Annotated in this window: 190 protein-coding genes, 6 tRNA genes, 1 rRNA gene, 1 other RNA gene and 1 pseudogene; 129 read left to right on the forward strand and 70 right to left on the reverse strand. The window is 57.2% G+C overall.

Annotated elements, in window-relative coordinates; genetic code table 11:
- Both rrf and UTO39_RS13610 read left to right on the forward strand, forming a co-directional pair.
- Window positions 1-109 (forward strand): 5S ribosomal RNA (gene rrf, locus UTO39_RS13605); the annotation flags it as partial.
- A 210-nt stretch (window positions 110-319) separates the two neighbouring features.
- Window positions 320-1,615 carry an MFS transporter gene (locus UTO39_RS13610; protein WP_061097353.1) on the forward strand — a complete coding sequence of 432 codons (1,296 nt, stop codon included), beginning with the start codon at window positions 320-322 and terminating at the stop codon, window positions 1,613-1,615.
- On the opposite strand, the gene UTO39_RS13615 is transcribed toward UTO39_RS13610, so the two are convergent.
- From UTO39_RS13615 to trxC, 5 genes are all read right to left on the reverse strand, one after another.
- Window positions 1,612-1,935 carry a YfiM family lipoprotein gene (locus UTO39_RS13615; protein ID WP_320727384.1) on the reverse strand — a complete coding sequence of 108 codons (324 nt, stop codon included), beginning with the start codon at window positions 1,933-1,935 and terminating at the stop codon, window positions 1,612-1,614. The genes UTO39_RS13610 and UTO39_RS13615 overlap by 4 nt on opposite strands.
- Window positions 1,936-1,980: 45 nt before the next feature.
- Window positions 1,981-3,336 carry a CDP-diacylglycerol--serine O-phosphatidyltransferase gene (gene pssA / locus UTO39_RS13620; protein ID WP_023331103.1) on the reverse strand — a complete coding sequence of 452 codons (1,356 nt, stop codon included), beginning with the start codon at window positions 3,334-3,336 and terminating at the stop codon, window positions 1,981-1,983.
- 110 nt (window positions 3,337-3,446) lie between these two features.
- Window positions 3,447-6,110, reverse strand: a complete 2,664-nt coding sequence (pat, locus tag UTO39_RS13630; RefSeq protein WP_320727385.1) for a GNAT family N-acetyltransferase — start codon at window positions 6,108-6,110, stop codon at window positions 3,447-3,449.
- Window positions 6,111-6,145: 35 nt separating this feature from the next.
- Window positions 6,146-6,844, reverse strand: a complete 699-nt coding sequence (tapT, locus tag UTO39_RS13635) for a tRNA-uridine aminocarboxypropyltransferase (RefSeq protein WP_045260163.1) — start codon at window positions 6,842-6,844, stop codon at window positions 6,146-6,148.
- A 69-nt stretch (window positions 6,845-6,913) separates the two neighbouring features.
- Window positions 6,914-7,333 carry a thioredoxin TrxC gene (gene trxC, locus UTO39_RS13640; RefSeq protein WP_061097357.1) on the reverse strand — a complete coding sequence of 140 codons (420 nt, stop codon included), beginning with the start codon at window positions 7,331-7,333 and terminating at the stop codon, window positions 6,914-6,916.
- A gap of 204 nt (window positions 7,334-7,537) precedes the next feature.
- Between trxC and UTO39_RS13645 the strand changes: the two genes are divergently transcribed.
- A complete protein-coding gene (locus UTO39_RS13645) occupies window positions 7,538-8,668 on the forward strand; it encodes a tRNA/rRNA methyltransferase (protein ID WP_253543051.1) in 1,131 nt (376 codons plus the stop codon).
- A gap of 39 nt (window positions 8,669-8,707) precedes the next feature.
- On the opposite strand, the gene ung is transcribed toward UTO39_RS13645, so the two are convergent.
- Window positions 8,708-9,397, reverse strand: a complete 690-nt coding sequence (ung, locus tag UTO39_RS13650) for a uracil-DNA glycosylase (protein ID WP_023333064.1) — start codon at window positions 9,395-9,397, stop codon at window positions 8,708-8,710.
- A gap of 314 nt (window positions 9,398-9,711) precedes the next feature.
- On the opposite strand from ung, the gene grcA reads away from it, so the two are divergent.
- Window positions 9,712-10,095, forward strand: coding sequence for an autonomous glycyl radical cofactor GrcA (gene grcA / locus UTO39_RS13655; RefSeq protein WP_061097359.1), 384 nt, complete (start codon window positions 9,712-9,714; stop codon window positions 10,093-10,095).
- 53 nt (window positions 10,096-10,148) lie between these two features.
- On the opposite strand, the gene srmB is transcribed toward grcA, so the two are convergent.
- Complete coding sequence (srmB, locus tag UTO39_RS13660) at window positions 10,149-11,477, reverse strand: ATP-dependent RNA helicase SrmB (RefSeq protein ID WP_041908660.1); 1,329 nt, start codon at window positions 11,475-11,477, stop codon at window positions 10,149-10,151.
- A gap of 132 nt (window positions 11,478-11,609) precedes the next feature.
- Here srmB and UTO39_RS13665 point away from each other — a divergent pair, with 132 nt between their 5' ends.
- The gene (locus UTO39_RS13665) at window positions 11,610-12,347 is read left to right on the forward strand and encodes a tRNA(1)(Val) (adenine(37)-N(6))-methyltransferase TrmN (RefSeq protein ID WP_151414123.1); all 738 of its coding nucleotides are present in this window, start codon (window positions 11,610-11,612) and stop codon (window positions 12,345-12,347) included.
- Here the strand turns inward: UTO39_RS13665 and nadB are convergent.
- A complete protein-coding gene (gene nadB, locus UTO39_RS13670) occupies window positions 12,332-13,951 on the reverse strand; it encodes an L-aspartate oxidase (RefSeq protein ID WP_320727386.1) in 1,620 nt (539 codons plus the stop codon). The two genes, UTO39_RS13665 and nadB, sit on opposite strands and share 16 nt — an antisense overlap.
- A gap of 343 nt (window positions 13,952-14,294) precedes the next feature.
- Here nadB and rseD point away from each other — a divergent pair, with 343 nt between their 5' ends.
- From rseD to acpS, 12 genes are all read left to right on the forward strand, one after another.
- Window positions 14,295-14,378: a rpoE leader peptide RseD gene (rseD, locus tag UTO39_RS22345; protein WP_231940818.1), complete on the forward strand. Its 84-nt coding sequence runs from the start codon at window positions 14,295-14,297 to the stop codon at window positions 14,376-14,378.
- The gene (rpoE, locus tag UTO39_RS13675) at window positions 14,375-14,950 is read left to right on the forward strand and encodes an RNA polymerase sigma factor RpoE (protein ID WP_028014102.1); all 576 of its coding nucleotides are present in this window, start codon (window positions 14,375-14,377) and stop codon (window positions 14,948-14,950) included. Before rseD ends, rpoE begins: the two co-directional genes overlap by 4 nt.
- Before the next feature lie 31 nt (window positions 14,951-14,981).
- Window positions 14,982-15,632 carry an anti-sigma-E factor RseA gene (rseA, locus tag UTO39_RS13680; protein WP_061097363.1) on the forward strand — a complete coding sequence of 217 codons (651 nt, stop codon included), beginning with the start codon at window positions 14,982-14,984 and terminating at the stop codon, window positions 15,630-15,632.
- Window positions 15,632-16,585, forward strand: a complete 954-nt coding sequence (gene rseB / locus UTO39_RS13685) for a sigma-E factor regulatory protein RseB (protein WP_061097364.1) — start codon at window positions 15,632-15,634, stop codon at window positions 16,583-16,585. Before rseA ends, rseB begins: the two co-directional genes overlap by 1 nt.
- Window positions 16,582-17,058: a SoxR-reducing system protein RseC gene (rseC, locus tag UTO39_RS13690; protein ID WP_151414122.1), complete on the forward strand. Its 477-nt coding sequence runs from the start codon at window positions 16,582-16,584 to the stop codon at window positions 17,056-17,058. The genes rseB and rseC overlap by 4 nt, the downstream gene beginning before the upstream one ends.
- Before the next feature lie 185 nt (window positions 17,059-17,243).
- Window positions 17,244-19,043 carry a translation elongation factor 4 gene (gene lepA / locus UTO39_RS13695; protein ID WP_061097366.1) on the forward strand — a complete coding sequence of 600 codons (1,800 nt, stop codon included), beginning with the start codon at window positions 17,244-17,246 and terminating at the stop codon, window positions 19,041-19,043.
- Between the two features lie 16 nt (window positions 19,044-19,059).
- The gene (gene lepB, locus UTO39_RS13700) at window positions 19,060-20,034 is read left to right on the forward strand and encodes a signal peptidase I (protein WP_061097367.1); all 975 of its coding nucleotides are present in this window, start codon (window positions 19,060-19,062) and stop codon (window positions 20,032-20,034) included.
- Between the two features lie 222 nt (window positions 20,035-20,256).
- Window positions 20,257-20,937 (forward strand): ribonuclease III, encoded by a 681-nt coding sequence (gene rnc, locus UTO39_RS13705; RefSeq protein WP_003860711.1) that lies wholly within the window; start codon window positions 20,257-20,259, stop codon window positions 20,935-20,937.
- On the forward strand, window positions 20,934-21,839 hold the full coding sequence (gene era, locus UTO39_RS13710; protein ID WP_025757643.1) for a GTPase Era: 906 nt from the start codon (window positions 20,934-20,936) through the stop codon (window positions 21,837-21,839). Before rnc ends, era begins: the two co-directional genes overlap by 4 nt.
- Before the next feature lie 15 nt (window positions 21,840-21,854).
- Window positions 21,855-22,562 carry a DNA repair protein RecO gene (gene recO / locus UTO39_RS13715; RefSeq protein ID WP_061097368.1) on the forward strand — a complete coding sequence of 236 codons (708 nt, stop codon included), beginning with the start codon at window positions 21,855-21,857 and terminating at the stop codon, window positions 22,560-22,562.
- Window positions 22,563-22,637: 75 nt separating this feature from the next.
- Window positions 22,638-23,369, forward strand: coding sequence for a pyridoxine 5'-phosphate synthase (gene pdxJ / locus UTO39_RS13720; protein WP_041908673.1), 732 nt, complete (start codon window positions 22,638-22,640; stop codon window positions 23,367-23,369).
- Complete coding sequence (acpS, locus tag UTO39_RS13725) at window positions 23,369-23,749, forward strand: holo-ACP synthase (RefSeq protein ID WP_028014094.1); 381 nt, start codon at window positions 23,369-23,371, stop codon at window positions 23,747-23,749. The genes pdxJ and acpS overlap by 1 nt, the downstream gene beginning before the upstream one ends.
- On the opposite strand, the gene UTO39_RS13730 is transcribed toward acpS, so the two are convergent.
- Window positions 23,746-24,006, reverse strand: coding sequence for a YfhL family 4Fe-4S dicluster ferredoxin (locus UTO39_RS13730; RefSeq protein WP_320727387.1), 261 nt, complete (start codon window positions 24,004-24,006; stop codon window positions 23,746-23,748). The genes acpS and UTO39_RS13730 overlap by 4 nt on opposite strands.
- A gap of 46 nt (window positions 24,007-24,052) precedes the next feature.
- A complete protein-coding gene (locus tag UTO39_RS13735) occupies window positions 24,053-24,901 on the reverse strand; it encodes a MurR/RpiR family transcriptional regulator (RefSeq protein ID WP_028014092.1) in 849 nt (282 codons plus the stop codon).
- Between the two features lie 118 nt (window positions 24,902-25,019).
- Between UTO39_RS13735 and murQ the strand changes: the two genes are divergently transcribed.
- The 4 genes from murQ to tadA are packed head-to-tail and all read left to right on the forward strand — an operon-like array spanning window position 25,020 to window position 28,489.
- The gene (gene murQ, locus UTO39_RS13740) at window positions 25,020-25,913 is read left to right on the forward strand and encodes an N-acetylmuramic acid 6-phosphate etherase (RefSeq protein WP_320727388.1); all 894 of its coding nucleotides are present in this window, start codon (window positions 25,020-25,022) and stop codon (window positions 25,911-25,913) included.
- Between the two features lie 11 nt (window positions 25,914-25,924).
- Entirely contained in the window at window positions 25,925-27,286 is a 1,362-nt protein-coding gene (locus UTO39_RS13745; protein WP_061097372.1) for a PTS transporter subunit EIIC, read from the forward strand.
- 3 nt (window positions 27,287-27,289) lie between these two features.
- Window positions 27,290-27,925, forward strand: a complete 636-nt coding sequence (yfhb, locus tag UTO39_RS13750) for a phosphatidylglycerophosphatase C (RefSeq protein ID WP_320727389.1) — start codon at window positions 27,290-27,292, stop codon at window positions 27,923-27,925.
- A 24-nt stretch (window positions 27,926-27,949) separates the two neighbouring features.
- A complete protein-coding gene (tadA, locus tag UTO39_RS13755; protein ID WP_320727390.1) occupies window positions 27,950-28,489 on the forward strand; it encodes a tRNA adenosine(34) deaminase TadA in 540 nt (179 codons plus the stop codon).
- Here tadA and mltF read toward each other — a convergent pair.
- Window positions 28,377-29,927: a membrane-bound lytic murein transglycosylase MltF gene (mltF, locus tag UTO39_RS13760; protein WP_320727391.1), complete on the reverse strand. Its 1,551-nt coding sequence runs from the start codon at window positions 29,925-29,927 to the stop codon at window positions 28,377-28,379. The two genes, tadA and mltF, sit on opposite strands and share 113 nt — an antisense overlap.
- 267 nt (window positions 29,928-30,194) lie before the next feature.
- On the opposite strand from mltF, the gene purL reads away from it, so the two are divergent.
- The 5 genes from purL (at window position 30,195) to glnB (ending at window position 38,509) form a co-directional block, all read left to right on the forward strand.
- A complete protein-coding gene (purL, locus tag UTO39_RS13765; protein ID WP_320727392.1) occupies window positions 30,195-34,082 on the forward strand; it encodes a phosphoribosylformylglycinamidine synthase in 3,888 nt (1,295 codons plus the stop codon).
- Between the two features lie 532 nt (window positions 34,083-34,614).
- Complete coding sequence (qseE, locus tag UTO39_RS13770) at window positions 34,615-36,039, forward strand: two component system sensor histidine kinase QseE/GlrK (protein ID WP_266179709.1); 1,425 nt, start codon at window positions 34,615-34,617, stop codon at window positions 36,037-36,039.
- A gap of 4 nt (window positions 36,040-36,043) precedes the next feature.
- The gene (gene qseG / locus UTO39_RS13775) at window positions 36,044-36,781 is read left to right on the forward strand and encodes a two-component system QseEF-associated lipoprotein QseG (RefSeq protein ID WP_061097377.1); all 738 of its coding nucleotides are present in this window, start codon (window positions 36,044-36,046) and stop codon (window positions 36,779-36,781) included.
- Window positions 36,768-38,105, forward strand: coding sequence for a two-component system response regulator GlrR (glrR, locus tag UTO39_RS13780; RefSeq protein ID WP_028014084.1), 1,338 nt, complete (start codon window positions 36,768-36,770; stop codon window positions 38,103-38,105). The genes qseG and glrR overlap by 14 nt, the downstream gene beginning before the upstream one ends.
- 65 nt (window positions 38,106-38,170) lie before the next feature.
- Entirely contained in the window at window positions 38,171-38,509 is a 339-nt protein-coding gene (gene glnB, locus UTO39_RS13785) for a nitrogen regulatory protein P-II (RefSeq protein ID WP_003860685.1), read from the forward strand.
- A 50-nt stretch (window positions 38,510-38,559) separates the two neighbouring features.
- Here the strand turns inward: glnB and hmpA are convergent, their stop codons facing one another.
- Window positions 38,560-39,750 (reverse strand): NO-inducible flavohemoprotein, encoded by a 1,191-nt coding sequence (gene hmpA / locus UTO39_RS13790; RefSeq protein WP_266179707.1) that lies wholly within the window; start codon window positions 39,748-39,750, stop codon window positions 38,560-38,562.
- Between the two features lie 304 nt (window positions 39,751-40,054).
- Here hmpA and glyA point away from each other — a divergent pair, with 304 nt between their 5' ends.
- Window positions 40,055-41,308 (forward strand): serine hydroxymethyltransferase, encoded by a 1,254-nt coding sequence (glyA, locus tag UTO39_RS13795; RefSeq protein WP_061097380.1) that lies wholly within the window; start codon window positions 40,055-40,057, stop codon window positions 41,306-41,308.
- Between the two features lie 54 nt (window positions 41,309-41,362).
- Here the strand turns inward: glyA and UTO39_RS13800 are convergent, their stop codons facing one another.
- Window positions 41,363-41,785, reverse strand: coding sequence for a DoxX family protein (locus UTO39_RS13800; RefSeq protein WP_061097381.1), 423 nt, complete (start codon window positions 41,783-41,785; stop codon window positions 41,363-41,365).
- A gap of 173 nt (window positions 41,786-41,958) precedes the next feature.
- Here UTO39_RS13800 and UTO39_RS13805 point away from each other — a divergent pair, with 173 nt between their 5' ends.
- Window positions 41,959-43,098, forward strand: coding sequence for a 3-phenylpropionate MFS transporter (locus tag UTO39_RS13805; protein WP_320727393.1), 1,140 nt, complete (start codon window positions 41,959-41,961; stop codon window positions 43,096-43,098).
- On the opposite strand, the gene csiE is transcribed toward UTO39_RS13805, so the two are convergent.
- Complete coding sequence (gene csiE / locus UTO39_RS13810; protein ID WP_151414114.1) at window positions 43,099-44,376, reverse strand: stationary phase inducible protein CsiE; 1,278 nt, start codon at window positions 44,374-44,376, stop codon at window positions 43,099-43,101. It abuts the gene before it with no gap.
- A gap of 125 nt (window positions 44,377-44,501) precedes the next feature.
- On the opposite strand from csiE, the gene UTO39_RS13815 reads away from it, so the two are divergent.
- Together UTO39_RS13815 and UTO39_RS13820 are read left to right on the forward strand one after the other, a co-directional pair.
- Complete coding sequence (locus tag UTO39_RS13815; RefSeq protein WP_061097383.1) at window positions 44,502-45,140, forward strand: DUF1007 family protein; 639 nt, start codon at window positions 44,502-44,504, stop codon at window positions 45,138-45,140.
- Window positions 45,131-46,123 carry a nickel/cobalt transporter gene (locus UTO39_RS13820; protein ID WP_320727394.1) on the forward strand — a complete coding sequence of 331 codons (993 nt, stop codon included), beginning with the start codon at window positions 45,131-45,133 and terminating at the stop codon, window positions 46,121-46,123. The genes UTO39_RS13815 and UTO39_RS13820 overlap by 10 nt, the downstream gene beginning before the upstream one ends.
- A 5-nt stretch (window positions 46,124-46,128) precedes the next feature.
- Here the strand turns inward: UTO39_RS13820 and suhB are convergent, their stop codons facing one another.
- The gene (suhB, locus tag UTO39_RS13825; RefSeq protein ID WP_028014077.1) at window positions 46,129-46,932 is read right to left on the reverse strand and encodes an inositol-1-monophosphatase; all 804 of its coding nucleotides are present in this window, start codon (window positions 46,930-46,932) and stop codon (window positions 46,129-46,131) included.
- A gap of 132 nt (window positions 46,933-47,064) precedes the next feature.
- Here suhB and trmJ point away from each other — a divergent pair, with 132 nt between their 5' ends.
- From trmJ to sseB, 11 genes are all read left to right on the forward strand, one after another.
- Window positions 47,065-47,790: a tRNA (cytosine(32)/uridine(32)-2'-O)-methyltransferase TrmJ gene (gene trmJ, locus UTO39_RS13830; protein WP_028014076.1), complete on the forward strand. Its 726-nt coding sequence runs from the start codon at window positions 47,065-47,067 to the stop codon at window positions 47,788-47,790.
- Between the two features lie 220 nt (window positions 47,791-48,010).
- Complete coding sequence (iscR, locus tag UTO39_RS13835) at window positions 48,011-48,502, forward strand: Fe-S cluster assembly transcriptional regulator IscR (protein WP_008502158.1); 492 nt, start codon at window positions 48,011-48,013, stop codon at window positions 48,500-48,502.
- Between the two features lie 117 nt (window positions 48,503-48,619).
- Complete coding sequence (gene iscS, locus UTO39_RS13840; protein WP_003860663.1) at window positions 48,620-49,834, forward strand: cysteine desulfurase; 1,215 nt, start codon at window positions 48,620-48,622, stop codon at window positions 49,832-49,834.
- 24 nt (window positions 49,835-49,858) lie between these two features.
- Window positions 49,859-50,245, forward strand: a complete 387-nt coding sequence (gene iscU / locus UTO39_RS13845; RefSeq protein ID WP_003860661.1) for a Fe-S cluster assembly scaffold IscU — start codon at window positions 49,859-49,861, stop codon at window positions 50,243-50,245.
- A 13-nt stretch (window positions 50,246-50,258) separates the two neighbouring features.
- A complete protein-coding gene (iscA, locus tag UTO39_RS13850) occupies window positions 50,259-50,582 on the forward strand; it encodes an iron-sulfur cluster assembly protein IscA (protein ID WP_003860659.1) in 324 nt (107 codons plus the stop codon).
- A gap of 76 nt (window positions 50,583-50,658) precedes the next feature.
- A complete protein-coding gene (gene hscB, locus UTO39_RS13855) occupies window positions 50,659-51,174 on the forward strand; it encodes a co-chaperone HscB (RefSeq protein WP_320727395.1) in 516 nt (171 codons plus the stop codon).
- A gap of 14 nt (window positions 51,175-51,188) precedes the next feature.
- Window positions 51,189-53,039, forward strand: a complete 1,851-nt coding sequence (hscA, locus tag UTO39_RS13860; protein ID WP_320727396.1) for a Fe-S protein assembly chaperone HscA — start codon at window positions 51,189-51,191, stop codon at window positions 53,037-53,039.
- Between the two features lies 1 nt (window position 53,040).
- Window positions 53,041-53,376, forward strand: a complete 336-nt coding sequence (fdx, locus tag UTO39_RS13865) for an ISC system 2Fe-2S type ferredoxin (protein WP_003860652.1) — start codon at window positions 53,041-53,043, stop codon at window positions 53,374-53,376.
- A gap of 1 nt (window position 53,377) precedes the next feature.
- Window positions 53,378-53,578: a Fe-S cluster assembly protein IscX gene (iscX, locus tag UTO39_RS13870; protein ID WP_003860650.1), complete on the forward strand. Its 201-nt coding sequence runs from the start codon at window positions 53,378-53,380 to the stop codon at window positions 53,576-53,578.
- Between the two features lie 53 nt (window positions 53,579-53,631).
- Window positions 53,632-54,918: an aminopeptidase PepB gene (gene pepB / locus UTO39_RS13875; protein ID WP_061097387.1), complete on the forward strand. Its 1,287-nt coding sequence runs from the start codon at window positions 53,632-53,634 to the stop codon at window positions 54,916-54,918.
- Between the two features lie 110 nt (window positions 54,919-55,028).
- Window positions 55,029-55,805: an enhanced serine sensitivity protein SseB gene (gene sseB / locus UTO39_RS13880; RefSeq protein WP_320727397.1), complete on the forward strand. Its 777-nt coding sequence runs from the start codon at window positions 55,029-55,031 to the stop codon at window positions 55,803-55,805.
- A gap of 17 nt (window positions 55,806-55,822) precedes the next feature.
- Here the strand turns inward: sseB and UTO39_RS13885 are convergent, their stop codons facing one another.
- From UTO39_RS13885 to UTO39_RS13900, 4 genes are all read right to left on the reverse strand, one after another.
- Window positions 55,823-56,593 (reverse strand): MurR/RpiR family transcriptional regulator, encoded by a 771-nt coding sequence (locus UTO39_RS13885; RefSeq protein ID WP_320727398.1) that lies wholly within the window; start codon window positions 56,591-56,593, stop codon window positions 55,823-55,825.
- Window positions 56,593-57,438, reverse strand: a complete 846-nt coding sequence (gene sseA / locus UTO39_RS13890; RefSeq protein WP_320727399.1) for a 3-mercaptopyruvate sulfurtransferase — start codon at window positions 57,436-57,438, stop codon at window positions 56,593-56,595. Before sseA ends, UTO39_RS13885 begins: the two co-directional genes overlap by 1 nt.
- A 90-nt stretch (window positions 57,439-57,528) precedes the next feature.
- Window positions 57,529-58,896 carry a 6-phospho-alpha-glucosidase gene (locus UTO39_RS13895; protein ID WP_320727400.1) on the reverse strand — a complete coding sequence of 456 codons (1,368 nt, stop codon included), beginning with the start codon at window positions 58,894-58,896 and terminating at the stop codon, window positions 57,529-57,531.
- Window positions 58,897-58,908: 12 nt separating this feature from the next.
- On the reverse strand, window positions 58,909-60,453 hold the full coding sequence (locus tag UTO39_RS13900; RefSeq protein WP_320727401.1) for a PTS transporter subunit EIIC: 1,545 nt from the start codon (window positions 60,451-60,453) through the stop codon (window positions 58,909-58,911).
- Between the two features lie 287 nt (window positions 60,454-60,740).
- Here UTO39_RS13900 and UTO39_RS13905 point away from each other — a divergent pair, with 287 nt between their 5' ends.
- From UTO39_RS13905 to UTO39_RS13985, 17 genes are all read left to right on the forward strand, one after another.
- Entirely contained in the window at window positions 60,741-65,693 is a 4,953-nt protein-coding gene (locus UTO39_RS13905; RefSeq protein WP_320727402.1) for an alpha-2-macroglobulin, read from the forward strand.
- Window position 65,694: 1 nt separating this feature from the next.
- A complete protein-coding gene (gene pbpC / locus UTO39_RS13910) occupies window positions 65,695-68,022 on the forward strand; it encodes a peptidoglycan glycosyltransferase PbpC (protein ID WP_320727403.1) in 2,328 nt (775 codons plus the stop codon).
- 88 nt (window positions 68,023-68,110) lie between these two features.
- A complete protein-coding gene (locus tag UTO39_RS13915) occupies window positions 68,111-70,489 on the forward strand; it encodes a DMSO/selenate family reductase complex A subunit (RefSeq protein ID WP_320727404.1) in 2,379 nt (792 codons plus the stop codon).
- Window positions 70,486-71,115: a DMSO/selenate family reductase complex B subunit gene (locus UTO39_RS13920; RefSeq protein WP_320727405.1), complete on the forward strand. Its 630-nt coding sequence runs from the start codon at window positions 70,486-70,488 to the stop codon at window positions 71,113-71,115. The genes UTO39_RS13915 and UTO39_RS13920 overlap by 4 nt, the downstream gene beginning before the upstream one ends.
- Window positions 71,108-71,896, forward strand: coding sequence for a DmsC/YnfH family molybdoenzyme membrane anchor subunit (locus UTO39_RS13925; RefSeq protein ID WP_320727406.1), 789 nt, complete (start codon window positions 71,108-71,110; stop codon window positions 71,894-71,896). Before UTO39_RS13920 ends, UTO39_RS13925 begins: the two co-directional genes overlap by 8 nt.
- Entirely contained in the window at window positions 71,896-72,771 is an 876-nt protein-coding gene (locus UTO39_RS13930) for a 4Fe-4S binding protein (RefSeq protein ID WP_320727407.1), read from the forward strand. Before UTO39_RS13925 ends, UTO39_RS13930 begins: the two co-directional genes overlap by 1 nt.
- Before the next feature lie 122 nt (window positions 72,772-72,893).
- Window positions 72,894-73,325 (forward strand): nucleoside-diphosphate kinase, encoded by a 432-nt coding sequence (ndk, locus tag UTO39_RS13935; protein WP_003860625.1) that lies wholly within the window; start codon window positions 72,894-72,896, stop codon window positions 73,323-73,325.
- Between the two features lie 169 nt (window positions 73,326-73,494).
- Window positions 73,495-74,661: a bifunctional tRNA (adenosine(37)-C2)-methyltransferase TrmG/ribosomal RNA large subunit methyltransferase RlmN gene (locus UTO39_RS13940; RefSeq protein ID WP_028014062.1), complete on the forward strand. Its 1,167-nt coding sequence runs from the start codon at window positions 73,495-73,497 to the stop codon at window positions 74,659-74,661.
- Between the two features lie 292 nt (window positions 74,662-74,953).
- Entirely contained in the window at window positions 74,954-75,961 is a 1,008-nt protein-coding gene (gene rodZ, locus UTO39_RS13945; RefSeq protein ID WP_061097399.1) for a cytoskeleton protein RodZ, read from the forward strand.
- Window positions 75,962-75,987: 26 nt separating this feature from the next.
- Entirely contained in the window at window positions 75,988-77,106 is a 1,119-nt protein-coding gene (gene ispG, locus UTO39_RS13950) for a flavodoxin-dependent (E)-4-hydroxy-3-methylbut-2-enyl-diphosphate synthase (RefSeq protein WP_061097400.1), read from the forward strand.
- Window positions 77,107-77,186: 80 nt separating this feature from the next.
- Window positions 77,187-78,461 carry a histidine--tRNA ligase gene (gene hisS / locus UTO39_RS13955; protein WP_061097401.1) on the forward strand — a complete coding sequence of 425 codons (1,275 nt, stop codon included), beginning with the start codon at window positions 77,187-77,189 and terminating at the stop codon, window positions 78,459-78,461.
- Window positions 78,462-78,474: 13 nt separating this feature from the next.
- On the forward strand, window positions 78,475-79,095 hold the full coding sequence (locus UTO39_RS13960; protein WP_061097402.1) for a YfgM family protein: 621 nt from the start codon (window positions 78,475-78,477) through the stop codon (window positions 79,093-79,095).
- A 10-nt stretch (window positions 79,096-79,105) separates the two neighbouring features.
- Window positions 79,106-80,284 (forward strand): outer membrane protein assembly factor BamB, encoded by a 1,179-nt coding sequence (gene bamB, locus UTO39_RS13965; RefSeq protein ID WP_320727408.1) that lies wholly within the window; start codon window positions 79,106-79,108, stop codon window positions 80,282-80,284.
- Between the two features lie 112 nt (window positions 80,285-80,396).
- Window positions 80,397-81,872 carry a ribosome biogenesis GTPase Der gene (der, locus tag UTO39_RS13970; protein WP_028014057.1) on the forward strand — a complete coding sequence of 492 codons (1,476 nt, stop codon included), beginning with the start codon at window positions 80,397-80,399 and terminating at the stop codon, window positions 81,870-81,872.
- Window positions 81,873-82,172: 300 nt separating this feature from the next.
- Window positions 82,173-83,717 (forward strand): peptide MFS transporter, encoded by a 1,545-nt coding sequence (locus UTO39_RS13975; RefSeq protein ID WP_061097403.1) that lies wholly within the window; start codon window positions 82,173-82,175, stop codon window positions 83,715-83,717.
- Between the two features lie 58 nt (window positions 83,718-83,775).
- Complete coding sequence (locus UTO39_RS13980) at window positions 83,776-84,810, forward strand: Gfo/Idh/MocA family oxidoreductase (RefSeq protein ID WP_320727409.1); 1,035 nt, start codon at window positions 83,776-83,778, stop codon at window positions 84,808-84,810.
- A gap of 47 nt (window positions 84,811-84,857) precedes the next feature.
- On the forward strand, window positions 84,858-85,079 hold the full coding sequence (locus UTO39_RS13985) for a zinc ribbon domain-containing protein (RefSeq protein ID WP_266179690.1): 222 nt from the start codon (window positions 84,858-84,860) through the stop codon (window positions 85,077-85,079).
- Here UTO39_RS13985 and UTO39_RS13990 read toward each other — a convergent pair.
- From UTO39_RS13990 to xseA, 3 genes are read right to left on the reverse strand one after another with little or no spacing between them, the layout of a single operon-like run.
- Window positions 85,076-85,426 carry a protealysin inhibitor emfourin gene (locus UTO39_RS13990; RefSeq protein ID WP_151414106.1) on the reverse strand — a complete coding sequence of 117 codons (351 nt, stop codon included), beginning with the start codon at window positions 85,424-85,426 and terminating at the stop codon, window positions 85,076-85,078. The two genes, UTO39_RS13985 and UTO39_RS13990, sit on opposite strands and share 4 nt — an antisense overlap.
- A complete protein-coding gene (locus tag UTO39_RS13995) occupies window positions 85,427-86,446 on the reverse strand; it encodes a M4 family metallopeptidase (protein WP_320727410.1) in 1,020 nt (339 codons plus the stop codon). It abuts the gene before it with no gap.
- Between the two features lie 58 nt (window positions 86,447-86,504).
- Window positions 86,505-87,878, reverse strand: a complete 1,374-nt coding sequence (xseA, locus tag UTO39_RS14000; protein WP_320727411.1) for an exodeoxyribonuclease VII large subunit — start codon at window positions 87,876-87,878, stop codon at window positions 86,505-86,507.
- A 158-nt stretch (window positions 87,879-88,036) separates the two neighbouring features.
- On the opposite strand from xseA, the gene guaB reads away from it, so the two are divergent.
- On the forward strand, window positions 88,037-89,503 hold the full coding sequence (gene guaB, locus UTO39_RS14005; RefSeq protein WP_014884799.1) for an IMP dehydrogenase: 1,467 nt from the start codon (window positions 88,037-88,039) through the stop codon (window positions 89,501-89,503).
- Window positions 89,504-89,570: 67 nt separating this feature from the next.
- Entirely contained in the window at window positions 89,571-91,148 is a 1,578-nt protein-coding gene (gene guaA, locus UTO39_RS14010; protein WP_003860599.1) for a glutamine-hydrolyzing GMP synthase, read from the forward strand.
- A 400-nt stretch (window positions 91,149-91,548) separates the two neighbouring features.
- On the opposite strand, the gene UTO39_RS14015 is transcribed toward guaA, so the two are convergent.
- Complete coding sequence (locus tag UTO39_RS14015; protein WP_320727412.1) at window positions 91,549-92,883, reverse strand: PLP-dependent aminotransferase family protein; 1,335 nt, start codon at window positions 92,881-92,883, stop codon at window positions 91,549-91,551.
- Between the two features lie 105 nt (window positions 92,884-92,988).
- Here UTO39_RS14015 and UTO39_RS14020 point away from each other — a divergent pair, with 105 nt between their 5' ends.
- Together UTO39_RS14020 and UTO39_RS14025 are read left to right on the forward strand one after the other, a co-directional pair.
- Window positions 92,989-93,879, forward strand: a complete 891-nt coding sequence (locus UTO39_RS14020; RefSeq protein WP_320727466.1) for a DMT family transporter — start codon at window positions 92,989-92,991, stop codon at window positions 93,877-93,879.
- 55 nt (window positions 93,880-93,934) lie between these two features.
- Window positions 93,935-94,301: pseudogene (locus tag UTO39_RS14025) on the forward strand (dihydrodipicolinate synthase family protein); the annotation flags it as partial.
- A 61-nt stretch (window positions 94,302-94,362) separates the two neighbouring features.
- On the opposite strand, the gene UTO39_RS14030 reads toward UTO39_RS14025, so the two are convergent.
- The gene (locus UTO39_RS14030; RefSeq protein ID WP_024908667.1) at window positions 94,363-95,196 is read right to left on the reverse strand and encodes a MurR/RpiR family transcriptional regulator; all 834 of its coding nucleotides are present in this window, start codon (window positions 95,194-95,196) and stop codon (window positions 94,363-94,365) included.
- Between the two features lie 292 nt (window positions 95,197-95,488).
- Here UTO39_RS14030 and UTO39_RS14035 point away from each other — a divergent pair, with 292 nt between their 5' ends.
- From UTO39_RS14035 to iolB, 10 genes are all read left to right on the forward strand, one after another.
- Entirely contained in the window at window positions 95,489-96,994 is a 1,506-nt protein-coding gene (locus UTO39_RS14035; RefSeq protein WP_320727413.1) for a CoA-acylating methylmalonate-semialdehyde dehydrogenase, read from the forward strand.
- Window positions 96,995-97,005: 11 nt separating this feature from the next.
- Complete coding sequence (gene iolD / locus UTO39_RS14040) at window positions 97,006-98,931, forward strand: 3D-(3,5/4)-trihydroxycyclohexane-1,2-dione acylhydrolase (decyclizing) (RefSeq protein ID WP_320727414.1); 1,926 nt, start codon at window positions 97,006-97,008, stop codon at window positions 98,929-98,931.
- Between the two features lie 299 nt (window positions 98,932-99,230).
- Entirely contained in the window at window positions 99,231-100,217 is a 987-nt protein-coding gene (iolG, locus tag UTO39_RS14045) for an inositol 2-dehydrogenase (protein WP_047652665.1), read from the forward strand.
- A 31-nt stretch (window positions 100,218-100,248) separates the two neighbouring features.
- Window positions 100,249-101,178 carry a sugar ABC transporter substrate-binding protein gene (locus tag UTO39_RS14050; protein ID WP_320727415.1) on the forward strand — a complete coding sequence of 310 codons (930 nt, stop codon included), beginning with the start codon at window positions 100,249-100,251 and terminating at the stop codon, window positions 101,176-101,178.
- A gap of 48 nt (window positions 101,179-101,226) precedes the next feature.
- Window positions 101,227-102,774 carry a sugar ABC transporter ATP-binding protein gene (locus UTO39_RS14055; RefSeq protein ID WP_061097412.1) on the forward strand — a complete coding sequence of 516 codons (1,548 nt, stop codon included), beginning with the start codon at window positions 101,227-101,229 and terminating at the stop codon, window positions 102,772-102,774.
- A gap of 11 nt (window positions 102,775-102,785) precedes the next feature.
- Window positions 102,786-103,814: an ABC transporter permease gene (locus UTO39_RS14060; protein WP_320727416.1), complete on the forward strand. Its 1,029-nt coding sequence runs from the start codon at window positions 102,786-102,788 to the stop codon at window positions 103,812-103,814.
- A gap of 8 nt (window positions 103,815-103,822) precedes the next feature.
- On the forward strand, window positions 103,823-104,956 hold the full coding sequence (locus tag UTO39_RS14065; protein ID WP_151414099.1) for a Gfo/Idh/MocA family protein: 1,134 nt from the start codon (window positions 103,823-103,825) through the stop codon (window positions 104,954-104,956).
- A gap of 12 nt (window positions 104,957-104,968) precedes the next feature.
- Complete coding sequence (gene iolC / locus UTO39_RS14070; protein WP_320727417.1) at window positions 104,969-106,873, forward strand: 5-dehydro-2-deoxygluconokinase; 1,905 nt, start codon at window positions 104,969-104,971, stop codon at window positions 106,871-106,873.
- A gap of 11 nt (window positions 106,874-106,884) precedes the next feature.
- Window positions 106,885-107,775 (forward strand): myo-inosose-2 dehydratase, encoded by an 891-nt coding sequence (iolE, locus tag UTO39_RS14075; protein WP_320727418.1) that lies wholly within the window; start codon window positions 106,885-106,887, stop codon window positions 107,773-107,775.
- Window positions 107,776-107,784: 9 nt separating this feature from the next.
- Window positions 107,785-108,609 carry a 5-deoxy-glucuronate isomerase gene (iolB, locus tag UTO39_RS14080; protein ID WP_320727419.1) on the forward strand — a complete coding sequence of 275 codons (825 nt, stop codon included), beginning with the start codon at window positions 107,785-107,787 and terminating at the stop codon, window positions 108,607-108,609.
- Window positions 108,610-108,663: 54 nt separating this feature from the next.
- Here iolB and UTO39_RS14085 read toward each other — a convergent pair whose 3' ends face one another.
- Window positions 108,664-109,407: an alpha/beta hydrolase gene (locus tag UTO39_RS14085; protein ID WP_320727420.1), complete on the reverse strand. Its 744-nt coding sequence runs from the start codon at window positions 109,405-109,407 to the stop codon at window positions 108,664-108,666.
- Between the two features lie 11 nt (window positions 109,408-109,418).
- Complete coding sequence (locus UTO39_RS14090) at window positions 109,419-109,880, reverse strand: DUF6130 family protein (protein WP_061097418.1); 462 nt, start codon at window positions 109,878-109,880, stop codon at window positions 109,419-109,421.
- Window positions 109,881-110,091: 211 nt separating this feature from the next.
- Here UTO39_RS14090 and UTO39_RS14095 point away from each other — a divergent pair, with 211 nt between their 5' ends.
- On the forward strand, window positions 110,092-110,817 hold the full coding sequence (locus tag UTO39_RS14095; protein ID WP_253543507.1) for an SDR family oxidoreductase: 726 nt from the start codon (window positions 110,092-110,094) through the stop codon (window positions 110,815-110,817).
- On the opposite strand, the gene UTO39_RS14100 is transcribed toward UTO39_RS14095, so the two are convergent.
- A complete protein-coding gene (locus tag UTO39_RS14100) occupies window positions 110,814-111,986 on the reverse strand; it encodes an MFS transporter (protein ID WP_320727421.1) in 1,173 nt (390 codons plus the stop codon). The two genes, UTO39_RS14095 and UTO39_RS14100, sit on opposite strands and share 4 nt — an antisense overlap.
- 97 nt (window positions 111,987-112,083) lie before the next feature.
- Here UTO39_RS14100 and UTO39_RS14105 point away from each other — a divergent pair, with 97 nt between their 5' ends.
- Entirely contained in the window at window positions 112,084-112,974 is an 891-nt protein-coding gene (locus UTO39_RS14105) for a LysR family transcriptional regulator (RefSeq protein WP_320727422.1), read from the forward strand.
- On the opposite strand, the gene UTO39_RS14110 is transcribed toward UTO39_RS14105, so the two are convergent.
- Window positions 112,971-113,141 (reverse strand): YfgG family protein, encoded by a 171-nt coding sequence (locus tag UTO39_RS14110; RefSeq protein WP_071888235.1) that lies wholly within the window; start codon window positions 113,139-113,141, stop codon window positions 112,971-112,973. The two genes, UTO39_RS14105 and UTO39_RS14110, sit on opposite strands and share 4 nt — an antisense overlap.
- 371 nt (window positions 113,142-113,512) lie before the next feature.
- Here UTO39_RS14110 and UTO39_RS14115 point away from each other — a divergent pair, with 371 nt between their 5' ends.
- Window positions 113,513-115,753 carry an EAL domain-containing protein gene (locus UTO39_RS14115; RefSeq protein ID WP_320727423.1) on the forward strand — a complete coding sequence of 747 codons (2,241 nt, stop codon included), beginning with the start codon at window positions 113,513-113,515 and terminating at the stop codon, window positions 115,751-115,753.
- A 4-nt stretch (window positions 115,754-115,757) separates the two neighbouring features.
- Here the strand turns inward: UTO39_RS14115 and ppx are convergent, their stop codons facing one another.
- The 4 genes from ppx to purM form a co-directional block, all read right to left on the reverse strand.
- The gene (ppx, locus tag UTO39_RS14120) at window positions 115,758-117,296 is read right to left on the reverse strand and encodes an exopolyphosphatase (protein WP_320727424.1); all 1,539 of its coding nucleotides are present in this window, start codon (window positions 117,294-117,296) and stop codon (window positions 115,758-115,760) included.
- 3 nt (window positions 117,297-117,299) lie between these two features.
- Window positions 117,300-119,360: a polyphosphate kinase 1 gene (ppk1, locus tag UTO39_RS14125; RefSeq protein WP_028014033.1), complete on the reverse strand. Its 2,061-nt coding sequence runs from the start codon at window positions 119,358-119,360 to the stop codon at window positions 117,300-117,302.
- 183 nt (window positions 119,361-119,543) lie between these two features.
- A complete protein-coding gene (gene purN, locus UTO39_RS14130) occupies window positions 119,544-120,185 on the reverse strand; it encodes a phosphoribosylglycinamide formyltransferase (RefSeq protein WP_061097422.1) in 642 nt (213 codons plus the stop codon).
- Complete coding sequence (gene purM, locus UTO39_RS14135; protein ID WP_008501643.1) at window positions 120,182-121,219, reverse strand: phosphoribosylformylglycinamidine cyclo-ligase; 1,038 nt, start codon at window positions 121,217-121,219, stop codon at window positions 120,182-120,184. Before purM ends, purN begins: the two co-directional genes overlap by 4 nt.
- Window positions 121,220-121,485: 266 nt before the next feature.
- Between purM and UTO39_RS14140 the strand changes: the two genes are divergently transcribed.
- From UTO39_RS14140 to UTO39_RS14155, 4 genes are all read left to right on the forward strand, one after another.
- Window positions 121,486-122,916, forward strand: coding sequence for a 6-phospho-beta-glucosidase (locus UTO39_RS14140; protein ID WP_320727425.1), 1,431 nt, complete (start codon window positions 121,486-121,488; stop codon window positions 122,914-122,916).
- A gap of 166 nt (window positions 122,917-123,082) precedes the next feature.
- The gene (gene upp / locus UTO39_RS14145; protein WP_008501641.1) at window positions 123,083-123,709 is read left to right on the forward strand and encodes a uracil phosphoribosyltransferase; all 627 of its coding nucleotides are present in this window, start codon (window positions 123,083-123,085) and stop codon (window positions 123,707-123,709) included.
- Between the two features lie 86 nt (window positions 123,710-123,795).
- Window positions 123,796-125,085 carry a uracil permease gene (gene uraA / locus UTO39_RS14150; protein WP_061097424.1) on the forward strand — a complete coding sequence of 430 codons (1,290 nt, stop codon included), beginning with the start codon at window positions 123,796-123,798 and terminating at the stop codon, window positions 125,083-125,085.
- Between the two features lie 96 nt (window positions 125,086-125,181).
- Window positions 125,182-125,883: a DnaA inactivator Hda gene (locus tag UTO39_RS14155; protein ID WP_211438414.1), complete on the forward strand. Its 702-nt coding sequence runs from the start codon at window positions 125,182-125,184 to the stop codon at window positions 125,881-125,883.
- An 18-nt stretch (window positions 125,884-125,901) separates the two neighbouring features.
- Here the strand turns inward: UTO39_RS14155 and UTO39_RS14160 are convergent, their stop codons facing one another.
- The 3 genes from UTO39_RS14160 to celB are packed head-to-tail and all read right to left on the reverse strand — an operon-like array spanning window position 125,902 to window position 129,599.
- Complete coding sequence (locus UTO39_RS14160) at window positions 125,902-127,320, reverse strand: leucyl aminopeptidase family protein (protein WP_320727426.1); 1,419 nt, start codon at window positions 127,318-127,320, stop codon at window positions 125,902-125,904.
- Entirely contained in the window at window positions 127,317-128,276 is a 960-nt protein-coding gene (locus tag UTO39_RS14165; RefSeq protein WP_320727427.1) for a N(4)-(beta-N-acetylglucosaminyl)-L-asparaginase, read from the reverse strand. Before UTO39_RS14165 ends, UTO39_RS14160 begins: the two co-directional genes overlap by 4 nt.
- 3 nt (window positions 128,277-128,279) lie before the next feature.
- Complete coding sequence (celB, locus tag UTO39_RS14170) at window positions 128,280-129,599, reverse strand: PTS cellobiose transporter subunit IIC (RefSeq protein ID WP_266179669.1); 1,320 nt, start codon at window positions 129,597-129,599, stop codon at window positions 128,280-128,282.
- 146 nt (window positions 129,600-129,745) lie between these two features.
- On the opposite strand from celB, the gene UTO39_RS14175 reads away from it, so the two are divergent.
- Window positions 129,746-130,570, forward strand: coding sequence for an XRE family transcriptional regulator (locus tag UTO39_RS14175; protein ID WP_320727428.1), 825 nt, complete (start codon window positions 129,746-129,748; stop codon window positions 130,568-130,570).
- Here UTO39_RS14175 and arsC read toward each other — a convergent pair.
- Together arsC and bepA are read right to left on the reverse strand one after the other, a co-directional pair.
- Window positions 130,567-130,923: an arsenate reductase (glutaredoxin) gene (gene arsC, locus UTO39_RS14180; RefSeq protein WP_320727429.1), complete on the reverse strand. Its 357-nt coding sequence runs from the start codon at window positions 130,921-130,923 to the stop codon at window positions 130,567-130,569. The two genes, UTO39_RS14175 and arsC, sit on opposite strands and share 4 nt — an antisense overlap.
- A 13-nt stretch (window positions 130,924-130,936) precedes the next feature.
- On the reverse strand, window positions 130,937-132,400 hold the full coding sequence (gene bepA, locus UTO39_RS14185; RefSeq protein ID WP_041908772.1) for a beta-barrel assembly-enhancing protease: 1,464 nt from the start codon (window positions 132,398-132,400) through the stop codon (window positions 130,937-130,939).
- Between the two features lie 221 nt (window positions 132,401-132,621).
- Here bepA and UTO39_RS14190 point away from each other — a divergent pair, with 221 nt between their 5' ends.
- Window positions 132,622-133,686 carry an AI-2E family transporter gene (locus UTO39_RS14190; RefSeq protein WP_061097430.1) on the forward strand — a complete coding sequence of 355 codons (1,065 nt, stop codon included), beginning with the start codon at window positions 132,622-132,624 and terminating at the stop codon, window positions 133,684-133,686.
- 82 nt (window positions 133,687-133,768) lie between these two features.
- Here the strand turns inward: UTO39_RS14190 and bcp are convergent, their stop codons facing one another.
- Both bcp and UTO39_RS14200 read right to left on the reverse strand, forming a co-directional pair.
- Window positions 133,769-134,239: a thioredoxin-dependent thiol peroxidase gene (bcp, locus tag UTO39_RS14195; RefSeq protein ID WP_032659360.1), complete on the reverse strand. Its 471-nt coding sequence runs from the start codon at window positions 134,237-134,239 to the stop codon at window positions 133,769-133,771.
- The gene (locus tag UTO39_RS14200) at window positions 134,239-134,808 is read right to left on the reverse strand and encodes a glycine cleavage system transcriptional repressor (RefSeq protein ID WP_028014022.1); all 570 of its coding nucleotides are present in this window, start codon (window positions 134,806-134,808) and stop codon (window positions 134,239-134,241) included. The genes bcp and UTO39_RS14200 overlap by 1 nt, the downstream gene beginning before the upstream one ends.
- A gap of 145 nt (window positions 134,809-134,953) precedes the next feature.
- Here UTO39_RS14200 and dapA point away from each other — a divergent pair, with 145 nt between their 5' ends.
- The 6 genes from dapA (at window position 134,954) to ypfH (ending at window position 141,411) form a co-directional block, all read left to right on the forward strand.
- Complete coding sequence (gene dapA, locus UTO39_RS14205; RefSeq protein ID WP_061097432.1) at window positions 134,954-135,832, forward strand: 4-hydroxy-tetrahydrodipicolinate synthase; 879 nt, start codon at window positions 134,954-134,956, stop codon at window positions 135,830-135,832.
- A gap of 16 nt (window positions 135,833-135,848) precedes the next feature.
- Window positions 135,849-136,883 (forward strand): outer membrane protein assembly factor BamC, encoded by a 1,035-nt coding sequence (gene bamC / locus UTO39_RS14210; protein ID WP_028014020.1) that lies wholly within the window; start codon window positions 135,849-135,851, stop codon window positions 136,881-136,883.
- A 109-nt stretch (window positions 136,884-136,992) separates the two neighbouring features.
- On the forward strand, window positions 136,993-137,706 hold the full coding sequence (gene purC / locus UTO39_RS14215) for a phosphoribosylaminoimidazolesuccinocarboxamide synthase (RefSeq protein ID WP_023332985.1): 714 nt from the start codon (window positions 136,993-136,995) through the stop codon (window positions 137,704-137,706).
- A 120-nt stretch (window positions 137,707-137,826) separates the two neighbouring features.
- Window positions 137,827-138,696 (forward strand): neutral zinc metallopeptidase, encoded by an 870-nt coding sequence (locus UTO39_RS14220; protein ID WP_041908778.1) that lies wholly within the window; start codon window positions 137,827-137,829, stop codon window positions 138,694-138,696.
- Window positions 138,696-140,642, forward strand: a complete 1,947-nt coding sequence (locus UTO39_RS14225) for a GNAT family N-acetyltransferase (protein ID WP_320727467.1) — start codon at window positions 138,696-138,698, stop codon at window positions 140,640-140,642. Before UTO39_RS14220 ends, UTO39_RS14225 begins: the two co-directional genes overlap by 1 nt.
- A gap of 73 nt (window positions 140,643-140,715) precedes the next feature.
- Window positions 140,716-141,411, forward strand: a complete 696-nt coding sequence (gene ypfH, locus UTO39_RS14230; protein ID WP_320727430.1) for an esterase — start codon at window positions 140,716-140,718, stop codon at window positions 141,409-141,411.
- A 93-nt stretch (window positions 141,412-141,504) separates the two neighbouring features.
- Here ypfH and UTO39_RS14235 read toward each other — a convergent pair whose 3' ends face one another.
- Genes UTO39_RS14235 through UTO39_RS14245 form a run of 3 tightly spaced genes read right to left on the reverse strand, consistent with a single transcriptional unit; the run spans window position 141,505 to window position 143,214 of the window.
- A complete protein-coding gene (locus UTO39_RS14235) occupies window positions 141,505-141,702 on the reverse strand; it encodes a YpfN family protein (RefSeq protein WP_013098222.1) in 198 nt (65 codons plus the stop codon).
- Between the two features lie 24 nt (window positions 141,703-141,726).
- Entirely contained in the window at window positions 141,727-142,854 is a 1,128-nt protein-coding gene (gene dapE, locus UTO39_RS14240) for a succinyl-diaminopimelate desuccinylase (RefSeq protein WP_061097436.1), read from the reverse strand.
- 3 nt (window positions 142,855-142,857) lie between these two features.
- Entirely contained in the window at window positions 142,858-143,214 is a 357-nt protein-coding gene (locus UTO39_RS14245; RefSeq protein ID WP_320727431.1) for an ArsC family reductase, read from the reverse strand.
- 387 nt (window positions 143,215-143,601) lie between these two features.
- Between UTO39_RS14245 and ypfM the strand changes: the two genes are divergently transcribed.
- Window positions 143,602-143,661 carry a protein YpfM gene (ypfM, locus tag UTO39_RS14250; RefSeq protein ID WP_015572204.1) on the forward strand — a complete coding sequence of 20 codons (60 nt, stop codon included), beginning with the start codon at window positions 143,602-143,604 and terminating at the stop codon, window positions 143,659-143,661.
- 108 nt (window positions 143,662-143,769) lie between these two features.
- Here the strand turns inward: ypfM and acrD are convergent, their stop codons facing one another.
- Both acrD and narQ read right to left on the reverse strand, forming a co-directional pair.
- Window positions 143,770-146,883: a multidrug efflux RND transporter permease AcrD gene (gene acrD, locus UTO39_RS14255; protein ID WP_320727432.1), complete on the reverse strand. Its 3,114-nt coding sequence runs from the start codon at window positions 146,881-146,883 to the stop codon at window positions 143,770-143,772.
- Window positions 146,884-147,025: 142 nt separating this feature from the next.
- Window positions 147,026-148,720: a nitrate/nitrite two-component system sensor histidine kinase NarQ gene (narQ, locus tag UTO39_RS14260; protein WP_320727433.1), complete on the reverse strand. Its 1,695-nt coding sequence runs from the start codon at window positions 148,718-148,720 to the stop codon at window positions 147,026-147,028.
- Window positions 148,721-148,953: 233 nt separating this feature from the next.
- On the opposite strand from narQ, the gene nudK reads away from it, so the two are divergent.
- Together nudK and UTO39_RS14270 are read left to right on the forward strand one after the other, a co-directional pair.
- Window positions 148,954-149,544 (forward strand): GDP-mannose pyrophosphatase NudK, encoded by a 591-nt coding sequence (gene nudK / locus UTO39_RS14265; protein WP_320727434.1) that lies wholly within the window; start codon window positions 148,954-148,956, stop codon window positions 149,542-149,544.
- 109 nt (window positions 149,545-149,653) lie between these two features.
- A complete protein-coding gene (locus UTO39_RS14270) occupies window positions 149,654-150,697 on the forward strand; it encodes a DUF1176 domain-containing protein (protein WP_061097439.1) in 1,044 nt (347 codons plus the stop codon).
- A 78-nt stretch (window positions 150,698-150,775) separates the two neighbouring features.
- On the opposite strand, the gene tkt is transcribed toward UTO39_RS14270, so the two are convergent.
- A complete protein-coding gene (gene tkt / locus UTO39_RS14275) occupies window positions 150,776-152,764 on the reverse strand; it encodes a transketolase (RefSeq protein ID WP_320727435.1) in 1,989 nt (662 codons plus the stop codon).
- Between the two features lie 19 nt (window positions 152,765-152,783).
- Complete coding sequence (tal, locus tag UTO39_RS14280; protein WP_320727436.1) at window positions 152,784-153,734, reverse strand: transaldolase; 951 nt, start codon at window positions 153,732-153,734, stop codon at window positions 152,784-152,786.
- A 289-nt stretch (window positions 153,735-154,023) separates the two neighbouring features.
- Here tal and maeB point away from each other — a divergent pair, with 289 nt between their 5' ends.
- Window positions 154,024-156,303 (forward strand): NADP-dependent oxaloacetate-decarboxylating malate dehydrogenase, encoded by a 2,280-nt coding sequence (gene maeB, locus UTO39_RS14285; RefSeq protein ID WP_061097441.1) that lies wholly within the window; start codon window positions 154,024-154,026, stop codon window positions 156,301-156,303.
- Window positions 156,304-156,353: 50 nt separating this feature from the next.
- Here the strand turns inward: maeB and hemF are convergent, their stop codons facing one another.
- Together hemF and amiA are read right to left on the reverse strand one after the other, a co-directional pair.
- Window positions 156,354-157,253, reverse strand: coding sequence for an oxygen-dependent coproporphyrinogen oxidase (hemF, locus tag UTO39_RS14290; protein WP_320727437.1), 900 nt, complete (start codon window positions 157,251-157,253; stop codon window positions 156,354-156,356).
- Entirely contained in the window at window positions 157,253-158,128 is an 876-nt protein-coding gene (gene amiA, locus UTO39_RS14295) for an N-acetylmuramoyl-L-alanine amidase AmiA (RefSeq protein ID WP_061097443.1), read from the reverse strand. The genes hemF and amiA overlap by 1 nt, the downstream gene beginning before the upstream one ends.
- Before the next feature lie 212 nt (window positions 158,129-158,340).
- Between amiA and UTO39_RS14300 the strand changes: the two genes are divergently transcribed.
- The 10 genes from UTO39_RS14300 to pdxK all read left to right on the forward strand — a co-directional run bounded on the left by UTO39_RS14300 (window position 158,341) and on the right by pdxK (window position 166,633).
- Window positions 158,341-158,766: a GNAT family acetyltransferase gene (locus tag UTO39_RS14300; protein WP_003861292.1), complete on the forward strand. Its 426-nt coding sequence runs from the start codon at window positions 158,341-158,343 to the stop codon at window positions 158,764-158,766.
- Window positions 158,753-159,202: a DUF2919 domain-containing protein gene (locus UTO39_RS14305; protein WP_266179659.1), complete on the forward strand. Its 450-nt coding sequence runs from the start codon at window positions 158,753-158,755 to the stop codon at window positions 159,200-159,202. Before UTO39_RS14300 ends, UTO39_RS14305 begins: the two co-directional genes overlap by 14 nt.
- A gap of 63 nt (window positions 159,203-159,265) precedes the next feature.
- A complete protein-coding gene (locus UTO39_RS14310; protein WP_151414085.1) occupies window positions 159,266-159,841 on the forward strand; it encodes an RpoE-regulated lipoprotein in 576 nt (191 codons plus the stop codon).
- A 92-nt stretch (window positions 159,842-159,933) separates the two neighbouring features.
- Window positions 159,934-160,833: a Dyp-type peroxidase gene (locus UTO39_RS14315; RefSeq protein ID WP_061097447.1), complete on the forward strand. Its 900-nt coding sequence runs from the start codon at window positions 159,934-159,936 to the stop codon at window positions 160,831-160,833.
- Window positions 160,834-161,006: 173 nt separating this feature from the next.
- Entirely contained in the window at window positions 161,007-162,020 is a 1,014-nt protein-coding gene (locus UTO39_RS14320) for a sulfate ABC transporter substrate-binding protein (RefSeq protein ID WP_028014002.1), read from the forward strand.
- Window positions 162,020-162,853, forward strand: a complete 834-nt coding sequence (cysT, locus tag UTO39_RS14325; RefSeq protein ID WP_061097449.1) for a sulfate/thiosulfate ABC transporter permease CysT — start codon at window positions 162,020-162,022, stop codon at window positions 162,851-162,853. Before UTO39_RS14320 ends, cysT begins: the two co-directional genes overlap by 1 nt.
- The gene (gene cysW, locus UTO39_RS14330; RefSeq protein ID WP_320727438.1) at window positions 162,853-163,728 is read left to right on the forward strand and encodes a sulfate/thiosulfate ABC transporter permease CysW; all 876 of its coding nucleotides are present in this window, start codon (window positions 162,853-162,855) and stop codon (window positions 163,726-163,728) included. Before cysT ends, cysW begins: the two co-directional genes overlap by 1 nt.
- A complete protein-coding gene (gene cysA / locus UTO39_RS14335) occupies window positions 163,718-164,812 on the forward strand; it encodes a sulfate/thiosulfate ABC transporter ATP-binding protein CysA (RefSeq protein ID WP_320727439.1) in 1,095 nt (364 codons plus the stop codon). Before cysW ends, cysA begins: the two co-directional genes overlap by 11 nt.
- Before the next feature lie 67 nt (window positions 164,813-164,879).
- Complete coding sequence (gene cysM / locus UTO39_RS14340; protein WP_061097452.1) at window positions 164,880-165,791, forward strand: cysteine synthase CysM; 912 nt, start codon at window positions 164,880-164,882, stop codon at window positions 165,789-165,791.
- Window positions 165,792-165,796: 5 nt separating this feature from the next.
- Window positions 165,797-166,633: a pyridoxine/pyridoxal/pyridoxamine kinase gene (gene pdxK / locus UTO39_RS14345; protein WP_320727440.1), complete on the forward strand. Its 837-nt coding sequence runs from the start codon at window positions 165,797-165,799 to the stop codon at window positions 166,631-166,633.
- 44 nt (window positions 166,634-166,677) lie between these two features.
- Here pdxK and crr read toward each other — a convergent pair whose 3' ends face one another.
- The 5 genes from crr to cysZ all read right to left on the reverse strand — a co-directional run bounded on the left by crr (window position 166,678) and on the right by cysZ (window position 171,471).
- A complete protein-coding gene (gene crr, locus UTO39_RS14350; protein WP_003861316.1) occupies window positions 166,678-167,187 on the reverse strand; it encodes a PTS glucose transporter subunit IIA in 510 nt (169 codons plus the stop codon).
- 40 nt (window positions 167,188-167,227) lie between these two features.
- Complete coding sequence (ptsI, locus tag UTO39_RS14355; protein WP_320727441.1) at window positions 167,228-168,955, reverse strand: phosphoenolpyruvate-protein phosphotransferase PtsI; 1,728 nt, start codon at window positions 168,953-168,955, stop codon at window positions 167,228-167,230.
- A gap of 44 nt (window positions 168,956-168,999) precedes the next feature.
- Window positions 169,000-169,257, reverse strand: a complete 258-nt coding sequence (gene ptsH / locus UTO39_RS14360; RefSeq protein WP_000487600.1) for a phosphocarrier protein Hpr — start codon at window positions 169,255-169,257, stop codon at window positions 169,000-169,002.
- Between the two features lie 317 nt (window positions 169,258-169,574).
- Window positions 169,575-170,546 carry a cysteine synthase A gene (gene cysK / locus UTO39_RS14365; RefSeq protein ID WP_008501603.1) on the reverse strand — a complete coding sequence of 324 codons (972 nt, stop codon included), beginning with the start codon at window positions 170,544-170,546 and terminating at the stop codon, window positions 169,575-169,577.
- A gap of 163 nt (window positions 170,547-170,709) precedes the next feature.
- Window positions 170,710-171,471 carry a sulfate transporter CysZ gene (cysZ, locus tag UTO39_RS14370; RefSeq protein WP_061097455.1) on the reverse strand — a complete coding sequence of 254 codons (762 nt, stop codon included), beginning with the start codon at window positions 171,469-171,471 and terminating at the stop codon, window positions 170,710-170,712.
- Window positions 171,472-171,701: 230 nt separating this feature from the next.
- On the opposite strand from cysZ, the gene zipA reads away from it, so the two are divergent.
- The 3 genes from zipA to UTO39_RS14385 all read left to right on the forward strand — a co-directional run bounded on the left by zipA (window position 171,702) and on the right by UTO39_RS14385 (window position 174,987).
- A complete protein-coding gene (gene zipA / locus UTO39_RS14375; protein ID WP_320727442.1) occupies window positions 171,702-172,685 on the forward strand; it encodes a cell division protein ZipA in 984 nt (327 codons plus the stop codon).
- Window positions 172,686-172,754: 69 nt separating this feature from the next.
- The gene (gene ligA / locus UTO39_RS14380) at window positions 172,755-174,770 is read left to right on the forward strand and encodes an NAD-dependent DNA ligase LigA (protein WP_320727443.1); all 2,016 of its coding nucleotides are present in this window, start codon (window positions 172,755-172,757) and stop codon (window positions 174,768-174,770) included.
- Between the two features lies 1 nt (window position 174,771).
- Entirely contained in the window at window positions 174,772-174,987 is a 216-nt protein-coding gene (locus tag UTO39_RS14385; protein ID WP_003861328.1) for a DUF3820 family protein, read from the forward strand.
- Here UTO39_RS14385 and UTO39_RS14390 read toward each other — a convergent pair.
- The gene (locus UTO39_RS14390; protein ID WP_248058409.1) at window positions 174,984-175,979 is read right to left on the reverse strand and encodes a bile acid:sodium symporter family protein; all 996 of its coding nucleotides are present in this window, start codon (window positions 175,977-175,979) and stop codon (window positions 174,984-174,986) included. The two genes, UTO39_RS14385 and UTO39_RS14390, sit on opposite strands and share 4 nt — an antisense overlap.
- Before the next feature lie 89 nt (window positions 175,980-176,068).
- Here UTO39_RS14390 and UTO39_RS14395 point away from each other — a divergent pair, with 89 nt between their 5' ends.
- Complete coding sequence (locus tag UTO39_RS14395; RefSeq protein WP_320727444.1) at window positions 176,069-177,004, forward strand: LysR family transcriptional regulator; 936 nt, start codon at window positions 176,069-176,071, stop codon at window positions 177,002-177,004.
- Here UTO39_RS14395 and UTO39_RS14400 read toward each other — a convergent pair.
- Window positions 177,001-177,342 carry a FlxA-like family protein gene (locus tag UTO39_RS14400; protein WP_061097460.1) on the reverse strand — a complete coding sequence of 114 codons (342 nt, stop codon included), beginning with the start codon at window positions 177,340-177,342 and terminating at the stop codon, window positions 177,001-177,003. The two genes, UTO39_RS14395 and UTO39_RS14400, sit on opposite strands and share 4 nt — an antisense overlap.
- Window positions 177,343-177,549: 207 nt before the next feature.
- Between UTO39_RS14400 and xapA the strand changes: the two genes are divergently transcribed.
- The 3 genes from xapA to UTO39_RS14415 all read left to right on the forward strand — a co-directional run bounded on the left by xapA (window position 177,550) and on the right by UTO39_RS14415 (window position 180,634).
- Window positions 177,550-178,374: a xanthosine phosphorylase gene (gene xapA, locus UTO39_RS14405; protein ID WP_320727445.1), complete on the forward strand. Its 825-nt coding sequence runs from the start codon at window positions 177,550-177,552 to the stop codon at window positions 178,372-178,374.
- Window positions 178,375-178,425: 51 nt separating this feature from the next.
- Complete coding sequence (locus UTO39_RS14410) at window positions 178,426-179,682, forward strand: nucleoside permease (protein ID WP_320727446.1); 1,257 nt, start codon at window positions 178,426-178,428, stop codon at window positions 179,680-179,682.
- Between the two features lie 67 nt (window positions 179,683-179,749).
- The gene (locus UTO39_RS14415) at window positions 179,750-180,634 is read left to right on the forward strand and encodes a LysR family transcriptional regulator (protein WP_320727447.1); all 885 of its coding nucleotides are present in this window, start codon (window positions 179,750-179,752) and stop codon (window positions 180,632-180,634) included.
- 43 nt (window positions 180,635-180,677) lie between these two features.
- Here UTO39_RS14415 and UTO39_RS14420 read toward each other — a convergent pair.
- The 5 genes from UTO39_RS14420 to UTO39_RS14440 all read right to left on the reverse strand — a co-directional run bounded on the left by UTO39_RS14420 (window position 180,678) and on the right by UTO39_RS14440 (window position 181,210).
- A non-coding RNA gene (locus UTO39_RS14420) (RtT sRNA) lies at window positions 180,678-180,806 on the reverse strand.
- A 26-nt stretch (window positions 180,807-180,832) separates the two neighbouring features.
- Window positions 180,833-180,908: transfer RNA gene (locus tag UTO39_RS14425), tRNA-Lys, on the reverse strand.
- Between the two features lie 4 nt (window positions 180,909-180,912).
- A tRNA-Val gene (locus tag UTO39_RS14430) sits at window positions 180,913-180,988 on the reverse strand.
- Between the two features lie 29 nt (window positions 180,989-181,017).
- A tRNA-Val gene (locus tag UTO39_RS14435) sits at window positions 181,018-181,093 on the reverse strand.
- Window positions 181,094-181,134: 41 nt separating this feature from the next.
- Window positions 181,135-181,210, reverse strand: a tRNA-Val gene (locus UTO39_RS14440).
- 258 nt (window positions 181,211-181,468) lie between these two features.
- On the opposite strand from UTO39_RS14440, the gene gltX reads away from it, so the two are divergent.
- Window positions 181,469-182,884 (forward strand): glutamate--tRNA ligase, encoded by a 1,416-nt coding sequence (gltX, locus tag UTO39_RS14445; RefSeq protein WP_061097461.1) that lies wholly within the window; start codon window positions 181,469-181,471, stop codon window positions 182,882-182,884.
- Window positions 182,885-182,936: 52 nt separating this feature from the next.
- On the opposite strand, the gene UTO39_RS14450 is transcribed toward gltX, so the two are convergent.
- Window positions 182,937-183,320 (reverse strand): YfeC-like transcriptional regulator, encoded by a 384-nt coding sequence (locus UTO39_RS14450; protein WP_266179648.1) that lies wholly within the window; start codon window positions 183,318-183,320, stop codon window positions 182,937-182,939.
- Between the two features lies 1 nt (window position 183,321).
- The gene (locus UTO39_RS14455) at window positions 183,322-183,684 is read right to left on the reverse strand and encodes a YfeC-like transcriptional regulator (RefSeq protein ID WP_253542919.1); all 363 of its coding nucleotides are present in this window, start codon (window positions 183,682-183,684) and stop codon (window positions 183,322-183,324) included.
- 217 nt (window positions 183,685-183,901) lie between these two features.
- On the opposite strand from UTO39_RS14455, the gene UTO39_RS14460 reads away from it, so the two are divergent.
- The 3 genes from UTO39_RS14460 to UTO39_RS14470 all read left to right on the forward strand — a co-directional run bounded on the left by UTO39_RS14460 (window position 183,902) and on the right by UTO39_RS14470 (window position 186,498).
- A tRNA-Ala gene (locus UTO39_RS14460) sits at window positions 183,902-183,977 on the forward strand.
- A 41-nt stretch (window positions 183,978-184,018) separates the two neighbouring features.
- Window positions 184,019-184,094 (forward strand) — tRNA-Ala (locus tag UTO39_RS14465).
- A 214-nt stretch (window positions 184,095-184,308) separates the two neighbouring features.
- Window positions 184,309-186,498: an EAL domain-containing protein gene (locus tag UTO39_RS14470; RefSeq protein ID WP_320727448.1), complete on the forward strand. Its 2,190-nt coding sequence runs from the start codon at window positions 184,309-184,311 to the stop codon at window positions 186,496-186,498.
- Window positions 186,499-186,543: 45 nt separating this feature from the next.
- On the opposite strand, the gene UTO39_RS14475 is transcribed toward UTO39_RS14470, so the two are convergent.
- Window positions 186,544-187,731: a NupC/NupG family nucleoside CNT transporter gene (locus UTO39_RS14475; RefSeq protein ID WP_061097466.1), complete on the reverse strand. Its 1,188-nt coding sequence runs from the start codon at window positions 187,729-187,731 to the stop codon at window positions 186,544-186,546.
- A gap of 346 nt (window positions 187,732-188,077) precedes the next feature.
- Between UTO39_RS14475 and UTO39_RS14480 the strand changes: the two genes are divergently transcribed.
- On the forward strand, window positions 188,078-189,316 hold the full coding sequence (locus UTO39_RS14480) for an Nramp family divalent metal transporter (RefSeq protein ID WP_320727449.1): 1,239 nt from the start codon (window positions 188,078-188,080) through the stop codon (window positions 189,314-189,316).
- A 32-nt stretch (window positions 189,317-189,348) separates the two neighbouring features.
- On the opposite strand, the gene UTO39_RS14485 is transcribed toward UTO39_RS14480, so the two are convergent.
- Both UTO39_RS14485 and mgrA read right to left on the reverse strand, forming a co-directional pair.
- Complete coding sequence (locus UTO39_RS14485) at window positions 189,349-189,699, reverse strand: DUF2502 domain-containing protein (RefSeq protein WP_061097468.1); 351 nt, start codon at window positions 189,697-189,699, stop codon at window positions 189,349-189,351.
- Window positions 189,700-189,826: 127 nt separating this feature from the next.
- A complete protein-coding gene (mgrA, locus tag UTO39_RS14490; RefSeq protein WP_320727450.1) occupies window positions 189,827-190,825 on the reverse strand; it encodes an L-glyceraldehyde 3-phosphate reductase in 999 nt (332 codons plus the stop codon).
- Between the two features lie 185 nt (window positions 190,826-191,010).
- Here mgrA and ipdC point away from each other — a divergent pair, with 185 nt between their 5' ends.
- Window positions 191,011-192,669 carry an indolepyruvate decarboxylase gene (gene ipdC / locus UTO39_RS14495; RefSeq protein WP_320727451.1) on the forward strand — a complete coding sequence of 553 codons (1,659 nt, stop codon included), beginning with the start codon at window positions 191,011-191,013 and terminating at the stop codon, window positions 192,667-192,669.
- Here ipdC and UTO39_RS14500 read toward each other — a convergent pair whose 3' ends face one another.
- Window positions 192,670-193,905, reverse strand: a complete 1,236-nt coding sequence (locus UTO39_RS14500) for an ion channel protein (protein ID WP_061097471.1) — start codon at window positions 193,903-193,905, stop codon at window positions 192,670-192,672.
- A gap of 205 nt (window positions 193,906-194,110) precedes the next feature.
- Between UTO39_RS14500 and glk the strand changes: the two genes are divergently transcribed.
- Window positions 194,111-195,076, forward strand: coding sequence for a glucokinase (glk, locus tag UTO39_RS14505; RefSeq protein WP_320727452.1), 966 nt, complete (start codon window positions 194,111-194,113; stop codon window positions 195,074-195,076).
- 38 nt (window positions 195,077-195,114) lie between these two features.
- On the opposite strand, the gene UTO39_RS14510 is transcribed toward glk, so the two are convergent.
- Together UTO39_RS14510 and UTO39_RS14515 are read right to left on the reverse strand one after the other, a co-directional pair.
- A complete protein-coding gene (locus UTO39_RS14510; RefSeq protein WP_320727453.1) occupies window positions 195,115-195,846 on the reverse strand; it encodes a LytTR family DNA-binding domain-containing protein in 732 nt (243 codons plus the stop codon).
- Between the two features lies 1 nt (window position 195,847).
- Window positions 195,848-197,554: a sensor histidine kinase gene (locus UTO39_RS14515; protein WP_266179641.1), complete on the reverse strand. Its 1,707-nt coding sequence runs from the start codon at window positions 197,552-197,554 to the stop codon at window positions 195,848-195,850.
- Window positions 197,555-197,940: 386 nt separating this feature from the next.
- Here UTO39_RS14515 and alaC point away from each other — a divergent pair, with 386 nt between their 5' ends.
- Window positions 197,941-199,179, forward strand: a complete 1,239-nt coding sequence (alaC, locus tag UTO39_RS14520; protein ID WP_320727454.1) for an alanine transaminase — start codon at window positions 197,941-197,943, stop codon at window positions 199,177-199,179.
- 54 nt (window positions 199,180-199,233) lie between these two features.
- On the opposite strand, the gene ypdK is transcribed toward alaC, so the two are convergent.
- Window positions 199,234-199,305, reverse strand: coding sequence for a membrane protein YpdK (ypdK, locus tag UTO39_RS14525; protein WP_099458937.1), 72 nt, complete (start codon window positions 199,303-199,305; stop codon window positions 199,234-199,236).
- A 357-nt stretch (window positions 199,306-199,662) separates the two neighbouring features.
- Complete coding sequence (gene lpxP / locus UTO39_RS14530) at window positions 199,663-200,619, reverse strand: kdo(2)-lipid IV(A) palmitoleoyltransferase (protein ID WP_320727455.1); 957 nt, start codon at window positions 200,617-200,619, stop codon at window positions 199,663-199,665.
- 751 nt (window positions 200,620-201,370) lie between these two features.
- Between lpxP and tssB the strand changes: the two genes are divergently transcribed.
- From tssB to UTO39_RS14595, 13 genes are all read left to right on the forward strand, one after another.
- Window positions 201,371-201,868, forward strand: a complete 498-nt coding sequence (gene tssB, locus UTO39_RS14535) for a type VI secretion system contractile sheath small subunit (RefSeq protein WP_320727456.1) — start codon at window positions 201,371-201,373, stop codon at window positions 201,866-201,868.
- A 32-nt stretch (window positions 201,869-201,900) separates the two neighbouring features.
- A complete protein-coding gene (gene tssC / locus UTO39_RS14540) occupies window positions 201,901-203,445 on the forward strand; it encodes a type VI secretion system contractile sheath large subunit (protein ID WP_061097477.1) in 1,545 nt (514 codons plus the stop codon).
- A gap of 17 nt (window positions 203,446-203,462) precedes the next feature.
- Window positions 203,463-204,803 (forward strand): type VI secretion system baseplate subunit TssK, encoded by a 1,341-nt coding sequence (gene tssK / locus UTO39_RS14545; protein WP_320727457.1) that lies wholly within the window; start codon window positions 203,463-203,465, stop codon window positions 204,801-204,803.
- Window positions 204,800-205,489, forward strand: coding sequence for a type VI secretion system protein TssL, short form (gene tssL, locus UTO39_RS14550; protein ID WP_320727458.1), 690 nt, complete (start codon window positions 204,800-204,802; stop codon window positions 205,487-205,489). The genes tssK and tssL overlap by 4 nt, the downstream gene beginning before the upstream one ends.
- Window positions 205,486-207,198: an OmpA family protein gene (locus UTO39_RS14555; protein WP_320727459.1), complete on the forward strand. Its 1,713-nt coding sequence runs from the start codon at window positions 205,486-205,488 to the stop codon at window positions 207,196-207,198. Before tssL ends, UTO39_RS14555 begins: the two co-directional genes overlap by 4 nt.
- Before the next feature lie 4 nt (window positions 207,199-207,202).
- Entirely contained in the window at window positions 207,203-207,694 is a 492-nt protein-coding gene (gene hcp / locus UTO39_RS14560) for a type VI secretion system effector Hcp (RefSeq protein ID WP_024558534.1), read from the forward strand.
- A gap of 170 nt (window positions 207,695-207,864) precedes the next feature.
- Window positions 207,865-210,519: a type VI secretion system ATPase TssH gene (gene tssH, locus UTO39_RS14565; RefSeq protein WP_320727468.1), complete on the forward strand. Its 2,655-nt coding sequence runs from the start codon at window positions 207,865-207,867 to the stop codon at window positions 210,517-210,519.
- Window positions 210,516-212,894: a type VI secretion system tip protein VgrG gene (locus UTO39_RS14570; RefSeq protein ID WP_320727460.1), complete on the forward strand. Its 2,379-nt coding sequence runs from the start codon at window positions 210,516-210,518 to the stop codon at window positions 212,892-212,894. The genes tssH and UTO39_RS14570 overlap by 4 nt, the downstream gene beginning before the upstream one ends.
- A complete protein-coding gene (locus tag UTO39_RS14575; protein WP_320727461.1) occupies window positions 212,895-213,680 on the forward strand; it encodes a DUF4123 domain-containing protein in 786 nt (261 codons plus the stop codon). It abuts the gene before it with no gap.
- A gap of 56 nt (window positions 213,681-213,736) precedes the next feature.
- Entirely contained in the window at window positions 213,737-214,270 is a 534-nt protein-coding gene (locus UTO39_RS14580; protein WP_320727462.1) for a DUF3304 domain-containing protein, read from the forward strand.
- The gene (locus UTO39_RS14585; RefSeq protein ID WP_320727463.1) at window positions 214,258-214,407 is read left to right on the forward strand and encodes a hypothetical protein; all 150 of its coding nucleotides are present in this window, start codon (window positions 214,258-214,260) and stop codon (window positions 214,405-214,407) included. The genes UTO39_RS14580 and UTO39_RS14585 overlap by 13 nt, the downstream gene beginning before the upstream one ends.
- Window positions 214,408-214,502: 95 nt before the next feature.
- Complete coding sequence (locus UTO39_RS14590; RefSeq protein ID WP_320727464.1) at window positions 214,503-215,033, forward strand: DUF3304 domain-containing protein; 531 nt, start codon at window positions 214,503-214,505, stop codon at window positions 215,031-215,033.
- Window positions 215,021-217,153, forward strand: a 2,133-nt coding sequence (locus UTO39_RS14595) for a DUF2235 domain-containing protein (RefSeq protein WP_320727465.1), incomplete at its 3' end; no start/stop codon positions are given. The genes UTO39_RS14590 and UTO39_RS14595, both read left to right, overlap by 13 nt.

Consider the following 217,153-nt stretch of genomic DNA (forward strand, 5'->3'; position numbering starts at 1 on the left):
GCTTTAGCGCGGTGGTCCCACCTGACCCCATGCCGAACTCAGAAGTGAAACGCCGTAGCGCCGATGGTAGTGTGGGGTCTCCCCATGTGAGAGTAGGGAACTGCCAGGCATTAATTAAGAAGAACCCCGTACCGAAAGGTGCGGGGTTTTTTGCTTTGTGCTTTTTCTCTCTGGCATTTCTCTTAATCCCTTATCCTGCTAATGGAATGTGTGATCTCTGTCTCAATGTTATTTATAACAAAATTATAACATTTCATTTACGAGGTAATTGAGTCTGCTGGCTCAATACGCCGCTGTTTATGGCAGGAGCATAATCACAATGACAGAAAGCATTGCATCAAACGGGACGCTGGCTAACAGCGATACCCGAAGAAGGGTATGGGCAATCGTCAGCGCCTCTTCAGGGAACCTGGTAGAATGGTTCGATTTTTACGTCTACTCATTCTGTTCACTCTACTTCGCACATATTTTCTTCCCCTCCGGCAACACCACGACGCAGCTTCTACAAACAGCAGGAGTATTTGCGGCAGGATTCTTAATGCGACCCATCGGTGGCTGGCTGTTTGGCCGCATTGCTGATCGCCGCGGGCGTAAGGCCTCCATGCTGATCTCCGTATGTATGATGTGCTTTGGTTCTCTGGTGATCGCCTGCTTGCCGGGGTATGAATCGATTGGTACCTGGGCTCCTGCGCTGCTTTTGCTGGCCCGCCTATTCCAGGGGTTATCGGTGGGCGGTGAATACGGCACCAGTGCGACCTATATGAGTGAAATTGCGCTGGAAGGCCGTAAAGGCTTTTACGCCTCATTCCAGTACGTCACGCTTATTGGTGGTCAACTGCTGGCGATTCTCGTCGTGGTGATCCTGCAGCAGATCCTGACTGACGAACAACTCCACGCCTGGGGATGGCGAATTCCTTTCGCGATGGGTGCCGTGCTGGCAGTTGTCGCACTTTGGCTACGTCGTCAGCTGGATGAAACCTCGCAGAAAGAGGTCAGAACGCTGAAGGAGGCGGGAACCTTTAAAGGGTTATGGCGTAACCGCAAGGCTTTCCTGATGGTGCTGGGCTTTACTGCGGGCGGTTCTCTCAGTTTTTACACGTTCACCACCTATATGCAGAAGTACCTGGTGAACACCACCGGGATGCACGCAAACGTCGCCAGCGTTGTAATGACCGTGGCGCTTTTTGTCTTTATGCTCATCCAACCGATCATCGGTGCGCTTTCGGATAAAATTGGCCGACGTACGTCGATGCTGATTTTTGGCGGGCTGTCGGCGTTGTGTACCGTGCCTATTTTGTCTGCGCTCCAGCACGTATCATCGCCTTATGCCGCATTTGCGCTGGTCATGCTGGCGATGGTGATTGTTAGTTTCTATACCTCTATCAGCGGGATACTGAAAGCCGAAATGTTCCCCGCGCAGGTTCGTGCGCTGGGGGTTGGTCTTTCTTATGCGGTAGCCAACGCGTTGTTTGGCGGATCGGCGGAGTACGTTGCGCTGTCGCTTAAATCATGGGGAAGTGAAACGACATTCTTCTGGTACGTGACGGTAATGGGGGCGCTGGCCTTTGTTGTCTCCCTGATGCTGCATCGCAAAGGGAAAGGCATTCGTCTTTAATAATGCGCCATCTGCCACACGGCATAGCCGGTCGTTGCGCCGGCGACATCCCAGGCGAAATCTTTCCAGCTCCAGCCGCTCCCTGAGGGGCGGCTATCCCATAGTTCTTTTGATGCCCCAAGGCCCACTGAGAACATCAACCCTATCGCCGCGCCACGGTCCCGGCTGTATCCCTGATGCTGCGCGTACTCATTACCGGCTGCAGACAGCATAGCGGAAGCGAGGAAGTGTTGTGCTTTGTCCTGACCGGACCAGCTATCGTTGGCCATATGACTGCAGCCACTCAGAAAGAGGACGCTCAGTAACAGGAGGATGCGCATTATAGGGCTCCATAAAAAAGCCCTGCGGATAACAGGGCCTGGACATTACAGAATTCGGCTGATAAGTCGGTCAATACGGATACGACGCAAGCGGCGAATCAGCTTGCGGACTTTCACCGGATAATCGGCAATGCTCTGCAGCTCGCGGTAATGATTAACCACCGTGGTATGCGTGCGAATTAACTCCAGTTCACGCTCACGCTGTGCGGCTAACTCATGCTGCGGGTCGTGGATCAGGATCGCGTTTTCCAGATCCAGTCGCCACGCGCGCGGGTTCAGGTTGTTACCGGTCAGCAGCATCCACTCATCGTCGACCCACATGCCTTTCAGATGATAACTGTTGTCTTCATCTTTCCACAGACGCACAACCAGCTGGTCAGTATTTACGTAATACTGCAAACGGCTCAGGAAGCGGCGCAGGTTAATTTCGTAAAGGTAAGGCAGCGCACCGATGATTTTGAACGGCTGATCTTCAGGAATGAAGAAGTCGTTCGCCGTTTTATCCCCGACGATAATTTCCACTTTTTTACCATCGCGCAGCAGCTGAATGATATTACGCACCAGTACGGCAGGAAGGTTAAAGTACGGCGTGCAGATGGTGAGCTTTTGTTCCGCGCACGGCATCAGATGGAAGATCGTTTTATTCAGCAGGCTTGATTTGCCGAGCCCAACCAGCGGGGTAACGGATAACTCTTCGTTGTTTGCATCACCCTGAAAATGATAGACCGCATCGCGCAGCTCCTGGCGGAAGGCGCGAACATCATTTTTGATCTCCGGACTCTTAGGACGCTCAGGATCGTCAAGGCGATTAACGCCACGGCCGTGTACCAGGTTTTTATCAACCCAGTTAAACATGATATCGGCCATCTGCGGATTACGGATCAGATGGTAACGATCGTAGCGATATTTATCGAGCTGATGAAGGTAAACGTCATTAAGACTGGCGCCGCTGTACAGAACGCTGTCATCAATGATGAATCCTTTAAAATGGAGGACGCCGAGCGCTTCGCGGGTATTCACCGGTACGCCATAAACAGGCACATCGACGCCAGGATTTTCCTGCGCCGTGCGGCAATACCAGTCTGCATTGGTATTTGAAGCGGCCGCGCCAATACGGCCACGCTGGGCGCGATGCCAGTCAACCAGCACGCGAACATCCAGTTCTGGACGCTGACGCTTGGCTTCATAGAGCGCGTTCAGGATCGCGCGCCCGCCTTCATCTTGTTCAAGATACAGGGCCACAATGCAAATGCGTCGCGTGGCACTGGCAATCTTTTCCAGAAGCGTCTCCCGAAAATGAGCGGGAGCGTAAAAGAACTCTACATCATCAACTGACTGAGAAATCTTCGGTAGTTGAGCAAGGTGTTGTTGATGTTTATTACGCTTAAATTTTGACAACATCACAGTGCGTTTCTTCTCTGTTCATTGAAGGGTTGTCTGTCCCATGCAAACAACATAAGCGGACAATGATACCACCAGTCCTGTCCAAAGTGGGTAACATTTCCAGTAGCTTACTCGGGTTTGTCTGCTGATGTCAGGCCGAGGGATAGGGCGACAATACCTTCGTCCAGCTGAATATCAACGTCAAATCCGAGTTTTCGCGCCAGGGTCACCATACCGCGATTGTTCGGCATAGTAATGCCATTCAGACGTAACAATCCGTGATCTCGCGTATAACTGATGAGTTTTTCCAGCAGTCGTCTGCCCAGACCCAGGCCTTTAAGATCGGAGCGCACCAGCACAGCAAATTCCGCGTCGACGTTATCCGGGTCAGAAATTGCGCGCGTCACGCCCAGGATCTCATCGCCTTTATCAGAGCGCCGAACGGCGACAAACGCCATCTCTCGATCGTAGTCGATCTGGGTCATATTGGCTAAATCATCGTGGGTAAATTCGTTGATTTCGCTAAAGTAGCGGTAATAGAGATCTTCTTTCGTAACCTGAGAGATGAAGGTACGCAGCTGCGGTTCATCTTCCGGCAGGATAGGGCGGAACAGGGCGCGTTCCCCATTCTTCATCTCAACCCACTCCTCCAGCTGCAGAGGATACGGACGGATCGCCAGTCGGCTCTCTCTGTCCCCTTCGAATCGGGCGATATCCAGCGTCACGTCCAGCGCCGTAAACTCAGTGCCGGAGGCGAGCAGCGGATGGATATCCAGCCGCTGGATCTCCGCACAATCGACAATCAGGTTAGACACCTGCACCAGGAACTGACTCAGCCCGGCTATATCGAGCGGACGCAGGGCGCTGCGGCCACGGATCTTTTTGCTTTTAATCGCCTGAATGATCAGATAGCGCGCCAGATTCATGTTCAGCGGCGGTAGCGCCACCGCGGCCTGCTCCTCCGGACGCCACTCAACGCCGCCTTCTCCCAGCATAATGAGCGGACCGAAGACGGGATCGTGTTCAACCACCACCCGCAGTTCCTGAGCTCCCGCGCGGTTAGCCATGCTCTGCACCAGCAGCCCGTGGATACGTGCCTGCGGCCAGGCCATTTTGACGCGATCGAAAATGGCATCGGCTGCCTGCTGCACCTCCGTGGCCGTGCGCAGGTACAACATGACTCCCTGAACGTCCGACTTATGCGGGATATCGGGGGAACGCAGCTTAAGGGCGACCGGGTAGCCAATCTGTTCGGCTATATGTACGGCCTCAGCGCTGTCGCTGGCGATCCAGGTCGGCAGAGTTTGCATCCCGTAGCTGCCCAGTATGGGCTGCACTTCATGCGTATCAAGCGAGGTCGCACCTTCTTCGATAGCCTGCTGTAATAGTCGGTGAACGTCGACGGTATTCGCCGTCAGGTTACCGGGCAACGCCGGGGTCTCGCGTAACTGCTTCTGATTGCGCCGATATTCCACCATATGCATAAATGCCGTGATGGTGCCTTCCGGCGTGCGGTAGGTTGGCAGTCCGGCTTCACTGAACAAGCGTCGCGCCTCCTGAGAGGAAAACTCACCGCACCAGTTGGTCAGCAGGGTGACGTATTTGCCGCGCGGATGGTTCCGTACTGCCTCAATCAGCGCCCGCGCGCTTTCACTGCCCGGCGCGACCGCGCTGGGGGAGTGGATAATCATCAGCGCATCGAAATCCTGGCTGTCCAGCAAAATGGAGATTGCCCTGATATAGCGATCGTTGCTGGCATCATCGCGCAAATCTAGGGGATTGCCGGGCGTCACGCTTGCCGGAAGCGCCTCTCTGAGGCGTTGCAGCGTCTCTTCAACCAGCGTGGCCAGCTTGCCGTTACGTAGCCAAAGCTCGTCCAGCGCCAGCGCGGCGGGGGCCGCGCCATTGCTGACAATCATCAACTTCTCGCCGCGCAGCGGACGCATATGGCTTAGCGTCTCAACGGCGGAAAAAAGCTCGTGTGTATCCTGCACCCGCAGCAACCCCGCGCGCTGAATTGCAGCATCCCAGGCGGGGTCCATGCCGGAATGAGACTGCAGCAGACGCTGAGCCGCAGGGCTGCGACCGCTTTTGATAACGAGGATCGGTTTATTGCGCGATGCGCTACGCGAAGCGGAAACAAAACGACGGGCGTCGCTCAGGTGTTCAAGATAAAGGAGGATTGCGCTGGTTTTACTGTCTCGCGCAAGGAAATCCAGCAGCTCGTCAACGTCGATATCCAGGCTGTCGCCCAGGGCTATGAAGTAGGAGAATCCCATTTCACGCTGCTGCGCCCAGTCGAGGATGGTGTTCGATACCGCAGCCGACTGCGAGATAAACGCCAGCTTGCCTTTACGGATCGGCACCGGGGAGAAGCTGGCGTTCAGCCCCTGCCAGGGCGCGAGCAGACCCAGGCTGTTCGGCCCAAGAATGCGCATTTGAAAGCGGCTGGCGCAGGCCAGCAGTTCGGGCTGCTGTTCAGGCGGAGACGAGAGAATAATGCAGGTTTTACAACCTTTCTTGCCGAGTGACTCCAGCAGTTCCGGATTGCGTTTGGCGTTTGTACACAGAACGGCGAGATCCGGTACGAAAGGCAGGCTCTCCACGTCCGGCCAGGCCAGCACGCCCTGAACGGCCTTATAAGCCGGCGTGACGGGCATAACGGGACCGTTAAATCCTCCGGCCAGCAGATTGCGCATCATCAGATAGCCTGCACGATCCGGTTTCATTGATGCGCCGATGACGGCGATGGATTTAGGACGGAGTAGCGCTTCTAACCCTCTCTGGCTCATGCAGGCCTCCTGTGAATGCAAGCGACCTGATGATTTTAAACGCTTTCTGTCTCCGTTGCTGTGATGCTGCCCTTATGAACGGTTTTTCCCGCCAGATAGCGCTCCCGGAAGCATGAGAAATGGTTGCCCAGGGCGCCTGCTGCAGCGGTATCTCCTGCTAAATCCAGCAGCGCGATGGCTACTTCGGCAGTGCAGTATTGCCCGTCAGCATGCGCTTCGCGCAGGCGGTAGGCCGAGACGCGGGAAAGATCGACAGAAATAACCGGCAGGGCGTCGAGGTAAGGGCTTTTGCGAAACATTTTCCGCGCTTCGGTCCAGGTACCGTCCAGCATAATAAACAGCGGCGGTTTTCCTGATGGCGGCGCAGTCAGAACCTGACGCTGTTCTCCCGCATAAGATGCCGGGAAAACCACCATCGGCTGGTAGTCCGGGCTTGCCACCAGGTCGAGCAGAGCCTGAGGTGGCTCAGTGCGCGACCACTGAAACGCGGCGGTATCCGGCAGAATATCGGCAATAAGACGCCCCGTATTGCTGGGCTTCATCGGCTCGGTATCGAACATCACCAGACAAAAGCGGCTCTCCGCCGTACTTGGGGCCAGCGTTTCGCACAGACAAACCTTCAGCGGCAGCAGGCAGCGCTGACAGCGACGTATGCGGTTGCCACGAGCAAGAAAGGGGCGAGTCGCGCGCGCAAGGCGTTCGGCGCGTAATTTAAGGACGGCGTTATCAGTCATGGGCGAAATGGAGGAAAAACCCTATTTTCGCAGAGGCGGGAACGGGGCACAAGGTGTGCCCCGGGAATGTTACAGCGATTCGTTTAACCAGCTATCGAAGGGGGCTTTTGGAACCGCACCGTTGAGCATATCGATCACTTCACCATTTTTGAAAATCATGATGGTCGGGATACTGCGAATACGAAAACGTGCGCTCAGCTCGCGTTCGGCTTCAGTATTGACCTTAACGAACCGCATTTTTCCGCTGCGCTCTTCGGCAACATCTTCGAAGATCGGCGCAAAGCTGCGGCACGGACCGCACCATGGCGCCCAGAAATCGACCACCACCGGGAGATCGTCCTTGAGGAGTTTGTCCAGCGTAGCACCCGTCGCGTTAATGACATCGCCATCAAACAATTCATGGCCACAACGTCCGCATTTCGCACCATCTTCAATCCGATCGTCCGGAATGCGATTAAGAGCCTGACAGTTGGCACATACGGTATTCATAACTAACCTCTGATAGAGCCGTGGGACAGCGGCAGAACGCCGATAATGTTTCTAATATGTTACATATTATCAATGAGCCTGTTTGAAACAACAATGCGTTTTATTCAATGAGAACAATAGTCACAGGCTTTTGTACGAAATTATGGCTATGCGCTGGCACATCGGGTAATCTGCGCGCTTCGCGCAGCGCTGGTGGAGAAAAGCATGAACGACGAAATGAAAAATAAAAGCGGCAAGGTCAAAGTGATGTATGTCCGCAGTGATGATGACTCTGATAAACGCACCCAAAATCCGCGTACCGGAAAAGGGGGCGGGCGTCCGGCGTCCTCTCGTGCAGACGGTGGCCGTCGCCCCGCCCGCGATGACAGAAATAACCGCGGTGATGACCGCAAACGTGACGATCGTAAACGCGACGATCGTCCGCGTTCCGACCGCCCACGTAATGACCGCCCACGCGACGAGCGTCCGCGTGATGACTTCTCACGTGATAACGCCTCCCCGTGGCGCACCGTTTCTCGCGCCCCTGGCGATGAGACACCGGAAAAAGCCGATCACGGCGGCATCAGCGGTAAAAGCTTTATCGACCCGGAAGTGCTGCGTCGTCAGCGGGCGGAAGAGACCCGCGTATATGGCGAGAACGCCTGCCAGGCGCTGTTCCAGAGCCGTCCTGAGTGTATCGTCCGCGCCTGGTTTATCCAGAGCGTGACCCCGCGCTTCAAAGAAGCGCTGCGCTGGATGGCGGCGAACCGCAAAGCCTACCACGTGGTTGATGATGCTGAACTGACAAAAGCGTCCGGTACCGAGCACCACGGCGGCGTCTGCTTCCTGATCAAAAAACGTAACGGCACGACCGTTCAGCAGTGGGTCAGCCAGGCGGATGCCGATGACTGCGTGCTGGCGCTGGAAGACGTGGGCAACCCGCACAACCTGGGCGCAATGATGCGCAGCTGCGCGCATTTTGGCGTGAAGGGCGTGCTGCTGCAGGATGCCGCGCTGCTGGAGTCCGGTGCCGCGATCCGTACTGCGGAAGGCGGAGCCGAGCACGTACAGCCGATCACCGGCGACAGCGTTCTGGATGCCCTCGAGCAGTTCCGCAAAGCGGGCTATTCCATCGTGACCACATCCAGCCACGCCGGTACGCCGCTGTTTAAAGCGACGCTGCCGCGCAAGATGGTGCTGGTGCTGGGTCAGGAACGCGATGGTCTGTCTGATGCGGCGCTCTCCAGTGCGGATCTGAGCGTCTCTATCGACGGAACGGGCAATGTGGAAAGTCTGAACGTATCCGTTGCGACCGGCGTGCTGCTGGCCGAGTGGTGGCGTCAGAATAAGGCATAAGCCTCTTATGTGCCGGGCCTGACCCGGCACATTCAAACCCTACTCGCTCTCTGCCGGTAACACAGGCATCCAGTCAATTGGCGTTTCGCCACGTTTTTCCAGCCATTCATTTGCCAGAACAAAATGATTACTGCCAAAGAAACCGCGATGGGCAGACAGCGGTGACGGGTGCGGTGCCTTCAACACGTGATGGCGCTGACGATCGATAATCGCCCCTTTCTTCTGCGCGTGAGAACCCCAGAGTAAAAACACAACCCCTTCACGATGCTCGTTAATCAGGCTGATAACTTTATCGGTAAAGGTTTCCCACCCAAGGCTGGCGTGCGAGTGCGCCTGTCCCGCCCGTACGGTGAGCACCGTGTTCAGTAACAGCACGCCCTGGCGCGCCCAGCTTTCCAGATAACCGTGGTTGGGGCGGGTAAACCCGGGCACGGTTCCTTCCAGCTCTTTATACATGTTGAGCAGAGAAGGGGGGATAGCCACGCCTGGACGTACGGAAAACGCCAGCCCGTGCGCCTGCCCAGGGCCGTGATAGGGATCCTGGCCCAGAATGACGACTTTCACATCGCTCAGCTCGGTATAGCGAAACGCGTTGAACACATCTTTTTGCGGCGGATAAATCGTCTGCCCGGACTGACGCTCAGCAGCAACGGTGCTGAGCGTATTGATAAAATAAGGCTGCTGCTTTTCTTCTGCCAGCACGTCATGCCAGGTTAAAGGTGTCGTCATGTCGCTCTCCTGCGAATCTCAATCTGTCACTAGCTTACCTGTTTAACTCTTGCGAGCAAAATTACGCGCTGAAATGCGTGCTAAGTAGTTAAATTTAGTTTGAAATGATGCAGGTTAAGTTGAATTGATAGAGTCGTTAAATTGATCTAAAGCAATAAATTCAAACCACACTCTTTATGTGGTTGGTGTTTTTGTTGATTTAAATCAATAAATCGCCGTGGTGTGAATGATATATATACACACAAGAAACAATGGTTTTACCAATTGGCCGCGTAAGGCCAGCATCAGTTAATGTAGCCTAAGGGAGGCAACACATGATTACAGGTATCCAGATTACCAAAGCGGCAAATGACGATCTGCTCAACTCTTTCTGGCTGCTGGACAGCGAGAAAAATGAAGCGCGCTGTGTAGTCGCGAAAGCGGGTTTTGCTGAAGATGAAGTCGTGCCGGTGAACAAACTGGGCGAAATCGAATACCGTGAAATCCCAATGGAAGTGCAGCCGGAAGTGCGCGTTGAAGGGGGTCAGCACCTGAACGTTAACGTGCTGCGCCGCGAAACGCTGATGGATGCCGTTGAGCACCCGGAAAAATACCCACAGCTGACAATCCGCGTGTCTGGTTATGCGGTTCGCTTTAACTCACTGACTCCAGAACAGCAGCGCGACGTTATCGCCCGTACCTTTACTGAAAGCCTGTAAGGCTTCAGCTACGGGGGGTGAATAAAAAAGCCGGGGATTTCCCCGGCTTTTTCTTACTCTTCAGTCTTCGTTTCCTGCGCTGCAGCGCTTGGCTTACGACGCTTACCAATGTTTTTGGTATCGCGGTGGCGCTGCTTCACCCGCGGCTTCTCTTTTTCTTTCTCTTTTCTCTCAGCACGTTTCGCGAGCGCTTTCTTGGACGGTTTACCCGTCATTTTTTCGCTCGGCGCACGTGTGGTTGGGCGCAAGCCATCAATAACGCGCGCTTTCAGCGGCTCGTCAACATAGCGGCCAATTTTCTGCAGCAGCAGGTAGTCATGCGCTTCAACCAGTGAAATCGCAATCCCTTTGCGGCCCGCGCGACCGGTACGGCCGATGCGGTGCAGATAGGTATCGCCGCTGCGCGGCATATCGAAGTTAATGACATGGCTCACGTCAGGGATGTCGATCCCACGTGCGGCAACGTCTGTTGCAACCAGCACGTTAACGCGGCCATCCGTCAGGCGCTTAATGCCTTCGGTACGCTTGATCTGCGCCATCTCACCTTCAAGATAGCAGTTGTTGATCCCGGCGTTACGCAGCATTTCAGCCAGCTCGTGCACGCGCTCGCGCTTACGCACAAACACGATGGTGCGAGTGGCGTCTTCCTGCTTCAGCAGGTGTTTGAGCAGTTCAACCTTGTGCTCAAGGTTATCCGCACGGTAATACCACTGGTGGATCTTCTTACGCTCTCGCGTGGATGGCGTCGCAGAGACTTCCACCGGATCTTCCAGCAGGCGCTCTGCGAAGTCTTTAATCGCATCCCCTTCAAGGGTGGCAGAGAACAGCATCGTCTGGTTACGCCAGCGCGTTTCACCTGCAATATGCTCGATATCCTGAGCAAAGCCCATGTCCAGCATGCGGTCCGCTTCGTCAAGGATCAGCGTTTCTACCGCGCGGCAGTCGAAGTTTTCTTCTTTAATATACTGCAGCAGGCGGCCCGTCGTCGCGACGACGATGTCCTGGTTTTCGCTGAACACTTCGGCGTGGTTCATATACGCAACGCCGCCGGTAATGGTGGCGATATCCAGATGCGTATTCGCCGCGAGTTCACGCGCGTGATCGGCAACCTGCATGGCCAGCTCGCGCGTAGGCGTCAGGATCAAAATACGCGGCGGGCCAGATTTTTTACGTGGAAAGTCGAGCAGGTGCTGCAACACAGGCAGCAAATAGGCTGCTGTCTTCCCCGTGCCGGTTGGCGCAGAACCGAGCACATCGCGGCCCTCAAGCGCAGGCGGAATGGCCGCTGCCTGAATGGCGGTCGGGCGTGTAAAGCCTTTGCTCTCAAGAGCATTGAGCAGGCTTTCATCGAGTTCAAGTTCGGAAAAAGTCGTTACAGTCATGTTCTACCTCTGTGTGGGGCGCTGATTATAGACGTTACGGCTGTAATCTTCATCTGTTTGTATGGATATCGCTTTGCGGCCACTTCGCTTTCCCCTATGCTACTCCAGTTTCACTTAGAAGGTTGTCCTGACATGTCTCAACTCAAAGCGCAGCTGCGCCGCGATGGTTTTACGTTTAAACAATTTTTTGTCGCTCACGATCGCTGTGCTATGAAAGTCGGCACAGACGGCATTTTACTGGGAGCATGGGCACCTGTCGCAGGTGTAAAGCGTATTCTTGATATCGGTACCGGCAGCGGGCTGGTGGCCTTGATGCTGGCGCAGCGTACTGAAGAGCATGTCACTATTGATGCCGTGGAGCTGGATGCGCAGGCCGCAGGGCAGGCGGGTGAAAACGCGGCCGAGTCCCCCTGGGCTGACCGGATAAGCGTTCAGTGCGCGGACGTGCTGGCCTGGGCGCCTGAGCAAACGGCGCGTTACGATCTGATCGTCAGCAACCCCCCTTACTACGAGCCCGGCGTGGAGTGCGGTTCACCGGAGCGTGAACAGGCGCGCTATACCGGTTCACTCGATCACAAAGCACTGCTCGTCAACGCGGCTGAACTTATCTCAGAAGAGGGCTTTTTCTGCGTGGTGCTGCCAGAAAGTACGGGCAATACGTTTATCGCTACCGCGCAGGAGATCGGCTGGACGTTACGTTTGCGAACTGACATCTCTGATACGGAAGGACGACTGCCGCACCGCGTACTGCTGGCGCTCTCGCCAAAAGAGGGGGAGTGTTTTAATGACCGCATGGTGATCCGTGGGCCAGACCAGCGTTATTCCGAAGATTACACCGCTCTGACCCAGGCGTTTTATTTGTTTATGTAAACCTGTGGGGCGAGTATCGACGGGCCGGACTCGGCAAGCTGATCCGGGTAGTCGAGTGTGTAGTGCAAACCGCGGCTCTCTTTACGCATCATCGCGCAGCGAACAATCAGCTCGGCAACCTGCACCAGATTGCGCAGCTCCAGCAGATTATTGGAGACGCGGAAATGGGCATAATATTCATCAATTTCCTGCTGCAGCATCGTAATGCGGCGCAACGCGCGTTCCAGACGTTTCGTGGTGCGCACAATCCCAACGTAGTCCCACATAAACAGCCGTAGCTCGTGCCAGTTGTGCTGGATCACTACCAGCTCGTCCGGGTTCTCCACGCGGCTCTCATCCCAGGCCGGTAAACGCTCTGTTTCACGGGCGTAAGGCATGCGCTTCGCGATGTCTTCCGCCGCTGACCAGCCGTACACCAGGCACTCAAGCAGCGAGTTAGACGCCATACGGTTCGCGCCGTGTAGCCCGGTATAACTCACCTCACCAATAGCATACAGACCGTCTACGTCAGTGCGTCCGTGATTGTCAACCATCACGCCACCGCAGGTATAGTGGGCCGCAGGCACAATTGGCACCGGATCGCGTGTTAAATCAATGCCAAGATTGAGCAGCTTTTCGTAAATCATCGGGAAGTGCTGGCGAATGAATTCTGCGGGCTTATGGCTGATATCGAGATACATGCAGTCCACGCCAAGGCGCTTCATTTCGTGGTCGATGGCGCGGGCAACGATATCGCGCGGCGCCAGTTCACCCCGGGCGTCAAAGTCCGGCATAAAGCGGGTACCGTCAGGGCGCTTCAGATAAGCGCCTTCGCCGCGCAGGGCTTCCGTCAACAGGAAATTGCGCGCCTGAGGGTGGAACAGGGCGGTGGGGTGAAACTGATTAAATTCGAGATTCGCCACGCGGCAGCCGGCGCGCCAGGCCATGGCGATACCGTCTCCGGAAGCGATATCCGGATTCGTGGTATATTGATACACCTTAGAGGCGCCACCCGTAGCCAGTACCACAGCCTTCGCCTGACAGGTTTCCACCTTCTCTTTATTACGGTTCCAGACCCACGCCCCCACCACGCGACGCGTGCCGGGCAGGCCTATCTTGTCGGAAATGATCAGGTCAACCGCGTTGCTCCGCTCAAGGACCCGGATGTTAGGATGGTTCAGCGCTTTGCTGACCAGCGTGGTTTCCACTTCTTTTCCGGTAGCATCCGCGGCGTGGAGGATGCGGCGGTGGCTATGGCCGCCTTCACGCGTTAAGTGGTAGCTCTCTTCACCGTTGGGCTGAACCTGAGTATCGAATAAAACACCCTGATCGATAAGCCACTGAACGCAATGGCGGGCATTGCTGGCGACAAACTCTGCGGCGTGCGCATCCACGATCCCGGCCCCGGCAATCAGCGTATCTTCAACATGTGACGCAATGCTGTCGGTCTCGTCAAATACCGCGGCAATACCGCCCTGAGCATAAAATGTGGAGCCTTCGCTTATCGGGCCTTTGCTCAGAACGATGACGTTCTGATGTTCGGCCAGACGCAGCGCCAGAGAGAGACCGGCAGCGCCGCTGCCGATGATCAGTACATCACAATGAAGTTCAGGTGTTGTGTTCATGATTGTTGTTTAATTTACTAAACAGTGTTGGGGCAGAATAGCACCTGAATGCGAGATATCGCACGTTTTTTTTAATGAGAGTTGCAATGGCTAAACGCACACGCAGGGGTAAACGAAGGGTAAATGAATGAAATTATTTTGCGAAGCAGATCGTTAGCGTCAGATTTTGTGGTGAAATAAAGCCTGTGTTGCGTTACTCTTCTGGCGGGAAAAAGATGTTTCTTGTCAGAAAGTGGTGCGTATCGTGAACAGACTTATAATGAGAGAAAATGAATGGTCTGCGGCGCGATGAACAAAAACAAAGGCGTTACGGAACTTATTGAAGATCGGACACTCTAACCTGGTGCTTGCTCAAAGTGCGGTAGTTATAGAGTGGCGTTTCGATAACGCGTGGAATTTAGGTTTGGGGAGACATTACCTCGGATGAGCGAGCAGTTAACGGACCAGGTCCTGGTTGAACGGGTCCAGAAGGGAGATCAGAAAGCCTTTAACTTACTGGTGGTGCGCTACCAGCATAAGGTGGCGAGTCTGGTTTCCCGCTATGTACCGTCAGGTGATGTACCTGATGTGGTGCAAGAGTCTTTTATTAAGGCCTATCGCGCGCTGGAATCTTTCCGGGGAGATAGTGCTTTTTATACCTGGCTGTACCGTATTGCTGTCAATACGGCAAAGAATTATCTGGTTGCTCAGGGCCGTCGTCCGCCGTCCAGTGATGTAGACGCTATCGACGCCGAAAACTTCGAAAGTGGCGGTGCGCTGAAAGAAATTTCGAACCCTGAGAACTTAATGTTGTCAGAAGAACTGAGACAAATTGTTTTTCGCACGATCGAGTCGCTCCCGGAAGATTTACGCATGGCAATTACGTTACGGGAGCTTGATGGTCTGAGCTATGAAGAGATAGCCGCTATCATGGATTGTCCGGTCGGCACGGTACGTTCACGAATTTTCCGTGCGCGAGAAGCTATTGATAATAAAGTTCAACCGCTTATCAGGCGTTGACGATAGCGGGATACTGGAAAAGGTATTAGGCATGCAGAAAGAAAAACTTTCCGCTTTAATGGATGGTGAGACGCTGGATAGTGAGCTGCTCAACGAGCTGTCTCATTCTCCCGAAATGCAAGAGACCTGGGAGAGTTACCATCTCATCCGTGACACGCTGCGCGGTGATACCGGAGAGGTTCTCCATTTCGATATCTCAGCCCGCGTGATGGCGGCCATCGAGAATGAGCCTGTTCATCAGACCACTCCGCTGATTCCTGAAGCTCAACCCGCACCGCACCAGTGGCAGAAAATGCCGTTCTGGCATAAGGTGCGTCCGTGGGCCAGCCAGCTCACCCAAATGGGGGTGGCTGCATGCGTATCGCTTGCAGTTATTGTTGGCGTCCAGCACTATAATACTCAGTCTGAAACTAATCAGCAGCCAGAAGCGCCAGTGTTTAACACACTGCCGATGATGGGCAAAGCCAGCCCGGTAAGTCTGGGCGTACCGGCTGATGCCTCCGCCAGCGGCGGTCAGCAACAGCAGGTTCAGGAGCAGCGCCGTCGCATTAATGCGATGTTGCAGGATTACGAGTTGCAGCGTCGTCTGCACTCTGAACAGCTTCAGTTTGAGCAGGCCCAAACCCAGCAAGCTGCTGTACAGGTGCCCGGAAACCAAACTTTAGGAACGCAATCGCAGTAATGAAGCAACTTTGGTTCGCCATGTCTCTGATGGCGGCTAGCCTGTTCTTCTCTGCTAACGCCTCGGCTGATGTTTCATCCGGGGCGTTGTTGCAGCAAATGAATCTGGCCAGCCAGTCACTCAATTACGAGTTGGCATTTATCAGCATCAATAAGCAGGGCGTCGAGTCGTTACGCTATCGCCATGCCCGTCTTGATAACCAGCCACTCGCCCAGCTTTTACAGATGGATGGCCCGCGTCGGGAAGTTGTCCAGCGTGGCAACGAAATCAGCTATTTCGAGCCCGGTCTGGAGCCTTTCACGCTGAATGGCGACTATATCGTTGATTCTTTGCCGTCGCTTATCTATACCGACTTCAAGCGGCTTGCCCCTTACTATGATTTTATTTCGGTAGGGCGTACCCGTATTGCAGACAGGCTGTGTGAAGTGATCCGCGTGGTTGCGCGCGATGGCACGCGCTACAGCTATATCGTCTGGATTGATGCGGAAACCAAGCTGCCGATGCGCGTGGATCTGCTTGACCGCGACGGCGAGACGCTTGAACAGTTCCGCGTTATCTCCTTCAGCGTGAACAATCAGGTTGGCAACAGTATGCAGAATCTGGCGAAGGCCAGCCTGCCGCCGCTGCTTTCTGTTCCAGCAGGGGACTCCGCTAATTTCAACTGGGTGCCTTCCTGGATACCGCAAGGCTTTAGCGAAGTGTCCAGCAGCCGTCGTCAGCTGCCCACCATTGATACGCCGGTTGAATCACGCCTCTATTCCGATGGCTTGTTCAGCTTCTCGGTGAATATCAACCGCGCAACGGCAAATAGCGCTGAACAAATGCTTCGTACCGGACGTCGTACGGTCAGCACCACGGTACGCGATAACGCAGAGATCACGATTGTGGGGGAATTACCTCCGCAGACGGCGAAGCGCATTTCAGACAGCATTAAATTCAGGGCCGCACAATGATTAAAGAGTGGGCGACCGTTGTCTCCTGGCAGAACGGCATTGCGCTGGTCAGCTGTGATGTTAAAGCCTCATGCAATAGCTGCGCATCCCGAGCCGGTTGTGGCAGTCGCGTGCTGAATAAGTTAGGGCCACAGACATCGCATACGATCTCCGTGCCGAGCGAACAGCCGCTGGTGGCGGGTCAGAAGGTCGAGCTGGGCATTACGGAAGGCAGTCTGCTGAGTTCCGCGATGCTGGTCTACCTCTCCCCGCTGGTGGGGCTGTTTGCCATGGGCGGCCTTTTCCAGATGCTGTTTGGTACCGACGTGGCCGCCATGTGCGGTGCTGCTTTGGGTGGCGTAGGGGGATTTTGGCTTGCCAAAGGCATCTCACCGAAGCTCGCCGCGCGCGAAGAGTGGCAGCCCGTTATTCTGAGCGTTGCGCTCGCGCCTGACCAACTTCGCGTCGAGACGCTCTCTTCTGAGGCCCGGTGATCCACCGGGCTTTATCATTATTTACATCTCAAAAAAGAAAACGCCATTTCTTCGCGCTATGCTTGGCTCTAAGTGCATTTCCAGGTTGCGGGTATGTAGTGTAGAATGCTGCGTTTTCGCACTGAAAAACGTCAGGCTAAGAACAGCGGCCTCCAGGAATTCGTAAGGCATAATTATTTAACTATATGAAGAACATACGTAACTTTTCGATCATTGCTCACATTGACCACGGTAAGTCGACGCTGTCTGACCGTATTATCCAGATTTGCGGTGGCCTGTCTGATCGTGAAATGGCAGCCCAGGTACTGGACTCCATGGACCTGGAACGCGAACGCGGTATCACCATCAAAGCGCAGAGCGTGACGCTCGACTATAAAGCTTCTGATGGCGAAACCTATCAACTGAACTTTATCGACACCCCAGGCCACGTTGACTTCTCCTATGAAGTTTCACGCTCGCTGGCGGCCTGTGAAGGCGCGCTGCTGGTTGTCGATGCCGGGCAGGGCGTTGAAGCCCAGACCCTGGCGAACTGCTACACCGCGATGGAGATGGATCTCGAGGTTGTGCCGGTTCTGAACAAAATCGATCTGCCAGCTGCCGATCCTGAGCGCGTGGCGGAAGAGATTGAAGACATTGTCGGCATTGACGCGACCGACGCCGTGCGCTGCTCCGCGAAAACCGGTGTGGGTGTTCCAGATGTGCTGGAACGTCTGGTGCGTGACATTCCACCACCGGAAGGTGACCCGGATGCCCCGCTTCAGGCGCTGATCATCGACTCATGGTTCGATAACTACCTGGGCGTGGTCTCTCTGGTGCGTATTAAAAACGGCACCATGCGTAAAGGCGACAAAATCAAGGTTATGAGTACCGGACAGGTCTACAACGCAGACCGTCTGGGTATCTTCACGCCAAAACAGGTTGACCGTACCGAGCTGAAATGCGGCGAGGTAGGCTGGCTGGTCTGTGCGATTAAAGACATCCTCGGCGCGCCAGTGGGCGATACCCTTACCGGTGCGCGTAACCCGGCAGACAAAGCGCTGCCAGGCTTCAAAAAGGTGAAACCGCAGGTTTACGCGGGTCTGTTCCCGGTCAGCTCTGACGACTACGAAAACTTCCGCGATGCGCTTGGCAAGCTGAGCCTGAACGACGCCTCCCTGTTCTACGAGCCAGAAAGTTCAACGGCGCTGGGCTTCGGCTTCCGCTGCGGCTTCCTCGGCCTGCTGCACATGGAGATCATTCAGGAGCGTCTGGAGCGTGAATACGATCTGGATCTGATCACCACCGCACCGACCGTAGTCTACGAAGTGGAAACCACTTCGAAAGAAGTGATCTACGTCGACAGCCCGTCCAAGCTGCCGCCGCTGAACAACATTCACGAGCTGCGCGAGCCTATCGCAGAGTGTCATATGCTGCTGCCGCAGGAGTTCCTGGGCAACGTCATCACGCTCTGTATTGAGAAGCGTGGCGTGCAGACCAACATGGTTTACCACGGTAACCAGGTGGCGCTGACCTATGAAATCCCGATGGCGGAAGTGGTACTCGACTTCTTCGACCGTCTGAAGTCTACCTCCCGTGGCTATGCGTCACTGGATTACAACTTCAAGCGTTTCCAGGCCTCCAACATGGTCCGTGTGGACGTGCTGATCAACGGCGAGCGTGTGGATGCGCTGGCGCTGATCACCCACAACGACAATGCGCCGTACCGTGGTCGCGAGCTGGTTGAGAAGATGAAAGATCTGATCCCGCGTCAGCAGTTCGACATTGCGATTCAGGCAGCGATTGGCAACCACATCATCGCGCGTTCTACGGTGAAACAGCTGCGTAAAAACGTTCTGGCGAAGTGCTACGGCGGTGACGTCAGCCGTAAGAAAAAGCTGCTGCAGAAGCAGAAAGAAGGTAAGAAGCGTATGAAGCAGGTCGGTAACGTTGAGCTGCCGCAGGAAGCATTCCTTGCCATTCTTCATGTCGGTAAAGACGGCAAATAACCTTTAAGGAGTTGGCATGGCGAACATGTTTGCCTTGATCCTGGTCATCGCTACGCTGGTGACAGGCCTGCTGTGGTGTCTGGATAAGTTTATCTTCGCCCCAAAACGCCGTGAACGTCAGGCTGCCGCGCAGGCAGCTACTGGCGACCAGCTGGACGCGAAAACCCTGAAGAAAGTTGGCCCGAAACCGGGCTGGCTGGAGACGGGCGCGTCGGTATTCCCGGTGCTGGCGATTGTGCTGGTGGTACGTTCGTTTATTTACGAGCCGTTCCAGATCCCATCAGGTTCCATGATGCCAACGCTGCTGATTGGGGATTTTATTCTGGTGGAGAAGTTTGCCTACGGCATTAAAGATCCTATCTACCAGAAAACGCTGATCGAAACCGGTCATCCGAAACGTGGCGACATCGTGGTATTTAAATATCCGGAAGATCCGCGTCTGGACTACATCAAGCGTGCGGTAGGCCTGCCGGGTGATAAAGTGACCTACGATCCGGTTGCGAAGGAAGTCACCGTTCAGCCCGGATGCAGCTCCGGTACCGCGTGTGAAAACGCGCTGCCAATCACCTACTCAAACGTTGAGCCAAGCGATTTTGTGCAGACCTTCGCCCGTCGTAACGGCGGTGAGGCGACCAGCGGGTTCTTCCAGTTGCCGAAAGGTGAAACCAAAGAGAACGGTATCCGCCTGGTCGAGCGTAAAGAGACGCTGGGCGACGTGACGCACCGCATCCTGACCGTGCCAATCGCGCAGGATCAAGTGGGGATGTATTACAAACAGCCGGGTCAGCAGCTGGCCAGCTGGATCGTACCGCCGGGACACTACTTCATGATGGGTGATAACCGCGATAACTCCGCGGACAGCCGTTACTGGGGCTTTGTGCCGGAAGCGAATCTGGTGGGTAAAGCAACCGCGATCTGGATGAGTTTTGAGAAGCAGGAAGGCGAATGGCCGACCGGCGTACGCCTGAATCGTATTGGCGGAATCCACTAATTCTCAGGAAAAGAACACGTAGCCGCGTTATTTCGCGGCTACGTGAATTATTTCCTCGATAAATCTCTTTGAACTAACGACATCCCCTGTCGTTGTGTATAGAATATTCCCCCGAAGTTTAAGGTTGGCCCTGCAAGGGTGCCACGGCACACGAAACCGCGTTGGTTTTCTCAGGTCGGTTTCGTGTGCTGCATTTTTGACGCATTCATTTATTGGTATCGCATGAACCCCATCGTAATTAATCGGCTTCAACGGAAGCTGGGCTACACTTTTCATCATCAGGAGTTGTTGCAACAGGCATTAACCCACCGCAGTGCCAGCAGCAAACATAATGAGCGTCTCGAGTTTCTGGGTGACTCTATTTTAAGTTTCGTGATTGCGAATGCGCTTTATCATCGTTTCCCGCGCGTGGACGAAGGTGATATGAGCCGCATGCGCGCCACGCTGGTTCGGGGTAATACCCTTGCGGAAATCGCGCGCGAATTTGAACTGGGCGAATGTCTGCGTCTTGGGCCGGGTGAACTGAAAAGCGGCGGCTTCCGTCGTGAATCTATTCTTGCCGATACGGTCGAAGCATTAATTGGTGGCGTGTTCTTGGACAGCGATATCCAGACCGTAGAAAAGCTGATCCTTAACTGGTATCAGACCCGTCTGGACGAAATCAGCCCGGGCGATAAACAAAAAGATCCGAAAACGCGCCTGCAGGAATATTTGCAGGGTCGTCATCTGCCGCTGCCATCCTATCTGGTGGTGCAGGTTCGTGGCGAAGCGCACGATCAGGAATTTACCATCCATTGCCAGGTCAGTGGCCTGAGTGAACCGGTGGTGGGCACAGGTTCAAGCCGCCGTAAGGCTGAACAGGCTGCCGCCGAACAGGCGTTGAAAATGCTGGAGCTGGAATGAGCATCGACAAAACCTATTGCGGATTTATTGCCATCGTCGGACGTCCGAACGTCGGCAAATCCACGCTATTGAATAATCTGCTTGGGCAGAAGATTTCCATCACCTCGCGTAAGGCGCAGACCACGCGTCACCGCATCGTCGGCATCCATACTGAAGGCGCGTATCAGGCGATCTACGTCGATACCCCGGGCCTGCACATGGAAGAGAAGCGTGCCATTAACCGTCTGATGAACAAGGCGGCGAGCAGCTCCATCGGCGACGTAGAGCTGGTGATTTTCGTTGTGGAAGGCACCCGCTGGACGCCGGACGACGAGATGGTGCTGAACAAGCTGCGTGACGGTAAAACCCCGGTCATCCTCGCGGTCAACAAAGTTGACAACGTGCAGGAAAAAGCTGACCTGCTGCCGCACCTGCAGTGGCTGGGTAGCCAGATGAACTTCCTGGATATCGTTCCGCTGTCTGCTGAGACCGGCCTGAACGTCGATACCATCGCGGGGATCGTGCGCAAGCATCTGCCGGAAGCGATTCACCACTTCCCGGAAGACTACATCACCGATCGCTCTCAGCGCTTTATGGCGTCTGAAATCATCCGTGAAAAGCTGATGCGTTTCCTGGGCGCTGAACTGCCGTACTCCGTGACGGTGGAAATTGAGCGTTTCCAGAGCAACGAGCGCGGTGGCTACGACATCAACGGCCTGATCCTCGTTGAGCGTGAAGGGCAGAAGAAGATGGTGATCGGCAACAAAGGCGCCAAGATCAAAACCATCGGTATCGAAGCCCGTAAGGACATGCAGGAGATGTTCGAAGCGCCGGTTCACCTGGAGCTTTGGGTGAAGGTGAAGTCTGGCTGGGCCGATGATGAGCGTGCTCTGCGCAGCCTCGGTTACGGCGAAGACCAGTAATTCAAGACGACGATAATGGAAGGTTGGCAGCGCGCCTTCGTTCTCCATAGTCGTCCCTGGAGCGAAACCAGCCTGATGCTGGACGTCTTCACGGAAGAGTCCGGTCGCGTGCGCCTTGTTGCGAAAGGCGCACGTTCCAAACGTTCTAATCTCAAAGGTGCCTTACAGCCTTTTACCCCGCTGCTGGTTCGCTTTGGCGGGCGAGGGGAAGTCAAAACCCTGCGCAGCGCTGAAGCCGTCTCTCTGGCGCTTCCTCTTTCTGGTATTACCCTCTACAGCGGTCTGTACGTCAACGAGCTCATCTCACGGGTTCTTGAACATGAGACTCGCTTCTCTGAACTTTTCTTCGATTATCTGCACTGTATCCAGGCCCTGGCGGGTGCAACCGGCACGCCCGAACCCGCCCTGCGTCGTTTCGAACTGGCGCTGCTGGGGCACCTGGGGTACGGCGTGGATTTTCTGCACTGCGCGGGCAGCGGGGACGAGGTTGAAGACGCGATGACCTACCGCTACCGGGAAGAAAAAGGGTTTATCGCCAGCGTCGTGATAGACAACAGCACCTTTACCGGTCGCCAGCTTCGGGCGCTGTATGAGCGCGAGTTTCCCGATCGGGACACCCTGCGTGCGGCAAAACGCTTTACCCGGATTGCCCTCAAGCCGTATCTTGGCGGCAAGCCCTTAAAGAGCCGCGAATTATTCAGGCAATTTATGCCGAAACGTTAACGTTTTACCCCTCACCCCAGCCCTCTCCCGGAGGGAGAGGGAGAAGGTAAATGAACCAAAATACCGAGGATTGTCATGGCTGAATTACTGTTAGGCGTCAACATCGATCACATCGCCACGCTGCGTAATGCACGCGGCACGGCGTATCCCGATCCGGTTCAGGCAGCGTTTATCGCCGAGCAGGCTGGTGCCGACGGCATTACCGTTCACCTGCGTGAAGATCGCCGCCACATTACCGACCGCGACGTGCGCATTCTTCGTCAGACGCTGGACACCCGCATGAACCTGGAGATGGCGGTCACCGAAGAGATGCTGACCATTGCCTGCGAAACCAAACCGCACTTCTGCTGCCTGGTGCCGGAAAAGCGCCAGGAAGTGACCACCGAAGGCGGGCTGGACGTGGCGGGGCAGCAGGACAAAATGCGCGATGCCTGCAAGCGCCTGGCGGATGCCGGTATCCTGGTTTCTCTGTTTATCGACGCCGATTTCGCGCAGATTAAAGCGGCAGCAGACGTGGGCGCGCCCTATATTGAAATTCACACCGGCTGCTATGCCGATGCCAAAAACGATGCCGAGCAGGCCAAAGAGCTGGAGCGTATCGCCAAAGCGGCCACCTACGCCGCGAGCCTGGGACTGAAGGTTAACGCCGGTCACGGCCTGACCTACCACAACGTGAAGGCCATTGCCGCCCTGCCGGAAATGCACGAGCTGAACATCGGCCACGCCATTATTGGCCGCGCGGTGATGAGCGGCCTGAAAGAGGCGGTTTCAGAGATGAAGCGCCTGATGCTGGAAGCGCGTCAGTAATGGCCATTCTGGGCTTAGGCACCGATATCGTCGAAATAGCCCGCATTGAAGCGGTGATCGCCCGGAGCGGCGATCGCCTCGCAAGACGCGTGCTGAGCGATAACGAATGGGCCATCTGGGAAGCGCACCAGCAGCCGGTGCGTTTTCTGGCAAAGCGCTTTGCGGTAAAAGAGGCGGCAGCCAAAGCCTTTGGGACCGGCATTCGTAACGGCCTGGCATTTAACCAGTTCGAAGTGTTTAACGATGAGCTGGGCAAACCGCGCCTGCGTTTGTGGGGTGAAGCGCAAAAGCTGGCGGAGAAGCTGGGGGTGAATCATATGCACGTGACGATTGCAGATGAACGCCACTATGCCAGCGCGACGGTGATTATCGAAAGCTAAATTTTGTCCGCGTGGTGCATCAGGACAAATTTATCCCACAGCTGCTCCTCACTCTCGACGTGTGCCGGATCCTTCAGGATAGTATTAGGGATTGGGCACACCTTCTGGCAGGTCGGCGTCTCATAGTGGCCGATGCACTCGGTGCAGCGGTCGCTGTTAATCTCGTAAATGCTGTCGCCCATCGAAATCGCCTGGTTAGGGCATTCGGGTTCGCACATATCGCAATTGATGCATTTTTTGGTAATTAACAGCGCCATCAGGAAATTCTCAGAAACAACACAAACTGGGCGGGCATTATACGCGTCAAACCAGTTTCTTTACCAGTTCTTCGCTGTGACGAATGCGCTCGGGCGCGCGCTCCAGATCCTGCTGTACCAGCGCCATAAACAGCAGATCCGTCAGCATCATTTGTGCGCTGGTGGACGAAATTGCCGCGCTGCGCGTGGCCTGCTCTTCGGCAATGGTATACAAACAGCGCGTTGCCCGCTGCTGCAGCGCATTTGGCGTAAAGCCGGTGATCGCCAGAATTTTGCCGCCGACGCGCAGGGCTTCGTCGGTCGCCATGTTGATCTCGCGGCGCTCGCCGGAGTAGGAGATCGCCAGCAGCAGATCGTCAGGATCCATCGCCTGCACGGTCGCCAGCAGGGCGTGCATATCCTGCTCGACGATGGCGTTAAAACCGATTTTAGTCAGCTTCCAGCCAAAATTACGCGCCACCAGACCGGACGCGCCAATACCGGTCAAAATAATACGCCGCGCCGCCCGCAGCATCGCCACGCTTTCCAGTAATTTCTCTTCGGTATTCACGTCCAGCGTGGCGTGCATTGCCGCCACGTTCTCCTTGATCAGCTTTTCCCCAACCAGACGCATCGGGTCATCGCCGCGGATCTGGTTATGCACAGGCATGGACTGCGGGTTCGGGTTACTCACCAGCGCTTCGCTGATTGCCAGCTTAAGAGCGGGAAAACCCTTAAACCCGATCTTCTGGGCAAATTTCACCACGCTTGACTGGCTCACTCCTGCTTCGCTTGCCAGCTGCTGTGAGCTGAGGTGGCGGGCGCGATCGGGCTGAGAAAGCAGAAAATCCGCCAGCTTTTTGTCGCTTTGAGCAAAGCCGGCGTAGCGCTGGCGAATGCGAATTAAACAGTTCATAAGTACTCCCGGCGGAAATGTGATTGTCTGCGCAAAAACGAATTCTGCTCGCCTGAATGAATTTTATATTCCATTATAGTGTGATTATTATGAATTAAAAATTCTTGAGGTACAAAAGATGAATCTTGGCTCACTTGTTTCTGAAACGCGTAACCCGCAAACCATGGATCTGGATGCGCTCTCCACCCTGGAGCTGGTTAACCGCTTTAATCAACAGGATACGCTGGTCGCGCAGGCAGTGAAAGAGACATTGCCAGAGGTGGCGAAAGCGGTCGATGCGGCGGCGGAGGCTCTTAAGGCCGGTGGTCGCATTATCTATATGGGGGCCGGCACCAGCGGGCGTCTCGGGGTGCTGGATGCCTCGGAATGTCCGCCCACCTTTGGCGTTCCGCACGGCCTGGTGGTTGGCCTGATTGCTGGTGGTCCCGGCGCGCTGCTGAAGGCCGTTGAAGGGGCAGAAGACAACAAACAGCTGGGTGAGGATGACCTGAAGGATCTGAACCTGACGGCAAACGATCTGGTGGTTGGCCTTGCGGCATCCGGGCGCACGCCGTACGTCATTGGCGGCCTGGAATACGCCAACCGGACCGGCTGCACGACGGTCGCCATCTCCTGCAACCCCGGCTCGCCGATTGCGCAGGTCGCCACTATCGCCATCTCTCCCGTCGTTGGGCCGGAAGCGCTCACCGGCTCCACGCGCCTGAAATCCGGGACCGCGCAAAAGCTGGTGCTCAATATGATCTCCACCGGCGCGATGGTGAAGTTCGGCAAGGTCTACCAGAACCTGATGGTCGATATGCAGGCCACCAACGTCAAGCTGGTGGACAGAGCCTGCCGCATGGTGATGGAGGCGACAGGCGCTGGCCGTGAAGAGGCAGAAGCGGTGCTCAAGCAGACCGACTATGACGTTAAACCGGCCATCCTGATGATCTTAAGCGGGCTGGACGCGGCGGCTGCGCGAGCCAGACTTGATGCGCACAACGGCTTCTTACGGGCGGCATTAGAAAACTAGCAGAGGCGTTTATGGACAAAACAGCAGCGCTCGCCAGCGATATCCTGCAGGGGATCGGCGGGGAGAAAAATATTCAGCGTCTGGAAAACTGCATGACGCGCGTGCGCGTCGAGGTGCATAACGACGATCGGCTTGACGTGCCGGGTCTGAAGAAGCTATCCGGCGTCAGCGGCTACGTGAAACAGGGGCAGCAGCACCAGCTGATCGTCGGGCCGGGCAAGGCGGCGCAGGTTGTCGACGCCATGCGCGCGCTGATGGTCGGCGGGGCGAGCGTGACGGTCGACGACGCTGAACGCACCAAAGCGCAGGCGAAAGCCAAATACAAAGCTCCCATGAGCGACGCGCTGCGACAGCTGGCAAACGTCTTTATCCCGCTGATCCCGGCGTTCATAGCCTCCGGCTTGATCACCGGGATCATCAATATCCTCAAGCGGCCGGATATCGTCGGGGATTTTGCCACGCAGTATCCGAACCTGCTGGGCATTCTCGCAATCTTCGGCAGCGCGGTGTTTGCCATCATGAACATCCTGGTCGGGGTCAATACCGCGAAGGTGTTTGGCGGCTCGCTGGCCATGGGCGGCGTAATGGCAGGGATCTTGTCCAGCCCGCAGCTGGCGCAAATCACGCTGTTTGGCGAGGCGCTCCAGCCGGGTCGCGGCGGGGTGATTGCCGTGCTGCTGGTGGTTATCCTGATGTGCTGGATCGAGAAAAAGCTACGTGCGGTTCTGCCAGGCTCGATAGAGCTTATCCTCAACCCGCTGCTGACCACGTTAATTACCGGTAGCGTCGCGATTGTGGTCCTTCAGCCGCTGGGCGGGTGGATCTCTGACGCCATCGCTCACGGCGCGTCTCTGGCAATCGACCGCGGCGGCCTGCTGGTGGGGGCGGTGCTGTCAGGTACATTCCTGCCGCTGGTGCTGACCGGCCTTCATCAGGGGCTGGTGCCGATTCACGTTGAGCTGGTGCAGGCGCACGGTTATAACGCGCTGCTGCCTATTCTCTCAATGGCGGGCGTCGGGCAGGTGGGGGCAGCGATTGCCGTTCTGATGAAAACCCGCAACGCGCGCCTGAAAAAGGTGATTAAAGGGGCGCTGCCGGTCGGGCTGCTCGGCATCGGCGAGCCGCTGATCTTCGGCGTCACGCTGCCGCTGGGTAAACCGTTTCTTGCGGCCTGTTTGGGGGGCGCGGTAGGCGGGGCGCTTATTAGCTACTGGAAAGTCGCCACCGTTATCACTTTCGGTCTCTCCGGTTTACCGCTGGCGTTAACCATCGTGACCGGAAAAGTCATGCTCTATCTGTTAGGCTATTTAGTAGCGGTGATCGCCGGGTTCCTGTTTACCTGGCTGTTAGGATTCAACGACCCAGAGGAGTAAGGTTTGGCCAATCACGAGCGTCGCGTTGTCTTTTTCGATCTGGATGGAACGCTGCATCAGCAGGATATGTTCGGTACGTTTATGCGCTACCTGCTGCGGCGCCAGCCTCTGAACGCGCTGCTCGTCTTACCGCTCTTACCCGTGATTGGCATCGCGCTGCTGGTAAAAGGCCGGGCGGCGCGCTGGCCGATGAGCCTGCTGCTCTGGGGATGCACGTTCGGCCACAGCGAAGCGCGGCTCAAACAGCTCGAACAGGAGTTTGCTCTCTGGTTCCGCGGCCACGTTGCCGCGTTTCCCGTGGTGCAGGCGCGCCTGACCAGCTATCTCGACGCCAACGATGCCGACATCTGGCTGATTACCGGCTCCCCGGAGACGCTGGTGGAGCAGGTCTATTTTGATACGCCCTGGCTGCCGCGCGTGAATCTTATCGCCACGCAAATTTCCCGCGGCTACGGCGGCTGGGTTCTGACGATGCGCTGCCTGGGGCATGAAAAAGTGGTCCAGCTGGAAAAACGTATCGGCACGCCGCTGCGCCTGTACAGCGGCTACAGCGACAGCAAGCAGGACAACCCGCTGCTCTATTTTTGCCAGCACCGCTGGCGCGTTACTCCCCTCGGTGAACTTCAGCAACTCGAATAGTCTTATCTATAAGGGGTGTGTATAATGCCGCCCGCTTTTCGACTGGAGTATCAACCTTTGTCCACCTCAGCACACAATCATGAATACTGGATGCGCCACGCGCTGGCGCTGGCTCAACGTGCCTGGGACGAGGGCGAGGTGCCCGTGGGCGCGGTACTGGTTCATAACAACCAGGTGATTGGGGAAGGGTGGAACCGTCCTATTGGCCGCCACGATCCTACCGCGCACGCCGAAATTATGGCGCTTCGTCAGGGCGGACTGGTGCTGCAAAACTATCGCCTGCTCGATACCACCCTGTACGTGACGCTGGAGCCGTGCGTGATGTGCTCCGGTGCGATGGTGCACAGCCGAATCGGTACCCTGGTGTTTGGCGCGCGGGATGAAAAAACCGGGGCCGCCGGTTCACTGATGGACGTACTGGGTCATCCTGGGATGAATCATCAGGTGCAGACTATCGGTGGGGTACTTGCACCAGAGTGTTCGGGGCTATTAAGCGATTTCTTTCGAATGCGCCGTCAGCAGAAAAAGCAACAAAAGGCAGAATTGAAGTTGTCGGATGATTAAGCTCGTCCGGCGCAACAACCGGATAACTTTCCGCCAGCTGTTTTGCCTCTGTTGCCTCTTTCTCTTTCTCCAGCAGATAGCCGACCAGGCTAATCTGATATTTACGGATATTTTCCACGTAGGCGTAGGCTTCATGTCCGCGCGCGTAGCCGTACGTCAGCTTGTTGTACCATGGCTTCTGGCTCAGCAGCGGCAGGCGCTGTTTTACGTCTGACCAGCTGTCCGGGTTCCCCTTCGTTTTCGCCGTCAGAGCCCGCGCGTCAAGCATATGCGCGTAGCCCATGTTGTAGGCCGCCAGCGCAAACCAGATCCGCTCTTCTTCCGGCACCGTTTCCGGCACTTTAGCCATCATATCCTGCAGATAGCGCGCCCCGCCGCTGATGCTCTGTTCCGCATCGGTACGGTCGTTCACGCCCAGGCTCAGCGCGGTATTTTTGGTTAACATCATCAGTCCGCGTACGCCCGTAGGGGAGGTGGCCTGGGTGTCCCAGTGGGATTCCTGATATGAGATCGCCGCCAGCAGTTTCCAGTCAATCTCCTGGGCGTATTTTTCAAATAGCGGCTGCAGGTCAGGCAGGACGCTGTCTACCGCGCGCAGGAAGCTGCGGGTGTCAACGTAGTCAAAGTCATCCCCGTGGCCGAGGTACTTCTCCTCAAGGCGCGCCAGCGTGCCGTCTTCATTGATGGTGTTATAGAAATCCAGCATGGCCGCCGAGAGGGTCTGGTCGTCATCCAGATGGGTAAACCAGGTCACCGGCTGTTCGTCCGTCACGTCCAGCGCCACGGCGATTTCAGGATGCACCCGCTGGAACAGGCTAATCGCCACCGAATCGGCGATGGTGTAGGGCAGTTTCCGATCTTTGACCTGCTCCAGCAGCTCCGTCGTGCCGAGTTTAGGGTCAACCGTCCAGCTCAGATCCGGGTATTTTTTCTCTTTCAGCTCACGCAGGTCGTCAATCACCACATGGCCGGGAGCAATCGTCAGCTGTTGCGCGTTGATTGAGGCAAGCGTACGCGGGCGCAGGCTTCCGACGCGATAGACCAGCTGCTGGGAAACGGAATAGTAGGTCGGGCCCGGCTGGTAGTTCTTGCTGCGCTCGCTGTTGTACACCAGCCCGGCAGCGAGGATATCGGCGTTGTTGTTGTCCAGGTCGTCAAACAGCTGGTTAATGTTCTGGCGAACGGTAATTTTAAGCTTCACGCCCAGATAATCGGCGAACTGCTGCGCCAGCTCATAATCCAGACCAATAATTTTGCCGTTGATGTCGCTGTAAATCAGCGGAGAGTTAAGGGTACTGACGCGCAGTTCCCCCCGCTCCTGAATGGCGGCGATACGGTTTTCGGCTTTGCCGAACCAGGGGATGGAAGGCCAGAGGGCCACTGCCAGCAGCAACGTTACAATGCCGATGAGCAGATAATTAATCTTTAATTTTTTCAATTAGTTAATTCTCTGCGACGCCGGTTGCCTCAGTCTGCTGTAGCCATGTTAATAATAAGGTTTGCCATTGAATGAGCGGCATTTTGCGTAAACTTGCGCCACTTGGCAACCAATTAGAGAGACAGGTCACATCTATTGTTAAACGCTGAAGTCGATTTTATTTCGACGCAAACGGTTTCGTCGGCGCTCAGGATTCTCTATAATGACGCCCGTTTTCCCCCCTTGCGCACACTGTAAGCGCCCCGGCGCTTCGAAGACGAGAGACTTATGATGGAAATTCTGCGTGGTTCGCCTGCACTGTCTGCCTTCCGTATTACCAAACTGCTGGCACGTTTTCAGGCGGCCGACCTTCCGGTAAGCAATATTTACGCTGAGTATGTCCATTTTGCTGACCTGAATGCCCCCCTGAATGCAGAGGAGCGCGTACAGCTGGAACGCCTGCTCAAGTATGGCCCAAATCTGAGCAGCCATACGCCAACCGGCAAACTGATCCTTGCGACGCCGCGTCCGGGCACCATCTCCCCCTGGTCTTCCAAAGCCACCGATATTGCTCACAACTGCGGCCTGAGCCAGATTAACCGTCTGGAGCGCGGCGTAGCGTACTACGTCGAAGCCTCTACCCTGAGCGACGCGCAGTGGCAGGCGGTTGCGGCTGAATTGCACGACCGCATGATGGAGAGCGTGTTTGCCTCTCTTGACGACGCACAGAAGCTTTTCTCCCACCATCAGCCTGCGCCGGTACAGAGCGTGGACCTGCTGGGGCAGGGCCGTCAGGCGCTGATTGACGCCAACCTGCGTCTCGGCCTGGCGCTGGCAGAAGACGAAATTGACTATCTGCAGGACGCGTTCGTTAAGCTCAACCGCAACCCGAACGACATCGAACTCTACATGTTCGCGCAGGCCAACTCTGAGCACTGCCGCCATAAGATTTTCAACGCCGACTGGATTATCGACGGCGAACAGCAGCCGAAGTCGCTGTTCAAAATGATTAAAAACACCATGGAACAAACCCCTGACCACGTGCTGTCTGCCTATAAAGACAACGCCGCGGTGATGGAAGGTTCTGAGGTGGGCCGCTTCTTCGCCGATCGCGAAGCAGGGCGCTATGACTTCCATCAGGAGCCTGCGCATATCCTGATGAAAGTGGAAACCCACAACCACCCGACGGCCATTTCTCCGTGGCCGGGTGCGGCGACCGGCTCCGGCGGTGAAATCCGTGACGAAGGTGCGACCGGTCGTGGGGCGAAACCAAAAGCGGGTCTGGTCGGTTTCTCCGTCTCTAACCTGCGCATTCCTGGCTTTGAACAGCCGTGGGAAGAAGATTTCGGCAAGCCGGAGCGCATTGTAACCGCCCTGGATATCATGACCGAAGGCCCGCTGGGCGGCGCGGCGTTCAACAACGAATTTGGTCGTCCGGCGCTGAACGGTTACTTCCGTACCTACGAAGAGAAGGTGGACAGCCACAACGGTGAAGAGCTGCGCGGCTACCACAAACCGATCATGCTGGCAGGCGGGATCGGCAACATCCGTGCCGATCACGTGCAGAAAGGCGAGATCGTCGTCGGCGCGAAGCTGATCGTGCTGGGCGGTCCGGCCATGAACATCGGCCTGGGCGGCGGTGCGGCCTCCTCTATGGCCTCCGGCCAGTCTGACGCGGATCTCGATTTTGCCTCCGTGCAGCGCGACAACCCTGAAATGGAGCGTCGCTGCCAGGAAGTCATCGACCGCTGCTGGCAGCTGGGCGATGCCAACCCGATCCTGTTCATCCACGACGTGGGCGCGGGCGGTCTGTCCAACGCCATGCCGGAACTGGTGAGCGACGGCGGCCGCGGTGGACGCTTCAACCTGCGCGACATCCTCAGCGATGAGCCGGGCATGAGCCCGCTGGAAATCTGGTGTAACGAATCCCAGGAGCGCTACGTGCTGGCTGTGGCTGCCGACCAGCTGCCGCTGTTTGACGAGCTGTGCCGCCGCGAGCGCGCGCCGTATGCCGTTATCGGTGAAGCAACCGAAGAGCAGCATCTGAGCCTGAGTGACACCCATTTTGACAACCAGCCGATCGATCTGCCGCTGGACGTGCTGCTCGGTAAAACGCCGAAGATGACCCGCGACGTGCAGACCCGTAAAGCGGCGGGCAAAGCGCTGGAGCGCCAGGGCATTACCGTGGCGGAAGCGGTCAACCGCGTGCTGCACCTGCCTGCTGTGGCAGAGAAAACCTTCCTGGTGACCATTGGCGACCGTACCGTGACCGGTATGGTATCCCGCGACCAGATGGTCGGCCCGTGGCAGATCCCGGTGGCGAACTGCGCCGTGACCACCGCGAGCCTCGACAGCTACTACGGCGAAGCGATGGCCCTGGGCGAACGCACCCCGGTGGCGCTGCTGGACTTCGCCGCCTCTGCCCGTCTGGCTGTGGGTGAAGCGCTGACCAATATCGCGGCGACGCAGATTGGCGACATCAAACGTATCAAGCTTTCTGCAAACTGGATGGCCGCTGCCGGTCACCCAGGCGAAGACGCGGGCCTGTATGAAGCCGTGAAAGCGGTGGGTGAGGAGCTGTGTCCAGCCCTCGGCCTGACCATTCCGGTGGGTAAAGACTCCATGTCGATGAAAACCCGCTGGCAGGAAGGTAACGAGCAGCGCGAGATGACCTCTCCGCTGTCGCTGGTGATCACCGCGTTTGCCCGCGTGGAAGACGTGCGCCACACCGTTACGCCGCAGCTGGTGACCGAAGACAACGCCCTGCTGCTGATTGACCTGGGTAAAGGTCACAACGCGCTGGGTGCCACCGCGCTGGCGCAGGTTTACCGTCAGCTCGGCGACAAGCCAGCCGACGTGCGAGACGTGGCGCAGCTGAAAGGCTTTTACGATGCGATTCAGACTCTGGTGGCGCAGCGCAAGCTGCTGGCCTACCACGACCGCTCCGACGGCGGCCTGCTGGTGACCCTGGCAGAGATGGCCTTCACCGGCCACTGCGGCGTGGAAGCGAACATTGCTTCTCTGGGCGAAGACCGCCTGGCGGCGCTGTTTAACGAAGAGCTGGGCGCGGTGATTCAGGTTCGCGCGGCAGACCGCGAGGCGGTGGAAGCGATTCTGGCGAAGCACGGTCTGGCAGACTGCGTGCACTATCTGGGTAAAGCCGTTCAGGGCGACCGCTTCGTCATTGAAGCAGACGGTCACGCCGTGTTCAGCGAAAGCCGCACCACGCTGCGCATGTGGTGGGCAGAAACCACCTGGCAGATGCAGCGCCTGCGTGATAACCCGGACTGCGCCGATCAGGAGCACAATGCGAAGGCTAACGACAACGATCCAGGCCTGAACGTGAAGCTCTCCTTCGACATCAACGAAGACATTGCCGCGCCGTACATTGCCATCGGCGCACGTCCGAAAGTGGCGGTGCTGCGCGAGCAGGGCGTTAACTCCCACGTTGAGATGGCGGCTGCCTTCCACCGTGCGGGCTTTGACGCCATCGACGTCCACATGAGCGACCTGCTGGCCGGGCGTACCGGTCTGGAAGATTTCCATGCGCTGGTAGCGTGCGGCGGTTTCTCCTACGGCGACGTGCTGGGCGCGGGTGAAGGCTGGGCGAAGTCCATTCTGTTCAACAGCCGCGTGCGCGACGAGTTCGAGACCTTCTTCCACCGTCCGCAAACCCTGGCGCTGGGCGTGTGCAACGGCTGCCAGATGATGTCTAACCTGCGCGAGCTGATCCCTGGCAGCGAAGCCTGGCCGCGCTTTGTGCGTAACCAGTCCGACCGCTTTGAAGCCCGCTTCAGCCTGGTAGAAGTGACTCAGAGCCCGTCTCTGCTGCTGCAGGGGATGGTTGGCTCGCAGATGCCAATCGCCGTTTCCCACGGTGAAGGTCAGGTGGAAGTGCGCGATGCGGCGCATCTGGCGGAGCTTGAGAGCAAAGGCCTGGTAGCGCTGCGCTTTGTCGATAACTTCGGCAAGGTCACGGAAACCTATCCGGCGAACCCGAACGGCTCCGTCAACGGTATTACGGCGGTGACCAGCGAAAGCGGTCGTGCGACCATCATGATGCCGCACCCGGAACGCGTGTTCCGTACCGTGAGCAACTCCTGGCACCCGGAAAACTGGGGCGAGGACAGCCCGTGGATGCGTATCTTCCGCAACGCGCGTAAACAGCTGGGTTAAGTTTTAGCGCAGTACCTGTAGGCCCGGTAAGCGCGAGCGCCACCGGGCTTTTTTGTATCTGTCGCAAAATCGCGACAAATAATATATGCAGGTGTCTCCAAAATGAGACATTTAAATCATTGATTTATATAGGCTGGTATGGGTTCCCGTTAAGGTGTTGCTTAATAGCGACACTTAGCCTGGAAATCATTCAGCGCACAATGAACAGGCTAAGCGAATAAAAGTTATAAATTTCAGTATGTTAATATTTTGTTTTGCATTCTGGCATGGGTGTTGCATAATATTAACCAGTGGCTCATTCACCTTCTTATGTCAGCCCCTTCGGGACGTGCTACATAAACTTCGAATGACGCACAAAAAGGTGCCTGCCGTCCAACTACTGATCATAGCGATGCTTTATCAGGCCAGGGCGAAACGTCGAGTTAGGCACCGCCTTATTCCATGACAAAGCCGGGTTTTTACCCGGCTTTGTTGTATCTGAAGGGCAGACTCAGTTACGCTCTCCGTAAACCCCCATGAAGAGAGTAATGCGTTGAAACGCTGGCCCGTTTTTCCCCGCTCCCTGCGACAGCTCGTGATGATGGCCTTTCTGCTGATCCTGCTGCCGCTGCTGATCCTCGCCTGGCAGGCGTGGCAGAGCCTCAACGCGCTGAGTGCCCAGGCGGCACTGACGAACCGCACCACGCTTATAGACGCCAGACGCAGTGAAGCGATGACCAACGCCGCGCTGGAGATGGAGCGTAGCTATCGTCAGTACTGCGTGCTCGACGATCGTACGCTGGAGAAGGTGTACCAGAGCCAGCGCAAGCGCTACAGCGAAATGCTGGATGCCCACGCGGGCGTGCTGCCGGACGACAGGCTGTATCAGGCGTTACGTCAGGATCTGAACGATCTCGCGCAGCTGCAGTGCCAGAACAGCGGCCCGGATGCGGCTGCCGCCGCGCGCCTTGAGGCATTCGCCGCCGCCAATACCGAAATGGTGCAGTCAACGCGCACGGTCATTTTCTCTCGCGGCCAGCAGCTACAGCAGGAGATTGCCGAGCGCGGCCAGTTCTTCGGCTGGCAGGCGCTGGTGCTGTTCCTGGTGAGCCTCGGGCTGGTGCTGCTCTTTACCCGCATGATCATCGGCCCGGTTAAGGGTATTCAGCGCATGATCAACCGCCTGGGGGAGGGGAAATCGCTCGGGGATACGGTTGCCTTTAAAGGCCCGCGCGAGCTGCGCTCCGTCGGCCAGCGCATTATCTGGCTATCCGAGCGCCTGGCGTGGCTGGAATCCCAGCGTCATCAGTTCCTGCGCCATATCTCCCATGAGCTGAAAACCCCGCTGGCCAGCATGCGCGAAGGAACGGAGCTGCTGGCGGACGAAGTGGCAGGGCCGCTTACGCCGGAGCAGAAAGAGATTGTCGACATTCTGGACGCCAGCAGCCGCAACCTGCAAAAGCTGATTGAGCAGCTTCTGGATTACAACCGCAAGCTGGCTGACGGGGCGGTGGTGCTGGAAACCGTCGAGATTGAGCCGCTGGTGGATATGGTGATCTCCGCCCATAGCTTGCCGGCACGAGCTAAAATGATGCATACCGGGGTAGAGCTGACTGCGCCGACCTGTCTCGCTGAACCCATGCTATTAATGAGCGTTCTGGATAATCTTTACTCCAATGCGGTGCACTATGGTACTGAATCCGGTAACATTTATATCCGAAGTTATACGAAGGGTTCCCGGGTGTTTATTGACGTCGCAAACACCGGCACCCCCATCCCCGATGACGAAAAAACCATGATCTTCGAACCCTTTTTCCAGGGGAGTCATCAGCGGAAAGGTGCGGTAAAAGGAAGCGGTCTGGGCTTAAGCATTGCCCGGGACTGCATACGACGCATGCAGGGTGAGCTAAACATTGCCACGGACGAACGTTCAGATGTTTGCTTCCGTATTGAACTGCCCCTGAGCCGGAAAAATTAATAAAATGAATCTATATCTGGTGAGTATGTCACACGTCTTTTTCCGCGCCATACGCGCGGTGTTTTCCAGCAAAGCGGGTCGCCTGAGTCTGCCCTGTTTAGTTCTGGCGGGGTGCGTTTCCCATGCGCCGCAAAGTGCGATAAGCGGTAAACAAGAAGATAAATGGCCCGATAACCAGCTGGCGGATTTCCTCTCTACCCGCTGTGACGATATCTGGAGCCTCTCAGGGCATGATGTCGAAAATAATCCGCTGTTCTGGCTGCGCGGAATAGATTGCGCCCAGCGGCTTGCGCCTGTAGACGCCCGCTCGAAGGCGGCAATGCTGGATGAAGACACCTGGCAGGACGCTTTCAAGCGCGGGATTTTACTTGGCGATGCGAAAATTACCCCCGTTGAGCGTCGGGCTAACGTGACCCGTCTTGACACGTTTGTCATCAATCTTCCGGCACAGGTGCGCCCGGTATACCAGCTCTGGCGGGATGGGCAGACGTTACAGCTGCAGCTGTCAGAAGAGCGCTCCCGCTACAGCAAGCTGCAACAGTCAACCGACAGCGAGCTTGATACGCTGCGCCAACAGCAACAGCATTTACGTACTCAGCTGGATACCACGACGCGCAAGCTGGAAAACCTGACCGATATTGAAAGACAGCTCTCTTCGCGTAAATATCAGCCCGGTAGTTCATCTGCTGCACCGGACAGCGATATGCCGAAACAAGAGGATGTGAAGCATGACGAGCCGTAAACCAGCCCATCTCTTACTGGTGGATGACGATCCCGGCCTGTTAAAGCTGCTGGGGATGCGTCTGGTGAGTGAAGGCTACACCGTGGTGACCGCGGAAAGCGGGCAGGAGGGGCTTAAAGTCCTCAGCCGCGAGAAGATCGACCTGGTGATCAGCGACCTGCGGATGGACGAAATGGACGGCATGCAGCTGTTCGCGGAGATCCAGAAGCAGCAGCCGGGCATGCCGGTAATTATCCTGACGGCGCACGGGTCAATCCCGGATGCCGTCGCCGCAACCCAGCAGGGCGTGTTCAGCTTCCTCACCAAGCCGGTAGATAAAGACGCGCTCTACAAAGCCATCGACAGCGCGCTGGAGCACGCCGCGCCCTCCGGCGACGACGCATGGCGTGAATCTATCGTCACCCGCAGCCCGATAATGCTGCGTCTGCTTGAGCAGGCGCGAATGGTTGCACAGTCCGACGTTAGTGTGCTGATTAACGGCCAGAGCGGAACCGGGAAAGAGATCCTGGCGCAGGCGATCCACAACGCCAGCCCGCGCAGCAAAAACGCCTTTATCGCCATTAACTGCGGCGCGCTTCCGGAACAGCTGCTCGAATCTGAACTGTTTGGCCACGCCCGCGGGGCATTCACCGGTGCGGTCAGCAGCCGGGAAGGGCTGTTCCAGGCCGCGGAAGGCGGCACGCTGTTCCTCGACGAGATTGGTGACATGCCCGCGCCGCTGCAGGTCAAACTGCTGCGCGTGCTTCAGGAGCGCAAAGTGCGCCCGCTGGGCAGCAACCGTGATATTGATATTAACGTGCGAATCATCTCCGCCACCCACCGCGACCTGCCAAAAGTGATGGCCCGCAACGAGTTCCGTGAAGATCTCTACTACCGCCTGAACGTGGTGAATCTGAAGATCCCGGCGCTGGCGGAGCGTGCGGAAGATATTCCGCTGCTGGCGAATCACCTCCTGCGCCAGGCGGCAGATCGGCATAAGCCGTTCGTGCGCGCCTTTTCGACGGATGCGATGAAACGGCTGATGGCCGCCAGCTGGCCGGGTAACGTGCGCCAGCTGGTGAACGTGATTGAGCAGTGCGTGGCGCTGACGTCCTCGCCCGTTATCAGCGACGCGCTGGTGGAGCAGGCGCTGGAAGGGGAGAACACGGCCTTGCCGACGTTTGCGGAAGCGCGTAACCAGTTCGAACTAAACTATCTGCGCAAGCTGCTGCAGATAACCAAAGGCAACGTGACCCACGCGGCGCGGATGGCCGGACGCAACCGCACCGAGTTCTATAAGCTGCTCTCACGCCACGAGCTGGAAGCAAACGATTTTAAAGAGTAGTGCCGTATGGTACTGTGAGCAACCGATTACGAAGCAGCTTACAGGCAAGAGTTTAAGGACCCACCATGAAAAAGATTGATGCGATTATTAAACCTTTCAAACTGGATGACGTGCGTGAAGCGCTGGCGGAAGTGGGCATCACCGGGATGACCGTGACGGAAGTGAAAGGTTTTGGTCGTCAGAAGGGCCACACCGAGCTTTATCGTGGCGCAGAGTACATGGTCGACTTTCTGCCGAAAGTGAAAATTGAAATCGTGGTCAGCGACGATATCGTCGATACCTGCGTGGATACCATTATCCGCACGGCGCAGACGGGCAAAATTGGCGACGGGAAAATCTTCGTCTTTGACGTGGCGCGCGTGATCCGTATCCGTACCGGCGAAGAAGACGACGCGGCGATTTAACCATTCGCCACCCGGCGAAAAAAAGCCCCTCGTTCGAGGGGCTTTTTGCGTTACAGCACCTTATGCGGCCCGAAACATTCGTAATGAATATTGTCTTTATTCACGCCCAGCTCAACCAGCTGCTTCGCGGCATACTGCATAAACGCCACCGGTCCACAGACGTAGAACTGCATCTCCGGCGCGCTAAACGCCCCTTCCACCTGGCTTAAGTTCATCAGACCTTCGCTGTCAAAGCGAGCGGCTGCGCGGTCTGCCTCCGTCGGCAGGCGATACCAGGTGTGGGAGGTGAAGCGGGGCAGATCCGCCCCCAGCGCTTTCACTTCATCCGCAAAGGCGTGCACGTCGCCGTTCTCCGCGGCGTGGAACCAGTTAACCTGCGCGCCGTGGTTTGTTTTCGCCAGCGTGTCCAGCATCGCCAGCATTGGCGTTTGGCCGACGCCCGCAGAGATCAGCGTGACCGGGGTATTGGCTTCAACGGCCATAAAGAAGTCACCCGCCGGCGCGGCCAGATGAACGACGTCACCCACGTTCGCTTCGTTGTGCAGCCAGCTGGAAACCTGACCGCCGTCCTCGCGCTTCACCGCAATGCGGTAGCCTTTGCCGTTTGGTTTGCGGGTCAAAGAGTACTGGCGGATCTCCTGGTGCGGGAAGCCTTCAGGCTTCAGCCATACGCCCAGATACTGGCCCGGCTGGTAATCGGCCACCGGCTGTCCGTCTACCGGCTCAAACTCAAAGCTGGTGATTAAGGCGCTGCGCGGCGTTTTCTCGACGATGCGGAAGGCGCGCGTCCCTTCCCATCCACCCGTTTTACCGGCGTTTTCGCTGTAGATCTGCGCTTCACGATTGATAAACACGTTTGCCAGCACGCCGTAGGCTTTACCCCAGGCGTCCAGCACCTCCTGTCCCGGGCTGAACATTTCGTCCAGCGTCGCCAGCAGGTGAGTGCCGACGATGTTGTACTGCTCGGGTTGGATCTGGAAGCTGGTGTGCTTCTGCGCGATTTTTTCCACCGCGGGCAGCAACGCCGCCAGGTTTTCGATATTGCTGGCGTAGGCCGCGATGGCGTTGAACAGCGCTTCACGCTGATCGCCGTTACGCTGGTTGCTCATGTTGAAAATCTCTTTGAGCTCCGGGTTGTGCGTGAACATGCGATCGTAGAAATGGGCGGTAAGTTTAGGACCGGTTTCCACCAGCAGGGGAATGGTGGCTTTAACGGTAGCGATGGTTTGAGCGTCGAGCATGGCAGCTTCCTTCTGATGTCACTTTAATAATGTATTTTAAATGCATCTTATAAAAAATACCCATGCTTTGTAAATGGTTCTTTGCAAGATGAAAAATACGCATCACAAACCTGAAAAGAAATCCGCTGGAAATAGCGAGATCTTTATTCCTCAAACCCTTGCGTGGCGCGAAGGAAAACGTTTGCGTAAAATCATTTGTCAAGACCTGTTATCACAGAACTATTCAGTTATACTGTTGCCCGTCGTCCAACAGGACTGCCTTTTCAGGCCAAAATTTACTTGTTAGCTGAGTCAGGAGATGCGGATGTTAAAGCGTGAAATGAACATTGCCGATTATGATGCCGAACTGTGGCAGGCTATGGAGCAGGAAAAAGTACGTCAGGAAGAGCACATCGAACTGATCGCCTCCGAAAACTACACCAGCCCGCGCGTGATGCAGGCGCAGGGCTCTCAGCTGACCAACAAATACGCTGAAGGTTATCCGGGCAAGCGCTACTACGGCGGTTGCGAGTACGTTGATATCGTTGAGCAGCTGGCGATTGACCGTGCGAAAGAACTTTTTGGCGCTGACTACGCGAACGTGCAGCCGCACTCCGGCTCTCAGGCTAACTTCGCGGTCTACACCGCGCTGCTGCAGCCGGGCGATACCGTTCTGGGCATGAACCTGGCGCAGGGCGGCCACCTGACTCACGGCTCCCCGGTTAACTTCTCCGGCAAACTGTACAACATCATTCCTTACGGTATTGATGAGTCCGGTAAAATTGACTACGAAGATATGGCTAAGCAGGCCAAAGAGCACAAACCGAAGATGATCATCGGTGGCTTCTCTGCTTACTCCGGTATCGTTGACTGGGCAAAAATGCGTGAAATCGCAGACAGCATCGGTGCTTACCTGTTCGTCGATATGGCGCACGTTGCGGGCCTGATCGCCGCAGGCGTTTACCCGAACCCGGTTCCACACGCTCACGTTGTGACCACCACCACCCACAAAACCCTGGCGGGTCCACGCGGTGGCCTGATCCTGGCGAAAGGCGGTGACGAAGATCTGTATAAGAAACTGAATTCTGCCGTGTTCCCAAGCGCGCAGGGCGGCCCGCTGATGCACGTTATCGCCGCAAAAGCCGTCGCGCTGAAAGAAGCGATGGAGCCAGAGTTCAAGGTTTACCAGCAGCAGGTTGCTAAGAACGCCAAAGCGATGGTGGAAGTGTTCCTGAACCGTGGCTACAAAGTGGTCTCCGGCGGGACTGAAAACCACCTGTTCCTGCTGGATCTGGTTGATAAGAACCTGACCGGTAAAGAAGCTGACGCTGCCCTCGGCCGCGCCAACATCACCGTGAACAAAAACAGCGTGCCAAACGATCCGAAGAGCCCGTTCGTGACCTCCGGTATCCGTATCGGTTCTCCGGCCGTGACTCGTCGCGGCTTCAAAGAAGCGGAAGTGAAAGAGCTGGCTGGCTGGATGTGTGACGTTCTGGACAACATCAATGACGACGCGGTGATCGAGCGCGTCAAAGGTAAAGTTCTGGATATCTGCGCACGCTTCCCGGTATACGCATAATTCCTCTGCTTTGCAGAAACAAAAAAGGCCGCGCTTGCGGCCTTTTTTTATGGCTTAACGCCGGTCCAGGGAAATGGCCCCCGGTCCCACAATCGCCAGCAAAATAAACGCGCCAGCAATACTGACGTTCTTGTAGAAGTTAATCATATTCGGCACCACCGCATCACCGTTCATATCCCAGTAGTGGTGACCAATAATCGCCGTGCCCAGCGTGTAGAAAACAAAGAGAACCGCGAGAGGACGGGTGAAAAAGCCCAGTACGATCAGGATGGCGGCAGGCACTTCCATCACCACCGCAATAATGGCCGCCAGCATGGGCATCGGCGTGCCCAGCGAGGTCATATATTGTACGGTGCCGCTAAATCCCGTCAGTTTCGGGTAACCAAAGATAATAAACAGTACGACAAGCGCGATGCGGCCAATCAACAGCAGCAGGTGACGCGACTGACCAAAATCAAGATAACGCAGTGAGTTCATGGCAGAAATACCTCTGCAAGTGGAGTAATTTAAACGTAATACACATTTTCATTCCCCGCCATAAGCCAGACGACTGCGCAACATGTTAATTTTTGGTTAATTTATAGCAGGCTATCTACTTGCTTAATTTTTCTATTCTCGCCAGACTATGGCCTCCATTTCGGGAGGGATTCATGGGCTTGCATTCTACGCGCTGGCTGGCGCTCAGCTACTTCACCTACTTCTTTAGCTACGGTATTTTTCTGCCTTTCTGGAGCGTCTGGCTCAAGGGAATTGGTTTGACGCCAGAAACCATCGGCATCCTGCTGGGCGCGGGGCTGGTGGCACGTTTCCTCGGTAGCCTGTTGATTGCACCCCGCGTCAGCGATCCCTCTCTACTGATTAAAGCGGTGCGTATTCTGGCGCTGCTGACGCTGGTCTTTGCGGCCTGCTTCTGGGTCAGCCACCAGTTTGCCTGGCTGATGGTGGTGATGGTCGGTTTTAACCTGTTCTTCTCGCCGCTGGTACCCCTGACGGATGCCCTGGCAAACACCTGGCAAAAGCAGATCACCATGGACTATGGTCGCGTGCGCCTGTGGGGCTCGATTGCCTTCGTGATCGGCTCGGCGCTGGTGGGAAAACTGGTCAGCCTTTACGACTACCGCGCGATTCTGGCTCTGCTCAGTATCGGGATAGCCTCGATGCTGCTGGGAATGCTGCTGCGCCCGTCGGTGATGCCGCAAGGGGAGAGTCGCCATCAGGAGAGCGCGGGCTGGCCCGCCTGGCGGAGCCTGGTGGCCCAAAGCTGGCGTTTTCTGGCGTGCGTCTGCCTGCTTCAGGGGGCGCATGCGGCCTATTATGGATTCAGCGCAATCTACTGGCAGGGGGCGGGCTACTCTGCCTCTGCGGTCGGTTACCTGTGGTCGCTCGGCGTGGTTGCGGAAGTGATCATCTTTGCGCTTAGTAAAAAGCTCTTTCGCCGCTTCGGCGCGCGCGACCTGCTGCTGCTTTCCGCCCTCTGCGGCGTGGCGCGCTGGGGCATTATGGGCTGGACGACCGAACTGCCGTGGCTGATTGTGGCGCAGATTCTTCACTGCGGCACCTTCACCGTGTGCCACCTGGCGGCGATGCGCTATATCGCGGCGCGCGAGGGCGGGGACGTGATACGTCTGCAGGCGGTCTACTCGGCGGTGGCGATGGGCGGCAGCATTGCGGTGATGACGGTCTTTGCGGGCTTCCTCTACCAGCATCTGGGACACGGCGTGTTCTGGGTCATGGCGCTGGTGGCGCTCCCGGCGATGTTTGTTCGACCTAAAGTGGCCGCGCGGGCGTAGCTACGATTCCAGCATGGCGCGAATATGTTCCCGCTGCTGCGCGTTAAGTGATTCAACCGCGTGGATCAGCGGCGGCGAGAACAGCGGCAGCGCGGTAGGATAGGGGGTGACAACCAGCGCGGCTTCGCGCGGTGCCCCCTCTTTCTGGAACGCCTGCAGCGTCAGATAGCGAATGTTAAGCGGCAGCAGGGTTAATTCGCGCAGCTGCTGTTCAATCACCTCCTCACAGGATTTATCCTCCCCGGTCAGCAGCACCACCTGTTTTTCATGCAGATCGGTCTCCTGCATCAGCCAGGCGCCGAAAATAACCGCCACCAGCGCCATCTCTTCATCGGAAAAACGCAGGCCAAACTCCGCCTCCAGCTCAAAGAGTGCCTCTTTTGTGGTGCGCAGCAGCCGGGGATAGAGACGGTGAATTTCCTCGGGCAGGCTATTGTCGATGCCAATCTCAAACAGCGAGCGGTCCAGCGCCTGAGCCAGATGGATATACAGCTGATCGGTTAGCCCCTGCTCGTCGCTGAAGTTCATCCCGGTCTGGGAGCGAAAACGGGCCACCATGCGCACGATGGCGCGGCGCAAACGCTGATCCTGCTGGTGCTTATCGAGCACCGGATCGGGCGTGCGGAGCATCATAAACAGCAGCGCCAGAAACAGCTGCTCGTCCACGTGCGCGCCCTGCGGCACGCGCCGCTTCCAGTGACGGACTATTTCCTGCGCCGTAAAATACTCTCCCCGCGACTGGGTCCAGCTGCGCTGGGCGTGGGAAAACTGCGGCGTATTCCCTAAGTGGTGCTGGATGAGGCAGTATTGTAAATAGAGCTGTAAGAACTGGACGTCCCGGCATTCAAACTGACGCTGCAGCTTGCGCGAGCAGAAGCCGATCAGCGCCCGCAGGTTAGCATCGTCGTAAAGAGGCCGCGCGATGCCGTGCTGTTTAAGCGCGGTTTTTAAGGCCGGGGTAAACTGGTGCGAGACAAACTGCGGGCAAAGGCGGAGCGCCCTGCGCAGCCAGTGCAGCAGACATAAACGCTGATTCAGGGCAGTGCCTTCAATTCGGTAGCTGCCGTCGTGGTGCGTGACGATATCCAGCCGGTGATAGCGCTGGATTTCATCGCGCGTCTCGGCTATATCTTGCCGTGCCATGACGTCGTCCACGCCGTTGGCAGCGATTATGCTCTGTGCGGTGACGGCAGCATCGGGCAGGTAAAGCATTAAAAGCACCTGGCAGCGGCGCTGCGAACTGGAAAGCACAGATGGAATTTCAAGCGTCGTCATCATCTGTCGGGTATCCAGTGTGAATGTTTGATAAGAATAGCTAAAGGATGGGCGCTGAAAAGCGCGCCGGCAGGCCTTTCACTCAGGATTGCTGGGGAACATCACAGAATTTTTGACGTGAGGAATTGATGCAGACAGTTAAACAAAATGCGATGGCGGTATTTTTGGCGGTTATCACCTTCACCGCCAGCGCACATCCTCACAGTTTTATCAGCCTGAAAACCGAGCTGGTTACCGACGGCACACAGCTGAGCGGCCTGAAAATGCGCTGGACGATGGATGAAATCACCTCGGCGGATCTGCTTTATGATGCGGGCAACGCGAAGCCCGGCGACGAAATCTGGAAAAAGCTGGCGGCGGAAGTGATGGCCAACGTGCTCGGGCAGCACTACTTCACCGAGTTCTGGCATAACGGACAAAAGGTGAAGTTCCTCAATCGCCCGACAGAATACGGCATGTCCCGCGACGGGCATCAGGCGGTGCTGACTTTCGTGCTCCCGCTGGCTCACCCGCAGCCGCTGGCAGGACAAACCTATACGTTTTCCACCTTTGACCCAACGTACTACGTAGACATGAGCTATGCCGAAGAGCGCGACGTTCAGCTTCCGGCGTCGTTGCAAAAAACCTGCAAAATTGCGGTCCACACCCCAAAGCCCAGCGAAGAGACGCTGAATTTTGCTGTCTCTCTTGATAAAGAGGATGCCCCACCTGAGGACATGGAGCTGGGTAAACAGTTTGCGCAGAAGGTGACGTTACAATGTCAGTGATCTCCTCTTCGGTACGAAAACCGCGCCGCTGGCTGCACCTCTGGCCGCTGGCGCTCTTTTTACTGTTAGCCTTCGGCGGTTCGCTCTGGCTGTGGCAGGCCTGGCCGCAGGTGATGATGAAAAGCATCATCTGGCAGCGTGAGGTCAACCAGCAGATGAGCGGTCTGCTGAAGGCGGTGGCGGAGAACCCGACCAAAGCGGGCGGTTCCCTGCTGGCGTTCAGCTTTATCTACGGCGTGCTGCACGCGCTGGGTCCGGGGCACGGTAAAATCGTTATCACCACCTGGCTTGCGACCCATCCGTCGAAGCTGAAATCGAGCATTGGCCTGACGCTGGCCTCTTCGCTGCTTCAGGGCGGCGTGGCCATTGCGCTGGTGGTGGTTGTGCTTTCGCTATTACAGCTTCCCGCGCGCCAGCTGCACATGAGCAGCTTCTGGCTGGAGAAGGGCAGCTATGCGCTGGTCGGCGTGCTGGGGCTGATCCTCTGCTGGCGGGCGCTGAAAAAGCTGCGCGCGCTGCTGCAAAAGCCCAAATTCAAAACCTTTACGCCGCACCACGTGCATGATGAACATTGCGGCTGCGGGCATCAGCATCTGCCGACGCAGGAACAATTACAGAGCGGTGACGACTGGCGCGCGCGGCTGATGATCGTTCTCTCGATGGGGATGCGCCCGTGCTCGGGGGCAATCATGGTGCTGCTGTTCAGTAAGGTGATTGGCGTGTTCGGCTGGGGCATGCTTTCGGCGCTGGCGATGGCGGCGGGAACGTCCCTCACCATTTCATCTTTAGCCCTGCTGGTACACAGCTTCCGTCAGCTGGCGGTAAAACTCAGCGGCAATAAAACGCCGGTACTGTGGCGGCAGGTAGGATGGACAACGCTCGCGCTGGCGGGGGGAGTGATTCTGCTGGTGGCGGCGGTGACGATGTGGATGAGTACGGTGCCGTTTAACACCCTCTCCCCTTTGGGGAGAGGGCTGGGGTGAGGGGATTAACGCTTCAGCGCATCGCTCAGCTCATCACGCATGTTGGCCAGCATGGCTTTAACAACGCGTGGGTTACCCGCAACGATGTTGCCGGTGGTCATGTAGTTGTGGCCGCCGGTGAAGTCGCAAACAATCGCGCCTGCTTCACGTGCGATCAGCTCGCCCGCAGCAAAGTCCCACGGCTTCAGTGACAGTTCGAAGTAACCGTCAACGCGGCCGGTGGCAACGTAGGCCAGATCCAGCGCAGCGGAGCCGGTGCGACGGAAGTCCGCGCATTCGGTGAACAGCTTGCCCAGGATATTCATATAGGTGGTTGCGTGCTGCTTCGCCTTGAACGGGAAGCCGGTCGCCAGGATGGTGCCGTCCAGGTCGCGTGCGTTGCTGCAGCGCAGACGGTAGCCGTTCAGCTGTGCGCCCTGGCCACGGGTAGCAGTGAACAGTTCGTTACGCATTGGATCGTAAACAACGGCGACTTCAGTACGGCCTTTGATGCGTACTGCGATTGACACAGAGAAGTGTGGCAGGCGTTTGACGAAGTTGGTGGTGCCATCCAGTGGATCGATAACCCATTGAACATCCTGATCGGTACCTTCATGTTCACCGCTTTCTTCGGTGATGATGGTGTGCTGCGGGTAAGATTTACGGATCGTTTCGATAATAATCGCTTCTGCGGCTTTATCGACGTTAGTCACGAAATCATTGCTGCCTTTCTGGCTGGTTTCTACGGAGTCTGGCGTTTCGTAGTGTTTGGCAATTACGTTACCCGCCTTGCGCGCTGCGCGCACGGCGATGGTCAGCATCGGATGCATCGGTCTCTCTCACTGGATGTTAAAGAACAGGAAAATCGGCGCAGAGTATAGCAGCGGGATCGGATTATGTCTCCCGTTTATGATAATATGCCCGAATATTCTTCAGACACTGAATCCAGACATCTAAAAATTATGCTGCAAAACATTCGAATCGTGCTGGTCGAAACATCGCACACCGGCAACATGGGCTCCGTTGCCCGCGCTATGAAAACCATGGGCTTAACGAACCTGTGGCTGGTTAACCCGCTGGTGAAGCCTGACTCCCAGGCCATCGCTCTGGCGGCCGGAGCCAGCGACGTGATCGGCAACGCGCAGATCGTTGATACCCTCGACGAAGCGCTGGCCGGCTGCAGCCTTGTTGTGGGCACCAGCGCGCGCTCACGCACGCTGCCGTGGCCGATGCTGGACCCGCGTGAATGCGGCCTGAAAAGCGTCTCGGAAGCAGAGCAGGCGCCGGTTGCGCTGGTGTTTGGCCGCGAGCGCGTTGGCCTGACCAACGACGAACTGCAGAAGTGTCACTACCACGTGGCGATTGCCGCCAACCCGGAATACAGCTCGCTGAACCTGGCGATGGCGGTGCAGGTTATCGCCTACGAAGTGCGTATGGCGTGGCTGGCGACGCAGGAGAAGCAGGCAGAACCGAAAGAAGAGACGGCCTATCCATTGGTGGACGACCTGGAGCGTTTCTACGGTCACCTGGAGCAGACGCTGCTCGCTACCGGCTTCATCCGCGAAGGCCACCCGGGCCAGGTAATGAACAAACTGCGCCGCATGTTCACCCGCGCGCGCCCGGAAAGCCAGGAGTTGAATATCCTGCGCGGGATCCTGGCGTCGATTGAGCAGAAGAATAAAGAGTAGTGCCGGTTTGTTTTCTTCCTCTCCCCGTGGGAGAGGGGCGGGTTGAGGGCATCAGGCCGCACCCAGGCAAAACGGCACGGAAGGTTAAATACCTGACTAAAACAGTCAAGTAAATAGTTGACCATTTTAGTCAGGAATGTCAGACTTGGCCCTGCTATGCAATACCCCCATTTTACAATAAAAAACCCCGGGCAGGGGCGAGTTTGAGGTTAAGTAAGACATGAGACTGACATCTAAAGGGCGTTATGCCGTGACCGCGATGCTGGACGTTGCGCTCAACTCCGAAGCGGGCCCGGTTCCGTTGGCTGATATTTCTGAACGACAAGGGATCTCCCTCTCTTACCTGGAACAGCTGTTCTCCAGACTGCGTAAAAATGGACTGGTTTCCAGCGTTCGTGGCCCGGGCGGCGGTTATCTGCTGGGGAAAGACGCGGGCAGTATTGCGGTTGGCGAAGTGATTAGCGCCGTTGACGAATCCGTTGACGCGACCCGTTGCCAGGGTAAAGGCGGCTGCCAGGGCGGCGATAAGTGCCTGACCCACGCGCTGTGGCGCGATTTGAGCGACCGTCTGACCGGCTTCCTGAACAACATCACCCTCGGTGAGCTGGTCAATAACCAGGAAGTTCTGGACGTATCAGGCCGTCAGCACAGCCATGATTCACAACGTAGCACCCGCGCGCAGGACGCTATCGACGTCAAATTACGCGCGTAATAAAACGATAAGTATTTCAGAATCAGGCCGGGGTGATAACACCCCGCGTACTCGGTCGTACATCCAGCCGGTTGCCTGATTCCTTGCATTGAAGCGATGTACGGAGTTTATAGAGCAATGAAATTACCGATTTATCTCGACTACTCCGCAACCACGCCGGTGGACCCGCGTGTTGCCGAGAAAATGATGCAGTGTCTGACCCTGGACGGAAACTTTGGTAACCCAGCTTCCCGTTCACACCGTTTTGGCTGGCATGCTGAAGAGGCGGTGGATATCGCCCGTAATCAGATTGCTGACCTGGTGGGTGCCGACCCGCGTGAGATTGTTTTCACCTCCGGTGCGACCGAATCCGACAACCTGGCGATCAAAGGTGCAGCCAACTTTTATCAGAAAAAAGGCAAGCACATCATCACCAGCAAAACCGAACACAAAGCCGTGCTGGACACCTGCCGCCAGCTGGAGCGTGAAGGGTTCGAAGTAACCTATCTGGCGCCACAGAGCAACGGTATTATTGACCTGAAAGAGCTCGAAGCAGCCATGCGTGATGACACCATCCTGGTCTCCATCATGCACGTTAACAACGAAATCGGCGTCGTTCAGGACATCGCGACCATCGGCGAAATGTGCCGCGCGCGCGGTATCATCTACCACGTGGATGCGACCCAGAGCGTGGGCAAACTGCCTATCGACCTGAGCCAGCTGAAAGTAGACCTGATGTCCTTCTCCGGCCACAAAATCTATGGCCCGAAAGGGATCGGCGCGCTGTACGTTCGTCGTAAGCCTCGTATCCGCATCGAAGCACAGATGCACGGCGGTGGTCACGAGCGCGGCATGCGTTCCGGTACGCTGCCTGTTCACCAGATCGTGGGCATGGGCGAAGCATACCGCATTGCGAAAGAAGAGATGGAAACCGAGATGGCGCGCCTGCGCACGCTGCGTAACCGTCTGTGGGACGGCGTGAAAGATATGGAAGAAGTGTATCTGAACGGCGATCTCGAGCAGGGCGCGCCGAACATCCTCAACGTCAGCTTCAACTATGTTGAAGGCGAATCGCTGATCATGGCGCTGAAAGACCTGGCCGTTTCTTCCGGTTCTGCCTGTACGTCTGCAAGCCTGGAGCCATCCTACGTGCTGCGCGCGCTGGGCATGACCGACGAGCTGGCACACAGCTCTATCCGTTTCTCTTTAGGTCGTTTCACTACCGAAGAAGAGATTGACTACACCATCAAGCTGGTTCGTAACTCCATCGGCCGTCTGCGCGATCTTTCTCCACTGTGGGAAATGTTTAAGCAGGGCGTGGATCTGAACAGCATTGAATGGTCACATCACTAATCGGTACATAAGGAGAATTCAATCATGGCATACAGCGAAAAAGTTATCGATCATTACGAGAACCCGCGCAACGTTGGCTCTTTTGACAACAGCGACGAATCTGTCGGTAGCGGCATGGTTGGCGCACCGGCGTGTGGCGACGTGATGAAGTTGCAGATTAAAGTCAACAATGAAGGTATCATTGAAGACGCGCGTTTCAAGACTTACGGCTGCGGTTCTGCAATTGCGTCCAGCTCCCTGGTCACCGAGTGGGTGAAGGGCAAGTCTCTGGACGAAGCACAGGCAATCAAAAACACGGATATTGCTGAAGAACTCGAACTGCCGCCGGTGAAAATTCACTGTTCAATTCTGGCAGAAGACGCGATCAAAGCCGCCATTGCGGATTACAAAAGCAAACGTGAAGCAAAATAATTGAGGTTTGAGTATGTCGATTACCCTTAGCGACAGCGCTGCCGCGCGAGTAAGCTCTTTTCTGGCGAACCGTGGTAAAGGCTTTGGCCTGCGACTGGGCGTACGTACCTCCGGCTGTTCTGGTATGGCTTACGTACTGGAGTTTGTTGACGAGCCGGCGTCTGACGACACCGTGTTTGAAGACAAGGGCGTGAAGGTGGTGGTCGATGGCAAAAGCCTGCAATTCCTCAACGGCACTCAGCTGGACTTCGTAAAAGAAGGCCTGAACGAAGGGTTCAAATTCACGAACCCGAACGTCAAAGATGAGTGTGGTTGCGGCGAAAGCTTCCACGTTTAACCGCGCGTCATCCGAAACCCCACCGTGGCTTTGCTACGCGTGGGGTTTGTTCTAACAGGCTACCCCTGAGATTGTTATGGATTACTTCACTCTCTTCGGACTACCCGCTCAATACCCGATCGATCTGCAGGCGCTGACGGTCCGCTTTCAGGATCTGCAGCGTCAGTATCATCCGGATAAATTCGCCAGCGGGACGCAGGCAGAACAGCTGGCTGCGGTTTCCCATTCTGCCACCATCAATCAGGCCTGGCAGACGCTGCGCCATCCGCTGGCGCGTGCAGAATACCTGCTCTCGCTCCACGGCTTTGATCTCGCGAGCGAGCAGCACACCGTGCGCGACACCGCGTTTCTGATGGAGCAGCTTACGCTTCGCGAAGAGCTGGACGAGATTGAACAGGCCAAAGACGAAGCGCGTCTGGAAAGCTTCATCAACCGCGTAAAGGGCATGTTCGATACCCGCCATCAGCAGATGGTGGAGCAACTGAACAACGAGACCTGGGACGTGGCGGCAGATACTGTGCGCAAACTCCGTTTTCTCGATAAACTGCGAAGCAGCACTGAACAACTCGAAGAAAAGCTGCTCGATTTTTAATTTCGGAAGCAATTATGGCCTTATTACAAATTAGTGAGCCTGGCTTAAGTGCCGCACCGCACCAGCGTCGACTGGCGGTGGGTATTGATCTCGGCACCACCAATTCCCTCGTGGCGACCGTGCGCAGCGGCCAGGCGGAAACGCTGGCCGACGAGCAGGGCCGCCATCTGCTGCCTTCCGTGGTCCACTACCAGCAGCAGGGTCACGCGGTCGGCTATGACGCTCGTGCCAACGCCGCGCGCGATCCGGCCAATACCATCAGCTCCGTCAAGCGCATGATGGGCCGCTCGCTGGCCGATATTCAGGCCCGCTATCCACATCTGCCGTATCAGCTGCAGGCCAGTGAAAACGGTCTGCCGATGATTGCGACCGCGGCCGGCCTGCTGAACCCGATTCGCGTTTCCGCTGACATCCTCAAAGCGCTGGCGGAGCGTGCTAAAGCGACGCTCGGCGGCGATCTGGACGGCGTGGTGATCACCGTTCCGGCCTATTTTGACGATGCACAGCGTCAGGGCACCAAAGACGCCGCGCGTCTGGCGGGCCTGCACGTGCTGCGCCTGCTGAACGAACCGACGGCGGCGGCGATTGCCTACGGCCTCGACTCCGGTCAGGAAGGGGTAATCGCGGTTTACGACCTCGGCGGCGGCACCTTTGATATCTCGATCCTGCGCCTGAGCCGCGGGGTGTTTGAAGTCCTGGCGACCGGCGGGGATTCCGCGCTGGGCGGCGATGACTTCGACCATCTGCTGGCGGACTACATTCGCGAGCAGGCGGGCATCAGCGATCGCAGCGATGCCCGCGTACAGCGTGAACTGCTGGACGCGGCGATTGACGCCAAAATCGCCCTGAGCGATGCGCAGGCGGTTACCGTTAATGTCGCAGGCTGGCAGGGTGACATCACCCGCGACCAGTTCAGCGATCTGATTGCCCCGCTGGTGAAGCGCACCCTGATGGCCTGCCGTCGCGCGCTGAAAGATGCAGGCGTCGAGGCGAACGAGGTGCTGGAAGTGGTCATGGTGGGCGGTTCGACCCGCGTGCCGCTGGTGCGCGAGCGCGTGGGCGAATTCTATGGCCGCACGCCGCTGACCTCTATCGACCCGGACAAAGTGGTTGCCGTGGGCGCCGCGATCCAGGCCGATATTCTGGTCGGCAACAAGCCGGACAGCGAAATGCTGCTGCTGGACGTTATCCCGCTGTCGCTGGGTTTAGAAACCATGGGCGGCCTGGTGGAGAAAGTGATCCCGCGTAACACCACCATTCCGGTGGCGCGCGCGCAGGAGTTCACCACCTTCAAGGACGGCCAGACCGCGATGTCCATCCACGTGATGCAGGGCGAACGCGAGCTGGTGCAGGACTGCCGCTCTCTGGCGCGCTTTGCGCTGCGCGGCATCCCGGCGCTGCCTGCGGGCGGGGCGCATATTCGCGTCACCTTCCAGGTGGATGCGGACGGCCTGCTGAGCGTCACGGCGATGGAAAAATCGACCGGCGTGGAATCGTCTATTCAGGTGAAGCCGTCCTACGGCCTGACCGATGGCGAAATCGCCTCCATGATTCAGGATTCAATGAGCTACGCCGAGCAGGATGTGAAGGCGCGTATGCTGGCTGAACAAAAAGTTGAAGCCGCCCGCGTGCTGGAAAGCCTGAACGGCGCGCTCGCTGTCGATGCCGCGCTGTTAAGCGCCGCTGAGCGTCAGGTGATTGACGACGCTGCCGCGCACTTAAGCGCTGTCGCTGAAGGTAATGACGCTGACGCAATAGAAGAAGCCATTAAAAACGTTGATAAACAAACCCAGGACTTCGCTGCTCGCCGCATGGACAAATCTGTCCGCGTCGCGCTGAAAGGCCAGTCCGTGGACGAGGTTTAATATGCCAAAGATTGTTATTTTGCCTCATGCGGACCTCTGTCCGGATGGCGCTGTTCTGGAAGCGAAGACCGGTGAAACCATTCTCGATGTTGCCCTGCGTGCAGGTATCGAAGTGGAACACGCCTGTGAAAAATCCTGTGCCTGCACCACCTGCCACTGCATCGTGCGTGAAGGTTTTGACTCTCTCGCCGAGAGCACCGAAGACGAAGACGACATGCTGGATAAAGCATGGGGTCTGGAGCCAGACAGCCGACTGAGCTGCCAGGCCGCGGTGACCGATGAAGATCTGGTCGTGGAATTCCCACGCTATACCATCAACCACGCACGCGAGCATTAATATGGGACTGAAGTGGACAGACAGCCGCGAAATCGGCGAAGCGCTCTACGACGCGAACCCGGATCTCGATCCGAAGACCGTACGATTCACCGACATGCACCAGTGGATCTGCGATTTAGAGGATTTCGACGACGATCCAAACGCATCCAATGAAAAAATTCTGGAGGCGATTCTGTTAGTCTGGTTAGATGAAGCAGAGTAAATCACTTAACGGGCTGCCTTCAGGCGGCCCGTTTGCTAATAAGGATAAATAAAATGACCGAAGCGATGAAGATTACGCTCTCTACGCAGCCAGCCGACGCGCGCTGGGGCGAGAAAGCCACGTACAGCATCAACAACGACGGTATTACCCTGCACCTGACGGGCAAAGATGATTTAGGTCTGATCCAGCGCGCGGCGCGTAAAATTGATGGACTGGGCATTAAGCATGTGTCCCTGGAAGGCGAAGGCTGGGACACCGACCGCAGCTGGGCATTCTGGGCGGGCTACAAAGGCCCGAAGGGCACCCGCAAAATTGAGTGGGCGAACCTCGACGAAGCCGGTCAAAAAGAGCTGGAAAGCCGCCTGCAAATTATCGACTGGGTGCGCGACACCATCAACGCCCCGGCGGAAGAGTTAGGCCCTGAGCAGCTGGCGCAGCGTGCGGTTGACCTGCTGTGCGGCGTGGCGGGCGACAAGATGTCCTACCGTATCACCAAAGGTGAAGATCTGCGCGAGCAGAACTACATGGGCATCCACACCGTGGGCCGCGGTTCTGAGCGTCCTCCGGTCCTGCTGGCGCTGGATTACAACCCAACCGGCGATAAAGAAGCGCCGGTGTTTGCCTGCCTGGTGGGGAAAGGCATCACTTTTGATACCGGCGGCTACAGCCTGAAGCAGAGCGCGTTCATGGACTCCATGAAATCCGACATGGGCGGCGCGGCAACCATCACCGGCGCGCTGGCGTTCGCCATCACCCGCGGTCTGAACAAGCGCGTGAAGCTCTACCTGTGCTGCGCGGACAACATGGTGAGCGGCAACGCCTTCAAGCTGGGCGACATCATTCGCTACCGCAACGGTAAAAACGTCGAAGTGATGAACACCGACGCCGAAGGCCGTCTGGTGCTTGCCGATGGCCTGATCGACGCCTCTGCACAAAAGCCAGAGCTGATTATCGACATGGCGACCCTGACCGGCGCGGCGAAAACCGCCCTGGGCAACGACTACCACGCGCTGTTCAGCTTCGACGACAAGCTGGCCGCTCGCCTGCTGGCAAGCGCCGCTGCGGAAAACGAACCGTTCTGGCGTCTGCCTCTTGCCGAGTTCCACCGCAGCCAGCTGCCGTCTAACTTTGCCGAACTGAACAACACCGCGAGCGCGGCGTACCCGGCGGGGGCAAGCACCGCTGCAGGCTTCCTGTCGCACTTTGTTGAGAATTATCACGAAGGCTGGCTGCACATCGACTGCTCCGCAACCTACCGTAAAGCGGCGGTTGAGCAGTGGTCCGCGGGCGCGACCGGTCTGGGCGTGCGTACCGTGGCGAACCTGCTGACGGCTGAGTAATCGTTGCCCCTCACCCCAGCCCTCTCCCCAAAGGGGAGAGGGTGTTCAAATTCCCTCTCCCCTTTGGGGAGAGGGTTAGGGTGAGGGGAAATGCACCATCTGGAATAACTATGTCCGAAACCAAAAACGAATTAGAAACCCTGCTGGAGCAGGCGGCGACCGAGCCCGCCCACCGTCCGGCATTTTTCCGCACGCTGCTGGAATCCACCGTCTGGGTGCCGGGCACCGCGGCGGAAGGCGAGCAGGTTGTCGAAGACAGCGCGCTGGATCTGCTGCACTGGGAGAAAGACGACGGCACCTCGGTGATCCCGTTCTTCACCTCGCTGGAAGCGCTGCAGGAAGCGGTAGAAGACGAACAGGCGTTCGTGGTGATGCCGGTGCGTACCCTGTTTGAAATGACGCTGGGCCAGACGCTGTTCCTTAACGCTAAGCTGCCAACCGGAAAAGAATTCATCCCGCGTGAAATCAGCCACCTGATCGGTGAAGAGGGTAACCCGCTCAGCACCCAGGAGGTGCTGGAAGGGGGAGAAACGCTGCTGCTGTCTGAGGTGGCCGAGCCGCCTGCGCAGATGATCGATTCGCTAACCACGCTGTTCAAAACCCTGAAACCGGTAAGACGAGCGTTCCTCTGCTCTATCAAAGAGAACGCTGACGAAAAGCCTGTTCTGCTGATTGGGATTGAGGCCGACGGCGATATCGACGACATCATTCAGGCGGCGGGAAGCGTGGCCACCGACACGCTGCCGGGCGATGAGCCGATCGATATCTGTCAGGTGACGAAAGGTGAAAAGGGCATCAGCCACTTTATCACCGAGCATATCACCCCGTTCTACGAGCGTCGCTGGGGCGGCTTCCTGCGCGATCTCAAGACTAACCGCATCATCTGATTACGGCGGGGTGAATATCACCCCGTTGCTTCCAGCAGCAGTAGATCCATCAGCAGCACCAGATTCGACTCAAACGACGTCACGCCCGCGGCTTCGGCGGCGAAGTGCACCGCTTCGTCATAGAGGGCAAAGTGTACGTCTGCCATCCCCGCCAGCGTATTGGCCGAGGCGCGGGTAAAGGCAACGATCGTCATGCCGACGTTTTTGGCAATCCGCGCTTTATCCAGCACCTGCTCCGTTTCGCCGCTGCGCGAGACGGCGATAAACACCTGATAGCGCGCGGCGTTGCTGAGGAAAATATTCCGGCTGTCCCCCGGCCCGGAGATGAACGCCGTTTTGCCCAACACCTGCAGCTTCTTGGTCAGGTACTCGGCAAACAGATAGGAAAATCCGGCCCCGTAGAGAAAAAAGCTCTCTTTCTGGCGCAGCAGCCCGGCAAACTGCTGGCGCTTCTCATGCGTGACCCACTGGAAGGTGTGCTGATAGTTGGCGATAAACTGATTAAACAGCGCCGGGAGTTCAGGAAGGGATTGCGCCTCGGCGGCAATATGCGGCGTGTCGGCGAGCAGCTGCTTACAGTGCCAGATAAATTCGCTAAAGCCGCTGAACCCCAGCTTCTGACACAGCCGCATAATGGTGGCGGTCGAAACAAACGTCGCCTGCGCCAGCTCGCGCACCGTGATGTTGCCCACCAGCAGCGGATGCTCCGTGAGGTGGGCGAGGACGCGATACTCCGCGCGGGTCAGCGACGCCCCGCGCGTTAACAGCGTGGCCAGGCGGTTATCCATTATTTCGCCGGTTCAACCGGCAAATCGTCTCGCGCACCCCATTCGCTCCAGGCGCCGTCGTAGAGCGTGACGTCGTTCGCGCCGAGCGTGGCGAGCGCCAGAATCACTACGCAGGCCGTTACGCCGGAGCCGCAGCTGGCAATAATCGGACGATGTAAATCCACGCCCGCACGGTCAAAAATGGCCCGCAGCTCGTCGGTGGTTTTCAGCTCGCCTTCAAACACCAGGTCGCCCCACGGCACGTTCAGCGCCCCCGGGATATGTCCGCGCTTCAGCCCCGGACGCGGCTCGTCCGCTTCGGCATTAAAGCGCGGGGCGGGGCGGGCATCGACGATTTGCGCCGTTTGTTCATGGCTCGCGACCAGCACGTCGGTCAGGCGTTTCACCACGTTAGCGTCGAACGTCGCGTCGAACTCCCCTTCCGGCAGCGTCACGTCGCCCTGCTGGAGCGGCAGCTCGTCGCGCTTCCAGCCCGCCAGACCGCCCGCCAGAATCGAAACTTTTTCCACGCCAAACTGTTTCAGCATCCACCACGCGCGCGGCGCGGAGAAGAGGTTACCTTCATCGTAAACAACAAGATGTTTGTCTTTGCTGACGCCCAGCTCGCGCATCGCCACGGAAAAGGCTTCCGGGCGCGGCAGCATGTGCGGCAGGGGGGAGGTATGATCGGAGAGGGCTTCGATATCAAAAAATACCGCGCCAGGCAGATGCCCTTCGCGGTATTCACCTGGAACGTCTCGATGTTCCTGGCCCGGCGGGGCCATACGTGCGTCAATGATCTGGACTTCCGGATCGTCGCCGTGCTCAATCAGCCAGTCGGCGGCGACAAAATATGAGGTGGACATGGGTTGCCTCCATTCTTTTCCGTAAAAAAGGATTGTCGGTGTTTTTTCTGACACCGACAAGCAAACCTCGTTCAACTCGCGAGCAAGCCCCTATTTTTTCACCGGTTCGCCATCCTGCCAGGCTTTTTGCAGCGCAGGCCAGTAGTCGCGGTTGGCTTCAATCATCTCATCCAGAATCGCTTTTGCGTGCTCCATGGTCGGCACGGTGCGGTTGAGGGTGAACGCCTGAAGCGCTTTCTCATAGCTGCCCTCGATGGTCGCCTCTACCAGCAGCTGTTCAGACGCCAGCTGCTGTTGCAGCAGAGTCTGATGGAACAGCGGCACCTGCCCCACGCGCACAGGCTCCGGCCCTTCGGAGGTGATATAGGCGGGCACTTCCACCACCGCATCGTACGGCAGATTGGTTATCGCCCCGCGGTTTTCCACCATCACCAGATGTCGTTGGCGCAGGTTAAAGGCCAGCGAGCAGGCGACATCGACGATAAACTCGCCGTGAACGCCCACGTGGAAGGCATCCGGTAAAATCCCTGTGCGCTTGTACTCTTCAGCAGCGGCAAAAAGTTTTTTCTCACGCCCGTTCATCACTTCATTGGCGCGGGTATAGTCCGGGTTCTGATGCTCCACAATCTGGTTCGGCATCAGGTAGTACTGCAAATACGGGTTCGGCAGGTACTCCGGGAAGTTATCCATAATCGGCTTGATGTTGCGCCAGGTTTTAACCCACGACGGATCCGAGTGTTGCGGATCGGTTTTGGCCGCATCTTCCGTCAGCAGGCCAAACTTCGCGATATGCTTGCGCAGCTCCGGCAGCTTGTCCTCGCCGTCCACCAGCACGCGAGTAAACCAGCCGAAGTGGTTCAGGCCAAAGTAGTCCACCTCCAGCCTGCGGCGATCCACGCCCAGAATCGCTCCCATATTGCGCATCGCGGCGACGGGCATATCGCAGATGTTCAACACCCGCGCGTTAGGGCGCAGGCGGCGCACGCCTTCCGCGACGATCGCCGCCGGGTTGGAGTAGTTCACGATCCAGGCTTTCTCATGCGCGTAGCGATCCACCAGATCGATAAGCTCGACCATCGGCAGGATCGTGCGCAGGCCGTACGCCAGCCCGCCGGGGCCGCAGGTCTCCTGGCCGACCACGCCGTGACGCAGCGGGATCTTCTCATCCTGCTCGCGCATTTTGTACTGGCCGACGCGCATCTGGGCGAAGACGAAATGCGCGCCGCTGAACGCCACTTCCGGATCGCTGGTGACGGTAAATTTGATGCTCTGGCTGTGGTCGCGAATCACTTTCTCAACCACCGGCGCAATGGTGTTCTGACGCGCCTCGTCAATGTCATAGAGGCGGATTTCGGCCAGCGGGAAATCCTGCAGGCGCACCATCAGGCTTTTCACAATACCCGGCGTGTAGGTGCTGCCGCCGCCGGCAATCGACAGAATGAATGGGGGTGTAAACATCTTTAGCTCCTTTCAGAGAAACGTCTCAACGGCTTCTCGCATTTTTTTGACGTGCAGCCCGTAGACCACCTGAACGTTATTACCTTGTTTGATAACCCCTTTCGCGCCGGTCGCCTTCAGGCGCGGCTCGTCGATGATGGCGACATCCTTCACCGTGACGCGTAAGCGGGTGTAGCAGTTATCCACAACCTCAATATTTTCCCGGCCGCCCAGGCCCACCACGATGGACTCGCCCAGCCCGTCGTTATTGCCTTTCGCCTGGTACTCCTGCTTGCTGTAGAGGCGTGTCTCCCGATCTTCATCCTCACGGCCCGGGGTTTTCATGTTGAAGCGCAGGATCAGGAAGCGGAACACCACGAAGTAGAGGGCGAACATGATCAGCCCGACCACGATGTACATCGGCCAATTGGACTTCTCCGTTCCGAGCGGCAGGTTGTAGAGAATGAAATCGATTATCCCGTTGGCGCCGATGGCGTGAACGCCCAGCAGCGAGAACAGCATCATGCCGATACCGGTCAGTACCGCATGCACCACGAACAGCAGCGGGGCGACGAACAGGAAGGAGAACTCAATCGGCTCGGTCACGCCGACCAACAGCGAGGTCAGCGCCGCCGGGATCAGAATGGCTTTCGCAACGGCTTTACGCTCCGGCTTCGCGGTCATGTACATTGCCAGCGCGGCGGCGGGCAGGCCGAACATCTTGCTGATGCCGCGCGCGTCCCACACTACCGTACTGCTGAGCTGCTTCACGTCCGGGCAGGCCATCTCGGCGAAGTAGATATTGCGCGCGCCCTGATAGGTTGCGCCGCACACCTCCTGCGTGCCGCCCAGTTCGGTATAGAGGAACGGCGTATAAACCAGATGGTGCAGGCCGGTCGGCACAAGAATGCGCTCAAGGAAACCGTAAATGGCTACGCCGAACGGGCCGGAACCTTTAATGGCCAGCGCCAGCGCGCTAATGCCGTGCTGGGCAAACGGCCAGAGTTCGCTCATTACCACGCCGAGCAGCATAGAGACGGGCAACATGACAATTGCCACAAAGCAGTGGCCGGAGTAAATCGCCATCGCGCCGTTAAACTGTACGCCGGAATATTTGTTGTACAGATAACCCGAGAGCGCCCCGGTCAGGATCCCGGCGAAGACGCCCATCTCCAGCACCTGAACGCCCAGCACCATGCTTTGACCCGCCGCTTTCATCTGCTCAGTGGGGGCCAGCTCGCCCTGTAGCTGCAGCGTCACGTTCATGGCATTGATAAACACCACGAAGGTCACCAGCCCAATCAGCGCCGCGTAGCCTTTATCGCGCGTCGCCAGGCCAATCGGGATCCCGACGGCAAACACCAGCGCCAGGTTGACCAGCACCGACACGGCAGATTTGGCGATCAGCTGGCCGATACTCTGGATAAGCGGATGGCCAAGAAACGGCAAGTACTCGGCCAGGTTGCCGTTGCCCAGCACATTTCCAAAGGCGATAAACAGACCGACAATCGGTAAGATAAGTACCGGTCCGTACAATGATTTTCCGAAATTTTGTAGGGCGTTCACGGCTCGTTTCATGGCTTTCTCTCTTATTGAACCGCGCACTCGGGGTGCGTCATGGTCATAAAACTAGCAGGCTCAGAGCGAACATATCCAGCTATCTTCTTGTTTTAAAAACAAATGACGTAAAAGGTAACATGTGACGTTATGCGCTGTGATCGCGGTTCCATCCCGGCGTAACGGGGGAATACCATTCTGCGAGGCGCTTTCCAGATTCTAAAATTGGACTTTTGGTATTAACGAAACTTGCGGATAATACTTATCCGGACGACGACCAACAGGCCCCCTCAGGCCAGGGACACAGGATGAAACCGTTTCGCTTAGCCGCGATCTCTCTCGCGCTGCTCACCACGTTTACGCTTGTCGGCTGTGATAACAGCGACGATAAGCCTCAGGCTGCTGCGCCAGCAGCGTCTACTGCATCAACACCGAAAGCCGCAGAAAAGCCCGACGCTGAAAAGCTGGCTAAAATGGCCGCCCAGAGTCAGGGAAAAGCGCTGACCCTGCTTGATGCCTCTGAAGTTCAGCTCGACGGTGCCGCCACGCTGGTGCTGACCTTCTCTGTGCCGCTGGATCCAAATCAGGATTTCGCCAAAACGGTGCATGTCGTGGATAAGAAAAGCGGCAAAGTTGACGGGGCGTGGGAACTCGCGCCTAACCTGAAAGAGCTTCGCCTGCGTCATCTGGAGCCTAACCGAAACCTGGTCATCACCGTGGATCGTGGCCTGGTGGCGCTGAACAAAGCGACCTTTGGCATTGATTATGAAAAAGCCCTGACCACGCGAGATATAGAACCAACGGTCGGTTTTGCCAGCCGCGGCTCGCTGCTGCCGGGCAAGGTGGTGGAAGGTCTGCCGGTGATGGCGCTTAACGTCAACAACGTGGACGTCAATTTCTACCGCGTGAAGCCGGAATCGCTGGCCTCGTTTGTCAGCCAGTGGGAGTACCGTAACGCCCTGACCAACTGGGAATCCGACAATCTGCTGAAGATGTCGGAACTGGTCTATACCGGTCGTTTTGACCTCAATCCGGCGCGCAACACGCGTGAAAAATTGCTCCTGCCGCTCAAAGATATCAAGCCGCTTCAGCAGTCCGGCGTTTATATCGCCGTCATGAACCAGGCCGGGCACTACAACTACAGCAATGCCGCAACGCTCTTTACCCTGAGCGATATCGGTTTGTCCGCTCACCGCTATCATAACCGGCTGGACATTTTCACCCAGAGTCTGGAAAACGGTGCGGCGCAGTCCGGCGTCACCGTCACGCTGTTGAATGACAAAGGGCAGACGCTTGCCGAGGCGAACAGCGACGCCGACGGTCATGCGAAGCTTGAAACCGATAAAGAAGCTGCGCTGATTCTGGCCAGCAAAGACGGCCAGACCACGCTGCTTGACCTCAAGCTTCCGGCGCTGGATCTGGCAGAGTTCGATATTGCCGGTAACCCGGGCTTCAGCAAGCAATTCTTTATGTTTGGCCCGCGCGATCTCTATCGTCCGGGTGAAACGGTGATCCTCAACGGCTTACTGCGCGACAGCGACGGAAAACCGCTTCCCGACCAGCCCGTGAAGCTTGACGTGCTGCGCCCGGACGGCCAGGTGGCACGCACGATCGTTGTTCAGCCTGAGAACGGCCTCTACCGCTTCAATTATCCGCTGGATAGCGGCGCGCAGACCGGCATGTGGCATATTCGCGCCAACACGGGCGATAATCTGCAGCGCCTGTGGGACTTCCACGTCGAAGATTTCATGCCTGAGCGTATGGCGCTGAACCTGACGGGACAAAAAGCACCGGTTTCCCCGCAGGATAACGTGGACTTTAACGTCGTGGGCTATTACCTCTATGGCGCGCCGGCCAACGGCAACTCGCTGCAGGGCCAGCTTTTCCTGCGTCCGCTGCGCGAGGCGGTTGCCGCCCTGCCGGGCTTCCAGTTCGGTGATATTGCTGAGGAAAACCTGAGCCGCAGCCTGGATGAAGTACAGCTTACGCTGGACGAGCAGGGGCGCGGGCAGGTGACCACCGAAAGCCAGTGGAAAGAGGTACACTCGCCGCTGCAGCTGATTCTGCAGGCCAGCCTGCTGGAGTCGGGCGGTCGTCCCGTGACGCGCCGTGCCGAGCAGGCCATCTGGCCCGCGGCGGAGCTGCCGGGTATCCGCCCGCAGTTCGCCAGTAAAGCGGTTTACGACTACCGTACCGATACCACCGTCAACCAGCCGATTGTCGATGAGAACGGCAACGCCAGCTTTGACATCGTCTATGCCGATGCCAGCGGGGCGAAAAAAGCCGTGTCCGGCTTGCAGGTTCGTCTGATCCGCGAGCGCCGCGACTACTTCTGGAACTGGTCTGAGAGCGAAGGCTGGCAGTCTCAGTTCGATCAAAAAGATCTGGTAGAGGGCGAGCAGGAGCTTAGCCTCAAGGCCGATGAAACCGGCAAAGTCACCTTCCCGGTGGAGTGGGGCTCATACCGTCTGGAAGTGAAAGCGCCTGATGAAATGGTCAGCAGCGTGCGTTTCTGGGCGGGCTACAGCTGGCAGGATAACAGTGACGGCACGGGAGCCGCACGCCCTGACCGCGTGACGCTGAAACTGGATAAGCCGGCCTATCAGCCAGGCGATACCATCCAGCTGCACATTGCAGCGCCAGCCGCAGGCAAGGGCTATGCCATGATTGAATCCAGCGAAGGGCCGCTGTGGTGGAAAGAGATCGACGTACCGGCAAACGGTCTGGATCTCTCCATTCCGGTGGATAAAGCCTGGAAACGGCACGATCTCTACCTCAGCACGCTGGTGGTGCGTCCTGGCGATAAATCCAAATCCGCCACGCCTAAGCGCGCGGTCGGCCTGCTGCATCTGCCGATGGGCGACGAAAATCGCCGTCTGAACATTGCGCTGGATAACCCGCAGAAAATGCGTCCAAACCAGAATCTCTCCGTGAAGGTGAAGGCCAGCGTGAAAGAGGGGGCGGTTCCGCAGAAAGTGAACGTGCTGGTCTCGGCGGTGGACAGCGGCGTGCTGAACATTACCGATTACGTCACGCCGGATCCGTGGCAGGCTTTCTTTGGCCAGAAGCGCTACGGCGCGGATATCTACGATATCTACGGCCAGGTCATTGAGGGGCAGGGCCGTATGGCCGCGCTGCGCTTCGGTGGTGATGGCGATGAACTCAAGCGCGGCGGCAAACCGCCGGTGAACCACGTCACCATTATTGCCCAGCAGGCTCAGCCGGTTACGCTGGATGCCAACGGAGAAGGCACCGTTACGCTGCCGATTGGTGATTTCAACGGCGAACTGCGTCTGATGGCGCAGGCGTGGACGGAAGATGATTTCGGCAGCAGCGAAAGTAAGGTTGTGGTGGCCGCGCCGGTTATTACCGAGCTTAATACGCCGCGCTTCCTGGCAAGTGGAGATACCTCACGGCTGACGCTGGATCTCACTAACCTGACCGACAAACCGCAAACGCTGAACGTCGCCCTGAGCGCGACAGGCAAACTGTCACTGGAAGGCGCACAGCCGCAGCCGGTTCAGTTGCCTCCGGGCGCGCGCAGCACCCTGTTCATTCCGGTGCGCGCGCTGGAGGGGTATGGCGACGGTGAGGTGACGGCGCAGGTTACCGGCCTGGAGCTTCCGGGCGAAACCTTTGCCCCGCAGCAGAAGAGCTGGAAAATCGGCATTCGTCCGGCGTTCCCGGCGCAGACGGTCAATACCGGTGCCATGCTGAACCCCGGCGAGTCCTGGACCGCACCGGCGCAGCATAGTAACGGTTTCTCTCCTGCCACCCTGCAGGGGCAACTGCTGCTGAGCGGCAAACCACCGCTCAACCTGGCGCGCTACATCCGCGAGCTGCAGGCGTATCCGTATGGCTGCCTGGAACAAACCACCAGCGGCCTGTTCCCGTCCCTCTATACCAACGCGGCGCAGCTGACCGCGCTTGGTATCAAAGGAGATACCGATGACAAGCGCCGCGCTGCCATTGATATCGGGATCTCTCGCCTGCTGCAGATGCAGCGTGATGACGGCGGTTTTGCCTTGTGGGATAAAAACGGCCCGGAAGAGTACTGGCTGACCGCCTATGTGACTGACTTCCTGGTGCGCGCGGGCGAGCAGGGTTATAGCGTACCTGCCGATGCGGTGAACAACGCCAACAACCGTCTGCTGCGCTACCTGCAGGATCCGGGCATGATGTCTATCCGCTACAGCGACGACACCCAGGCCAGCAAGTTTGCCGTACAGGCGTATGCGTCGCTGGTGCTGGCGCGTCAGCAAAAAGCGCCGCTCGGTGCGCTGCGTGAAATCTGGGATCGTCACGCTCAGGCGGCTTCCGGGCTGCCGCTGATGCAGCTGGGTATGGCGCTTAAACTGATGGGCGACGCGCCGCGCAGCCAGCAGGCGCTGGATCTGGCACTTAAAACGCCGCGCAACGACAGCAAAAACTGGATGGCTGATTACGGCAGCCAGTTGCGCGACAATGCCCTGATGCTCTCCCTGCTGGAAGAGTACAAGCTGCTGCCGGATGCGCAAAATACGCTGCTGAACGCGTTGTCTGAACAGGCTTTCAGCCAGCGCTGGCTGTCTACTCAGGAAAGCAACGCGCTGTTCCTGGCCGGACGTTCTCTGCAAACCCTGTCAGGCGCATGGCAGGCGAAAACCTCCCTGTCTGATACCGCATCAGGCGGCGATAAGGCGCAGGTACAAAACGTGAACGGCGACCAGCTTGGTGCGCTGCAGGTCACCAATACCGGAACGACACCGCTGTGGGTACGTCTGGACAGCACCGGCTATCCGGAATATGCGCCTCAGCCGAGCTCCAGCGTGCTGCAGGTTGAGCGTCATATCCTGGCAACAGATGGCAGCAGCAAATCACTCTCTTCGCTGAAGAGCGGTGAGCTGGTGCTGGTCTGGCTTGAAGTGAAAGCCAGCCAGAACGTGCCGGATGCGCTGGTGGTGGATCTCCTCCCTGCGGGTCTGGAGCTGGAAAACCAGAACCTGGCGAGCAGCAGTGCCAGCCTGCAGGACAGCGGCAGTGAGGTACAGAACCTGCTCAGCCAGATGCAGCAGGCGGATATTCAGCATATGGAATTCCGCGATGACCGCTTTGTGGCTGCCGTGCCGGTAAACGAAGGTCAGCCGGTCACGCTGGTCTATCTGGCCCGCGCCGTGACGCCGGGAACCTACCAGGTGCCGGTGCCGATGGTGGAGTCTATGTACGTTCCGCAGTGGCGGGCAACGGGTGCGGCCAGCGGCCCGCTGATTGTTGTTCCGTAACATGCGAATGGCACGTCTGATACGCTCCCGCTGGCTCTGGCTGGCGGGAGCGCTTCTCGTTTTAGGGGGGCTGATTGTCGCCGCCGACCGCCTGTGGCCGCTGCCTCTGAGAGAGGTTAACCCCGCGCGAGTTGTGGTAGACGAGAAGGGCGCGCCGCTCTGGCGTTTTGCCGATAGCGAAGGCATCTGGCGCTACCCGGTTACGATTGAAGAGGTTTCTCCCCGTTATCTTGAGGCTCTGATCCAGTATGAAGATCGCTGGTTCTGGGATCATCCTGGCGTAAACCCGCTCTCTGTCCTGCGCGCAGCCTGGCAGGATCTCAGCTCCGGAAGAGTGGTTTCGGGAGGAAGCACGCTTACCATGCAGGTGGCGCGCCTGCTGGATCCGCATCCGCGCACCTTTGGCGGCAAAATTCGCCAGCTCTGGCGGGCGATGCAGCTGGAGTGGCATCTTTCTAAGCGTGACATTCTTACGCTCTATCTCAACCGCGCTCCGTTTGGCGGCACGCTGCAGGGCGTGGGGGCGGCAAGCTGGACCTATCTTGGAAAACCCCCTTCGCAGCTGAGCTACTCCGACGCGGCGCTGCTGGCGGTACTGCCGCAGGCACCCAGCCGTCTGCGTCCGGATCGCTGGCCCGAGCGGGCCGAAGCGGCACGCAACAAAGTGCTCGACCGTATGATGACTCAGGGCGTCTGGTCAGCAAAGCAGGTGAAAGAGTCCCGTGAAGAGCCGGTATGGCTGGCTCCCCGGCAGATGCCGCAGCTGGCGCCGCTCTTTGCACGCATGATGCTTGGCAAAAGCCGAGATACGAAAATTGTCACCACGCTGGATGCCGGACTGCAACGGCAGCTGGAAGAGCTGGCGATGAACTGGAAATCCCGCCTGCCTGCGCGCAGCTCGCTGGCGATGATCGTGGTCGATCATACCGACATGAAAGTGCGAGGCTGGGTTGGCTCGGTGGATATCAACGATGACAGCCGTTTTAGCCACGTGGATATGGTCAACGCGATCCGATCCCCGGGATCGGTATTAAAGCCCTTTATCTACGGCATGGCGCTGGACGATGGTCTAATCCATCCCGCCTCGCTGCTTCAGGACGTGCCCAGAAAAACCGGTGATTATCGCCCGGGAAATTTTGACAGCGGGTTCCACGGGCCGGTCAGCATGAGTGAAGCGCTGGTGCGTTCGCTCAACCTGCCAGCGGTACAGGTGCTGGAAGCCTATGGTCCCAAACGGTTTGCCGGGATGCTGAGCAATGCCGGGCTGCCGCTGATCCTGCCTGCCGGAGCGCAGCCGAATCTGTCGCTGATCCTGGGTGGCGCAGGCGCGAGGCTGGCGGATATTGCCGCCGCGTACAGCGCCTTTGCAAGGCATGGCAAGGCGGGCCGGCTGCGCTTACAGCCGAGCGACCCGCTGACTGAACGCCCGCTGTTATCGCCAGGTTCGGCGTGGATTATTCGCCGTATTCTGGCGAACGAGGCGCAGCCGCTGCCGGACAGCGCGCTGCCGCAAATCGCCCCCCTGGCGTGGAAAACGGGCACCAGCTACGGCTACCGCGATGCCTGGGCCATCGGTCTGAATGCCCGTTACGTAATAGGTATCTGGACAGGGCGACCTGACGGTACGCCGGTAGCGGGGCAGTTTGGTTTTGCCAGCGCGGTTCCGCTATTAAACCAGGTGAATAACCTGCTTCAGTCACGCTCGACGATAGACGAAGCCCGCCTGCCGCGCGATCCGCGCCCGGAAAGCGTCGGGCGGGGCGTGATCTGCTGGCCGGGCGGTCAGTCGCTGCCGGAAGGCAGTGAAAACTGTCGGCGTCGTCTTTCGACCTGGCTGCTGGAAGGGAGTGAACCGCCTACGCTGCTATTGCCCGAACAGGAAGGCATACGCGGCATTCGTTTTCCGGTCTGGCTGGATAAAACGGGCAAGCGTGTGGCGGCAGATTGCCCTGATGCCACAGAAAAAGTTCTCGACGTCTGGCCGCTGCCGCTGGAGCCGTGGCTGCCTGCCGGGGAAAAAAGAGCTGCGCGTCTTCCTCCGAGATCGACGATCTGCCCGCCTCTGGATAATAACAACGCGGCACCGCTTATGATTTCAGGTATCAGAGAAGGTGCCGTTATTAAGCGACTCCCTGGTGAAGAGAACGTGACGCTATCTGTTATTACGACAGGAGGAGAAGGTGGGCGCTGGTGGTTTTTAAATGGAGAACCGTTAGAAGGCCGGAATAATCATTATTCATTAAAATTATATTCACCTGGTGAATATCAATTGCTTGTGATGGATGAAACAGGCCAAACGGCGACGGTGAACTTTGAATTAGACCGTTAAGTATTACCCCTGAAGAGTTAGCTTGATAATTATCAATATTCGTTCCTGAAAAAAAACGAGAATGCGTTTTTATTTTAAGGAATGAGCAATGAAAAAAAATAAAAGTCCGGGCGAAGGACTTATTCCCTCAATATCCCGGCGTCATTTTATTCAGGCTGGGTCGGCGCTGGCCGCCCTTCCTTTTGTTACGACAACCGGCAATGCACGGGCGCAGGATACGGCGACAGCAGGCGCAACGCCTGAAGAAAAAGTGGTGCAAACCTGCAGCACGTTTGACTGCGGTGGTAAATGCGATATTCGCGCTCACGTCAGTGAGGGCGTAGTCACGAGAATTTCAACGCGCCCGGATAATGAACTGGATTCTCAAATGCCGGTTATGCGCGCCTGCGTTCGTGGCCGCGCTTATCGAAAATTCGTCTATCATCCCGATCGGCTTAAATATCCAATGAAACGCGTGGGTAAACGTGGCGAAGGAAAATTCGAGCGTATTACCTGGGATGAAGCCACCACGCTTATTGCGAATCAATTAAAAACGATTACGCAAAAATACGGCGCAGCCTCACGCTATGTGCATGTAGGTACTGCGGTATCCGGCGGAACGTTTTCCGGCGATAAAATGGTTCGTCGTCTGCTCAACTTAACCGGCGGCTACCTGGAAAGCTATCACTCGGTCAGTATGGGCAACACGGCGGCAGCCACGCCGTATACCTATGGCACAGCCGCCAGCGGCAGCTCTCTGGACACGCTGCTGGATACCAAACTGGTCATTCTCTGGGGGCATAACCCGACGGAGACGATCTTTGGCCACAGCAACCACTTCTTCCAGAAGATGAAGCAAAACGGTACCCGCTTTATCGTTGTCGATCCGCGCTATTCAGATACGGTTTCCTCTCTTGCCGACCAGTGGATCCCGCTGCTTCCAACAACGGACAACGCCCTGATGGACGCCATGATGTACGTGATCGTCACGGAGAACCTGCACGATCGTGACTTCCTCCAGCGCTATACCCTGGGCTTTGACGAAGCATCCATGCCGGAAGGCGTTCCGGCCAATGAATCCCTGATGGCTTACCTGACCGGCGCAAAAGATGGCGTAGCGAAAACGCCGGAGTGGGCAGAGACGATCACCCACGTTCCTGCGCAGACCATTCGTCAGCTGGCGCGGGACTACGCAACCACCAAACCCGCCGCGCTGATCCAGGGCTGGGGACCGCAGCGCCATAACTGCGGCGAGCGCACCGCGCGCGGCTCGACGTTACTGGCAACGCTGACGGGTAACGTTGGGGGGAAGGGCGGCTGGGCGGCAGGCTATGGCGGCTGTTCAAACCGTAAATTTGCGGCCGGGCCGGAGATGCCGGATAACCCGGTAAAAGCCAAAATATCGGTGATGAACTGGGTGCAGGCCGCCGATGATGCTTCAAAGGTAACGGCGGAAGTCGGCCTGAAGGATGCAGAGAAGCTGGACAGCAATATCCGCATCCTGTTTTCGCTCGCGGGCAATTATCTGGCTAACCAGAACCCGGATCTGCATCAGGCGACGCGCGTACTGGAAGACGAGTCGAAAATCGAGTTTATTGTCGCAAGCGATCTGTTTATGACGCCGAGCGCCAGATACGCCGATCTTCTCCTGCCGGAAACCAGCTTTATGGAACGCTGGAATATTGGCGAAACCTGGGGCACGGCGAGCTATCTGATCCTGTCGGAAAAGCTGATTGAACCTGAATTCGAGCGCCGTTCGGATTACGACTGGCTGCGTGAGGTCGCCGCTAAGCTCGGCATTGAGCCTGCGTTCAGCGAGGGTCGTGACGAAAAAGCGTGGATTGAGCACATCTGGGAGCAGACGCGGCTGGCGATGCCGGAGGAAAACCTGCCGGACTTCGCGACGCTACAGAAGACGCGTCAGCATCTTTTCAAAAGCGCGCCGTTCGTCGCCTTTGAAGACAACATCCGCGATCCGCAAAATCATCCGTTCCCGACGCCGTCCGGGAAAATTGAGATCTTCTCGAAGCGTCTGTACGACATGCAGCACCCGGAGATCCCGGCGCTGTCGCACTACGTGCCCGCCCATGAAGGGCCGGAAGACGAACTGGCGAAAACCTTCCCGCTCCAGCTGATTACATGGAAAGGGAAAAACCGCGCTAACTCAACCCAGTACGCCAACCCGTGGCTGATTGAGGCCCAGCAGCAAAAGCTGTGGATTAACCCGCAGGACGCGCAAAAGCGCGGCATTTCGCAGGGGGATACCGTGCGTATCCATAACGCGCGCGGCGTTTGTGAAATTCCGGCGGAGGTCACACCGCGCATCATTCCGGGCGTTGTTGCCATGCAGGCGGGCGCCTGGTGGCAGCCGGACGAACAGGGCGTCGATAAAGGCGGCTGCGCGAACGTGCTCAGCTCTGCCCGAATTACCGCGCTTGCGAAAGGGAACTCCCATCAAACCATGCTGGTGGAGGTAGCTAAAGCATGAGTCAGTTTAAACACTACGCGCCGGTGAGCGATAAACAGCTGGGTTTCTATATCGACTCTTCCCGCTGTTCGGGCTGCAAGGCATGCCAGGTGGCGTGCAAAGATAAAAACAACCTTGAGGTCGGACGTCGTTTCCGACGCGTATACGAAGTTAACGGCGGGAATTTCATCCCAACCGGGCAGGGCGGCGTTAGCAACAACGTTTTTGCCTACACGCTCTCTATTTCCTGTAACCACTGCGCGGACCCGATCTGCACCAAAAACTGTCCGACCACCGCGATGCACAAGCGTCCGGGCGACGGCATCGTGCGCGTCGATACGGACAAGTGCGTTGGCTGCGGCTACTGTGCGTGGTCTTGTCCTTACGGTGCGCCACAGCTCAACGAGCAGACCGGGCAGATGTCCAAATGCGATTTTTGCGTGGATCTGCAGGCGAAGGGCGAGCAGCCCGTCTGCGTGGCAACCTGCCCGCTCGAGGCGATCAAATTTGGGCCGATTGATGAACTTCGGGCGAAATACGGTGCGGTCTGCGATGTGAAGGGCTTGCCGGATCCCTCGATTACAAAACCGAACCTGGTGATCAAAGCGCATCAGGGCGCAGAGAAAGAGGGGAAACGTCATGCATGAGTTACCGCTGCTGATTTTTACGCTGTTCCTGCAGGGATCGGTTGGCGTGACGCTCTGGCTGGCGTTCGGGGGCGCGCATGCTACCCAGCGTAGCGCGCTGCTGCCTGCGGCCGGGGCGTTTGTGCTTGCAAGCCTGGGGCTGCTCGCCTCAGCGCTGCATATGGGCTATCCGCTCAACGCCCTGAACGCGCTACGCCACGTCTCCAGCTCGTGGCTGAGCCGCGAGATTATCTTTGCCAGCCTTTACCTGGCGGCGCTTGGCCTTGCAGCGCTGCTGATGTTTGCCAATAAGCCAGGCTGGAAGATGCTGTTGGCCGCGGCGGGTCTGGTCGGGCTGGTAGACGTGTTCTGCATGGCGCAGATCTACATGCACGCGTCCGTGGTGACCTGGCAGCACCTTAACACGCTGGTGCTGTTTATCGGTTCGGTGGGGATTATTGGTTCAGCCTGCATGGCGGTTGGGATGCAATCCAAAACTACTCTGCGTGCGGCGGTGGTCATTATCACGCTGGTGGTGCTTGTGCGTCTGGTGATGCAGCCCGTCTGGCTGGCAGACATCACAGCCGTAGACAACACCGTAGTGACGTTCCCCCACGCTCCGCTACGGATGCTCGAACAGCTGCGCGCGGTACATCTGCTGAGCTGGTGCGTTTCCGTTGCGGGTATGCTGTGCTTTGCTGCGGGCGGCTTAAAAGCGGCGCGAGGCACAATACTGCTGGGCAGCGCCTTGCTGATTGTGGGTGAGCTGATGCTGCGCTTCGTTTTCTTCAGTATTGGCTGATGGGCGGATTGACGTTTGCCCCGGCGATGGACGTAACGCATGCGTGCGTCCGTCGCCGTTTTCGCCACGCTTCCTGCTGCGCCTGCGCGGACGTTTGTCCAGCGCAGGCTTTTTCTTTTACGGAAAACGGCGTCTCGGTGGATGAAAATCGCTGTATTGAATGCGGTGACTGCCTGTTCGTCTGCCCCTCCGGGGCCATTACCGGCATTGCGCCGCGAAAGCGCTTTCTGCGTGGAGATACCCTTGTTGGGCCTTTTACTGAACGTGCACCTGGGGTGAATGAGCTGCTGCTGTGGCACGCGCAACGCCGGGTTCGTTTTATCAGTATCGACGCAGAGCAGTACCCTGACTGGCTGCTGGCGCTTGCCCGGCTTAATCTTGCGCTTCGTCGCCGTGGTGAAGCGGAGTGGGGGTTTAAGCTCATACCGAGCGACGAGGTGAATATCGCTCGTCGTGCGCTTATGCACGTTCCCCGCGAGGATGTGAAAGCCTGTCGCGTCTCACCTGGGCCGCGCGAGCTGCGCAGGGCATTCTCAACGTTTAGCGAGTCGGATATCGCTCTCGACGTCGATAAGTGCGTCCTGTGCGGCGCGTGCTGGCGAAGCTGCACGGAAAGCGCGATTCGGTTTGAAAACGCCGCGCTGGTGGTGGATACCGGGCGCTGTACCGGCTGCGGTGGCTGTGAAGCAGTATGTCAGCACGAGGCGATAAACGTCTCAGAAACGGATGGACCGGCAAAAAACGTCGTCACCCCCGCCTATAACGCAGTTTGCCTGACGTGCCAACGCCAGTTCTGGTCATTTACGCCTGATGAAAAGCAGTGCCCGCTCTGTTTACGCCATCAACACGGTATGCGAAATCCGGCCTGTTGCTAATCTTCGTCTCATTTTAAAAAAATGTTATGCAGAACCATAGGCAATGGCGCTATTGCTCTTTATAATCCGCGCCACACCATACTCAGGTATGCAAAACAACAGAACATTTTACAGAGGTTATCATGGCTATTGAACGTACTTTTTCCATCATCAAACCAAACGCGGTGGCAAAAAACGTTATTGGCAGCATCTTCGCTCGCTTTGAATCAGCAGGGTTTAAGATCGTTGGCACCAAAATGCTGCACCTGACCGTTGAGCAGGCTCGTGGTTTCTACGCTGAGCACGAAGGTCGTCCATTCTTTGATGGCCTGGTTGAGTTCATGACCTCCGGTCCAATCGTGGTGTCCGTGCTGGAAGGCGAAAACGCAGTTCAGCGTCACCGCGATCTGCTGGGTGCAACCAACCCGGACAACGCGCTGGCGGGTACCCTGCGCGCTGACTACGCGGACAGCTTCACCGAGAACGGCACCCACGGTTCCGACTCTGTTGAATCTGCTGCGCGCGAAATCGCCTTCTTCTTCGCTGAAGGCGAAGTGTGTCCACGTACCCGTTAATTTAACGGTTTCGTTTACACATTATTTTCGTAAATGCCACGTCCAGACGTGGCATCCCTGCGCCAGACTTTGTACAATGCAACGCCCCGGACGAGCAGACCGCTTTCCGGGGCGTTTCTATTCAACCCTCCATGGGCCACAACGTGTAACAACGAGGCCGGAAAAAATTATGTCTGAACTAGTGAATACCTCCGAAGTCGCCATTCCTGCGGTTCCCAATAAAAATGGAAAAATTAACCTGCTGGACCTGAACCGTCAGCAGATGCGCGAGTTCTTTAAAGATATGGGTGAGAAGCCGTTTCGTGCCGATCAGGTAATGAAATGGATGTACCACTACTGCAGCGACAACTTTGATGAGATGACAGACATCAACAAAGTGCTGCGCAACAAGCTCAAAGAAGTGGCTGAAATCCGCGCGCCGGAAGTGGTGGAAGAGCAGCGCTCGGCAGACGGCACCATCAAATGGGCGATTGCGGTAGGCGATCAGCGCGTTGAAACCGTCTACATCCCGGAAGACGATCGCGCCACTCTGTGCGTCTCTTCTCAGGTGGGCTGTGCGCTGGAGTGCAAATTCTGCTCTACGGCTCAGCAAGGTTTTAACCGAAACCTTCGCGTGTCTGAAATCATCGGTCAGGTCTGGCGTGCCGCGAAGATCGTGGGTGCGGCAAAAGTGACCGGCACGCGTCCGATCACCAACGTGGTAATGATGGGGATGGGCGAACCGCTGCTGAACCTGACCAACGTGGTGCCGGCGATGGAAATCATGCTGGATGACTTCGGTTTTGGCCTCTCCAAGCGCCGCGTGACGCTGTCTACCTCAGGCGTTGTCCCTGCGCTGGACAAGCTCGGCGACATGATTGACGTTGCGCTGGCTATCTCCCTGCACGCGCCAAACGATGAAATTCGTGACGAAATTGTACCGATTAACAAAAAGTACAATATCGAAACCTTCCTCGCTGCCGTGCGCCGCTACCTGGAGAAATCCAATGCAAACCAGGGCCGCGTTACCATCGAGTACGTGATGCTTGACCACGTTAACGACGGTACCGAGCACGCGCATCAGCTGGCTGAGCTGCTGAAGGATACGCCATGCAAAATCAACCTGATCCCATGGAACCCGTTCCCGGGCGCGCCGTATGGCCGTAGCTCGAACAGCCGTATCGACCGTTTCTCCAAGGTGCTGATGGAGTATGGTTTCACCACCATCGTGCGTAAAACCCGTGGTGATGATATCGATGCCGCGTGCGGGCAGCTGGCGGGCGACGTCATTGACCGTACCAAACGTACCCTGCGTAAACGCATGCAGGGCGAGACGATTGCGGTCAAAGCTGTTTGATTATTATGCACTCACGGCGCATTATCTGCGCCGTGATGCTTAATCTTTCTGAATAATCAGTCAGATTCGTGATGACTGATCAATAATTACGGTGCGTTTCATCCGACTTTCGGGCAGTATGTAACGACGTAACAACAGTTTAGCCGTTCGGGCAGGGCTGTACTGTCATCTCCGGGCTGACAGTCTTATACTGTCTGTTCAAGGTTAACTGACCTGAAGTTTCGCGGTGCGGGTGGCATTGTGACTCACCGGCACCTGAACCCTTTTTTTCACGTACCAGTAGTTGTAGCGAATGAATACTGAAGCCACTCACGACCAACATGAAGCACTCTCCACTGGCGTTCGTCTTCGCAACGCCCGTGAACAACTCGGACTCAGCCAGCAAGCTGTCGCAGAACGCTTGTGCCTGAAGGTTTCCACGGTTCGCGATATTGAAGAAGATAAGGCGCCTGCCGATCTGGCTTCAACATTTCTGCGCGGGTATATCCGCTCTTACGCAAAACTGGTGCACATCCCCGAAAACGAATTACTGCCAATGATGGAGAAGCAGGCACCGGTTCGTGCAGCAAAAGTTGCCCCGATGCAAACTTTCTCCCTGGGGAAACGTCGTAAAAAACGCGATGGCTGGCTGATGAGCTTTACCTGGCTGGTGCTGTTTGTTGTTGTCGGTCTGACCGGCGCGTGGTGGTGGCAAAACCACAAGGCGCAGCAGGAAGAGATCACCACCATGGCCGATCAATCCTCCGCCGAACTCAATCAGGCGAGCAACGGTGGCGCTCAGAGCGTCCCGCTGAACACCGAGGGTGCGGCGGCCTCAAGCGAGCCGCAAACGACGGCTCCGGCAACCGATGCAGCACAGGCTCCGGCCGCAACGGCTAACACCGCTGCGCCTCAGGCTCAGGATCAAAACGCGGTTGTCGCGCCTTCTCAGGCAAATGTCGATACCGCAACGAACGCGCCTGCAGCGACTCAGCCTGCGGACAACGCCGCGGCCTCCCTGCCGACAGACCCGGCGGCAACCGCCGCACCAGCCGCCGATCCAAACGCGCTGGTGATGAACTTCACGGCTGACTGCTGGCTGGAAGTGACTGACGCGACAGGTAAAAAACTCTTCAGTGGCCTGCAGCGTAAAGATGGCAATTTAAATCTGGTCGGTCAGGCTCCTTATAAGCTTAAAATTGGCGCTCCGGCAGCGGTACAGATCCAGTATCAAGGAAAACCTGTCGACCTGAGCCGCTTTATCAGAACTAACCAGGTTGCACGTCTTACCGTTAATGCCGAACAATCAGCAGCACAGTAACAGACGGGCAACGCGGGAGATTTTTCATGCATAACCAGGCTCCGATTCAACGTAGAAAATCGAAACGGATTTACGTTGGGAATGTGCCAGTCGGCGATGGGGCACCTATCGCCGTCCAGTCGATGACCAATACGCGCACCACGGACGTGGAAGCGACGGTCAACCAAATCAAAGCATTAGAGCGTGTAGGCGCGGACATTGTTCGCGTCTCCGTGCCCACCATGGATGCCGCTGAGGCGTTCAGGCTGATCAAACAGCAGGTCAGCGTTCCGCTGGTTGCAGATATCCACTTCGACTACCGTATCGCGCTGAAAGTCGCTGAATACGGCGTCGATTGCCTGCGTATTAACCCGGGCAACATCGGTAACGAAGAGCGTATCCGCATGGTCGTGGACTGCGCCCGCGACAAAAATATCCCTATCCGTATCGGCGTAAATGCCGGCTCCCTGGAAAAAGATCTCCAGGAAAAATACGGCGAGCCTACGCCGCAGGCGCTGCTCGAATCCGCGATGCGTCACGTCGATCATCTCGATCGCCTTAACTTCGATCAGTTTAAAGTCAGCGTAAAAGCGTCCGACGTCTTCCTCGCGGTGGAATCTTACCGCCTGCTGGCAAAAGAGATCGATCAGCCTCTGCACCTCGGGATCACCGAAGCGGGCGGCCTGCGCAGCGGCTCTGTGAAATCTGCGATCGGCCTGGGTCTGCTGCTCTCTGAAGGGATCGGCGATACCCTGCGCGTCTCGCTGGCGGCGGATCCGGTAGAAGAGATCAAGGTCGGTTTCGATATCCTGAAATCACTGCGCATTCGTTCGCGTGGGATCAACTTCATTGCCTGTCCAACCTGCTCACGTCAGGAATTTGACGTGATCGGCACGGTGAATGCCCTGGAACAGCGTCTGGAAGACATCATCACCCCGATGGACGTTTCCATCATCGGCTGCGTGGTGAACGGTCCGGGTGAAGCGCTGGTGTCAACCCTGGGCGTAACCGGCGGTAACAAGAAAAGTGGTCTCTATGAAGATGGCGTTCGTAAAGATCGTCTGGATAATAGCGACATGATCGACCAGCTTGAAGCCCGCATCCGCGCCAAAGCCGCGATGATGGACGAGACGCAGCGCATCAGCGTTCAGCAGGTTGAAAAATAACGTGATGGGAAGCGTGCCGCTTCCCATGTATGATTGAACCCATTCTTTGGGTTTTTTTTGTATATAGAAAGAGAATAAACGTGGCAAAAAACATTCAAGCCATCCGCGGCATGAACGATTACCTGCCTGGCGAAACCGCCATCTGGCAGCGCATTGAAGGCACGCTGAAGCAGGTGCTCGGCAGCTACGGTTACAGCGAAATCCGTTTGCCGATTGTAGAGCAGACCCCGTTATTCAAACGCGCGATCGGTGAAGTAACCGACGTGGTTGAAAAAGAGATGTACACCTTTGAGGACCGCAACGGCGACAGCCTGACCCTGCGTCCGGAAGGTACGGCGGGCTGCGTACGCGCCGGCATCGAACATGGTCTTCTGTACAATCAGGAGCAGCGCCTGTGGTATATCGGCCCGATGTTCCGCCACGAACGTCCGCAGAAAGGTCGTTACCGTCAGTTCAACCAGTTGGGTGTGGAAGTCTTTGGCCTGCAGGGCCCGGACATCGACGCCGAACTGATTATGCTGACCGCCCGCTGGTGGCGTGCCCTCGGTATCGCCGAACATGTCTCCCTGGAGCTGAACTCAATCGGTTCTCTGGAAGCGCGCGCAAACTACCGCGATGCGCTGGTGGCGTTCCTGGAGCAGCATAAAGAGAAGCTGGACGAAGACTGCAAGCGTCGCATGTACAGCAACCCGCTGCGCGTGCTGGATTCCAAAAACCCTGATGTCCAGGCGCTGCTGAACGATGCCCCTGCGCTGGGTGACTACCTGGACGACGAGTCTCGCGAACACTTTACCGGCCTGTGCAAGCTGCTCGAAGCGGCGGGCATTGCCTACACCGTGAACCAGCGTCTGGTGCGCGGTCTGGACTACTACAACCGTACCGTGTTTGAGTGGGTAACCACCAGCCTCGGTTCGCAGGGTACCGTGTGTGCCGGCGGCCGTTATGACGGTCTGGTTGAGCAACTGGGTGGCCGTGCGGCGCCTGCGGTTGGCTTCGCGATGGGTCTTGAGCGACTTGTTTTGCTGGTTCAGGCAGTTAATCCGGAATTTAAAGCAGATTCCGTTGTCGATATATACCTGGTGGCCTCAGGCGCGGAAACGCAGTCTGCGGCGATGCAGCTTGCCGAACGCGTGCGCGATGCGTTGCCGGGCGTTAAGCTGATGACCAACCATGGCGGCGGCAACTTCAAAAAACAGTTTGCTCGTGCCGATAAGTGGGGCGCAAGTATTGCACTGGTGCTGGGCGAGTCCGAAGTGGCTAACGGCGAAGTGGTAGTAAAAGACCTGCGCTCTGGTGAGCAGACAACGGTAACGCAGGACGGCGTTGCGGCGCACTTGCGCACTCTATTGGGCTAAGGAGAAAGACGGCGTGGAAATGTACGAGAACGAACACGATCAGGTCGACGCGATTAAACGCTTCTTTGCTGAAAACGGCAAAGCGCTGGTTGTTGGGGTAATTTTAGGTGTGGGTGCGCTGGTTGGCTGGCGTTACTGGAACAATCATCAGGCGGATTCCGCGCGCGGCGCGTCGCTGTCTTATGAAAATACCGTTAGCGCGCTCCGCGCCGATCAGCCACAAACGCTGGTGGCGGCAGAGAAATTTGCCGCTGACAACAAAAACACCTACGGTGCGCTGGCTGCACTGGAAGTGGCTCAGCAGTACGTTGATAAAAACGAACTGGATAAAGCCGCTGCTCAGCTGTCTCAGGGCCTTGCTGCTGCCAGCGATGAAAACCTGAAAGCCGTGATCAATCTGCGCCTGGCACGTATTCAGGTTCAGCAGAAAAAAGCTGACGACGCGCTGAAAACGCTCGATACCATCAAAGGCGAAGGGTTTGCTGCCATCGTTGCCGATCTGCGCGGTGAAGCACTGCTGAGCAAGGGTGACAAAGCGGGCGCGCGTAAAGCGTGGCAAGCTGGCGTAGAGAGCAAAGCGTCACCTGCGCTGAGCGAAATGATGCAGATGAAAATAAATAATTTGTCCGTCTGAGAGGGACCCGATGCAATTGCGTAAATTACTTCTGCCAGGACTGCTTTCTGTTACGTTATTGAGTGGTTGTTCACTGTTCAGTGGCGAAGAAGACGTTGTGAAAATGTCCCCACTGCCGACGGTTGAAAACCAGTTTACCCCATCCACCGCGTGGGATGTCTCCGTGGGAAGTGGGATTGGCGATTTCTATTCCAACCTTCATCCTGCGTATGCAGACAGCGTTGTCTATGCCGCTGACCGCAAAGGCACCGTGAAAGCGGTAAACGCCGATGACGGGAAAGAAGTCTGGTCCGTTAACCTGGCGGAAAAAGACGGCTGGTTCTCCCGTAAATCTGCACTGCTGTCTGGCGGCCTGACCGTTTCCGGTGGGCATGTCTACGTGGGCAGCGAAAAAGCGCAGGTTTATGCGCTGAACAGCAGCGACGGCTCTATTGCCTGGCAAACAACCGTAGCCGGTGAGTCGCTGTCTCGCCCGGTGGTGAGCGATGGCCTGGTGCTGATTCATACCAGCAACGGCCAGCTGCAGGCGCTGAACGAAGCGGACGGTCTGGTGAAATGGACCGTTAACCTGGATATGCCTGCGCTCTCTCTGCGCGGTGAATCTGCACCTGCGACCGCATTTGGCGCTGCCATTGTGGGCGGTGACAACGGTCGCGTGAGCGCCGTGCTGATGCAGCAGGGCCAGATGATCTGGCAGCAACGTATCTCTCAGGCCACTGGCTCAACGGAAATTGACCGCCTGAGCGACGTAGACACTACCCCGGTTATCGTTGACGGTGTGGTTTACGCCCTGGCCTATAACGGCAACCTGACCGCGCTGGACCTGCGCAGCGGCCAGATCATGTGGAAACGTGAGCTGGGCTCTGTGAATGATTTCATCGTCGACGGTAACCGCATCTATATGGTTGACCAGAACGATCGCCTGCTGGCGCTGAGCACCGAAGGCGGCGTGACGCTGTGGACGCAAAGCGATCTGCTGCACCGTCTGCTGACCGCGCCAGTGCTGTACAACGGTAGCCTGGTGGTTGGCGACAGCGAAGGCTATATGCACTGGGTTGATCCAGAGAATGGCCGCTTCGTGGCACAGCAGAAAGTGGACGGTTCAGGCTTCCTGACCGACCCGGTTGTGGCTGACGGCAAACTGCTGATTCAGGCAAAAGACGGCACGCTGTACGCGATCACGCGTTAATTACCCGGCGGTTGTAGTATACTAAACGGCTCCTGTTCACTCAGGAGCCGTTTTGACATTTTTAAAAACGCTGCGAAAGCGACGTTTATTTGAATTTTATGAGGCTTCAAACATGGTACCTGTGGTCGCGCTTGTCGGGCGCCCTAACGTTGGAAAATCCACTCTTTTTAACCGTTTAACACGCACCCGTGATGCGCTGGTTGCGGATTTCCCGGGGCTGACGCGTGACCGTAAGTACGGTCGTGCAGAGGTGGAAGGACGCGAGTTCATCTGTATCGATACCGGCGGTATCGATGGCACAGAAGACGGCGTTGAAACCCGCATGGCGGAACAGTCCTTGCTGGCAATTGAAGAAGCGGACGTCGTGCTGTTCATGGTGGATGCGCGCGCTGGCCTGATGCCGGCGGACTCCGCAATCGCTAAGCACCTGCGTTCTCGCGAAAAGCCAACTTTCCTTGTGGCGAACAAAACTGACGGCATCGATGCCGATCAGGCTATCGCGGACTTCTGGTCTCTGGGCATGGGAGATATCCACCCGATTGCGGCATCGCATGGCCGCGGTGTGACCAGCCTGCTGGAAACCGTTCTGCTGCCGTGGGTTGACGAAGTGAACCCGCCGGAAGAGGTGGACGAAGACGCCGCATACTGGGCGCAGTTCGAAGACGGTGAAGAGGGCGAAGAAGAAGAGCCTGAGGATGACTTCAACCCGCAGGATCTGCCGATCAAGCTGGCTATCGTCGGTCGTCCAAACGTAGGTAAGTCTACACTTACTAACCGTATTCTGGGTGAAGAGCGCGTGGTGGTTTACGACATGCCGGGTACTACGCGTGACAGCATCTACATCCCGATGCAGCGCGATGAGCGTGAGTATGTCCTCATCGACACCGCCGGGGTACGTAAGCGCGGAAAAATCACCGACGTGGTGGAAAAATTCTCCGTAATCAAAACCCTGCAGGCGATTGAAGACGCCAACGTGGTGCTGCTGGTCATCGACGCGCGCGAAGGTATCTCCGATCAGGATCTCTCTCTGCTCGGCTTTATCCTCAATAGTGGGCGCTCACTGGTTATCGTGGTCAACAAGTGGGACGGCCTGAGCAATGAAGTGCGCGAGCAGGTGAAAGAGACCCTGGACTTCCGTCTGGGCTTTATCGATTTTGCCCGCGTGCACTTTATCTCTGCGCTGCACGGCAGCGGCGTCGGTAACCTGTTCGAATCCGTGCGTGAAGCGTATGACAGCTCCACCCGTCGTCAGAGCACCGCCATGCTGACCCGCATCATGAATATGGCTGCGGAAGACCATCAGCCGCCGCTGGTGCGCGGTCGTCGCGTGAAGCTGAAATATGCCCACGCCGGTGGCTATAACCCGCCAATCGTGGTGATTCACGGCAACCAGGTGAAAGACCTGCCGGATTCCTACAAGCGCTACCTGATGAACTACTTCCGTAAATCGCTGGACGTGATGGGCACGCCTATTCGTATCCAGTTCAAGGAAGGGGAAAACCCGTTCGCCAACAAGCGCAACACCCTGACGCCGAACCAGATGCGTAAGCGTAAGCGTTTGATTAAGCACATTAAGAAAAGCAAATAATCATTGCCGATCTCACGAAGGCCCGCGTTTATCGCGGGCTTTTTTTATGCCCAACCATACCGACGGTTTTCTCTGTGTGATGTCAATCACTATTCATTTTCAACCACGTTTAAATCTAAGAAAGTAGACAATCGTCGAATTTTCATCTTAAAGTCCAGGGGCTGGTACTAGACAAAACTAGCGACTGGTTATCAAATGGTTAACTAACTTTTCGCCGCATGTAAAAAATCGGTCAGATACGTAACTGGCCGGCGTACCTGCTGGTGTTTACAAGCACGACACATACCTTTCGGGAGAATTATGCAATCCTCTGTTAATCAAAAAGAGAGCCGAACCTTCTTCGGCCATCCTTATCCGCTCGGTTCGCTGTTCTTTACCGAGATGTGGGAGCGTTTCTCGTTCTACGGCATTCGCCCGTTGCTGATCCTGTTTATGGCCGCCACCGTCTATGACGGCGGCATGGGGCTGGCGCGCGAAAACGCCTCGGCGATTGTCGGTATCTTTGCCGGCACCATGTACCTGGCCGCGCTGCCGGGCGGCTGGCTGGCGGATAACTGGCTCGGCCAGCAGAGAGCCGTCTGGTACGGTTCGATTCTGATCGCGCTCGGCCACCTGTCGATTGCGCTGTCGGCCATCATGGGCAACAACCTGTTCTTTATCGGCCTGATGTTCATCGTGCTCGGCTCTGGCCTGTTCAAAACCTGTATCTCGGTGATGGTCGGCACCCTGTATAAAAAAGGCGACGCGCGTCGTGACGGCGGCTTCTCGCTGTTCTACATGGGCATCAATATGGGCTCGTTCATCGCCCCGCTGATCTCCGGCTGGCTGATTAAAACCCACGGCTGGCACTGGGGCTTTGGTATTGGCGGCATCGGGATGCTGGTGGCGCTGATTATCTTCCGCGTGTTTGCGGTTCCGGCGATGAAGCGCTACGACAGCGAAGTCGGCCTGGACTCCACCTGGAACAGCCCGGTGGTGAAGCGCAACGGCGTGGGCGTCTGGTTGCTGGCGCTGGCGGCAGGCGTGGCAACGCTCGTGACGCTGATCGCGCAGGGCGTGATCGTCATTAACCCGGTCGCGGTAGCCAGCGTGCTGGTTTACGTAATTGCGGCGTCCGTTGCCCTCTACTTTATCTACCTGTTCATTTTCGCGGGCCTGAATCGGAAAGAGCGCGCCAGGCTGCTGGTCTGCTTTATTCTGCTGGTCTCCGCCGCGTTCTTCTGGTCCGCGTTTGAGCAGAAGCCAACCTCGTTCAACCTGTTTGCCAACGACTACACTAACCGCATGATTGGTGATTTTGAAATTCCGGCGGTGTGGTTCCAGTCGATCAACGCCCTGTTCATTATCCTGCTGGCCCCGGTGTTCAGCTGGGCATGGCCGAAGCTGGCGAGCATGAACATTCGCCCGAGCAGCATCACCAAGTTTGTTATCGGCATTCTGTGTGCGGCAGGGGGCTTTGGCCTGATGATGCTGGCAGCTCAGAACGTGCTGAGCAACGGCGGGGCGGGCGTGTCGCCGTTCTGGCTGGTGGGCAGTATCTTAATGCTGACGCTCGGCGAGCTGTGCCTGAGCCCGATCGGTCTGGCGACCATGACCCTGCTGGCGCCGGAGAGAATGCGCGGCCAGATGATGGGGCTGTGGTTCTGCGCCAGCGCGCTGGGTAACCTGGCGGCGGGCCTGATTGGCGGTCACGTGAAGGCCGACCAGCTGGATATGCTGCCGGATCTCTTCGCGCGCTGCTCCATCGCGCTGCTGATTTGTGCCGCAGTGCTGATCGTCCTCATTGTTCCGGTGCGCCGCATGCTGGAAAATGTGCAGACTAAACCGGCAGCTAGCGCCTCATAAACCTCGGTGTGCCGGGGCAGGCGTTTCGCCCCGGCACGGTATTTTCTGAGGTGAAACTATGCAGTTAGGATTTGTTGGTCTTGGTGCGGTCGTGGAAACAGCGTATCTGCCCGCACTACGTAACCTTTTCGATGGCGCCGTTCGTTGTTTCGGCTTTGATGTTCTCCCCGCGAAGCACCCTGAAGGCGTCACGCGCTGCGCCTCGCTTGCGGCGCTTTTAGCCACCCCGCTGGATACCCTTTTTATTACCACCGCATCGCTGCACCACCTTGAGGTGCTTGAGCAGGCGATTGCCTCGCCGATCCCGCGGATTGTGATTGAAAAACCGATTGTCGCCACGCTTCCTCAAATCGAAAAACTCAACGCGCTGCTGGCAACACCCGGTGTGGCGTCCCGCGTGCTGGCGCTCGACCACTGGATGGCGCGCATCGAAACGGTGAAGCGGTCGCTGGTCGGCCATGTTTCTGACATCGCCAGAATCGAAGGCTTTTTGCAGGAGCCGAGCGGGTATAACGCCGCAGGGGAACCGATTGCGCTCAATTTCGCGACCGGAGAACCGGATACCAGAACGCTTCGCCACCCGGACGGCGTGATTCTGGATGTCGGTACACACGTGCTGGCGATGCTGCGCGAAACGGTGCGCTATCTGGGCGGTCAGGACGAGATGACGCTGCAGGTGGTGGCGGCCAAAGACCGCCTGGGCCACGATATCGCAAAAGGCGACCTGACTACGGCGGAAGGAGAGGCGCACCTGCAGGGAAGCATCAGCGGCGTGCCGGTGGACATCTGGCTTAACAAATACGCGGGACCCGCGGGCGGGCAAAAGGGCCTGCGGCTCTGGTTACGCGACGGGCGCATTATCAACTACGACCGACGCGGCGCGGAAGATGTGCTGGAGCTAATTAAAGGTAAGGATATTCAGCGCTGGCATATCCCCGGCACGATCTACGAACGCTGTCTTGCAGGACACATTCTTGGCGCAAACAGTCTGTTTGAGCGCGATCCCCAGGAGGTGAGCCGCACAACGCGCCGCAGAATTGAAGAGGTGGCGCTGCTGCTGACCTTGCAGCAACAGTTGCGTGGCCCGCACTGAAGACGTGGTAAAATTTTCGCAGACCTGAACGCCCTGAAGGAGACACCATGACCATAACCTGCCCGGATTGCCAGGCACAGCTTGAACCCCTGAACGGGGTCGCGCACTGCGACAGCTGTAATAAAGATATCGCGCTCGAAGCCCGCTGCCCGGAGTGCCATCAGCCACTCCAGGTACTAAAAGCCTGCGGGGCGGTGGACTATTTCTGCCAGAACGGCCACGGCTTGATTTCTAAAAAGCGCGTGGAGTTTGTCCTGGCCGAAGGTTAATCGCACACGCAGTCTTCGCCTTTCTTCCACAGCTCGACCAGCGACTCGGGCGCTTCCTGCTCAGGTACTAGCACGATGATATCGGCGTAGTGCGCCTGATTTTGGCCGGTCCAGATAATCTGGATGCGGAAATAGCGCTGGTCCCCGCTGCCGGGTGACGACGACTGACCCGGCGGCTGACCGCGTGGAAAGGCCTGCTCCAGGATGCTCACCAGGCGCTGGCGCTGGGCCTCATTAAGCGAGGAAAGCGCGATGGTACGCTGGCCGCTCAGCTTAGGAATAAAAGCGACGCCGCCTTCCCGGGCCAGCTCAACCACGGCGTCATCCGTCAGTTCCGGAACCTGCATTTACAGCACTCCCACCTGTTCCCAGGCGTGTTTTATCGCCGCCCCAACGTCGCTGCCGGAGCGTTTCTCTCCGTGGGCTATCGTCAGTTTTGCGAAGGCATCAAAATCCGCATCCTGCGCCAGATTGCGATCGCAAACCGTGTCGTACCAGGCATAACCGGCTTTTTCCCAGGCGTAACCGCCGATCGCCGTCGCGGCGAGATAAAACGCCCGGTTGGGGATGCCGGAGTTAAGGTGTACGCCGCCGTTATCCTCGCGCGTTTTGATGAAATCTTTCATGTGCGCGGGCTGCGGGTCTTTTCCGAGCAGAGGATCGTCGTAGGCGGTGCCGGGTTCAGACATGGAGCGCAGCCCCTTGCCGTTAATTCCCGCGGCCAGCAGCCCTTCACCAATCAGCCAGTCTGCTTTATCGGCGGTTTGCTTCAGATGGTACTGTTTCACCAGCGAGCCAAACACGTCTGACAGGGACTCATTCAGCGCGCCCGACTGCTCAAAATAGATAAGCCCGGCTTCGGTCTCGGTGACGCCGTGGCTCAGCTCGTGCGCCACCACGTCGATGGCAATCGTGAAGCGGTTAAAGATCTCCCCGTCACCGTCGCCAAACACCATCTGCTGACCGTTCCAGAAGGCGTTCTGATATTCCCGGCCGTAGTGAACGGTGCCGGTCAAAATAAGCCCCTTATTATCGAGCGAATCACGCTGATATTCTTTCCAGAAGAAATCATGGGTGATGCCTAAATAGCTATAGGCTTCATCCACCGCCACATCGCCGTTGGACGGCTGGCCTTCATAACGCACCTGGGTACCCGGCAGCTCCTGGGTCTGTTTCGCATCGTAGATATCGCGCTCAAGCTGACCGGCCTTATTCACGTGCGGCGCAGCGGGTTTGCCCGGCATATGCGCCATCAGCGTCTGGACGTGGGTTAAGGTCTGACGGGCATAGCGCTGCTGCGGCTCGGAACCGCTTTCGATAATACGACGAAGAATATAAGGGGGAATAACGCTACGAAGCTGGGACATGCTGCTCTCCTTATTAAAAAAGGGAATAGCAGCAGTATAGTAAGTAACCGGCGAAGAATTATCCGGTTTTGCGCTGACGCGTCTTTTTCACCGGTTTAATTGATTTCACTTCGCTTTCTACCCAGCCGTCAGACAGGCGGGTGGTAAGAACGTCACCGGTATTCACCTGTTTTGCTTGCTTCAGCACTTTGCCGTCCGCTGCCGTCGTCACGCTATAGCCGCGCGCCAGCGTGGAGAGGGGGCTCACGGCTTCCAGATGGGTCACCGCGTTGCCAAAACGTTCGCGGGTGGTGCTCAGACGCGCCCGGAGAGTCTCCGCCAGGCGATACTCCAGCTGCTGAATGCGCGTTTGCGCACGATAGATTTTCGGCTGCGGGTTCTGCTGGTTCAGGCGCTGGGTCACGCGCTGCTGGCGCGACACCGCGCGCTTAAGCTGATTATCCAGCGCAAAGTTCATGCGCTGACGCAGGCGCTCCAGCACGGTCTGCTGACGCGCCAGACGCAGCTGCGGGTGCTGCTGCTGAAGACGGTGATGAAGCTGGGTAAAGCGGCGGGTACGATTCGCGAGGAAGTAATCCATCGCCATCTCAAGACGCTGCTGGCCGTTTTGAAGCTGACGCAGCAGCTCCAGCTGGTTACGGCTCACCACTTCCGCCGCGGCGGACGGCGTAGGCGCACGCAGATCCGCAACAAAATCGGCTATCGTTACGTCCGTTTCATGCCCGACGGCGCTCACCACGGGGATAACGCTTGCAAAGATTGCCCGCGCCACGCGCTCGTCGTTAAAGCTCCACAGGTCTTCCAGCGATCCGCCGCCGCGCCCGACGATTAATACGTCGCACTCCTGACGCGCGTTCGCCAGTTCAATGGCGCGAACAATCTGGCCTGGCGCATCGTCGCCCTGAACGGCGGTCGGGTAGATGATGACGGGCAGGGAAGGGTCGCGACGCTTCAGGACGTGCAAAATGTCGTGCACAGCGGCACCGGTTTTCGAGGTGATGACCCCAACGCAGTGGGCAGGTGAGGGCAGCGGTTTTTTGAACTGCTGGTCGAACAATCCCTCGGCAGAGAGCTTTGCTTTTAGCTGTTCATACTTCTGCTGCAGCAGGCCTTCGCCCGCGGGCTGCATGCTCTCAACGATGATCTGGTAGTCCCCGCGCGGCTCATACAGGGTGATATTGGCGCGTACCAGAACCTGCTGGCCGTGCTGCGGACGGAACGACACGCGGCGGTTGCTGTTGCGGAACATCGCACAGCGCACCTGAGCGGTATCGTCTTTTAAGGTAAAGTACCAGTGTCCGGAAGACGGCTGCGTGAAGTTAGAGATTTCACCGCTGATCCAGACCTGCCCCATTTCCTGCTCAAGCAGCAAACGCACCGTCTGATTAAGGCGGCTGACAGTATAAATTGAGGGGGATTGAGAGGATAACATGTGAGCGGGATCAAATTCTAAATCAGCAAGTTATTCAGTCGATAGTAACCTGCTGAGAGGCATTCGCAAGCATTTTTTCAAAAAAGTGTAGATGCAATCGGTTACGCTCTGTATAATGCCACGGCAATATTTAACCACCCAGGTCAGAGATATTGCCCATGCTACGTATCGCTAAAGAAGCACTGACGTTTGACGACGTCCTCCTCGTTCCCGCTCATTCCACCGTTCTGCCGAATACTGCCGACCTCAGCACGCAGTTGACGAAAACCATTCGTCTGAACATTCCTATGCTCTCCGCGGCAATGGACACCGTGACTGAAGCGCGCCTGGCTATCGCCCTGGCACAGGAAGGCGGCATTGGCTTTATCCACAAAAACATGTCTATCGAGCGTCAGGCGGAAGAAGTTCGCCGCGTGAAGAAGCATGAGTCCGGCATCGTGTCCGACCCACAGACCGTTCTGCCAACCACCACCCTGCACGAAGTGAAAGCCCTGACCGAACGTAACGGCTTTGCCGGCTACCCGGTAGTGACCGAAGACAATGAACTGGTCGGCATCATCACCGGTCGTGACGTGCGCTTCGTGACTGACCTGAACCAGCCTGTTAGCGTCTACATGACGCCAAAAGAGCGTCTGGTGACCGTCCGCGAAGGCGAAACCCGCGACGTGGTGCTGGCGAAAATGCACGAAAAACGCGTTGAGAAAGCGCTGGTTGTGGATGCGAACTTCCACCTGCGCGGCATGATCACCGTTAAAGATTTCCAGAAAGCAGAACGTAAACCGAACGCCTGTAAAGACGAGCATGGCCGTCTGCGCGTTGGCGCTGCGGTTGGCGCAGGTGCAGGTAACGAAGAGCGCGTTGACGCGCTGGTTGCTGCGGGCGTTGACGTGCTGCTGATTGACTCCTCTCACGGCCACTCCGAAGGCGTGCTGCAGCGTATTCGCGACACCCGTGCAAAATACCCTGACCTGCAGATCATCGGCGGCAACGTGGCAACAGGCGCAGGCGCTCGCGCGCTGGCTGACGCCGGCTGCAGCGCGGTGAAAGTGGGTATCGGCCCTGGCTCTATCTGTACCACCCGTATCGTGACCGGCGTGGGCGTTCCGCAGATCACCGCGGTTTCTGACGCGGTTGAAGCGCTGGAAGGTACCGGTATTCCGGTTATCGCTGACGGCGGTATCCGCTTCTCTGGCGACATCGCCAAAGCCATCGCCGCGGGCGCCGCTGCCGTAATGGTAGGCTCCATGCTGGCCGGTACCGAAGAATCCCCGGGCGAAATCGAACTCTACCAGGGCCGTTCTTACAAATCTTACCGCGGCATGGGCTCCCTGGGCGCGATGTCCAAAGGTTCCTCTGACCGTTACTTCCAGACCGATAACGCCGCTGACAAACTGGTACCGGAAGGTATCGAAGGCCGCGTTGCCTATAAAGGCCGTCTGAAAGAGATCATTCACCAGCAGATGGGCGGCCTGCGCTCCTGTATGGGCCTGACCGGCTGTGGTACCATTGACCTGCTGCGTACCAAAGCGGAATTCGTACGCATCAGCGGTGCGGGTATCCAGGAGAGCCACGTTCACGACGTGACGATCACCAAAGAGTCCCCGAACTACCGTCTGGGCTCCTGATAAATTTCCGCGCCCGGCTTCTGCCGGGCGCTCTGTTTTTGTTTCACTTGCCTCGGAATTAGCGTCAATGACGGAAAATATTCATAAACATCGCATTCTCATCCTGGACTTTGGTTCTCAGTACACTCAGCTGGTGGCGCGTCGCGTACGTGAACTGGGCGTTTACTGTGAGCTGTGGGCGTGGGATGTCACGGAAGCACAGATTCGCGAATTCAATCCAAGCGGCATCATCCTGTCCGGCGGCCCGGAAAGCACCACCGAAGAGAACAGCCCGCGCGCGCCGCAGTACGTGTTCGAAGCGGGAGTGCCGGTATTCGGCGTCTGCTACGGCATGCAGACCATGGCAATGCAGCTGGGCGGCCACGTAGAAGGCTCTAACGAGCGCGAGTTCGGCTACGCGCAGGTAGAAGTGGTGACCGACAGCGCGCTGGTGCGCGGTATCGAAGACTCCCTGACCGCAGACGGCAAACCGCTGCTGGACGTGTGGATGAGCCACGGTGACAAAGTCACCGCTATCCCGTCTGACTTCGTGACCGTTGCCAGCACCGAAAGCTGCCCGTTCGCGATCATGGCGAACGAAGAAAAACGCTTCTACGGCGTGCAGTTCCACCCGGAAGTGACCCACACCCGTCAGGGGATGCGCATGCTGGAGCGCTTCGTGCGTGACATCTGCCAGTGTGAAGCCCTGTGGACCCCGGCAAAAATCATCGACGACGCCGTTGAGCGTATCCGCCAGCAGGTTGGCGATGACAAAGTGATCCTCGGCCTCTCCGGCGGCGTGGACTCCTCCGTGACCGCGATGCTGCTGCACCGCGCCATCGGCAAAAACCTCACCTGCGTGTTCGTGGACAACGGCCTGCTGCGTCTGAACGAAGCGAAGCAGGTCATGGACATGTTCGGCGACCACTTCGGTCTGAACATCGTTCATGTGGAAGGCGAGCAGCGCTTCCTGGACGCGCTGAAAGGCGAGAACGATCCGGAAGCCAAGCGTAAAATCATCGGCCGCGTGTTCGTGGAAGTGTTCGACGAAGAAGCGCTGAAGCTGGAAGACGTTAAGTGGCTGGCGCAGGGCACCATCTACCCTGACGTGATCGAGTCTGCGGCCTCCGCAACCGGTAAAGCGCACGTCATCAAATCTCACCACAACGTGGGCGGCCTGCCGAAAGAGATGAAGATGGGCCTGGTTGAACCGCTGCGCGAGCTGTTCAAAGACGAAGTGCGTAAGATCGGTCTGGAACTGGGTCTGCCGTACGACATGCTCTACCGTCACCCGTTCCCGGGCCCGGGTCTGGGCGTGCGCGTGCTGGGCGAAGTGAAGAAAGAGTACTGCGACCTGCTGCGCCGCGCGGACGCTATCTTCATCGAAGAGCTGCACAAAGCTGACCTGTACAACAAAGTGAGCCAGGCGTTCACCGTGTTCCTGCCGGTTCGCTCCGTCGGCGTGATGGGCGATGGCCGCAAGTACGACTGGGTGGTTTCCCTGCGTGCGGTGGAAACCATCGACTTCATGACCGCGCACTGGGCGCACCTGCCGTATGACTTCTTAGGCCGCGTGTCTAACCGCATCATCAACGAAGTGAACGGTATTTCCCGCGTGGTGTATGACATCAGCGGTAAGCCACCGGCTACGATTGAGTGGGAATAAGCCGATAACCCTTCCTGAGTTTTCATGAACAGGTAAAACTGCAATCAACCCTCTGTTTTTACAGGGGTTTTTTTTATTTATGTACAATACACTGGATACCGTTGCAGGGATGCCAACGCATCAAACTTGCCGGGGAGCTTCAGCGAGGGGATACAGTTGTGATGGCAGAGCACGACATGCGGATAGCCTGGAAGCCGACTGGATCCTCGGTCTCGGTCCCGGCTCGGGTGAGAACGGCGGAGAAATCGTTGCGGCTGGTACCCCGGCGGAGGTCAGTCATGCAGATAACAGCATCACTGCGCCTTACTTGTTCGCAAGATTAAAAAAACGGATTGAATCGCCACGGACAAACTTACAGTACTGAAGGTCCGCTGTGAGCGAAAAGCGGGTGAATAACAAATTAGCGATACTGTTCGAACTCAACGGCTTCGCGAACTTTAAGCAGCGCTTTATGTAAATTCTCAATTGCGATTGACCCAAGAGCAAGCCGGAGTGCCTGAGGGACAACGAGTGAAGTACAGAAAGGCTCTGCGGTTGAGACAGAAATATTGCACCCCATCAGCTCCTTGGCGACCCTGTCCGCTCTTGCATCGTCCGGCAAAGGGATCCAGGCAAAATATGAGACTGGATGCGTAATACAGGGAATATCCCCCAGTGAGGATCTTAACACCTCCTGCCGCTGGTGAGCGTCCCGCCGTTTCAGTGTTTCAAAACGAGCGACCGTGCCATCCTGTATCCAGTTACATACCAGTGTTGTCATCACTGAAGGCGTATTCCATGTGGTTGCCCTTACTGCTCTTTCCAGTGCGGGGCGATACGATGCGGGACAGACAACGGCCCCCACTCTCAGACCCGTCGCCACGTTCTTTGAGAACCCAGTAATATAAACAGTTCGTTCCGGTGCATAAACCGCAACAGGCGGCGGTGGTCTGCGGATTAGATAGCCATAAGCGGTGTCCTCAATAACGAGAAGATCATAATTTCTTGCAATACCAGCAATCTTTTTTCGCTGACTGTTGTTGAGCACCCAGCCAAGAGGATTATGCAACGTAGGCATGGTATAGAGTGCCCTGACATGTCTTTTCTGGCATAACGCTTCCAGTGCAGATAAGTCCGGGCCATCAGCCAGAGCGGGTATGGCAATAAGTTCCAGATGGTACAATTCGGCCAGTGCTTTAAAACCGGGATACGTCAGTGCATCAACGGCCACAACATCGCCCGGTCGCAGCATGCCCATCACAGTAATCGTCAGTCCGTGCTGCGCCCCGTTCACTATCACCACATTTTCTGCTTCAGGCTGGAACCCCGGCCCTGTAATATGAGCCGCGATAATCTCCCGTTCACTCATTCTGCCAGCATGTGGCTGGTAACGCAGATGGGACTCCATATCCCCGGAGGCCGCGACCTGCCGTAGAGCTTCACGTAGCAGTTCCCCCTGTCCAGGGAGCGATGGATAGTTAAAATTCAGATCAAGCACATCATTGGCCACGGCATGCTGGTCAATCCCGTGACCATAGGGCAATGATATTTCCCTGACAAATGTCCCTCTTCCGGTTTCACCACTAACCAGGCCCATAGCTTCCAGTTCGCTGTAAACCCGAGTCGCTGTAGCCAGAGAGATACGTTCCTGCGCGGAGAGTGCCCTGTGCGTAGGCAAACGCGTTCCGGAAGGGATATTTCCGTTTCGAATCCTGTCTGCGAACATATCAACTATGGATTTATAGCGCGCTTTCATCAAATGTATCCATGACAATAATTTGATTGTATTGAATTGCTAAGCGTACCATCCGCCTCACAAACGCTCAAGCCTGCGGGCGACATATAAAAAGTGAGGTTGGCAGTGGTGAATACAGTGATACATAAAACAGATCCCAGCTCAGTTTCAGGATGGATAAACGGACTGTTGGGGGTCATTATTTTTAGTGGCTCACTACCGGCTACTCGCGTAGCCGTCCTCGATATGGATCCCTTTTTCCTGACGTTCCTGAGAGCGTCAATTGCCGGTGTGCTGGCCATTATGCTGATTTACGGTTATCGTGAAAAACGTCCGCAAGCCTCGCAGATCATGCCACTCATCATCGTATCCCTGGGCGTCATTATCGGTTTTCCGTTGCTGACGGCCATGGCGTTACAACATGTGACCTCTGCCCACTCAATCGTTTTTCTGGGGCTTCTGCCGCTGAGCACCGCGATTTTTGGCGCCCTGTGTGGCGGTGAACGCCCCAGGATGGCCTTCTGGATTTTTTCTGTGCTTGGCAGCCTGCTCGTCATGGGGTTTGCCTTCTCACAAAGCACGGCAGTCTCGCCAACCGGTGATCTTCTCATGCTCGCAGCGGTGGTGGCCTGCGGTCTGGGTTATGCCGAAGGCGCAAAACTAACTCGTGTTCTGGGGGGATGGCAGGTCATCAGTTGGTCGTTGATCCTCTCGCTGCCATTCATGCTTAGCGCATCATTTATAACAATGCCTGCTACATTTGCTGATATTGGACTCTCTGCCTGGATCGCACTAGGTTATGTCTCCCTGTTCAGCATGCTGATTGGTTTTATTTTCTGGTACAAGGGGCTTGCAACGGGGGGGATTGCTGCCGTCGGTCAGTTACAACTCCTTCAGCCTTTCTTCGGATTGGGCCTGTCAGCCACACTGTTGCACGAAGCCGTGAGTCCTCTCATGGTGTTCATTACGCTTGGTGTCATCCTGTGCGTTATGGGCTCCCGTAAATTTTCCCGATAACTCTTCTGCCCGGTCAGAGCTGGCAGACCAGGCTTCATTTGAAAAAGGAATCGTTATGTTTACTGGTCTGAGCGCTTTTCCGCTGAATCCCCTGATTAACGGCGGTTTCGATCAGCGCAGATTTATCACTCTGACTGAAAATCTGGTTGATGCCGGAGTTGACTCCATTGGTGCCCTGGGGTCCACCGGTAGCTATACCTATCTGACACGCGAACAGCGTTTCTCTGCGACAAAACTAGCCGTCAGTGCGGCTTCGGGCATCCCGGTAATAACCAGTATTGGCGCAGTTCGTACAGATGATGTAATGAGACCGGCTGAAGATGCACAGCAAGCAGTCTGGTGTCAGTGGCGTATTGCTTGCCCCTGTATCCTATCAGCCACTTAGCGGCGCGGAATTTTTTCGTTTATATGAACGAGTGTCGCTAATATGGCATTAAACCTCCACATGTAGGTATCGGTGCAGACTTTATGGCGATTAAATTCTTATTTCTCCCCGCTACCTAACCTATACGCCAGCGCCACCACCAGCGACTGCACCAGGCACAGCGTTGCCGACTGAGACCGGAACGCATCCACCTGCGCCTCTTTCACCACAAAGCAGAGATCGCTGAACGTCGCCAGCGGGCTAATCTGGCTGTCCGTAATCACGATCTGCCGCGCGCCGACGCTGGCGGCGGTTTCGCTGACCATCACCGTCTCTTCCGCGTACGGCGAGAAGCTGATCGACACCACAATGTCGCGCGCCTTAATGCGGCTGATCTGCTCGCGCAGCATCCCGCCCATGCCGTCGAGCAGGATAGGGCGGCACTCCAGGTGGCTCAGGGCGTAGGTAAGATAGGCCGCGACGCTAAAGGAGCGGCGCAGTCCGGCGATGTAGATGGTGTCCGCGTCGGCCAGCAGCTGTACGGCGCGCTCCAGCATTTCCGGCTCGGCGCGGGCGGCCAGCTGCTGCAGCGCCTGCGCGTTCGAGCGGGCAAACTCCTGCAGGATATCGAGTGGCGTTTCCGGTACGGCCTCGCTCTCCATTTCGCGGAACAGCCGCGCGCGGTCGCTGTAGCTGGCGGTCTCCTCCACCAGGTTCATGCGAAACAGCTGTTTCATTTCGTTGAAGCCGGTGAAGTCAAAGGCGTTGGCAAAGCGGATCAGCGTCGAGGGCGGCACGTCGGCCCGCTCGGCAATGACGGCAACCGTATCAAAGGCCACGCTGTTGGTGTTATCCAGCACGTAGCGGGAGACCTGCTGCAGCCTCTTGCTCAGGCTATCGTAGCGATCGCGGATTTGCTGCTGCAGTTCGTTCAGGCTGGTTGCTGTCGTCATCTTATCCCCCAAATACAGTCTTATGATTCTAAACGCAAAACCGCGTCTTTTAAATGTCGGCCATCCATCTGGCAGCAAAAATGAAACAGAAACTTCAGTCATTTCCTCGCCCGAAATTCCTTAATAGCGCACGCGGCGTCAGTGTTGCTGGCTGTTAACATAAAAATCCATCCTTGATCACAATAATCATCATTTATTTTATTTCAACTTAAAATGGAATATTTGTTTCATATATAGTGTTCAGTACACAGCGTTCAGGTAACAGTCACGTATCAACAGCGAGAGGTTAAGGATGGAGACGGTAGCGAACTTTATTCACGGCGAATGTGTCACCGGTTCAGGCCAGCGCGTTCAGGCGATCTTCAACCCGGCCACCGGCGAGCAGATCCGCCAGGTGGTGATGAGTACGGCGCGGGAAACCGAACAGGCGATTGCCGCCGCGCAGCAGGCGTTTCCGGCGTGGGCGCGCCAGGCTCCGCTTAAGCGCGCGCGCGTGATGTTCCGCTTCAAGGCGCTGCTGGAAGAGAACATGACGCGCCTGGCCCGCATCATCAGCGAGGAGCACGGCAAGGTCTTCTCCGACGCGGTGGGCGAACTGACCCGCGGCCTGGAAGTGGTGGAATTTGCCTGCGGCATCCCGCATCTGCAAAAGGGTGAACACTCGGCGAACGTCGGCACGGGCGTTGACAGCCACTCGCTGATGCAGCCGCTCGGCGTCTGCGCCGGGATCACGCCGTTTAACTTCCCGGCGATGGTGCCGATGTGGATGTTCCCGATTGCGCTGGCGACCGGTAATACCTTCGTGCTGAAACCGTCGGAAAAAGATCCCTCACTCGCGCTCGCGCTGGCGCAGCTGCTGAAAGAGGCCGGCCTGCCGGACGGCGTGTTCAACGTGGTGCAGGGGGATAAAGAGTCCGTTGACGTGCTCCTGACCGACCCGCGCGTCCAGGCGGTGAGCTTTGTTGGCTCCACGCCGATTGCCGAATACATCTACCAGACCGCATCCGCCCACGGTAAGCGCTGTCAGGCGCTGGGCGGCGCGAAAAACCACTGCATTCTGATGCCGGACGCCGATATGGAGATGGCGGCCAACGCCATCATGGGCGCGGCCTACGGCGCGGCGGGCGAGCGCTGCATGGCGCTCTCGGTGGTGCTGGCGGTGGGGGATAAAACCGCCGACGACCTCTGCGCCCGGCTGGAAAAACAGATTGCCGCGTTGCGCGTCGGGCCGGGCCTGGACCAGACGCCGGAAAACGAAATGGGGCCGCTTATCTCCTCCGCGCACCGCAGCAAGGTGCTGGGCTACATCGACAGCGGCGAGTCGCAGGGGGCGAAACTTCGCGTGGACGGTCGCGGCTTCAGCGTGAAGGGCCACGAGCAGGGCTACTTCGTCGGGCCGACGCTGTTCGATAACGTCACCCCGGAGATGACCATCTATAAAGAAGAGATTTTCGGCCCGGTGCTTTCTGTGGTGCGCGTAGCAGATTACGCCAGCGCGGTGGACCTGATTAACCGCCATGAATATGGTAATGGCTCGGCGATCTTCACCCGCGACGGCGGCTGCGCGCGCCGCTTCTGCGAAGAGGTGCAGGCGGGCATGGTGGGGGTCAACGTGCCGATCCCGGTGCCGATGGCATTCCACAGCTTCGGCGGCTGGAAGCGATCCATCTTTGGCGCGCTCAACGTGCACGGCAGCGACGGCGTGCGTTTCTACACCCGAATGAAAACCATCACCGCGCGCTGGCCGGAAATGCAGCAGGAGACAGGCGCTGCGTTCTCCATGCCGACGCTGGGCTGACAGGAGGCGTTATGCAAACCGAACGTATGACCATGGCCCAGGCGCTGGTCCGGTTCCTGAATCAACAGTACGTCAGCGTGGACGGCAACGAAACGCCCTTCGTGGAGGGCGTGGCGACCATCTTTGGGCACGGCAACGTGCTGGGTATCGGCCAGGCGCTGGAGCAGGATCCCGGTCATCTGAAAATCATGCAGGGGTGCAACGAGCAGGGCATCGCCCATATGGCGACGGGATTCGCCAAACAGCACCGCCGCCAGCGCATTTTTGCCGTCACCTCCTCCGTCGGGCCGGGCGCCGCCAATATGGTAACGGCGGCGGCCACCGCCACGGCGAACCGTATCCCGCTTTTACTGCTGCCGGGCGATATCTACGCCAGCCGCCAGCCGGACCCGGTGCTGCAGCAGATCGAGCAGTATCACGATCTCAGCATCAGCACCAACGACTGCTTCCGTCCGGTCTCCCGCTACTGGGACCGCATCAACCGCCCCGAGCAGCTCATGAGCGCCATGCTAAGCGCGATGCGAACGCTCACTGACCCCGCAGATACCGGGGCGGTGACCATCTGCCTGCCGCAGGACGTGCAGGGGGAAGCCTGGGACTACCCGCAGAGCTTCTTCGCTCGACGCGTGCACCACATCGAACGCCGTCCGCCCGATCCGCAGCGACTGGCGCAGGCGCGGGCGCTGATCGCCCGCAAGCGTCGTCCGCTGGTGGTGTGCGGCGGCGGCGTGCGCTACTCCGGCGCGCATGAGGCGTTTCGCGAATTTGTCGAGACGCTGCAGTTGCCGTTTGCCGAAACCCAGGCCGGAAAGGGGGCGCTGGTAAGTGACCACCCACTTAACCTGGGTGGCGTAGGGGTGACGGGCGGAATGGCCGCCAACCAGCTTGCGCCCGAGGCCGACCTGGTGATCGGCATCGGCACGCGGCTGACCGATTTTACCACCGGCTCCAAGGCGCTCTTTTCCCACCCGGAAGTCGAATTCCTGCTGCTGAACGTGGCCGAGTTTGACGCCCTGAAGCTGGACGCGACCGCGCTGATTGCCGATGCCCAAGCCGGGCTCCAGGCCTTAACTCAGTCGCTCGGCGATTACCGCAGCGGCTGGGGGCAGGCGATCGCCCAGGCGAAATCCGCGTGGCGCGACGAGTGCCGCCGCCTGTGGGATCGCCAGTGGCATCCGGACGATGCGCCTGAGGTGGCGGGACACCTGGACGCGCAGCTGGCGGAATACGGCGAGACGCTCAATACCCGCCTGACCCAGACGCGGGTGCTGGGGCTGATCAACCAGCATGTAGAAGATAACGCCATCGTGGTGGGCGCGGCCGGTTCGCTGCCGGGCGATTTACAGCGCCTCTGGCAGGTCAAAACGCCGGACAGCTATCACCTGGAGTACGGCTACTCCTGCATGGGCTACGAGATTGCGGCGGCGATTGGCGCGAAGCTCGCCCGACCCGCGCTGCCGGTATACGCCATGGTGGGGGATGGCTCCTACATGATGCTGCACTCCGAGCTGCAAACCGCCGTGCAGGAGGGCATTAAGGTCACCGTTCTGCTGTTTGATAACGCCAGCTTCGGCTGCATTAATAACCTGCAGATGGGGCACGGGATGGGCAGCTTCGGCACGGAAAACCGCCATCGCAGCCCGGAAACCGGGCGGCTCGACGGGCCGCTGGTGAAGGTCGATTTTGCGCAAAACGCGGAAAGCTACGGCTGCCGCGCGTGGCGGGTGCACGATAAGCAAAGCCTGCTGGCGGCGCTTGAGGCGTCCCGCGCCCATCCGGGCCCGACGCTGCTGGACATCAAGGTGCTGCCGAAGACCATGACCCACGACTATGCCTCGTGGTGGCGAACCGGTGACGCGCAGGTGGCAGAGTCTTCTGCCGTGCGTGAGGCCGCGGAGCAAACGCAGGCGCAGGTGAAAAAAGCCCGTCAGTATTGAGTTTTCCGCTTTAACGAAATTTTCATTTCATTTCCCCTCACCCTAACCCTCTCCCCAAAGGGGAGAGGGGATGGTTCGGTGCGGCCTTTTCTCCCTCGCCCCTTTGGGGAGAGGGCCGGGGTGAGGGGAGTTGCCGCACGCCCTCCCATGTTGTGAGATTGATAACAAAAATTATCTCATTCATCTCAAAAGTGTTAACCCACACTCAAAAACATAATTTCCACTATTTATAAAAATGAAATAAATGTTTTATTTATAGGGTCGTTAGTTCACAGCATTCACCAACACCGGGAGCCGTTATGTTTAACATTGCTTTACTGGGCGCTGGCCGAATTGGCCAGGTACATGCAGCTAACATCGCCAGCCACGGCGCGACCACGCTCTGGTCCGTGGTTGACCCGAATCAAGAATTTGCCACCCGCCTCGCCACCCAATATCAGGCCCGCCAGCAGAGCCTGGAAGAGGCGATGACCGACCCTAACGTTCACGCCGTGCTGATCGCCTCCGCCACCGATACCCACGCGGACCTGATTGAAATGGCCGCCCGCCACGGCAAGGCCATCTTCTGCGAAAAGCCGGTCCACCTTGACCTCGCCCGCGTGCGCGACTGCCTGAAGGTGGTTAAAGAGTACGACGTGCCGCTGTTCATCGGCTTTAACCGCCGCTTTGACCCGCAGTTCCGCCGCGTGAAAACCGACGCTCAGGCCGGGCGCATCGGCAAGCCGGAATCGCTGCTGATTATCTCCCGCGACCCGTCTCCGCCGCCCGCGGAGTACGTGCGCGTCTCCGGCGGTATGTTCCGCGATATGACCATTCACGACTTTGACATGGCGCGCTTCATCATGGGTGAAGAGCCGGTGTCGGTGTATGCCCAGGGCAGCAACCTGGTGGATCCGGCGATTGGCGAGGCGGGGGATATCGACACCGCGTTTATCGTTCTGAAATATGCCTCCGGCGCGATGGCGACCATCGTCAACAGCCGCCGCTCATCTTACGGCTACGACCAGCGTCTGGAGCTGCACGGCTCCGAAGGGCTGCTGTGCGCGGGCAACATTCTGGAAAACCAGGTGCAGCACTACGGCAAACAGGGCTGCACCAGCGCGCTGCCGGAACACTTCTTCCTGCAGCGCTACAAATCCGCTTACGCCGCGGAATGGGAACACTTTGTTGCGGTCCTGCGCGGCGAAGCGGTGCCTGACTGCAGCGGCGATGATGGTGAACGTGCGCTGTACCTTGCGGATAAAGCGCTGGAGTCGCTGCGTAGCCAGCGCGAGATCGTCCTCTAAACACACCAACCCTACACAGAGAGACATAATAATGAAAAAACTGATCTTAGCCGCCCTCATCGCCATGACGTCCGGGGCCGCCCTCGCCGAAAACGAGCAGATTGTTTTCAGTACGCCAAACCTGGCGATGCCGTTTGAGGTTCACATGCAGCGCACGGCGGTGAAAGCCGCGAAAGAGATGGGCGTGAAGCTTCAGGTGCTGGACGGGCAGGGCAGTTCACCGAAGCAGGTGGCTGACCTGGAAAACGCCATCACCCGCGGGGCGCAGGGCTTTATCGTCTCCCCGAACGACGTCAACGCGGTCTCCAGCGCGGTGGATGAAATTCAGGATGCGAAGCTGCCGGTGGTCACCCTTGACCGCTCCGTCGACAGCCAGAAGAAAGTGCCGCACTTTGGCGCCAACAACTATAAGGGCGGCCAGGCGATTGGCGACTTCGTCAAAGCCAAATTCCCCGACGGTGCGGAGATCATTCTGCTCACCGGCCAGCCGGGCTCCTCCTCCAATATTGAACGCACCAAAGGGATCCGCGACAGCCTGAAGGCGGGCGGGGATAAGTACAAGATCGTCGCCGATCAGACCGGCAACTGGATGCGTTCTGAAGGGATGCGCATTGTTGAAAGCGTGCTGCCTTCGCTGCCGAAACGCCCGCAGGTGATCCTCTCCGCCAACGACGATATGGCGCTGGGGGCAATTGAAGCCCTGCAGAGCCAGGGCGTGAAGCCGGGCGAAATTCTCGTGACCGGCTTTGATGCGGTGCCGGAAGCGCTGGCCCGCGTGCGCGACGGCTGGCTGGCGGTAACGGCGGATCAGCGTCCGGGCTTTGCGGTGCAGACGGCGATGAGCCAGCTGGTGGCCAACGTGCGCGAGAAAAAAGCCATCACCGGGGCCGACTACCCGCCAACGCTTATCACCAAAGAGAACCTGCAGCAGGCTGAGCGTATCGGTGAGGCCGGTAACTGATATGTCCCGAGCCGCCTTTGGCGGCTCAACATGAGGAGGAGCAGACCGATGTCGCAACCCTTACTGAAAGTGACCGACCTGGCAAAAAGCTTTTCCGGCGTCTGGGCGCTGAGCAGCGCCCAGCTGACCGTCGGCGCGGGGGAGATCCACGCCCTGCTGGGGGAAAACGGAGCGGGAAAATCCACGCTGCTGAAGGCGCTCGCGGGCGCGCAGCCGCAAACGCGCGGGGATATCTGGTTCAACGGCGAAACGCTGCCGGTGGACGACTCCCCGGTGGAACGGCAGAACAAGGGCATTATCACCATCTATCAGGAGTTCAACCTGCTGCCCAACATGACCGTCGCGGAAAACATGTTTCTCGGGCGCGAGCCGCGTAAACGTAACCTGATCGTCGACGAAAAGGCGGTAAACCAGGAGGCGCAGGTCATTCTCGATTACCTGCAGCTGAACGTTGCGCCGACTACGCCGGTCGCCCGTCTGAGCGTCGCCCAGCAGCAGATGGTGGAGATCGCCCGGGCGCTGACCCTCAACGCCCGCCTGATCATCATGGACGAACCTTCCGCCGCGCTGAGCGACAGCGAGGTGGAAAGCCTGCACCGCGTGGTGCGCGAGCTTAAAAACCGTGGCGTGAGCATTATCTATGTCACCCACCGTCTGCACGAAGTTTTCCAGCTCTGCGATCGCTTCACCGTTTTCCAGGACGGCCGCTTCACCGGCACCGGCGCGGTGGCGGAGACCAACGTCGAACAGCTGATCCGCCTGATGGTTGGGCGCGACGTGGCCTTTAACCGTCGCCCCGCCAGCGAAACCCATCATGAAGACAAGCCCGTCCGCCTGTCGGTGAAGGGGCTGAGCCGCGAAAAGCCGCCGCTGGATCCGCACGGCATCGCCCTGCACGACATCAGCTTCCACGTCCACGCCGGGGAAGTTCTGGGCATTGCCGGGCTGGTGGGCGCGGGACGCACCGAGGTGGCCCGCTGCCTGTTTGGCGCAGACGCGTTTACCTCCGGCAGCTTTGAGCTGGACGGCGTGCCGTACCAGCCGCGCGACCCGCTGTATGCCCTCGACCAGGGCGTGGCGCTGGTGCCGGAAGATCGCAAAAAAGAGGGGGCGGTGCTGGGGCTGTCGATTCGCGACAACCTGTCGCTCTCGTGCCTCTCCTCGCTGCTGCAGTGGCGCTGGTTTGTGAATACCCGCAAAGAGGACGACCTGATTGAGTCCTACCGGCAGGCGCTGCAGATCAAAATGGTCAACAGCGCGCAGGAGGTGCGCAAGCTCTCCGGCGGCAACCAGCAGAAGGTGATCCTCGCGCGCTGCATGGCGCTCAACCCGCGGGTGCTGATCGTCGATGAGCCGACGCGCGGCATCGACGTGGGGACCAAATCGGAAGTGCACCAGGTGCTGTTTGACATGGCGAAAAAGGGCGTGGCGGTGATCGTGATCTCCTCCGATCTGCCTGAAGTGATGGCGGTGTCTGACCGGATCATCACCCTCAGCGAAGGCCGGGTGACCGGCGAGATCCACGGCGACGACGCTAACGAAGAACGGCTGATGACGATGATGGCCATCAACCACAACGCCCTGAACGCGGCATAACGGAGTTTCTCATGACGCAGATGATTTCTAAAACGCGGGCCCCGGTCAAACGCGCCGGACGCATCGATCCCATCGCCTTCTTCGAGCGCTTCGGGGTGCTGATTTTCATGATCCTGCTGCTGATCTTCTTCCAGTCGCAGAACAGCAATTTTTTCTCTGAGCGCAATATTTTCAACATCCTGACCGAGGTGTCCATCTACGGGATCATGGCCGTGGGGATGACCTTCGTCATTCTCACCGCCGGGATCGACCTCTCCGTGGGCTCCATTCTGGCGGTGTGCGCCATGACCGCGGCGTATGTGATCAAAGGCGACAACTTCACCACCGTTGACCCGAACGCCTGGGGCGGCATGAGCTGGCTGATCGGGCTGGGGATTTGTCTGGCCATGGGCACGGCGATTGGCTTCCTGCACGGCCTGGGCGTCACCCGCCTGCGCCTGCCGCCGTTTATCGTCACCCTCGGGGGGATGACCATCTGGCGCGGCCTGACGCTGGTGATCAACGACGGCGCGCCGATCGCCGGTTTTGACCCCGGCTACCGCTGGTGGGGGCGCGGCGAGCTGCTGGGCATCTCGATTCCTATCTGGATCTTCGCCATCGTCGCCGTCGGCGGCTATCTGGCGCTGCATAAAACCCGCTGGGGCCGCTTCGTCTACGCCATCGGCGGTAACCCGGAGGCGGCGCGCCTGGCGGGGGTTAACGTGAAGCGCGTGCTGGTCAGCGTCTACGTGCTGATCGGCTGTCTGGCGGGGCTGGCGGGCTTCATCCTGAGCGCGCGGCTGGGGAGCGCCGAGGCGGTGGCCGGGATCTCCTTTGAGCTGCGCGTTATCGCCTCGGTGGTGATCGGCGGTACCTCGCTGATGGGCGGCTACGGGCGCATCGGCGGCACCATTATCGGCTCCATCATCATGGGCATTCTGATTAACGGCCTGGTGCTGATGAACGTCTCGGCCTACTACCAGCAGATTATCACCGGGTTAATTATCGTTCTGGCGGTGGCATTCGATACCTATGCCAAGAGCCGTCGCGGCGCACTGTGAGGATAGCGATGAAAGAGGTTCGTATTGGATTAATTGGCACCGGGTATATCGGCAAGGCGCACGCTATCGCCTATGCCCAGGCGCCGACGGTGTTCAACCTGCGCGGCAGGCTGGTGCGGGAGATGGTGGCGGAAGTCACGCCGGAGCTGGCGGCAGAGCGCGCGCGGGCGTTTGGCTTTAACCGTTCAACGGGAGACTGGCGGGCGCTGGTGGCCGACCCGGCCATTGACGTGGTGGATATTTGCTCACCCAACCACCTGCATAAGGAGATGGCGCTGGAGGCGATCCGCCACGGCAAGCACGTCTACTCGGAGAAGCCGCTGGCGCTCAACGCCCACGACGCGCGCGAGATGGTCGACGCCGCGAAGCGGGCCGGGGTGAAAACGCTGGTGGGGTTCAACTACATGAAGAACCCGACGGCGCAGCTGGCGAAGGAGATTATCGCCCGCGGCGAGATTGGCGAGGTGATCCACTTCTACGGCACCCACAACGAAGACTATATGGCCGACCCGCTGTCGCCCATTCACTGGCACTGCTTTAAAGAGACCGCCGGGCTGGGGGCGCTGGGCGACCTGGCGGCGCATATCGTCAACATGGCCCAGTACCTGGTGGGCGATATCGAGCAGGTCTGCGGCGACCTGAAGATCGTGGTCCCGGCGCGCCCGGCGAAGGCCGGATCGTCAGAGATGATTGCGGTGGAAAACGAGGATCAGGCCCACGCGATGGTGCGCTTCGCGGGCGGGGCGCAGGGGGTGATTGAAACCTCCCGCGTCGCCTGCGGCCGCAAGATGGGGCTGTCGTACGTCATCACTGGGACGAAAGGCGCCATCAGCTTCACCCAGGAGCGCATGGCGGAGCTGAAGCTCTATCTGCATGACGATCCGGTGAACCGTCAGGGGTTCCGCACGCTGCTCGTCGGCCCTGCGCACCCGGACTACGCCGCGTTCTGCATGGGCGCGGGACACGGGATTGGCTTTAACGATCAAAAAACGGTAGAGGTGCGCGACCTGGTGGACGGGATTGCCGCCGACGCGCCGATGTGGCCGGACTTCGAAGAGGGCTGGAAGGTGTCGCGCGTGCTGGACGCGATTGCGCTCTCGCACCGGGAAGGCCGCTGGCTGAACGTGAACGATATTGTCTGATGAGGTATCAACGTGGAAAAGCAGTTTGATGTGATATGCATGGGCCGCGTGGCGGTAGACCTCTACAGTCAGCAGATTGGTGCCCGCCTGGAGGATGCCTCGAGCTTCGCCAAATATCTCGGCGGGTCATCGGGCAACGTGGCGTACGGCACCGCGCGTCAGGGCCTGCGCTCGTCGATGCTGGCGCGCGTTGGCGATGAACATATGGGCCGCTTCCTGCGCGAAGAGCTCAGCCAGGTAGGCTGCGATACCAGCCACCTTATTACCGATAAAGAGCGCCTCACGGCGCTGGTGCTACTCGGCATTAAAGACCGGGACACCTTTCCTCTGATTTTTTATCGCGATAACTGCGCGGATATGGCGATTACCGCCAGCGATGTGGACGAAAGCTACATTGCCTCCGCACGTTGTCTTGCCATCACCGGGACCCACCTTTCTCATCCGCAGACCCGCGAGGCGGTGCTGACGGCGCTGGGCTATGCCCGCCGTCACGGCGTGCGCACGGTGCTGGACATCGACTACCGTCCGGTGCTGTGGGGGCTCACCTCCTTAGGCGACGGCGAAACGCGATTTATCGCCGCCGACCAGGTCACCCGCGAGCTGCAGGAGGTGCTGCACCTCTTCGACGTCATTGTCGGCACCGAAGAGGAGTTTCACATTGCGGGCGGCAGCACGGATACCCTGCAGGCGCTGGGGCAGGTGCGCGCCGTCAGTGAAGCAGCGCTGGTCTGCAAGCGCGGCGCGCTCGGCTGCTCGGTCTATACCGACGCCATTCCGCCCCGGCTGGACGACGGCCTGACGGTCACCGGCGTGCGCGTGGAGGTGCTGAACGTCCTCGGGGCGGGGGACGCGTTTATGTCCGGCCTGCTGCGCGGCTACCTGAACGACGAGGGCTGGGAGCAGGCGTGCCGCTACGCCAACGCCTGCGGCGCGCTGGTGGTCTCGCGCCACGGTTGCGCCCCGGCGATGCCGAGCAAAATCGAGCTGGATGACTATCTCTCCCGCGCTGCGACGGTGCCGCGCCCGGATCTTGACCCGCGTCTTAACCATCTGCACCGGGTTACCACCCGCCGCCGCGAATGGCCGGAGCTGTGCGTGATGGCCTTCGATCACCGCAGCCAGCTTGAGGATATGGCGATGCAGTGCGGCGCGTCGCTTAAGCGCATTCCGGCGCTGAAGCAGCTGATCCTGCAGGCCAGCCGCGAGGCGGCGAGCCGCGCCGGGCTGGAGGGCAAAGCCGGCCTGCTGTGCGACGGCACCTTTGGTCAGGACGCGCTGAACGCAATCACCGGGGAAGGGTGGTGGATTGGTCGCCCCATTGAGCTGCCGGGCTCCCGGCCGCTGGAGATGGAGCACGGCAACATCGGCACCCAGCTTATCAGCTGGCCGCAGGAGCACGTGGTGAAGTGTCTGGTCTTTTTCCACCCGGAAGACGCCCACGGCCTGCGCCTGGAGCAGGAGCAGAAAATCGCCGAGGTGTACCACGCCTGCTGCCGGTCCGGGCACGAGCTGCTGCTGGAGGTGATCCTGCCCGCCAGCATGCCGCGCAGCGACGAGTTCTACCTGCGCGCCATCTCCCGCTTCTACAACCTCGGCATTTACCCGGACTGGTGGAAGCTGCCGCCGCTTTCCGCCGACGGCTGGACGGCGCTTGGCGAAATTATCGAACGCCGGGACCCGCACTGCCGCGGGGTGGTGATCCTCGGTCTGGACGCTCCGGCGGAACAGCTGCGCGCTGGCTTCAAGGCCGCAGCGGGGCAGCCGCTGGTTAAAGGCTTCGCCGTGGGGCGCACGCTGTTTGGCGACGCCTCCCGCGCGTGGCTGAAGCACGATATTGACGATGCGCAGCTGGTGGCGCGCATCCGGGACAACTACCTGCAGCTTATCGCCTGGTGGCGCGAGCGCGGACACGTATAATGGAGATGACAATGAGTGTACAACTGGGCATTAACCCGCTGACGTGGACGAACGACGATCTGCCTTCCCTCGGCGCGGAAACCTCGCTCGAGACCTGCCTGAGCGAAGGAAAAGAGGCCGGTTTTGCCGGCTTCGAGCTGGGCAATAAGTTCCCGCGCGAAGCGCGCCTGCTTGGCCCGATTTTGCAACGCCACGACCTGCAGCTGGTCTCCGGCTGGTACTCCGGCCGCCTGCTGGAGCGCAGCGTGGAGGAGGAGATCGCCGCCGTGCAGCCGCACCTGACGCTGCTGCGCGAGCTGGGGGCGAAGGTGCTGGTCTTTGCGGAAGTGAGCGGCTGCATTCACGGCGAGCAGCAGACCCCGGTGCATCTGCGTCCGCGCTTCCCGCAGGAACGCTGGAAGGAGTACGGAGAGAAGCTCACCGAATTTGCCCGCTACACCCGGCAGCAGGGGGTGCAGATTGCCTACCATCACCATATGGGCACGGTGATTGAGTCCGCCGACGACGTGGACAACCTGATGACCCACACCGGGGAGGCGGTCGGACTGCTGCTGGATACCGGCCATCTGACCTTTGCCGGGGCCGATCCGCTGGCGGTGGCGCAGCGCTGGGCGTCGCGCATCAACCACGTTCACTGCAAAGACGTGCGCGCCGACGTGCTGGCGGACGTCAAAAACCGCAAAACCAGCTTCCTCGATGCGGTGCTGAGCGGCGTGTTTACCGTGCCGGGCGACGGCTGCGTGGATTACCCGCCGATTATGCGGCTGCTGAAGGCCCAGGACTACCGCGGCTGGCTGGTGGTGGAGGCCGAGCAGGATCCGGCCATTGCCCATCCGCTGACCTACGCCCGTCTGGGGTATAACAACCTGAGCCGCCTGGCGCGCGAAGCCGGACTTATTTGAGGAGGTGACATGTCACGTCTGTTATCACGCTGGCAGCAGCCGAACGCGGAGGGGCTCACCCAGTCCGTCACGCCGGAACGCGCAGGGTGGGGGTACGTCGGGTTTGAGGCGTATGAGCTGCAGGAGGGGCAGACGCTGACGCTGCCCGCCGTCAGGGAAGAGCGCTGCCTGGTGCTGGTCGCCGGGCGCGCCTCTGTCACCACGCCTTCCGCGCAGTTTAACGATATCGGCGAGCGGATGAGCCCCTTTGAACGCATCAAGCCGTGGGCGGTGTACGTCACCCCGCAGGAGACGGTCCAGGTGAAGGCGCTGACGGCGCTGGAGCTGGCGGTCTGCGCCGCGCCGGGCAAGGGCACGTATCCGACGCGGCTGATAGCCCCGCAGGACATCGACGCCGAGGCGCGGGGCAAGGGCCACAACCAGCGCTACGTGCACAACATTCTGCCGGAAGACAGGCCCGCCGACAGCCTGCTGGTGGTGGAGGTCTGGACCAACGAGGGCTGCACCAGCTCGTACCCGAGCCACAAGCACGATACGGATAACCCGCCGCAGGAGACCTACCTGGAGGAGACCTACTACCATCGCCTCAACCCGGAGCAGGGGTTCTGCATGCAGCGCGTCTACACTGACGACAGAACGCTGGACGAGTGTATGGCGGTCTACAACCGTGACGTGGTGATGGTGCCGAAGGGGTATCACCCGGTGGCGACGATGGCCGGGTATGACAGCTACTACCTCAACGTGATGGCCGGCCCGGTGCGCAAATGGATGTTCACCTGGGAAGAGGACCACGCGTGGATTAATCGGGATTATCCCGCAGATGGCGGTGGCTGAGGCTGTTTTTTGCCGGGTGGCGCTGCGCTTACCCGGCCTCTAATTCGCAAAATTTTACTTTGCTTCAACCGCCTGCTCAATCGTCCGGGCGATGGCCTCCGGCTGGCTTACCATCGACACGTGGCTCGCCGCCACCTCGATGGTTTTCGCGTGGATCGTCTTCGCCATCGCGCGCTCCAGATCGGGGTTGATCATCCGGTCATTCTTGCTGACCACAAACCAGCTCGGTTTATCATGCCACGCCGCGTGGGCGACCTTTTCACCAAACGCATCGGCCTTAATCGGCCCCTGCGTCGCCGCAATAGCGTTTTGCTCCCCCGGCTTCACGTCCGGCGCGAAGTCCTTCCTGACGGCTTCCGTCGGCAGGTATAAATAGCCCTCCGCCGTTTTGGCGATGCCCGCGCTGCCCGGCGGCGGCGGGTAGCTTCCCGCCAGATCCGCCGTCGACTGACCGGAATCCGGCGCGAATGCCGCCACATACACCAGCGATTTTACCCGCGCATCGTTGCCCGCCTCGCTAATGACGGTGCCGCCCCAGGAGTGGCCCACCAGCACCACGTCGCCGTGCGCCCGGGAGATGGCCCGTTTCGTGGCGGCAACATCATCCTTAAGCGAGGTGAGCGGGAGCTGGACGGCAATCACCTCGTCGTGCTGCTTTTGCAGCAGGGCGATCACCTTATTCCAGCTGCTGCCGTCGGCAAACGCGCCGTGCACCAGCACGACGCTGGTTTTATTTTCCGCGAAGGCGCTGGCGGAAAGTGCCAGCAGGCCCGCCGTCAGTACAGACAATGCTTTCATGTTCAGACTCCTTAAAAATGGTGGACCGCCGCGTGGGGCGGGACGGTGAATTCAATGGTTTTGTGGTCGAGCGGCTTGTGCGTCGGGTCGGCCAGGATGATCGTTACCTTGTGCTTGCCGGCGGGCAGCCCCACCAGGATCACCGGCTCGCCGCTGGCGTCAGCCCAGTGCCACGGCGCGCCGTCCACCACCACGTGAATGTGTCCGATACGCGGGGTCACCTTGAGCGCCTCGGGGCCGAAGACCGGCTCGATGCGCAGGTTTTCGGCCCGGTACTGAATAAACACCGCGCCTTTGCTCAGCGGGCCCGGGAGCGGGGGATCGACGATCAGCCTGGCGGGCGGCTGCGGGTGTTCCAGCGGCGCAACGGCGGCAGGGCCGTTAACGTCGGCGGCGCTGAGGCCGCTCAGGGGGGCAGCGCAGACGGAAGTCGTCAGAGCGAGTATGGAAAGCAACAGATGCTGGCGAATCATTTCGGTATCTCCTCGTGGGTAATGTCACGAGAGACAGCAGACCATTTTTATGTATCGCGCCTGTTTGCTTATGCGGGGTTTTTGTATCGACGCGTAAGCCTGATGGGGCAGATACAGTGTGATACATTCCGCCCGGGCACAGCAGGCTGTTTGCTGGCATGGTATCTCCAGGCGCACCCATCGGGTGCGCAAACTGACCGGAGAAAATATGATGAATAGTCAAAAAGTCGCTTTGATTTTCGGCGGCGCACGTGGAATTGGCGCGGCTATAGCGGTGCGGCTGGCGAAGGAAGGGTATCGCGTTGCCGTGACGTGGGTATCACGCCCGGACCGGGCTGATGCGCTTGTCTCATCCATTGCTGATGCGGGCGGACAGGCGCTGGCGATTAATGCGGATAGCGCGGACGCTGCCGCTATTCAGGCTGCGGTTGATGCCACGATTAAACATTACGGCAGGCTGGATGTCGCCGTCGTGAACGCAGGCGTACTGCGGCTGGGAAGGCTTGAGGAATATTCGCTGGAAGATCTGGATGCCACGCTGTCGGTGAACGTGCGCGGCGTTTTCCTCTCCATTCAGGCGGCAGTAAAAGGGATGGCGGAAGGGGGAAGAGTGATCACCATTGGCAGCAACACCGCAGTGCGGACCGGGCATGCGGGAAGCAGCGTTTACGCAATGAGTAAAGCCGCGGTGGCTGCGATGGTGCAGAACCTGGCGCTGGATCTGGCGCCTAAGCGGATCACCATTAACAACATCCAGCCCGGCCCCATCGCCACGGATATGACGGCCGGAATGGCGGAGCAGATCGTGGCGCATATCCCTTTGCAGCGCATCGGGCAGCCGGACGAGATCGCATCGCTTGCCGCATGGCTTGCTGGCGAGGAGTCCGGATATATGACGGGCGCGAGCCTGACTATTGACGGTGGCTTTGTGCTCTAGTCGCTCAGGGCAGGGACGCCCTGCTGCGGTTGCGATCTCAACATACTTACCGCCAGCCCCGCGATAATCATCGTCAGGCTCACCGAAAACCACAGCGTGCCCGTAATACCCAGTGTTTTATTCAGCCACGCAAAGGCAAACGGGGAAGCCGCGGCCATCATCTGGCCCGGAATGAGAAGCATGCCTGTCCGGCTGGCGTAACGCTCCGCGCTGAACAGCTCCAGCGGCAGGGTCGCTTTGACAATGGTTACCAGCCCGTTAATTGCGCCATAGCCCAGCACAAATCCGGCGGCACACCAGGCAAACAGGGTGCTGCTCAGACCGATGAGAAAACAAAGCGGCATGGCAAGGGCCGTAAAAAGCGTGAGTTTTAACGGGGTTAAGCGTGCACCCGCCAGCACCTCCATAAAACGCGCGCCCGTCTGGCCGATCCCCCACAGCATGCCGACCGCGACCGGCAGACCGAAACTGGCGATAAACTCGGGGAGGTGGGTAGAGGTCCCGGTTGAGACGAAGGTAATGAGCGCAATAAAGGTCGCATACAGCCAGCCGTTACGCCTGTCTCGTGGCGAGACCGGCGCGCTTGCTTTTGGCTTCACCATAAAGCGCTGACGCGGAAAGTGGCGAAGCAGCAGGGCGCTCAGTAATCCGAAGAGGGCGTAGATTTTCAGCGCGTCCTGCCATGCCATCACCTTGAGTAAAGCGTCACCCAGCGGCCAGAAGACGGCAGACGCCAGCCCGCCCATCAGCGTAATACGTGAGATCGTCCCGCGTGCCTGCTGGCCATAAAGATTGACCAGCGCGGCGAACAGCGCGTCATACAGCGACAGACGCATCCCGATGCCGCACAGTAGCCAGGCGTCGTACCAGCCAGACAGCGTACGGGTATACGCCATACCGGCGCAGCTTGCGGCAATCAGCAGCGTTCCGCCCATCACCACTTTCTGTCCGCCTAAGCGTGCCAGCAGGCGGGCGACGAAAGGGGAGACTGCGGCCATCACCAGCATCGCCAGCGTCAGGCCGAGGTAAATCTGCGGCGCTGACCACCCCCGGTCGGCTGAAATCGCCCGCGCAAAGGTGCCGGGCAGATAAAACGAGATCCCCCAGTTGATAAGCTGATTACATCCGGCAGTAAGGGCAAGGCGACGAGGCAGGGCAGGTGTTTCCATTGTTTTTCATTCCGTTATGCAGTTGTCCTGAGCATAGCGAGCGCGGTATTGTGCTGGCAGGCCTGCAACCTTATGCGCTGTATAAGAGAAACTTTGAATGACGACGCTCAACCTTGGCTATCTCGCGACGTTCCGTCTGGTGATCCAGCGCGGCAGCTTTTCCGCGGCGGCGGATCTGCTGGGCATTTCCCAGCCCGCCGTTAGCCTGCAAATACGCCAGCTGGAGCAGTTTCTGCAAACGCGGCTGGTGGAGCGTACCGGGCGGGGCATTAAGGCCACGGCGGCCGGAGAGTCACTGCTGGTGCACGGAGAGCGCATTCAGCAGGTCGTGGACGAAACCCTCCGGTCCGTGAGCGCGTTCAGCCACGATGTCAGCGGGACCATTACCCTTGGCACGGGGGCGACGGCCTGCATCCATCTTCTGCCGCCCCTGCTGGCGCAGCTGCGCCGCGACTATCCGCTCCTGCGGGTGGGCGTAATGACGGGCAACACCCTCGATATCGTCAGGGCTATCGAAGAGAACCGTCTCGATATGGGGCTGGTGACGCTGCCGGTCAGCGGCAGAGCGCTGGACGTTATGCCGGTGATGGACGAGGAGTTTGTTTTTATCGCCTCGCGGGAGCAGCATGACGCTTTCAGGGAGTTAACCCCGGAGGCGCTCCATGCTCAGCCGCTGATCGCCTTTGAGTCTGGCAGCGGAACACGGGCGCTGATTGATGGCTGGTTTGCGGCCAATGGGTTAGCGATCGCGCCGGTGATGCAGCTTGGCAGCATTGAGGCGATCAAGCGTATGGTTCGCGTGGGGCTTGGCTACAGTATCGTTCCGCGAATGGCGGTTGAGCATGACGCTGACCGTGAAGGGCTCTGCGTCATGTCGCTCACGCCCATGCTTCAGCGGCAGCTGGCCATCGTGATGCGGCAGGACAAGATCCTCAGCAAAGGGATCGCGGGGATTATTCGGCTGGTGCAAAACCCTCCGCAGGGCTAGCGATCAGCGGCGTCGACGTTCAGGCTGGACTGCTGTGACTGGACTTTGTCCTGGTGGTGATACCAGGCGCCGATGGAAGAGTAAACGAAGCGGCCAAAGAAAAACAGAAAGCTGATGAGCAGTATGATGCGGGTCATTCGGGTGTTAAAACGGTGTCGTTTGCGCATACGCGTGGCCTGACTCACTCTCTTTTTTCCTGGGCATGCCCATCTGGGCGACGGGGATATTAAGGCACAGAGGAAAGAGAGGGTCAATTCCGTCATGTGTAAATAACCGTCAATGCTTACATTAATTATTGTTATTGAAATTAATAATTGCATTTACCATATTGATAATATGAAGAAAATTATTTCAAAAAAACGCTGTGCAAGGCTTATTTGCGTAAAATAGTTTGATTTATGTCAACGGATTCCCGGCCCTGATATTTAAAATCCCTCCTCCATACCGTTCGCCCCGCACGTCGCCGGGCGGCGCCAGGTCAGGTTGGATGCCTGTCTTTATTTTCCCTCTGGAGAAAAAGGGGTTTAACCGGGCATCTATGAATATTTTCGCTTTTCTTAAAAAGAATAAACACCGCTGGTGGTCATTGCCGCTTATTTTACCGGTGGTTTTACTTCCCGTACTGAGCGTGGCGAATACGTTCACCCAGCTGGGCGACGGGATAGCGGCACTTTATTATTTACCGCTCTCGTTTTTGCTTTCGCTGATGATGTTTTTTGGCCTGGAAGCCCTTCCCGGGATCGTATTGTCGCTGTTTATCCGCTATTACCCGTCGGTCGGGATGTTTGAAACCGTCGCCGGCGTGCTCCATTTTATTGTCCCTATAGTGCTTAGCTGGGGCGGCTACCGGGTGTTTGCGCCCAGACGCAATATGACGGCGTACGGCGACGTACGGCTGATGGCGCAGCGCATCTTCTGGCAGGCCTTCTGCCCCGCGACGCTGTTTCTGCTGCTGTTCCAGTTTGCGGTGTATCTGGGCGTGTACGAGAGTCGCCAGAGCCTGGCAGGGCTTAACCCCCTCAATATTCGCACGCTGATTAACTATCAGGCCCTGCTGGTCAGCGGACTGACGGGCGTGCCGTTAAGTTATCTGCTGATCCGCCTGATTCGTCATCCGCGCTATCTTAAAAGCCTCATCTCGCAGATCCGTACCCAGATAGACAAAAAGGTGACGCTCGCGGAGTTTCTGATTTGGGCCATTGCGCTTGCCGGGCTGCTTTCGCTTCTGCTGCTGCCGATGAATGAAAACAGTTCGATTTTCACCACTAACTACACACTGTCGCTGCTGATGCCGGTGATGCTCTGGGGGGCGATGCGCTTTGGCTATAAGCTGATTTCGCTTATCTGGATCCCGATACTGCTGGTGTCTATTCACTATTTTTACCGCTATATCCCCGTGAACCAGGGGTACGACATTCAGCTGGCGATCACCTCTTCCAGCTATCTGGTCTTCTCCTTTGTGGTGATTTACATGTCGATGCTGGCGACCCGGCAGCGGGCGGTGAACAAGCGCTCCCGCAGGCTGGCGCTGCTCGACCCGGTTCTGCATATGCCTAACCTGCGGGCGCTCTCGCGCGATCTGGCGAAAAACCCCTGGTCGGCGCTCTGTTTACTCCGCGTTCCGGAGCTGGAAATCCTGGGCCGTAACTATGGCGTGTTACTGCGCATTCAGTACAAGCAGCAGCTGGCGCAGTGGGTAAACGGTACGCTCCAGCCCAATGAGCAGGTCTATCACCTGACGGGCTGTGACATGGCGATTCGCCTTAACGCCGAATCGCACCAGCAGCGGATTGAAACCCTCGACGAGCACATCAAGCAGTTCCGCTTTGTCTGGGACGGCATGCCGCTGCAGCCGCAGGTGGGCGTGAGCTACTGCTATGTGCGTTCGCCGGTTAACCACCTCTATCTGGTGCTGGGTGAGCTGGGGGTGGTGGCCGATCTGTCGCTCTCCTCTAACCATCCGGAAAATCTCCAGCAGCGCGGTGCCGTGCATCTGCAGCGCAGCCTGAAGGATAAAGTCGCGGTGATGAGTCGCCTGCAGCGTGCGCTGGATAACAATGCATTCACGCTGCTCGTTCAGCCCGTACGCGGCCTGCGCGGCGATAGCTATCACGAGGTTTTGCTGCGGATGACGGACGCAAACGGACTGTTGATCTCCCCTGAACAATTCCTGCCGATAGCCCAGGAGTTTGGCCTCTCTTCGCGGGTGGATTTGTGGGTGCTGGAGCATACGCTGCGCTTCCTCGCCGCGCATCGCGAACGGCTGCCCGGCCAGCGCTTTGCCATTAATCTGGCTCCTTCAACGGTGTGTCGGGTGCAGTTCCCGCTTGAGGTGAGTCGCCTGCTGGCGAAATATGCCATTGAGCCGTGGCAGCTGATCTTTGAAGTGACGGAGTGCAGCACCTTCAGCAACGCGGAGCAGGGGCTTCACATCCTTAGCCAGCTGCAGAAAATGGGGGTACGCATTGCGATTGATGACTTCGGTACCGGCTATGCGAGCTATGCGCGGCTGAAAAGCGTGGACGCAGACATCCTCAAGATTGACGGCAGCTTTATTCGCAATATCGTCAGCAACAGCCTGGATTACCAGATTGTGGCCTCTATTTGCCATCTGGCGCGCATGAAGAAGATGCTGGTGGTGGCGGAATATGTCGAGACCGAAGAGATACGTAGCGCGGTGCACGCGCTAGGCATCGATTATGTGCAGGGCTATCTGATTGGCAGACCGGCAGCGCTTGAGTCACTGCTGGAAGCAGAGGCGTCCACGGCGGACGCCTGAACCGTTACGCGGCGACGTCGGCGCTCTCTTCCTCGATTTTGAGCAGCCAGCCGGTGACCGCTTCCCAGTACTGCTGCTCTTTTTCCAGGTCCAGCAGGACCAGCGCGTTCTGGCTGAACCAGTCGTGCGGGAAGCTCAGCGTCCAGTGGTGATCGTCGGTTTTCAGCTTCAGCGTCGGCGGTGTGGTGGTGGCCTGACGCTGATTATTCAGCAGCACGCCCAGACGCAGCAGCTGAATAAGCGGCAGGAACTGCTTTTTCTTGAACAGCGTGAAGCGCGGCAGATCGTCGAGCTTGATGGCTTTGCGGTGATAGCGCACCAGCGTCGCCATCATGGTTTGCTGTTCCTGGTTGAAGCCAGGGAGATCGCTGTTTTGCAGAATATAGGCCGAATGGCGGTGCATCCCGCTGTGGTTAATGTTCAGCCCCACCTCGTGCAGCATCGCGGCCCACTTCAGCAGGGCGGCAAGCTGCGGGTGCGCCAGCTTGGGATTCTGCTCCTGCCACTGCTCGTACATCTGCACCGTGGTTTCCAGCACGCGCTTCGCCTGCTCGCGGTCGATGTTGTACTGGTTGGCCAGGCTCTGCGCGGTGCGGCTGCGAATGTCCTGATGACGGAAGCGGCCCTCCATCTCGTACAGCACGCCCTCACGCAGCGCGCCGTCGGAGAGGCGCAGCTCTTTAATCGCCAGGGCGTCAAACACGCCGCAGAGAATAGCCAGGCCCGGCACGAAGACTGCCTTACGCTCGTCGGAAAGCCCCGGCAGGCTTAGGGCGTCAAAACTTTTATGCTTCAGCACCTCTTCGGTCAGCAACGTCAGGCGTTCAGGCGTGATAAAGCCGTCTTTTTCACCCATCGCCAGCAGCACTTCATGCGCCGCCTTGATGGTGCCCGACGCGCCCAGCGCCACGTTCCAGCCCTGAATGCGGTACTGCCAGGCCAGATTCTCCAGCTTCTGGATCGCAGCCATTTTTGCCCGCTTGAAGTTCTCACGGGTGATGGTGCCGCCGGGGAAGTACATCTGCGCGAAGCTGACGCAGCCCATGCGACGGCTCTCCACCAGGCGCGGCTCAAAGTCTTCGCCGATCACCAGCTCCGTTGAGCCGCCGCCGATGTCGATCACCAGCTTGCGCCCTTTTTCCGGCTGGGTGTGCTCCACGCCCATGAATATCAGACGCGCCTCCTCGTTACCGGAGATGATCTCAATCGGGTAGGGGATCACTTTTTCGGCCCGCTTGAGGAACTCCGGCGCGTTCAGCGCCTGGCGCAGCGTGTGGGTGCCCACGATGCAAACGCTGGAGGGCGAGAAGCCCTGCAGGCGTTCAGCAAACAGCGACAGGCAGTTGAGGCCGCGCTCCATCGCCTCTTCGCTGAGCATGCTGCGCTCATCAAGCCCATCCGCCAGGTGTACGCGCTGCTTCAGACGACCGATGATCTGCAGCGCGCCATCCACCTCACGGGCGATGACCATGTGAAAACTGTTAGAGCCAAGATCGACCGCGGCGTATTCCTGCGGGCGTGGGGTCTTATCATTTATCGGCATAGGTTAATCGGGTTGCTCGAGTGATTTGATATAGTCGTAAATCGCCAGCTGTGACCGCACTTTACGGCGGTTGCCGCGCGGTACGTAGCGGTTACTGAGTTCTTTGTCGATATAGCGCGCCTTCACCGTATCGCTGAACAGGATCTCGATAATGTCGAGGATACGCTGTTTCAGACGCGGATCCAGCAGCGGCGTCGCGACTTCAATTCGATAATCAATATTGCGCGTCATCCAGTCTGCTGAAGAGAGATAGACCTGTTTATCACCCGCATTATCGAAAATATAGACCCGATCGTGCTCCAGGTAGCGGTCAACGATGCTGATCACGCGAATATTGTCGCTGATGCCTTCCAGTTCCGGAATAAGCGAGCACATGCCGCGGATCAGCAGGTTAACCGGTACGCCGGAACTGGACGCGGCATACAGCCTGTCCACCAGTCCTTTATCGACCAGGTTGTTAAGCTTCAGCGTGATGCCGGACGACAAGCCTTTCTGGGCATTGGCGATCTCTTTATCGATCATATCGTACAGCAGGCGGCGCGAGTTCTGCGGCGAGACCAGCAGATAGTCAAAGCTCACCGGGCGGTATGGGTTTTCGATAAAGTTAAAGACCCGGCGCACCTCGTTGGTGATGCGCGCGTCGGCGGTCAGCAGCGAATAGTCGGTGTAAATCCGCGCGGTTTTTTCGTTAAAGTTCCCGGTGCCGATGTGGGCGTAGCGCACCACGTCGTCGCCCTCTTTACGCGAGATCAGGAACAGCTTGGCGTGAATTTTCAGCCCCGGCGCGGAGAAGATCACGTGCACGCCCGCTTCCGTCAGGCGGCGCGCCCAGTGGATGTTCGCCTCTTCGTCGAAGCGCGCCTGCAGCTCAACCACCACGGTCACTTTTTTGCCGTTGTGCGCCGCGTGGATCATCGCGTCGATGATGCGGGAATCTTTTGCCACGCGGTAGATGTTGATTTTGATCGCCAGCACGTTCGGGTCGAACGACGCCTGACGCAGCAGCTCCAGCACGTGTTCAAACGTGTGGTACGGGTAGTAGAGCAGCACGTCGCGCTCGCGAATGGCGTCGAACCCGTTGCGGAACTTATCGAACCAGATATGACGCAGGCGCGGCAGCGGCTTGTTCACCAGATTGGCTTTGCCGACGTTCGGGAAGCCAATGAAGTCTTTAAAGTTGTGGTAACGGCCACCCGGCACGATGGAGTCATAGCGCGAAATGGTCAGCTTCTCGCGCAGCATCTCCACCATGGCGTCCGGCATATCGCGCTGATAAACAAAACGCACCGGTTCGGCCGTCAGGCGCTGTTTCAGGCTGGAGGACATCAGCTCCATCAGGCTGGCTTCCATCTCGTGCACCAGGTCATATTCGGCGTCACGGGTCATCTTCATCGAGTAGGCGTTTAACGCATCGTAATCGAAGAAGCCTTTGAAGATGTCATCCAGACAATAGCGCAGGATGTTATCCAGCAGGATCATCGGCTTGCGTCTGCGCGGGGTTTCCGGCGGCAGGTTCACAAAGCGCGGCACCTTGTCTGACGGGATCTCCAGCAGGGCGTAACGGATGGATTCACCGCGAATAATTTCCACCGCCAGATAGGTGTAGTCATCCTTCAGGAACTGCACCAGATCGGTTTCGCGGTTGATGAGAATCGGGGTAATGTGCTGGCGCAGGTACTGTTTAAAGTAGTGGCGCAGCCAGTTTTGTTGGTTAACGGAAAGCTGACGTTCGTTAATCAGGAAGATTTGATTGCGCGCCATCTCCAGCAGCAGTTCGTTATACAGGCCGTCAAATTCCTGATCGGCTTTCAGCACGCGGGACTGGATTTTGCCCAGCAGATGCCGCGAGTGCGAGTTTAAGCCCTGTTCTTCGCTGATGATGATCCGTCTTTTCAGCTCGGCAAAGCGAACCTTGTAGAACTCATCCAGGTTGTTGGAATAAATGCCTAAAAAACGCATGCGTTCGATCAGCGGGTTACTTTTGTCTGCCGCTTCCTGGAGTACACGTTCGTTAAATGCTAACCAGCTTAGCTCTTTCTCGATATATAACTTTTCCTGACCCATTACAGCTCACACTCCAGTTCAATCACAGGACGTGGTAAATCCGTCTCGTCCTTATTATGGCGAGCATTTCCACGATATGTCCAACAGTGCCAGAAAAGTATGACAGTTATTTTTTTTGTTGGGGAATTTAGCGGGTTGGGGGAGGGAATATCGGGTAAGCGGAGCGCCACCCGACATAGCAAACTACTCTTCGGCCGCATAACCCTGCGGGGGTAACTTCACGCCGTCCAGCCAGGCCGCGCCGTCGCGCATCGCCAGACGCCCGTCGACAAACCAGCTTACCACCAGCGGGTAAATGGCGTGCTCCTGAGCCTGCACGCGTTCAGTCACGTCGTCTTCGTTGTCGCCGTCAAAGACCGGAACTTTCGCCTGGAGGATCACCGGGCCGCCGTCCAGCTCGTCGGTCACGAAATGGACGGAGGTGCCGTGTTCCTCGTCGCCGTTTTCCAGCACCTGTCGATGGGTGTGCAGGCCGGGATATTTTGGCAGCAGGGAAGGGTGAATATTCAGCAGACGACCGGCGTAATGTTCGACGAAGGCCGGGCTCAGAATACGCATATAGCCCGCCAGCACCACCACGTCCGGCGCGTAGGCGTCAATCTCCTGCACCAGCTCGCGGTCAAAGGCTTCACGTCCGGCGAACTGGCTGGCTTCCAGCGCGTGCGCAGGAATGTTCGCTTCCCGCGCGCGCTCAAGGCCGAACGCGTCGGCCTTGTTGCTGAAAACTGCCCGAATGGTGCCATTGATTTTCTTCTGTTTGCAGGCGTCTATGATTGCCTGCAAATTGCTTCCGTTGCCGGAAATGAGCACCACGATGTTTTTCATTCAATGACCACACGCTGTTCGGAATCGGAGGCTTTAATCGTACCGATTTTCCACGCGTTTTCACCTTTTTCGGTCAGCAGCTTAACCGCTTTATCCGCTTCACTTGCGGGCAGGGCGATAACCATGCCCACGCCGCAGTTGAAGGTGCGGTACATTTCGTGAGAGCTCACGTTGCCTGCGGTCTGCAGCCAGTTGAAAACGGCTGGCCACTGCCATGAGGATTCGTCGATCACCGCCTGGGTGTTGTCCGGCAGCACGCGCGGAATGTTTTCCCAGAAGCCGCCGCCGGTCAGGTGGGCAATGGCGTGAACGTCAACGTTCTCGATAAGCTCCAGCACGTTCTTCACGTAGATGCGGGTCGGGGCCAGCAGGTGGTCGGCCAGCGGTTTGCCGTCCAGCTCGGTGGTCAGCGGGTCGCAGCCGCTCACTTCGAGGATTTTACGCACCAGAGAGTAGCCGTTAGAGTGCGGGCCGCTGGAGGCCAGCGCGATCAGCACATCGCCATCGGCCACTTTGCTGCCGTCGATAATTTCTGATTTTTCTACTACGCCGACGCAGAAGCCCGCGACGTCATAATCTTCGCCGTGGTACATGCCCGGCATTTCAGCGGTTTCACCGCCCACCAGCGCACAGCCGGACTGCAGACAGCCTTCGGCGATACCGTTAATGACGCTGGCTGCGGTATCCACATCCAGTTTGCCGGTCGCGTAGTAATCGAGGAAGAACAGCGGCTCTGCGCCCTGAACCACCAGGTCGTTCACACACATCGCGACCAGATCGATACCGATCGTGTCGTGACGTTTTAAATCCATCGCCAGGCGCAGCTTGGTGCCTACACCGTCAGTACCCGAGACCAGAACAGGTTCACGATATTTTTGCGGCAGCGCGCACAGTGCGCCGAATCCACCCAGACCACCCATCACTTCCGGGCGGCGGGTTTTCTTCACCACACCTTTGATTCGGTCAACCAGCGCATTACCTGCGTCAATATCAACACCGGCATCTTTGTAGCTGAGAGAAGTTTTGTTGGTCACGGCTTAAATCCCCACGCGATTGCATAGCTAGTAAGAAAAATCGGCGCAATTCTAACAGTCCAGGCAAACGTTTGCGAGCCTATTCTGGACGTGGGGATCTTTTTTTCTGTATAGCCCGTAAATGCAGCCAAACTTGACTCCGTTCACGAAAATGAAACCGGTTTCGGCGATCTGCTTGCAACGAATATCCCCTTTGCACATCATCGAACTGAAACCGGTTTCTGTAATTGTTTTTGCAGAAAATAACGCAGAATGAGGGAAAGCGAATGTCAGGATTCAAAGCAGATTTTCTGTGGGGTGGGGCCGTTGCGGCGCATCAGCTTGAGGGCGGCTGGAAAGAGGGCGGCAAGGGCGTAAGCGTTGCCGACGTTATGACGGCGGGGGCGCACGGCGTGCCGCGTGAAATCACCAACGGCGTGCTGGAGGGGAAAAACTACCCTAACCATGAGGCCATCGACTTCTACCACCGCTATAAAGAAGACATCAAACTGTTTGCCGAGATGGGCTTCAAGTGCTTCCGTACCTCCATCGCCTGGACGCGTATCTTCCCGAAAGGCGACGAGCTTGAGCCGAACGAGGCGGGCCTGAAATTCTATGACGATCTGTTCGAAGAATGCCTGAAGTACGGCATCGAACCGGTTATTACGCTTTCCCACTTTGAGATGCCGTTCCACCTGGTGACGGAATACGGCGGCTGGCGCAACCGTAAGCTGATCGACTTCTTTGTCCGCTTTGCGAAGGTCGTTTTTGAGCGCTACCAGCACAAAGTGAAGTACTGGATGACCTTTAACGAGATCAACAACCAGGCCAACTTCCACGAAGACTTTGCGCCGTTTACCAACTCCGGGCTGAAGTACGCGCCGGGTGAAGACCGCGAGCCGGTAATGTTCCAGGCCGCGCACTACGAGCTGGTGGCCAGCGCCCTGGCGGTGAAGGCGGGGCGCGAGATTAACCCGTCGCTGCAGATCGGCTGCATGATTGCCATGTGTCCCATCTACCCGCTGACCTGCGCGCCGGACGACATGATGATGGCGATGAACGCCATGCACCGCCGCTACTGGTTTACCGACGTTCACGTGCGCGGCAAGTATCCGCAGCATCTGCTCAACTACTTCGAACGTCGCGGCTTCGCGCTGGATATTACCGAAGAAGATAAAGCCGCGCTGAAGCAGGGCTGCGTGGACTACATCGGCTTCAGCTATTACATGTCCTTTACCACCAAAGCGACGGCGGACAACCCGCAGCTGGACTACGACGAGAGCAAGAGCCTGGTCTCCAACCCTTACGTGCAGAAATCCGACTGGGGCTGGCAGATTGATCCGGTCGGGCTGCGCTACTCCCTGAACTGGTTCTGGGATCACTACCAGCTGCCGTTGTTTATCGTTGAGAACGGCTTTGGGGCAATCGACGTGCAGGAGAGCGACGGCACGGTGAACGACCAGTACCGCATTGATTACCTTTCCGCGCACATCCGCGAGATGAAAAAAGCGGTGGTGGAAGACGGCGTGGATCTGATGGGCTACACCCCGTGGGGCTGTATCGACCTGGTGTCTGCCGGAACGGGCGAAATGAAAAAACGCTACGGCTTTATCTTTGTGGATAAAGACAACGAAGGAAACGGCACCCTGAACCGCAGCAAGAAGAAATCGTTCGACTGGTATAAGCAGGTGATTGCGAGCAACGGCGAGCAGCTATAATTGCTCGGTGGCACCCCGCACCCAAGCCGGAGGCTCGCCTCCGGTTTTTTTTGTCTCTAAATCACTTTGCTTGATATACGTCAAGCAAGTTGGGTATGGCGCAATCCGAAAAAAGCGGTATAATCCCGCGATTTTTTTGCGGATGCCACCTCAGAGGAGAAAGAGAATGAAGATTGTGGAAGTGAAACACCCACTCGTTAAACACAAGTTGGGCCTGATGCGTGAGCATGACATCAGCACGAAGCGTTTTCGCGAACTGGCTTCTGAAGTGGGTAGCCTGCTGACCTACGAAGCAACCTCTGATCTGGAAACAGAAAAAGTGACCATCGAAGGCTGGAACGGCCCGGTGCAGGTTGAGCAGATCAAAGGTAAGAAAATTACCGTGGTGCCTATCCTGCGTGCCGGTCTTGGCATGATGGAAGGCGTGCTGGAGCACGTACCGAGCGCGCGCATCAGCGTGGTCGGTATCTACCGTAACGAAGAGACGCTGGAGCCGGTACCTTACTTCCAGAAGCTGGTCTCTAACATCGACGAGCGTATGGCGCTGGTGGTTGACCCAATGCTGGCGACCGGCGGTTCAATGATCGCCACCATCGACCTGCTGAAAAAAGCGGGCTGCAGCAGCATTAAGGTGCTGGTTCTGGTGGCGGCACCGGAAGGGATCGCGGCGCTGGAAAAAGCGCACCCGGACGTTGAACTGTATACCGCGTCTATCGACCAGGGGCTGAACGAGCACGGGTACATCATCCCGGGGCTCGGCGATGCCGGCGATAAGATCTTTGGTACGAAATAATCGAATAACGATAAATAAGCCGACTTTGATAGTCGGCTTTTTTTTGAATAAAACACCAACAACAATACTACACAGAGGAAAACACTATGACGCGCCGTGCTATCGGGGTGAGTGAAAGACCGCCGCTTTTACAGACTATCCCGCTTAGTTTGCAGCACCTGTTCGCCATGTTTGGCGCAACCGTGCTGGTGCCAATCCTGTTTCACATTAACCCGGCTACCGTGCTGCTGTTCAACGGCATCGGTACGCTGCTGTACCTCTTTATCTGTAAAGGCAAAATCCCGGCGTATCTCGGGTCGAGCTTTGCCTTTATCTCTCCGGTATTATTGCTGCTGCCGCTGGGTTATGAGGTCGCGCTGGGCGGCTTTATCATGTGCGGCGTGCTGTTCTGCATCGTTTCCTTCATCGTGAAGAAAGCGGGTACCGGCTGGCTGGACGTGATGTTCCCGCCTGCGGCGATGGGGGCCATCGTTGCCGTTATCGGTCTTGAACTGGCGGGCGTGGCGGCGAACATGGCCGGCCTGCTGCCTGCGGACGGCCAGTCACCGGATTCCAAAACCATCATCATCTCGCTGGTAACCCTGGGCGTGACGGTGTTTGGCTCCGTGCTGTTCCGCGGCTTTATGGCGATTATCCCGATCCTGATTGGCGTGCTGGCGGGCTATGCGCTCTCCTTCGTCATGGGCGTGGTGGATACCACTCCGATTGCTCAGGCACCCTGGTTCGCGCTGCCAACCATCTACACCCCGCGCTTTGAATGGTTTGCTATTTTCACCATTCTGCCTGCCGCGCTGGTGGTGATTGCCGAGCACGTTGGCCACCTGGTGGTGACGGCGAACATCATTAAGCGCGACCTGATCCGCGACCCGGGGCTGCACCGCTCCATGTTTGCCAACGGTTTCTCCACCATCATCTCCGGATTCTTCGGCTCCACGCCAAACACCACCTACGGTGAAAACATCGGCGTGATGGCGATTACCCGCGTCTACAGCACCTGGGTTATCGGCGGCGCGGCGATCATCGCCATTCTGCTCTCCTGCGTGGGCAAGCTGGCGGCAGCGATCCAGATTATCCCGGTCCCGGTAATGGGCGGCGTTTCCCTGCTGCTGTACGGGGTGATCGGGGCGTCCGGTATTCGCGTGCTGATTGAATCCAAAGTGGATTACAGCAAGGCGCAGAACCTGATCCTGACCTCCGTTATCCTGATCATCGGCGTGAGCGGCGCGAAGGTGCACATCGGCGCGGCCGAGTTGAAGGGCATGGCGCTGGCGACCATCGTCGGCGTGGGCCTGAGCCTGATTTTCAAGCTGATCTCGGTGATCCGTCCGGAAGAGGTGGTGCTGGACGCTGACGAAAGCGAAAAAGCGCCACATTGATCTTCATGCCGGGCGAAGGATCGCCCGGTTCTCTCCCGGCTGGTTCCGTGATAAACTCATCGCCGATTTTATGTAAGATCTCTGGTTGAGGTATTTCTGAACGGACCGGCACAGCTCTCTCTGCCACTTTATCTCCCTGACGACGAAACTTTCGCGAGTTTCTGGCCGGGTGATAACCCCTCTTTACTGGCTGCACTGCAAAACGTGCTGCGCCAGGATCACAGCGGATACATCTATATCTGGTCACGCGAAGGCGCGGGGCGCAGCCACCTGCTGCATGCTGCCTGCGCGGAGCTTTCGGCGCGCGGGGACGCGGTAGGCTATGTGCCGCTGGATAAACGTACCTGGTTCGTGCCTGAAGTGCTGGAGGGAATGGAACATCTCTCGCTGGTCTGCATCGACAATATCGAATGCGTGGCGGGGGACGAGCCGTGGGAAATGGCGATCTTTAACCTCTACAACCGCATCCTGGAGTCGGGCAAAACCCGGCTGCTGATCACCGGCGATCGTCCGCCGCGCCAGCTCAATCTGGGGCTGCCGGATCTGGCGTCCCGTCTGGACTGGGGGCAAATCTACAAGCTCCAGCCGCTGTCGGATGAAGACAAACTGCAGGCGTTACAGCTGCGCGCAAAGCAGCGCGGCTTTGAGCTGCCGGAAGACGTGGGCCGTTTCCTGCTCAAGCGTCTGGACCGCGAAATGCGCACCCTGTTTGATACGCTCGATCAGCTCGATCGCGCCTCCATTACTGCCCAGCGCAAGCTGACCATTCCGTTTGTGAAAGACATTCTTAAGCTTTGAGTTTTTGCCCGGTGGCGGCTAAAGATCCCCCATCAGGTGCTCAACCAAAAGCGGAATCGGTCTGCCCGACGCCACGCTCCTGCCATTCTCGCGCCACAGCGCCGTGCCGCTGATGTCCAGATGCGCCCACGGGATCGTCTGCGGGCAGAAATGGTGCAGCAGCCACGCCGCCGAGGCGCTGATTGCCGCGTTGTTGGTCGGCGTGTTGCACAGATCGGCAATCGCGCTGTCGGTCTGCTTTTTCAGCCGCGCATCCAGCGGGAGGGACCACACTTCGTCGCCGCTCCGCTTACCCGCCTGCGTCAGCGCGGCGCGCAGCGGCTCGTCCTGGGTCATCAGCCCGCTCAGCTCATACCCCAGCGCCTTCACTACCGCACCGGTTAAGGTCGCCATATCAATGATATAGCACGCCTGCGGATGGCGCTGGCTGGCCCAGGCGATGGCGTCAGCGAGCACCAGTCGGCCTTCGGCATCGGTGTTGTTGATTTCAACCGTCATGCCGTTGCAGGCCGTCGCCACCGTGCCGGGCTGCATGGCGTCCGGGCCGATGGCGTTTTCCGCCAGCGCCAGCACGCCCATGATGCGCACGGGCAGCGCCAGCTCTGCGGCGGTCAGCATTAGCCCCAGCACGTTGGCCGCGCCGCACATGTCGTATTTCATGGTGTACATGCCCGCGCCTTCCTTCAGCCACAGGCCGCCGGTATCAAACGTAATGCCTTTACCTACGTAGCAGCGCACCGGGCCGTCGTTGACACCGTCATAATGAATCGCCAGCAGACGCGGCGGGCAGGTCGCCCCTTTGCCGACGGCGTGCAGCAGCCCCAGCCCCTGCTCAACGATTTGCTCTTCATTCAACACGTCGCACCGCAGGGTGGGGAAGGCAGAACACAGTTTTTGTGCCTCTTCGACGACAAACTGCGGCGTGCAGCGGTCGGAAGGGATATCCGCCAGGCGTCGCGCCGCGACCATGCCGTGGGCGATGGCCTGCTGATGGCGGAAGATCGTTTCCAGCTTTTCCTGCTGCTCCGGCAGGCAGAGGGCGGTGATGCGCTTAATACGGACGCCCTCACTGGTTTTCTTCAGCTGTAAATCGCTCAGCCTGTGCGCCTGATTAAAGAGAAAACGCAGCACCTGGGCCAGCACGACGTCATCAATATCTGTTGCGTCCAGCACGATATCTGCGCTGGCGGGAGAGGCAATCAGCGGTCGCAGGGCGGCGAGCAGGCCTTCAGTGAGCGCGTCATGCCAGAGCGCGTCCGGCAGCAGGGTGATGCGCGCAAAAGGGGCGCAGCCAAAGCGCGTGTCCGCGATGCCGTCAGACTCGCGCATTTCGGCAACAAGCGCGGTTTGCGGCAACTGCGCGCAGGAGACGCGGGCGATTAAATGGCTTTGCGGCTTCGCGTCAGAAAGCGAGGTGATTAACTGATACGCGATCATTTTGACTCCTCAATCGGCGCGCGGATCCGCGCGGCATAGGCCTGCATCCACTCATCGTCCACGGCGTGATAGTGCGTTTTCTCCCGCAGGCGCTCGGTACGAAAAACGGTGAGCGGCTGACGGGCCGTCGCCACCACAAACGAGAAGGTTTTGATATTGGTGGCGGCGCCAAATTCGCCCCTGTTATTCATGCACACTACGGAGAGATCGCCCACGCGACCAAAGCGCGACATCAGCTTGTCTTCCAGCTCGAACACCACGGAGTCTGCCGCCTGCTGCGGGGTCATACCCTGCGCCATCCGGCGGACGATTTCGTAGCTGGTGCAGCCTTTCATCAGATCTTCACCGACGCCCGTAGCGGTGGCCGCGCCGGTTTCGCTGTCGCAGTAAAAGCCGGAGCCGATAATCGGCGAATCCCCAATGCGGCCGCGTTTTTTCATAAACAGGCCGCTGGTGGAGGTGGCAACGCTCATCGAACCCTGCTTATCGAGGCCGATAATGCCGACGGTGTCGTGTCCGTCGTACGGGCTTAAGCCTTTATCCAGCGTCTCGCGGCAGCGCTTGCGGTAGTGCTGCATGGCCCGTTCGGTGAGCATGGTTTTGTCGGCAAAGCCCTGGCTTAGCGCCCATTCCCGCGCGCCCTGGCCGACCAGCAGGCTGTTGTAGCGCTGGCGGCTGAGCGCGTGCGCCACGCGCACCGGGTTGGCGATATCCACCAGGTTCCCCACGGCACCGAACGCCAGCGTGTCGCCGTCCATGTATGCCGCGTCCAGCTCGACTTCACCGTTTTCGGTAGGCAGTCCGCCGTAGCCGACGGATTTATACAGCGGAAAGTCTTCGACGGCGGCGACGGCATCAACCACCGCCGTAGCGACCGGCTTTCCCGCCGCCAGGGCAGACGCAGATTCCGTTACCCCTTCAAGCGCCATTCGCCAGGTTGCGATAATTCCCCACATGCTTTACTCCTGTTTTGCAAGGGTGGTGTCGGTTTGCGTAACGGTGGCAATTTCCGCCGCGCGGTACTGTTTGTCCACGATACGCATGAAGGGCAGGTACAGCATGGCGCCAATCAGCAGGTTGATCAGCTGCATCACGCTGCCGCTCAGGTGCCCGGTGACGATAAAACCGCTGATCACCGGCGGCAGCGTCCAGGGGATAAACACCCCGGTGGTGACGGCGACCGCACCAACTTTCATCGCCGCATACTGCACGGTGACCAGCACCAGCGGCACCAGGTTGAACGGGATGAGCATGATCGGGTTCATGATCACCGGCAGGCCAAACAGAATCGGCTCGTTGATGTTAAACACCGAAGCCCCGGCGCCGAGGCGCGCCACTTCGCGCATGTTTTTACTGCGCGCGAAAATCAGCATCGCAATCACCAGCGACAGCGTGGCACCCGCGCCGCCCATCCAGATCATGTCAAAAAACTGCTCGGTGATGATGTGCGGCGGCGTTGTGCCGGCCTGAATCGCGGCGATGTTGTCCGTCTGGTTTTCCATCCACAGCGGACGAATGATGCCGTTAATCATCGAGCCGGAGTTAATGCCCACGGACCAGAGAATGGTGATGCTGAAGACGGTCATCAGCGCGCCAAAGTAGGAGGTGCCGTAGTGGCGCACCGGCGTGGCAACCACTTCATAAATAAACTGATGGATGGTGCTGTAGTGGGTGTTTTCAAAGACGATGCGGATACCCAGCACCAGAATCATCACCAGCAGGGCCGGGATCAGCGCCGCGAACGACTCCTGCACCGCAGGCGGCACGCCGTCCGGCATTTTTATGACCAGATTTTTGCGCTTCAGCCAGCAGAACAGCTCCGTCCAGAGCAGCGAGCCGATCATCGCCACGAACAATCCTTTGCTGCCAATCCACTCCACCGGCATCACGGTAATACCGCCGTTTTCCGCCACCTTAATAAACGGGGTCAGGATCAGAAACGCCACCAGCGCCAGGATGCCGCAGGAGATGCGGTCCTCGCCGTAGTGTTCCGCCAGGCGGAAGGCGACCAGGAAGCTGATGAACAGCGACATGGTGGAGAACACCGCGTTGAACGGGATTTCAATAATCGCGCTCCAGCTCTCACCAAAGGCCTGAGACATAAACTGCTGATAGGTTTGGTTCGGGAATGAGGAGATCACCAGCAGGATGGAGCCGACGATGATAAACGGCATGAATGAAACGTAGGCGCCGCGTATGGCCCCGAGATGACGCTGCTGGGCCGTTTTCGCCGCCAGGGGCATCAGTTTTGCTTCAAGAAATCCCAGAACATTGTTCATTGTGAACTCCGTACAAGATTGAGTGGCGTGGTTATGTTATGTCTGAGGATTATCAGTGAAGCGCGGCGAGCGAAAGGTGAAATCGGTCACAAAGCAATCGCTCGCGTTATATAAATCTCATATGATTAGTTAACGGAATTGTTGCGATGGAAATTAAACTGCATGCCAATGCGACTACCACGCCGCGTATCCGCCGCTATCTGCAACAGTCAGATAAAAGCGACAGAGAGCTTGCCGTTGAGTTGGGAATTTCGGTCACGACCGTCAGGCGCTGGCGCAACCGCGACCAGATTTCTGATAACCACACCACGCCAAAAGTGATACACAAAGCGTTGAGACAGGAGCAGGTTGCGCTGGTGAATGCGCTGCGCGACATCTCAGGGGCGCCGCTGGATGAACTGCTGCAGATGGTTAACGACGTGCTGGGGATCCGCGTTTCTCGGGCAACGCTGAGCCGCTATCTCAAGCCGGCCCCCGCGAAACACAAGGGGACTTCATTGCAGGGTAAAAAGGCGCTGAAGGCAGGCATCATGCCGCACACGCTGATGCTGCATCATCTGCCTTTGTCGTTGCACATGGACGATGGGGGTGAACAGCACCTGCTCTGGGCGCGCGAACCGGTAAGCGGCTGGTGTCATGCCCGGCTCTATGCGGGACTTTCGCCCCAGTTGCTCAATACCTGGACGCGGGCGCTGCTGGATGCCTGTCCGGCTGATATACAATCTCTTGAGACTTTTGGTTTTGAACTGACGGATCCTGCAAAAGATGTGGCTGTAAAAACGCATCCCCAAAAACACAATGCGCTTCAGGTGGCGGTGCCATTACGCGATGTTATTCCTCGCGTGAATGATGAACCGGCGGGAGAGGTGTTGATCGCGCTGTGCGAATTCTATAACCGGGGCAAAACGCAGAAAAAGCTGGGAGAGAGTACGCCGCAGGCGTTTCTGGAAGCGCTGCGGCGCAGGGACTAGAGGATTTCGAGCACATCTTCCGGCGGACGGCCAATTCGCGCCTTGCCGTTCGCCACCACGATCGGGCGCTCAATCAGCTTTGGATTGTCGACCATCGCCTGTACCAGCTCAGCCTCGGTGAGGCGGCCGTCATCCAGATTAAGCGATTTATACAGATCCTCTTTCTGACGCATCAGTTCGCGTGCGCTGCCCATCCCCAGCATGTGCAGCAGCTCGCGGATCGTCTGCGCGTCCGGCGGCGTCTCCAGATACAGCACCATGTCCGGGTCGACGCCGTTAGATTTCAGCAGGCTGAGCGTGTCGCGGCTCTTGGAGCAGCGAGGGTTATGGTAAATTTTTACCGCGTCTGTCATGACTTCTCCTTTATTACATCTTCTCGTACGGCTTAAAGCGTTGTTGCAGGCCGCGCAGCTGGTCGATGCGCGCATCGTAGCGGGCCTGCTGCAGGCTGCCGAGCTTCACCTGCGAGCTGGCGCTGCTGAGCAGGGAAATAGCCTGATCGAGACGGCCCGCCAGCGCCAGGCCTTCAGCACGCGCGGCCAGCTCCTGATCGCGGTTACCCAGCTGACCCTGGGCCTGGGCGAGCAGCTCCCAGCCGTTCTGATCGTCTTTATTATTAAACGTGTAGCGGTTCAGAATGGTCACGGCCTGCGCGGGCTGACCGCCCTGCAGGTAAGCGTTCGCCAGGTTAAGCTGCAGCACCGGGTTGGTCCGTATGTCTTTCGCCCCTTTCAGGCGGTTAATCGCATCGGTGGCTTTCTTCTGCCCCAGATCGATATCCGTTGAGAGATCGAGATACCACGGATTGTTCGGATCGGCTGCCAGCAGCGGCTGCAGCGCTTTACGCGCTTCGTCGTATTTGCTGGCTTCCATCGCCTGTAGCGCCTGACCATACTGCGCGGCGTTTTTTTCCCGCACGTTGCCTTTCGCCAGGGTATCCAGCAGATCGCTGGTGAGCTGGTTACGCCCGGAGTTGTACATGCCGAGCGTTCTCACTTTTGCCATGTAGAAGTCCTGCGACGACTGCACGACCACCGGGCGCATCTGATTGGCACGGTTGCGCGCATCCGATAAACGGCTTTCCGGCAGCGGGTGGGTGAGCAAAATTTCCGGCGGACGGGAAGAGTAACGTGCCTGATCGAGCAGTTTTTCCAGGAAGCTCGGCATGGCCTGCGGGTCAAAGCCGGAGCGCTGTAAAACCTGAATTCCGATGCGGTCAGCTTCCTGCTCGTTTTGCTGGGTGAAGCTGATCATCCCCTGACGCGTTCCCGCCAGGGTACCGGTCAGGGCCGCCATCCCGGCCTGCGGGCTGGCCATCGCCAGCAGAATAGAGCCCAGCGCGCCCACCCAGGTCAGCGGGGCGTTACGCTTCTGGTCTTCCATCGCACGCGCAAGGTGGCGCTGGGTGACGTGCGAAATTTCGTGCGCCATTACCGAGGCCAGCTGGCTTTCGTTGTCTGAATAACGGAATAACGCCGAATGCAGCACCACGTTCCCGCCGAAGAAGGCGAAGGCGTTGATTTCGTCGTTATTAATTAAATAGAAGTGGAAGGGCGTTTTTACCGAGTCGGCGTGCGCCACCAGGCGCATCCCCAGCCCGTTAATGTACTGCACCAGCAAAGGGTCGTTGATCAGCGGGGCGCTGCCGCGCAGCTGGCGCACATAGTAATCACCCATCTGCATCTCTTGCCCGATAGAGAGCGTGCTTCCTGCCGTGGTGCCCATGTCCGGCAATGAATCGGACGAGTCAGCGAAAGCGGGCAACACCTGACCGACCGTCACTGCGGCAATCAGTGTTGCAACCAGTGTTTTTCTCAACTGCCTGAACATAACCACTGTCCTGTATGTTGGAGGTGCTAATTTGACCGATGAACCGGCATATCGTTCATCTCTGCTGCCCTGCGAGTGTAGCCGTGTTACCGCATGAAGAAAATCCCATTCATCAGGCTTTTGCGGATTGTGACAGGGATACAAAAAGCGAAAGTCTTTTTTGTGACAATTAGATACAATTCATCGTCTCACTCCCGCCAATCGATTCAGGGAAGGGTTGTATGCTCGAAATGTTAATGCAGTGGTACCGGCGTCGGTTCAGTGACCCGGAAGCCATTGCTTTGCTGGTTATTCTGGTTGCCGGGTTCGGTATTCTGTTCTTCTTCAGCGGCCTTCTCGCCCCTCTGCTGGTGGCGATTGTGCTGGCGTACCTGCTGGAGTGGCCAACGGCGCGCCTGGAACATATCGGCTGTTCACGCCGCTGGGCGACCAGCATCGTCCTGGTGCTGTTTGTCGGCATTCTGCTGCTGATGGCATTTGTGGTGATGCCGGTTGCCTGGCAGCAGGGGATCTACCTGATCCGCGATATGCCCGGCATGTTAAACAAGCTGTCTGATTTCGCCGCCACGCTGCCGCGTCGTTACCCCGCGCTGATGGATGCGGGGATCATAGATGCGATGGCCGAAAACATGCGCGCCCGCATTATGACGATGGGCGACTCGGTGGTGAAATACTCTCTGGCCTCGCTTGTGGGGCTGCTCACCCTGGCCGTCTATCTTGTGCTCGTGCCGCTAATGGTGTTCTTCCTGGTCAAGGACAAAGAGCAGATGCTTAACGCGGTACGCCGCGTGCTGCCGCGCAATCGCGGCCTGGCCGGGCAGGTCTGGGAAGAGATGAACCAGCAGATCACCAACTACATTCGCGGCAAGGTGCTGGAGATGATTGTGGTCGGGGTCGCGACCTGGATTGGCTTCCTGATCTTCGGCCTGAACTACTCGCTGCTGCTGGCGGTGCTGGTCGGATTTTCGGTTTTGATCCCATACATCGGCGCGTTTGTGGTGACTATTCCGGTGGTGGGCGTTGCGCTGTTCCAGTTTGGTCTGGGCACGGAGTTCTGGAGCTGCTTTGCGGTATACCTCATCATTCAGGCGCTGGACGGTAACCTGCTGGTGCCGGTGCTGTTCTCCGAAGCGGTGAACCTGCATCCGCTGGTGATTATCTTATCCGTGGTGATTTTCGGCGGGCTGTGGGGGTTCTGGGGCGTGTTCTTTGCTATTCCGCTGGCGACGCTGATTAAAGCGGTGGTGCACGCGTGGCCGGATGTGCCAGCGGTGGAAGAGAAGTAGATTTTGTGCGGCCTGACGCCCTCACCCACGGGGAGAGGGAGAAAACACTAAAACGGCAACTGGGTTGCCGTTTTGCTGTTTATCAGGCGCTTGCTTTCAGCCAGTTCAACACCACGTCGTGGTGGTTGCTGGTTTTGAAGTCGTCAAACACATGCTCAACTTTACCGTCAGCGTCAATCAGGAAGCTGATGCGGTGAATGCCGTCGTAGGTTTTACCCATAAAGGTCTTTTCACCCCAGACGCCGAACTGCTCGCATACCTGGTGGTCTTCGTCGGAGAGCAGCGTGAAGTTCAGCAGCTCCTTTTCCGCAAATCGTGACAGCTTTTCTGGTTTATCCGTGCTGATTCCCAGCACTTCCACGCCGACTTTCTTCAACTCGTCCATGTTGTCGCGTAAGCCGCAGGCCTGAACGGTGCAGCCGGGGGTCATGGCTTTCGGGTAGAAATAGACCAGAACACGCTGTCCCTGGAAGTCGGTCAAATTTACTTGCTCGCCGTCTTGATCCGGTAAGCTAAATTTCGGTGCGATGTCACCGGCTTTCAGTGGATTCATTACTCAACTCCATCCTGTTCGTGCTGCGAATAATTGACGACGCTTATACTGCCCTGCGCGTTTAATTCTGTACAGAGGGCTTTGAACGCTTGCTCGATATTTGACGCATCCTGCGAGGCAGGGCTGTGTGCGGTAATTTGAATAAAGAGCGTGGGAACGGTGCTTTCGTCGCCCGGCTGCGTGCGGGAGACGAGTTCGGCAATGTTCATCTGATGGCTGTCGAACAGCGCGGTAAAGCGCTCAATCAGATGCGGAGAATCAGGAACTTCAACCTGCACCCAGACGGTCGCGGGCATGGCCGGACGCGGGCGCGCGGTGGTGCGCTTCATGACGATCAGCAAATCCAGCTCCGCGCCTTTCAGCGGCAGGGTGGATTCGATAAGGGTAATGGCATTCCATGTTCCGGACAGCAGCATGATAAACGTGAACTCTTCGCCGAGCATCGCCAGGCGGCTGTCTTCGATATTACAGCCGCAGCTGCTCACGTGACGGGTGATGGTGTTCACGATACCCGGCCTGTCGGCACCCAGCGCGGTGATAACCAGGTAATGTTGTGATGAGGTTGTCAAACCTGTTCTTCCTTTGCATGGTTAAGTCTTCCTAAGGAAAGCATAAAAAAAACATGCATACAACCGCCTGAGCGCCTCAGGTCGCTTGCTTTTATTACAGTTCCAAACGTAACATTGAGGCTCTTGTTCGCACAGAGGATGGCTCATGTTCACGGGAAGTATTGTCGCGCTTGTTACACCGATGGATGAAAAAGGTAATGTCTGCCGGTCAAGCATGAAGAAGCTCATTGATTACCATGTCGCCAACGGAACCTCGGCGATCGTTTCGGTAGGGACTACCGGTGAATCCGCAACGCTGAGCCACGAAGAGCACGGCGATGTGGTTATGCTGACCCTGGAACTGGCTGACGGACGTATTCCGGTCATTGCGGGGACAGGCGCTAATGCGACCGCAGAAGCGATCAGCCTGACCAAACGTTTTAACGACAGCGGCATCGTGGGCTGTCTGACCGTAACCCCTTACTACAACCGTCCTACTCAGGAAGGTTTGTTCCAGCACTTTAAAGCCATCGCTGAACATACTGACTTGCCACAAATTCTGTATAATGTGCCGTCCCGTACCGGCTGCGATATGCTGCCGGAAACCGTTGGTCGTCTCTCGGAAGTAAAAAATATTATCGGTATTAAAGAGGCGACAGGGAACTTAAGCCGCGTTCATCAGATCAAAGAGCTGGTTTCAGACGACTTTATCCTGTTGAGTGGTGATGATGCGACCTCGCTGGACTTTATGCAGCTTGGTGGTCATGGCGTGATCTCCGTAACGGCAAACGTTGCGGCGCGCGATATGGCTGAAATGTGCAAACTGGCCGCCGCCGGTCACTATGATGAAGCGCGTGTCATTAATCAGCGTCTGATGCCGTTGCACAATAAATTATTTGTCGAACCCAATCCGATCCCAGTGAAATGGGCGTGTAAGGAGTTGGGGCTTGTAGCATCCGATACGCTGCGTTTGCCAATGACACCGATTACCGACCACGGTCGCGACATCGTCAGGGCAGCGCTGAAGCATGCCGGTTTGCTGTAAAGTTTAGGGAGATTTGATGGCTTATTCAGTACAGAAGTCGCGCCTGGCGAAGGTTGCGAGTGTTTCGCTTGTTATGCTGCTCGCTGCCTGTAGTTCAGACTCGCGCTACAAGCGCCAGGTGAGCGGTGATGAATCCTATCTGGATGCGACCCCGCTTGCTGAACTTCATGCACCGGCTGGTATGATCCTGCCGATTCAAAACGGCGATTATAATATTCCCGTGACCAACGGTAGCGGCCTGGTCGGTAAAGCGCTTGATATTCGTCCGCCAGCACAGCCTCTGGCGCTGGTAAGCGGGGCGCGTACCCAGTTCACCGGTGATACGGCGTCTCTGCTGGTTGAAAGCGCGCGCGGAAGTAATCTGTGGCCACAGGTCGTCAGCGTTATTCAGGCGAAGAATTACACCATTGATAAACGCGATGACGCCAGCCAGACGTTAACCACCGACTGGATCGAGTGGAACCGTCTTGATGAAGATCAGCAGTACCGTGGACGCTATCAGGTCTCCGTAAAACCACAGGGTTACCAGCAGGCGGTTAACGTTAAGCTGTTGAACCTGGAGCAGGCGGGTAAACCGGTTGCGGATGCCGCCTCTATGCAGCGTTACAGCACTGAAATGCTAAACGTGATTGCGGCAGGTCTGGATAAGACCGCTACCGATGCCGCCAACGCCGCGCAGAACCGTAACGGCGTCACTTACGACGTTCAGAGCGGCGCGGATGATACCGGCCTGCCAATGCTGGTGGTGCGTGCACCGTTTAACCAGACCTGGCAGCGTCTGCCAGCGACGCTGGAAAAAGTGGGCATGAAAGTGACCGATAGCACCCGTTCAACCGGCAGCATGACGGCGACCTATAAGCCGCTGTCCGACAGCGCGTGGCAGGAGCTGGGCGCCAAAGATCCTCAGCTTGCCTCCGGTGATTACAAGATTCAGGTAGGCGACCTTGATAACCGCAGCAGCCTGCAGTTTATCGATCCAAAAGGTCACACGCTGACCCAGGCGCAGAACGATGCGCTGGTCGCTGTCTTCCAGGCAGCATTCAGCAAATAAATACGAGGGCGGGTTAATCCCGCCCTTTTTATTTTCGTGCCACGCAAACGTGTGCGTGGCATAATATACCCAGTTTTGAACACAAATTATCACACCAGGAGTAATGAAGATGCAGAAGCAAGCTGAGTTGTATCGTGGCAAAGCGAAGACCGTATACAGCACGGAGAACCCGGATCTGTTGGTGCTCGAGTTCCGCAATGATACGTCAGCAGGGGATGGTGCACGCATTGAGCAGTTCGATCGTAAAGGCATGGTGAACAACAAGTTCAACCACTTCATTATGACCAAACTGGCCGAGGCGGGTATTCCGACCCAGATGGAAGCGTTGCTGTCCGATACGGAATGTCTGGTGAAAAAACTGGATATGGTTCCGGTTGAGTGCGTGATTCGTAACCGTGCGGCAGGCTCCCTGGTGAAGCGTCTGGGCATTGAAGAAGGTATCGAACTGAATCCACCGCTGTTCGACCTGTTCCTGAAAAACGATGCCATGCACGACCCGATGGTCAACGAATCCTACTGCGAAACCTTCGGCTGGGTGAGCAAAGAGAACCTGGCGCGCATGCAGGAACTGACCTACAAAGCCAACGACGTGCTGAAAAAGCTGTTTGATGACGCGGGCCTGATCCTCGTCGACTTCAAGCTGGAGTTTGGTCTGTTCAAAGGCGAAGTGGTGCTGGGCGACGAGTTTTCCCCGGACGGCAGCCGCCTGTGGGATAAAGAAACTCTGGATAAAATGGACAAAGACCGTTTCCGTCAGAGCCTGGGTGGCCTGATTGAAGCGTACGAGGCGGTAGCTCACCGTTTAGGCGTTAAGCTCGACTAAGTCCCTCTGTTGCCAAAGGATGTTCGCATCCTTTGGCGTCTTACCTTTGTTTCCTATGGTAATCTTGCCGTTAACCGCCTACGATCATAGCTATTATTAATGGAATAGTTCGAGGTGGTTATGCGCTGGCAAGGGCGTCGTGAAAGTGACAATGTAGAAGACAGACGCAGTGATGGTGGCGGCGGTCCTTCAATGGGCGGGCCCGGCTTCCGCTTACCCAGCGGCAAGGGCGGTATCATCCTGCTGATTGTGGTGCTGGTCGCGGGCTATTATGGCGTCGATCTCACCGGCCTGATGACCGGTCAACCGCTGCAACAGCAGCAACATTCTCAGCGCTCCATCAGCCCGAATGAAGATGAAGCGGCCAAATTTACCTCCGTTATTCTCGCCACAACTGAAGACACCTGGAGTCAGCAGTTCGAGAAGATGGGGCGCACCTACCAGCAGCCGAAGCTGGTGATGTACCGGGGCGCAACCCGCACCGGATGCGGCACCGGGCAATCGGTGATGGGGCCGTTCTACTGCCCGGCAGACGGCACCGTCTATATCGATCTCTCCTTTTACGATGATATGAAACGCAAGCTTGGCGCTGACGGCGATTTTGCTCAGGGCTACGTTATCGCGCATGAAGTCGGCCATCACGTGCAAAAGCTGCTGGGGATTGAGCCCAAAGTGCGCCAGCTTCAGCAGAATGCGTCTCAGGCCGAAGTGAACCGCCTTTCCGTCAAAATGGAGCTGCAGGCGGACTGCTTCGCGGGCGTCTGGGGCCACAGCATGCAGCAGCAGGGCGTGCTGGAATCCGGCGATCTTGAAGAGGCGTTAAACGCGGCTGAGGCCATCGGCGACGACCGTCTACAGCAGCAGAGCCAGGGGCATGTCGTGCCGGACAGTTTCACTCACGGTACGTCACAGCAGCGCTACAGCTGGTTCAAGCGCGGCTTTGACAGCGGCGATCCGGCCCAGTGTAATACCTTCGGCAAAGCCATGTGATGGTGTCGTTTGAACATCTGACGCGCGGGCTTGAGCGTACCGGGCACCGCCGTCTGGTGGTGCTTACTGGCGATGAACAGTGGACGTTGAGCCAGGCGGCTGGCCTGCGTGATGCCTTGCCGGGAGACTGGCCGTGGCTGGAGGACAATCCCTCAAAAGCTATTAGCGGACTGCTGGGCCGTGAATACCTGCACGCCGTTTTTGACGCGCGTGCCGGGTTTGATGTCTCAGCCTTTGCCGCGCTCAGCGGGACGCTGCGCGCCGGAAGCCTGCTGGTGCTGCTGGTGCCGCCTCTCGCTGACTGGGCCGACAGGCCCGACGGCGATTCCGTGCGCTGGAGCGACAGCGCGGAGCCGATCGCCACCCCGCGCTTCGTCCACCATTTTTGCCGAACGCTTGCCGCCGATGCGGATGCGATCGTCTGGCAACAGCATTGTCCTCTCTCTCTTCCCGCTGCGCCGGATTCACCCGCCTGGCAGCCCGCCAGCGGCGAGCCGCAGCGCGAGCAGGCGGAGATCCTCGACGCGCTTCTGGCCATGCCTGCGGGCGTCGCTGCCGTGACGGCACCGCGGGGACGCGGAAAGTCAGCCCTGGCAGGCATGCTGCTCTACGGCATCCACGGAAATGCAGTGGTGACGGCACCGTCAAAAGGGGCAACGGATGTCATTGCGCGCTTCGCCGGCGAGCGTTTTCATTTTATGGCCCCGGATGCGCTGCTGGCCTCCACGACGGAAGCCGACTGGCTGATTGTTGATGAAGCCGCCGCTATCCCCGGCCCGCTGCTGGACAAGCTGGTGGCGCGCTTTCCCCGCGTACTGCTCACCACCACCGTCCAGGGTTATGAAGGCACGGGCAGGGGGTTTCTGCTCAAGTTCTGCGCCCGGTTCAGCGGGCTGCGGCGCTATACGTTATCCACCCCCATTCGCTGGGCGTCCGGGTGTCCGCTTGAGCGGATAGTGGCGAATACGCTGCTGTTTGACGATGCGCTTATCGACCGCAAACCGGAAGGTGACGTGCGTATACGGTCGCTGGAGCCGCAGCTGTGGGAGAGCGACCCGGCACGCGTGGCAAGCGTGTATGAACTGCTGTGTGCCGCGCATTATCGCACCTCACCCCTCGATTTACGCCGGATGATGGATGCCCCCGGCCAGCACTTTGCGGTTGCACACGCGGGTGCGGATATCGCGGGTGCGCTCTGGCTGGTGGAAGAGGGGGGATTGCCCCCTGAGCTGAGCCGCGCGGTGTGGGCGGGCTTTCGTCGTCCACGCGGGAACCTTGTGGCGCAGTCGCTGGCGGCGCACGGCGGGTCGCCACTCGCGGCGACGCTGAAAGGCCGACGAATCAGCCGCATTGCGGTGCATCCCCACCGGCAACGGGAGGGCATCGGCCAGCGGCTTATTCGCAGCGCCAGCGGTGAAGATTATCTCTCGGTCAGTTTTGGCTATACCGACGAGCTGTGGCGTTTCTGGCGGCAGTGCGGTTTTGTGCTGGTGCGAATGGGCAGCCATCGGGAAGCCAGCAGCGGGTGCTACACGGCGATGGCCTTACTGCCGCTGAGCGAGGCCGGGCACCGCCTGTGCGCGCAGGAGCACCAGCGCCTGTGTCGCGATATGCGCGTTCTTTCGGCCTGGAATGGCGAAAAGATCCCGGTGACCGATGCCTGGGAAGCTACCCTTAATAGTGACGACTGGCTGGAGCTGGCGGGGTTTGCCTTTGCGCACCGGGCGTTTTCAACCTCGGTTGCCGCGCTGACGCGGCTGGTGCTAACCACAGACATGCCGCTCCCGGCGCTGCGCGGGAAAATCGAGGGAAAGACGGACGAGATGGGGCGAAAAGCGCTGCTGGCTAAGCTGCGGAGTGAAGCCGCACAGGCGCTCGAGAGCCTTGATTATTCCCGCTGCCAACAGTTGAAAGCAGACATTTTGCAATGGCAATTTTTTCAATGACTTCTTCAGTAAAGTGGCATGGTCATTACCCCGCAGAGGCGTAAAATCCTGCTCATCAATTAAGGAGACCGCCATGAAACACGACCATTTTGTTGTTCAAAGCCCGGACAAACCGGCTAAACAGTTACTGCTCCTGTTTCATGGCGTTGGCGATAATGCCGTCAATATGGGGCAGATTGGCAGCTGGTTTGCGCCCGTTTTTCCGCAAGCATTGATTGTCAGCATCGGCGGCGTGGAGCCGTGCGGCCCAGACGGACGGCAGTGGTTCCCGGTCCAGGGCGTGACGGAAGAAAACCGTCAGGCGCGCATTGATGCGATCATGCCCACGTTTATCGACATCGTGCGCTACTGGCAGCAGCAGAGCGGCGTAGGCGCTGACGCAACGGCGCTGATCGGCTTCTCTCAGGGGTCAATCATGTCGCTGGAAAGCGTAAAAGCGCAGCCGGGTCTGGCTTCACGCGTCATCGCGTTTAACGGGCGTTATGCGACGCTGCCGACAAGCGCGACCACGCAGACCACCATCCATCTCATTCACGGCGGTGAAGACCGGGTGATTGAGCTTTCGCATGCGGTAGCTGCCCAGGAAGCGCTGATGCGCGAAGGCGGGGATGTGACGCTGGATATTGTGGACGATCTGGGCCATGCGATTGACGACCGCAGCATGCAGTTTGCGCTCGACCATCTGCGCTATACCGTGCCGAAGCACTACTTTGATGAAGCGCTCAGCGGCGGCAAGCCGAATGATGATGATATTGTAGAGTTTATATAAACAATTACCCCCTCACCCTAACCCTCTCCCCAGAGGGGAGAGGGAACATGGCCCCCCTCGCCCCTCAGGGGAGAGGGGCCGGGGGTGAGGGGATTACTTCTTCTGGTCTTTCTTCGGCCAGTCGTCGTCATCGTCCCACTTGTCGTTAAAATCCCGGTGCGGCGGGAGATCCGGCTTATTCGCGAGAAACTTTTTGTGGTCAACGCGCTTAAGGTCTTTAATCACGTTCAGCAGTACGCCGACCAGAAACACCAGCACCAGAATCCACCAGTACTTTGCAAGCCAATCCATTCGCTATTCCTCTCTGAGCGTTCGTCAGGCGACGAGTTGCTCCATAATACGTTGATACATGCGGGCCAGCAGTTGTAAATCGGCTGCGTTCACACACTCGTTGATTTTGTGAATCGTCGCGTTAACCGGACCCAGTTCGACAACCTGTGCACCCATGCGGGCGATAAAGCGTCCGTCTGAGGTGCCGCCCGTCGTCAGCAGCTGCGGCTTAATTTCATTATAGTGCTCAATGGCGTTCACCACCGCATCCACCAGCTTGCCGCGCTGCGTCAGGAACGGCTGGCCGGAAAGCCACCAGTCCACGGTGTAGCGCAGGCTATATTTTTCCAGCAGAGCGACAACGCGCGCTTTGATCGTCTCGTCGGTCAGTTCGGTGCTGAAGCGGAAGTTGAACTGGACGAAAAGATCTCCCGGGATGACGTTGTTGCTGCCGGTTCCGGCCTTGACGTTCGCAATCTGCATGCTGGTCGGCGGGAAGAACTCGTTGCCTTTATCCCACTCGATGCCTACCAGTTCGTTCAGCATTGGTGCGGCGCGGTGGACCGGATTATCGGCCAGATGCGGGTAGGCCACGTGCCCCTGAACCCCATGTATGGTCAGGTTACAGGTCAGCGAGCCGCGGCGACCGTTTTTGACGACATCACCCACCACTTCGGTACTGGACGGCTCGCCGACCAGACAGTAGTCAAGACGCTCGTTGCGCGCCATCAGCGCCTCAACGACCTTCACGGTACCGTTATGGGCGCTGGCTTCTTCGTCAGAGGTGATCAAGAACGCGAGACGGTTTTTGTGGTTCGGATGCTGAGCCACAAAGCGCTCTGCCGCCACCACCATCGCCGCCAGCGAGCCTTTCATGTCTGCCGCGCCGCGGCCGAAGAGCATGCCGTCGCGGATGGTTGGCTCAAACGGCGGGTTAATCCAGCGATCGGCGTCACCGGCGGGAACAACGTCAGTGTGCCCGGCAAAGGCCAGCGTTTCGCCCTGGCCCCGCCACGCCCAGAAGTTCTGGGTGTCGCCAAAATCCATGCGCTCAACGGTAAAACCGATAGCGCGCAGGCGCTCAATCATTAATGCCTGACAACCTGCGTCGTCCGGGCTAAGGGAGGGACGGCGAATAAGCTGTTGAGTCAGCTCAATGACCGGGCATGACATACACTACACCTCAACGAAAAAGTCAGAATAAAGGGTTTCACTGAAACCCAGCAGCATAGGCTGACCTGGCTTGCAGAGCAATGGGCGTTTGATAATTGCCGGCATATCGAGCATCAGCTTTGCCGCGCTGTCGGCGTCAACGATGCTGGCGCGCACGGATTCGTCCAGCTTGCGCCAGGTGGTGCCGCGGGTGTTCAGCAGCGCTTCCCAGCCCAGTTCGTTAATGGCGGTATGCAGAAAATCTGCATCAAGCCCGTCGGCACGGTAATCGTGGAAGCGGTACTCGACGTTATTGGTTTCCAGCCAGCGGCGCGCTTTTTTGATGGTGTCGCAATTTTTAATGCCGTACATCACAACCATGTTGAATCCTTTTGCTCTTATGGCTATTAAACGTTCAGTAAATTCGAAGATATATCTTTAAGCGGAATATAACACATTCAGGAATCGTCTGGATTCACGCTTCTTCTTAATTCAACTCACACTTGTACGCTGAATATACTTTCACCATTTAAGCATAGATGTCCACCGGGTTTAAATTCCGAATAAACTCAGCGCGTAAAATAAAACTCAGCCGTTCGCAGGGTTATTTCAAAATATTGCTGGCCGTCACACAAAATTTAAGCCCCTCCGTTCATATTTATCATAAATCCCCAACGGTGGCGGGATACAATCACAGCGATTGGTTAAACAGTCTTCACAATGATGATACGTTTTCGTAGAATGCGCATAATAATAAGAGAGGTTGTTATGATTGAACGTGAACTGGGGAACTGGAAAGATTTTATCGAAGGCATGCTTCGTAAATGACATTCAGTAAGAATTGCAAGAGCACTAAAATAAGTAAAATAACCATAGTGTGAATTAATCACACAATAAAAAGGCGGCCGAGTAAGCCGCCTTTTTTATGGCTGCGGGTTATTCCTGCCGCTCCCGGAGCGGGAAGCGACGACGCACCAGCACAAAGAACAGCGGCACAAAATAAATCGCCAGGATGGTGGCCGAAATCATCCCACCCATGACGCCGGTACCCACCGCATGCTGGCTGCTTGAGCCTGCACCCGTGCTGGTTGCCATCGGCAGTACGCCAAAAATAAACGCCAGCGAGGTCATCAGGATCGGACGTAAGCGCTGGCGGCAGGCGTGCAGCGTGGCGGCCATCAGCTCGTGGCCTTTGGCATTCATCTCATTGGCAAACTCAACGATCAGAATGGCGTTTTTCGCCGACAGGCCGATCACCGTAAGTAGCCCCACCTGGAAGTAAACGTCGTTCTCCAGGCCGCGCATCCAGGTCGCCAGCAGCGCACCGATAACCCCAAGCGGCACCACCAGCATGACCGAGAATGGAACCGACCAGCTCTCATACAGCGCGGCAAGGCAGAGGAAGACCACCAGCAAAGAAAGCGCATAGAGGGCTGGGGCCTGCGTGCCGGAGAGGCGCTCCTGGTAAGACATGGCCGTCCATTCCAGACCAAACCCGGCGGGCAGCTGCTGCACCAGTTTTTCCATGGTGTCCATGGCGGTACCGGTGCTGACGCCCGGCGCGGCTTCCCCGACGATTTCAACTGCCGAATAGCCGTTATAGCGCTCCAGGCGCGGCGAACCGCTCTCCCAGCGCGACGTGGCAAAGGCGGAGAAGGGGACCATCCCGCCAGAATTATTGCGTACAAACCAGCGGTTAATATCGTCCGGCAACATGCGGAACGGCGCGGCTGCCTGGACATACACTTTTTTCACGCGGCCGCGATCCATAAAGTCATTGACGTAGCTTGAGCCCCATGCGGTTTGCAGGGTGTCGTTGATATCGTCGATCGGGACGCCCAGCGCCTGCGCCTTACGCTGGTCGATATCCACCTGAAGCTGCGGGCTGTCGTCAAGACCGTTGTGACGAACGCGGGTCAGGCCGGGATCTTTCCCTGCAAGTTCCAGCAGCTTGTCGCGCGCGGCCATCAGCGCCGAGTGGCCCGCGCCGGCGTGATCCTGCAGCTCCATATCAAACCCGGCGGAACTGCCCAGGCCGCTGATCGCGGGCGGGCTGCTGGCAAAGACGCGCGCCTCTTTAATGCGTGCAAACGCTTTGGTTGCCCGTTCGATGATGGCGAACGAGGTTCCCGTTCTGGCGTCGCGTTCGTCCCAGTCTTTCAGGCGGACAAACATGCGGGCGACGTTCTGCCCGTTCCCGCCCGGGCCGGAGCCGACGGTAGAGAAGACCGAGACAACGTTATCTTTCTCTTTGGTGAAGAAGTACTGCTCAACGTTCTTAACCACCTTCAGCGTCTGCTGCTGCGTGGAGCCGCTCGGGAGCTGCACCGAGGTGATGAACATCCCCCGGTCCTCCTGCGGCAGGAACGAGGTGGGAAGATGCAGGAACAGCCATACCATGCCGCCCAGCAGTACAACGTAAATCATCATCCAGCGCAGGCTGCGGTGCAGCACTTTACCGACGGCAGATTCATACCGCTCGGCATTACGGTTGAACATACGGTTAAACCAGCCGAAGAACCCTTTCTGGCCGTGATGTTCCCCTTTGTGCAGCGGCTTAAGAAGGGTGGCACAGAGCGCGGGGGTGAGGATCAGCGCCACCAGCACGGAGAGCACCATTGCCGAGACGATGGTGATTGAGAACTGACGGTAAATCGCCCCGGTTGTACCGCCAAAGAAGGCCATCGGGATAAAGACCGCCGACAGCACCATCGCGATACCGACTAACGCCCCCTGAATTTGTCCCATCGATTTGCGCGTCGCCTGACGCGGGGAAAGCCCCTCTTCGCTCATGATGCGCTCAACGTTTTCGACCACCACGATGGCATCGTCCACAAGCAGGCCAATCGCCAGCACCATGGCAAACATCGTCAGGGTGTTGATGCTGTAGCCGAACGCGTAAAGCACCGCAAAGGTGCCCAGCAGCACCACCGGGACGGCAATGGTGGGGATCAGCGTGGCGCGGAAGTTTTGCAGGAACAGGTACATGACCAGGAACACCAGGGCGATCGCTTCCAGCAGGGTTTTGACCACGTCCTCAATCGAGGCTTTAACGAAGGAGGTGGTTTCATAGGCGACTTTGTACTCCAGCCCGTGCGGGAAATACTGCGATAGCTCGTCCAGACGGTCTAATACCAGCTTCGCCGTCGCCATTTCGTTTGCGCCGGAGGCCAGCTTGATCCCCAGGCCGGAGGCCGGGTTGCCGTTAAAGCGGCTCAGGTAATCGTATTTCTCCGCACCCATTTCCACCGTAGCGACGTCGCCCAGACGCACTTCCGAGCCGTCCTGATTCACGCGCAGGGTGATGTTGCGGAACTGGTCCGGGGTCTGAAGCAGAGATTGCGAATTAATGGTGGCGTTCAGGGCCTGTTTATCGACGGAAGGCGTGCCTCCCAGTTGCCCCACGGCAATTTGGGCGTTCTGGGCTTTGATGGCGTCCGTTACGTCGGTTGCCGTCATCTGATAGCTGTTCAGCTTGTTGGGATCCAGCCAGATACGCATTGAGTACTGTGAGCCGTAGGCGTCGATATCCCCCACGCCGTTAATACGGCTGAGCGGGTCCTGAATATTACTGGCGACGTAGTCCGCAATGTCCTGTTTATCCATTGAGCCATCGGTGGAGACAAACGCGATGGTCAGAATGTTGGTATCACCGGTTTTACGCACGGTGACGCCCTGGTTCTGCACGGCCTGGGGCAGCTTACGCATGGCCGACTGCAGCTGGTTTTGTACCTGCTGCACCGCTTCGTCCGGGTCGGTGCCCGCCTCAAAGCTCAGGGTAACCGTGGCCTGTCCCGTGGCGCTGCTTTGGGAGGACATGTACATCAGATTATCCAGACCCGTCATGTTCTGCTCGATAACCTGCGTCACGGTATTTTCCAGCGTTTGTGCGGAGGCGCCGGGGTAGTTTGCTGTGATACGCACGTTAGGCGGTGCCAGATCGGGGTATTGCTCAACGGGAAGAGAAGTAATCGCCAGGACACCTGTCAGACACAACAGGATGGCAAGCACCCAGGCAAAAATGGGGCGATCGATGAAAAAATTCGCCATGAAAGTGTGACCTCGTTTTGCTGCACGTCATTATTGTTTATTGCCCGCATCACTTTAGCGGTAAGGCCCAGGCCAAACGTGGAGAAATAAAGGAGATAATGTAAATTATCATGCGCTTTTCCCAGCGCTTCCCCCTTTACCGTTATTTACCTGTTAACGGCGCGGGGGCGGGGAACGTCACGCTGACCTGCGTGCCGCCGTTTTGCGGCTGCGAGAAGTGCAGCACTCCGCCGAGCCGCTGCGCGCGTTCTCGCATAATGTTCAGCCCGTAGTGTCCCGGCGGCTCGCTGGCCTCGCCAATCCCGATGCCGTTGTCGCGAATGCTGACGCTGTGCGTGCCGTCCACGGCGGTCACGCAGCTGACGGCGATCTCGCTGGCCTGCGCGTGCTTAATCGCATTCAGGACGGCCTCCCGCACGATCTGCAGCAAATGCACCTGCTTCTGCGCGTCAAGCGCCAGGGAGGAGAGGCGGCAGTCGAGGTGCAGCTTCGCCTGCGTCTGGCTCTGCAGGGCATCGAGAGACTCCTGCAGCGCCGCGGGTAAATTCGCATGGTTTAGCGTCAGGCGGAAGGTGGTCAGCAGCTCGCGCAGCTGCTGCCAGGCGTTGTTCAGCTCGCGGGAAAAGTCGGTGATGATGGTCTGCGCGGGGGCATTTTCCGCCGGCACGGCGTGCTTAAGCAGCGTGAGCTGGATCCGCAGATAGGAAAGCACCTGCGCCAGCGAATCGTGCAGCTCGCGGGCGATGGTGGCGCGCTCCTCCATCAGCAGCAGCTGCTGGTAATGCTTCTGCGCCTGGTTAAAGTACAGCCCGCGTCCGAGCATGGTCGCCACGCTTCTCATCAGCGGAAGCGGAACGCTGCCCGTCTCGCTTTGCCAGCGCAGCTCGCCGTAGAGGGTGTCCTGCATCAGCACCGGCAGGGTTTGCAGGGAAATGCCGCTCACCTCCGTTCCTTCAAACAGCCGCCAGTCGTCGCTGGTGCGTAGCTCCAGGTAATTCATCTGCGTGTATTCATGCACAATCTGCAAGATATGCCGGAAGCACAGGCTGTCTATCTGCCCGGTATTGAGCGCCTGGGAGCATTTGAACAGCATGTCGAGCTGCTGGTGGGCTTCGTGTAAATGCCGCGTCTTTTCCGCGACGGAGGCTTCGAGCGACCGATAGAGCGTATGTAGCTCGCCCGACATATGGTTGAAGGCGCGGGAGAGCTGGCCCAGCTCGTTGGGGAGCGCGGTGTCCGGCGCCGGGGTGGTAAATTCACCTCGCTCAATCCGTTCGCTGGCGGCCACCAGGTTGTTCAGCGGCAACACCACCTGGCGGCGAATGCGCCGCAGGGTAAACAGCGTCAGGAGCAGGATACCGAGCGCGCCAGCCAGAGAGAGGAGGGTCACCGTCTGGATTTTATTTTCGGTGTAGTGCTGGAGGGCGAGCACAAAGGCATCAATGCGGCCGACAAAATCCTCAATGTGAGCGTCATACCATGCGCTGTCGCCGCGGGCGATGTGCTTGTCCATGTCCAGCCAGGCCACATGCAGCTGCTGATAGCGCGCCTTGACGTTGTCCGGGACGTACCAGCGGTTCAGCTTCTCCAAAGAAGGCGCGCTTAGCGTTCGCTGCCAGTTCTCGCGATGTGCCATCAGAGAGGGGCTGTTGCGCTGCATCTCGTAGCCGAGGCGGTAGCTCTGCATGCGCAGCGAACCCGCAATGTTGATAGCTTCGGCGTCACGCTGGCTGCTCCCAAGCGTCAGCAGGGCGACGGTGCTGGTCAGCACGGACAGGGCAATAATCGAAAAGAAAGCCCAGGCAAGGCTTCCGGAAACGGGGCGTTTAACGGTCACGGAACGGATCTCTGCATAAAATGGCTCAGCCACAGGTCACGGGCAGTTGTACATTGCCTGATAACGCGGTAGCGAGCAAATAGCTTATTCATACTAAAGATAAGGTTATCGGGTTAAGGCCTGTGGGCATTAACCTGAAATCTGGCGAGAAGAGACGCGCTGCCTGAGCCGACGGACGACAAAGCAGGCTTCACGGGGTAGTATAAACGGACTCATTTAGCCGTGGAGCCCGTATGTCCCTGAACATTACCGTTATCAAAGACAAAATCCTTTCTGAAAATTACTTTGTTCTGCGTAACATCACTTACGATTTAACCCGTAAGAACGGTGACGTGATTCGCCACAAACGCGAAGTCTACGACCGGGGCAATGGCGCAACCATTCTGCTGTATAACCGTGAAAAGCAGAGCGTGGTGCTGATTCGCCAGTTTCGGGTCGCGACCTGGGTCAACGGCAACGCGGACGGGCGTCTGATTGAAACCTGCGCCGGCCTGCTTGATGACGATGAGCCGGAAGTCTGCATCCGCAAGGAGGCCGTTGAGGAGACCGGTTTTGAAGTGGGCGAGGTGCAAAAAGTCTTTGAGCTTTTCATGTCCCCAGGCGGGGTGACCGAGCTGGTTCATTTCTTCATTGCGGAATACACCGATGCCCAGCGCACGCATCGCGGCGGCGGCGTGGAGGATGAGGACATTGAAGTGCTGGAAATGCCTTTCACCCAGGCCGTTGAGATGGTGAAAAGCGGCGAGATCCGCGACGGTAAAGCGGTGATCCTGTTGCAGTATTTGCAAACCAGCGGCTTAATGAACCTCAAAACGATGCCGTGATAACCTGCATTTCAGATAAATCTATCCGATAAATCCGATTGAGCCCGCCCGCCCTGGGCACGAAGATACGCCCCAGATTGACCTTTTCGTTTCCGGGGCTGTGCCATTCATGCGCTACTGCGTTTTGCTTCTCTTCTTTTTCTGCGTGCTACCCGCGCCTCTGGTGTGGGCTGCGCCTGCGCAGCAGTCTTTTTCAGACTGGCAGGTTACCTGCAATAACCAAAATTTTTGTGTTGCCCGGAATACCGGCGAGCATCGCGGTCTGGTCATGACGCTGAGCCGTAGCGCAGGGGCGAAAACGGACGCCAGCCTGCGCATCGATCTCGGCGGGCTTTCGGCCCCGCCGGTTAAAGAGCCTGATATTGCCCCGCGCCTGCTGCTCGATAACGTTCCGTTAAAGCTCAATTCGCAGCACTGGCAGTTAACCCCCTGGCATCTCAAAACTGACGATACGGGTACCATCACCACGTTTCTGAAAACCATTCAGGAAGGGCAGGCGCTGACCCTGCGCGGGGGGAAGCAGACGATCTCGCTGGTCGGCCTGAAGGCGGCGCTGCTGTTCATCGACGCCCAGCAGAAGCGCGTTGGCAGCGAAACGGCGTGGATTAAAAAAGGGGATAGCCCGCCGCTGAGCGTGCCTCCTGCACCAGCATTAAAAAAGGTGGCCGTGGTAAACCCGACGCCGACGCCGCTGACGCATAGCGAGCTGAACGATCTGCTGGACTATGGGACCTGGCGGATGAACAACAGCCAGTGCTCGCTGGATCCTAACCGCCGTGAAGTACGCGTCACTGCATTAACCGATGACAAAGCGCTGTTGATCGTCAGCTGTGAAGCGGGGGCCTATAACACGGTCGATCTGGCGTGGCAGGTATCACGTAAAAAACCGTTCGCCGCCCGCAGCGTCAGGTTACGTTTGCCGTTTACCCCCTCCAGCCAGAGCAGCGACATGGAGCTGATGAACGCCCGCTTCGATGAAAAAACGCGCGAGCTGACGACGCTGGCGCTGGGACGCGGGATTGGAGACTGTGGGATCCAGACGCGCTGGCGTTTTGACGGCCAGCGCTTCCGCCTGGTGCGCTATGCGGAAGAGCCAAGCTGCGATAGCTGGAATGGGCCAGACGCCTGGCCCACGCTGTGGATCACGCGGTAGTTTTACCGGGTGGCGGCTTACAACACCTCGAACCGTAGGCCCGGTAAGGCGAAGCCGCCACCGGGCACGAAGACCGCACTACAGCACGCTCAGCGCCTTCTCCACCACGTTCTCAACGGTAAAGCCGAAGTACGGGAACAGCTTGTCGGCAGGGGCCGATTCACCGTAACCCCGCATGCCAACAATCGCCCCTTTCAGCCCTACGTACTTATACCAGTAGTCGGCAATGCCCGCTTCCACCGCCACGCGCGCCGCAACGCTGGAAGGCAGCACCGATTCCCGATACGCCTCATCCTGAGCGTCAAAAATATCCGTTGAAGGCAGGGATACCACGCGCACCGCGTGGCCTTCGGCGGTCAGTTTCTCCGCCGCTTTTACCGTAATTTCCACCTCAGAGCCGGTGGCAATCAGGATCACGTCCGGCTTGCCGCCGCTGTCTTTCAGGATGTACCCGCCGCGAGCGATGTTTTTTACCTGTTCCGGCGTGCGCTCAATCTGCGTCAGGTTCTGGCGCGACAGGATCAGCGCCGTGGGTCCGCTGTGGCGCTCAACCGCCAGCTTCCAGCCCACCGCCGCTTCCACCTGGTCGCACGGACGCCAGGTGCTGAAGTTTGGCGTTAAGCGCAGGCTCGCCAGCTGCTCCACCGCCTGGTGCGTTGGCCCGTCCTCACCCAGCCCGATGGAGTCGTGGGTGTAAACCATGATCTGCCGGGCCTTCATCAGCGCCGCCATACGCGCCGCGTTTCGGGCGTACTCGACGAACATCAGGAAGGTGGCGGTATAGGGCACGAAGCCGCCGTGATGGGCGATGCCGTTGGCAATCGCGGTCATTCCGAACTCGCGCACGCCGTAGTGAATGTAGTTCCCGGCAATGTCTTCCTTCAGGGATTTAGAGCCGGACCAGATGGTCAGGTTGCTTGGCGCCAGATCCGCCGAGCCGCCGAGCAGCTCAGGCAGGATCGGGCCGATGGCGTTGAGGGTATTTTGCGACGCCTTACGGGTAGCGATTTTCGCCGGGTTGGACTGCAGATTTTCAATCAGCGCCTGGGTTTTATCGTCCCAGTCCTCCGGCAGGCCGCCGCTCATGCGGCGGGAAAACTCGGCGGCCAGCTCCGGGTGCGCTTTTTTGTAGGCGACAAATTTTTCGTTCCACGCCTGCTGCGCTTTTTCACCCGCTTCGCGCGCATCCCAAGCTCTGTAGATCTCTTTCGGGATCTCAAACGGCGGGTATTTCCAGCCCAGCTTCTGGCGGGTTAACGCCACTTCCTCTTCGCCCAGCGCCGCGCCGTGCGCCTCTTCTTTGCCCGCTTTGTTCGGCGAGCCGAAGCCAATGGTGGTGCGGCAGATAATCAGGGACGGTTTGTCCTTCACGCTCTGCGCTTCCTGAATCGCTTTTTTCACCGCCTCAGGATCGTGGCCGTCGATCTCGTGCACCACGTGCCAGTGGTAGGCCTCAAAGCGTTTTGCCGTGTCGTCGGTAAACCAGCCCTCGGTTTCCCCATCGATGGAGATGCCGTTGTGGTCGTAGAAGCCAATCAGCTTGCCGAGCCCCAGCGTCCCCGCCAGCGAGCAAACCTCGTGGGAGATCCCCTCCATCAGGCAGCCGTCACCCATAAAGACATACGTATAGTGGTCGATAATCTCGTGGTCCGGCTGGTTAAACTGTGCGGCCAGCGTGCGCTCGGCAATCGCCAGCCCGACCGCATTCGCCAGCCCCTGGCCCAGCGGCCCGGTAGTGGTTTCCACGCCCGGGGTATAGCCGATTTCCGGGTGGCCCGGCGTTTTGGAGTGCAGCTGGCGGAAGTTTTTTAGCTCCTCAAGCGGCAGATCGTAGCCGGAAAGGTGCAGCAGGCTGTAGAGCAGCATCGAGGCGTGGCCGTTAGAGAGAATAAAACGGTCGCGGTCGTACCAGGTCGGGTCAGTGGGGTTGTGCTTCAGGAAGTCGTTCCACAGCACTTCGGCAATATCGGCCATCCCCATTGGGGCGCCAGGGTGGCCGGAATTGGCTTTTTGTACGGCATCCATGCTGAGGGCGCGAATGGCGTTGGCGAGCTCTTTACGGGACATAGTTCACTCCGTGGCAAGGTTAAAGTTTGGCGGCGAGAAGATCTTCAAGTTTGCGCTGGTCGACGGCGAACTGGCGGATGCCGTCAGCGAGTTTTTCCACGGCCATAGGGTCCTGATTGTGCTCCCAGCGGAACTCCGCTTCGGTCATGGCTTTCGGTTTTGGCAGTACGGTAGAGGTCGGCACCAGCTTGCGGATCACCGTTTCGTCGCTCTCCTGCAGCTTTTTCAGCAGGTCAGGGGAGATGGTCAGACGGTCGCACCCCGCGAGCGCCAGGATCTGCTCGGTGCGGCGGAAGCTGGCGCCCATCACGATGGTCTCGTAGCGGTGCTGCTTGTAATAATCGTAGATATTACGCACCGACTTCACGCCAGGGTCTTCCTCTACCACGTACGGGTCCATCGGCTGTTTCGCCTGATACCAGTCGTAGATGCGCCCGACAAACGGCGAGATCAGGAACACGCCCGCTTCGGCACAGGCGCGCGCCTGGGCAAACGAGAACAGCAGCGTCAGGTTGCAGTGGATCCCCTCTTTTTCCAGCACCTCTGCCGCGCGGATGCCTTCCCATGTGGACGCGAGCTTGATCAGAATGCGCGACTTATCGATCCCCTGCTCCTGGTAGAGCTCCACCAGGCGGCGCGCTTTGTTAATACTCTTTTCCTGGTCGAATGAGAGGCGGGCGTCCACTTCGGTCGACACGCGCCCCGGAATGCTTTTCAGAATTTCCGCACCAAAATTAACCGCCAGCTTGTCGCTGGCTTCAGCAACCTGCTGCTCCTGCGTTTTCCCGCGCTGTTTACCGTAGGCAATCGCGTCATCAAGCAGATGGCTAAAGTGGGCAAGCCCCGCCGCTTTCAGAAGCAGCGAAGGGTTGGTGGTCGCGTCCTCCGGCTGATAGTGGCGAATCGACTCGATATCGCCGCTGTCTGCAACCACGGTGGTGAATTGTTTGATGCCGTCTAGCTGGTTCATAAATAATTACTCCTTGGAAATAAAAGAGTTAGATGAGTGCGTTAGTTCACACTTCTGAGAAAATCATGATGGACTTAACAAAAAAGCATAGCAGACGGGGCAGGCATTGCTTTTGAGACGGGTAACATGGCTGTTATAAATTGATAACAATTTTTAATGTGTGATGGTGAGAGTTTGGCAGCCTTCAAAGTTTATGCGCTGTCCTGAGGCGATACTAGGCGGCACACCAGGGTGTGCATCAGGATCGCTTACGTCACCCTTTTGATCGATACGTGAAAGGAAAAATAAGATGGATGAGCAGTTGAAACAGAGTGCCCTCGATTTTCACGAGTTCCCAGTCCCCGGTAAAATTCAGGTCTCTCCAACCAAGCCGCTGGCGACGCAGCGCGATCTGGCGCTGGCCTACTCGCCGGGCGTAGCGGCGCCGTGTCTGGAAATCGAAAAAGACCCGCTGGCGGCCTACAAATACACCGCGCGCGGCAACCTTGTCGCCGTTATCTCTAACGGTACGGCGGTGCTGGGCCTGGGCAACATTGGCGCTCTGGCCGGTAAACCGGTGATGGAAGGGAAGGGCGTACTGTTTAAGAAATTCGCCGGTATCGACGTGTTCGATATCGAAGTGGACGAACTCGATCCCGATAAGTTCATCAACGTGGTTGCCGCGCTGGAGCCGACCTTCGGCGGGATCAACCTGGAAGACATCAAAGCGCCGGAATGTTTCTATATCGAGCAAAAGCTGCGCGAGCGTATGAACATTCCCGTGTTCCATGACGACCAGCACGGGACGGCGATTATCAGCACCGCCGCCATTCTGAACGGCCTGCGCGTGGTGGAGAAAAACCTCTCCGACGTGCGTATGGTGGTCTCCGGCGCGGGCGCGGCGGCCATCGCCTGTATGAACCTGCTGGTGGCGCTGGGGATGCAGAAACACAATATCGTGGTCTGCGACTCTAAGGGCGTTATCTACAAAGACCGCGAGCCGAACATGGCGGAAACCAAGGCGGCGTATGCGGTGGAAGATGACGGCAAGCGCACGCTTGAGGACGTGATTGACGGCGCGGATATCTTCCTCGGCTGTTCAGGCCCGAAAGTGCTAACCCAGGAGATGGTGCAGAAAATGGCGCGGGCGCCAATGATTCTGGCGCTGGCGAACCCGGAGCCGGAAATTCTGCCGCCGCTGGCGAAAGCGGTGCGTGAAGACGCCATTATCTGTACCGGCCGTTCGGACTACCCGAACCAGGTGAACAACGTGCTCTGCTTCCCGTTCATCTTCCGCGGCGCGCTGGACGTTGGCGCAACGGCGATCAACGAAGAGATGAAGCTGGCCGCCGTTCACGCCATCGCCGAGCTGGCGCACGCCGAGCAGAGCGAGGTTGTCGCCTCCGCGTACGGGGATCAGGACCTGAGCTTTGGCCCGGACTACATCATTCCAAAACCGTTCGACCCGCGTCTGATTGTCAAAATTGCGCCAGCCGTCGCCAAAGCGGCGATGGACTCCGGCGTGGCAACGCGTCCGATTCAGGATTTCGACGCGTACGTCGATAAGCTCACCGAGTTTGTCTACAAAACCAACCTGTTTATGAAGCCGATCTTCTCTCAGGCCCGCGCAGACGCGAAGCGCGTGGTGCTGGCGGAAGGGGAAGAGGCGCGCGTGCTGCACGCCACGCAGGAGCTGATCACCTTAGGGCTGGCGAAGCCGATCCTGATCGGTCGCCCGAGCGTGATCGAGATGCGCATTCAGAAGCTGGGCCTGCAGATCAAGCCGGGCGTCGACTTTGAGATCGTTAACAACGAATCCGATCCGCGCTTTAAGGAGTACTGGAACGAATACTACGCGATCATGAAGCGTCGCGGGATCACCCAGGAGCAGGCGCAGCGGGCGGTGATCAGCAATACCACGGTCATCGGCGCGATCATGGTCCATCGCGGCGAGGCGGATGCGCTGATCTGCGGCACCATCGGCGATTATCACGAGCACTTTAGCGTGGTGCAGGAGATCTTCGGCTATCGCGACGGCGTCCATACCGCCGGAGCGATGAACGCGCTGCTGCTGCCGAGCGGCAACACCTTTATTGCGGATACCTACGTGAACGACGACCCGACCCCGGAGGAGCTGGCGGAAATCACCGTGATGGCGGCCGAAACCGTGCGTCGCTTTGGCATTGAGCCGAAGGTGGCGCTGCTGTCGCACTCTAACTTTGGTTCGTCTAAATCCGCGGCGGCCTGCAAAATGCGCCAGACGCTGGAGCTGGTGCGCGAGCGTGCGCCGGAGCTGATGATTGACGGGGAAATGCACGGTGATGCCGCGCTGGTGGAGAGCATCCGCAACGAACGTATGCCGGACAGCCCGCTGAAGGGATCGGCGAACATACTGATTATGCCGAACGTGGAAGCGGCGCGTATCAGCTACAACCTGCTGCGCGTCTCCAGCTCTGAAGGTGTGACCGTAGGACCGGTGCTGATGGGCGTGGCGAAGCCGGTGCACGTGTTGACGCCGATTGCCTCCGTGCGCCGCATCGTGAACATGGTGGCGCTGGCGGTGGTTGAGGCGCAGACGCAGCCGCTTTAACTTCCTTACCCCTCACCATACCCCTCTCCCCAAAGGGGAGAGGGGTATGATTACACCCAGTCCCGAACCTGAATAAACGCTTTCAAGGCAGCCTCCGGGCTGCCTTCTTTTGGCTCGTAGCAGTACTCCCAGCGCACCAGCGGCGGCATCGACATCAGAATCGACTCCGTGCGTCCGCCGGTCTGCAGCCCGAACAGCGTCCCGCGATCCCACACCAGGTTGAACTCCACGTACCGCCCGCGACGATAAAGCTGGAACTCACGCTCGCGCACGCCATAGTCAGTGTTTTTACGGCGTTCGACGATTGGCATATAGGCATCGGTAAAGCCTTCGCCAACCGCGCGCATAAAGCTGAACGCGGTGTCAAAATCCGGCGCGTTGAGATCGTCAAAGAACAGCCCGCCGATGCCGCGCTGCTCGTCGCGGTGCTTCAGGTAAAAGTAGTCGTCGCACCACTTTTTAAATTTCGGGTAGACGTCCTCGCCAAACGGCAGACAAAGGTCGCGCGCGGTGGTGTGCCAGTGTACGGCGTCTTCTTCAAAACCGTAGTAGGGCGTGAGGTCGAAACCGCCGCCAAACCACCAGACCGGATCGGCCCCCGGTTTTTCTGCAATGAAAAAACGCACGTTGGCGTGGCTGGTCGGCACGAACGGGTTGTGCGGGTGGATCACCAGCGAGACGCCCATCGCTTCAAAGCTGCGGCCAGCCAGCTCCGGGCGGTGCGCGGTCGCAGACGCGGGCATGGCGTCGCCGTGAACGTGGGAAAAATTCACGCCCGCCTGTTCAAAAATGCCGCCGTTTCGCAGCACCCGGCTGCGCCCGCCGCCGCCGGCTTCGCGCTGCCAGCTATCTTCCTGAAATTCACCGCCGTCTGCGGCGGCCAGTTTCCGGCAAATCTCATCCTGCAGCTGCAGCAGGAACGTTTTGACCAGATGTGCATTGGGTTTCATCAACGTTTCCTGGAGTGCGCTTTTTGGTTATCGAACCAGTTGAAGTAGCTGATAATGCCGGAGGCGATGGCGTTGGCGATCTTCTGGCGAAACGCCGTGGTGCCGAGCAGCCGCTCTTCTTCCGGGTTGGTAATAAAGGACGTTTCCACCAGCACGGACGGGATTGACGGCGACTTCAGCACCACAAACGCCGCCTGTTCCGTGCTTTTACTGTGCAGACGGTGCACCGGCTTAATCCGCTTGAGGATATGCGAGCCGAGCGTCAGGCTGTTTTTGATGGTGTCCGTTTGCACGAGATCGAACAGCACCTGCTGCAACAGATGATCTTTATCCGTAGCTTTCTTACCGGCCACTTCATCCGCCCGGTTTTCGCGATCGGAAAGGTATTTCGCCATCGCGCTACTGGCACCGCGGTTGGAGAGGGCAAACACCGACGCGCCTGCGGCTGACGGGTTGGTAAAACCGTCCGCGTGGATCGACATAAACAGATCTGCGCCGTGCTTATGGGCGATCTCGACGCGGTCGTACAGCGGAATGAACGTGTCGCCCGTGCGCGTCAGGCGGGCGTCAATGCCGTTGCTGCGTAAAATCGATCGCACATTTTTTGCAATCGCCAGCACGACGTGTTTCTCTTTCGACCCGTTTCTGCCGATGGCGCCGGTATCAATACCGCCGTGGCCCGGATCGAGCATCACCAGACGCTTTGCGCCCGGCTTTTTGGTTTTCGGCTTACTGTGTCCGTTACTGGTTTTGAGCGTGCTCTCTTCTTTTGCCTGAGCCTGCTTAGCGATGCCCGTTAACGTTAAGGCCGCCAGCCCCGCTTTGAGAACCTGACGACGCGATGTGAGTGCTTTTAATGGTTTGAATGTGCTCATGCGGCCTGAATACTGAAAAATGGGGTCCTGGTGTTATATCGTATCGTGTTTCCCGTTACGACAGTCCTTATTGAGAATTGTTTTACTTTTCATTTCAATACGTGACAAAGTGACATTATGCCAAATTTTGGCGAGATTTTCCCCGGTTATTGGCTAAACGCCCCGTTCACGCCATAATCACTGTTTTTAAACCCGAAAAGGCGGTTAATACCATGGAGATACGCGTTTTTCGCCAGGAAGATTTCGAAGAGGTGATCACCCTTTGGGAGCGCTGCGATTTGCTGCGTCCGTGGAACGATCCGGAAATGGATATCGAACGTAAGGTGAATCACGACGTTAGCCTGTTTCTGGTCGCGGAAGTGAACGGCGAGGTTGTCGGTACGGTGATGGGCGGCTATGACGGACATCGCGGCTCGGCCTATTATCTGGGCGTCCACCCGGAATACCGGGCGCGCGGCATCGCCAACGCGCTGCTCAATCGTCTTGAAAAGAAACTCATCGCTCGCGGCTGCCCGAAAATCCAGATCATGGTGCGGGAAGATAACGACGTGGTGCTGGGCATGTATGAGCGTCTGGGCTACGAGCACGCCGACGTGCTGACGCTAGGTAAGCGTTTGATCGAAGATGAAGAGTACTGAGATCCACCCGGCTGACTATGACGCGCAGGGCCGCGTCAGGCTGCCGTTTTTATTCTGGTGCGTTTTGCTGCTCCAGGCCCGTACCTGGGTGCTGTTTGTGATGGCCGGCGCGTCGCGCGGGCAGGGCGATACGCTGCTGAATCTCTTTTATCCCGATCACGATGCCTTCTGGCTCGGCTTATTGCCGGGCGTACCGGCGGTGGTGGCTTTTTTGTGCAGCGGTCGACGGCATGTAATCCCGCGTCTGTGGCGTGCTCTTCGCTGGCTGCTGATCCTCGCCCAGATTGCGCTGCTGCTCTGGCAACCCGTGCTCTGGTGGTTGGGTGAACCGCTTTCGGGTATCGGCATCGCGCTGGTGGTGGCGGATATCGTGGCGCTGCTGTGGCTGCTGACGAATCCCCGCTTACGCGCCTGTTTTACGCAAGAGTCAGATTAGCGCGGCACTTTTTGCCGATGCCGCACTCCAACAAGCGTTGATTTAATTAGAAAGGACGTTTCAATGAAATCGCTGCGTTTACTTTTATGCGCTCTCCCGCTGGCGTTAACCGGCTGTTCGACGCTCTCTTCCATTAACTGGTCCGCCGCGTATCCGTGGAACTGGTTTGGCTCTTCCACCGAAGTGACCGAGCAGGGCGTAGGAAAAATTACCGCGTCGACCGCGCTCGATCAGGACGCTATTCAGGATGCCCTGAGCAGTGACTATCGCCTGCGTAGCGGGATGAAAACCGAGAATGGCAACATTGTGCGTTACTTTGAAGCGCTGAAGGGCGACAAGCTGGCGCTGGTGATCAACGGTGACAAAGGCACGGTAAACCGAATTGCCGTGATGGATGAAGATATTCCGACGGCGAGCGGTGTGAAAGTGGGTACGCCGTTTAGCGACCTTTATAAACAGGCCTTTGGCAACTGCAGCAGCGCCCCTTCGGACGATGGCGTGGCGGTGGAATGTAAGGCGGAAGGCAGCCAGCACATCAGCTATGTCTTCACCGGAACCTGGAGCGGTCCGGAAGGATTGATGCCCTCTGACGACACGCTGAAGAGCTGGAAAGTGAGCAAAATAGTCTGGAAGCAGTAATTTGCGCCTGAACAAACCGCCTAGCTGAAATCCGGGTATAATAGCCGCCATCAATGCCACGCTGACGTGGCATCTTTATTTCAGGAGGAGCGATGTCTCAGGTTCAGAGTGGCATTTTGCCAGAACATTGCCGCGCGGCGATTTGGATTGAAGCCAATGTTAAAGGGGACGTGGATGCCCTGCGCGCGGCCAGCAAAGTTTTCGTTGATAAACTGGCCACCTTCCAGGCCAAATTCCCGGACGCCCATCTGGGCGCCGTTGTTGCCTTCGGCAATAACGTCTGGCGTCAGCTGAGCGGCGGCGAAGGTGCGGAAGAGCTGAAGGACTTTATCCCTTACGGCAAAGGGCTTGCGCCAGCCACCCAGTACGACGTGCTGATCCACATCCTCTCCCTGCGCCACGACGTGAACTTCTCCGTTGCACAGGCGGCGGTTGAAGCGTTTGGCGACAGCATCGACGTGCAGGAAGAGGTTCACGGCTTCCGCTGGGTGGAAGAGCGCGATCTTAGCGGCTTCGTTGACGGCACCGAAAACCCGGCGGGTGAAGAGGTTCGTCGCGACGTGGCGGTCATCAAAGACGGCGTGGACGCGGGCGGCAGCTACGTGTTCGTCCAGCGCTGGGAGCACAACCTCAAGCAGCTTAACCGCATGAGCGTGCATGACCAGGAGATGATGATTGGCCGCACTAAAGAAGCCAACGAAGAGATTGACGGCGATGAGCGTCCGGTGACCTCTCACCTGTCCCGCGTTGACCTCAAAGAGGACGGTAAAGGGCTGAAGATTGTTCGTCAGAGCCTGCCGTACGGCACGGCAAGCGGCACGCACGGCCTCTACTTTTGCGCCTACTGCGCGCGCCTGCACAATATTGAGCAGCAGCTGCTGAGCATGTTCGGTGACACCGACGGCAAGCGCGACGCCATGCTGCGCTTCACCAAACCGGTGACCGGCGGCTACTACTTTGCGCCGTCGGTTGAGCGTCTGCTGGCGCTGTAATAGCCTTTCTCCCTCTCCCTGTGGGAGAGGGCCGGGGTGAGGGCGTCAGGCCGCACCCCTTATTCTCTTTTCTGCTTGTAAATCACCAAACGGTATATAAAACCGTTACTCCTTTCATCCCCGTTATAAATATTATGACTATAAGATAGTCATCACATTTATAAGGGTGCGCAATGGCCGTTACTGTACTGAAAAAAGGAACTCTGGCACTGGCAGGTTTACTGCTGGTGGCCCAGGCGCAGGCGACCGAGCTGCTGAACAGCTCGTATGATGTCTCCCGCGAGCTGTTTGCCGCCCTTAACCCACCGTTCGAGCAGCAGTGGGCGAAAGAAAACAATGGCGATAAGCTGACCATCAAGCAGTCCCACGCCGGTTCATCCAAGCAGGCGCTGGCGATTTTGCAGGGGCTGAAAGCAGATGTCGTGACCTACAACCAGGTGACTGACGTGCAGATCCTGCACGACAAGGGCAAGCTGATCCCGGCTGACTGGCAGAGCCGCCTGCCTAACAATAGCTCGCCGTTCTACTCTACCATGGGCTTCCTGGTGCGTAAGGGTAATCCGAAGAACATCCACGACTGGAGCGACCTGGTGCGTTCCGACGTGAAGCTGATTTTCCCGAACCCAAAAACCTCCGGCAACGCGCGCTACACCTATTTAGCCGCGTGGGGCGCGGCGGACAAGGCTGACGGCAACGACAAAGCCAAAACCGAGCAGTTCATGACCCAGTTCCTGAAAAACGTCGAAGTGTTTGATACCGGCGGCCGCGGCGCGACCACGACCTTCGCCGAACGCGGTCTGGGTGACGTACTGATCAGCTTTGAATCCGAAGTGAACAACATTCGCAAGCAGTATGAAGCGCAGGGCTTCGAGGTGGTAATCCCGAAAACCAACATCCTGGCCGAGTTCCCGGTGGCGTGGGTGGATAAAAACGTGCAGGCGAACGGCACCGAGAAAGCGGCAAAAGCCTATCTCAACTACCTGTACAGCCCGCAGGCGCAGACCATCATCACCGATTACTACTACCGCGTGAACAACCCGGACGTGATGAACAAACTGAAGGACAAATTCCCGCAAACCGCGCTGTTCCGCGTGGAAGATCATTTCGGCTCCTGGCCTGAGGTGATGAAAACGCACTTTGCCAGCGGCGGTGAGTTAGACAAATTGCTGGCGGCGGGGCGTAAGTAATGTTTGCAGTCTCGACAAAACGCGTGCTGCCGGGCTTTACCTTAAGCCTCGGGACCAGCCTGCTGTTCGTCTGCCTGATCCTGCTGCTGCCGCTCAGCGCGCTGGTGATGCAGCTTGCTCAGATGAGCTGGGCGCAGTACTGGGAGGTCATCACCAACCCGCAGGTGGTGGCGGCCTATAAGGTGACGCTGCTGTCGGCGTTTGTCGCCTCCATTTTTAACGGCGTGTTTGGCCTGCTGATGGCGTGGATCTTAACCCGCTATCGTTTCCCGGGCCGCACGCTGCTTGACGCCCTGATGGATCTGCCTTTTGCGCTGCCGACGGCGGTTGCGGGCTTAACCCTCGCGTCGCTCTTCTCCGTGAACGGGCTGTACGGCGAGTGGCTGGCGAAGTTTGATATCAAAGTGACCTACACCTGGCTCGGGATCGCGGTGGCGATGGCCTTTACCAGCATCCCGTTTGTGGTCCGTACCGTGCAGCCGGTGCTGGAAGAGCTGGGTCCGGAATACGAAGAAGCGGCGGAAACGCTGGGCGCCACGCGCTGGCAGAGCTTCCGTAAAGTGGTTCTGCCGGAGCTCTCTCCGGCGCTGATGGCGGGCGTCGCGCTGTCGTTTACCCGCAGCCTGGGTGAGTTCGGCGCGGTAATTTTTATCGCCGGGAACATCGCCTGGAAAACGGAAGTCACCTCGCTGATGATTTTTATCCGTCTGCAGGAGTTTGATTATCCGGCGGCGAGCGCCATTGCCTCGGTGATCCTGGCGGCCTCGCTGCTGCTGCTGTACTCGATTAACACTCTGCAAAGTCGCTTTGGTCGACGTGTGGTAGGTCACTGATGGCGGAAGTTACGCAATTGAAGCGATACGATGCGCCCCGCATCAACTTGGGTAAATGGTTTCTGATTGGCGTGGGCGTGCTGGTGTCCGCCCTCATTCTCGTCGTGCCGACGATCTATATCTTCGTTCAGGCGTTCAGCAAGGGGCTGATGCCCGCGCTGGAAAACCTGGCAGACCCGGATATGCTGCATGCCATCTGGCTGACCGTGTTGATTGCGTTGATCACGGTACCGGTGAACCTGGTGTTCGGAACCCTGCTGGCCTGGCTGGTGACGCGCTTTAACTTCCCGGGACGTCAGATGCTGCTGACCCTGCTGGATATTCCGTTTGCCGTGTCGCCTGTTGTTGCCGGTCTGGTTTACCTGCTCTTTTACGGCTCCAACGGCCCGCTGGGCGGCTGGCTGGATGAGCATAACCTGCAGATCATGTTCGCCTGGCCGGGCATGGTGCTGGTGACCATCTTTGTGACCTGTCCGTTCGTGGTGCGCGAGCTGGTTCCGGTGATGTTAAGCCAGGGCAGCAACGAAGACGAAGCGGCGGTGCTGCTGGGCGCATCCGGCTGGCAGATGTTCCGTCGCGTCACGCTGCCGAACATTCGCTGGGCGCTGCTTTACGGCGTGGTGCTGACCAACGCCCGCGCGATCGGTGAGTTCGGTGCCGTTTCCGTCGTCTCCGGATCCATCCGTGGTGAGACCCTGTCGCTGCCGCTCCAGATTGAGCTGCTGCAGCAGGACTACAACACCATCGGCTCGTTTACTGCCGCAGCGTTGCTGACGCTGATGGCCATTTTGACCCTGTTTTTGAAGAGTGTGGTGCAGTGGCGTTTAGAGAATCAGGAAAAACGTCAGCATCAGGAGGGAAATCATGAGCATTGAGATTGCCAATATTAAGAAGTCTTTTGGTCGCACCCAGGTGCTGAATGATATCTCGCTGGATATCCCTTCCGGACAAATGGTGGCGCTGCTGGGGCCGTCTGGCTCGGGCAAAACCACGCTGCTGCGTATTATCGCCGGGCTTGAACACCAGACCAGCGGGCACATCCGCTTCCACGGTACCGACGTGAGCCGCCTGCACGCTCGCGATCGTAAAGTGGGCTTTGTGTTTCAGCACTACGCGCTGTTCCGCCACATGACCGTGTTTGACAACATCGCGTTTGGCCTGACCGTGCTGCCGCGTCGCGAGCGCCCGGACGCGGCAACCATTAAAGCGAAAGTGACCAAACTGCTGGAGATGGTGCAGCTGGCTCACCTGGCGGACCGTTTCCCGGCCCAGCTTTCCGGCGGGCAGAAGCAGCGCGTGGCGCTGGCGCGCGCCCTGGCCGTTGAGCCGCAAATTTTGCTGCTTGATGAACCGTTTGGCGCGCTGGATGCGCAGGTGCGTAAAGAGCTGCGCCGCTGGCTGCGTCAGCTGCATGAAGAGCTGAAGTTCACCAGCGTCTTCGTGACCCACGACCAGGAAGAGGCGATGGAAGTCGCGGACCGCGTGGTGGTCATGAGCCAGGGCAACATCGAGCAGGTTGACGAGCCGGAACAGCTCTGGCGCGAGCCGGCGACCCGCTTCGTGCTGGAGTTTATGGGCGAGGTGAACCGTCTGCAGGGCACCATTCGCGGCGGGCAGTTCCACGTCGGCGCGCACCGCTGGCCGCTGGGCTACACCTCCGCGCATCAGGGGCCGGTCGATCTGTTCCTGCGCCCGTGGGAGGTGGACATCAGCCGTCGAACCAGCCTGGACTCCCCGCTGCCGGTACTGGTGCTGGAAGCTAGCCCTAAAGGGCACTACACCCAATTGGTGGTACAGCCGCTGGGCTGGTACACCGAGCCGCTGACCGTGGTCATGCGCGACGACGTGCCGCCTCACCGGGGCGAGCGCCTGTTTGTCGGGCTGCAGCATGCGCGCATCTATCACGGTAACGAGCGGATTGAGGCGCGCGAGGATATTGCTCTGGCGGAGTCAGCCTGATAGGTTATTGAGTATGTTTTTCGCCCGGTGGCGTGATGCTTACCGGGCTTTTTATTGAGTAAAAAACGTGAATACACTCGAACACACCATCGGCAACACTCCTCTGGTCAAGCTTCAGCGCATGGGGTGCGACAACGGCAGCGAAATCTGGGTCAAACTCGAAGGCAACAACCCGGCGGGATCGGTGAAAGACCGCGCGGCGCTGTCGATGATTGTCCAGGCCGAGAAACGCGGTGAAATTAAGCCCGGCGACGTGCTGATTGAAGCCACCAGCGGCAACACCGGCATCGCGCTGGCGATGATTGCGGCGCTGAAAGGCTACCGCATGAAGCTGCTGATGCCGGACAACATGAGCCAGGAGCGCCGCGCCGCCATGCGCGCCTACGGGGCCGAGCTGATTCTGGTGACCAAAGAGCAGGGGATGGAAGGCGCGCGCGACTTAGCGTTAGAGATGGCCGAGCGCGGCGAAGGTAAGCTGCTCGATCAGTTCAATAACCCGGACAACCCGTACGCGCACTACACCACCACCGGGCCGGAAATCTGGCAGCAAACCGACGGGCGCATTACCCATTTCGTCTCCAGCATGGGCACCACCGGCACCATTACCGGCGTGTCGCGTTTTCTGCGCGAGCAGGCGAAAGCCGTCACCATCGTTGGCCTGCAGCCGGAAGAGGGGAGCAGCATTCCGGGCATTCGCCGCTGGCCGGCGGAGTATATGCCGGGCATTTTTAATGCGCAGCTGGTGGATCAGGTGCTGGATATTCATCAGCGCGAGGCGGAAAATACTATGCGTGAACTGGCCGTGCGTGAAGGCATCTTCTGCGGGGTCAGCTCGGGGGGCGCGGTAGCGGGTGCGTTGCGCGTGGCGCAGGCAAACCCCGGCGCGGTCGTGGTGGCGATTATCTGCGACCGCGGCGATCGCTATCTGTCTACCGGCGTCTTTGGTGAAGAGAGTTATTCGCAGGGGGCGGGGATTTAAGCGTCATGGAAATGATTCTATTCCGGGATAACACCCGGGCGCAGCAAACCGACATTGTCGCGGTGCAGTCGCAGGTGGTTTACGGCAGCGTGGGGAACAGCATTGCGGTGCCGAACATTCGTACCCACCGGCTGAACGTCACCGCCGTGCCGACGGTGCTGTTTAGCAACACGCCGCACTACGACACCTTCTACGGCGGGGTGATCCCCGACGAGTGGTTCAGCGGCTACCTGGAGGCGCTGGAAGAGCGCGAGATCCTGCGCGAGCTTAAAGCAGTCACTACCGGTTACATGGGCAGCGCCAGCCAGATCGCGCTGCTGGCGCAGTGGCTGAGGGCGGTCAAAGCGCAGCATCCTGACCTGCTGGTGCTGGTCGACCCGGTTATCGGCGATATCGACAGCGGAATGTACGTCAAGCCCGATATTCCGGAAGCCTACCGGGAGCACCTGCTTCCGCTGGCGCAGGGGATTACACCAAACGTTTATGAGCTGGAAGTGTTAAGCGGTAAGGCGTGCCGGACGCCGGAAAGCGCTATTGCCGCCGCGCAGGGATTGCTCTCTGACACTCTGAAATGGGTGGCGATCACCAGCGCGCCGGTCGCTGACGATCCGCAAAACATCCACGTAGTGTTGGTGACGCATGAGGGCGTTACCGTCAGCGCGCATCCGCGCGTAGAAACCGATCTGAAAGGGACGGGGGATCTGTTCTGTTCAGAGCTGGTGAGCGGGATTGTTGAGGGGAAAACCGTTGCCGATGCCATTCGCATGGCCGGCGATCGGGTGACTGACGTAATGCTTTATACCCAGTCGAAAGGCTACGACGAGCTTATCCTTCCTGCATAAACAAAAATGGCGCCCGAAGGCGCCATTTTACCGTGCGGCAAGAATTACTTCTTGATGCGGATAACCGGGGTTTCACCCACGGTGACGCTGCCAGACAGTTTGATCAGTTCTTTGATTTCATCCATGTTGGAGATAACAACCGGCGTCAGGGTAGACTTGGCTTTTTCTTCCAGCAGTGGCAGATCGAATTCAATCACCGGGTCGCCAACTTTAACACGCTGGCCTTCTTCCGCGATACGTTTGAAGCCTTCGCCTTTCAGTTCAACGGTGTCGATACCGAAGTGAACGAACAGTTCGATACCGCTATCAGATTCGATAGAGAACGCATGGTTGGTTTCAAAAATTTTACCGATGGTGCCGTCAACTGGAGCAACCATTTTGTTGCCAGTTGGTTTGATAGCAATGCCATCACCAACGATTTTCTCAGCAAACACTACATCCGGCACGTCTTCGATGTTGACGATCTCGCCGGAGAGCGGAGCAACAATCTCAATAGTTCCGGAGTCTTTCTTATCATCAGAAACCAGAGATTTCAGTTTATCGAACAAACCCATGATCTTCTCCTAAGCAGTAATTTGGGCCGCATCTCGTGGATTAGCAGATTGTTTTTTCTTCAATGAACTTGTTAACCAGCGTCATTAACTCGTCCGTTGTCGGTTGAGCAAGAGCCTGCTCTGCTAACACCTTCGCATCTTCGAAGTTCGTGTTACGGATAATCTTCTTAATGCGCGGGATGGAAATGGCGCTCATAGAGAATTCGTCCAGACCCATACCCAGCAACAGAAGTGTAGCACGTTCGTCGCCTGCAAGCTCACCACACATGCCAGTCCATTTACCTTCTGCATGAGAAGCATCAATAACTTGCTTGATCAAGTTCAGTACGGACGGTGACATTGGCTGGTAGAGATGTGAAATCATATCATTACCACGGTCAACTGCCAGGGTGTACTGCGTTAAATCATTGGTGCCGATACTAAAGAAATCAACTTCTTTGGCTAAATGACGCGCAATGGTCGCCGCCGCTGGTGTTTCCACCATCACGCCGATCTCGATTGACTCGTCAAATGCTTTACCTTCGTCGCGCAGTTCCTGTTTGTAGATTTCGATCTCTTTCTTCAGTGTACGCACTTCTTCAACAGAGATGATCATCGGGAACATGATGCGCAGCTTACCGAAAGCGGAGGCACGCAGGATAGCGCGAACCTGGTCACGCAGGATCTCTTTACGATCCATCGCGATACGCACGGCACGCCAGCCCAGGAACGGGTTCTCTTCTTTCGGGAAGTTCATGTACGGCAGCTCTTTGTCGCCACCGATGTCCATGGTGCGGACGATAACCGCCTGTGAGCCACACGCTTCTGCGACGGCTTTATACGCAGCAAACTGCTCTTCTTCAGTTGGCAGCGCGTCACGGTCCATGAACAGGAATTCTGTACGGTAGAGACCTACACCTTCCGCACCGTTGCGCTCAGCGCCATCAACGTCGCGTACGGTACCGATGTTTGCGCACACTTCTACCTGATGGCCGTCCAACGTGATGGCCGGCAGGTCTTTCAGCTTAGCGAGTTCCGCTTTTTCAGTCGCAACCTGCTCCTGAACCGCGCGCAGTTTTTCGATCTCTTCGTTAGTTGGATTGACGTAAACCAGATTGTTTACGGCATCCAGAATCAGATAGTCGCCGTTTTTCACCTGAGAGGTGACGCTACCGGTACCCACGATGGCAGGCAGTTCCAGAGAACGCGCCATGATAGAGGTGTGGGAGGTACGGCCACCCGCGTCGGTGATGAAACCGAGAACCTTTTTCAGGTTCAGCTGTGCGGTTTCAGACGGGGTGAGGTCAGCGGCAACCAGGATCACTTCATCCTGAATCGCGCTCAGGTCGATGATGGCCAGGCCCAGGATGTTGCGCAGCAGGCGCTTACCGATATCACGTACGTCAGCCGCACGCTCTTTCAGGTATTCATCATCCAGCTCTTCCAGGGCAGTTGCCTGACCTTCGATAACTTCATGCGCAGCCGCGTCGGCCGTCATGCCTTTATCTTTAATCAGGGCTATGATTTCCTGCTCCAGCTCCTCATCTTCGAGCAGCATGATGTGCCCTTCGAAGATGGCTTCTTTTTCTTCACCGAAAGTTTCGCCAGCTTTAGTTTTGATCGCTTCCAGTTGCGCAGATGCCTTGGCACGACCGCTCAGAAAACGTTCAACTTCCTGATCAACCTTGTCGGCAGAAATTTTTTTCCGGTCGATGACGATCTCGTCTTCTTTCAGCAGCAGTGCTTTGCCGAAAGCGATACCCGGGGATGCTAAAATGCCTGAAATCATAACCCTACCTTACTTGTGACTGATATTTAAAAGAACCCGTAAACTTACTCGAGCTCAGCCATCAGTTTAACCAGATGCTCAACTGCTTTCTGCTCGTCTTCACCTTCAGCAGAGATGGTGACAACGGTGCCCTGAGTCAGGCCCAGAGTCTGCAGTTTGAACAGGCTTTTTGCGCTAGCGCTTTTGCCGTTGGAAGTTACAGTGATTTCAGAAGTGAAGCCTTTCGCTTCTTTAACAAACTGAGCAGCAGGGCGGGTGTGCAGACCGTTCGGAGCGGTAATGGTAACTTCTTGCTGGAACATTGTATTTCCCCAACTTATAGGTTTAGTGTTGTGGAACTAAAGTCTAGCCTGGCGGCTCAACTTTAGCCTGTATTGTTAGCGCTGACGTTTCAATCGTCATTAAACATTATGCAGCGAAAGGAAGACTTGAACCAAATCATAAAATCGATTCAGCAAGGCTATTTCGTTCACTGATTAATTTCACGCTTCAAAATAATTGCTGGTTTAAATACCAGACACAACGGGGTGAAGCAATGCCAGGAGGGGCAAAAGTTTGAAGCAGGCCACAAAAAAGCACCCGAAAAGGTGCTTTTTTACGCGTTATTAACATACTGGCACTACTGTTGCAGCTCTTTTTCCGTGAATAGATCGGCAAACAGTGCGGTGCTCAAGTAACGCTCACCCGAGGACGGAAGGATAACCACAATATTCTTATTGGTAAAGGCTTCATCTTCCTGAAGTTTGAGCGCTGCCGCAACGGCCGCACCGGAAGAGATACCCGCCAGAATGCCTTCTTCATCCATCAGACGACGCGCGGTAGAGATGGCTTCTTCGTTCGTGATGGTGACCACTTTATCGATCAGCTTCAGATCCAGGTTACCCGGAATAAAGCCTGCGCCAATACCCTGAATTTTATGCGGGCCTGGCTTGAGCTCTTCCCCCGCCAGCGCCTGGGTGATAACCGGTGAGTCGGTTGGTTCAACGGCAACGGTAATCAGCTCTTTTTTACCTTTTGTGCCTTTAATATAGCGAGACACGCCGGTCAGCGTACCGCCGGTACCGACGCCGGAGATAAATACGTCAACCTGGCCGTCTGTATCTTCCCAGATTTCCGGACCCGTGGTCTTCTCATGAATTTCCGGGTTAGCCGGGTTGCTGAACTGCTGCAGCAGCAGGTATTTCGCCGGATCGCTGGCCACGATCTCTTCCGCTTTCTGAATGGCACCTTTCATGCCCTTCGCGCCTTCGGTCAGGACCAGATTCGCCCCCAGCGCTTTGAGCAGTTTGCGACGTTCGATGCTCATGGTTTCCGGCATAGTCAGGGTCAGCTTGTAGCCGCGGGCGGCAGCAACATAGGCCAGAGCGATACCGGTATTACCGCTGGTCGGTTCCACCAGCTCAACGCCAGGCTTCAGCACGCCGCGTTTTTCAGCATCCCAAATCATGTTTGCACCGATGCGGCATTTTACGCTGAAGCTCGGGTTGCGTGATTCGACCTTCGCCAGAATGCGTCCATTACCGATACGGTTCAGTCGAACCAGGGGCGTATGACCGATAGTCAGCGAGTTGTCTTCATAAATCTTACTCATGGCCTGTCCTTAACTGTATGAAATTGGGATACCGACCCAGCATACCTGCTAAGCAGGTAGGGGGAAGTAAGGAATTCGCATATCTATATACTGCAAGGAAATAATGGGGATCAGTATGGAATAAGGGGCGGCATAAGCCACCCCTGCTTTACACATTTTTGCATTATTTCCATAACGCGTGCTTAGCACGGTAGCAGTCCACCCACATCGCCGTCGCGCCGCAAACCGCAACCGGCATGATGAACAGGTTAAGGAAGGGAATCATGGTGAACAGGCTGGTCAGCGCGCCAAACTGCATATTGGCGACCTTCCGGGTGCGCAGGGCCGTGCGCATCGCTTTAAACGGCACCTTGTGGTTATCGAACGGATAGTCACAGTACTGGATGGCCAGCATCCAGGCGCTGAACAGGAACCACAGCACCGGCGCAACCGTCTGGCCAATGCCGGGGACAAAGTAGAGGGCAAGCAGCACAACCGCGCGGGGGAGGTACCAGGCAAACTTCTGCCACTCGCGCTTCATAATGCGCGGGATATCTTTCACGATCCCCAGTACGCCCGTGTCCGGTGGCGTCGCGCCGGTAAGCCGGGCCTCCAGCTGTTCCGCCAGCAGGCCGTTAAACGGCGCGGCTATCCAGTTCGCAATCGTTGAGAATAAATAGCCGAATACCAGCAGCACGGAGATAACCGCAACCGGCCAGAGCAGGTAGTTAAGCCATTGCAGCCAGTCCGGCACGTGGCTCATCAGCGACGGGATCCAGCTTTCGAGCTTTGTGAACAGCCACCAGAACGCGCCGCCCATCAGAATGATGTTGATCAACAGCGGCAGAATGACGAAGCGACGGATACCCGGTAGTGAAACCAGTTTCCAGCCCTGAGAGAAATACCAGACGCCGCTGCGCGGGGGAGAAGACGATGTTGAAACCATAACCAGGCTGTACTCCTTTTTTCACAACCAGTGGAATTGCCCGCCTATATTATCCACTTGCGGACCAATGACCAGTTCGGAAATGTTCGAAAAACCAGCAAAAAGCACAATTTACTTCATCTTTATGCTGCGAATGCTCTGCACACACTTGCACTTGACGTAAACGGCAAATACTCTTAGTGAGTAAATGTTTGCCGTGGTGGCAAGGTGTTAGAACAACAGAGAATATAATGATGCAGGATTTGCGTCTGATATTAATCATTGTTGGCGCGATCGCCATAATCGCTTTACTGGTACATGGTTTCTGGACCAGCCGTAAAGAGCGTTCCTCGATGTTTCGCGATCGCCCACTGAAGCGCATGAAGTCCAGTCGTGATGATGATGACAGTGAAGATGACATCACCGGTAGCGACGACGACGGCGTGGGTGAAGTTCGTGTTCATCGGGTCAATACTGCGCCCGGCGCGGCTCATGGGGAGCATGAAGCCCCCCGCGCTCCGCAGCACCAGTATCAACCGCCGTATGCCTCTGCCCAGCCGCGCCAGCCAGCGCCGCAGCCAGTGGAAGAACCTGTGCGTCAGCCGCCGCAACCGCCTGTGCAACAGCAGCCCGCTGCGCCACAGCCGGTTCAACACCAACCTGTGCAGCAGCCCGTGCAACAGCAGCCTGCGCAGCCGGTACAACAGCCGCAGCAGCCTGTTCATGTACAGCCTGCGCCGCAGCCCGCTCCGGCTCCGCACGTTGAGCCAGAGCCGGTCGTCGAGCCTGAACCGGTTGTTGAAAAGCCGCAGCGTAAAGAAGCGGTGATCATCATGAACGTGGCCGCGCATCACGGCAGCCATCTCAACGGTGACGTGCTGCTCAACAGTATTCAACAGGCAGGCTTCAAGTTTGGCGATATGAATATTTTCCATCGCCACCTGAGCCCTGACGGTAGCGGCCCGGCGCTGTTTAGCCTGGCCAATATGGTCAACCCAGGCACCTTCGATCCGGAAATGACCGGTGATTTTGTGACGCCGGGTGTCACTATCTTTATGCAGGTGCCGTCCTACGGCGATGAGCTGCAAAACTTCAAGCTGATGCTGCAGTCCGCGCAGCACATCGCTGATGAAGTAGGTGGTGTGGTGCTCGACGATCAGCGTCGAATGATGACCCCGCAGAAGCTGCGCGAGTATCAGGACCGCATCCGCGAAGTTAAGGAAGCCAACGCGTAATCGTCGCGTTTACTTCAACTCCTCCTCAACCCCCGCCTGTCGGGGGTTTTTTCTCATTGATGGTGCGATATGGACTCAATCGAACAACAACTCACTGAACTGCGAACCACGCTTCGCCATCATGAATATCTCTATCATGTTATGGACGCACCGGAAGTGCCGGATGCGGAGTACGACCGGCTGATGCGCGAGCTGCGCGAGCTGGAGGCGCAGCACCCGGAACTGATTAGGCCGGATTCCCCGACCCAGCGCGTCGGCGCCGAGCCGCTGGGGGCATTCAGCCAGGTGCGTCACGAAGTACCGATGCTGTCGCTGGATAACGTCTTTGATGAAGAGAGCTTCCTCGCGTTTAACAAGCGCGTGCAGGACCGCCTGAAAAGCAGCGATTCCCTCACCTGGTGCTGCGAGCTGAAGCTCGACGGCCTGGCGGTCAGCCTTCTCTATGAAAACGGCGTGCTGGTGCGTGCCGCTACGCGTGGCGACGGCACGACGGGGGAAGACATCACCACCAACGTGCGCACCATTCGCGCGATCCCGCTGAAATTGCAGGGGGACAACATTCCTGCGCGTCTGGAAGTGCGCGGGGAAGTATTCCTGCCCCAGGTGGGCTTCGAAAAGATCAATGAAGAAGCGCGTCGCACCGGTGGGAAAGTGTTTGCTAACCCGCGTAACGCGGCGGCAGGCTCTCTGCGCCAGCTTGACCCGCGCATTACGGCGAAGCGACCGCTTACTTTCTTCTGCTACGGCGTCGGTATTCTGGAGGGCGGCGAACTGCCGGATACGCACCTCGGGCGTCTGCTGCAGTTTAAAGCCTGGGGCCTGCCGGTGAGCAACCGCGTTCAGCTCTGCGACTCGCCGGAAGCGGTGCTGGCGTTCTACCACAAAGTGGAAGAGGACCGCCCGACGCTCGGCTTTGATATCGATGGCGTTGTCATCAAGGTCAATTCGCTGGCGCTGCAGGAGCAGCTGGGTTTTGTGGCGCGAGCGCCGCGCTGGGCGGTTGCGTTTAAGTTTCCTGCCCAGGAGCAGATGACCTTCGTTCGCGACGTGGAGTTCCAGGTGGGCCGTACGGGCGCGATTACCCCAGTCGCACGGCTGGAGCCGGTGCAGGTCGCGGGCGTGCTGGTGAGTAACGCTACGCTGCATAACGCCGATGAAATCGAACGCCTCGGCCTGCGCATTGGTGACAAAGTGGTGATTCGCCGCGCGGGCGATGTTATCCCGCAGGTGGTGAACGTTGTTGAGTCAGAGCGTCCTGACGATACGCGCGAGGTCGTCTTCCCGACCCACTGCCCGGTGTGCGGCTCTGACGTAGAGCGCGTGGAAGGCGAAGCGGTGGCCCGCTGTACGGGCGGCCTGATCTGCGGCGCGCAGCGTAAAGAGTCGCTTAAGCACTTCGTCTCCCGTCGCGCAATGGACGTTGACGGCATGGGCGACAAGATTATCGATCAGCTGGTTGAGAAAGAGTATGTCCATACGCCAGCGGATCTGTTCAGGCTGACGGCGGGCAAACTGACCGGCCTGGATCGCATGGGGCCGAAGTCAGCCCAGAACGTGGTTAACGCGCTGGAAGCGGCGAAAGAGACGACCTTCGCCCGCTTCCTGTACGCGCTGGGCATTCGTGAAGTCGGCGAAGCGACGGCGGCAGGTTTAGCCGCGTACTTTGGTACGCTGGAGGCACTGGAAAAGGCAAGCATCGACGAGCTGCAGAAAGTGCCGGACGTCGGCATCGTCGTCGCCACGCACGTCTTTAACTTTTTTGCCGAAGAGAGCAACCGCGAGGTCATCGGCAAGCTGCTGGAAGAGGGCATTAAATGGCCCGCGCCGGTGGTGGTCAACGCCGAAGAGATCGACAGTCCATTTGCCGGTAAAACCGTGGTGCTAACCGGTAGCCTCAGCCAGCTTTCACGCGATGATGCAAAAGCGCGTCTGGTGGCGCTGGGGGCCAAAGTGGCGGGCAGCGTGTCGAAGAAAACCGACCTGGTGATTGCCGGGGAAGCGGCGGGGTCGAAGCTGGCGAAAGCCCAGGAGCTCGGCATTGAAGTTATCGACGAAGCGGAAATGATGCGTCTGTTAGGAGAGTAACGTGGAGAAAGAGCAGCTCGTTGAGATAGCCAATACGGAGATGCCGTTCGGTAAATATAAGGGCCGCAGGCTGATCGATTTGCCGGAGGAGTATCTGCTGTGGTTTGCCCGTAAGGATGAATTTCCGGCAGGGCGACTGGGCGAGCTGATGGCTATCACGCTACTGATTAAAACCGAGGGGCTGACCCAGCTGGTGCAGCCCCTGAAGCGTCCTTAAGCCTTCGCGGCGCGGGTCTCTTCCTGCGCCAGTTTTTCCGTCTGGCGCTTGTAGCGACGCGCCAGCACCGCGCAGACCATCAGCTGGATCTGGTGGAAAATCATCAGCGGCAGCACCATCATCCCGATCATCGAGGTGGGGAACAGAATGTTCGCCATCGGGATGCCGTTCGCCAGGCTCTTTTTGGAGCCGCAGAAGACAATGGTGATCTCATCGGCTTTGCTGAAGCCGCATTTGCGCGCCACAAAAACGTTCACCGCAATGACAATTGCCAGCAGAACGAGGCTGACCACCACGATAAACAGCAGCGAGCCTGCGCCCACTTTATGCCAGATCCCGTTCACGACCGCTTCGCTGAAGGCGGAATAGACCACCAGCAGAATCGACGACTGGTCGGTTTTGGAGATCCATTTCTTGTGCTTCGCCACAAACGCCCCGGTCCACGGACGCGAGAGATGCCCGAGAACAAACGGCAGCAGCAGCTGCAGGCAGATTTTGCCGACCTGCTCAAGGTTACCTTCCGCGCCGTGCATGTTCATCAGCAGGCCCACCAGCAGCGGGGAGACGAAAATCCCTAACAGGCTGGATGCCGATGCCGAGCAGACCGCAGCCGCAACGTTCCCTCCGGCAAGAGAGGTAAAGGCAATAGCGGACTGCACGGTGGCCGGGAGAATACAGAGATACAGGAAACCGGTGTAGAGCGCCGGGTCGACGTTAACCGGCGCCCACCAGGCAAACAGCACCCCAAGGATCGGGAACAAAATGAACGTGCTGCACATTACCCAGAGGTGCAGTCGCCAGTGGCTACCGCCAGCGATAATCGCTTCGCGGGAGAGTTTTGCGCCGTGCATAAAGAACAGCAGCGCGATGGCGGCCGTCGTCAGCCCCTCAAAAAACGGGACGAAACCGCCGCGGGCGGGGAAGAACGAGGCCAGTAAAACGGTAGCCACCAGCGTAAGCGTAAACGGATCAAGAATACGAAATAGTTTCATAATGACTCCTGAAAACAGATGTCGCTATTGTGCTTTTTTCCATTTGAGAAATAAAATTGATTTATTGCATCCATTCATGAATTAAACAGATGAATTATTCCCTACGCCAGCTTCGCATTTTCGTCACCGTCGCCCATGCCCGCAGCTTCAGCCGGGCAGGGGAGATGATTGGCCTGAGCCAGTCGGCGGTCAGCCACAGCGTGAAAGAGCTGGAAAACCAGACCGGCGTTAGGTTGCTTGACCGCACCACGCGCGAAGTGGTCCTGACCGAAGCGGGACAGCAGCTGGCCCTGCGCCTCGAACGGCTGCTGGATGAGCTCAACAGCACGCTCAGGGACGTGGGGAGGCTGGGGCAGCAGCTGTCGGGCACCGTGCGGGTTGCGGCCAGCCAGACGATATCCGCGCACCTTATCCCGCAGTGTATCGCCGAGGGAAACCATCGCTACCCTGATATTGATTTTGTTCTGCATGACAGGCCGCAGCAGTGGGTGCTGGAGAGCATCCGCCAGGGGGATGTGGATTTTGGTATTGTGATCGATCCCGGCCAGGTGAGCGATCTGGAATGCGAAAGCGTTCTTTCTGAGCCCTTTTTGCTGCTCTGCCGTGATGACGATCCGCTGGCAGCGTTGCCGGAGGTCAGCTGGCAGTCCCTGCAGGGGGCGAACCTGGTATTGCAGGATTATGCCTCAGGCAGCCGTCCGCTGATTGATTCCGCGCTGGTGAATCAGGGCGTTAACGCAACGATCGTGCAGGAGATAGGTCACCCGGCCACGCTGTTTCCCATGGTGGAAGCCGGAATTGGCATCAGCGTGTTGCCCGCCCTGGCGCTTCCCCTGCCGCAGGGAAGCCGGCTGGCGGTGAAGCGGCTGACGCCCGTTGTCGAGCGAAAGCTGATGCTGGTGCGGCGAAAAAATCGCTCACTCTCGGGGGCGGCGCAGGCTATCTGGGAAGTGGTGCGTATCCAGGCACAACGATTAACCGAGGCCCGCATACGCGACCCACTGTTTAACGCATCAGAAGATTAGATGTAGATATCAATCTGATGATTGTCTGACGGGCTGTTAACCCCTTCCACTTTGCCCATCTTTTGATCCTGCTTTTTCTGGGCCTCTTCGGCCTGCTGGCGCTGCAGCGCCGCGAGCTGCGCCTGCAGCACTTTGATCTGGGTCTGAATCAGTTCCTGCTGCTTCTTCTTCTCATCTGCACTGCCGGAGCTGTTTGCCAGCTCTTTTAACTGCTGAGTCAGCTTTTTGATCTTATCGGTAATGCGGCTGATTTGCGCCGCGATATCGTTACTGCCGGAAGCGCCGCTCCCGCCGCTGCTGGTTTGAATGGGTTGGGTTGAAGCCTGAATGGTCGTCATACTTTTTCCTCGCGCTATAAAACAGAGGTATCGGCACCGACGGGATTAGCTTGAGCAAAACTGCCATATCTGGCAGGGGGTTGCATTAATACACAATTACTATTGATGGTGCGATAAAAGTGTATTGGAGATGACCTGCAGGGTGCGGATATAAGACGTAAGTCATGCGATCCCTGCTATCGCGATCTTAATCCTCAAGGAGCCCCTATGACCCTCTCAAATAACCCGTGGAACTGTGCTGACATCATTCGTGCGGCTAAACCAAACTTCACTCCTCGCGTGGCGTTTATTCTCGGCTCCGGTCTGGGCGCGCTCGCCGACCAGATAGAAGACGCCGTTTCCCTGAGCTACGAAAAGCTGCCTGACTTCCCGGTGAGCACCGTGCATGGACATGCCGGCGAGCTGGTGCTCGGGCATCTGGCCGGGGTGCCTGTTGCCTGCATGAAGGGGCGAGGGCATTTCTATGAAGGCCGCGGGATGACCATCATGACCGATGCGATCCGCACCTTTAAGCTGCTGGGGTGCGAGCTGCTGTTTAGCACCAATGCGGCGGGCTCGCTGCGTCCGGAGGTTCAGCCAGGAAGCCTTGTAGCCCTGAGCGACCATATCAACACCATGCCGGGTACGCCGATGGTGGGACTGAACGATGAGCGCTTCGGCGAGCGTTTCTTCTCGCTGGCCAACGCTTACGACGCGGATTACCGCGCCGTTCTGCAAACCGTGGCAACGAAAGAAGGCTTCCCGCTGCATGAAGGGGTATTTGTCTCTTATCCCGGCCCGAACTTCGAGACGGCGGCGGAGATCCGCATGATGCAAATTATCGGCGGCGACGTGGTGGGGATGTCCGTGGTACCGGAAGTGATTTCCGCCCGTCACTGCGGCCTGAAGGTGGTGGCCGTTTCGGCGATTACCAATCTCGCCGAAGGTCTGGGTGAGGTAAAACTCTCGCATGAGCAAACCCTTGCCGCCGCCGAACTCTCCCGTCAGAACTTTATCAATCTTATCTGCGGTTTTCTTCGCCATATTGCCTGAGTAAAACAATAAAGTGGCCCGCCAGGGCCACACTGCGATAAGGAATGGGTTATGAACATCACGACTCGCTTAAAGATGATGTCCTTTATGCAATATTTTATCTGGGGGAGCTGGCTGGTTACCCTCGGCGCCTACATGATTAATACCCTACATTTTACCGGCTCCGACGTGGGCATGGTCTATAGCTCCAAAGGTCTTGCCGCAATCGTTATGCCCTCTCTGGTGGGGATTATTGCCGACAGGTGGCTGCGAGCCGACCGCGCCTACGTCATTTGCCACCTCGTCTGCGCCGTCGCCCTCTGCTATGCAGCACAGATCAATGAGCCGGGGCTGATGTTCTGGGTCATGCTGGTTAATGCGATGGCCTTTATGCCCACCATCGCACTGTCGAACACGATTTCCTACTCCTGCCTTGAACAGGCGGGCATGGATACGGTAAGCCATTTTCCACGCGTGCGGGTGTATGGCACCGTGGGCTTTATTGCGGCAATGTGGGCCATAAGCCTGATGGGGGCGGAATTAAGCAACGTGCAGCTCTATATTGCGGCTGGTGCATCTCTGCTGCTGGCGCTCTATTCTCTGACGCTGCCGGCCATTCCGGTTGTGAAGTCAAAAATGTCTCCGTCTCTGGCAAGCAAGCTGGGCCTCAATGCGTTTATCCTGTTTAAGCAGCCCCGCATGGCGGTGTTCTTCTTATTCGCTATGCTGCTCGGCGCCGTGCTGCAGATAACCAATACCTTCGGTAGTCCGTTCCTGCATGATTTTGCGCGAAATCCGGCGTATGCCGACAGCTTTATTGTCAAATACCCGTCCATTTTGCTCTCCGTCTCGCAAATGTCTGAGGTGTTCTTCATTCTGACCATTCCGTACTTTCTCGGGCGCTTCGGCATTAAAGCCGTCATGCTGATGAGCATGGTGGCCTGGATGCTGCGGTTTGGCCTGTTTTCCTTTGGCGACCCTTCCGCGACGGGCTTTGCGCTGCTCATGCTCTCAATGATTGTCTACGGCTGCGCGTTCGACTTCTTCAACATTTCCGGCTCGGTATTTGTCGAACAGGAGGTCAGTGCCGATATCCGCGCCAGCGCGCAGGGGCTTTTTATGACGACCGTTAACGGTATCGGCGCGTATTTCGGATCGGTGTTAAGCGGTGCGGCGGTCGATTATTTCTCGGTTGACGGAGTGAAGGACTGGCAGACTATTTGGCTGGTGTTTGCGGCCTATGCTCTGGCGCTCGCCGTGGTATTTTATTTCAGCTTTAACTACCGGCACACCAGTCAAAACAGGGAGATGCGCACAGTTGCGCACTAAATTTCCCCTCTGGATGCTGAAAGGCTTTAAGGTAGGCGCATAAATGTTATCGCCAGGATATGTTTTGATGGAACGCGTCTATCGAACCGATCTCAAGCTGCTGCGCTATTTTCTGGCCGTGGCTGAGGAACTGCATTTTGGACGGGCTGCGGCCCGTCTCAATATGTCCCAGCCGCCGTTAAGCCTGCACATTAAAGAGCTGGAAAGCCAGCTAGGCACGTTATTGTTTGTTCGTCACTCCAGAAGCGTCGCCCTGACGCATGCCGGTAAAGTGCTGATGGAAGAGTCCCGGCGGCTGCTGGCCAGCGCAAACCAGGCGCTGGCTCGAGTCGAGCAGATTGGCCGGGGGGAAGCAGGGCGCATTGAGCTGGGCATTGTCGGTACAGCCATGTGGAGCGAGGTGCGAACGGTGATGCGCACTTTTTTGAAGGAACATCCAAATGTTGATGTCGTTTTTCGCGAGAAATCGCCGGTAATGCAGATGGCGCTGCTTGAGCGTCGGGAGCTGGATGTGGGCATCTGGCGAATGGCAACGGAACCCACCGCGGGATTTACCAGCGTGCGGTTGCGTGAGGCGGCTTTTCTGGTGGCGATGCCGGAAGATCACCGCCTGGTCAGGGAGCCTTCCATAGCGCTTGCAGAATTGCAGGACGAGTATTTTGTCACGATGCCGTCTGCACATTCTGACTGGGCATTTCTGCACCGCGTCTGCCAGCAGGCCGGGTTTTCGCCGATGATCGTGCGTGAAGCCGTTGAGCCGCAAACGGTACTGGCGATGATCAGTATGGGAATGGGGATTACGCTTGCTGCCGACAGCTACGCGCAAATGCAGTGGCCGGGCGTGGTATTCCGCCCGTTACGGGAGCGTATACCGGCAGATTTGTATGTAGTGTATGACGAGAAGCAGGCGACGCCTGCGGTGAAGACGTTAATTGCGGCGTTGAAGATGTAAAGCTCAGAAAGCAAAAAAGCGCCTTTAGGGCGCTTTTTTACATTGGTGGGTCGTGCAGGATGACTCGCTTCGCTCGCCCTTCGGGCCGTCGCCGTAAACGGCTCCGGTGCCTCACTGCGTTCGGCTCGAACCTGCTGCAGGTTCGAATCATCCAGATCGCAGATAGCAAAAAAGCGCCTTTAGGGCGCTTTTTTACATTGGTGGGTCGTGCAGGATTCGAACCTGCGACCAATTGATTAAAAGTCAACTGCTCTACCAACTGAGCTAACGACCCGAAATGGTGGGCGATGACGGGCTCGAACCGCCGACCCCCTCCGTGTAAAGGAGATGCTCTACCAACTGAGCTAATCGCCCATTTCGGAACTGCTGCGATAAGGTGAGAATGGTGGGCGATGACGGGCTCGAACCGCCGACCCCCTCCGTGTAAAGGAGATGCTCTACCAACTGAGCTAATCGCCCAATCTCAATTCTTATCTACACTGCGAGTCTACCGAAGTAGATGGTGGGTGATGACGGGCTCGAACCGCCGACCCCCTCCGTGTAAAGGAGATGCTCTACCAACTGAGCTAATCACCCCCGCTGTGTGGAGTCGCATTATAGGGAGAGTTGAAAATGAGTCAACGCATTTTCTAAAGTTTTTATTCGTTCGTCGTAAAATTAAACAAAACGATCGCAGAACGGGCGGTGGCGCATGATTTCTAAACAAAAACAGCAAACTCCGCCACGATAAAGGGATCGACATTGAGGAATCCCCCCACAGTGATAGAATATTGCCCATCGTTTTTTCCCCGGGATTTGCCGATTGCCGGCATCTTTATAACGTAAGGCCATTTCATGAAAATCAAAACTCGCTTCGCGCCGAGCCCGACAGGCTATCTGCACGTCGGTGGTGCTCGTACTGCTCTCTATTCCTGGCTTTTTGCACGCCACAACAAAGGTGAGTTCGTGCTGCGTATAGAAGACACCGATCTTGAGCGCTCCACGCCGGAAGCAATTGAAGCCATTATGGATGGTATGAACTGGCTGAACCTGCAGTGGGACGAAGGTCCGTATTTCCAGACCAAACGTTTTGACCGCTATAACGCTGTCATCGATGAGATGCTGGTCGCGGGTACGGCGTATAAGTGCTACTGCTCCAAAGAGCGTCTGGATGCGCTGCGTGAAGAGCAGATGGCGAACGGTGAAAAACCGCGTTATGACGGCCGCTGCCGCCACGATCATAGCGAGCATGCCGCTGATGAGCCTTGCGTGGTGCGTTTTGCTAACCCGCAGGATGGCTCGGTGATTTTCGACGACCAGATCCGTGGCCCGATCGAATTCAGCAACCAGGAGCTGGACGATCTGATCATTCGCCGCACCGACGGATCCCCAACCTATAACTTCTGCGTTGTGGTTGATGACTGGGATATGGAAATTACCCACGTTATCCGTGGTGAAGACCATATCAATAATACCCCACGCCAGATCAACATCCTGAAAGCGCTGAATGCACCTGTTCCGGTCTACGCGCACGTCTCCATGATCAACGGCGACGACGGTAAAAAGCTGTCTAAACGTCACGGTGCGGTCAGCGTCATGCAGTATCGCGACGACGGCTATCTGCCGGAAGCGCTGCTGAACTATCTGGTGCGTCTGGGCTGGGCTCACGGCGACCAGGAGATCTTCAGCCGCGAAGAGATGATCGAGCTGTTCTCTCTGAGCTCTGTGAGCAAATCTGCCAGCGCATTCAACACCGACAAGCTGCTGTGGCTAAACCATCACTACATCAATACTATGCCGCCGGAATATGTGGCGACGTACCTGCAGTGGCACATCGAGCAGGCAAATATTGATACCCGCACCGGCCCTGAGCTGGCGGATCTGGTTAAACTGCTCGGCGAGCGCTGCAAAACGCTGAAAGAAATTGCCGAAAGCTGCCGCTACTTCTATGAAGAGTTTGATGAGTTTGACGCCGACGCCGCGAAGAAGCACCTTCGCCCGGTTGCGCGTCAGCCGTTAGAAGTGGTGCGTGACAAGCTGGCTGCGCTCACCGAGTGGAACGCTGAGAATGTGCATCACGCCATTCAGGCGACCGCAGACGAACTGGAAGTGGGCATGGGTAAAGTCGGTATGCCGCTGCGCGTTGCGGTAACCGGTGCGGGTCAGTCTCCGGCGCTGGACGTGACTGTCCATGCCATCGGCAAGTCACGCAGCGTGGCGCGCATCAACAAGGCGCTGGATTTTATTGCAGAACGTGAAAATCAGCAGTAATTAAGCCATCTATAAGAAAAACGGCAGGGTATCCTGCCGTTTTTTTTGCCTTTCATTCAGCAATACCCAAACGAGTAAGAAAACCGCGTATGCCTTCGCGCTTCAGTAAGGTATCCAGACGCTGCTGTTCAAGTTCGGTCATACTCTCCAGCGTTTCGATAATGCCCGGACGCAGACGTGAAGGCTGTTCATTGTAGGATGAGGTTACCTCGGCCAGATGATAAACCGCCTGGCGGTTACGGATAGCCGGGAGGCTCATAATATGCTCCTTCACGCGCGCATCAACGTGAATGAGCCGCGCCCGACCGCCTTTTACGCCATTGAGTCCTTCGGTTTTCCACCCCTGTTGCCGTATCCAGCGATTTACCGTTTGTCTGGCAACACCCAAATTCTCCGCCAGCTCTTCCGTGGTCATTTTGCTACGTAGTCTTTTCATATTAATTCTGGTCGCGAATCCCTAAACGTTGCAACAAACCGGTAATCCCTTCCCGCAATAGCAGCGATGTCATCTGCTTCTGCTCTTCCGGCGTCATTTCATTGGCCAGCGTCACGAGTAGGGTATGAAGCGAACCGTCAGTGCTGATGCCGTCAGGCATAGCGGATGTTTCCGTTGCCCGGCGTGCGCTGCGGATAAAGTCACGCACCTTTTCGTTCACATGCACCAGGCGTGCTTTACCCCCCTGGACGCCGGGCTTAGGTGACGTTATCCAACCCTCTTTGCGTACCCATTTATTGATGGTCTGTCGGCTATAGCCAGTGAGCAGGGCTAACTCTTCCGGCGTCATTCGTTCCTTGATCATGCAATTTCCTGAATATCCGTGGGGTTAATTAACGGCTCATTTTATAGCACCGTTTTACATGAAAACGTGACAGGCTTAACTCATGACTGCGAGCAGGCTCGCAAAGTGATTCATTTGCATGATTTTTCGGCGATTGAACCGCAGTCATTGATTTTGCCGTTGACACTCCGCGGCGGAATTCATATTATGCCGCCCGTCAACATGACAGCTTTACGATGGGGCTATAGCTCAGCTGGGAGAGCGCCTGCATGGCATGCAGGAGGTCAGCGGTTCGATCCCGCTTAGCTCCACCAAACTCTGAACCCAACAGAGTGCGGTTAGTAAAGTCACATGTGGGGCTATAGCTCAGCTGGGAGAGCGCTTGCATGGCATGCAAGAGGTCAGCGGTTCGATCCCGCTTAGCTCCACCAAAATTTTAAACCCTCGTCAAAAGACGAGGGTTTTTTTTATCCGTTTGTAAAATCCTTCCCCGCTTTTGTTATCAAAAAGAAGGTATTCCTGTACCTGACCTCAATCGAAATCAATAAACCAGTCTATAAATAGACTTCAACTTGATTCGTGCAATTAATAAACCTATTATCCATGCGGTCAATAAAATGAACGGATAATAATCTCATCAGCTTAATGAATAGAAAAACGTACAATAATGTAAAGATATTTATAATTGCCCTGGCGATATGCCTGATTGCGGTACCTTTTTCCCGTTATCTCTCTCCCCGCGCAATGGTAAATGGTCACGACGTTTATTTAGCGTGGTTACCCCTGAGCGTAATGCTGGCGGTAATACTGTTATTTGGTCGCCGGGCCGTTCTTCCCATTTTGTTAGGTTTTACTGTCACTAATTTATTTTATGTTAATTTAGCGCCGCTACAATATTCAGTATTACTGTTTTGTCAGACCTTTGCATTGTTCACGGCGTGTGGCCTTCTGCGCCTCATGCTGGGCAAGCGCTGGCGCTACTGCATCCCAAACAAGCACGTCGGGTTACGTATATTCTGGCTCGGTTTTATCGTTCCCGTCGGCATTAAGCTGTCGATGTATTTGGCAGGCTATTTATTTGATTTCCCGGTAACTATCTCCACTTTCTTCGGCGAAGGAACGGTAATTTATAACGTCGTGGATATTCAAAGCCTGATTTGCGCGGCGCTGATTTTTACCATGATGTTCTATTACCCGTTAAGAATGATAATTAATCCCCGCTATGCCATCACCTTCTGGCGTAGAAGCGTGAAGCCCGTGTTTTTCCACAAAAATTCATTATATATATTTGTCTGGCTGATGCTTTTAGGCTTCAGCCTCGCCGTTTTATGCGCACCTTTTGAATCACCTGTTATTGCGGGCTATTTAATGCCGCTGATTTTTATTCTTTTTACCCTTGCGATAAGCCGCCTGACCTACGCGCTTATCTCTCTGCTGTGGGCTGCTTCAGCGCTTCTGCTGTTGACCTACAACTACAACTTCCTGAACGGGGTGGAAACAGGCCATTCGCTCTCCTTTATTCTGTCCGTGCTGATCTCTTTTGCCATCTGCTTGCTTTATATGTCGCGGATTTACCAGCGCAGCGAGTGGCTGAAGAGGGGGTGGCAGGGCAGGGCGCTCACCGATCCGCTGACCGGTTTACCCAATATCCGTGCGCTGGAAGAGCATCTTGAGATGCATCCGGAGGCCAAAGTCTGTTTGTTGCGCATGGATAACCTGGAATTTTTGAGTCGCCACTACGGGATCCTCATGCGGGTCCATTGCAAACGAACGATTGCCACGTCGCTGCAGCCGCTTTTGCAAAAGAACGAGATGCTGTTCCAGTTGCCCGGAAGCGAGCTGGTGGTGGTATTGCTGGGGCCCGAAATTGCAGAGCGTCTACAGCATATAGTCGATCGGCTGAACAGCCGTAAGATTTTCTGGAACAACACCGGGCTGGATATTGAGTTTGGTGCATCCTGGGGGATGGTGGAAAACGGTGAGAATTTACATCACACGCTGGGGCAGCTGAGCTGGCTGGCCGAGCAATCTTGCGCGGGGCACAACGTGCTTGCGCTGACGAATAGCCTGGAGGCAGCATCGGGACAAACAACGGAGCGTGTTCTGATGTTAGCGCGGATTAAGCATGCCCTTGAGACGGATCGGTTCCATTTATACGTGCAGCCGATCCAGAAGGCAGACGGTAGCGGCTACTATGAAATTCTGACGCGCATGGAGAGTGAAGGGGAGATCATTACCCCGGATCGCTTTATTCCGCTGGTTGCCCAGTTCAACCTCAGCCACCGGTTTGATATGTGCGTCATGGAAAAATTACTGCAGTGGCTGCGCGTTCACCCTGCGAAGCAGGCTGGGGCCCGTTTCTCCGTTAATCTGATGCCGCTCACGCTGATGCAACAGGAGGTAGCGACCGAGATTTGTACGCTGTTTGAGCGCTACGGCGTTGCGCCTCAGACCGTGGTGATTGAGATCACTGAAGAGCAGGCCTTCTCTAATTCCGGCAGCAGCATCAACAATATTCAACAGCTGAGGGATTACGGTTTCCGGATTGCCATTGATGATTTTGGTACCGGCTATGCCAACTACGAGCGTCTCAGACGTCTGCAGGCAGATATCATTAAAATTGACGGCTGCTTTGTTAAAGATATTTGCACTGATGATATGGATGCGATGATCGTCCAGTCGATGTGTAATCTGGCGAAAACGAAATCGCTGTGCGTCGTAGCGGAATATGTAGAAACACCGGCGCAGCGGGAGATGCTGCTGCGCTTCGGCGTGGACTATCTGCAGGGCTACCTGATAGGAAAACCCAAACCGCTGAAAGAATTGCGGGCATAAAAAAACCGGGAGCCAGGCTCCCGGTTTTTGTTTTAACGGTAAACGTTACAGTACCAGTGCTGCGATAGAAGCAGACAGAACGCTCACCAGGGTAGAGCCGTAAACCAGCTTCAGGCCAAAGCGAGAAACCACGTTACCCTGTTCTTCGTTCAGGCCTTTAATCGCGCCCGCGATAATGCCGATGGACGAGAAGTTGGCGAAGGAAACCAGGAATACGGACAGAATGCCTTCCGCGCGCGGAGAAAGCGTGCTGGCGATTTTCTGCAGATCCATCATCGCAACGAATTCGTTAGAAACTAGCTTGGTCGCCATGATACTGCCCACCTGCAGCGCTTCGTGAGCCGGAACACCCATCACCCATGCAACAGGATAGAAGATGTAGCCCAGAATACCCTGGAAGGAGATACCCAGCACCGCAGCGAACAGGGCGTTCAGCGCAGAAATCAGCGCAATGAAGCCGATCAGCATAGCGGCAACGATAATCGCCACTTTGAAACCGGCCAGAATGTACTCACCCAGCATTTCGAAGAAGCTCTGACCTTCGTGCAGGTTAGACATCTGGATGTTCTCTTCGCTGGCGTCAACGCGGTACGGGTTGATAATCGACAGAACGATAAAGGTGCTGAACATGTTCAGAACCAGCGCTGCAACCACATATTTTGGCTCCAGCATGGTCATATACGCGCCCACGATAGACATGGAAACGGTAGACATTGCGGTTGCCGCCATGGTGTACATGCGGTTACGGGACATTTTGCCGAGGATATCTTTATACGCGATGAAGTTCTCAGACTGACCGAGGATCAGGGAGCTTACGGCGTTGAAAGATTCCAGCTTGCCCATGCCGTTCACTTTGGATAACAGGAAACCAATTCCACGAATAACGAACGGCAGAACGCGGATATGCTGCAGAATACCGATGAGCGCGGAGATGAAGACGATGGGGCACAGTACCTTCAGGAAGAAGAACGCCAGACCTTCGTCGTTCATTTTACCGAAGACAAAGTTTGTCCCTTCGTTGGCGAATCCGAGCAGCTTTTCGAACATTTCGGAGAAGCCTTTCACGAAGCCGAGGCCTACGTTGGAGTTCAGGAAGAACCACGCAAGTAAAACTTCAATGACCAGCAGCTGGACAACATAACGAATACGAATTTTTTTGCGGTCTGTGCTGACCAGCAATGCGAGTGCAGTAACGACAACAAGTGCCAGGACAAAATGAAGGACGCGGTCCATATTTGCTCCAAATATGAGGCAGGTTTAATTTTCGTGCACATTCTATGTAACAAGCGAAAAGAAAACGAGATCAAGGGCACACTATAGTTACATCCTGTGACGAGTCTCAAAATTAGTGATCCACAATACATTTTTGTTATGTTAGGTAAATGAGTGAAAAGTTAAGTTTGTGTGCTACGCTTCACAAATGACCGTGCATTTTCACATTCTGTGATGTCGCACCACCTGCCCATCTATCGTTCTTAGCTATCAGAGAAATCATTTCAAACCATTCAAATGATCTTGATAATCATTCTCATTTTGATAGCATTAAACATAGCAAAGGCTATATTTCCAGAGGCAGAGAATGACAAACAGTCGCGTAGAGGGTAGCAGTGGCAGAGCAGCGCGCAAGTTGCGGTTCGCATTAATGGGACCTGCGTTCATTGCTGCCATCGGCTATATCGATCCGGGTAATTTTGCGACCAATATTCAGGCCGGAGCCAGCTTCGGCTATAAGCTGCTGTGGGTGGTCGTCTGGGCTAACCTGATGGCGATGCTGATTCAGATGCTCTCTGCAAAGCTGGGGATTGCCACGGGGAAAAACCTTGCGGAGCAAATCCGCGACCACTATCCGCGTCCGGCGGTCTGGCTCTACTGGGTTCAGGCTGAAATTATTGCCATGGCAACCGACCTCGCTGAGTTTATCGGCGCGGCGATCGGCTTTAAGCTGATTCTGGGCGTATCGCTGTTACAGGGGGCGGTACTGACCGGGATTGCCACGTTCCTGATCCTGATGCTGCAGCGTCGGGGGCAAAAACCGCTGGAGAAGGTCATTGGTGGTCTGCTGCTGTTTGTCGCTGCGGCGTACATCGTTGAGCTGATTTTCTCACAGCCGAACCTGGCGCAGCTCGGGAAAGGCATGGTGATCCCAAGCCTGCCAACCTCGGAAGCGGTGTTCCTGGCCGCCGGGGTACTTGGCGCGACCATCATGCCGCATGTCATCTATTTGCACTCCTCGCTGACCCAGCATCTGCACGGCGGGACGCGCAAAGAGCGGTATTCGGCAACCAAATGGGATGTGGCTATCGCCATGACCATCGCGGGTTTTGTGAATCTGGCGATGATGGCCACAGCCGCCGCCGCTTTCCACTTTAACGGCCATACGGGTATTGCCGATCTCGATCAGGCGTATCTCACGCTGGAGCCGTTGTTGAGCCATGCTGCTGCCACGATATTTGGTCTGAGCCTGGTCGCTGCCGGCCTCTCTTCCACGGTAGTGGGGACGCTGGCAGGGCAGGTGGTGATGCAGGGTTTTGTGCGCTTCCATATTCCGCTGTGGGTGCGTCGTTTTGTCACCATGCTGCCGTCATTTGTTGTGATTCTGATGGGGCTCGATCCCACGCGAATTCTGGTGATGAGCCAGGTGCTGCTGAGCTTTGGTATTGCGCTGGCGCTGGTGCCGCTGCTGATTTTCACCAGCAACAAAACTCTGATGGGCGAACTGGTTAATTCGACGCTAGTAAAACGAACCGGTTGGGCGATTGTGGTGGTAGTCGTAGCGCTGAACCTATGGCTGTTGATTGGTACAGCGCTGGGGCTATAAAAGAAAAAGGAGCCGGTAGGCTCCTTTTTGCATTAATGGCGACCGTGGCCGTGACCACCGCGTCCTTTTCCGCCGTGACCCCAGCCGCCGCGGCGGTCGTCACGATCGTTCCAGCCTTCGCGGTAGCCGCGTTCATAGGCGTTGTTTTTATACCAGCCGCGATGCAGGCCGTTATCATGCCTGCGCCAGCGGTCACCACGCCATTCATAATGACGGTTCCAGTAGTCACGGTCGCGCCAGTAGCCACCGTCCCAGTATCTGCCGTAGTCGTCACGATCGCCAATTTGTAATTTTACTGATGGCAACAGGGTGATTTCGCCCGCAGTGGCGACGAGCGGGGCTGAAGCCAGTAATACCGCTGCAAGAATCAGTGACCTGAACATACTCTTTCTCCTTCACGATCGGGGCCTTCGTGGGGCCTGTTAACGCAATATTACGAGTTGGTAAAGCCTCGTTTCATCGCCTCAACTCCGAATTGCTGAATGAGAGCACTTTTTGCTAAAAGTGGTTTTATTTTGAGCTATTCAGGATTTCGTTAATACGCGCCAGCTCCTCAGCGGAAAAATGGCGGTTTTTCAGCATGCCCACGGCGTCATCAATCTGAGCCGCTTTACTTGCCCCAATCAGCACCGAGGTCACCTCCTCATGGCGTAACACCCAGGCCAGCGCCATCTGCGAGAGTTTCTGGCCGCGGCTTTCCGCCAGGGCGTTTAGCTTGCGTACCTTCTCCAGCTTCTCTTCGGTGATCTGATCCGGATTAAGGAATTGACTGCCGCTTGCCGCACGGGAATCGGCGGGAATACCGTTAAGATACCGGTTGGTCAACTGTCCGCCTGCAAGGGGCGAGAAGGGAATACAGCCGACCCCTTTTTCCTGCAGAACATCCAGCAAACCCTCTTCCGGCGCACGTTCGAACATCGAGTATTTCGGCTGGTGGATCAGGCAGGGTGTGCCCAGATCGTTAAGGATATCAATCGCTTTTCGCGCCAACTCGGCAGGATAGTTGGATAACCCGACATACAGGGCTTTGCCCTGGCGCACCAGATGGTCAAGCGCTTTCATGGTTTCCTGCAGCGGCGTTTGCGGGTCAGGACGGTGATGATAAAAGATATCGACATACTCCAGCCCCATACGCTTCAGGCTTTGATCAAGGCTTGCCAGCAGATATTTGCGCGATCCCCAGTCGCCGTAAGGGCCGTCCCACATGGTGTATCCCGCTTTCGTGGAGACGATCAGCTCGTCGCGCCAGGGCAGGAAATCCTCCTGCAAAATACGGCCGAAATTACGCTCGGCGGACCCCGGCGGAGGACCATAGTTATTGGCAAGGTCGAAATGCGTAATACCCAGATCGAACGCGCGCTGTAAAAGTTGACGGCTGTTTTCGAGAAGCGTGGCGTCACCAAAATTATGCCACAGCCCGAGCGAGACGGCGGGCAACCTGAGCCCGCTTCGCCCGCAGCGGCGATACTCCATTGTCTGATAACGACTTTTGTCCGGCTGATAACCCATTTCTATGACCCCTCGCGCTGAAGAGAACAAACAGTGTATACGTTTACATTAACGTGAAAAAAAGCAGCATAGCGCAGCCTTTTTTGTAAAGCATTCTTTCCATAGCCTTCTTGTCGGCAATTCTGGACAGCCATCACGCTTATTTAATACTCAAGGTGAGGTCAACATTAGAAGGATACCTGTTTATGCGTACCCCGTACTGCGTCGCCGATTACCTGCTGGACCGTCTTACAGATTGTGGAGCCGATCATCTGTTTGGCGTGCCGGGCGACTATAACCTGCAGTTTCTCGACCACGTAATAGACAGCCCGGATATCTGCTGGGTGGGCTGTGCCAACGAATTAAACGCCTCTTATGCCGCTGACGGATATGCCCGCTGTAAGGGCTTCGCCGCGCTGCTGACGACGTTTGGCGTAGGAGAGTTAAGTGCCATGAACGGCATTGCGGGCAGCTATGCCGAGCACGTTCCGGTACTGCATATCGTTGGGGCGCCGGGTACGGCTTCTCAGCAAAGAGGGGAGCTGCTGCACCATACGCTGGGCGATGGTGAGTTCCGTCATTTTTACTATATGAGCGAACCGATCACCGTTGCACAGGCGATCCTGACCGAACAAAACGCCTGTTATGAAATCGACCGGGTACTGACGACGATGCTCCGGGAACGTCGCCCCGGCTATTTGATGTTACCTGCCGATGTGGCAAAAAAAGCCGCCACGCCGCCTGTAAACGCTCTCACGCTTCGGCATGCCTATGCCGATAGCGCCTGCCTGAAAGCGTTCCGGGATGCCGCAGAGAATAAACTGGCTGTCAGCAAGCGTACCGCGCTGTTAGCGGATTTCCTTGTTCTGCGCCACGGGCTGAAGCAGGCGCTACAGAAGTGGGTGAAGGACGTGCCGATGGCGCACGCCACGATGCTGATGGGCAAAGGCATATTCGACGAACGTCACGCCGGCTTTTACGGCACCTACAGCGGTTCGGCAAGCGCCGGCCCGGTAAAAGAGGCGATAGAGGGAGCGGACACGGTGCTGTGCATCGGCACGCGATTTACCGATACCCTGACGGCTGGCTTCACCCATCAGTTAACGCCGTCGCAAACGATAGAGGTTCAGCCTCATGCTTCACGCGTCGGTGATATCTGGTTTACCGGCATCCCCATGCTTCAGGTAATTGAAACGCTGGTGGAGCTGTGCAAACAGCACGTGCACGAGAAGCCAGCTCCGTTGTCCCATAGCCCGCTGGACTTCCCTCAGCCTGAAGGATCGCTTACCCAGGATAATTTCTGGAAAACGCTGCAAACGTTTATTCGTCCGGGAGATATCATCCTTGCCGATCAGGGAACCTCGGCCTTTGGCGCGATTGACCTGCGTTTGCCTGCCGACGTGAATTTCATCGTCCAGCCGCTGTGGGGCTCGATCGGCTACACCCTTGCCGCGGCGTTCGGCGCACAAACGGCTTGCCCGAACCGGCGCGTGATTGTGCTGACGGGGGATGGCGCGGCGCAGCTGACTATTCAGGAGCTCGGGTCAATGTTGCGTGATAAACAACACCCCATCATTCTGGTGCTCAACAACGAAGGATACACGGTTGAAAGGGCAATTCACGGGCCGGAGCAGCGTTACAACGACATTGCGCTATGGAACTGGACGCAAATCCCGCAGGCCCTGAGCCTCGATCCTCAGGCTCAGTGCTGGCGGGTCAGTGAAGCGGAGCAGCTGGCGGACGTGCTGGAAAAAGTGGCGCACCACGAGCGGCTCTCGCTAATTGAGGTAATGCTGCCAAAAGCGGACATCCCGCCGCTGCTGGGGGCGATTACCAAAGCGCTGGAAGCGCGCAATAGCGCCTGATTACTTGTCGTTTCGCCAGGCCATCATCATCGGTTTGCCCGCCAGCAGGAGCCAGGCGGGCAACATCACGATGCAAAGCAGCGGGAACAGCGTCGAATCCGGCACTACCACCGCCGCCATAAACAGGCTCAGCCACGCATCGCGCGTCACCACCAGTACCAGCCCCAGGATAGAGCAGGAAACGGTAATCGCCGCCGGAACCGCGTCGACGTGCTCGTGCAGCATCAGCCCCAGCGCCACGCCGACAAACACCGCCGGGAAGATGCGTCCACCGCGGAAACCGCACGCCGCAGCGACGACCAGCGCCGCCAGCTTGATGACGGCAAACAGCAGGTAATCGGAAACGCTAAACACCTGGCTGAAGGCCAGCTGCTGCATCTCGTCCAGACCTTTGAACAGCGTCACCGTTCCGCCAATCGAGCCTAAAATTCCGAGGATTAATCCCCCTGTACCCAGAATCAGCACCGGATGTTTGAGTTTGTGCATCAGCCGGTGCAGGCGCGGAAGACACCATACCGCCACCATCCCCAGCGCGATGGCTATCGCGACGACGATGGCGCCGCTGAAAATATCCGCTATCTGCATCTCTCCGTAGTGGGGCAGAGAGAGGGAAAAATGGGGATGGAAAAACAGGCTGGTCGTCAGCGCGCCGGCTGCCGCGGCCATCAGCGGAGCAAAAAGTTTATCCCAGAGCGGGGCATCATCATTGCTGGTGAGCGTCTGTGAAAAAATCAGAGCGGCGGCAACAGGCGTGCCGAAAAGCGCCCCGATGGTGCCAGCGGAGGCGAGGATGGTCCAGTCCAGCGCGCCGACGCGCGGTAAAATGCGTGAACCAAGGTAAACCGCCAGGCCAATATTCACCGCCATAATCGGGTGCTCGGGACCCAGACTGACGCCGCCCGCCAGGCCCACGATCAGCGCGACGATCAGCCCCGGCAGTGCTGAGGGCGAAACCGGGGCGCCAATCAGGGGTTCCAGCGCCGGGTCCGGTCCGGCATGACCGGGACTAAAACGGATGGCCAGGCCCACCGCAATACCGGTTAACGTCAGCATCAGGATGATCCACGCAGACGAATCCGCGGTGACCCCCAGTTTTGCCGGAAGCGCCGTCCATAAGAGAGTTTGCAGCACCGACGCGACTTTCATCACGACGATAAGGACCAGGCTTGAGGCCACGCCGATGATCAGCGCCGGAATGGCCAGCAACAGCATGGTTCTGGCTCGCGGGTGGAGCATGATGATTTCCTTGTACAAAACGCGATGACGTTACTTTGCACATTAAGCCTTATGGCAATAGTGCAAAAGGTGCTGAAACGGTAAAGTTATTCTGTGACGAAGATCGATAATCCACGGGCATTCACCTTCCGGTCGTTGTTGTTATCACGCCTTGAATTTACAGTGTCCCAAAGATTTATTCTGACTTTAGCGGAGCAGTAGAAGAATGACAAAGTATGCTTTGGTAGGCGATGTGGGCGGCACGAACGCGCGTCTCGCATTATGCGATGTAAGTAGCGGTGAAATTTCCCGGGCGAAAACCTACTCAGGGCTGGATTACCCAAGCCTTGAGGCCGTTGTTCGCGTCTATCTGGAAGAGCATCAGGTGAGCGTCGAAGACGGCTGCATCGCCATTGCCTGCCCGATAACCGGCGACTGGGTCGCAATGACCAACCATACCTGGGCATTCTCCATCGCAGAGATGAAAAAGAATCTCGGTTTTGCGCATCTGGAAATCATCAATGATTTCACCGCGGTGTCCATGGCGATCCCGATGCTGAAGCCGGAGCACCTGATTCAGTTTGGCGGCGCTGAGCCGGTCGAGGGCAAGCCGATTGCGGTTTACGGCGCCGGTACCGGCCTGGGCGTGTCGCATCTGGTGCATGTTGCTCAGCGCTGGGTGAGCCTGCCGGGTGAAGGCGGCCACGTGGACTTTGCGCCAAACAGCGAAGAAGAGGGCATTATCCTCGAAGAGTTACGTGCTGAGATCGGCCACGTTTCCGCCGAGCGCGTCCTGTCAGGACCGGGGCTGGTGAACCTGTACCGCGCGATTGTGAAATCGGACGGTCGTCTGCCGGAAAACCTGCAGCCGAAAGACGTCACCGAACGCGCGCTGGCGGACAGCTGCATCGACTGCCGTCGCGCTCTGTCGCTGTTCTGCGTCATTATGGGGCGGTTCGGCGGCAACCTGGCGCTGACGCTGGGCACCTTTGGCGGGGTCTATATTGCGGGCGGGATCGTGCCGCGCTTCCTCGACTTCTTTAAAGCCTCCGGCTTCCGCGGCGGGTTTGAAGATAAAGGGCGTTTCAGAACCTACGTACAGGACATTCCCGTTTATCTCATCGTGCATGATAACCCAGGCCTGCTGGGCTCGGGTGCCCATCTGCGTCAGGTTCTCGGTCAAATCCTCTGACGCATCATTACCCTCTCCCGCGGGAGAGGGCTCTTTCTCTACAGGTGCATCAGCTGGCGGAACTCTTTCACCTTGCTGCGGCTCACCGGCACCTGAAAATCCAAATCCTTCAGACGCAAGATGTAGGTGTTGTTAAACCACGGTTCGATCTCGCGGATCTTATTTAAATTGACGCAAAACGAACGGTGGCAGCGGAAAAAGTGGGCTGCCGGCAGCTTGCTGCAGAATTCGGTAATGTTCATCGCCATTACGTACGATTCTCGCCGCGTATAGACAAACGTCATCTTTTCGTGCGCTTCGGCGTAGTAGATATCGTTGACCGGGGTCACGATGATGCGCTCATCTTTGACCAGATTAATGGTGTCGTTTTCGCGTATCGTCGGGCTGGTGGTAGCCGGGGCGCTCTGCTGCTGCCATGCGGCCTCCAGCTTTTGCAGCATGCTGACAATCCGCGACTCCTGGTAAGGTTTCAGAATATAGTCAAACGCCTCCAGCTCGAAGGCCTCTACCGCGTGCTCTTTCCAGGCGGTAACGAAAACGATAAACGGCTTATGGGCAAACTGATTGATGTTTTGCGCCAGCAGCACGCCATCCAGCGAGGGAATATTGATATCGAGAAAAATGGCGTCGACCCGGTTATGCTGCAAAAACTTCAGCACGTCCAGACCATCATCAAACGTACCCACAATCTCCATCTTGCTGTGATTTTTGATAAGCCAGGTGAGTTCCTGTTGAGCCAGGAATTCATCTTCAACGATGATGACTTTCATATTACTCACCCTGAGGTAACAAAGATGTCGCCGCATGAACAGGGGAGCGTTCATTCGGGACGTAAAAAGCGATTTCAGTGCCTGGTTCAAGACGGTGAATATGCAGCCCGTCGCCGTAAAGCAGCTTGACCCGGTGATGCACGTTCAGCAGCCCAATTTTATTCCCGGGCATCTCGTTAGACTCCACGCGTTCGATGACTTTTGGATCAATCCCGTGGCCGGTATCGCGCACGGCAATTCGCACCCGGTTGCCGCTTTCGGTGATGCTGATGGTGACCACCCCTTTGCCTTTACAGGGCTGAATACCGTGAACAATCGCGTTTTCAACCAGCGGCTGGATCAGCAGGCTCGGGATCACGCAGTTGACCTCTTCATCAATATCGTAAATCACCGTGAGCTTGTCGCCAAAGCGCGCCTGCTCAATAGCGATGTAGTCTTTGATCTGATACAGCTCTTTTTTGATGTCGATCTGCTCGTCATCTTTCAGTTCGATGTTGTAGCGCAGATAGCGCGACAGGTTAAAAATCAGCTGGCGCGCGGTGTCCGGATTCAAACGAATGGAAGAGGAGATAGCGTTCAGCGCGTTAAACAGAAAATGGGGATTAATTTTGCTCTGTAGCGCGCGCAGCTCTGCCTTATTTGCCATCTCGCGCAGCTGTTCTGCCCGGGAGACTTCAAGCTGGGTAGAGATAATCTGCGACAGGCCGATGGCCATCTCCTGCAGCGTGGAGGTGATCTGATGCGCGTGGCAGTAATAAATTTTCAGCGTGCCCGTCACAACGCCTTTCTCCCATAGCGGGATCACCAGCATCGAGTGAATCTCCGGCGTTCGGTGAGCTTCATCATTGTTTTTAATAATGATTTTGCCGTAGTTAATCGCCTGTCTGGTGGTCGGACTAATGGTGTCATCACTGTCGCGATAGTTGTGTTCCCCAACGCCAACGTAGGCCAGAACGTGGTCGATATTGGTGATGGCGACGGCGTCAGCGTGAATGTCGTGGCGGATAATCTCGCAGACCTGGCGCAGCGACTCCGCGTTAACGTGGCGAAAGAGCGGCAGCGTTTTGTTGGCAATATCCAGCGCCAGCTTGGCCTGACGGGCGGCGCTGGCCTCTTTTTCCCCTTCAACGCTCTGCACCAGCAGCACGATAAAACCGATGCAGACGCTGCCCAGGATCATGGGAATACCGATTTTCGAGACGATATCCAGCCCCAGCGCGGTGGTGGGGGCCCAGACGACGACCAGGATCATGGTCAGCGTTTCGCACACCATGCCCGCAGCAATCCCGGCGCGCCAGCGCTGTTTTTTGGGGATCTTGCGGCTGATCCAGCCGGAAAGCACCCCGGCGATAATGCTGGTGATAAAGCACGGCACCGCCGTTACGCCACCGATATCAATCAGGTAGCGATGGGTCCCGGCAATCACGCCGGTGATGACACCCACCCACGGGCCAAACAAAATTCCGCCGGACATGACGGCGATAATGCGCACGTTAACCAGCGAACCCTCTACCGGCACCCCGGACCAGGTGCTGAACAGGGCGAACAGGGAAAAGATGGCGGTAACGGCCAGCAGCTCTTTGGGCGAGTGTGCGGATTTATGCAACAGCTCGCGAAACAGGCGAATGCGAATAAGGAAGAACAGGCAAATCAGCATTAATGCCGCACGGTCAAAAACCGCCAGCAGCATAGTGAATATCTCGTGCACGGAGCAGACCTGGGAAAACGGGAAAGAACCATGATAAAAAACCTGGGGCGTATTGACCAGCTATCCGTCGGGTTTATCAAATGAGGAAAAACCATAATTTACAAAGGGGATTGTCAGGTGGGGATTGATGCGACCCGATTTTTTCTCAGCGCCATATCGGCAGGTAACTGTTTTGATATCAGCGTGTTAAATAACGGCTAACGGAAAGCCGATATCAGAACCCTTCTTCCACTTTCAGGCGCTGTCGTGTTCCGGTTTTCGCGCGGGCGCTTTTTTTTCATTTCCCTCTCGACAGCATGAATTTTTTCAGGTTATTTTCTAAGCACGCCACATCGGTGGCAGCGTCGCTCGGACGGTCCGGGCGCTAACGTTAATCTGAGGAATCTATGGCTGAATTCAGTCCTGAACGCCGTTTTACGCGTATCGATCGTCTCCCCCCTTATGTTTTCAATATCACTGCTGAACTGAAGATGGCTGCGCGTCGGCGCGGCGAAGATATTATCGATTTCAGCATGGGTAACCCTGACGGCCCAACGCCACCGCATATCGTTGAAAAGCTCTGCACGGTTGCCCAGCGCCCGGATACGCACGGCTACTCAACCTCGCGCGGTATTCCCAGGTTACGTCGCGCGATCTCGCGCTGGTATCAGGATCGTTATCAGGTTGATATCGATCCGGAAAGTGAAGCCATTGTCACCATCGGCTCGAAAGAGGGGCTGGCACACCTGATGCTGGCCACGCTGGATCATGGTGATACGGTGCTGGTACCCAATCCAAGTTACCCAATCCATATCTACGGCGCGGTGATTGCCGGGGCGCAGGTGCGCTCTGTGCCGCTGGTGGAAGGTGTCGATTTCTTTAACGAACTGGAACGTGCCATTCGCGAAAGCTACCCGAAACCTAAGATGATGATCCTCGGTTTCCCGTCGAACCCAACGGCGCAGTGCGTGGAGCTTGATTTCTTCGAGAAGGTTGTCGCTCTGGCCAAACGTTATGACGTGCTGGTGGTTCATGACTTAGCCTACGCCGATATTGTCTATGACGGCTGGAAAGCCCCGTCGATAATGCAGGTTCCGGGCGCGCGTGACGTAGCGGTGGAGTTCTTCACCCTGTCGAAAAGCTACAACATGGCGGGCTGGCGTATTGGCTTTATGGTGGGTAACAAAACGCTGGTAAGTGCCCTGGCGCGCATCAAGAGTTACCACGATTACGGTACCTTTACGCCGCTGCAGGTTGCCGCTATTGCCGCTCTGGAAGGCGATCAGCAGTGCGTTCACGACATTGCTGCCCAGTACAAACGTCGCCGCGACGTGCTGGTAAAAGGGTTACATGAGGCCGGCTGGATGGTGGAGATGCCGAAAGCGTCCATGTACGTCTGGGCGAAAATTCCGGAACCGTACGCAGTGATGGGGTCGCTGGAGTTTGCTAAAAAGCTGCTGCAGGACGCGAAGGTATGTGTGTCCCCTGGCATTGGCTTTGGTGATTATGGCGACACCCACGTGCGCTTTGCTTTAATCGAAAACAGCGACCGTATTCGTCAGGCGGTAAGGGGCATAAAGGGTATGTTCCGGGCCGACGGTCTTCTCACCTCAAAGAGCGTTGCTGAACACCCCGCGTCGTCATGACATAAAAAAACAGGAGCCCCGATGGCTCCTGTTTTTTTGACTGCATGTTCTTCACTAGATCATGAGGGCAAAGGTTCCGGCCCAGACTAAAACGATCACCGAAATGCCCATAAAGAAATATTTCACGTTTCATCGCTCCGCGTATCTTGTGGTACGCACTTAAAAACAGAGTCCAACTGATTATAGAGAGCTGAAATCCGGCCAAACCAGAAATGAGAATTTTCCCGTTACGCCGCCGACTCCAGCTCAGAATTCTGTGCTTTCCTGTAGCCAGACGGCGCTAATGTACGCCTAAAAATGAGGGGTGGCAAGAGGGATTTTTTCAAATAATTTCCGTTACTTACGAGTGTCGGGGAACGGCGACAGTTTGATTTCACAGCGTAATAAATTCGCTTTGAGCGACGCTATTAAAAACGATTTCCAGCAGGATGACAGGTAATTGAAAAGGTTAGTTTCTTAGCGAAACTAACCTTCATGAAGGGCTTAGATATAGAGTGAGGCTTCACCAAGGGGGCGCGTTTTGAAACGGCGATGCATCCACAGATACTGCTCAGGCGCGCGCATGATTTCTGTTTCGATGACCTTATTGATAAACGCTGCCGCTTCACACTCGTTTTCCGGATAGTTAGCCATTTCAGGAGAGATGTGCAGACGATAGCCTGACTTATCCGCTTTTCTCACCATTGTCACGGTCAGCATGGATGCACCTGACAAACGTGAAATGACAAAAGTCCCGTTGGTCGTCGCTACGTCTTTCACGGCAAAGAAGGGGGCAAAGCTGCTGCCTTTGCGTCCGTAATCCTGATCGGGAGCGAACCAGACGGCTTCACCTTTCTTCAGAGCCCCGACCATTCCACGCAGGTTATTACGGCTGATCATCGCCTTATTGGAACGCATGCGGCCTCGCGTTTGTACCCACTCCATCAGCGCACTGTTGTGAGGTCTGTAGGTCGCCATCATCGGCTGACAAAGGCCCATCACCCGTCCACCCAGCTCCAGCGACATAAAGTGAACGCCAACAACCATCACGCCGCGTTTTTGCAGCTGTGCACGTTTAAGGTTATCCAGCCCTTCTACATCAAACCACTTGCGGACGCGTTCATCCGGCCAGAACCAGGCCATACCGGTTTCGAGCAGCGCCATTCCGATGGATTTAAAGTTTTCAGAGATCAGTTTTTCACGTTCTTCAGCATTGTACTGAGGAAAGCAAAGCTCAATGTTTTTGCGCGCGATAGATTCACGACGCTTCAGGAAATAGCGGGATGCGCTCCCCAGTTTCGACCCCAGCATACGCAGCACAGGGTAGGGGAGTTGAACCAGCAGCCAAAGAACGCCAAGACCAAACCATGTAAACCAGTAACGCGGATGTAAAAATGCGCGTTTGAAATTGGATTGAGACAAAATAGAGAAACCTATGTAGAGCCGGTGAAAGTAACGCATAGTGCGATACCACGTGCCTATTAGACCGTAGTACAAGGTCATGGTTGCAGGCTTTACCGATCTTTACGGCGTTACCTGGCCATAGCTGACATTGGGTGGGCGGCATAATGTAACACCGTTATACGATATGTGCTATTACTCGTTTTTGATTAAAAAAGCGGCAATCAGGGAGGTGCTTGATTTTACAGTTTTTATATTACGTGCTGTCAGATTATCTCTCGGCATGCGTGGCGATAGAAACATCTCCATAAGAGGGGCGGATCGAATAAAAGCGCCACGGGTAAATTTGTGGCAGGTCACTTATCTGAGAAAATTATTTAATGCGACAGGTAAATGAATAGGAATATTCCCTGCGATATTTCTTATGTGTTATTCATGTAATCAATAAAATCGTGTGTTTTCATTATTTCTTAACGTCTTTATTTTATCTTGGAACAATAAGGCTTGGCTTCGCATTTATTGTTTTGGATATCATTGTTATGATGCAAATCAAGACAGGATGTTTTTGTGAGTGTTTATCTGCCTGAGATCGTTTATTCGATACAAATCTTCGTTTTATATGCCATAAGTAGCGTCTTTTTCTGGGTTAGTCAGGCATTTTGCAATAATGTTTTAGTGGAAAATTCTTAAGAAATATCCGATTGCGGATAAATGATCTGCACATTTGATTTTGTGTCGATCATTATTCTATTATTGCGCATCAAGAACGATACCGTGAAGTTTGCATAGCAAAACAAAGAGGGATGATTAGATGGCTGACAGTTTTCAGAATGAGGTGCCTAAGGCACGTATTAACCTGAAGCTTGACCTGCATACTGGCGGAGCAAGCAAGAAAATGGAATTACCATTAAAACTGCTTGTTACGGGTGATTTCAGCAATGGGCAGGAATCTGCGCCAATATCTGAGCGTGAAAAGGTTAACATTAACAAAAATAATTTTGATAGTGTTCTTTCCGAATATTCCCCAAAAGTTAATCTGACCGTTAAAAATATGCTGTCTGACGATGGTGGTGAAGACAATATTCAGCTGACTTTCCAGAGCATGAAGGATTTCACGCCAGAGCAGGTTGCTGCCCAGATACCGCAGTTGAAGGCGATGCTGGCGATGCGCAACTTGCTGCGCGATCTGAAGGCCAACCTGTTGGATAACCAGACTTTCCGAAAAGAGCTGGAAAAAATCGTTCTTGACCAGTCTCTTAGCGCTGAGTTGCGAAATGAATTATCAGCACTGGCATCAAAAAAACCTTAACCATCAAGCTGTTTTAACGGATTAATCAAGGAATGCTCATGTCTGTACAAAATAATATTGCTGGCGGTGAAAGCGTGGTGCTGGAACGTCCTGCTGCAGGTGGGGTTTACGCTTCCCTGTTTGAGAAAATCAATCTGAGCCCTGTCTCTGAGCTGAGCGCGCTGGATATCTGGCAAGATGCTCAGGCGATGTCAGATGCGACCGCTGATGAGCGTCTGACTGCAGGTATGCAGGTGTTTCTGGAGTGTCTGACCAAAGCAGGCTCGAAAGTCGAAAAACTGGATAAAAGCCTGATTGATCACCATATCGCTGAGCTTGATTACCAGATCAGCCGCCAGCTGGACGCTGTAATGCACCATGACGAGTTTCAGGCGGTTGAGAGCCTGTGGCGCGGTGTGAAGTCGCTGGTGGATAAAACCGATTTTCGCCAGAACGTGAAAATCGAGCTTCTGAGCATGTCTAAAGAAGACCTGCGCCAGGACTTTGAAGACTGTCCGGAGGTGATCCAGAGTGGTCTGTATAAACACACCTACATCGATGAATATGATACCCCGGGCGGCGAGCCGATTGCGGCGCTGATTTCCGCTTACGAATTCGACGCTTCAGCGCAGGATGTCGCTCTGCTGCGCAATATCTCTAAAGTATCCGCTGCGGCACATATGCCGTTTATCGGCTCGGCAGGTCCGAAATTCTTCCTCAAGGAGTCCATGGAAGACGTCGCTGCAATTAAAGACATTGGTAACTACTTTGACCGCGCAGAGTACATCAAGTGGAAATCCTTCCGCGATACAGACGACGCGCGCTATATCGGCCTGGTGATGCCGCGCGTGCTGGGTCGTTTGCCGTATGGCCCGGATACCGTTCCGGTTCGCAGCTTCAATTATGTCGAAGAAGTCAAAGGCCCGGATCACGACAAATACCTGTGGACTAACGCATCGTTTGCCTTTGCTTCCAACATGGTGCGTAGCTTTATCAATAATGGCTGGTGTGTACAGATCCGTGGGCCACAGGCCGGTGGTGCGGTTCAGGACCTGCCTATCCATCTGTACGATCTCGGCACTGGCAATCAGGTAAAAATCCCGAGCGAAGTGATGATTCCTGAAACCCGTGAGTTCGAATTCGCGAATCTGGGCTTCATTCCTTTGTCCTACTACAAAAACCGCGACTACGCCTGTTTCTTTTCGGCTAACTCCACTCAGAAACCGGCGCTGTATGACACCGCAGATGCAACGGCGAACAGCCGTATCAACGCCCGTCTCCCGTACATCTTCCTGCTGTCGCGTATCGCCCACTACCTGAAGCTGATTCAGCGTGAAAACATTGGTACCACTAAGGATCGCCGACTGCTGGAACTGGAGCTGAATACCTGGGTCCGCAGTCTGGTGACCGAAATGACCGATCCGGGCGATGAACTGCAGGCGTCTCACCCACTGCGTGATGCGAAAGTGGTGGTGGAAGACATTGAGGACAACCCAGGCTTCTTCCGCGTGAAATTGTACGCGATCCCGCACTTCCAGGTAGAAGGCATGGACGTGAACCTGTCGCTGGTCTCCCAGATGCCGAAAGCGAAATCGTAAAAACGGGCAGGAAGCCGATGAAAACGGAACAACCGTTATGGGGCAGGGGCATAATGGTCTCTCCCCAGCACTTTCAGCAGCAGGTCGCGTATGCGGCCTGGTCTGTCGAATGTATTGCCCGGCTGGGGCTCACCTCGCCCTGGGGAGTCATTGACGCCACTTTCGAACCTGAATCTCTCAGGCTCGGACGTCTGCAGGCCCGTCATCTGCATGTCCGTTTTCAGGACGGTACGCTGATTGATACGGACAATGCTGATTCTCTGCCGCCGGTGCTGTCACTTGAAAGTGAATCGCAGGCGGTGACGGTCGTGCTGGCTCTTCCGCTGCTGCGGGCTAACGGCGGCAACTGCCTGAAACCCGATGAAGTGGCCGAACGCCCGGTGCGGTATCGCCAGCGCTGGCGGGATGTGCGCAATACCTTCGGGGAAGACACCCGTCAGATTGCGGTAATGCAGCCGGAACTGACCCTGCGTTTTGCCCACCAGAACAACAGCGATTATCTGACCTGCCCGATCGCCCGACTGCAGCAAGACTCGCAGGGTATATGGCAACTCGATGAGACGTTTCTCCCTCCGCTGTTGGCCCTTCAGGGCAACCGCTGGCTGGTTACCCAACTGGAACAGCTAATGACCCAGTTGCGGGCTCGTCTCTGTCGTTTGATGGCAATGCGTCGTGAAAGCAATGAGCGTATGGCGGACTTCGCCGTGGCAGATGTATCGCTGTTCTGGCTGCTCAATGCGCTGAACAGTGCAGAGCCCGTGCTTGGCCAGTTCCAGCGTAACCTGCAAAGCCCGCCGGAACGTCTCTATCCGGAACTTTCTCGCCTGGCGGGGAGCCTGCTGACCTTCTCTCTGGAGCATCAGGTGAGCGCCATTCCAGTCTGGAATCATGAGCAACTCAACGCGGTGTTCCCACAGTTGTTTGATTTGCTTGGCGATTTGCTTGAAGCCAGCCTGCCGTCCCGCGTGGTGTCTTTGCCACTTGATTACGATCCGCGACTGCACTTCTGGCAGGCTCGGTTGCATGACCCGCGACTGCGCGAAGGGGCTGATTACTATCTTTCTGTGCGTTCACCGATCCCGGTGGCGCAACTGCAGGAACAGTTTCCGCGCCAGTGTAAGGTGGGCAGTCCTGACCATGTGCGTGGGATCGTCAACTCTTCCCGCGTGGGCGTGCCGTTGACGCCACTGCGTCACGTGCCAGCCGCTATTCCACTGCGCCTGGAAAATCAGTATTTCAGTCTCGATCTCTCCCATCCTCTTGCAGCGGACATGCTCCAGAGTGGGACATGTATGTTCTATGTCCCGGGCATGCTCGGCGAGCCAGAACTTGAACTCTTTGCGGTACTGAGAACATGAGTGAGCGTAAACGCGGCGCTGCCGTGTCTGTTGATATTGATGCTTTGCTGCAGGATACCTGGCTTCAGGTCATCAGCCTCCGCCATGGCCCGCAGTTTCAGGAAGGTGAAGGCCGGCTCCTGTGGGAACGCTGTATCGCTGATGTGGAGCGCGTTCAGCGTGAACTGAAAGCGAGCGAGCTGGATGAGACAAGCTGTGAGCATATCCTCACTGCACAATGCGCATTGCTTGACGAGGCGGTTAAAGGCCGTGGTGTGGAGGATGACGCCTGTGTTCAGTGGTATGACATACCGCTGCAGGGGCATTTTCTCGGCACGATGGATGCCGGCGACACCCTGTGTGACAGGATGCGCGATGTTCTGCACGAACCTGCACCGGATAATGCCGTTCTGACCTGCTTCCAGCGGGTAATGATGCTCGGGTTCCTGGGAAGCTTTCGCGCGCTGAACGACCCGGAACGCCAGAAGCTGGTTAGTGCACTCAGTGAACATGTTACGCCATTCAGCTATCCGCAGACCCATCCTGTACTGGCAGAAAGCCTTGCCGGGCGGGGAATGGGCGGATGGCTGGGCTCATGGCCCGTGCGTATTGGGCTGAGCGTGGTTGTTCTCGCCGCGCTCTGGTGGGGGCTGGATCGCTGGCTCGATCGGATGCTGCTGTCCCTGTTGCCGGGAGTCATAAAATGAGTCCTGCACAACAGCGTGGACTTGCGCTGTGGGCTGCCCTGCTGAGTGCCGTGGTCTGTCTGGGTTTTCTGCCGGTATCCCGGCTGGTTTCGGTGCTCGTTCTACTGGCAATGCTCGGGCTTGTCATCGCGTTCTGGTATATCGCCAGACCTCGTGCTGAACACGACGCCATCCTGTGTCTGGACGATCTTCCGGAAGCTACTTACCGTCAACCCGTGGTGCTGGTTTGTGGCGATCTGCCGCTGACCTGGCCGCAACAGTCACCGGTACTGACCGTTACGCAGGGTTGCTGGATCCGCGTTGAGGACTATCAGGATCTGGAGCAGGTTGCTCGTCAAATACTATGGCAGCGCCCGGACTGGGGGCGTCAGCTGTCGGTGATGGTCAGTGTCTGCCCGCAAAAACACGCCGACGGCGAAGCCCTGACAAGCCATCTGCTGGCTCTGCGCTGGCAGATCAGCCAGCTGCGTAAAGAAACGGGACATTCTGTGCCATTGATTTTGAATGGTCAGATCGGCAGTGCGATGACGGATGACATGCTCTGGCAGGCAGCAATTCCGGGTGAAGAGAGGCGCGTCTGGCGTGAATCGAACGCGCCTTGTTCTATCGCCGCGTGGGTCAACCACGGCGGTGCGCCTGTGATGCAGCAGCAGGTGCTGATGAACAGCCTGATGAACTGGTTCCATCAGCATGTCCAGGCGGTATTTATCGATGAGAACCCTGATGTTCCGACTATCGCACCTGCAGCGGTGCTGTGGGGAATGGGGCCGATTCTTGCCGGGAGCCTCGCCTCATCGGCATGGACGGCGTGGTTGTCACGTCATACTGCCATGCAGCAAGTGGTCGGCTGGCAGCCGGTAGGTACGGACAGTACGGTGATCTCGCCCTTGCCGGATTTCGTCCTGCCGCTGCTGCCGGAGGGCTGCGGGCTCACTCCGCGGGCCCGCACCTGGCGCTATGCCCTGTGGATTTTTACCCTTGCGGCGATCGCTGCGCTGCTCAGCAGTGGCTGGAACAATCGCCAGCTGCTGCATCGCGTGAGCTTCGATATCGTACGTTACGACGGCATCTCTATGGATGATTTCGGTCCGAAAGCCAGCGCCGTTGCGGTTCTTCGCGAGGATGCGGCGCTGCTGGATGATTATGCACGTAACGGCGTACCGACCCGGCTGGGGCTGGGGCTTTATCAGGGGGAGCGTTTACGGATGCCGGTACTGGAAGCGATCCGCTCGTATGTGCCGCCACCTCCGCCACCCAAACCGCAGCCGAAGCCCAAGCCGGTACCGAAAATTGTGCGCCTCGACAGCATGTCATTGTTCGATTCCGGCAAGTTCGTACTGAAAGCAGGCTCCACCAAAATGCTGGTGAATTCACTGGTTGGCATTAAAGCGAAGCCGGGGTGGCTGATTGTCGTGTCCGGGCATACCGATAACACCGGCAATCCGCAGCTAAACCAGACGCTATCTCTGAAACGTGCCGAAGCGGTACGCAACTGGATGCGCGACACCGGCGACGTGCCGGAAAGCTGTTTTGCGGTGCAGGGCTATGGCGAAAGTCGTCCTGTCGCAACCAATGACACCCTGGAAGGGCGTGCGCTCAACCGTCGTGTCGAAATCAGTCTGGTACCGCAGGCTAACGCCTGTCAGATACCCGGCAAACACCCGGTGCCATCGCAGGATGATGGCGCATCACAATTAAATGGAGAGTAATTCCATGGCAATTCCTGTTTATCTTTGGCTGAAAGACGACGGCGGCGCGGACATTAAAGGGTCTGTAGACGTTCAGGATCGCGAAGGCAGCATCGAAGTGGTCGCTCAGGAACACAATTTGTACATCCCGACCGATAACAATACCGGCAAGCTGACCGGCACGCGTATCCACACGCCGTTCCTGTTCACGAAGGAAATCGACTCCTCCAGCCCGTACCTGTACAAGGCCGTGACCACCGGTCAGACCCTGAAGTCTGCTGAATTCAAGTGGTACAAAATTAACGACGCGGGTCAGGAAGTGGAGTACTTCAACACCAAACTGGAAAACGTGAAGGTGGTGAAAGTGAATCCTGAAATGTACGACATCAAGGATCCTTCTAAAGAGAAGCACAACCACCTTGAGCGCATTGAACTGCGTTACGAAAAAATCACCTGGACCTACAAAGACGGCAACATCATTCATTCCGATTCCTGGAACGAGCGCGCCACCGCGTAAGTCGCAAGCGGGCAGGTTTCCCCTGTCCGCTTTTCTTTTTTGCTGAACGTCTGCAGCGGCGGGCGCTGAGCAAAGAAAACATCCTATCCCGGAAATAGACCTTATGGGCCTTGGTAACGGCCAGGGGCGGTAGCGTGCCTGAAAGGTCCTCAACAGTGAGTAAAATCAACATGGAAAACCCGGCAATCCTCCTTCGACGTCTTAATCCATACTGCGCTCGAGCGCTGGAAGGCGCTGCTTCGCTCTGCCAGACGCGCGCCCATGCAGAAATTCTGCCGGAGCACTGGCTGCTGAAGCTGCTGGAGCAGGGCGAAGGTGACCTGACGGTGCTGGCGCGTCGCTACGAATGGGATATGGATAGCATCTGGCAGGATTTGCTCGGCTGGCTCGATAAACAGCCTCGCTCTGTTCGCCACCGGCCTCAGCTGTCTGACCACATTCAGGCTCTGATGCAGCAGGCCTGGCTACTTGCTTCACTCAACGAAGAGGAGCAGATTCGCAGCGTCCATCTGCTGATGGCCCTGGTGGAAAAACCGAAACTGGCACGCTGTGACGGCCTTTGGCCGTTATTAACGCTTGGTCAGAGCCAACTGGAGCGCCTGCGACCGTTGCTGGATGCGCAATCGGATGAGCGTCTGGAAATACAGCATGAAGCTGAACTGGCGCAGAGCCTCGGTGGCGAGGTGGAGTTTGTTGGACGTCCGGCCGGAGCGGAAATGAAAGAGGGGGAACTGAATCCTGCGCTGCAGAACGCGCTGGACAAATTCACCCTTGATGTCACCGCAAAGGCAAAGGAAGGGAAGATCGATCCGGTATTCGGCCGCGATACGGAAATCCGTCAGATGGTGGACATACTTTCTCGTCGCCGCAAAAACAACCCGATTCTAGTCGGCGAACCGGGCGTGGGGAAAACTGCACTGGTTGAAGGCCTGGCGTTGCGTATAGCCGAGGGTAATGTGCCGGAATCCCTCAAAACGGTTAGTTTGCGCACCCTTGACCTGGGCCTGCTGCAGGCCGGTGCGGGTGTGAAAGGTGAGTTTGAACAGCGCCTGAAAAACGTCATTGATGCGGTGCAGCAATCGCCTGTACCTGTCCTGCTCTTTATTGATGAGGCGCACACCATCATCGGCGCGGGCAACCAGGCGGGTGGCGCAGATGCCGCCAACCTGCTGAAACCGGCGCTGGCCCGTGGCGAACTGCGCACTATCGCGGCCACTACCTGGTCTGAATACAAACAATATTTCGAGCGCGACGCCGCCCTGGAGCGCCGTTTCCAGATGGTGAAAGTGGATGAGCCCGACGATGACACCGCCTGCCTGATGCTACGCGGTCTGAAATCCCGCTACGCTGAACACCACAATGTACACATTACCGACGATGCTGTTCGTGCGGCAGTTACCCTTTCGCGTCGTTATCTGACCGGACGCCAGCTTCCTGATAAAGCGGTCGATCTGCTGGACACCGCCGCCGCCCGCGTCCGTATGAGTCTCGACACCGTACCGGAACAGCTGATCCGTCTTCGCGCGAGTATCTCTGCGCTCGACATGGAGAAGCAGGCGCTACTCGAAGATATCGCCATAGGCAATCAGTGCCATGCCGGGCGTCTGAGCGAGATTGAGCAGGAAGAGGTGCGCCTGATTGTGGCGCTTGACGAACTGGAAACCCAGTACGGTCAGGAATTGAAGCTGACCGGTCAGTTGCTGGAAAGCCGTCGGGATATCTCGCGCCAGAGCGAAACGCAGCAGCTGCATCGGGAGCTTAACGAGATGCAGCACAGCAACCCGCTGCTCTCCCTGGATGTGGATGTACGCACCGTTGCTAACGTAATTGCTGACTGGACAGGCGTACCGTTGTCATCGCTGATGAAAGACGAGCAGACCGAACTGCTGACCCTCGAAAATGAAATCGGTAAGCGTGTTATTGGGCAGGACGTGGCGCTCGAAGCCATCGCCCAGCGTCTGCGTGCGGCAAAAACCGGCCTCACCTCCGAGAACGGCCCGCAGGGCGTATTCCTGCTGGTGGGGCCGAGCGGCGTGGGTAAAACCGAAACCGCATTAGCTTTAGCCGATGCAATGTACGGCGGCGAGAAGTCACTCATAACGATTAACCTCTCTGAATACCAGGAGCCGCACACGGTTTCCCAGCTGAAAGGCTCGCCGCCGGGCTACGTGGGCTACGGCCAGGGCGGTATCCTCACCGAAGCGGTGCGTAAACGCCCGTACAGCGTGGTGCTGCTTGATGAGGTGGAAAAAGCGCACCGTGACGTCATGAACCTGTTTTATCAGGTATTTGACCGGGGCTTTATGCGCGACGGCGAAGGGCGCGAAATCGACTTCCGCAACACCGTCATCCTGATGACCTCCAACCTCGGTAGCGACCACCTGATGCAGCTGCTGGACGAAAACCCGGAAGCCACCGAAGCAGACCTGCATGAACTGCTGCGTCCGATCCTTCGCGATCATTTTCAGCCCGCGTTGCTCGCCCGCTTCCAGACGGTGATTTTCCGTCCGCTGGCTGAAACTGCCATGCGGACCATCGTGGAAATGAAACTGGCACAGGTCAGCAAGCGCTTGCATCGTCACTACGGCTTGGCCACGCAGATTGATGAGAGCCTGTATGACGCCCTGACCTCAGCCTGTCTGCTTCCGGACACCGGCGCGCGCAACGTCGATAGCCTGCTGAATCAACAGATTCTGCCGGTGCTGAGCCAGCAGCTGCTGACCTGCATGGCCGCAAAACAGAAGCCGCGTTCGTTACGCCTGAGTTGGGACGATGAAGAAGGGATCGGCCTGGCGTTTGACTGGGCTGAGGGAGGCAACGCATGAGTACTAATCCTCCGATCAGATACAGCCACAACCACCACCTGCTCGTGGTGAAGGGCTGTGACGCAGAGCCCGACGTGCTGGCCTTTTCAGGCGACGAGGCCCTGAGCAGACCGTTCAGCTACCGCGTTGAGTTCACCAGCCGCGACCACGGCATCAGCAAAGAGATGATGCTGATGAAGCTCGGCTCGCTGACGCTCCAGGCCCCGGTTGACCAGGGGTACGGCATCAAAATCCGGCAGCCGCTGCGGGTGATTCAGGGAGTGGTGACCGGTTTTGAACGCCTCGGCACCTCAAAAGATGAAACGCATTACGCCCTGACGCTCCGGCCGCGACTGGCGCTGCTTGACCGTTCGCACCAGAACGCGATTTACCAGGACATGTCGGTCCCGCAGATTGTGGAAAAAATCCTGCGCGAGCGGCACGGCATGCGCGGTCAGGACTTTCTGTTCTCGCTCACAAAAGAGTATCCGCGCCGTGAGCAGGTGATGCAGTACGGCGAGAATGACCTGCACTTCATCACCCGCCTGCTGGGCGAGGTCGGCATCTGGTTCCGCTTCACCGCCGACACGCGCCTGAACATCGACGTGGTGGAATTTTACGACAGCCAGCAGGGGTACGAGAAAGGCCTGACCCTTCCGTCGGTGCCGCCGTCAGGGCAGCACTCGCAGGGCGTGGATTCGGTGTGGGGGATGGAGAGCCATCATAACGTGGTGCAGAAGCAGGTCAGCACCCGGGACTACAACTACCGTCAGGCCACAGAGGATATGAATGCGCTGGTTGACGTCACCCGGGGGGACGCGACCACGTACGGGGAGGCGTATCACTATGCCGACAATTATCTGACGCCGGGCAGCGCCTATGAGCGTAATCCGGCGCCCGAGTCCGGGGCGTTTTATGCCCGCATCCGGCATGAGCGCTACCTGAACGGCCAGACGCGGACCCGGGCCACCACCAGCAGCCCGGCGCTCTCTCCGGGGATGCGGCTGAACGTTACCGGCGGGTATGAAGTGGCGGACGTGTTTGCGCAGGGCGTGGTCATCACGGCGATGCAGACCCACGCGCGGCGGGATGAAGACTTCAGCCTTCATTTTGACGGCATTCCGGACAGCCCGGATTTCAGCTTCCGCCCCGAGCCGGGGACTCGCCCGGTGATGGCCGGTACGCTGCCGGCCCGCGTCACCAGCACCACCGAAAATGACGTCTACGGCCATATCGATAAGGACGGGCGCTACCGCGTCAGCATGCTGTTTGACCGGGACAGCTGGGAGACGGGGTTCGAGAGCATGTGGGTGCGGCAGTCACGCCCGTATGCCGGGAACACCTACGGCCTGCACCTGCCGCTGCTGGCGGGCACCGAAGTGGCTATTGGCTTCGAGGACGGCAACCCGGACCGGCCGTACATTTCCGGCGTGCTGCACGACTCGGCCCACGGCGACCACGTCACCATCCAGAATTACAAACGCAACGTCCTGCGCACCCCGGCGAACAACAAAATCCGCCTTGATGACGAGCGCGGAAAAGAGCATATCAAGGTCAGCACGGAGTATGGCGGCAAGAGCCAGCTGAATCTCGGTCACCTGGTCGACAGCGAAAAACAGCAGCGCGGCGAGGGGTTTGAGCTCCGGACGGACAGTTGGGGCGCGATACGGGCCGGGAAAGGGATATTTATCAGTGCTGACGGCCAGGCGAAGGCGCAGGGCGACGTTCTGGCGATGGAGCAGGCGATTAGCCTGTTGAAAGGTGCGGTAAATCTGGTAGCAGAATGGGGAGAGGTTGCAAGGACCCACCAAAACTTCGCACCGGATACACAACCCCTTCAGGCGCTTGTTTCAGGAGCGAGCCTACTCAAAGAACCGACTTTGTTAATGTCTGCGCCGAAAGGTATTGCCGCCGTCACACCGCAAACAGCATTGCTGCACAGCGGAAAGGGTATGTATCTGCAAAGCCTTGGGGAGGTTAATATCAGCGCGGCGCAGCGTTACTCCGTCAATGCCAGTCAGGCTATCTCTATTCTGGCCCACCAGGAAGGTATGCGTCTGGTCTCTGCCAAAGGCCCGCTGGCGGTGGAGTCCCACTCGGATACGCTGTCTATCACGTCGATGAAGGATGTCACGGTGCAGTCCACCCAGGGGCACCTGCAGCTGACGGCAAAGAATGGTATCACGCTTGCCTGCGGCGGTGCTTGCATCAAGCTCACGCCACAGGGCGAAATCAACGTGCATGGTCCTGGCCTGTTAAGCCTTAAAGGGCAACATAAATTACAGGGCCCGGCGGGTGAGGATTATCCGCTGCCAGAATTGCCTTCGTCAGTGTGCAAAGAGTGTCTGAAAAAGGCGCAGCGGCTGGCACAGGGCTTTGTGCCAAGGGAGGCATAAGTGAACACGACCCATATCACTGACTGGGTGAATCTGCTTCAGCAAACCTGCGCTGATATAAGCATGACCCACCTTGATTTTATTCTCGACCAGTGCGGTATTGATTTTTCAGTCATCCCTGTACTGCGGGATTTTTCACCGCCTCTGGTATGGCAGTCTCTCTATAAGGGTTTGCCGGAAGATGCCCTGTCTGAAGAGTCGCCGCTGTTGATCAGGATCTCTTTAAACGATCCTCAGCAGAAGCAGTGGTTTATTGAACTGGCTCAGAAAGTACAAAAGACAGCCCCGCTGTTGGTGCTCTGTTCTCCCTGGTCTTTTACTACTCTGGCTGAATGGTTAACTGCCTGCACCGATGCGACACATGAGGGACGTGCAGGGCTGTTCAGATACTTTGATGCTCGTATTTTCCCTTATCTGTTTTCTCATATTCTGGAACCGGATCAGCAGGCCCAGCTGCAGCGTCCGGCTCTGTTCTGGAGCTGGCTGGATCTCGACGAAAAGCCGGGGTTGCTGATGGGGCAGGGAGCACAGCCCGCAATCAACGAGAAGTGTCAGAATATCGCTTTGCGTGATAGTCAGTTTGAAGCCCTGATGTGCATCTGCGACGTCAAGCTGATGCTTCGCCATCGGGATGTTCCTGATACTGGATTTGCCTCGCAGGATGAACGGTTTACTGCCTGCTTCAACGGTATGCTCTCAGCCACTGCCAAAGGGATGATATTGGATAAAGAGCGCGAGGATTGGGTTATTGGGACCCTGACCGGACGACCTTCGGCAGAAGTCTGAAAGTGGGATCATGAGGCTGTTGCCTTCCGGGGGAGCAGCTATACAAGGAATGCAAAATGAAAATACGACATTACCTCGTGGTACTGGGAGCTTTGCTGCTGGCGGGATGCAGTCAGCCCGCGGCGAAGGCTGAAATCCGGAGTGGCGGTGGTGGAACCATTGTGGCCATCAACCATACCAAATGGGCAATCAACCATTTCAGCGTCGACGGTCAGTCGGGGATAGATATTATCGGGCCGTACCAGGGCGGCGGCGGTGGATGCTGCTATGGTGTGCCGGCGAAGTGGCGGTCGGGAATGACGGTCAAAATCGACTGGGAAACTGGAGTGGGTGATATGGATGGGTTTCCAGGGTTTGACAGATGGGATGAGTATCTGGCCTGGGAAAAAAAAATGAAGGCCCAGAATAAGCAGCACAGCGCGGTGGTACTGGTGCCGGACTATACGGGGCAAAAAAACTGCGGGATCACTGTGCACTTTCTGCCCTGTGATGAGGTGAAAGTGACCACCAGCTGCGTGAGCCCCGGCCGGCCGGGCTATCCAATTAACGAGCCGCTGCAGATGCCGGAGCCCAAAGTATGTCCGAAATAATCACCGATCTGGCGTGGTTCCCGCCGGTATTTCCGGCTCAGGGGCGTTTACCCACTCAGGCTGCGCTGGTTGGCGCAAACTGCGCGCAGCAGGACAACCAAGAGCTGGCCTACCGGCAGGCGCTAATCACCGTTTGACGTTTTTTCCTTTCTGTAATGCTTAGCCATGCCATCGTGAAAAGTCATGGTTAAGCAAGACGCAGTAACCTGTTAATTCATAAAAGGAATGCAAAATGAAAATACGACATTACCTCGTGATACTGGGTGCCCTGCTGCTGGCGGGCTGCAGTCAGCCTGCGGCGAACGCAGAAAGCCGGGGTGGCGGCGGAACCATAGAGGCGATTAATCACACCAAATGGGCAATCAACCATTTCAGCGTCGATGGTCAGTCGGGGATAGACATTATCGGGCCGTATCAGGGCGGCGGCGGCGGCTGCTGCTATGGCGTGCCGGCGAAATGGCGGCCGGGTATGACGGTCAAAATCGACTGGGAAACTGGAGTGGGCGATATGGACGGATTTCCGGGGTTTGCAAATAGGGAAAAATACAATGCGTGGCGAAACAAAATGAAGGCCCAGAATAAGCAGCACAGCGCGGTGGTACCGGTGCCGGACTATACGGGACAGGAAATCTGCGGGATCACGGTGCATTTTCTGCCCTGTGATGAGGTGAAAGTGACGACCAGCTGTGCCAACTATGGCCACCCTGAACACCCGATCAAAGAGCCTCTTAAGATGCCGGAGCCAAAAGTATGTACGAAATAATCACCGATCTGGCGTGGTTCCCGCCGGTATTTCCGGCTCAGGGTCGGTTACCTACCCAGGCTGCGCTGGTTGGCGCAAGCTGCGCGCAGCAGGACAGCCAGGAGCTGGCTTACCGGCAGGAGCTGTGCCTGGCCGCCGGGCGGCGCGTGGAGCCCCCCTGCTGTAAAACTTTGCATATCAGCCTGTTTTTTGACGGTACCGGTAATAACCTAAATCACGACTTATATATTGCCGACCCGAAGCACCCCACCAATATTGCCCGTCTGTTTCGCGCCACCATCGGGCAGGGAGCAGCCAGGGGAGTCACTAAAGGTGAAGAATTGCTGGATGCTGACGGCAGTGGCGATGATAAATACTACAAATATTATATTCCCGGCGTCGGGACGCCTTTTCCCGAGGTGAACGATCTGGATTTCAGCATGATGGGGCTGGCGGCAGCAACCCACGGGGAGGATCGTATCAACTGGGGCCTGCTGCGGATTATCGATGCCCTGAAGCGGACGACAACCAAGAAGAGCCTGTCGAACAGTGCGAGCTGGACGGCGGTGGACAAAATGGCGACCTCTATGGCGTCCTTTGGGCTGACCGGCAGCGCTAACCGTTATGAGACCTTCCAGAGCCTGCTGAAAGATATGGCACCAGCCCTGCAAAAGGCCCTGGTGCCTGTCGACCCCGGAAAGCCGAAGCTGTTGGGGATTAAACTGTATGTGTACGGCTTTTCTCGCGGGGCAGCGGCGGCTCGGGCCTTTGTCCGCTGGCTCAGCGAACTGTTGCCAAAGCCTGAAGAGGGAAAAGACAAGCCCGAGCAGTGTCTGGCGGTGGGGGGGCTGAAAATTCCGCTCAGCGTCGAGTTTCTAGGCCTGCTTGATACGGTGGCCTCGGTGGGGGTGGCGCATATCGCCCCGGTTGCTGAAGGACATATGGGCTGGGCGGACGGGACCCAGGAGCTGCCGGCAGAGAAGGTCTATGGCGGGTTAATTAAAAAGTGCATCCATCTGGTCTCTTCCCACGAGCAGCGGCTCTGCTTCCCGCTGGATTCTATCCGTCGTCCGGATGGTTCGTACCCGGCGAACAGCCAGGAAGTCGTCTATCCGGGAATGCACTCGGATATAGGCGGTGGTTACCCGCCAGGGGATCAGGGTAAGGCAAACGAGAGTGAAAACAGGAGTTTTTTACTTCTGTCTCAAATTGTATTGCATGATATGTATGCATCTGCATTTTCGTCAGGGGCGCCTCTGAAAGTACCTAAAACTGCACTCCCTCAAGATCTATCTTTAGATGCTTGGCGGGCTATGTCCTTCGATTCGGGTGATGAATTTGATATCGACACTCCGTTAATCAATCGTTTTAATGCCTGGCGTGAGCTTACCCTCGGTCTGAGCTCGTCTTCAGACCATATCTCCCCCGAACAAGCCGCAAAATACGATCCGCCGCGCGCGCCGGTCAGCCTGGAGAAAGCCCTTGAAGATCAGATGGGCTGGATCACCGCGTGGCGTATCAATCGCTATGCCGGGGGAACCTACAAGACCCAGCGCTTCTATGTTGATTCGGCGGCGAACGGGCTGGATAAAGACAGCGATCCGCTGGTCAGAAAGCAGTCTGAGGAAGCATGGAAAGAAGCACAGAAAGAGGTTGACGATGCTCGGCGGGATATGAAGGCGAAACATAAACCTGAAGAGGGCTTCCTGATGCTCCCGCCGGGGCCGAAGGATTTTGACGCCGCGCTGGGGCAAACTCAGCTGCGCCAGGCCGCCGAAGAGTTCAGGGAGGATTACAGCGGCCTCTCCCGGTCGGATACCGGTAACTGGCTGTTTACCGCCGTTGATTCAATGAGCAACGCCATCTTCCTGCTGAATCACGACAATGAGTACGGCGAATGGCTCAGCATGAAAACCGCCGGGGACGATCGCATGAAAGTGCTTTTCCCGACAACCGGCGAAGCGAGTAACGCCTCTGAACCTGCCGGGCTGGTGCGGGCGCTGTTTGACGATCAGGTCCATGATTCCCGGGCGTGGTTTATGCACAACGCCTTCGGCTCCCGCGAACCCTGGGGCAGCTATTTCCTCTACCGGATGATCTACTTCGGCAGCCGCAGCAGTAAGCCGATGACGCCGTTGATG

Source organism: Enterobacter sp. 118C5, from assembly GCF_034107645.1.
In the GTDB taxonomy this organism is placed as follows: Bacteria; Pseudomonadota; Gammaproteobacteria; order Enterobacterales; family Enterobacteriaceae; genus Enterobacter; species Enterobacter nematophilus.

Excerpts from the sequence above, each read along its gene's own strand:
- UTO39_RS13610 (WP_061097353.1), top strand. The coding sequence starts at position 320 with ATGACAGAAAGCATTGCATCAAACGGGACGCTGGCTAACAGCGATACC.
- UTO39_RS13615 (WP_320727384.1), bottom strand. The coding sequence starts at position 1,935 with ATGCGCATCCTCCTGTTACTGAGCGTCCTCTTTCTGAGTGGCTGCAGT.
- pssA (WP_023331103.1), bottom strand. The coding sequence starts at position 3,336 with ATGTTGTCAAAATTTAAGCGTAATAAACATCAACAACACCTTGCTCAA.
- pat (WP_320727385.1), bottom strand. The coding sequence starts at position 6,110 with ATGAGCCAGAGAGGGTTAGAAGCGCTACTCCGTCCTAAATCCATCGCC.
- tapT (WP_045260163.1), bottom strand. The coding sequence starts at position 6,844 with ATGACTGATAACGCCGTCCTTAAATTACGCGCCGAACGCCTTGCGCGC.
- trxC (WP_061097357.1), bottom strand. The coding sequence starts at position 7,333 with ATGAATACCGTATGTGCCAACTGTCAGGCTCTTAATCGCATTCCGGAC.
- UTO39_RS13645 (WP_253543051.1), top strand. The coding sequence starts at position 7,538 with ATGAACGACGAAATGAAAAATAAAAGCGGCAAGGTCAAAGTGATGTAT.
- ung (WP_023333064.1), bottom strand. The coding sequence starts at position 9,397 with ATGACGACACCTTTAACCTGGCATGACGTGCTGGCAGAAGAAAAGCAG.
- grcA (WP_061097359.1), top strand. The coding sequence starts at position 9,712 with ATGATTACAGGTATCCAGATTACCAAAGCGGCAAATGACGATCTGCTC.
- srmB (WP_041908660.1), bottom strand. The coding sequence starts at position 11,477 with ATGACTGTAACGACTTTTTCCGAACTTGAACTCGATGAAAGCCTGCTC.
- UTO39_RS13665 (WP_151414123.1), top strand. The coding sequence starts at position 11,610 with ATGTCTCAACTCAAAGCGCAGCTGCGCCGCGATGGTTTTACGTTTAAA.
- nadB (WP_320727386.1), bottom strand. The coding sequence starts at position 13,951 with ATGAACACAACACCTGAACTTCATTGTGATGTACTGATCATCGGCAGC.
- rpoE (WP_028014102.1), top strand. The coding sequence starts at position 14,375 with ATGAGCGAGCAGTTAACGGACCAGGTCCTGGTTGAACGGGTCCAGAAG.
- rseA (WP_061097363.1), top strand. The coding sequence starts at position 14,982 with ATGCAGAAAGAAAAACTTTCCGCTTTAATGGATGGTGAGACGCTGGAT.
- rseB (WP_061097364.1), top strand. The coding sequence starts at position 15,632 with ATGAAGCAACTTTGGTTCGCCATGTCTCTGATGGCGGCTAGCCTGTTC.
- rseC (WP_151414122.1), top strand. The coding sequence starts at position 16,582 with ATGATTAAAGAGTGGGCGACCGTTGTCTCCTGGCAGAACGGCATTGCG.
- lepA (WP_061097366.1), top strand. The coding sequence starts at position 17,244 with ATGAAGAACATACGTAACTTTTCGATCATTGCTCACATTGACCACGGT.
- lepB (WP_061097367.1), top strand. The coding sequence starts at position 19,060 with ATGGCGAACATGTTTGCCTTGATCCTGGTCATCGCTACGCTGGTGACA.
- rnc (WP_003860711.1), top strand. The coding sequence starts at position 20,257 with ATGAACCCCATCGTAATTAATCGGCTTCAACGGAAGCTGGGCTACACT.
- era (WP_025757643.1), top strand. The coding sequence starts at position 20,934 with ATGAGCATCGACAAAACCTATTGCGGATTTATTGCCATCGTCGGACGT.
- recO (WP_061097368.1), top strand. The coding sequence starts at position 21,855 with ATGGAAGGTTGGCAGCGCGCCTTCGTTCTCCATAGTCGTCCCTGGAGC.
- pdxJ (WP_041908673.1), top strand. The coding sequence starts at position 22,638 with ATGGCTGAATTACTGTTAGGCGTCAACATCGATCACATCGCCACGCTG.
- acpS (WP_028014094.1), top strand. The coding sequence starts at position 23,369 with ATGGCCATTCTGGGCTTAGGCACCGATATCGTCGAAATAGCCCGCATT.
- UTO39_RS13730 (WP_320727387.1), bottom strand. The coding sequence starts at position 24,006 with ATGGCGCTGTTAATTACCAAAAAATGCATCAATTGCGATATGTGCGAA.
- UTO39_RS13735 (WP_028014092.1), bottom strand. The coding sequence starts at position 24,901 with ATGAACTGTTTAATTCGCATTCGCCAGCGCTACGCCGGCTTTGCTCAA.
- murQ (WP_320727388.1), top strand. The coding sequence starts at position 25,020 with ATGAATCTTGGCTCACTTGTTTCTGAAACGCGTAACCCGCAAACCATG.
- UTO39_RS13745 (WP_061097372.1), top strand. The coding sequence starts at position 25,925 with ATGGACAAAACAGCAGCGCTCGCCAGCGATATCCTGCAGGGGATCGGC.
- tadA (WP_320727390.1), top strand. The coding sequence starts at position 27,950 with ATGCCGCCCGCTTTTCGACTGGAGTATCAACCTTTGTCCACCTCAGCA.
- purL (WP_320727392.1), top strand. The coding sequence starts at position 30,195 with ATGATGGAAATTCTGCGTGGTTCGCCTGCACTGTCTGCCTTCCGTATT.
- qseG (WP_061097377.1), top strand. The coding sequence starts at position 36,044 with ATGAATCTATATCTGGTGAGTATGTCACACGTCTTTTTCCGCGCCATA.
- glrR (WP_028014084.1), top strand. The coding sequence starts at position 36,768 with ATGACGAGCCGTAAACCAGCCCATCTCTTACTGGTGGATGACGATCCC.
- glnB (WP_003860685.1), top strand. The coding sequence starts at position 38,171 with ATGAAAAAGATTGATGCGATTATTAAACCTTTCAAACTGGATGACGTG.
- hmpA (WP_266179707.1), bottom strand. The coding sequence starts at position 39,750 with ATGCTCGACGCTCAAACCATCGCTACCGTTAAAGCCACCATTCCCCTG.
- glyA (WP_061097380.1), top strand. The coding sequence starts at position 40,055 with ATGTTAAAGCGTGAAATGAACATTGCCGATTATGATGCCGAACTGTGG.
- UTO39_RS13800 (WP_061097381.1), bottom strand. The coding sequence starts at position 41,785 with ATGAACTCACTGCGTTATCTTGATTTTGGTCAGTCGCGTCACCTGCTG.
- UTO39_RS13805 (WP_320727393.1), top strand. The coding sequence starts at position 41,959 with ATGGGCTTGCATTCTACGCGCTGGCTGGCGCTCAGCTACTTCACCTAC.
- csiE (WP_151414114.1), bottom strand. The coding sequence starts at position 44,376 with ATGATGACGACGCTTGAAATTCCATCTGTGCTTTCCAGTTCGCAGCGC.
- UTO39_RS13815 (WP_061097383.1), top strand. The coding sequence starts at position 44,502 with ATGCAGACAGTTAAACAAAATGCGATGGCGGTATTTTTGGCGGTTATC.
- UTO39_RS13820 (WP_320727394.1), top strand. The coding sequence starts at position 45,131 with ATGTCAGTGATCTCCTCTTCGGTACGAAAACCGCGCCGCTGGCTGCAC.
- suhB (WP_028014077.1), bottom strand. The coding sequence starts at position 46,932 with ATGCATCCGATGCTGACCATCGCCGTGCGCGCAGCGCGCAAGGCGGGT.
- trmJ (WP_028014076.1), top strand. The coding sequence starts at position 47,065 with ATGCTGCAAAACATTCGAATCGTGCTGGTCGAAACATCGCACACCGGC.
- iscR (WP_008502158.1), top strand. The coding sequence starts at position 48,011 with ATGAGACTGACATCTAAAGGGCGTTATGCCGTGACCGCGATGCTGGAC.
- iscS (WP_003860663.1), top strand. The coding sequence starts at position 48,620 with ATGAAATTACCGATTTATCTCGACTACTCCGCAACCACGCCGGTGGAC.
- iscU (WP_003860661.1), top strand. The coding sequence starts at position 49,859 with ATGGCATACAGCGAAAAAGTTATCGATCATTACGAGAACCCGCGCAAC.
- iscA (WP_003860659.1), top strand. The coding sequence starts at position 50,259 with ATGTCGATTACCCTTAGCGACAGCGCTGCCGCGCGAGTAAGCTCTTTT.
- hscB (WP_320727395.1), top strand. The coding sequence starts at position 50,659 with ATGGATTACTTCACTCTCTTCGGACTACCCGCTCAATACCCGATCGAT.
- hscA (WP_320727396.1), top strand. The coding sequence starts at position 51,189 with ATGGCCTTATTACAAATTAGTGAGCCTGGCTTAAGTGCCGCACCGCAC.
- fdx (WP_003860652.1), top strand. The coding sequence starts at position 53,041 with ATGCCAAAGATTGTTATTTTGCCTCATGCGGACCTCTGTCCGGATGGC.
- iscX (WP_003860650.1), top strand. The coding sequence starts at position 53,378 with ATGGGACTGAAGTGGACAGACAGCCGCGAAATCGGCGAAGCGCTCTAC.
- pepB (WP_061097387.1), top strand. The coding sequence starts at position 53,632 with ATGACCGAAGCGATGAAGATTACGCTCTCTACGCAGCCAGCCGACGCG.
- sseB (WP_320727397.1), top strand. The coding sequence starts at position 55,029 with ATGTCCGAAACCAAAAACGAATTAGAAACCCTGCTGGAGCAGGCGGCG.
- UTO39_RS13885 (WP_320727398.1), bottom strand. The coding sequence starts at position 56,593 with ATGGATAACCGCCTGGCCACGCTGTTAACGCGCGGGGCGTCGCTGACC.
- sseA (WP_320727399.1), bottom strand. The coding sequence starts at position 57,438 with ATGTCCACCTCATATTTTGTCGCCGCCGACTGGCTGATTGAGCACGGC.
- UTO39_RS13895 (WP_320727400.1), bottom strand. The coding sequence starts at position 58,896 with ATGTTTACACCCCCATTCATTCTGTCGATTGCCGGCGGCGGCAGCACC.
- UTO39_RS13900 (WP_320727401.1), bottom strand. The coding sequence starts at position 60,453 with ATGAAACGAGCCGTGAACGCCCTACAAAATTTCGGAAAATCATTGTAC.
- UTO39_RS13905 (WP_320727402.1), top strand. The coding sequence starts at position 60,741 with ATGAAACCGTTTCGCTTAGCCGCGATCTCTCTCGCGCTGCTCACCACG.
- pbpC (WP_320727403.1), top strand. The coding sequence starts at position 65,695 with ATGCGAATGGCACGTCTGATACGCTCCCGCTGGCTCTGGCTGGCGGGA.
- UTO39_RS13915 (WP_320727404.1), top strand. The coding sequence starts at position 68,111 with ATGAAAAAAAATAAAAGTCCGGGCGAAGGACTTATTCCCTCAATATCC.
- UTO39_RS13920 (WP_320727405.1), top strand. The coding sequence starts at position 70,486 with ATGAGTCAGTTTAAACACTACGCGCCGGTGAGCGATAAACAGCTGGGT.
- UTO39_RS13925 (WP_320727406.1), top strand. The coding sequence starts at position 71,108 with ATGCATGAGTTACCGCTGCTGATTTTTACGCTGTTCCTGCAGGGATCG.
- UTO39_RS13930 (WP_320727407.1), top strand. The coding sequence starts at position 71,896 with ATGGGCGGATTGACGTTTGCCCCGGCGATGGACGTAACGCATGCGTGC.
- ndk (WP_003860625.1), top strand. The coding sequence starts at position 72,894 with ATGGCTATTGAACGTACTTTTTCCATCATCAAACCAAACGCGGTGGCA.
- UTO39_RS13940 (WP_028014062.1), top strand. The coding sequence starts at position 73,495 with ATGTCTGAACTAGTGAATACCTCCGAAGTCGCCATTCCTGCGGTTCCC.
- rodZ (WP_061097399.1), top strand. The coding sequence starts at position 74,954 with ATGAATACTGAAGCCACTCACGACCAACATGAAGCACTCTCCACTGGC.
- ispG (WP_061097400.1), top strand. The coding sequence starts at position 75,988 with ATGCATAACCAGGCTCCGATTCAACGTAGAAAATCGAAACGGATTTAC.
- bamB (WP_320727408.1), top strand. The coding sequence starts at position 79,106 with ATGCAATTGCGTAAATTACTTCTGCCAGGACTGCTTTCTGTTACGTTA.
- der (WP_028014057.1), top strand. The coding sequence starts at position 80,397 with ATGGTACCTGTGGTCGCGCTTGTCGGGCGCCCTAACGTTGGAAAATCC.
- UTO39_RS13975 (WP_061097403.1), top strand. The coding sequence starts at position 82,173 with ATGCAATCCTCTGTTAATCAAAAAGAGAGCCGAACCTTCTTCGGCCAT.
- UTO39_RS13980 (WP_320727409.1), top strand. The coding sequence starts at position 83,776 with ATGCAGTTAGGATTTGTTGGTCTTGGTGCGGTCGTGGAAACAGCGTAT.
- UTO39_RS13985 (WP_266179690.1), top strand. The coding sequence starts at position 84,858 with ATGACCATAACCTGCCCGGATTGCCAGGCACAGCTTGAACCCCTGAAC.
- UTO39_RS13990 (WP_151414106.1), bottom strand. The coding sequence starts at position 85,426 with ATGCAGGTTCCGGAACTGACGGATGACGCCGTGGTTGAGCTGGCCCGG.
- UTO39_RS13995 (WP_320727410.1), bottom strand. The coding sequence starts at position 86,446 with ATGTCCCAGCTTCGTAGCGTTATTCCCCCTTATATTCTTCGTCGTATT.
- xseA (WP_320727411.1), bottom strand. The coding sequence starts at position 87,878 with ATGTTATCCTCTCAATCCCCCTCAATTTATACTGTCAGCCGCCTTAAT.
- guaB (WP_014884799.1), top strand. The coding sequence starts at position 88,037 with ATGCTACGTATCGCTAAAGAAGCACTGACGTTTGACGACGTCCTCCTC.
- guaA (WP_003860599.1), top strand. The coding sequence starts at position 89,571 with ATGACGGAAAATATTCATAAACATCGCATTCTCATCCTGGACTTTGGT.
- UTO39_RS14015 (WP_320727412.1), bottom strand. The coding sequence starts at position 92,883 with ATGAAAGCGCGCTATAAATCCATAGTTGATATGTTCGCAGACAGGATT.
- UTO39_RS14030 (WP_024908667.1), bottom strand. The coding sequence starts at position 95,196 with ATGACGACAGCAACCAGCCTGAACGAACTGCAGCAGCAAATCCGCGAT.
- UTO39_RS14035 (WP_320727413.1), top strand. The coding sequence starts at position 95,489 with ATGGAGACGGTAGCGAACTTTATTCACGGCGAATGTGTCACCGGTTCA.
- iolD (WP_320727414.1), top strand. The coding sequence starts at position 97,006 with ATGCAAACCGAACGTATGACCATGGCCCAGGCGCTGGTCCGGTTCCTG.
- iolG (WP_047652665.1), top strand. The coding sequence starts at position 99,231 with ATGTTTAACATTGCTTTACTGGGCGCTGGCCGAATTGGCCAGGTACAT.
- UTO39_RS14050 (WP_320727415.1), top strand. The coding sequence starts at position 100,249 with ATGAAAAAACTGATCTTAGCCGCCCTCATCGCCATGACGTCCGGGGCC.
- UTO39_RS14055 (WP_061097412.1), top strand. The coding sequence starts at position 101,227 with ATGTCGCAACCCTTACTGAAAGTGACCGACCTGGCAAAAAGCTTTTCC.
- UTO39_RS14060 (WP_320727416.1), top strand. The coding sequence starts at position 102,786 with ATGACGCAGATGATTTCTAAAACGCGGGCCCCGGTCAAACGCGCCGGA.
- UTO39_RS14065 (WP_151414099.1), top strand. The coding sequence starts at position 103,823 with ATGAAAGAGGTTCGTATTGGATTAATTGGCACCGGGTATATCGGCAAG.
- iolE (WP_320727418.1), top strand. The coding sequence starts at position 106,885 with ATGAGTGTACAACTGGGCATTAACCCGCTGACGTGGACGAACGACGAT.
- iolB (WP_320727419.1), top strand. The coding sequence starts at position 107,785 with ATGTCACGTCTGTTATCACGCTGGCAGCAGCCGAACGCGGAGGGGCTC.
- UTO39_RS14085 (WP_320727420.1), bottom strand. The coding sequence starts at position 109,407 with ATGAAAGCATTGTCTGTACTGACGGCGGGCCTGCTGGCACTTTCCGCC.
- UTO39_RS14090 (WP_061097418.1), bottom strand. The coding sequence starts at position 109,880 with ATGATTCGCCAGCATCTGTTGCTTTCCATACTCGCTCTGACGACTTCC.
- UTO39_RS14095 (WP_253543507.1), top strand. The coding sequence starts at position 110,092 with ATGAATAGTCAAAAAGTCGCTTTGATTTTCGGCGGCGCACGTGGAATT.
- UTO39_RS14100 (WP_320727421.1), bottom strand. The coding sequence starts at position 111,986 with ATGGAAACACCTGCCCTGCCTCGTCGCCTTGCCCTTACTGCCGGATGT.
- UTO39_RS14105 (WP_320727422.1), top strand. The coding sequence starts at position 112,084 with ATGACGACGCTCAACCTTGGCTATCTCGCGACGTTCCGTCTGGTGATC.
- UTO39_RS14110 (WP_071888235.1), bottom strand. The coding sequence starts at position 113,141 with ATGCGCAAACGACACCGTTTTAACACCCGAATGACCCGCATCATACTG.
- UTO39_RS14115 (WP_320727423.1), top strand. The coding sequence starts at position 113,513 with ATGAATATTTTCGCTTTTCTTAAAAAGAATAAACACCGCTGGTGGTCA.
- ppx (WP_320727424.1), bottom strand. The coding sequence starts at position 117,296 with ATGCCGATAAATGATAAGACCCCACGCCCGCAGGAATACGCCGCGGTC.
- ppk1 (WP_028014033.1), bottom strand. The coding sequence starts at position 119,360 with ATGGGTCAGGAAAAGTTATATATCGAGAAAGAGCTAAGCTGGTTAGCA.
- purN (WP_061097422.1), bottom strand. The coding sequence starts at position 120,185 with ATGAAAAACATCGTGGTGCTCATTTCCGGCAACGGAAGCAATTTGCAG.
- UTO39_RS14140 (WP_320727425.1), top strand. The coding sequence starts at position 121,486 with ATGTCAGGATTCAAAGCAGATTTTCTGTGGGGTGGGGCCGTTGCGGCG.
- upp (WP_008501641.1), top strand. The coding sequence starts at position 123,083 with ATGAAGATTGTGGAAGTGAAACACCCACTCGTTAAACACAAGTTGGGC.
- uraA (WP_061097424.1), top strand. The coding sequence starts at position 123,796 with ATGACGCGCCGTGCTATCGGGGTGAGTGAAAGACCGCCGCTTTTACAG.
- UTO39_RS14160 (WP_320727426.1), bottom strand. The coding sequence starts at position 127,320 with ATGATCGCGTATCAGTTAATCACCTCGCTTTCTGACGCGAAGCCGCAA.
- UTO39_RS14165 (WP_320727427.1), bottom strand. The coding sequence starts at position 128,276 with ATGTGGGGAATTATCGCAACCTGGCGAATGGCGCTTGAAGGGGTAACG.
- celB (WP_266179669.1), bottom strand. The coding sequence starts at position 129,599 with ATGAACAATGTTCTGGGATTTCTTGAAGCAAAACTGATGCCCCTGGCG.
- UTO39_RS14175 (WP_320727428.1), top strand. The coding sequence starts at position 129,746 with ATGGAAATTAAACTGCATGCCAATGCGACTACCACGCCGCGTATCCGC.
- arsC (WP_320727429.1), bottom strand. The coding sequence starts at position 130,923 with ATGACAGACGCGGTAAAAATTTACCATAACCCTCGCTGCTCCAAGAGC.
- bepA (WP_041908772.1), bottom strand. The coding sequence starts at position 132,400 with ATGTTCAGGCAGTTGAGAAAAACACTGGTTGCAACACTGATTGCCGCA.
- UTO39_RS14190 (WP_061097430.1), top strand. The coding sequence starts at position 132,622 with ATGCTCGAAATGTTAATGCAGTGGTACCGGCGTCGGTTCAGTGACCCG.
- bcp (WP_032659360.1), bottom strand. The coding sequence starts at position 134,239 with ATGAATCCACTGAAAGCCGGTGACATCGCACCGAAATTTAGCTTACCG.
- dapA (WP_061097432.1), top strand. The coding sequence starts at position 134,954 with ATGTTCACGGGAAGTATTGTCGCGCTTGTTACACCGATGGATGAAAAA.
- bamC (WP_028014020.1), top strand. The coding sequence starts at position 135,849 with ATGGCTTATTCAGTACAGAAGTCGCGCCTGGCGAAGGTTGCGAGTGTT.
- purC (WP_023332985.1), top strand. The coding sequence starts at position 136,993 with ATGCAGAAGCAAGCTGAGTTGTATCGTGGCAAAGCGAAGACCGTATAC.
- UTO39_RS14220 (WP_041908778.1), top strand. The coding sequence starts at position 137,827 with ATGCGCTGGCAAGGGCGTCGTGAAAGTGACAATGTAGAAGACAGACGC.
- UTO39_RS14225 (WP_320727467.1), top strand. The coding sequence starts at position 138,696 with ATGGTGTCGTTTGAACATCTGACGCGCGGGCTTGAGCGTACCGGGCAC.
- ypfH (WP_320727430.1), top strand. The coding sequence starts at position 140,716 with ATGAAACACGACCATTTTGTTGTTCAAAGCCCGGACAAACCGGCTAAA.
- UTO39_RS14235 (WP_013098222.1), bottom strand. The coding sequence starts at position 141,702 with ATGGATTGGCTTGCAAAGTACTGGTGGATTCTGGTGCTGGTGTTTCTG.
- dapE (WP_061097436.1), bottom strand. The coding sequence starts at position 142,854 with ATGTCATGCCCGGTCATTGAGCTGACTCAACAGCTTATTCGCCGTCCC.
- UTO39_RS14245 (WP_320727431.1), bottom strand. The coding sequence starts at position 143,214 with ATGGTTGTGATGTACGGCATTAAAAATTGCGACACCATCAAAAAAGCG.
- acrD (WP_320727432.1), bottom strand. The coding sequence starts at position 146,883 with ATGGCGAATTTTTTCATCGATCGCCCCATTTTTGCCTGGGTGCTTGCC.
- nudK (WP_320727434.1), top strand. The coding sequence starts at position 148,954 with ATGTCCCTGAACATTACCGTTATCAAAGACAAAATCCTTTCTGAAAAT.
- UTO39_RS14270 (WP_061097439.1), top strand. The coding sequence starts at position 149,654 with ATGCGCTACTGCGTTTTGCTTCTCTTCTTTTTCTGCGTGCTACCCGCG.
- tkt (WP_320727435.1), bottom strand. The coding sequence starts at position 152,764 with ATGTCCCGTAAAGAGCTCGCCAACGCCATTCGCGCCCTCAGCATGGAT.
- tal (WP_320727436.1), bottom strand. The coding sequence starts at position 153,734 with ATGAACCAGCTAGACGGCATCAAACAATTCACCACCGTGGTTGCAGAC.
- maeB (WP_061097441.1), top strand. The coding sequence starts at position 154,024 with ATGGATGAGCAGTTGAAACAGAGTGCCCTCGATTTTCACGAGTTCCCA.
- hemF (WP_320727437.1), bottom strand. The coding sequence starts at position 157,253 with ATGAAACCCAATGCACATCTGGTCAAAACGTTCCTGCTGCAGCTGCAG.
- amiA (WP_061097443.1), bottom strand. The coding sequence starts at position 158,128 with ATGAGCACATTCAAACCATTAAAAGCACTCACATCGCGTCGTCAGGTT.
- UTO39_RS14300 (WP_003861292.1), top strand. The coding sequence starts at position 158,341 with ATGGAGATACGCGTTTTTCGCCAGGAAGATTTCGAAGAGGTGATCACC.
- UTO39_RS14305 (WP_266179659.1), top strand. The coding sequence starts at position 158,753 with ATGAAGAGTACTGAGATCCACCCGGCTGACTATGACGCGCAGGGCCGC.
- UTO39_RS14310 (WP_151414085.1), top strand. The coding sequence starts at position 159,266 with ATGAAATCGCTGCGTTTACTTTTATGCGCTCTCCCGCTGGCGTTAACC.
- UTO39_RS14315 (WP_061097447.1), top strand. The coding sequence starts at position 159,934 with ATGTCTCAGGTTCAGAGTGGCATTTTGCCAGAACATTGCCGCGCGGCG.
- UTO39_RS14320 (WP_028014002.1), top strand. The coding sequence starts at position 161,007 with ATGGCCGTTACTGTACTGAAAAAAGGAACTCTGGCACTGGCAGGTTTA.
- cysT (WP_061097449.1), top strand. The coding sequence starts at position 162,020 with ATGTTTGCAGTCTCGACAAAACGCGTGCTGCCGGGCTTTACCTTAAGC.
- cysW (WP_320727438.1), top strand. The coding sequence starts at position 162,853 with ATGGCGGAAGTTACGCAATTGAAGCGATACGATGCGCCCCGCATCAAC.
- cysA (WP_320727439.1), top strand. The coding sequence starts at position 163,718 with ATGAGCATTGAGATTGCCAATATTAAGAAGTCTTTTGGTCGCACCCAG.
- pdxK (WP_320727440.1), top strand. The coding sequence starts at position 165,797 with ATGGAAATGATTCTATTCCGGGATAACACCCGGGCGCAGCAAACCGAC.
- crr (WP_003861316.1), bottom strand. The coding sequence starts at position 167,187 with ATGGGTTTGTTCGATAAACTGAAATCTCTGGTTTCTGATGATAAGAAA.
- ptsI (WP_320727441.1), bottom strand. The coding sequence starts at position 168,955 with ATGATTTCAGGCATTTTAGCATCCCCGGGTATCGCTTTCGGCAAAGCA.
- ptsH (WP_000487600.1), bottom strand. The coding sequence starts at position 169,257 with ATGTTCCAGCAAGAAGTTACCATTACCGCTCCGAACGGTCTGCACACC.
- cysK (WP_008501603.1), bottom strand. The coding sequence starts at position 170,546 with ATGAGTAAGATTTATGAAGACAACTCGCTGACTATCGGTCATACGCCC.
- cysZ (WP_061097455.1), bottom strand. The coding sequence starts at position 171,471 with ATGGTTTCAACATCGTCTTCTCCCCCGCGCAGCGGCGTCTGGTATTTC.
- zipA (WP_320727442.1), top strand. The coding sequence starts at position 171,702 with ATGATGCAGGATTTGCGTCTGATATTAATCATTGTTGGCGCGATCGCC.
- ligA (WP_320727443.1), top strand. The coding sequence starts at position 172,755 with ATGGACTCAATCGAACAACAACTCACTGAACTGCGAACCACGCTTCGC.
- UTO39_RS14390 (WP_248058409.1), bottom strand. The coding sequence starts at position 175,979 with ATGAAACTATTTCGTATTCTTGATCCGTTTACGCTTACGCTGGTGGCT.
- UTO39_RS14395 (WP_320727444.1), top strand. The coding sequence starts at position 176,069 with ATGAATTATTCCCTACGCCAGCTTCGCATTTTCGTCACCGTCGCCCAT.
- UTO39_RS14400 (WP_061097460.1), bottom strand. The coding sequence starts at position 177,342 with ATGACGACCATTCAGGCTTCAACCCAACCCATTCAAACCAGCAGCGGC.
- xapA (WP_320727445.1), top strand. The coding sequence starts at position 177,550 with ATGACCCTCTCAAATAACCCGTGGAACTGTGCTGACATCATTCGTGCG.
- UTO39_RS14410 (WP_320727446.1), top strand. The coding sequence starts at position 178,426 with ATGAACATCACGACTCGCTTAAAGATGATGTCCTTTATGCAATATTTT.
- UTO39_RS14415 (WP_320727447.1), top strand. The coding sequence starts at position 179,750 with ATGGAACGCGTCTATCGAACCGATCTCAAGCTGCTGCGCTATTTTCTG.
- gltX (WP_061097461.1), top strand. The coding sequence starts at position 181,469 with ATGAAAATCAAAACTCGCTTCGCGCCGAGCCCGACAGGCTATCTGCAC.
- UTO39_RS14450 (WP_266179648.1), bottom strand. The coding sequence starts at position 183,320 with ATGAAAAGACTACGTAGCAAAATGACCACGGAAGAGCTGGCGGAGAAT.
- UTO39_RS14455 (WP_253542919.1), bottom strand. The coding sequence starts at position 183,684 with ATGATCAAGGAACGAATGACGCCGGAAGAGTTAGCCCTGCTCACTGGC.
- UTO39_RS14470 (WP_320727448.1), top strand. The coding sequence starts at position 184,309 with ATGAATAGAAAAACGTACAATAATGTAAAGATATTTATAATTGCCCTG.
- UTO39_RS14475 (WP_061097466.1), bottom strand. The coding sequence starts at position 187,731 with ATGGACCGCGTCCTTCATTTTGTCCTGGCACTTGTTGTCGTTACTGCA.
- UTO39_RS14480 (WP_320727449.1), top strand. The coding sequence starts at position 188,078 with ATGACAAACAGTCGCGTAGAGGGTAGCAGTGGCAGAGCAGCGCGCAAG.
- UTO39_RS14485 (WP_061097468.1), bottom strand. The coding sequence starts at position 189,699 with ATGTTCAGGTCACTGATTCTTGCAGCGGTATTACTGGCTTCAGCCCCG.
- mgrA (WP_320727450.1), bottom strand. The coding sequence starts at position 190,825 with ATGGGTTATCAGCCGGACAAAAGTCGTTATCAGACAATGGAGTATCGC.
- ipdC (WP_320727451.1), top strand. The coding sequence starts at position 191,011 with ATGCGTACCCCGTACTGCGTCGCCGATTACCTGCTGGACCGTCTTACA.
- UTO39_RS14500 (WP_061097471.1), bottom strand. The coding sequence starts at position 193,905 with ATGCTCCACCCGCGAGCCAGAACCATGCTGTTGCTGGCCATTCCGGCG.
- glk (WP_320727452.1), top strand. The coding sequence starts at position 194,111 with ATGACAAAGTATGCTTTGGTAGGCGATGTGGGCGGCACGAACGCGCGT.
- UTO39_RS14510 (WP_320727453.1), bottom strand. The coding sequence starts at position 195,846 with ATGAAAGTCATCATCGTTGAAGATGAATTCCTGGCTCAACAGGAACTC.
- alaC (WP_320727454.1), top strand. The coding sequence starts at position 197,941 with ATGGCTGAATTCAGTCCTGAACGCCGTTTTACGCGTATCGATCGTCTC.
- lpxP (WP_320727455.1), bottom strand. The coding sequence starts at position 200,619 with ATGCGTTACTTTCACCGGCTCTACATAGGTTTCTCTATTTTGTCTCAA.
- tssB (WP_320727456.1), top strand. The coding sequence starts at position 201,371 with ATGGCTGACAGTTTTCAGAATGAGGTGCCTAAGGCACGTATTAACCTG.
- tssC (WP_061097477.1), top strand. The coding sequence starts at position 201,901 with ATGCTCATGTCTGTACAAAATAATATTGCTGGCGGTGAAAGCGTGGTG.
- tssK (WP_320727457.1), top strand. The coding sequence starts at position 203,463 with ATGAAAACGGAACAACCGTTATGGGGCAGGGGCATAATGGTCTCTCCC.
- tssL (WP_320727458.1), top strand. The coding sequence starts at position 204,800 with ATGAGTGAGCGTAAACGCGGCGCTGCCGTGTCTGTTGATATTGATGCT.
- UTO39_RS14555 (WP_320727459.1), top strand. The coding sequence starts at position 205,486 with ATGAGTCCTGCACAACAGCGTGGACTTGCGCTGTGGGCTGCCCTGCTG.
- hcp (WP_024558534.1), top strand. The coding sequence starts at position 207,203 with ATGGCAATTCCTGTTTATCTTTGGCTGAAAGACGACGGCGGCGCGGAC.
- tssH (WP_320727468.1), top strand. The coding sequence starts at position 207,865 with ATGGAAAACCCGGCAATCCTCCTTCGACGTCTTAATCCATACTGCGCT.
- UTO39_RS14570 (WP_320727460.1), top strand. The coding sequence starts at position 210,516 with ATGAGTACTAATCCTCCGATCAGATACAGCCACAACCACCACCTGCTC.
- UTO39_RS14580 (WP_320727462.1), top strand. The coding sequence starts at position 213,737 with ATGAAAATACGACATTACCTCGTGGTACTGGGAGCTTTGCTGCTGGCG.
- UTO39_RS14585 (WP_320727463.1), top strand. The coding sequence starts at position 214,258 with ATGTCCGAAATAATCACCGATCTGGCGTGGTTCCCGCCGGTATTTCCG.
- UTO39_RS14590 (WP_320727464.1), top strand. The coding sequence starts at position 214,503 with ATGAAAATACGACATTACCTCGTGATACTGGGTGCCCTGCTGCTGGCG.